The following is a 230686-nucleotide window of genomic DNA, read 5'->3' as shown; positions in this document are numbered from 1 at the left end:
AGCAGCGCGCGAACCTGGTCCTCCAGGCTGATCCAGGGCATGTACTGCCGGCCGCCGCCGAGCCGGCCGCCCAACCCGAGCGCGAACAGCGGGCGCAGCCGCCCCAGCACCCCGCCGCCACCGGGGGAGAGCACCAGACCGGTCCGGGCCAGCACCACCCGCACTCCGGCGTCCTCGGCGGGCAGTGTCGCGGCCTCCCAGTCGACGCAGAGCTGGGCCAGGAAACCCGCTCCGGCAGGGGCGGTTTCGTCGACGACCCGGCCGCGGGTGTCACCGTAGAACCCTACGGCGCTGGCGTTGACGAGCACCGGTACTCCGGCGTCGACCACCGCCGCCGAGATCACATCGGTCGGGTCGATGCGGCTGTCGCGCAGCGTCTGCTTGAACGAACCCGACCACCGCTTGTCGCCCACGCCGACCCCGCACAGGTTCACCACGGCGTCGACGCCGTCGAGCCCGGCCGGGTCGAACTCCCCACTGCCGGGATTCCAGTGCAGTTCGTCGCCGTTGGCCGGGGCGCGGCGCACGATGCGGATCACCCGGTTGTCTGCGGCGCGCAGCGTCGAAACCAGTGCCGAGCCGATCAGCCCCGACGAGCCGGCGATGGCGATAACAGATTCGCCCATTGCCTCAGAGCCCCAAGTCGGCCTCGAACGCCCCTTCTTCGAGCCGCCGCTTCACCGTGGTGAGGAATCGGCCGGCGTCGGCGCCGTCGATGAGCCGGTGGTCGTAGGTCAGGGGCAGGTAGCAGATGGACCGCACGCCGATCGACTCGTTGCCGGATTCGTCGACGATGACCCGCGGACGCTTGACGATCGCACCCGTGCCCAGCATCGCCGCCTGCGGCGGCACCAGGATCGGGGTGTCGAACAGCGCGCCCTGGCTGCCGATGTTGGTGATGGTGAACGTGCCACCGGAGAGTTCGTCGGGCTTGAGGTTGCCCGAACGCGCGCGATCGGCGATGTCGTGGATTGCGCGGGCCAGACCGGCCAGCGACAGGTCACCGGCGTTGTGCACGACGGGGGACAGCAGACCCTGATCGGTGTCCACCGCGAAACCGAGGTTCTCGGCGTCGTAGTAGGTGATCTCCTTGGTGTCCTCGTTGTAGCTGGCGTTGATGTTGGGATGCGCTTTGAGGGCGTCGATCACCGCGCGAGCGATGAACGGCAGGTAGGTGAGGTTGACACCTTCCTGCTCGGCGAACGACTTCTTGGCCTTGGCCCGCAGCGCCACGATCTTGGTCATATCGACCTCGTGGGTCTGGGTGAGCTGCGCGGTGGTCTGCAGCGACTCCCGGGTCTTCTTGGCAGTGATCTGCCGGATCCGGTTGGCCTTCTGCGTCGTGCCGCGCAGGTGAGCCAGCGGGGAGGCGGCTGCGGGGGCGGCCGGAGCGGCCGCCGGCGAGGCGGCGGGTGCTGCCGCGGGAGCGGGTGCCGGGGGAGCCTTCTTGGCTTCCGCGGCGGCCAGCACATCCTGCTTGCGGATGCGGCCACCGACGCCGGTGCCCTTGACCGTCGCGAGGTCGATCCCGTTCTCGGCGGCCAGTTTTCGCACCAGCGGCGTGACGTAGGGGCTGCCGTCGCCGGTGTCGCTCTCGGCGGCCGGGGCCGGGGCCGGGGCGGCAGCCGGAGCCGGCTTGGGCTCGGGGGCGGGCTCGGCTTTCGGTTCGGGTGCGGGCGCGGCCTTGGGTTCCGGTGTCGGCTCGGGCTTGGGTTCGGGCTTGGGTTCCGGTGTCGGCGCGGGCGCCGGGGCGGCCGCGGCGCCGGCGTCACCGATCTTGGCCAGTTCGCCACCGACGGCGACGGTGTCGTCCTCTTCCGCGGTGATGCTCACCAGCGTCCCCGCCACCGGCGAGGGGATTTCGGTGTCGACCTTGTCGGTGGACACCTCCACGAGCGGCTCGTCTACGGCGACCTCGTCGCCGACCTTCTTGAGCCAGCGCGTCACCGTGCCCTCGGTGACCGACTCGCCGAGCTCAGGCATCAGCACCGGAGTCGAGGATCCCGACGACTGCGCAGCCGGCTGTGGTGCGGCCTCGGGCTGCGGTTCGGGTTCGGGCTCCACGGCCGCGGGCTCAGGCTCGGGCTCGGGCTCGGCGGCGGGCTCCTCCTGCGCGGCCGGCTCCGGCGCGGGCGCGGACTGGGCCGCTTCGCCTGCTTCTCCGATGACCGCCAGCTCGCCGCCGACCTCGACGGTGTCGTCCTCCTGGGCGACGATCTTGGTCAGCACACCCGAGACGGGCGAGGGGATCTCGGTGTCGACCTTGTCGGTGGACACCTCCAGCAGTGGCTCGTCGACCTCGACGGTGTCCCCCTCTTGCTTAAGCCAGCGGGTGACGGTCCCTTCGGTGACGCTCTCACCGAGTGCGGGCATCTGGACGGAGACGGCCATAGGTGAAGACTCCCTAGAACGGTCAGTCGTGCGGGTCTATGACCATCCTGTCATCACCGGGCCGCTGGCACGCACTCAGGGCGAAGCATGTTTTTTCTCTGGCACCATCGAAGAAAGCCCGTTGAAAGGAGTTCAGCAAAAGTTGGGGTTGTTCGACAGGTTCCGAACCGGCCGCCGCGGCGTGTCGGGGTCGGCAGCCGACCAGAAACACCTGCGGGAGTGGGCCGCCGAACGCACCGGAGTGGAAGCCTTCGTCGAGCCCCAAACCAGCGTCACGCCGATGACCGTGGTGCTGGTGGCCGCGGACGGGGAGTGGACACGCAGGCCGAGCGGCGGTGCCGCCGGTGCGCGCCGCCTCGGCGAGCAGCTGCGAATTCCGGTCTACGACGTGCAGAAAGTGGGTTACCCCCAGCGCATGCGCAACTATGACGCCAAGCGCCGCATCGAGCGCCGCCGGGCGCTGCGGGACGAACTCGACGAACGCTGAGGTGTCTTGACAGCGGCTCGCCGGGGCGGGCAGGGTCAAAGTTGTTCGGTACCAACGGTATGAGCTACTGGCCGTTACAGGTAATCTTCTCGGGAGGGTCTGATGCCCACGCGCTTCGTCGACAGCAATGACGGGACTCGCATCGCGGTGTACGAGCACGGCAACCCCCAGGGCCCGACGCTCGTGCTCGTACATGGCTGGCCGGACTCGCACGTGCTGTGGGACGGTGTGGTGCCCCTGCTCGCGCAGAAGTTCCGCATCATCCGCTACGACAACCGTGGGGCCGGGGCGTCGACGGCGCCGCAGAAGGCGTCGTCGTACACGATGCCGAACTTCGCCGACGACTTCGCGGCCGTCGTCGCCGAGGTCTGCCCCGCCGAGCGGGTGCACGTGCTGGCCCACGACTGGGGGTCGGCGGGTATGTGGGAGTACGTGGCCAGGCCCGGAGCCGCCGACCGGGTGGCCTCGTTCACGTCGGTCTCGGGCCCGTGTGCCGACCACTTCAGCCGTTACGTGCGCGACGGGCTCAAGCGGCCCTACCGGCCAAAGCGGTTCTCCCACGCGCTTTCCCAGGCTGCTCACCTCAGCTACATGGCGGGCTTCTCCGTGCCGGTAGTGGCCCCCGCGCTGATGCGTGTCGGAGCAAAGCGGCTGCGGCACTTGATGATCCGTGGAATACCCGCGGCTCAGGTGCACGACGGCGCCACCTACGTCACCGATGCCGCCAACGGGATGAAGATCTACCGCGCGAATTTCTTCCGGTCGCTGCGCCGGGCCCGCAGCGACCGCTACGTCGACGTCCCGGTGCAGCTGATCGTCAACCTCGACGATCCCTACGTGCGGCCCTACGTCTACGACGACACCTCACGGTGGGTGCCGCGGCTGTGGCGGCGCGAGATCCGGGCCGGGCACTGGTCGCCGTTCTCGCACCCCCAGGTGCTCGCCGCCGCGGTCACCGAACTGGCCGACCACCTCGACGGCAAGCCGGCCGCCCGCACCCTGCTGCGGGCCCAGGTCGACCGGCCGCGCAAGCAGTTCGGCGACACGCTCGTGTCGGTGACCGGTGCGGGCAGCGGAATCGGGCGCGAGACCGCGTTGGCCTTCGCCCGCTACGGCGCCGAACTCGTGATCAGCGACATCGACGAGGCCGGCCTCAAGGAGACCGCCGGCCGCATCGCCGCGCTCGGCGCGCCCGTGCACGCCTACCCGCTGGACGTCTCCGACGCCGAGGCGGTCGAACGGTTCGCCGAGCAGGTGTGCTCGGCCCACGGGGTGCCCGACATCGTCGTCAACAACGCCGGCATCGGTGTCGCCGGTGCGTTCCTGGACACCCCGGCCGAGGAGTTCGACAAGGTCCTCGACGTCAACCTCGGCGGTGTCGTCAACGGCTGTCGTGCCTTCGCCCGCCGCCTCGTCGACCGTGGCACCGGCGGCCACATCGTCAACGTCGCCTCGATGGCGGCCTACGCACCGCTGCAGTCGCTCAACGCCTACTGCACATCCAAAGCCGCGGTGTACATGTTCTCCGACTGCCTGCGCGCCGAACTCGACTCGGCCGGAATAGGTCTCACGACGATCTGCCCGGGAGTGGTCAACACCAACATCGTGTCGACCACCGCCATGCACGCCCCGCAGGACAACCATGACGCGGTCGCGGGCCGGCGCGCTCAACTGGAGAAGATGTTCGCGCTGCGGCGCTACACCCCGGACAAGGTGGCGGCAGCCATCGTGTCCGCGGTCAAGAAGAACAAGCCGATCCGCCCGGTCACCCCCGAGGCGTACCTGTTGTACGGGACCTCGAGGATCGCGCCGCAAGCCCTGCGCAGCGCGGCGCGGGGCAAGGTGCTCTAGGGGCCCAACCCCGGGCGAACGGACTAGCCGTTTGCGGCGATGTCCTCCAGGACCGCGAACATGGTCCGCGCCGGAACACCGGTGCCGCCCTTGGGTGTGTAGCCCCACGGCCCCGAGGTGTTGTAGGCCGGCCCGGCGATGTCGATGTGCGCCCACTGGACACCCTCGGCGACGAACTCGCGCAGGTACACCCCGGCGACCAGCATGCCCGCGAAACGCGCTGAGCTGACGTTGGCCAGATCGGCCACCGAGGACTTCAGGTCGTCCTTGAGTTCTTCGGGCAGCGGCATGGCCCAGGCGTTCTCGCCCTCGGCCTGCGACAGTGCGGCCACCCGGTCACGGAACTCGTCGCTGCCCATCACCCCCGGCGTGCGCGCGCCGAGGGCGACGGTCTGGGCGCCGGTCAGCGTGGAGGTCTCGATGAGGTAGTCCGGCTTGTCTTCACAGGCCCGCACGATGGCGTCGGCCAGGATCAGCCGCCCCTCGGCGTCGGTATTGAGCACCTCGACGGTGATCCCGCCGTACTGGGTCAGTACGTCACCGGGACGCTGTGCGGTCGACGAGGGCATGTTCTCGGCCATCGGCACCGTGGCGATCACGTCGATCGGAAGGTCCTGCTTGGCCGCCAGCACCACGGTGGCGATCACCGCCGCGGCGCCGCCCATGTCCGAGGTCATGTGGTGCATCGAGGCGGCGGGCTTGATGGAGATGCCGCCGGTGTCGAAGGTGATGCCCTTGCCGACCAGCGCGACGCGCTTAGCCTTGCGGCCCTTGGCTCCCCGGTGGGTTAGCCGCACCAACCGGGGCAGCCGCGAGGAGCCCTTGCCCACGCCCACGATGCCGCCGTACCCGGCCTTGGCCAGCGCCTTGTCGTCGAGCACCTCGACCTCGAGGCCGACGGCCTCGCCGAGGGCCTTGGCGCGCTTGGCGAACTCGGCGGGGAACAGGTGACTGGGCGGGGTGTTCACCAGGTCGCGCGCGGTGTTGACGGCGACGGCGATGTCGGTGGCCCGCGCGGCGGCCTTCTTGGCGCCGGAGGCGGTGCTGAGTGCGGTGACCCTGGTCAGGGCCGGGTCCTTGGGCGCGGTCTTGGCGCTGCGGAACTCGGTGAACCGGTAGCCGCCCAGGATCAGGCCTTCGATCGCCGCCTCGAGGTGCAGTTCGGTCAGCGTGGTGATGATCGACTCGACGCCGGACAGCGACCGAGCGGCCACGCCTGAGGCGCGCCGGATCACCTCGGCAGGCCACTCGTCGCGCGCGGCACCCAGTCCGACGGCCAGCACGCTGCCCACCGGAAGTGACGGCACGTGCAGGCGGGTCACCTGCTCGGCGCCGCCCTTGGCGCCCAGCGCCCGAAGCGCCACCTCGATCTCACCGATCGCCTCGGCGTCAAGGAACGGGCCGCCCACTACCTTGGGACTGCCGTCGGCGTCGCCGCCGGTCACGCTCCCGGTCACGCTGCCGGTGACGATGGGAACGACCAGCACCGCGGAGCCGATCCCGCGCTTGGGCAGCGAGGTGGCGACGGTGACGACAGGGGCGCGGTATCCGGGTTCGGTGCTCACGAGCAATCACCCTAACGAGGGGGGATTAATGTTGGTGGCCGTGACCGACACTTCCGAGCTGTTGCACGGCCCTCTGGAGAACCAGCACCGCGAACTGGGCGCCACGTTCGCCCCCTTCGGCGGATGGCTCATGCCGGTGTCCTACGGGGGCACCGTCGGCGAGCACACCGCCACCCGGGAGGCGGTCGGCCTGTTCGACGTCAGCCATCTGGGCAAGGCGCTGGTGGTGGGTCCGGGCGCGGCGGAGTTCGTCAACTCCGCGCTGACCAACGACCTGGGCCGCATCGGGCCGGGCAAGGCCCAGTACACCCTGTGCTGCACCGAGAGCGGCGGGGTGATCGACGACCTGATCGCCTACTACGTCAGCGACGACGAGATCTTCCTGGTGCCCAACGCGGCCAACACCGCCGCCGTGGTGGCCGAGCTGCAAAAGCTTGCTCCGCAAGGTATTTCGGTCACCGATGAACACCGGTCGTATGCGGTCCTCGCGGTCCAGGGGCCACGGTCCGCCGAGGTGCTCGCCGCGCTGGGGCTGCCCACCGACATGGACTACATGGGCTACGCCGACGCGGAATACGCCGGCGTGCCGGTTCGGGTCTGCCGCACCGGCTACACCGGTGAGCACGGTTACGAGCTGCTGCCGCCCTGGGCGTCCTCGCCGACGGTGTTCGACGCCCTGGTGGCTGCGGTCGGCGACGCCGGCGGTCAGCTGGCGGGCCTGGGCGCCCGCGACACGCTGCGCACCGAGATGGGTTACCCGCTGCATGGCCACGAACTGTCGCTGGACATTTCGCCCCTGCAGGCGCGGTGCGGCTGGGCGATCGGCTGGAAGAAGGATGCGTTCTGGGGCCGCGATGCGCTGCTGGCGGAGAAGGAAGCCGGCCCGCGGCGGCTGCTGCGCGGCCTGCGTGCCGTCGGACGGGGCGTGCTGCGCCCCGACCTCACGGTGCTCGACGGCTCCGAGCCGGTGGGCGTGACGACGTCGGGGACGTTCTCCCCGACGCTGAAAGTCGGTATCGCTCTTGCCCTCATCGATGCCGACGCCGGAATCTCCGACGGTGCGACGGTGACCGTCGACGTCCGGGGCCGCGGCATCGAGTGCGAGGTCGTCAAGCCGCCCTTCGTCGAGGTCAAAACCCGCTAGCGTCGCGGTCTACAATTTCGGCTATGACCAACGGCCCCCTCGAATTCACGGTTGAGCGCAACGCGAACCCGGTGACTGACGAGGTACGGGCACAGATTCTGTCCGACCCCGGGTTCGGCCGCTACCACACCGACCACATGGTGTCGGTGCTCTACACCCACGAGCGTGGCTGGTATGACGCCCGCGTGCTGCCCTACGGCCCGATCGAGTTGGACCCGTCGGCGATCGTCCTGCACTACGCCCAGGAAGTCTTCGAAGGCCTCAAGGCCTACCGGTGGACCGACGGGTCGGTCGTGTCGTTCCGCCCCGAGGCCAACGCCGCGCGGCTGCGCAGTTCGGCGCGCCGGCTGGCCATCCCGGAACTGCCCGAGGACGTGTTCATCGAATCGCTGCGGCAGCTGATCGCGATCGACCAGCAGTGGGTGCCGCCGGCCGGCGGTGAGGAGTCGCTGTACCTGCGGCCGTTCATCATCGCCACCGAGCCCGGCCTGGGTGTGCGGCCCGCCTCGGAGTACCGGTACCTGGTGATCGGCTCACCGGCCGGCGCCTACTTCAAGGGCGGCATCAAACCGGTCAGCGTGTGGCTGTCCACCGAGTACGTGCGCGCCAGCCCGGGCGGCACCGGCGCGGCGAAGTTCGGCGGCAACTACGCGGCGTCCCTGCTGGCGCAAGCCGAGGCCGCCGAGCACGGCTGCGATCAGGTGGTGTGGCTGGACGCGATCGAGCGCCGCTACGTCGAGGAGATGGGCGGGATGAACCTGTTCTTCGTCTTCGGCAGCGGTGGGTCGGCCCGGCTGGTCACCCCCGAGCTGTCCGGGTCGCTGCTGCCCGGCATCACCCGTGACTCGCTGCTGCAGCTGGCCAGCGACGGCGGCTTCGCCGTCGAGGAGCGCAAGATCGACGTCGAGGAATGGCGTAAGGGCGTGGCCGCCGGCGAAATCACCGAGGTGTTCGCCTGCGGCACCGCCGCGGTGATCACCCCGGTGTCACACGTGAAGTTCGGCGATGGCGAGTTCACCATCGCCGACGGCGAACCCGGCGAGGTGACGATGGCCTTGCGGGACACCCTCACCGGAATCCAGCGCGGCACCTTCGCCGACAACCACGGCTGGATGGCCCGGCTCAGCTAGCGGCGCACCGCATTACGTCCGGACCGCTTGGCCCGGTACAGCGCCTCGTCGGCGCGCCCCAGCCACGAGTCGAGCTTGTCACCCGGCCACAGTTCGGCGGCGCCGATACTCACGCTCACCGGACCGGCATCGGCGAAGACCATGTCGGCGATCTGCCCACGGATCTTCTCGGCGGTCGGCAGAGCGTCGTCGATGTCGGCCCCGCGCAGCAGGATGACGAACTCCTCCCCGCCCCACCGCGCCACCACGTCGGTGCCAGGCAGGTTCGCCTGCAGCAGACGGCTCACCTCGATCAGCACCCGGTCGCCGGTCTGATGGCCGTACCGGTCGTTGATCGACTTGAAGTGGTCGATGTCGAGCATGAAAAGGGTCAGCGGCAGACCGCTCTGGTGCGCATGGTTCAACTCGGCGTTGAACAGCTCCTCGCCGTGCCGCCGGTTCCACACTCCGGTCAGCGGGTCGGTGACCGCCAGCCGCCGCAACTCGGCCTCGAACGCCGTGCGCTCACTGACATCCCGTGTCACGCCGATGAGTTCGACCACCCGGCCGCTCTCGTCGAGGTGTGGGATGACCTGATTCTCGGCGACCATGATCGTGCCGTCGCTGCGGTACATCTCGACCTCTTGCCGATACCCCGGCGGTACTGCGCCGTCGCGGATCGCGGCGTGCACGGCGATGAAGTAGTCCCGGATGCTGGCGGCCGACTCGGGCGGGTAGATCTCCTCGAGTGGTTGTTGCCTGGCCTGCTCGACGGTGATGCCGCGGACCCGCTCGACCGAGGGGCTCACGTAGGTCACCAGGCCGTTGGGGTCCGCGGTCCAGATGATCTCCCAGGCGTTCTCGGCCATCAGCCGGGACCGCTCTTCGGACTTGCGCAACTCGGCTTCGACCAGCTTCCGCTCGCTGATATCGCGGCTGACACCGAGAAGCTCGATCATCTCGCCGTCTTCGTTGACGTGGGGGATCACCTGCAGATCGGCGCACATGACGGTGCCGTCTTTGCGGTAGAACTCGAGCTCGCCGTGGAAGATCGGTAGCTCCTCGCCGCGCTCGTTGGCCTCGAAGACTTGCTGGAAATACTCCAACGCCATACCGGTGGATTCCGGCGTGAGCGCCTCGGCGAGCGACTCGCGCATCGCCTCCTCGGGAGTGAATCCGCGGGCCTGCTCGACGGCGGGGCTGACGTAGGTGATGGTGGTGTCCATCGCCATCGTCCAGATCACTTCCCAGGCGTTCTCGGCCATCAGCCGGTGGCGCTTCTCGGACTGCCGCAGTTCGATCTCAGCCTCGCGCAGCTGGGTGACGTCTCGTGCGGCGCCTTCCAGCACAACCGAACCGTCCTCGCGCCGACGGGACTCGATGCGCATCCGGCTGGCGGTTTCACCGCCGTCGCGGCGTTGCCACACCAGTTCGAAGGTGGCCTCTTCCCCCGGTTCCAGTGCCAGCGCCTCGGCCATCCGGCCGGCGTGCTTCGGATCGATCCTGCTCAGCATCGTCTCGGCGTCGGCGAGTATCTCGGCAGCCGAAATGCCGATCTGGGCCTCGATTGCGTCGTTGACGAACTCGAAGGCCAGATCCGGCTGGACTCTCAGGACAAAGAACACCAGATCATTGCTGTCGGCCATGCGGCGAAACCAGTCGGCGTCCGGCAGCCTGCCTGATTCGTCCATCGCACCCCCTGCTGTCCTGTCGACAGGTTAGACCTGCGGGGGAGCTGGTCAGGCCGAATCGGCACGTTCATTGGGCAGCGATCACGAACCCGATGGCACACAACGTGGTCGCCAGTTCGATCACCGCACCCAACACGTCTCCGGTGATTCCGCCGAACCGGCGCACGCAATGACGCACCACCACAACCGAAAGCGCCAACGCCACCAGCACCGTGGCCGGACCCTGCCACGGCCTGCTGGTCGCCAGCACCGAAAGCCCGGCGGCCGCCAGCGCCCACACCGCCACCACCCACCGGGGCTGGGTGCCGGCGACGCGATCGCCCAGCACACTTCCCGCCGCGGCGGGCACATTGCGCCGGCAGGCCAGCACCGCCGCCACCCGTCCGGTCATCACCGCCGTGACCACAGCGGCGCATCCGGTCAGCTCGGGCCCCGCGGCGGCGAACGCCAGCGCCTGGGTCACCACCACGACGACGACGGCCGCGACCCCGAACGGGCCGGCCGTGCCGTCGCGCATCACCTGCAGGGCCCGCTCGGGTGGCCCGTAGCACCCCAGGCCATCGACCGTGTCGGCCAGCCCGTCGATGTGCAGGCCCCGGGTGGCCAGCAGCAGCGCGGCCACCGTGAGTACCCCGGCCAGCGGGCTATGCGCTCCGAAAGCCCACTGCGCCGCCCACAGCAGCCCGGCCGCCAGCCCGCCCAGGGCGATGCCGACCACCGGGAACGCCGACATCGTCGCCCGCCCGACGCCGGGGCCGCGAAACGGCACGGGCAGCACTGTTCCGAATGCGAAAGCCGTTGCCAGCGGGCCGAACACGATCAATCCGCGACGCGATCCGAGACGCCCGCGCCTTCGAACGTGGCCATCGACGCCAAGGTTGCGACCGCAGCGCGGACGATCGGCAGGGCCACCGCGGCGCCGGTGCCCTCACCGAGGCGCATGCCCAGATCGACGATCGGTGTCAGGCCCAGGTGATCGAGCGCCAGGGTGTGAGCCGGTTCGGTGGAGCGGTGCCCGGCTTGCCACCAGGCCCGTGCCCCGGGTGCCATCCGGTCGGCGACCAGCGCCGCCGAGGTGACCACCAGGCCGTCCAGCAGCAGGGGAGTGCGTCGCACCGCGGCCTGCGCGCAGAACCCGGCCATCGCGGCGAGGTCGGCGCCGCCGCACGTCCGCAACAGGCCGAGCGGGTCGGATCGCAGGCGGCGGGACCGGAACATCGCATCGCGCACCGCCGCCGTCTTGCGTGACCAGCCGGCGTCGTCGATACCGGTGCCGCGGCCGACGACGACCACCGGCTCGGTGTCGGTGAGGGTGGCAATCAAAGTCGTTGCCGCCGTGGTATTTCCGATGCCCATGTCGCCTGCGATCAGCAGGTCCGCCCCGGCGTCGACCTCTTCGTCGGCGATGCGTCTGCCGACCTCGACCGCGGCGAGCACCTCGTCCTCGCTCAGTGCGTCCTCGACGGCGATGTTGCCGCTGGAGCGGCGGACCTTGTAGTCGTCACCGGGCCCGTCGCAGTCCACGGCGACATCTACCACCCGCACCGATGCGCCCGCCGCCTCGGCGAGGACGTTGATCGCGGCGCCGCCAGCGCCGATGTTGCTCACCATCTGTGCGGTCACCTCCGGTGGATACGCCGAGACCCCGGTACGCGCGACACCGTGGTCGCCGGCGAACACCACCACCCGGGCGCGTTCGAATTGCCGTGGTGGACAAGAGCTCTGGCAGGACGATACCCACACCGAGAGGTCCTCGAGGCGGCCGAGTGCGCCCGCGGGCTTGGTGAGGATCTCCTGCCTGCGGCGAGCCGCCGCCGCGGCGCGGGAGTCCGGCGGGGCAACGGGGGGAAATTCCATCAGTTCGGCACCTTCGTCGGTTTGACCCACACCGGCAGTCCCGCGACCACCAGGACCACCCGCTCACAGCACTGGGCGAGCCGCTGATTGAGCGTGCCCAGCTCGTCGGCGAAACGTCTGCCGGACGCGGTCGCGGGCACCACCGTCAGACCCACCTCGGGGCTGACCAACACCAGCGGGCCGCCGAACTCGCCGACCGCCGTGACCAATTCGTCGACATCACCGTCCACCGGGCCGCCTTCCCAGCCGCGCCGGTCAAGCGCCGCCGTCAACCAGCCGCCGACATCGTCGACCAGTGTCGCGGTATGCGGTTCGGCGCGCAGTTGCGCCGCGACATCGGTGGTCTCCACCGTGCGCCAGGACGCCGGCCGGCGGTCCCGGTGGCGTGCCACCCGCTGCGCCCAGGACGAGTCCGAGTCCGTCACCGGCCCGGTGGCCAGGTACCGCACCGACTGCTCACCGCTGATCGCCGTCTCCGCCCATCGTGATTTGCCCGACCTGATTCCGCCGAGCACCAGGGTGCGCACCGTGCGGGTGAACTCAGGCGACCTGTGCGCCGCGCTCGACCCGAGGCTTCGGGGCGCGCATGCGGCGCATCTGGGAAGCCCGGCCCGCCGCGTACATCCCGAGCTTGAAGGAGCCCTCGGTGTTGTCCGGGAACTTCGCGGCGACCGCCTTGTTCACCTTGCGGCCCAGCAGAACCGCGTCGAGTCCCATGATCGCCATCAGCACCAGCATCGCCGGAGAGATGAACAGCTGCACCTTGGGCAGCGCGAGCATGACGAAGATCATGAACAGCGCCGCGGGCATGAACAGCCCCAGCACATTGCGACGCGAGTCGACGATGTCGCGCACGTAGCGGCGCACCGGGCCCTTGTCGCGCGGCAACAGATAGTCCTCGTCGCCGGCCATCATGCGTTCGCGGCGGTCGTTCATCGCGGCGCGGCGCTGCAGCTTCTCAGCCTTGCGCTCTTCCTTGGTCAGCGTCGCGCGCATCTCCTTGCGACGCTTACGTGCCTCGGCGGCCGTCATCGGAGCCGGCGCGACGGGGCCGCGGCGCTTCTCCGACTGGCTGCGCTTGGGTGTCGGCCTGCCCTTCGGCGCGGTCTTTCGCGCCGCCGGGTCCTCGAACACCGTCGGCTCGGCCTCCGGCGCATCGCCGTCGTCGTTCTTGCGGCCCAGCAGCTTCACGCCTGCCAGGTTACTTCGCCGCGCCGCCGGCCCGGCATGCACCTCACGATCGCGCGCCTTACCCTGCAGGAATGACCGGCTCCCAGGCCGCCCTTCGGGTGCTCGTGGCCCCGGACTGCTACGGCGACAGCCTCACCGCGGTCCAGGCCGCCGACGCCATCGCTGCCGGTTGGCTGCGGGCCCGCCCCGCCGACGAGATCATCCGGGCACCGCAGTCCGACGGCGGGCCCGGCTTCGTCGGCGTGCTGGCCGACCGGCTCGGCGATGTCCGGCACACCCGGGTCAGTGGTCCACTGACCGCCGACGTGGACGCCGAGTGGGTCTACGACGACGCGACCTCCACCGCCTACATCGAATGCGCCCAGGCCTGTGGGCTGGCGCTGCTGGGCGGGCCGCCGACCGTCGACACCGCGGTGGCGGCGCACAGCGGCGGCGTCGGCCAGCTCGTCGCGGCGGCACTGCTCGCCGGCGCCGGCACCATCGTCGTCGGCCTCGGCGGCAGCGGCTGTACCGACGGCGGCCGTGGCCTCATCGATGCACTCGGCGGGCTGCGAGCCGCCCGCGAAAGCCTGGACGGCATCCGGCTGATCGCCGCCACCGATGTCGAACACCCGCTGCTGGGGCCGATGGGAGCCGCCCGGATCTTCGGGCCGCAGAAGGGCGCCGACCCGGCCACCGTGGAGATCCTGGAGCAGAGGCTGACGGCCTGGGGGGCACGGCTGGACGGGCTGGCCGGTCAGCCGGTCAGCGCGCTGCCCGGTGCCGGTGCGGCCGGGGGACTGGGCGCGGCGCTGCTGGCCCTCGGTGCCCGCCGCGAGTCGGGTGCGGCGGTGATCGCCGAGCACACCGGGCTGGCTGCCGACATCGCCGCTGCCGACGTCATCGTCACCGGCGAAGGCCGTTTCGACGACCAGTCGCTGCACGGCAAAGTAGTCAGCGCGCTGGCCGCCGGTGCCCGTCCACGCGGCATTCCGGTGCTGGTGCTGGCCGGTCAGGTCACCCTCGACCCCGCGGTCCTGCGCGACGAGGGCATCGCGGCGGCATACGCGATTGCCGACTACGCCGGCTCGGTCCAGCTCGCCATGGACGACGCCGCCCGCCAGCTGACCGGGCTGGCCGAGCGCACCGCGGCCGAGCTGGGCACTGCGGGTAGCGCCTGAGTCGGGAATAGTGGCCGAACAAGGTACCGTTGACAAGGTGGGCCTAACCCCCACGGGAACCCCACGACAGACATCTGCATGAGGGAGACGTAATGACTCTTTCCGACGAGTCGACCACGACCACCACCGCCCATGGCGTGACGTTGACCGACACCGCGGCCGCCAAGGCCAAGTCCCTGCTCGACCAGGAGGGACGCGACGACCTCGCGCTGCGCATCGCCGTCCAGCCCGGTGGCTGCGCCGGACTGCGGTACAACCTGTTCTTCGATGACCGCGCCCTCGACGGTGACCTCACCGTGGGGTTCGGCGGTGTCAACCTGATTGTCGACCGGATGAGCGCCCCGTACGTGCAGGGCGCCACGATCGACTTCGTCGACACCATCGAGAAGCAGGGCTTCACCATCGACAACCCGAACGCCACCGGCTCCTGCGCCTGCGGCGATTCGTTCAACTGACGAACCGCTAGCGACGGCCGCCCTTCAGAACTGGGCGGCCGTTCGCAGTAGGTACGAGCACACCAGCAGCTGGTTGTCCTGGCGTAGCACCTGCGCGACACCCTGCTCCTCGTCGCGGCCGTTACGCGCGGCCGACGTCGGCGCCACCCTCATGGTGAACAGCACCTGTGCCTGATATGACGACGACAGCACGATCTTGTCGATCGAGATCACCTCGGCGCGGGCGAACTGCCGGCGGAACGCATCGCTGGCCAGCCGGGCCAGCGCTTGGTCGCCGCGGCGGTCCTTGACAGCATCGAACATGCCGCACAGGTTGTTTCGCGCGATCGTCTCGGTGTCACCGTCGGACAACGCCGTCAGGTAGTTCTGAATCGTCGACTTCGTCGCCGCGTCGGTGAACGCGCCCGTCGCGCCGCCGGGCCGCTCGGCTCGGATGGCCAGAACCGCCGCGACGAGAGCGCCGACGAGTACCAACGCCAGGGCGCTCAGCCACCACACCTTGCGGCCACGCGGCTTCGGGGCGGGATAGGACACCGGTGGCGGCAACATGCCGGGATAGCCGCCCGGATACGGGGTGCCCGGCGGTCGTCCGCCCGGCGGGCCGAACCGGTCGTCCGGATAGGGCTCGGAGTACGCGGGTTGACCGGGGAAGGGTTGACCCTCGGCGCCTGCCTGCGGAGGCGGCGGAAAGGGGTCAGCCATCGATATGTCTCCTGGGTCTGCGGAGGGGGATAGCGACCTACCGCCCACATCGGCGCCGATGCCGGGCCATATAGTCGGCTCTTGTAGGCAGGCTAGCGCACCGGTCGGGAAATGAACGGCCGCGTGACGCCGGTATGGTTGCCTAGATCAGCTATCAATTGAAGGGCGGACGCTTCGTGACCATCGCGGTGACCGGATCCATTGCCACCGACCACCTGATGCGGTTCCCCGGGCGGTTCTCCGAGCAGCTCCTCGCTGAGCACCTGCAGAAGGTCTCGCTGAGCTTCCTCGTCGACGACCTGGTGGTGCATCGTGGTGGCGTCGCCGGAAACATGGCGTATGCGATCGGCGTCCTCGGCGGCAACGCCGCCCTGGTCGGCGCGGCCGGGGTGGACTTCGCCGACTATCGCGCATGGCTGGAGTCGGCCGGGGTCGACTGCGCCGGCGTGCTGACCTCCCAGACCGCGCACACCGCGCGGTTCGTCTGCACCACCGACACCGAGATGGCCCAGATCGCCTCGTTCTACCCGGGGGCGATGTCGGAGTCGCGCAACATCAAGCTGGCAGACGTCGTCGCCTCGATCGGCACCCCGGAACTGGTGATCGTCGGTGCCAATGATCCCGAGGCGATGTTCCTGCACACCGACGAGTGCCGCACGCTCGGCCTGGCGTTCGCAGCGGACCCGTCCCAGCAGCTGGCCCGGCTCTCCGGCGCCGAGATCAAGCAGCTCATCGACGGCGCGACCTACCTGTTCACCAATGACTACGAGTGGGACCTGCTGCTGTCCAAGACCGGCTGGACCGACGCCGACGTGCTCAGCCAGATCGGCCTGCGGGTGACCACCCTGGGCGCCAAGGGCGTCGACCTGGTCAGCCCCGACGGCACCAGCATCCACGTCGACGTCGTCCCCGAGACGGCTCAGGTGGACCCGACCGGCGTCGGTGACGCCTTCCGTGCCGGCTTCCTCACCGCGCGCAGCGCGGGCCTGGGCCTTGAGCGCGCCGCCCAGCTCGGCTCGCTGGTGGCCGTGCTCGTGCTGGAGACCACGGGCACCCAGAACTGGACGTGGGACCCGGCAGTCGCCAAGACGCGGCTGGCCGACGCCTACGGCGCCGAGGCCGCCGAGGAGATCGCCTCGGCGCTGGGCTGACCCCGCCCGCTATAGCTGCACGGGGTAGTGCGGCTCGCTGATCGTCGGGGAGATGGTGTGCTCGACGAAGATCGCGTGCCACAGCATGAAGATCAGCACCGTCCACAGCCGGCGGCTGTGATCACTCTCGCCTGCGCGGTGCTGGTCGAGCATGGTGCGCACAGCCGCGATGTCGACCAGGTGCCCGGCCTGCGAGCTGTCGATCATCTGGTAGGCCCAGTCCATCAGTTCCCCTGAGCGCAGCCAGTGCCGGATCGGCACCGGGAAGCCCAGTTTGGCGCGGTTGAGCACATGGGCGGGCACGATCGGCTCCAGCGCCCGGCGCAGCGCGTACTTGGTGGTGGTCCGGGTGATCTTCTGGTCGTACGGCAGCCGCGAGGCCACCGCGAACACCTCGGGGTCCAGGAAGGGCACCCGCAACTCCAGCGAGTTGGCCATCGTCATCTTGTCCGCCTTGACCAGGATGTCGCCGCGCAGCCAGGTGAACAGGTCGATGTGCTGCATCCGGGCCACCGGATCCCAACCCGCAGACTGCGCGTAGATCGGCGCGGTGACGTCGGTGTGCGTCCAGGCCGGATCGAAGCCCGGCAACACGGCCCGCAGCTGCTCGTCGGAGAAGCTGCGCGCGTTGCCGTAGTAGCGCTCCTCGAGCGTCAGCGACCCGCGATGCAGCAGGCTCTTGCCCCGCACACCTTCGGGCAGCGGGCGAGACGCCCGGCCAAGCGACTTGCGCAAGGGACGGGGGAGATAGTCGAATCCCTTGAGGGACAGCGGTTCTCGATAAATCGTATAGCCGCCGAAGAGTTCGTCAGCGCCCTCGCCGGAGAGCACCACCTTGACGTGCTTTCGCGCCTCGCGCGCAATGAAATACAACGGCACCAGTGCCGGGTCTGCGACGGGTTCGTCGAGGTACCAGACGATTTCGGGCAGCGCGGCCACGAACTCCGCCTGGCTGACCACCTTGGCGATGTGCCGCGCGCCGATGGCCTCCGCGGAAGCCACCGCCACGTCGACCTCGGAGAAACCTTCGCGTTCGAAGCCGGTGGTGAAGGTGATCAACCGTGGGTTGTGCCGGATCGCCAGCGCGGCGATCGCGGTCGAGTCGATACCGCCGGACAGAAACGCCCCGACGGTGACGTCGGCGCGCATGTGCTTGGCCACCGAATCCTCGAGGACCGCGGTGATCTCGTCGTAGCGGGCCTGCTCGCTGCCCGTGGTGAAGGGCTTTGCGGCCAATCGCGGGACGAAGTAGCGGCTGATCTTGGGCGCCTCGCCGGGGGCGATCACCGCATAGCAGCCCGACTCCAGCCGGCGGATGCCGCGATTGAGGGTCTCGGGCTCGGGCACGTACTGCAGCACCGTGTAGTGCTGCACCGCACGCACGTCGATGCCGATGTCCACGCCCAGCGTCGGCGCGAGGTCCAGCAGGCACTTCTTCTCGCTGCCCACCGCGGTGCCGCCGGGTCCGGTCGCCATGAACAGCGGCTTGATGCCGAACGGATCGCGGGCACAGAACAGCACCTGCTCGCGGGTGTCCCACAGTGCGAAGGCGAACATCCCGCGCAGCCGGCCCAGTGCCTCGGTGCCCCAGAAGTGGTAGGCCGCCAGGATCGCCTCGCCGTCGCCGTCGGTGGCGAACACCGCGCCGTGCTGCTCGGCGAGTTCGGCGCGCAGCTCCAGGTAGTTGTAGATCTCGCCGTTGAACACCAGCACGTAGCGCTCGGGATCGTCCTGCGGACCCCACCGCAGCGGCTGATGCGAGTGGGCGATGTCGATGATCGAGAGCCGGTTGAAACCGAGGACGACCTGTTCATCGGCCCACGTCCCGGGCTCGTCGGGCCCGCGGTGGCGCATCAGGTGCGACGCGCCGGCCACCGCATCGACTGTCGCCGGCGTGATAGCGCTTGCCGGGGCTGAAACCAGGGCAAGCAGTCCGCACACGCGGCCAAGTATGCCGCACGGCCACGGCTGCTTCGAACGCACGGCATCGTCGGGGAAATGACGGAACACGACCGAATTGGAGGTGTGCCGGGCTTGCTGTTCGCGCGTGGTCTACGCTGCGTAGTATTCGATGCGCGGAAAAGTTCCCGCGATCCGAAAAATGCGGTTCATTAGGGCCACGAGCAGGACCTTGAAACAGGAGGCGCCACAGTGAAGACCCGCGGATCCCGGCTCCGTTCGGTGGCGCTGGCCGTCACCTTCGGTGTACTGGCGCTGACGCTCAGCGGGTGCAGCTGGCAGGAAGCCCTTGGCCTCGGATGGCCCAAGGGCATTACTCCGGAGGCGCATTCCATGCGTGATCTGTGGGTGGGCTCTGTCATCGCAGCCCTGGTCGTCGGTGTCATCGTGTGGGGCCTGACGTTCTGGACCATGGCGTTCCACCGCAAGCGCAAGGGCGATGAGTCGATGCCCCGCCAGTTCGGCTACAACATGCCGCTGGAGCTGGTGCTGACGGTCGTGCCGTTCCTGATCATCTCGGTGCTGTTCTACTTCACCGTCGTTGTGGAGGAGAAGGTGGTGCACCGGGAGGCCAATCCCGAGGTCGTCATCGACGTCACCGCCTTCCAGTGGAACTGGAAGTTCGGCTACCAGAAGATCGCCTTCACCGACGGCACCTTCAACTACGACGGCGCCGACCCGGCCCGCAAGGCCGCCATGGTGTCCAAGCCCGAGGGTCTGGACGCACACGGCGAGGAGCGCGTCGGCGCGGTCCGCGGCCTGAACCCCGAGGATCGCACCTACCTCAACTTCGACAAGGTCGAGACGCTGGGTACCAGCGACGAGATCCCGGTCCTGGTGGTTCCGGTCGGCAAGCGCATCGAGTTCCAGGTGGCCTCCGCCGACGTCATCCACTCGTTCTGGGTGCCGGAGTTCCTGTTCAAGCGTGACGTCTTCCCGAACCCGGAAGCCAACCACACGGAGAACAAGTTCCAGGTCAGCGAGATTCAGGAGACCGGGGCATTCGTCGGGCGCTGCGCCGAGATGTGCGGCACCTACCACTCGATGATGAACTTCGAGGTCCGCGTGGTGTCGGCCAACGACTTCAAGGCCTACATGGACGCCCGCATCGCCGGCAAGACCAACGCCGAGGCGTTGCAGGCCATCAACCAGTCACCGACAGCGACCACCACGCACCCCTTCGACACCCGTCGGGGCGAGCAGGTCATTCCGCAGGCGAGCAAGTAGGGGATCGCTCATGCATATCGAAGCCAGGCTGTTCGAAATCCTGACCGCGTTCTTCGTCCTCGCCGCCGTCGTGTACGGGGTACTCACCGCACTGTTCGGCAACGGTGGAATCGAGTGGGCGGGCACCACCGCGCTGGTGTTGACCGCCGGCCTGTCGCTGATCATCGGCACCTTCTTCCGGTTCGTGGCCCGTCGTCTCGACACCCGGCCCGAGGATTACGAAGACGCCGAAATCAGCGATGGCGCAGGGGAGTTGGGCTTCTTCTCCCCGCACAGCTGGTGGCCGATCCTGATCGCCCTGTCCTTCTCGACCGCTGCCGTCGGCGCTGCGCTGTGGCTGCCCTGGCTGATCGCGGCCGGCGTCGTCTTCGTGCTCGCCGCCGTGTCCGGCCTGGTCTTCGAGTACTACGTCGGGCCCGAGAAGCACTGACCATTTCGAAGGTCACAACACGGCGTCACTTGGCGCCCAACGGTGTGCTGCGACGCGCCCTGCCCGCCCGGTTGGGTAGGGTTCTGCCAGGGCAACGCGATCCGTCGGCATGCTGCGCGCCAGTCCTTGGCCCGCGTGCTGCGGTGATGTAGTCGAAAGAGGACAGGCGAGGATGAGCGGGCCGAATCCGCCACATGAGGAGCCGGGCGGTCAGCCCCCGGATCAACCGACCCAGGAGTACCGCGAGGACACCAGCGGCACCGGGTTTCATGCTTACTCTGCGCCCGAATCCGAGCAGTGGACCGCCGGCCCCTACGTCGCACCGGATCCCCGCCTCTACGACTACGACAACTACGACTCAGCGGCCGAAGTCGTCGAAGACGCCGAGCCGCCCAAATGGCCCTGGGTCGTCGGTGTCACTGCGATCATCGCTGCCATTGCCCTGGTGGTGTCGGTGTCGCTCCTGGTGACGAGCACCGACACCGACCAGCTGGCCACGCCTGCGACCACGACGACCGTCAGCCTTCCGCCGGTGCAGGACGAGATCACCACCACAGTCCCGCCGCCACCGCCGCCCCCGCCGCCGACGACCGAGGAACCGCCGCCGCCACCGCCGCCCACCGAGACGGTGACCGTGACGCCGGAGCCGCCACCACCCCCACCCCCGCCCGCTACGACGGAGGCACCACCGCCTGTGACCACGACCACCGCGGCACCGCCGCCCACGACCACCACGCCTGCCGGGCCGCGCCAGGTGACCTACAGCGTCACCGGGACGAAAGCGCCCGGCGACATCATCACGGTGACGTACGTCGACGCCTCGGGGCGTCGCCGCACCCAGCGCAACGTCTACATTCCGTGGTCGCTGACCGTCACACCCATCTCTCAATCCGATGTCGGCTCGGTGCAGGCCTCCAGCCTGTTCCTGGTCAGCAAGCTCAACTGCGCCATCACCACCAGTGACGGAACAGTGCTGTCGTCCAATCAGAACAACGCTGCACAGACAAGCTGCTGATGGCACGCGACACGGAACTCGCCGGAGCCGGGGCGACAGAGCATGACGGCCGATCGCCGCAGACGGTGGACCGCCTGCTGGTCGGGATATGCGGGGCGATCTGGCTGGTGCTGCTCGCGGTGACGGTCGTCGCGATCGTCGCGCTGGTGGATCTCAGCCGGGGGCACACCCTCGGCGGCGAGGGCAAGCAGACACCCTGGGTGCTCTACAGCGTCATCGTGGTCTCCGCGTTGATCATCGTCGGCGCGATCCCGCTGCTGCTGCGCGCCCGGCGAGCCGCGCTGACCGAACCGCCGGCACCGTCGCGGCCTGCCACACCGGCCGCACAGACCCCCGCTTCGGCCGCTGGGCGGCCCGTGGAGGCGCCGACGGAGAAGCTGAAGGTCTTCGGTGCGACCGTCGACCCGTACGAGCCGTATCAGCCGGCATTCGCGCAGTCGTCGACGTCGCGGGCCGACCTGTTGATCCCGCAGACCGAGCTGGACCGCCTGTGGCTGCGGGGCAGCGCGACCCTGCTGGGGGCGATCGGTCTGGCGTTGGGCGGGGTCGCGCTGGCGACCTACCTGCTCGCCGTGGACAGCACCACCGCAGCCTGGGTGGCACTGGGAGTGGCGGGCGTCGTCACGATCGCCATGCCGGCCATCCCGGTGTTCTATCTTCGCGAGCTGCGCGGCGCGCTCGACGAGTAACTGCGGCTCAGTGACCCTCGCCTGGATTCATCCCCGGTGATGATCGAGGCTGCCCGACGGGTCGGTCGCTGTGCTGCACCATCTTCGCGCAGACCACATCCTGCCGCGGCTGGCTGCGGCACTGCGCCCCGGTGGCGGGTGCGGTTTCGCGGCGTCAGTGACCATTCCCCGCTCGCAACCCGCCAGGTGGGGGAGCTGGCGCGCCAGGTGTTACCCGGCTCGACCGTTTGGCGGTTGTTGTTCTGGCGCTACCTGCTCGTCTGGCATAAGCCACCGGCGTAGCCCCGGGGCAGAAACGCCGAAACCCCGGGTCCGCAGGACCCGGGGTTTCGACTGTGGAACTAACTAGTGCTGGCCATTGCCGTTCGAGCTGTGGCCGTTCGAGCTGGGCTCGTCGTCCTGCCACTCGCGCAGCGCGGTCAGCGCCTTGTGTTCGGTCGCGTGTGCGGCCTCGTTGAGTGCGGCATCCTCGGAAGCCGGATCGGCTGTCAGGAAGCTGCCGCGACCCGGTGCGCCACCGGAGCCCAGCTTGTTCATCCGCTTCGGCAGGGCAGCGCCCTGGTACTCCAGCGGAATCGGGTGGCCGTGGTCGTCGACCGGTCCCAGCGGCTGGTGCAGCTCGATGTAGGCACCGTGCGGCAGCCGCTTGATGATGCCGGTCTCCACACCGTGCTCGAGCACGTCGCGGTCACTGCGCTGCAGGCCGACCGCCCAGCGGTAGGCGATGAAAAACACCAGCGGCGGCAGCACCAGCATGCCGATGCGGCCGATCCACGTCGTCGCGTTCAGCGAGATGTGGAACTTCAGCGCGATGATGTCGTTCATGCATGCGTAGGTCAGCAGTATGTAGAACGAGATCGCCATCGCGCCGACCGCGGTACGGACCGGTGCGTCACGCGGACGCTGCAGCAGGTTGTGGTGCGCGTTGTCCCCGGTGAACTTCTTCTCCAGGAACGGCCACACGATGAGCAGCATGAACACCAGACCCATGCCCAGCGCGATCCACACCGGCTGCGGGATGGTGTGGTTGCCGAAGTAGATCTCCCATGGCGGGAACAGACGGATCAGGCCGTCGGTCCACATCATGTAGAAGTCGGGCTGGCTACCGGCCGACACCTGCGAGGGCTTGTAGGGGCCGATCTGCCAGATCGGGTTGATCTGCAGCAGGCCACCCATCAGGCCCAGGATGCCGAGCACCATCGCGAAGAAGGCGCCCGACTTCACCGCGAACACCGGCATGACACGGACACCGACGACGTTCTTCTCGGTGCGGCCGGGGCCGGGGAACTGGGTGTGCTTCTGGAACCACACCAGCGCCAGGTGAACTCCGATGAGCGCCAGGATGATTCCCGGGATCAGCAGAATGTGCAGCGCGTAGATGCGGGGGATGAAGATGCTGCCGGGGAAGTCGCCGCCGAACAGCGCCCAGTGCATCCAGGTGCCGACGACCGGGATACCCATCGTGATACCCGAGAGGGCGGCGCGGACGCCGGTGCCCGACAGCAGGTCGTCGGGCAGCGAGTAGCCGAAGAAGCCCTCGAACATCGCCAGGATCAGCAGCAGCGAGCCGATGACCCAGTTGGCCTCGCGCGGGCGGCGGAACGCGCCGGTGAAGAAGATGCGGGCCAGGTGGACCATGATCGCCGCGGCGAACATCAGGGCAGCCCAGTGGTGGACCTGGCGGACGAACAGACCGCCGCGCACCTCGAAGCTGATGTCGAGGGCGGTCTCGTAGGCCCGCGACATCTGCACACCGCGCAGCGGCTGGTACACGCCGTTGTAGGTGACCTCGGCCATCGACGGGTCGAAGAACAGCGTGAGGTACACGCCGGTGAGCAGCAGGACGATGAAGCTGTACATGGCGACTTCACCCAGCAGGAACGACCAGTGCGTGGGGAAGACCTTGTTCAGCTGTCGCCGGACTGCGGCCGACGGGTGGTAGCGGGAGTCAACGGCGTCGCCCTGGGCGGCAAGGCGATCAGCGATCTTGGAACTCATGATGTGCGCTCCCAGAATGCGGGTCCGACAGGTTCGATGAAGTCGCCATTGGCGACCAGATAGCCGTCCTGATCAATGGTGATCGGCAACTGCGCCAGTGCCCGTGCGGCCGGGCCGAAGATCGGCCGGGCGAAATGCAGTGCGTCGAACTGGGATTGGTGGCACGGGCACAGGATGCGGTAGGTCTGCTGCTCGTAGAGCGAGGACGGGCAGCCCAGGTGCGAGCACACCTTGGTGTAGGCGAACAGGTCGCCGAAGTTGAAGCTCTCCTGGCCCTTGCGCTTGACCACGCGGGACATGTCGACCGGTTTGATGCGGATCAGCATCACCGGGTTGCGGACGCCCATTCCGATCTCGGCCAGCTTCTCGTGCGACTCAAAGGTGGTGCCGTCGCCGTCGGACTCCCGCCAGGGGAACACCGTCTCCATGCCGCCGGCGTCGAGGTCCTCGGGCCGCATCTTGACGAACGGGGACTCGCCCGGCAGGCCGGTGGCGCGGGCCAGGAAGATGGTCTCGCCCGTGAAGCGGGGGGTCCAACCGGAGGTCCACAGCACCGCCTTCTTGCCTTCGGCGGTGGGCACGACCGGCTTCCAGGGGTTCTTGATCAGGCCGCCGACGAAGGCCACCAGCGTGCCGACGCCGAACGCGCCGATGCCGATACCCAGTGACAGGCCAAGCACCTTGCGCCGCCGGATCGTCGAGCCCTCCAGGGCGTCGGTGAGGTTGGCCGCGACCGTCTTGCGGTCGAGCTCCGAGGAGGCACCGTCGTGGCGCTCCTGCACCGAGATCTCCTGCGGGATGAACCGCTTCTGGAAGAGCACCGCGCCGATACCGATCGCCAGGATCGACAGGCCGAAGGTCAGGCCGTACATCGGTGTGGCGAGGGTGTACAGGAAATTGCCCTTGGCGCCCGCCGGCTTGTACTCCCAGGGCCAGAACAGGAAGACCAGCAGCAGCGCCAGACCGGCCACGCCGCCGAGCAGCAACCAGAACGCCACCAGGCGTTCGGCGCGCTTCTCGGCGCGAGTGCCCTCGATCGGCCAGCGCGGCTCCTTGAGGATGGTCTCGACGCCGTCGATCCGGCCGCCAAGTTCGACCAGCTCCTCGCGTGACATCTCTGCCAGCTGCTCGTCAGTCGGCTTGTTCACGTCGCTCATGCCCTCGCCCCGATCCACAGCGCCACACCGATTGTGGCGACCATGCCGATGATCCAGATCGCCATGCCTTCCGGCGCAGGCCCGAACCCGCCGAGCCCGTAACCGCCGGGATTCGGTGTCTCACTGGCCATTCGGACGTAGGCGACGATGTCCTTCTTCTCCTCCGGCGACAGCTGACGCTCGGAGAACTTCGGCATGTTCTGCGGGCCGGTCAGCATCGCGGTGTAGATCTGGGCCGGAGTGGCCTGATCCAGCTCCGGTGCGTACTTCCCGGACGAGAGCGCACCGCCCCTGCCGGTGAAGTTGTGGCACGACGCGCAGTTGAGCCGGAACAGGTCGCCACCGCGGGCGACGTCCTGGCCCATCAGCGAGTGGTCGGCGATCTGACCGTTGGCGTCGCGGGGGACCAGTGGTCCGCCGCCGTTGGCCTGCACGTAGGCACCGAGCGCGTCGATCTGAGCCTCGTCGAAGATCGGCGCCTTGCGGGGGGCCTGCGCCTCGCCGCGCATCGCCGGCATCCGGCCGGTCGAGACCTGGAAGTAGACCGCCGCCTCGCCGACACCGACCAGGCTGGGCCCGCGCCCGTCGATGCCCTGGAGGTTGGCACCGTGGCAGGTGATGCAGGCCGTGTCGTAGAGCTGCTGACCGGTGCGCAGCAGCGCCGACTGTGATTCGTCGGCGACCGCGACCTGCGGGGTGGGGGTCAGCGTGGCGGCCAGCGCACCGGCGAAGCCGAGGCCGACCAGCAGAAGAACAGCGCCAGTCAGGCGGCGACGCAGTCGGCGGCGAGATTTGTCGCTCATGCCGGATCCGAACCGCCCCGTTGTCTTGAGCATCGAACCCCTTCTCATCAACGGATGAAGTAGATCGTCGCGAACAGGGCGATCCACACGATGTCAACGAAGTGCCAGTAGTAGGACACCACGATCGCCGCAGTCGCCTGCGCCGGCGTGAACTTGGCCATTCGGGTGCGCAGCAGCAGGAGCACGAAGGCCACCAGACCACCGACGACGTGCAGGCCGTGGAAGCCGGTTGCCAGGTAGAAGACGCTGCCGTAGGCGCTGCTCGGGATCGTGGTCCCGTGGGTGATCAGGTGGTAGTACTCGTAGGCCTGGCCGAGCACGAAGAAGGTGCCCATCGCCAGGGTGATCGTGTACCAGCGGCGCAGCCCGAACACGTCACCGCGTTCGGCCGCGAACACACCCATCTGGCAGGTGAATGATGACGCGATCAGCACCAGCGTCACCGGTACCGCCTGATACAAGTTCAGCTCGGTCGGTGGCGGCGGCCATACCCCGCCGGCCTGAGCACGGGCAGTGAAGTACATCGCGAACAGTCCAGCAAAGAACATCAACTCACTGGAAAGCCACACGATGGTGCCAACACTGACCATATTCGGCCGGTTCAGCGAATGTACGCGCGATGTGATCGCAGTTCCCGAAGTGCCAACAGCGCTCGTCACATCAAGAAGTATGACGCTTTGTAGTTGTCGAGGTACAGCCAGGGGCCGAATTGGTCATAACTGTCGTTGGTCGGCACTGTGAAGTTCCCGGGCGGCATGCGAATATCGGCGCGTGACCGAGTCCGTTTCGCACCCCCCGTCCGACCCCCCGATCTCGACATGGCCGCAGCTCCTGGGCCGGTTGACCGCCGAGACGGACCTCGAGCCGGGGGAGGCCGGCTGGGCCATGGACCAGATCATGACGGGAGCCGCGACACCGGCTCAGATCGCCGCCTTCGGCGTGTCGATGAAAATGAAGCGCCCGACGGCCGCCGAGGTGCGTGAGTTGGCCGACACGATGCTGCGATACGCCCAGCGGGTGCCGACCGATGTGATCGGCACCGACACCGTCGACATCGTGGGTACCGGCGGGGATCGCGCCAACACCGTCAACCTGTCGACGATGGCCTCGATCGTGGTGGCGGCCGCAGGCGTGCCGGTGGTCAAGCACGGTAACCGGGCGGCGTCGTCGAAGAGTGGTGGCGCCGACATGCTCGAGGCGCTCGGGCTGCGCATCGATCTGGGCCCCGAGGAGGTCGCCCGCAGCGTCGCCGAAGTCGGCATCGGGTTCTGCTTCGCGCCGGTCTTTCATCCCTCGCTGAAGTACGCCGGCCCGCCGCGTCGCGAGATCGGCGTCCCGACGGTGTTCAATCTGCTTGGGCCGCTGACCAATCCGGCGGGGCCGCGGGCGGGCCTGGTGGGCTGCGCGTTCGCCGACCTGGCCGAGATCATGGCCGGTGTGTTCGCCGCGCGCCGATGCAGCGTGCTGGTCGTACATGGCGACGACGGGCTCGACGAGCTGACCACCACGACGACGAGCACGATCTGGCGGGTGCAGGCCGGGACGATCGACAAGCTGACCTTCGATCCGCTGGGCTTCGGGTTCCCCCGGGCCAGGATCGAGGAGCTGGTCGGCGGGGACGCCGAGTTCAACGCCGCCGAGGCGCGCAACGTGCTCGCCGGCGCGACGGGCCCGGTCCGCGACGCGGTGATCCTCAACGCCGCGGGCGCGATGGTCGCGCATGCCGGGCTATCCAGCCACGCCGAATGGCTGCCGTCCTGGGAGGAGGGGCTGGGCCGGGCTGCCGAAGCGATCGACTCGGGGGCCGCCGAGCAGCTCCTGGCGCGTTGGGTGCGCTTCACGCAGGAGCTCTGAGTCCAGCCGCTGGGCCTGGTCGGCGGCCAGCCGCGCCGAGCGCGCTGCGTCGGACCAGGACGACCACGGCCCGGCTGAGCCGGCTGGTGAGGCGAAACCTGTTGTCGCGCTGACAATTCGGACACCGGGTGTGGCCAGCCAGCGGGCGATCAGCGCGGTCTCCTCGACCAGCGCGCCGCCCAGCGGTGCCGCCTGCGGCAGGACTGTCTGGGCGCAAGCCTGAAGGGCCTCGACGACCAGCATGGGCGGCACCCGGCGGGCAGCCACCCCGGCTGCGGCGAGTTGCCCGCGCCGGATGACCACCAGCTGCCAGCCGCCGGCGCCGTCGGGTGCGGCGGCCACCAGCTCCTCGACGGCGGCCAGGGCCCGCAGCCGCTGACCACGCCACAGGACGTCCACCGCGGCCGCGGTCTGGTCGCGCAGCCGTGCGGCGCTCTCGTAGCGGGCCTTGCCGGCCAGTTCCTCGACGCGGGCCACGGCGTCGGCCAGGGCGCTGTTGTCGAGCCCGTCGATGAGCGCAGCGGCCCGCTCCGGTGCCGGGCCGTAGTCCGCGGCGCCTGCCCCGCGCGGCGCGGGGCAGGGCGCGATCTCCCGTTCCGGGCAGGCCGGGCCGTGCTCGCCGGTGCGGCCGATCCGGGCCGTGCAGGTGCGCACGCCGGTGAAGCGTGCGACGAGTTCGGCGGTGTCGACGGCGTCGGCGCGGGACCGGAACGGGCCGATCGCCCGGTCGTGCCGCGGCTGCCGGACGACGGACATCCGCGGGAAGGCTTCGTCGGTCAGCACCACCCACCACCAGCGGTGCGGAAAGCGGGAGCGACGGTTGTAGGGCGGGGCGTGGGCGGCCAGCAGCCGTAACTCCCGCACGCCGGCCTCCAGCGGGTGCGCGCATTCGACGTGGTCGACCGCGGTGGCCAGCGCCACCATCTCCTTCATCCGGCCACGTGGGTCCGCGCCGTTGAAGTACTGGCCGACGCGGCGGCGCAGATCGGTGGACGTTCCGACGTAGAGCACCTCACCGGTAGGCCCCCGGAACAGGTACACCCCGGGCCGGTTCGGCAGCCGCGCTGCCAGCGACCGCTTGCTGCGCTGGGCGTTGGAGATGTTGGGCAGGTAGCCGCGCAGATCGGCATAGGTGTGGATGCCCTGGTTGCCGACGCGTTCGATCAGCGCGTGCAGGACGTCGACCGTGGCGCGCGCGTCGTCCAGCGCCCGGTGGGTGGGCTGGGTGGCCGCGCCGACCAGCTTGGCCAGCGTGGACAGCCGGACGCTGGGCGCCTCCTCCCTGGTCAGCACCCGGCGGGCCAGTCGCACGGTGCACAACACCGGCGGGCGCGGCCAGGTGATGCCGCACTGTTCGGCGGCCGATTTCAGGAACCCGATGTCGAAGCCGGCGTTGTGGGCGACGAGGACGGCCCCGCGGGCGAACTCCAGGAAGGCCGGCAGCACCGATCCGATGGTGGGTGCGTCGTGGACCATCGCGGTGGTGATGCCGGTGAGCTGAACGATCTGGGGCGGGATGGCCCGTTGCGGGTCGACCAGGGTGGCGAACTCGCCGAGCACCTCGCCGCCGCGGATCTTGACGGCGCCGATCTCGGTGATGGCGTCACGCGAGCCGTCTGCCGATGCGGTGGCCCGCCCCCCGGTGGTCTCGAGGTCGACGACCACGAACGTGGTGTCCCGCAGGGACACGTCGGCGGCCGGGTCGATGTCGGCGAAGCTCAGCTGCGCGTCGATCGAGGGGCCGTCCACAGCTGTCGACGTTATGCAGCGGCACCGACAGGTCAGCGCTGCCACACCGGGACGGCCACGAACTCCGCCCGTTCTTGTCGGTGCCCCCGGTTAGCGTGCGGCCAAGCCAATGAGAGGAGACCCGCTATGGGTACGGAGCCAGGTGATCCGGTGGTCATCGACTGCGAGGACTGTGCGGTTCGCGGCCCGGGCTGCCGGGATTGCGTCGTGAGTGTTTTGCTGGGTGTCCCCGAGACGTTGCTCGACGACGAACGGGCAGCGCTCGAGGTGCTCGCCGACGCGGGGATGGCGCCCCGCCTGCGGCTGGTCCCCATCCATCGCCACGGGGGTTCGGGCCTGGCCAGCTGAACGCCTGGTACGTTGGCCGTCAGGTTGTGACTTGTGTGGCGGGCGTGACTAGCCATTCTGTTAAATCTTGATCTCGCGTTGGACAATGCCGATGCCATTTCGTAACCTGTTCGAGACCTAAGGCAGATCGACGCAGAAAGCGTCGGCCGCACTTAAAAGGATGCGTAATCTTGAGGTTTGATCGCAGCTCCCTGACGAAAAGCGTTCTTCGGCGCCATGTAGTCGGTGGGATCGCGGGCCTCCTGTTCGCCTCGGCCGTTATCACCGGCACTGTGCACGCAGACCCCGCTGAAGACGGGGTGGCAAAGCTCAATGAGCTGTCCCGGCAGGCCGAGCAGCTCACCGAATCCATGCATTCCGCTCAGCTTGATCTTGACAAGAAGCTGCAAGTCCAGGCTGCCGCCGAGAAGCAGCATGTTGACGACCTGGCCGCCGTCGATACCGCCAAGACGCAGCTGGCTACCTATCAGGTGTCGGTCGACAAGTTTGCTGCGGCCATGTACATGGGCGGCCGGATGGACGGGTTCAACGCCATCCTGACCGCCGAGTCACCGCAGGGCCTGATCGACAAGATGGCCGTCCAGAAGGTCATGTCCACCGAGATGACCGCGCAGATGCAGAGCTACCGGCGGCTGTCCGACGAGACTGTCAAGGCCGAGGCGGCTTCTGCCAAGTCGGCGGCCGACGCCAAGACCGCCGCCGAACAGGCCGCCGCGGTCCGCGCTGACCTGCAGCGCAAGCAGTCGCAGTTGCAGGTGCAGATCGCCATCGTCAAGTCTCGCTACCAGACGTTGACACCGGATCAGCGGACCGCGCTGGCCGCACCCGGCCCCGTCCCGCCGCCGGAGATTCTGGCCGCGCCCGCTCCCGAGGCGCTGCCGCCGATCGACGCGCCGCCGCCACCCCCGGAGGCCGCCGAGGTCATCCCGATGGCTGCCGTGCCGTCGCCCGGTGAAGGTTCCGGAGAAGGTTCAATCGCCGTGCAGGCTGCCCTGACCCGAATCGGGGACCCCTACGTCTGGGGCGGCTCCGGTCCGAACCAGTTCGACTGCTCCGGCCTGGTGATGTGGGCCTTCCAGCAGGCCGGCATCTTCCTGCCCCATTCCAGCCAGGCGCTGGCCGCCGGCGGTCAGCCGGTGTCGATGGACCAGATGCAGCCCGGCGACGTCGTGAACTACTACTCCGACGCATCGCACTCGGCGATCTACATCGGCGACGGGATGATGGTTCACGCGTCGACATTCGGCGTACCGGTGCGCGTTGCCCCGGTGAACAACGCACCGATCTACAACATCCGCCGGTACTGACCAGCCGATCCGCCCGCACCTGGCTGCCGGTCACCCTCGCGGTGGTCGTCGCGACCGCCGCCGTGGTGGCAGCCTTCCTGTTCGCCGCTCCCGCCCATCGCGACCCCGCCCCGAGCGTCACTTCGGCGGCTCCGGCCACGCCCGCCCCGCTCGTCGTCGGCGACAACCGCACGGTGCGCCTGATCAGCCTCGGCGCAGGCGCTACCGACGCCCTGCTCACCCGTGTCGCGGCGGATATCGATGAGGCAGTCCGCGCCGTCGAGTCTTTCTGGGGCACCGACTGGGAGCACGAGATCGTCGTCATCGCCACCGGCTCCGACGCCCAGTTCATCGCCGAGGCGGGCCTGGATCCGCGCAGGCAGTGGTCGGACATCGCCGCCGTGTCGGTGGCCGACAGCGTCGACCTCCAGCACCGTCGCGCCACCGGACAGCGGATCGTCTTCTCGCCGGGCGCAGCGGCCATGAGCGAGGCGTCGCTGCGGATCGTGCTCACCCACGAGCTGTTTCACCTCGCCGCCCGCACCGACACCGCGCTGGACGCACCGCGCTGGCTTGTCGAGGGGGTGGCCGATTTCGTCGCCCGCCCCGCCACGCCGCTGCCGGCCGGCGCCGCCGCCGACACCGCGTTGCCGACCGACGCCGCGCTCGACGCCGCCGGACCGGCCCGGGCCATGGGATACGACCGCGCCTGGTGGTTCGCCCGGTTCGTTGCCGACAGCTATGGCGTCGACGGGCTGCGCAGGCTCTACACCGAGGCCTGCGGGCCTGGCCACCCGGACTTTCCCACTGCGGTGCGCCGCGCACTCGACACGGACATCGCCGGCCTGAGTGCGCGCTGGGCGCAGTGGCTGACCCGATAGCGTGTGAAGCGATGACGCGAGTCCTGCTGGTCACCAATGACTTTCCGCCGCGCCCCGGCGGCATCCAGTCCTACCTCGAGCAGTTCGTCGGCCGGCTGGCCGCTACCGGTGAACACCAGCTGACGGTGTATGCCCCGCGGTGGAAGGGCTGCGAGGACTACGACGCCGCAGCCGGTTACCGGGTGGTGCGGCATCCCGGCACGCTGATGCTGCCGGAGCCGGCTGTCGACCGCCGGATGCGCGCCCTGATCGCCGAGCACGACATTGAGACGGTGTGGTTCGGTGCGGCGGCCCCGTTGGCCCTGCTGGCCAACCGTGCGCGCCGCGCCGGGGCCAGCTGGGTGGTGGCCAGCACCCACGGTCACGAGGTGGGCTGGTCCATGCTGCCGGGTGCCCGCTCGGCCCTGCGCCGCATCGGCGACACCACCGACGTGGTCACGTTCGTCAGCGACTACACCAGGGGCAGGTTCGCCTCGGCGTTCGGGCCCAAGGTCAATCTCCAGCACCTCCCGTCCGGCGTGGACACTGACCGGTTCCGTCCGGATCCCGCTGCGCGCGAGGAACTGCGTGCGCGCTACCGGCTGGGTGGACGCCCCACCGTCGTCTGCGTGTCCCGGCTGGTCCCGCGCAAGGGGCAGGACATGCTCATCCGGGCGCTGCCGGAGATCCGGCGTCGCGTCGAGGGCGCCGCGCTGGTGATCGTCGGGGGCGGTCCACACGCTGATCAGCTGCGCCGGCTGGCCCGCGACGGCGGTGTCGGCGAGCACGTGGTGTTCACCGGCGGCGTACCCAGTGCCGAGCTGCCGGCCCACTACGCGATGGCCGATGTCTTCGCGATGCCTTGTCGCACAAGGGGTTACGGACTCGACGTCGAAGGGCTGGGGATCGTGTTCCTGGAAGCCTCGGCAACCGGGGTGCCGGTGGTCGCGGGCCGGTCCGGCGGCGCGCCGGAGACCGTTCGCGACGGCGAGACCGGGCGTGTGGTCGACGGACGTTCACTAGCCGAGATCGTCGACGCTGTCAGTGCCGTGCTGGCCGACCCGGCGCTGGCCGCGCGGATGGGGGAGGCCGGGCGCCGATGGGTCGCCCAGGACTGGTCGTGGGCCGCTCGGACCGCCAGACTCGCCGAACTTCTGTGTCCGCCCGCTCCGCTCGTGTGACCATGAGCCGATGTACACCCCGCCACTGTTCAGGGCGCTGGCCGCCGTGGTGCTGGCGGCCGCGACCCTGGTGACCGCCGTCCCGGCGGCGGCCGACGACGGCTGCCCCGACGTCGAGGTCATCTTCGCCCGCGGCACCGGCGAACCGCCCGGACCCGGGCGGGTGGGTCAGGCCTTCGCCGATGCCCTGGCCCCGCAACTCGGGGGCCGCTCGCTGGGCGTCTACGGCGTCAACTACCCGGCGAGCCTGAATTTCCTGGCCGCGGCGGCAGGCGCCGACGACGCGGCGGCGCGCATCGCCGACATGGGCCTGCGGTGCCCGCAGACCAGGCTGGTACTCGGCGGCTTCTCCCAGGGAGCGGCCGCGGTGTCGATGCTGGCCGGGGTGCCGCCGGTCGGCGACCGCATCGGCAGCATCGGGTCGGCCGCCCCGCTGCCGCCCGATGCGGCCGGCCGCGTCGCCGCGGTCGCGGTGTTCGGCAACCCGGGCGCCCGCTTCGGCGCTCCACTGAGCAGCACCGGTGCATTCGCGGGCCGCGCCATCGACGTGTGTGTGCCGGGTGACCCGATCTGCTCCAACGGCCGCGAACGTGCCGCGCACAGCGCCTACGAACTGCCGCCCTACCCGCAGCAGGCAGCCAACTTCGTCGCCGGGCTGATCTAGCGGCTCAGCGGATTCTTGGCTTGGGTGGCTACCCTCGCCCCGTGTTAGTCAGCCAGGTCGACGTTCGGCGTTGCCGTCCCCGGACCGACTCGCTGACCGGACTGCGCGCGGTGGCGGCGCTGCTGGTGGTGGGCACGCACGCGGCCTTCGCGACCGGCACGCTGTCGCACGGCTACGTCGGCGCCATGGCGGCGCGCCTGGAGATCGGGGTCGCGATCTTCTTCGCGCTGTCCGGATTCCTTCTGTTCGGCCCGTGGGTCACGGCGGCCGCCACCAGCGCACCGGCTCCGGCGGCGGCCGACTATGCGCGCCGGCGAATGCGTCGCATCATGCCGGCCTACGTCGTGACCGTATTGCTGGCCTACGCCGTGTATTCGGTCTTCTCCGCCGGGCCCAACCCCGGACAGAGCTGGGCCGGCCTGGCCCGCCATCTCACGCTGACCCAGATCTACACCGACAACTATCTGCTGACCTACCTGCACCGCGGCCTGTCCCAGACCTGGAGTCTCGCTGTCGAGGTGAGCTTCTATGCGCTGCTGCCGGCCATCGCGTGGGTGCTGACCACCGTCCTGTGCGCTGACCGGTGGCGCCCGGCGCGCCTGCTGACGGGTCTGGCCGGGCTGGCCTCGATCAGCCTGGTGTGGCAGCTCGTGGTGAGCGGCACCGACTGGCTGCCCAACTCCGCAGGCATGTGGTTGCCCGCCCATCTCGCGGCCTTCGCAGGCGGCATGGCGCTGGCCGTCCTGGCCGAGATGGGAGTCCGTTGTCCGGCGCGGATCGCGCTACCCGTCGCGCTGTGCGGTTTCCTCGTGGTGTGCACGCCACTGGCCGGGTCGATCACCATGGGACCGGTACAGATCTGGGAGCCGCTGACCAAGACCGCTCTCTACGCCGTGGTGGCGGCGTTGGCCGTGGCGCCACTGGCATTGGGCGACCGCGGACTGGTCCACCGCCTGCTCGCCAGCAAGCCGATGGTCTGGCTGGGTGAGATCTCCTACGAGATCTTCCTTCTCCACGTGCTGGTGATGGCCCTCGTGCTCGCCGAGGTGCTGCGCTGGCCACTGTTCACCGGCTCGATGACCGGGTTGCTCGCTGCCACGCTCGTGCTCACGATTCCGCTGGCGTGGCTGTTACGCCGGCTGACGGCCCGCGCCTACTTGGCGTAGATCGCGTCGATCTCGTCGGCGAACTTCTCGGCGACGACGTTGCGCTTGACCTTCAGGGTCGGGGTGAGCTCGCCGGTGAGCACCGTGAAGTCGCACGGCAGAATCCGGAACTTGCGGATCGACTCGGCATGGGACACATGCTGATTGGCGTCCTTGATGGCCAGTTCGATCTCGCCCAGCAGGTCCGGGTCCTCGCGGAGGTCTCCCACCGACGCCTCGGCGGACTTGCCGTGGTGCTGCTTCCAGACGTCGAAGGCTTCCGGGTCGATGGCGATCAGCGCACCGATGAACGGCTGCTTGTCCCCGACGGCCATCGCCTGGCTGATCAGGGGATGCGCCCGCAGCGCGTCCTCGAGCACCGCGGGTGCGACGTTCTTGCCGCCTGCGGTGACGATGATCTCCTTCTTGCGGCCGGTGATCGACAGAAATCCCTCGGAGTCGATGCTGGCCAGATCGCCGGTGTGGAACCACCCGTCGACGATCGCCTCTCCGGTGGCCTTCTCGTTGCGCCAGTACCCGCTGAACACCACGCCGCCCTTGACCAGCAACTCACCGTCGCCGGCGATCGTCATGCTGTTGCCCGGCACCAGCTTTCCGACGGAGCCGACCTTGAGTTCACCGATGCGGTTCACCGTGATCGCGGCGCTGGTCTCGGTCAGCCCGTAGCCCTCGTAGATCGACAGCCCCACGCCCCGGTAGAAGTGACCGAGCCGCTTGCCCAGCGGCGCGCCGCCGGAGATCGCCGCGTGGCAGTCACCGCCGAGGGCGGCGCGCAGCTTGCCGTAGACCAGCCGGTCGAACACCGCGTGCCCGGCTTTGAGCACCAGGTTGGGCCCGCCGGATCCTTTCCCCGAGTCGCTTCGCTCCTGCCCGCCGGCCTCCAGCGCTTCGCTGTACGCGATCGCGGTCTTGACCGCCAGGTCGAAGATCCGGCCCTTCCCGCTGTCGCGGGCATTCAATTCCGCTGTGTTGTAGACCTTTTCGAAGACCCGCGGCACCGATACCACGATGGTGGGCTTGAAGACCTGCAGCATCGGAACCAGGTTCTTGATGTCGCTGGTGTAGCCCAGCGTGACCTTGTTGGCGAACGCGGTCATCGACAGCGCGCGGGCCAGCACGTGCGCCAGCGGCAGGAACACCAGCAGCCGTTCGTGCTGTCGCAGCAGGGTTGGGAAACACGTTGCGGCGCCACGTGTCTCGTGCAACAGGTTGGAGTGCGTCAACTGCACGCCCTTGGGCCTGCCGGTGGTGCCCGAGGTGTAGATCAGCGTGGCCGGATCTTCCGAGCGCAGACCGTCGAGCCGGCGGCTGAGTTCGGCGCCGTCCACCGTGGCGGCGGCCTCGGCGAGCTCGTCGAGCGCCTCGACCCGCAGCGACGTGCGCAGCGCGGGCAGCTCGCCGCGCAACTCGGCGACCATCTGCGTATGCCCGTCGGTCTCGGTGAACACCGCCACGGCGCCGGAGTCCTCCAGCACCCACCGCACCTGCTCGGCCGAGGAGGTCTCGTAGATCGGCACGGTGACGCCGCCGACGGACAGGATCGCGTAGTCCAGGATCACCCACTCGTAGCGGGTCCCGGACAGGATCGCCACCCGGTCGCCGGCCTGCACGCCTGACGCGATCAATCCCAGCGCCGCCGAGCGGATCTGGGCGGCCACCTCGGCACACGTCACGTCGGTCCAGGCGCCGTCGACCAGGCGCTGCAGGATCACATAGTCCGGATCGTCGCGCTCGTGTTCGTAGACCGAGCTGACGACGTTGTCGTTCTCGCCGATGGTGAACGGCGCCGGAACGCTGTACTCACGCACATGAACCCCTTGTGGAATCGCGCTTGGATTCCGTCCAGCCTAGTCAACCGCGCGGCTCGGCTGTGACGGCCTTCACCGGCCGGGCCGCGATCGGCTGGACATGCCGATATGTGAAGCTTGTGGCATGCACAGCATCCAGATCGCCGACGAGACCTTCGTCGCCGCGGATCCGGCCGCCGTCGGCCGCGCGGTGTCCGATCCGGCGGGATGGCGGAGATGGTGGCCGGACCTGCGCCTGGAGGTCGTCGAGGACCGCGCCGACAAAGGGGTGCGCTGGACGGTCGCAGGGCCGCTGACCGGCACCATGGAGATCTGGCTGGAACCCGTGCTCGACGGTGTTCTGCTGCACTACTTCCTGCACGCCGAGCCGACCGGTGCGGCGGCCTGGCAGCTGGCGAAGATGAACCTGCCCAAGCTGACCCACCAGCGCCGGGTGGCCGGCAAGCGGATGGCCTTCGAGGTCAAAGCCGCGCTGGAGGCGGCCCGTCCGGTGGGGGTCGCCCCCCAGCGGTGATATGAGGTCACACCGCGGGCCGGGAGGGTACCGTTTGTGGCCAAGGAGGCAAGGCATCAGTGGCTGACAAAACGTCGCAAACCATCTACATCGATGCGGATCCACGCACCGTGATGGACGTGATCGCCGACATCGGTTCCTATCCGCAGTGGGTGTCGGAGTACAAGGAGACCGAGGTTCTCGAGTCCGACGAACAGGGTTTCCCGCTGACGGCACGGCTGCATCTCGACGCCGCGGTGCTGCGGGACACCATGGTGCTGTCCTACGTGTGGCCGCCCGAGCGCACATCGGTGCGCTGGTCGCTGGTATCCAGCTCGCTGCTCAAGGCGCTCGACGGTGCATATATCCTGGCGCCCAACGGTTCTGGGACCGACGTCACCTATGAGCTCTCGGTGGACCTGATGATCCCGATGATCGGGCTGCTCAAACGCAAGGCCGAACGCAGGCTGACCGACACCGCGCTGAAGGACCTGAAGAAGTGGGTCGAGGGCTGAGTGAAGCCCGATGACCCTCCCGCCGCCGATGCGGGCTCCGCAGCCCGGGCCCGGATCAGCTTCTTCGTCGGCAAAGGGGGAGTAGGCAAGTCCACGCTGGCCTGCGCGACCGCGGTGCGGGCCGCCCTGGCGGGCGACCGGGTGCTGGTGGTGTCCACCGACCAGGCGCATTCCCTCGGTGACGTGCTGGGCGTGCCGGTCCCGCCGACCGGCGACCGGGAGCCGGTGCGGATCCTCACTGAGCAGGAACTGGGTGCGGGCGGCGCGGGCCACCTCGACGCACTGGCGCTGGACACGCTGTCTCTGCTGGAGGCGCGGTGGCGCACCGTCGCCCCGGTGCTGGCCGGGCGGTTCCCCGAGTCTGATCTCAAAGATCTTGCACCCGAAGAGCTTTCGACATTCCCCGGAGTGCAGGAGGTACTGGGCCTTGCCGAGGTTTCCGCACTGGCCGCCGGCGGGAAGTGGGACTACGTGGTGGTGGACTGTGCATCGACGGCCGATGCGATGCGGATGTTGACGCTGCCCGCCGCGTTCGCCATGTACGTCGAGCGGGCCTGGCCGCGTCACCGCAGGCTGAGTTCGGCTGCCGAGGACATCAGGGGTGCGGCCACCGTCGCCGTGGTCGAGTCGATCGCGGGCGGCATGGAAGCGCTGTCGGCACTGCTCACCGACGGCGAGCGGGTCAGCGCCCACTTGGTGCTCACCGCCGAGCGGGTGGTCGCGGCCGAAGCCGTGCGCACCCTGGGCTCGCTGGCCCTGATGGGGGTGCGGGTCGCCGAGCTGATCGTCAACCAGGTTCTGGTCCAGGACGATTCGTACGAGTACCGCAACCTGCCCGATCACCCCGCCTTCGACTGGTATGCCGAGCGGATCTCCGAGCAACGGGTCGTCCTCGACGAACTGAGCACCGCGACCGGTGACGTCGCGCTGATCCTGGCCCCGCATCTGGCCGGCGAGCCGATCGGGCCCAAGGCACTCGGCCAGCTGCTGGACAGTGTGCGGCGCCGGGACGGCTCGCCGCCGCCCGGGCCGCTGCGGCCCGTCGTCGACCGGGAGTCTGGCTCCGGCCTCGATGCGGTCTATCGCATGCGGCTAGAGTTGCCGCAGGTCGACTCCGGCACGCTGACGCTGGGACGAGTCGACGACGACCTGATCATCGGCGTAGCCGGGATGCGACGCCGGGTTCGGCTCGCATCGGTTCTGCGCCGATGCACCGTGACCGATGCGGCACTGCGCGGCAATGAGCTGACAGTGCGCTTTCGACCCAATCCGGAGGTGTGGCCGGCGTGAGTGGCACCAGCCACCCCGACATCGGGCCCGAGTTGCGCGCCCTGGCTCAGGCGATCCTGGACCGCCTGGACCCGGCGGTGCGTGCCGCGGCGGCGATGGCCGCCAACCCGGACAACGGCCCGGCCAAGTGCCAGCAGGTGTGGTGCCCGGTGTGTGCCCTGGCGGCACTGGTCAACGGTGAGCAGCACCCGCTGCTGACGGTGATCGCCGAGCACAGCGTGACGCTCATGACGGTGATCCGGTCGATGGCCGGGGATGCGGGTGCGTCCTTCGGTCCGGACGGACCCGCGGCCACCGAGGGCGAGGTGCCCGACCCGTCGGAGTCCCCGCGCAGCCGCTACCAACACATCCCGGTCACCGTGGAGGACTTCCCCGGGCCGGCGTCTGAAGATCCGGTGTGAACCGGAACCGACCTGTGGTCGGTGCCCCGGCACCTGGGTAGAGTTAGCGCAAAGCGCGCGCCCGATTGGGAGGCTCCATGTGGTATTGGCTGTTCAAGTACATCTTCATGGGACCGTTGCTGTCTTTGCTCGGTAGGCCGAAAGTCGAAGGGCTGGAATATGTTCCAGACAACGGCCCGGCCATTCTGGCCAGCAACCACCTCGCGGTCGCGGACAGCTTCTACCTCCCGCTCGTGGTCCGCAGGCGGATCACCTTCCTGGCCAAGCAGGAGTACTTCACCGGCACCGGACTCAAAGGCTGGTTCAACCGGTGGTTCTACACCGTGGCCGGCCAGGTCCCGATCGACCGCACCGACGCCGACGCCGCGCAGGCCGCATTGGACACCGCCCAGCGTCTGCTCAACCAGGACAAGCTGCTGGGTATGTACCCCGAAGGCACCCGCTCGCCGGACGGCCGGCTCTACAAGGGAAAGACCGGCCTGGCCCGGCTGGCCCTGGAGACCGGGGTTCCGGTGATTCCGGTCGCGATGATCGGAACCGACGTCGTCAACCCGCCCGGATCCAAGATGTGGCGCTTCGGCCGGGTGACGGTCAAGTTCGGCAAGCCGATGGACTTCTCCCGGTTCGACGGCCTGGCCGGCAACCGGTTCATCGAGCGGGCGGTCATCGACGAGGTGATCTACGAGCTGATGAAACTCTCCGGCCAGGAGTACGTCGACATCTACGCCGCGTCGGTCAAGGAGGGGCAGGCCGACCCTAAGCCGGCCGCACCAGGTCAGCCACCGGCGCGGTTCCCGGAGACCGCCGCGGGCTAGCCGTCGGCGTGCGCACCGTCAGGCCGGCGACCACGAGCACCGCCAGCGCCCACCACACGTAGGACATCCCCAACAGCTGCCGCCACCACGAGGCGGTCTCCTCGTGATGCTTGGGCAGCAACTCCAGCGGGATCCACACCATCAGCGCCACCCCTACCGCGCTCACCACGGCGAGCGCGATGTTGCGCCGCCGATAGGCCAGCACCGACGTGACGACGATCGTCGGCAGCGCCCACACCCAGTGATGTGACCACGACACCGGCGAGACCATCAGGCCGAACAGCGCCACGCAGATCAGCGCCAGCGCCGGCTCTCCGGCGGGGGCGACGCGCCGCACCGCCCAGACCGTCAGCCCCAGCACCGCGAAGCAGGCCGCGACCCACAGCAGCAGGTGGGTGGTGTGGCTCAGGCTGAGCCGCGCCAGCGAGCCCGCGATGTTCTGGTTGGTGTTCAGCGCGGCGCTGCCGATGCGGTCGGTGTGGCGCACCGTCGTCGTCCAGTACTCGACGGAGTCGCGCCAGGCGAACGCGAAGCCCACCGCAGTGGCGGCGAGGAACGAGGCGAAGGCCGTCACGGTGGCGCGGACGTCGCGGCGCAGCACGAAGTACAGCAGGAACACCGCAGGCGTGAGTTTGAACGCGATGGCGATCCCGAGCAGCAGTCCCCGCGGCCACGGCGTGCGCCGTGGCACGCAGTCCGCGATCACCAGCGTCATCAGGACGACGTTGATCTGGCCGAAGGCGAAGTTGGCGGCGATGGGCTCGAGGTAGACCACCGAGAGCGCCACGATGCCCGCCGCCAGCCAGCAGCGCCGCAGCCAGGCCGGCTCGCCGGTCAGCGTCGAGTGCTGCCACACGTCCAGGCGGGTCAGCACGATCCAGATCGACACCAGCAGCAGCACCAGGGTGATCACCGTGATCGCGATACTGGCGGCATCGAGTCCCAGCCAGGCGAACGGACTGAACAGGATCGCCGCCAGCGGCGGATAAGTGAACGGCAGGTCGAGGCCGATGCGGGTGGCGAACGTCGCGTCGCCGGCGTAGAGCGGGCGTCCGTCCAGCCAGGCCTGCGCGCCCATCCGGTAGACGTCGATGTCGATGCGGTAGGGGATGTGCCCGAGCAGCAGCCACCCCGCGTAGACCAGCAGTGCCAGGATCGCCAGCTGGGCCATCCGCCAGCCGACGGTCAGCCAGGACCGGGCCCTGGGTGATAGCGGGCCGCGCCCGAACACACTGCCCGTCTCGAGCGGCTGCCGCGTACTCATGTCGCAGACAGACTATCGGGGCGCGCTGGGTGAGGCGCATATCCCCGGCCTGGCCAGCACTGCGCGTTTTCTTGGGTAAGTTCTCTGCTCGTGCCCCTCACCGTGCACTTCGACGTGGTCGCCCCAGGGCGGATTCCGCTGATGTGGTGCCTCATCGCGTTCATCGTCACGTTCTTCGTGACCAGGACGATCGTGCGCTACATCCGCAGCAACGCCGGCAAGACCGGCCCGCGCAAGTGGTGGCAGCCGCGCAACATCTCTGGCAAGGGCGGGTTGCACATCCACCACGTCGTCATCGGGATCGTGCTGGTGATGATCTCCGGGGTGACCATGGTTACGCTCGCGGTCGACGGTGGGATCGGCGAATTCACTGCCGCCGCAATCGTTTTCGGAATCGGTGCCGCCCTGGTGCTCGACGAGTTCGCGCTGATCCTGCACCTGGAGGACGTGTACTGGTCCGAGGACGGCCGAGCCTCCGTCGATGCGGTGTTCGCCGCCGTCGCAGTGACCGGGTTGCTCATCCTCGGGTTCAACCCACTGTCGTTCTTCGACGTCGGCATCTGGCGCGACGACGACTCGGTGGTGGCCCGAGCCACGGTGGTCGGGATGGCCGTGATGACCCTGGCGCTGGCGGTGATCGTGCTGCTCAAGGGGAAGGTGTGGACCGGTCTGATCGGCATGTTCATCACCCCGTTGCTGTTCGTCGGCGCGATCAGGTTGTCGCGTCCGCACGCGCCCTGGGCCCGCTGGCACTACCAGGACAAACCGAAGAAAATGCACAAGGCGCTGGAGCGGGAGCGCTATCTGCGCCGCCCGGTCGTGCAGGCCAAGCTGTGGCTGCAGCACATCATCGCCGGTGAGCCCAGCTTCCCGGCTGATTCCGAGGTGGACGCCGAACTGGATCGCGAGATCCACGCCGCGCCCGCCCCCCAGCAGGTTGCCGCGGGATAGGGTGCGGCCAGTGCGGTACTTCTACGACACCGAATTCATCGACAACGGGCGCATCATCGACCTGATCTCGATCGGGGTGGTCGCCGAGGACGGTCGTGAGTACTACGCGATCTCCACCGAGTTCGACCCCGAATCGGCAGGTAAGTGGGTCCGCAATAACGTGCTGCCCAAGCTTCCGTCGCCGTCCTCGCAGCTGTGGCAATCCCGCAGGCAGATCAGGGAGGGGCTGGAGAGCTTCTTCGACATCGACGGGGACGAGCCGATCGAACTGTGGGCGTGGGTGGCGGCCTACGACCACGTCGCGCTGTGCCAGCTGTGGGGCCCCATGACGAGCCTGCCGCCGCAGGTTCCGCGCTTCACCCGCGAGCTGCGCCAGTTCTGGGAGGAACGCGGCTGCCCCCGGATGCCCCCGCGGCCGCACGACACCCACGATGCGCTCGTCGACGCCCGTCACAACATGCGGCGCTATGTGCTGATGACCACCGGCATCGACCTCGGCGTGGTCCCCACCGACACCCCTATCCGCAGGTAGCCCTACCCGGCGGGTGGTCAATGCGGTTATTTCGCCCGGTTACCATGGACGGGTGAACTGGACCGTTGACGTACCGATCGAGCAGCTGCCGTCGCTGCCGCCGCTGCCCGCGGACCTGCGGGCGCGCCTGGACGCCGCGCTGACCAAGCCGGCCGCCCAGCAGCCCAGCTGGGACGCCGATGCGGCCAAGGCGATGCGGACAGTGCTGGAGAGCGTCCCGCCGGTGACCGTGCCCTCGGAGATCGAGAAGCTGTCGGCCCAGCTCGCCGCGGTGGCCCGCGGCGAGGCGTTCCTGCTGCAGGGCGGCGACTGCGCCGAGACGTTCGCCGACAACACCGAACCCCATATCCGCGCCAACATCCGCACGCTGCTGCAGATGGCCGTCGTGCTCACCTACGGTGCGAGCCTGCCGGTGGTCAAGGTGGCCCGGATCGCCGGCCAGTACGCCAAGCCCCGGTCCTCGGATATCGATGCGCTGGGGCTGAAGTCCTACCGCGGCGACATGGTCAACGGGTTCGCCCCGGACGCCGCCGTGCGCGACCACGACCCGTCGCGGCTGGTGCGCGCCTACGCCAACGCGAGTGCGGCAATGAATCTCGTTCGCGCATTGACCTCCTCGGGCCTGGCCTCGCTGCACCTGGTGCACGACTGGAACCGCGAGTTCGTCCGCACATCGCCGGCCGGTGCCCGCTACGAGCAGCTGGCCGGTGAGATCGACCGCGGCCTGAAGTTCATGAGCGCCTGCGGGGTCAACGACCGCAACCTCGACACCGCCGACATCTACGCCAGCCACGAGGCCCTGGTGCTCGACTACGAGCGGGCGATGCTGCGGATGGACAGCGAAGCCGAGGGTGGTCCGAAGCTCTACGATCTGTCGGCGCACTACGTCTGGATCGGTGAGCGCACCCGCCAGCTCGACGGCGCGCACGTCGCGTTCGCCGAGGTGATCGCCAACCCGATCGGGGTGAAGATCGGCCCGACCACGACGCCGGAACTGGCCGTCGAGTACGTCGAGCGCCTCGACCCGCACAACAAGGCGGGCCGGCTGACCCTGGTGAGCCGGATGGGCAACCACAAGGTGCGCGACGTGCTGCCGCCGATCATCGAGAAGGTGCAGGCCTCGGGTCACCAGGTGATCTGGCAGTGCGACCCGATGCACGGCAACACCCACGAGTCCTCGACCGGCTACAAGACCCGGCACTTCGACCGGATCGTCGACGAGGTGCAGGGCTTCTTCGAGGTGCACCGGGCGCTCGGTACCCACCCGGGTGGCATTCACGTCGAGATCACCGGTGAGAACGTGACCGAATGCCTCGGCGGCGCCCAGGACATCTCCGACAGCGATCTCGCCGGCCGCTACGAAACGGCCTGCGATCCGCGGCTCAACACCCAGCAGTCACTGGAGCTGGCGTTCCTGGTCGCGGAGATGCTGCGCGACTGAGCTTTTCGTGCGCCTATCCGGCACGACCGCGGGGCTTCGTTTGGGGGCCTTGGCGTTTCGCGTCGCACCACTGTTGATCGTGCCGGTGTTTCTCGGCCTCAGCGTATTTCCCGGCCGCTTCCACGTCTCGGTCGCCTACGGGCTGGTATCGGTCTGCGCTGCAGTGTGTTTCGCTGCGGGCTGGCGTTGGCCGACTCTGGCGTCGCTGGCGGTGTCGGCGCTGGCGGTTCCGCTGTTCGCCGCCGAAGCGTGGGGGCTGTCCGGCCTGGTTCCCTACCTGGGTGCGGTCGCGTTGGCCGACGTCGTTGCCCGCAGTGAACGCGCTGTGCCGGTCGTCGCCACCACCGCGGCATGGTCTGCGGCAGTTGTCGTCGGGAACGCGTTGGACGACCACACGTCGTTGCGCAACGCCGCCACGTTGGTCACCACCGCTGCGGTGGTCGTGGTGCCGGTCCTCGCCGGACTGTATCTGCGGGCGCAGCGGCGACTTGCCGACATGTACCGACAGCGCGCCGAATCCGCGGAATTGCAACGCGCGGCATCGGAATCGGCCGTGCGGTCACAGGAACGCACCGCGATGGCGCGCGAGCTACACGATGTGGTCGCCCATCACATGGCGTCGATGGTGCTGCGAATCGCAGTGGCACAGCACGCGATTCACGACGTCGCCCCGGGAATGACCGCCGTGCTCGACGATGTCCATGGCACCGCCTCTGCTGCGCTGGCAGACATTCGCCGGCTCAACGACGCGCTACGTGACCCGCAGCTGAGCGAGGTGGCGATGATCGAATCCGATGCGCTCTGGACCGAGATCGACGCCGCCGTCGCACGGACTGTGGCCGCGGGTTTCGACGTGCACGCACGCATCGACCGGGGGACAAGCGGATTGGATGTCATGTCCCGGCTCACCCTGCTGCGGGTGACGCAGGAGGCACTGACGAACGCGATGAAATACGCGGACGTGTCCGACCCGGTGGAGCTCACCATCGACAGCCGCAACGACGGTGTCGCGATCAGGGTCGCCAACACCTGTGCATCGTCGGGCCCGCCGAACGGCACCGGTCACGGGATCATCGGAATGACCGAGCGGCTGCACCTCGTCGCCGGCCGATTCGATGCCCGATCCGTCGACCGGCAGTGGGTGCTCGACGCATGGATTCCGCAACACGCCGCCGAGGCGGGGGGCACCCCATGACGGCCGCGATTCGAGTGCTGATCGTCGATGACCAGCGGCTGATCCGGGCCGGCCTGCGCATGCTGTGCGAGGCGACCGAGGACCTCGATGTGGTCGGCGAAGCCGCGGACGGCGAGCAAGCCGTCCGGTTGGCTGCCGAACTCACACCGGACGTCATCCTGATGGACCTGCGGATGCCCGGGGTGGACGGTGTGGCGGCCACCCGCCTGCTGACGTCCACCAGGCCGGAGTCCAAGATCCTGGTGCTCACCACCTTCGACGACGACGAGCATCTCTACCCGGCGCTGGCCGCCGGTGCGGCAGGTTTCCTGGTCAAGGACACCTCGCCGGCCCAGCTCGTCGAGGCCATCCGGCGCACCGCCGACGGCGACGTCACGGTGTCGCCACATCTGCTGCGGCGGCTGGTCGCCAGGGCGGTGACGGAAGCCGGCGCCGAGCGAGCGCCGCAGCCGGTGTCGCTGACGGCGCGTGAACGCGACGTGTTGGCGTTGATCTGCACGGGTTCGTCCAATCGGCAGATCGCCGAGGAACTTCATCTGGGTCTCACGACGGTGAAAACCCATGTGGCCACCCTGTTGGAGAAGACGGGCTGCGCCAACCGCGTTCAGCTCGCGCTCTACGGGTCTCAATGCATGGAGTGACCGCTGCCCGCGGGCATCTGTCCCTGCATCGGGGCGGGTGTCTGGCCCGGCGCGAGCACCAGGAACTGGCCCATCATCCCGCGGTCTTCGTGCATCGCCAGGTGGCAGTGGTACATGTAGGGGAAGGTCGGGTCGGTGTAGTCGGCGAAGCGTACTGCCAGCCGAATCCGCTGTCCCGGAGCGACATACACGGTGTCTTTGTATCCGGCGAGTGCCGGTGCAGGCGGCGACCCGTCAATGTCGATGACGCGGAACTGGGTGTCGTGCACGTGGAAGTTGTGCGGCCAATTGTCGATATTGCGCACCGTCCAGATCTCGGTCGTGTCGACGTATGCGTGGAAGTCGATGACATCCATGTTCATCCGCTGTCCGTTGATCATGAACCAGCGCAGGTCGAAGTTCCGCGTCGCTACCGCATGTGCTGTGTCGGGCGCGGGGATGGCCGCAAGCACCGCGGGCACCTCACCGCCGGATCGCAGTGCCGCACCGGCGCGTAGCTCCAGAATCTCGAAGGTGTCTTTCAGGCCGCAGCGCGTCGCCTCGGACGGGGACAATCCGGCGTTGTCGTCGAAGGCGAACGACCGCAGGGAAACGGTTGAGCCCGAACTCATGTCGACCACGATCTCCATCCGCTCACCGGGGCTCAGCCGGATTCGGGTGGCCTCGACCGGCGCCGGCAGCAGGCCCCCGTCGCTGCCGACGATGAGGAACGAGCGGTCGTCGCTGAAACCCAGGTTGTAGAGCCGACCTCCGGAACCGTTGAGGATGCGAAGCCGCACCCGTTGCGACCGGACCGGAAGGTACGCGTTGGCCACCCCATTGGTGACGATGGTGTTGCCCAGCAGTCCGACGTGTGTCGAATCCGACTCGTCCAGGGCGCCGGAGGAGGTGAACCGGCGGTCCTGGATGACCAGGGGAATGTCGTCGATACCGTAGTCATGCGGGAGCAGGCCCGACGACGCGTCGTCCACGATGAAGAAGCCCGCCAGCCCACGGTAGATGTGCTTCTCGGTCTCGCCGTGGGGATGTGGGTGATACCAGAGCGTCGCCGCCGGCTGGCGGATCGTCCACGTCGGTCGCCACTGCGCCCCGGGTTCGACGAGCTGGTGTGGGCCACCGTCGCACCGTGCGGGCACATGCATTCCGTGCCAGTGCACCGACGTCGGCTCCGGGAGTGCGTTGTCGAACTCCACGGCGACGGTCTCGCCGTCCCTGGCCCGAAGGGTCGGACCGAGGATCGCTCCGTTGTAGCCCCATGTCGGCGTCTGCTGCCCGGCACGGATCTCCGACGTCCCGGCGGCAGCCCGCAGCGAAAAGACCCGGGTCCCAGTGTCATCCACCGTCGACTCGGCGAGCGGGGGGATCGGCAGCGGACGCTTGCCGCCGTTGTTCGTCGGTGTGGCGCGCGAGCCGCCCGAGCAGGCGAGGGACAGCGCTATCGGGCTCGCCGCTAACCCGAGCAGGAATCCTCGACGAGACACCGGTGGCACGTTCACTCCCGAACAGACGTAGCTGGACACTGACATCCACAGTCTTCGGGGTCGTAGTGGTGCGGCGGATCGGCCCGGTGGCCGATCAATTCCGGGCAGATATCGGCCACCTGGCCCTTGATTCGGGCGTCCCGTTGCTGTACTGGTGCTGCCCCCGGTGCGCGCTAGGACGCCTGCCGCGCCACAAGTCCGGCCGCCGGGTCGGCGGTGATCTGGTCGGTGTCGGTGTCGTAGTCGAACAGTTCGCCGTAGCGGCCCCAGTTGATCGCGGTGTCCAGTTGACGTCGGGCCTCCTCGGGCCCGAAGCCGCGCTGCAGAAGATCGAGGAAGAAACCTGCGCGCAGGCTGCCGTCGGCGGAGCTGCCCAGGGCGCGGCAGATGGTCCGGATCAACGGCGCCCGCTCACGGGCCTGAGCAGCGAAAATCTGCTTGCTGGTCTGGATGTCGGCGCTGGTGAACTCCCGGCCGGTCGGCGTCACCTCCAGATCGGCGTCACTAACGGTGACCAGGCCCAGCAGGGCCGCGGCGTCGACGAGGGGCAGCAGATCGTCGATTTCGAAGTTGAGCTCCGCGGCGAGGTCGGGCAGGTCGGCGCGGCCGCCCTGGGCCACCACGATCTCGACGAGGCCGGCAAGGCCGCCCACGGTGGCGGCGGGCAGCGGGGTGCCGGTCGGCGTCGCGGTCGCCGGGGCGGCGCCGTCACCGGCTACTTCGGTTCCCGTCAGCAGGCCGTACAGCCGTTCCACCACCGCCGCGAAACCCGGTGAGCGGCGGTCGCGGGGGCGGGGCAGGTCGACGGTGACCTCCGCGCGGAGCCGGCCCGGGTTGGCCTCCAGCACCAGCACGCGGTCGGCCAGCATCACCGCCTCCTCGATGTTGTGGGTCACCAGGCAGATGGCCCGGGTGGGAAAGTCGTGGCGCCCCCACAGGTTCATCAGCTCGGTGCGCAGATTCTCGGCGGTCAGGACGTCCAGTGCCGAGAAGGGCTCATCCATCAGCAGCAGATCGGGTTCGAGCACCAGCGCACGGGCGAAGCCGACCCGCTGGCGCATCCCGCCGGATAGTTCCTTGGGGTAGGCGGACTCGAATCCGTCGAGCCCGATCACGTCGATCGCCTTCAGCGCGCGGGCATTCCGTTCCGCCGGTGCCAGCCCGCGGGCGGCCAGGCCGAGTTCGACGTTCTCCTGGACGGTAAGCCAGGGCATCAGCGCGAAGGTCTGGAACACCATCGCCGTTCCCGGATTGGCGCCGTTGAGTTCGGTTCCGCGGTAGCGCACCGAGCCGCTGGTGGGCGCGATCAGTCCGGCGATGGTGCGCAGCAGGGTGGACTTGCCCGAGCCCGACCGGCCCAGCAGGGCCACGATCTCGCCCTCGCGCAACTGCAGGCTGATGTCGTCGAGGACGAGCAGGGCTGCGTCACCGGCTCCGGGAAAGCTCTTCGTCAGGTGATCGATCTCGATCAGGATCTCCGACACAACGTACTCCTTGCGGTGAAAGATGGTTCAGGACAGCGAGTAGCGGCGTTGTGCTAGGTCATACAACCGCCGCCAGAACACCCGGTTGGTGGCCACCACGAACGTGCTCATGACAATCACGCCCACCAGGATCCGGCCGGAGTCACCGGCCGCGGTCGCGGCGGTGATGTAGGCGCCCAGGCCGGTCGCGGTCAAGGTGTTGCCGTGGTAACTGACCACCTCGGCGACGATCGAGGCGTTCCATGCGCCACCGGCCGCGGTGATGCCGCCAGTGACGTAGCTGGCGAAGATCGCTGGCAGGATCAGTTTGCGCCAGCGCAGGTTTCGGCTCAGGCGCAGGTTCGTCGACGCTTCCCGCAGATCGTTGGGGATCGCGCTCGCGCCGGCGATGACGTTGAACAGGATGTACCACTGCGATCCCAGCGCCATCAACAGCACACCGCCGATATTCAGGCTGATGCCGGTGGCGATCAGGGCGGCCGTCACCAACGGGAACAGGAAGTTCGCCGGGAACGAGGCGAACACCTGCACGAGCGGCTGCGCGATCCGGGAAACCTTGGGGTTCATCCCGATCCACACCCCGACCGGTACCCAGATCACGGTGGCCACCACGAGCACGGCCACCACCCGAGCGAAGGTGACCAGACCGAGCTGCAGCGCGTGGCCCACCTCACCGAACCCGACACCGTGGGCGATGTAGCTGAGCACCCGGTAGCCGCCGTAGCCGACCACTGCCGCCGTCGCGGCCGCGAACACCACGTCGCCCACCCGCCGCGGTCCCGCCGCGCTGCGCAGTGGCCGTTCCGCGCGACCGAACACCGCCATCATCCGGTCGATGGGGGCCACCAGCCGCCCGGCCGGAGCGGCCACCAGGTGGGGGATCTGCGAGCGGCGCAGCACGTCGAGCACGACACTGCGCGGCGCCTCGGCGCCCTCGGATTCCTCGATCCGGAAGCGTTCGGCCCACGCCGTCAGCGGCCGCCAGAACAGTGCGTTCACCGCGATCACCAGCACCACCATGACCACGACCGCCAGCAGCACCCGGCCCAGTTCACCGGCGTCGCCGGCAGCGGCGACATACGCGCCGATGCCCGGAAGTGCGACCTGATGTCCGTTGACGCTCAACGCTTCCGACGCGGTCAGGAAGAACCAGCCCCCGCCGAAGCTCATCATCGCGTTCCAGACCAACGGGATCATCCCGCCGGGCAGGTCGACGCGCCAGAATCGCTGCCACCGCGACAACCGCAGCAGCCGGGAGGCCTCGTCGAGGTCGCGCGGCTGTGACTTGAGCGAGTAGTAGAACGCGAAGGTCATGTTCCAGGCCTGGGAGGTGAAGATCGCGAAGATCGACGCGCATTCAAGTCCGAGCTCGGATCCGGGGAACAGTGCGATGAATCCGGTGACGGTGATGGACAGGAAACCCAGGATCGGCACCGACTGCAGGACGTCCAGCAGTGGGACGAGCACTTTCTCAGCCCTGGGCAGGCGGGCCGCAGCGGTGGCGTAGACGAAGGTGAACAGCACCGACAGGCCCAATGCGATGAACATCCGCAGCAGTGAACGAGCGGCGTAGTACGGCAGGCTCGCCGGATCGGTCGACACCGTCGCCGGGGCACGCTCGAGGGTCCACGGGACGTCTGCGCCCTTGGCGACGTGGACGATCAGCCACAACACCGCCGCCGCGCCGACGAAGACCACGACGTCGGCGGCCACGCCGGTGCGGGGCCGGCTGAGGGCTGCGCGGCTCGGAAACGTGTTCGTGGACACCGTAAATCACCTGACTTCTCGATCGCGACGTCGGCCTGTGGGGGACTCAGACACTGGACATGCCGTGTCATGCCCGTCAGAGATCGACCGCGTCGTCGAATCGGGTTGTCAGAACGTGAGAAGTCAGCCGCACATATGCGACACCCGCACGCGAGACAGCCGGGCATGGGGGCGGCTTCTACTTCCGTCTTCCATGTCCTCACCTCCTGCTGTCGATCGCTGCGGTTGTGGTGCGCCGTGGGGCGCGCAGAAAGTAGACCCCATCGAGGCCGCCTGGGTCAACCGGGAATCTGCTGAGTGTCGACTGGCAAAGTGCTTGACGGCGAGACCGTTTCGCGCGCCGGCACCGGCGGTGTGCGACTAGCGGCCGCTCACCGGTTGGGCTGCGGTGGACGCCGACGCCGACGGCACCGTCGAGGGCCTCTCGATGATCGTCGACTCCGGACCGCCCACCCGGTAGCGCGCGCCGCGATGTTCGGCCGGGAGCCGGTCGCCGCGGCCGAGCAGCTTGTTGCGCAACGTTCCCGGGGCGTACTCGGGTTGATAGGCGCCTCGCTCGGTCAGCACCGGAACGACGTGCTCGATGAAGTCGGCGAAGGTGCCGGGGGTGATCGCGTAGGCCAGGTTGAACCCGTCGACGTCGGTCTCGGCCACCCATTCCTGCAGTGTGTCGGCGACATGCGCACCGGAGCCGACGATCCGTGGGCCCATCCCGCCGATCTCGCCCCACTCGGCGATATCGCGCACCGCCCACTCGCGGCCGTCGGGGTCGGCGGACTGGAAGGCGGCCACGGCCGACAGGATCGCGTTGGAGTCGACGTTGCCGATCGGCTCGTCGAGCCCGTAGCGGGCCAGGTCCACGCCCATCCAGCCGGACATGAAGACCAGGGCACCCTCCGGGTCACCGTAGGACAGGTACTCCGCGTGCTTGGCGTGCGCTTCCTCATCAGTCGCGGCGGTGACGACGGTGGTCAGGTTGAAGATCTTGGCGGCGTAGGGATCTCGGCCGGCCAGCTCCAGTTCCCGGCGGATCGTCGTCACCGTCTTGGCCAGGATGTCCTTGGTCGGTGCCGCGGTGAAGATGGCCTCGGCGTTCTCTGCGGCGAAGCGGACTCCGCGAGGTGAGGAGCCGGCCTGGAAGATCACCGGTGTGCGTTGCGGGGACGGCTCCGACAGATGGACTCCCGGCACGCTGAAATGCGTTCCCGCGTGACCGATGTGGTGCACCTTCGCGGGATCGGTGAACACACTGCGGTCCCGGTCGCGGACCACGGCATCGTCCTCCCAGGATCCCTCCCACAGTTTGTAGAGCACCTCGAGGTACTCGTCGGCGTGGTCGTAGCGCGCGTCGTGGGCGGGCTGGTCGGTCTGGCCCATGTTGCGCGCGGCGGCGGGCAGATAGCCGGTCACGACGTTCCAACCGATCCGGCCCTTGGTGAGATGGTCCAGAGTCGACATCCGGCGGGCGAACGGATAGGGATGTTCGAAGCCGGTGCCGGTGGTCAGGCCGAAGCCCAGGTCGCGGGTCACCAACGCCATCGCCGAGACCAGCAGCAGGGGATCGTTGACCGGGATCTGAGCGGCGTGCCGGATCGCGGCCTCGTCACTGGCGCCGAAGACGTCGTAGGTGCCCAGGACATCGGCGATGAACAGCCCGTCGAATCGGCCACGCTCGAGCAGCTTGGCCAGCTCGGTCCAGTACTCGAGATCCTTGTAGCGCCAGGATTGGTCGTCGGGGTGACGCCACAATCCGGGGGACTGGTGGGCGACGCAGTTCATGTCGAAGGCGTTGAATCGGATCACTCGGGTCACCGCCGCAATACTTGTCGCGGACGGCTGCGGGATCACCGGTTGGGCTCAAACCGATTGTATTTCCGCACGGCTACGGCGCTGCTAGTTTCCGAGCAGGCCCTGCAGATTGGTGCCAAGCGTCCATGCGCCGGCGGCCACCAGGCCGGTCAGGATCAGGACGGTCAGCAGCCAGAACAGCACTGCACGCCGGGCCCGCTGGCGAGCCCAGATGAAGTCGTTGATGTCGATACCCGCGAATTGGCTTGGCGGCTGCCCATATTCGTCATAGTCATCGGGCTGTGCGGGATCGTCGGGCTGGTCGGTGGGGGAGGGCTGCCGATCCTCCGGTTCACGGATGAGCTGGCGGGTGGGGTTCTTGACCGGCTGCCCGGGCCCCGGTGCCGGTCGGTGTTCGGTGGTGGGCTGCTCGGCCAGCCGGCTGTGATAGGCCGTCGCGGCGGCATGCTGCGCCGAAATCTTCGGGGCGGGAACGCGGAACTTCGGCAGCGCCAGTTCCGCGGCGATCGCGTCGAGTTCGGCACCCATCTCGGCGGCGTCGGCGTAGCGCCGGCCCGGATCGCGGGCGGTAGCGCGCGCGACGAACTCGTCGAACTGCGGCGGCACCCCGTTGATGACCGAACTCGGCGCCGGCACGTCGGCGTCCATCCGCTGATAGGCCACCGTCAGGGGATTGTCGCCGCTGAACGGTGTTGCGCCGGTGAGCAATTCGTAGGTGAGTGTGCCGACGGCATAGACGTCGCTGCGCTGGTCTGCGGTGCCGCTGCTGACCTGTTCCGGCGACAGGTAGGCGGCGGTGCCCAGGATGACGCTGGTGGAGGTGATACCCGCCTCGGCCACCGCACGTACCAGGCCGAAGTCGGCGAGCTTGACCTCGCCGTCGTCGGAGATCAGCACGTTCTCCGGCTTGATGTCGCGGTGCACCAGACCGGCGCGGTGTGCCACCGCCAGGCCGCCCAGCAGCGGCCGCAGGACGGCCGCGGCGGCGTGCGGCGGCATGGGGCCGCGTTCGGCCAGCAGCTCGCGCAGCGTGCCTCCGTCGATGAGTTCCATCACCAGGAAGGGATGCCTGGCGTCCAGGCCCTGGTCGTAGACGGCGACCAGGCCGGGGTCCTTGAGCCGGGCCACGGCTCTGGCCTCGCGCTGGAATCTGGTGAGGAACTGGCTGTCGCCGGCATACCGGGCGTCCATCACCTTCAGCGCGACCGGGCGGTCCAGGCGGACGTCGAGGCCGCGGTAGACCGTCGACATCCCGCCGGTGGCGATCGGAGTCTCCACGCGGTACCGGCCGTCCAGCAGCGCGCCATCGAGCGGGTCCGACGTCACCGACACATGGTACGTGGCGGTCGGAGCCGTTCTAGACTGACGCTGTGAGCAGCATTCCCGCCGGTGATGACGTCCTCGATCCCGGCGAACCCCTTTACGACCTGCCCAAAGTTGCCGAGTTGCTGCACCTGCCGGTGACCAAGGTGCATCAGCAGCTGCGCGACGGACATCTCGTGGCCCTCCGGCGCGGCGGCGTGCTGATGGTGCCGCAGGTGTTCTTCAGCGACCGAGGCCAGGTGGTCAAGCCGCTGCCCGGGCTGCTGGCCGTGCTGCGCGACGGTGGCTACCGCGAGACCGAGATCCTGCGGTGGCTGTTCACCCCCGACCCGTCGCTGACGCTCACCCGCGACGGGGCGCGCGAGCCGATCAGTAACGCCCGCCCGGTCGATGCCCTGCACGCCCACCAGGCGCGCGAGATCCTGCGTAGGGCCCAGGCCGCGGCGTACTGATCAGGCGCCGGCCGACACCCCGGCTACGTCCTCGGCGTCGTCGTGCGGCGGCGGCTCCTCGGTGCGGTACAGGGCATACCAGGCCGCCAGCGCACACGCCGTGGCCAGCAGGACGTGGATCCACGAATACATGCCGTGTGAACCGTCCGGCTTGAAGATCACCATGATCCAGGTGGAGAACCCGGCGATCAGGGCGATCGCCCTCCTGGACTGGGCAAGTGCTGAGACCACCGCCAGCGGCCAGGTGTAGTACCACGGCAGTGCGGCCGGGACGAACAGCACCACCACCAGCATCGCCCAGGCGATACCGGTCAGCGCCTCCCGGTCGTTGTGCCGAAAACGCCACCACAGCAGGGGAAGTGACACCGCGATGACGCCGATGCCGACGATCCGGGTGACCTGCAGGACGGCGTAGAAGTTCACCCCGAACAGCAAGCCGCCGACGGCGTTGGTCAGGTTGGCGATCGCGGTGGGGATGGTGAGCCAGTTGATGATCTTCACCGAACCGGCCAGCGCCGTCAGCCAGCCCAGGCCCACCCCGGCGAGGGCTGAGAGCACGGCGAACACCGCAATGAACACCGCGATGGCCGCGGCCGTCGCGGTCGCGAAAGCTCGTGGTGCAGAGACATTTCGGCTGTCCTTGAGATGGCGCATCCATACCCACACCATGAACGGCAGGGCCAGCACCGCGGTGGCCTTCACCGCCACCGCGACGGCAATCAGGATGGTGCCCGCGACATGATGGCGCGCAAAGGTCAGGGCGATGCCGGCCATCATCATGCCGACCATCAGCATCTCGTTGTGCACCCCGCCCATCAGGTGGATGATCACCAGCGGGTTGAGCACACAGATCCACAGCGCCACCGACCCGTTCGCGCCGACATGCCGGGCCACCCGCGGCGCCGCCCAGATCAGCAGTGCCAGCCCGGGCAACATGCACAGCCGCAGCAGCATCGTGCCCGCCACCACGTGGTCGCCGACGAGCATGGTCACGAACTTGGCCACCAGAATGAACGCCGGACCATACGGTGCGGTCGTGGTGGTCCAGATCGGACTTACGTTGTCCAGCAACGAGTTGTCGTTCTCGATCGGCCCGACCGCATAAGGGTCGAAGCCGTCGCGCAGCAGCGCGCCCTGGGCCAGATACGAGTAGGTGTCGCGGCTGAACAGCGGAACGCTGAGCAACAGCGGAGCCAGCCAGAACCAGGTGGTGGCCTTCAGCGCGTACTCGGTGACCCCGGTGTGGATCAGCCGACGGCCCAGCCACAGCCACGCCAGCAGCATCATCACCACGCCGCCCCACAGCAGGACCGAGGACACCACCAGGCCGTGGCCGAACCGCAGCCAGGACAGGTGCAGCGACTCCAGCACCGGATCGTGCTGGCGGGTGCTGCCGGCGCCGAGTCCGCCGATCGTGATCAGGAGCGCACCGAGGAACCCGAGCAGGGCAGGCCGTCCCTCGTCGCCGGACGCGAAGGCCCTCAGTCGCGACAGGCCAGAGTGGGCCGGCGTCGGTGTGGTCGGTGTCGTGCGTGACATGGGTCTAGGCCGACCGGTCGACGGCCAATCTGGCGAGCTCGGTCAGTCCCGCCTTGGCCGGCGCGTTGATCGGTGCGCTGTCCAGAAGCGCCAGCCCACGACGTGTCAGTGTCGAGATGTGGTCCTCCACCGCGGCCAGTGCACCCACCGACTCGATCACCCCGCACAGTTCACGTACCTGGGCGTCGGTCAGGTCGGTGCCGATGCCGCGGCGCAGCAGGTCCGCTGCGGCCCGGTCGGTGGCATCGGCGCGCTCCAGGGCCTCGGCCAGCAGTACGGTCCGCTTGCCGGAGCGCAGGTCGTCGCCGGACGGCTTCCCGGTCACCGCGGGGTCGCCGAACACCCCGAGCACGTCGTCGCGCAGCTGGAACGCCACCCCGAAATCGGTCCCGATCTCGTGGAACAGCTCTTGCACGTCAGGCCGGTCGGCGGCGGCTGCCGCACCGAACTGAAGGGGCCGCGAGATCGTGTACGAGGCGGTCTTGAAGGTGTTGACGTTCATCGCCGAGGCGATCGACTCCGCGCCGCTGGATTCGGCGACGATGTCGAGGTACTGCCCGCCGAGAACCTCGGTGCGGATATCCGACCACACCCGCTGCACCCGCAGCTGGGTCTCGCGGGGCACGTCGACTCCGGCGACGATGTCGTCGGCCCACACCAGCGACAGGTCGCCGAGCAGGATCGCCGCGGACCGGCCGAACTGCTCGGGGGAGCCGCTCCATCTCTGGCTGCGGTGCAGCTCGGTGAAGTGCACGTGTGCGGTGGGCATGCCGCGCCGGGTGGCCGAGTCGTCGATGACGTCGTCGTGCACCAGGGCGCAGGCGTGCAGCAGTTCCAGGGCGGAGAACAGCAGGAAGATGTCGTCGTCGACGGCGGTGCCGGGATCGGCCGTGACCGCGCGGTAGCCCCAGTAGGCGAACGCCGGGCGCACCCGTTTGCCGCCGCGGAGCACGAAGTCCTCCAGCGCGGCGATCAGGCCGTCGTAGTCGCTGCCGATGTAGGCGGCCTGCGCGCGGCGCTGGGCTAGGTAACTGCGCAGTTGCTCGGTGACGGCGCTGGCCAGTTCGACGGCCGACGGAGCTGTTGCTTCGACGCTCAGCGCGACGCCCCTTCCTGTGTACGTCCCGACCTTTGGCGGGTTCAACCAGAGTAGAGCGTGACCGCTGTTTTGCCCTACCTAGCCCTATTTCGCCGCCCTATACGCCGCCCTATTCGCCGCCCTAGTCGCCGGCCCTACTCGTCGCCCTGGTCGGCGCTGGCGAATCGGGGTGACTGGTCACGGCTGTGCCAGGCCAGGGTGCCGATGAGCCCCGCGACGACCAGCGCAGCCAGCCCGAGCCACAGCGCCGCCGCAGTGAACGACCGGGTGCTCGGGTCGGTGACGCGGGCCTGGGCGCTCATCGTCGACACCACGCCGGGCTTGAGCTTCCATGCGACGACGTCGGTGTCGATCCGGTCGCCGTTGGTGGAGGTCACCTCACCGGGAAAAGCCACGGTGAACTGCACGTCGGCATCGGGGTCGCTGAGGTTGGTCAGGTCCACGCGGCCTTCCAGGATCACCAGGTTCCCGGCGCGGCGCAGGGAGATGTCCACCCCGGTGGCTTCCCGGTTGAGGTTGGCCAGCTGGGGGACCTCGGCAAAGGTCAGGTCGGAGAACACCGCTTCGGAGCCGACGTAGTCGTCGGACTCGTACTTCGAGACGGCGACCTTCTGGCTGAAGGGCACGTTCAGGTCGAACTGCGGCCCCTGGTCGTCGTTGTTACGAGGTTTTGCTGCGGCGACGATCTGGCCGGAGACCCGATCGTCCGGTGTGACGGTGATCGAGGCGTGGACCCGGATGCAGCCGACCATCAGTGGCGCCACGATCAGCAGCAGCATCGTCAGTGCGCGCAGGCGGGGTCGGTTGGACACGAGGGGTATCGTGCCAGACCCGACGCGGTGGCGTGCCCACTCACAGCGGCAGGGCGCGTCCCAGGATCGCGAAGGCCCGCGGGTCGCCGGCGAAGTGATAGCCCCGGATCACATCGACGAACCCCAGCCGCCGGTACAGCCGCCACGCGCGGTTTGCCTCGCCGATGATCTCCGGCGTCGACAGCAGGACGTTGGATTCGTGGCGTCCGGCCAGCAGCCGGCGGGCCAGGGCCTCACCGAGTCCGCGGCCCTGGGCCTGCGGATGGATGTGCAGCTCGGTCAGCTCGAAATAGCTGCTCATCAGGTCGCTGATGTCCTCGGGCGGCACGCCGACACGGTGAAGTCCGGTGACGACCTGTTGTTGCCACCATTGGTCGGGCGCCCCGCAGTAGCCGTAGGCAATGCCGAGCAGGGGTGCGGCATCCAGCTGGGTGGCCGAGGGCTCCGACCCGGCGGCGGTGTCGGTCTCGACCGCGGCGACGGCCTTCCAGCCGTGCCGCCGGGTGTGCTCGAGCCACATCGAGGCCCGCTGGCCCTCGGTTCCGCGGGGATATCTCATCGCGTCGACGTACACCGTCAACGCATCGTGAAGGCGGCGTTGCATGTCGGTGGGCGACAGGTCGATGAGGAATGTCGCCAACGCCTGGGAGCCCTTCTTCGCGTGCAGATCGGTCACGGGTACACCGCCATTATCTTCGTACCGGCCCCGGCGCTTCGGCCCGACCGGTGACGGCAGCCTGACATCGCCGCGGCAGTGGCGGAACAACAGCAGGACATGGCTACAATCGGGAAGACCAACTAGGTGGTACGGCGCACCTTCACCTCGTATCATTTGGTTAGTTGCCCGGCACGTGCTGGGCTGCCATGTCTTTATCGCCAATCGTGACCGGCTGTGTCGGCAAGGAGGGACGAATGCCACTCTCCGATCATGAGCAGCGCATGCTCGATCAGATCGAGAGCGCTCTCTATGCCGAGGACCCCAAGTTCGCCTCCAGCGTGCGGGGCGGGAATCTGCGGGCACCGTCGACGCGGAGGCGCCTTCAGGGTGCTGGTCTTTTCGTCATCGGCCTGGCCATGTTGGTCTCGGGAGTGGCGTTCAAAGCCACGATGATCGGAAGTTTCCCGATCCTGTCGGTGCTGGGTTTCCTGGTCATGTTCGCCGGCGTCGTGTTCGCGATCACCGGCCCGCGGGTTGTCGGCGGCCGCGACGGCGGCCCGTCCGGTCCGAGTCCGGCGGGTCAGCGCCAGCGCCGGGTCAAGGGAGCCGGTTCGTTCACCAGCCGTATGGAGGATCGCTTCCGGCGTCGCTTCGACGAGTGACCGCGGATCCGATAACGGGGTAGCCACCAGGCTGCCCCGTTTTTTTGCGCCCAGATCGGCGCTACGAGTGTCGCTTTTCGGCGCGCGCTCACACACACCCCCCACCATGCCCCACCGGCCGTTGATCAGGCCTTTTGACCTCTACGACCGGTCTGTTGCCACCCCCAGGGTGCTTCCTGGTGGGAGAAGGTGGTGCAGACACCCCGAAATGCACCTGCAACGTGGCGCAAAGTGGGGGAATGTGGGGTATTGTGGCGGTTAACGGAGCGAAGGAGGCTCCGGGGCGTAGGAGGTGCGGGGATGTTTCTCGGTACCTACACGCCCAGGCTCGACGACAAGGGGCGGCTGACACTGCCCGCCAAGTTCCGCGACGCGCTGGCAGGAGGGTTGATGGTCACCAAAAGTCAAGACCACAGCCTGGCTGTCTATCCGCGTACGGAATTCGAGCAGCTGGCCCGGCGGGCCGCGCAGACCTCGCGGAGCAATCCGGAGGCCCGTGCGTTCCTGCGCAACCTCGCAGCCGGCACCGACGAACAGCATCCTGACGCGCAGGGCCGGATCACCCTGTCCGCCGACCACCGCCGCTACGCGAACCTCTCGAAGGACTGCGTGGTGATCGGAGCGGTCGACTTCCTCGAGATCTGGGATGCCCAGGCCTGGCAGGAATATCAAGAGACCCACGAAGAGAACTTCTCCGCGGCCAGCGATGAAGCACTCAGCGACATCATCTGACCTGGCCCGTGCATCGTGGCCTCTGCCCGAACCGACCCTGACGTACTTCCCCAACGCCAGGTTCGCCAACTCGGACAGGGACCTCGGTGCATGTGCACCGTCTGACTTACCGGGAGGTTCTGTCGTGGTTGACACCGCCGACCACGGACACATCCCCGTACTGCTGGACCGCTGTGTCGAACTCCTGGCTCCCGCGCTCACCCGTACCGCCGCCGACGGATCCGGTGCCCTTCTCATCGACGCCACCCTCGGCGCGGGCGGCCACGCCGAGCGCTTCCTGACCGACTTCCCCGGCCTGCGCCTGATCGGCCTGGATCGCGACCCCACCGCGCTGGCGAAGACGGAGCAGCGGCTGGCCCCGTTCGCCGACCGCATCACCCTGGTCCGGACCCGCTACGACGGGATCGTCGATGCGCTGGCTGAAGCAGACTGCGCGACAACTGAATCCGTCGACGGAGTGCTGTTCGACCTGGGTGTCTCCTCGATGCAGCTCGACCAGCCCGAGCGGGGCTTCTCCTACGCCAAGGACGCCCCACTGGACATGCGGATGGACCCCGAGGCGCCGTTGACCGCAGCCGGGATCCTCAACACCTACGAGCGCGCTGAACTGACCGATATCCTGCGCCGCTTCGGCGAGGAGAAGTTCGCCCACCGCATCGCCGGCCTGATCGTCGAGCGCCGCAAGCGTGCCCCGCTGACCACCACCAGCGAACTGGTGGAGATCATCTACCAGGGCATTCCCGCCCCGGCGCGGCGCACCGGCGGCCATCCCGCCAAGCGCACCTTCCAGGCGCTGCGGATCGCGGTCAACGCCGAACTCGACTCGCTGACCGCGGCGCTGCCTGCCGCGCTCGCGGCCCTGCGACCCGGCGGCCGGGTGGTCGTGATGGCCTACCAGTCGCTGGAGGACAGGATCGTCAAGACCACCTTCGCAGAGGCGACGGCCTCGCGCTCACCGCAGGGTCTGCCCGTCGAACTGCCCGGCTACGAACCGGAATTCATGGCGCTCACCCGCGGTGCGGAGCGGGCCGACGCCGACGAGATCGAACGAAATCCGCGTAGTGCGCCGGTGCGGCTGAGGGCCGTCGAGCGCGTCACGACTGGCAACCCGGGACGGGGAGGGAAGTAGTCATGAAGGTCGGGCGCAAGGAAGCCGGTCCCGCGGATCGCGAGAAAGACAAGAAGGGCAAGGGCACCGCGGCACGGCGGCGCAGCACCGAGGGCGCGACGCGCAACGCGCGGCCCCGCGGCGGGGCATCGGCCCGCCGGCCTTCCGAACCTCGTGCGCTCAAGCAGGGTCCGCAGACCGCCCCGATGCCGCGGCCCGTCGAGCGCCCGGCCCGGCCCAAGACCACCAGTCAGGCCAAGGCCCGCGCCAAGGCGCGCAAAGCCAAGGCGCCCAAGGTCGTCCGCGTACCCTTACGCGAACGGCTGATCGCCCGACTGGCCACCATCGACCTTCGCCCGCAGACCCTGATGGCGAAGGTGCCCTTTGTGGTCCTCGTCATCGGATCCCTGGGGGTCGGGCTGGCCGTCACCCTGTGGCTGTCCACCGACGCCGCGCAGCGGTCCTACCAGTTGGGCACCGCGCGGGCCACCAATGAGGCACTCACCCAACAGAAGGAAGCGCTCGAGCGGGACGTACTCGAGGCCGAGTCCGCCCCGGCGCTGGCCGAAGCGGCCCGCACTCTCGGCATGATCCCCTCGAAGGACACTGCTCACCTGGTCCAGGATCCGTCGGGCAACTGGATCGTCGTGGGCAAGCCGAAGCCGGCCGAAGGTGCGCCGCCGCCGCCGCTGAACTCCAAGCTGCCCGATGAAAGGCCGCCTGCCCCAGCGGCACCGGCGCCACCGGCCGCCCCGAAACCGCGCCCGGGTGCCGCCGAGGTGCCCACCCGGATCACGCCGCTGGCGGGTCAGCTGCCCGCCGCCGGTGCTGAAGTCCCGGTGCACCTGCCGTCGGCCACCGATCACGCCCCGGCGGCCGCGACGCTGCCCGGCCCGCCCGCCGCGCCCGGCCTGACCCTGGTCCCGGTGGACCCGCAGGCGACGGTGCCGCCGGCGATCGTCGCCCCGGTCACCGGGCTGCCGCCCGCACTGGCCCCGCAGCTGCCGGTCGGGCAACCGCCTGCTCCGGCCGACGCTGCTGCCCCCGCTGCGGCCCCCGTCGTACCTGCGGTGCCGCCGACCGGAGGAGCCCAATGAGTCGTAGTCCCAAGCCGGGCCCGCGGGCCGCCGGCAGCAGCAGGAAGCGCGCTGCGCTGCCCGCGAAGGCACCCGCCACCGGCCAGGGACACGCCGCCACGGCACGTCGCACCCGTCAGGCCACCGAAACCGAATCGCGCACAGCCGGATTCGCGTTCCGCCACCGGGCAGGCAACGTCGTCATCCTGGTGGCGCTGCTCGTCGCCGCCGCACAGCTGTTCAACCTTCAGGTGCCCAAGGCCGCGGGTCTTCGGGCCGAGGCGGCCAGCCAGCTCAAGGTCACCGATGTCGAGAAGGCGGTGCGCGGCAGCATCGTCGACCGCAACAACGACAAGCTGGCCTTCACCATCGAGGCCAGGGCGCTGACCTTCCAGCCCGCCAAGATCAAAAAGCAACTCGCCGAGGCCAAGCAGGCCTCGCCGTCGGCTCCGGACCCCGACAAACGGCTGGCGGAGATCGCCAAGGATGTCTCGGCCAAGCTCGGCAACAAGCCCGATGCCGCCACACTGCTCAAGAAGCTGCGCAGCAACGAGCCTTTCGTCTATCTCGCCCGCGCGGTCGACCCGGCGATCGCCACCGCGATCATCAAGAAATTCCCCGAGGTGGGCGCCGAACGACAGGATCTGCGCCAGTATCCCGGCGGGGCCCTGGCGGCCAATATCGTCGGCGGCATCGACTGGGACGGGCACGGCCTGCTCGGCCTCGAGGACGCGATGGACTCCCAGCTCGCCGGCACCGACGGCTCCATCACCTATGACCGCGGCTCCGACGGAGTGGTGATTCCGGGCAGCTACCGCAACAAGCACGACGCCGTCGACGGCTCGACCGTGCAGCTGACCCTCGACGACGACATCCAGTTCTACGTCCAGCAGCAGGTTCAGCAGGCCAAGGACGTCTCCGGCGCCAAGAACGTCTCCGCGGTGGTGCTCGACGCCAAGACCGGCGAAGTGCTGGCGATGTCCAACGACGACACCTTCGACCCGAGCCAGGACATCGGCCGTCAGGCCGACAGGGAGATGGGCAACCTGGCGGTCACCTCGCCGTTCGAGCCGGGGTCGGTCAACAAGATCGTCACCGCGTCCTCGGTCATCGAGTACGGCCTGTCCAATCCCGACGAGGTCCTGCAGGTGCCCGGTTCGATCGACATGGGTGGGGTGACCGTCGGTGACGCCTGGGCGCACGGCGTGATGCCCTACACCACGACCGGCGTGTTCGGTAAGTCGTCCAACGTGGGCACCCTGATGCTCGCGCAGCGGGTCGGGCCGGAACGCTACTACGACATGCTCGGTAAGTTCGGCCTCGGCCAGCGCACCGGCGTCGGCCTGCCCGGTGAAAGCTCCGGCCTGGTCCCGCCCATCGACCAGTGGTCAGGCAGCTCGTTCTCCAATCTTCCTATCGGCCAGGGTCTTTCGATGACCCTGCTGCAGATGGCGGGGATGTACCAGGCGGTCGCCAACGATGGTGTGCGCATCCCGCCGCGCATCCTCAAGGCCACCATCGCCGAAGACGGCACCCGCACCGAGGAGCCGCGGCCCGCCGGTATCCGGGTGGTCTCGCCCGACACCGCCCGCACGGTCCGCAACATGCTGCGCGCCGTCGTGCAGCGCGACCCGATGGGCTACCAGCAGGGCACCGGTGCCGCCGCGGCGGTCGAGGGCTACCAGATCGCGGGCAAGACCGGCACCGCCCAGCAGATCAATCCCGCCTGCGGCTGCTACTACAGCGACGTCTACTGGATCACCTTCGCCGGGATGGCCCCGGCCGACGATCCGCGCTACGTCATCGGCATCATGATGGACAACCCGCAACGCAATGCCGACGGCTCGGCCGGACACTCGGCGGCGCCGCTGTTCCACAACATCGCCGCCTGGCTGTTGCAGCGGGAGAACGTCCCGTTGTCGGCCGACCCCGGACCGCCGCTGACCCTGCAGGCCATGTAGTAGCCGGGCGACCGCCTCGGCTCGGTAGGGTGTCAATCCGATGACCAACCCCCTGCGGCCCCGTACGACACCGGCCTTGGCACTGCCGACGCTGGCCACCCGGATCGGTGCCGTACCGGCCAACGGCGGCGCTGTCCCCGAGGTCCGGATCACCGGGGTCACGCTGCGTGGGCAGGAGTCCGTGCCCGGCGACCTGTTCGCGGCGCTGCCCGGATCGTCGTCGCACGGCGCCGCCTTCGCCGGCGACGCCGTGCAGCGCGGCGCGGTGGCGATCCTCACCGACGCGGACGGTCTGGCCGTGATCCATGGCGGGCTCGGCGAGCCCACCCCGGTGCCGGTTCTGGTGCATCCGAACCCGCGGGCGGTGCTCGGTGAGCTGGCCTCCGCGGTGTACGGCCACCCCTCGGACCGGGTCGTCGTCCTCGGCGTCACCGGCACCTCCGGCAAGACCACGACGACACACCTGATCGAGGCCGGCCTGGTCTCGGCGCAACGGGTGCCCGGGATGGTCGGCACGGTCGGGGTCCGCATCGCCGGGCGCGACGTGCCCAGCGCGCTGACCACGCCGGAAGCGCCCGCTCTCCAAGCGCTGCTGGCGGTCATGGCCGAGCAGGGCGTGGACACCGCGGTGATGGAAGTGTCCAGCCACGCACTGGAACTCGGCCGGGTGGACGGCATCCGGTTCGCCGTCGGCGGGTTCACCAACCTCTCGCGCGACCACCTCGACTTCCACCCGACGATGGAGGCCTACTTCGAGGCCAAGGCCAAACTGTTCGACCCGGGCTCTGCCGTACATGCGGAGCGGGCGGTGGTCTGCGTGGACGACGAGGCGGGCCGGGCGATGGCGCGGCGCGCCGGCCAGGTGGTGACCGTCAGCGCCGACGGCCACCCCGCCGACTGGCGCGCACAGGACATCACCGTGCTCGACAACGGCGTTCAGGAGTTCACCGCGCAGGACCCCGCCGGGGTGCACCACCGGCTGCGCCTCCGGCTGCCCGGCCGCTTCAACGTCGCCAATGCCCTTCTCGCACTGGCGATGCTCGATGCCGTCGGGGTGTCACCCGAGCAGGCGTCGCCCGGTCTGCGCGAGGCATCGGTGCCGGGCCGGCTGGAGGCGATCGAGCGCGGGCAAGAGTTCCTCGCCGTCGTCGACTACGCCCACAAACCCGGTGCGCTGCAGGCGGTGCTGGACACGTTGCGCAGGCCCGATTCGCGGCTGGCCGTGGTGTTCGGTGCCGGGGGAGACCGCGACCCGGGTAAGCGTGAACCCATGGGGCGCATCGCCGCCGAACTGGCGGACCTGGTGGTCGTCACCGACGACAACCCCCGCGACGAGGACCCGGCGTCGATCCGCGCCGCCATCCTGGCCGGCGTCGCACAGAACGGCTCACCGGCTGAGGTCGTCGAGATCGGCGACCGGCGCGCGGCCATCCGGCACGCCGTCGGGTGGGCACGCCGCGGCGACGTGGTGGTGATCGCGGGCAAGGGGCATGAGAAAGGCCAGACCGGCGGGGGTCAGACCCGTCCGTTCGACGACCGCGAGGAACTGGCCCTGGCACTCGAAGCGTTGGGAGCCGCACCGTGATCCCGTTGACCATCGCCAGGATCGCCGAGATCGTCGGCGGTGAACTTGCCGACATCAGCCCGGCCGATGCCGCCCGGATCCAGGTGACCGGCACCGTCGAGTTCGACTCCCGGGCGCTGGGCCCCGGTGGCCTGTTCCTGGCGCTGCCGGGTGCCCGCTCCGACGGGCACGACTTCGCCGCGGCCGCGGTCGAGGCGGGGGCGGTCGCGGTGCTGGCCGCCCGGCCGGTCGGCGTCCCGGCCATCGTGGTGCCGCCGGCGGTCGCCGCCGACGCGGGTGCCGGTGTGCTCGAACACGACTCCGACGGCTCGGGGGCGGCGGTGCTGGCCGCATTGGCCACACTCGCCGCCGCGGTCGCCACCGAACTGGCCGAGGGCGGCCTGAGGATCATCGGGATCACCGGCTCGTCGGGCAAGACCTCGACGAAGGACCTCATCGCCGCGGTGCTGCGCCCGCTCGGCGAGGTGGTGGCCCCGCCCGGCTCGTTCAACAACGAACTCGGTCACCCGTGGACGGTGCTGCGGGCCACCGCCGACACCGACTTCCTGGTTCTCGAGATGTCGGCGCGCCATCCGGGCAACATCGCCGCCCTTGCCGCCATCGCGCGTCCTTCGATCGCGGCCGTCCTGAACGTCGGTACCGCCCACCTGGGTGAATTCGGCTCGCGAGAGATCATCGCTGAGACGAAATCGGAACTGGTACAAGCACTTCCGTCCACTGGCGTGGCGGTGCTCAACGCTGACGACCCGTACGTGGCGGCGATGGACGCCAAGACCGTCGCACGCGTGGTGCGGGTCGGCCGCGGCGACGGCGCCGAGCGAGGCCATCGGCGATTGGACGTCCGCGCCGAGAACGTCGAACTCGACGAGCTGGCCCGGCCCCGCTTCACCCTGGCGACCGCCGACGGATCCGTCGACGTCGCGCTGGCGGTGCACGGCGAGCACCAGGTGAGCAACTCGCTGTCGGCGGCGGCGATCGCCCTGGAGTGCGGAGCGAGCCTGGCCCAGGTGGCTGCGGCGCTGGCCGGCGCGGGCCCGGCGTCGCGGCACCGAATGGAGGTGCACACCCGCGCTGACGGGGTGACCGTGGTCAACGACGCCTACAACGCCAACCCCGACTCGATGCGCGCCGGACTGCAGGCGCTGGCGGTGATGGCGCGCCCGCAGGGCAGGCGCAGCTGGGCGGTTCTGGGCGAGATGGGGGAACTCGGAGAAGACTCGATAACTGAACACGACCGCATCGGCCGGCTGGCGGTGCGCTTAGATATCAGTCGACTTGTCGTCGTCGGAACCGGGAGGCCTATGAGCGCCATGCACCACGGGGCGGTCATGGAGGGTTCCTGGGGTTCGGAGTCCATCATGGTCCCCGATGCCGACGCCGCCCTGGAGTTGCTGCGTGCCGAGCTGGAGCCCGGCGACGTCGTCCTGGTCAAGGCGTCCAACGCTGCGGGCCTGAGCACGCTGGCCGAAGCGTTGGTGACGACTCCATGAGACTGATCCTCATCGCCGTCGGCATCTCGCTGGCGGTGTCGATCCTGCTGACCCCGGTGCTCGTGCGGTTGTTCACCAAGCAGGGGTTCGGCCACGAGATTCGCGAGGACGGCCCGCCGAGCCACAAGACCAAGCGTGGCACGCCGTCGATGGGCGGGGTGGCGATCATCGCCGGGATCTGGGCCGGCTACTTCGGCACCCACCTCGTCGGGCTGGCGATGGACGGCAGCGGCCCGTCGGCCTCCGGCCTGCTGGTGCTGGCGCTGGCCACCGCGCTGGGCGCCGTCGGTTTCGTCGATGACCTGATCAAGATCCGCCGCTCCCGCAACCTCGGCCTGAACAAGACGGCCAAGACCGTCGGCCAGATCACCGCCGCCGTGCTGTTCGGCATCCTGGTGCTGCAGTTCCGCAACGCCGACGGTCTGACGCCGGGCAGCCCGGAGCTGTCGTATGTGCGCGAGATCGCCACCGTCACGTTGACCCCGCTGCTGTTCGTGTTGTTCGTCGTGGTCGTGGTCAGTGCCTGGTCGAATGCGGTGAACTTCACCGACGGCCTCGACGGGCTGGCCGGCGGCAGCATGGCGATGGTCAGCGCGGCCTACGTGCTCATCACGTTCTGGCAGTACCGCAACGCCTGCGCCACTGCGCCGGGCCTGGGCTGCTACAACGTGCGCGACCCGCTGGACCTGGCGCTCATCGCCGCCGCCACCGCGGGCGCGTGTATCGGGTTCCTCTGGTGGAACGCCGCCCCGGCCAAGATCTTCATGGGGGATACCGGCTCGCTGGCCCTGGGCGGGATCATCGCCGGGCTGTCGGTGACCAGCCGCACCGAGGTGCTGGCGGTGGTGCTCGGCGCGCTGTTCGTCGCCGAGGTGACCTCGGTCGTCGTGCAGATCCTGGCGTTCCGCACCACCGGGCGACGGGTGTTCCGGATGGCACCGTTCCACCACCACTTCGAGTTGGTGGGCTGGGCAGAGACCACGGTGATCATCCGGTTCTGGCTGCTGACCGCGATCGCGTGCGGTCTCGGCGTGGCCCTGTTCTACGGCGAGTGGCTCTCGGCCATCGGAGCCTGAGGTGACCGGCCTGGAACCGCTGGCCCCCGGTGCCCGGGTACTGGTCACCGGAGCCGGGATCACCGGACGCGCGGTGGTGGCCGCGCTGGCGTCCTGGGATGTCCACATCGTGGTCTGTGACGACAACGCCGACGCGCTGAACATCTTGGCCGCCAACGGGATCAACACCATCGAGCCGCCGGCGGCGATAGCCGCAATCGACACCGTCGACCTGGTGGTCACCAGCCCCGGGTTCCCGCCGACTGCCCCGGTGCTGGCCGCCGCGGCCGGCGCGGGTGTCCCGATCTGGGGCGACGTCGAGCTCGCGTGGCGCCTGGACGCCGCGGGCCACTACGGACCGCCCCGGCGCTGGCTGGTGGTCACCGGCACCAACGGCAAGACCACCACCACCTCGATGCTGCACGCGATGCTGATCGCCGACGGCCGGCGCGCGGTGCTGTGCGGCAACATCGGTGATCCGGTGCTCGACGTCCTGTCGCAGCCCGCCGATCTGCTGGCGGTCGAGTTGTCCAGCTTCCAGCTGTTCTGGGCGCCGACACTGCGCCCGGAGGCCGGTGCGGTGCTCAACATCGCCGAGGACCATCTCGACTGGCACGGCGGTTTCGCCGCCTACGCCGCCGCCAAGGCCAGGGCGCTGCAGGGCCGGGTGGCCGTCGTCGGGCTCGACGACGCGCCGGCCACCGCGCTGCTGCCCGCCGCCGCTGCCGCCGTCAAGGCCGGATTCCGGCTCGGCGAGCCGGCCGCGGGGGAGCTCGGGGTGCGCGACGGGCTGCTCGTCGACCGCGCGTTCGCCGAGGATCTGGTGCTGGCACCCGCCGCGTCGATCCCGGTGGCCGGACCAGTCGGGGTGCTCGACGCGCTGGGCGCCGCGGCGCTGGCTCGCGCGGTCGACGTGCCGGCCTCGGCGATCGCCGAGGCGCTGGCCGGCTTCCGGGTGGGCCGCCACCGCGCCGAGGCGGTCGGTGTCGTCGACGGCGTGAGCTACGTCGACGACTCCAAAGCCACCAACCCGCACGCGGCCCAGGCCTCGGTGCTGGCCTATCCGCGGGTGGTCTGGGTGGCCGGCGGCCTGCTCAAGGGCGCCTCGGTCGACGACATGGTCACCCGGGTGGCAGACCGGCTGGTCGGCGCCGTGTTGATCGGTCGCGACCGCGCGGTGGTTGCCGACGCGTTATCGCGACACGCACCCGATGTCCCCGTCATCGAGGTTGTGACGCGGGAGGATGCTGTGGTGCAAGGGACTAATGAGTCAGATGTTGCTCTTGGGACTCGATTGGTCGACGCTGCCGGATCAGGTCTCGGCGCACGGGTGATGACCGAAGTCGTCGCCGCTGCCGCCAGCCTGGCCCGACCAGGTGACACGGTGCTGCTGGCCCCCGCCGGTGCATCGTTCGATCAGTTCGCCGGCTACGGCGATCGCGGGGACGCGTTCGCCGCCGCCGTCCGTGCCGCGGCCCGGTAGCGGCCATGGCTGACAACATCCTGACCCGGTTGCGGCGTCGGGGTGCCAAGGGCACCGCCGACGGCACCGACGTGCCCGCGCCCGCCGAGGGCGACACCACGGCGCCGGAAGCCGGCGAGGCCACCACCGGCGCCGTCGCGGTCGCTACCGCCGACGCTCCGGCGAAGTTCCGCTTCGTGCCGTCCAAGACGTTCGGCGCCTGGCTGGGCCGGCCCATGACGTCATTTCACCTGATCGTCTCGGTCACCGCGCTGCTGGTCATCCTCGGGCTGACGATGGTGCTCTCGGCATCCGGTGTGCACTCCTACGACGAGGACGGCTCACCCTGGTCGATCTTCTTCCGTCAGGTCATCTGGACGGTACTGGGGCTGTTCGCCTGCTGGATCGCGCTGCGGCTGCCGGTGAACTTCCTGCGCCGAACGTCGTTCTTCGCCTTCGCGAGCACCATCGTCATGCTGGTGCTCGTGCTGATCCCGGGGATCGGCCACGAATCCAACGGCACCCGGGGCTGGTTCATCATCGCCGGTATCTCGATGCAGCCCTCCGAACTCGCCAAGATCGCGTTCGCGATCTGGGGTGCACACCTGCTGGCCACCCGGCGGATGGAGCGGGCGTCGCTGCGCGAGATGCTGGTGCCGCTGATCCCCGCCGCGGTGATCGCGCTCGCGCTGATCGTCGCCCAGCCCGACCTCGGCCAGACCGTGTCACTGGGCATCATCCTGCTCGCCCTGCTGTGGTTCGCCGGTCTGCCGCTGAAGGTGTTCCTCACCTCGGTGCTGGCAGCGGTGGGGGCTGCGGCGGTGCTCGCGGTGTCCGCGGGCTACCGATCCGATCGGGTGAGATCTTGGCTGGACCCCGCCGCCGACGCCCAGGGCTCGGGATATCAGGCCCGCCAGGCCAAGTTCGCGCTCGCCAACGGCGGGGTGTTCGGCGACGGCCTCGGGCAGGGCACGGCGAAGTGGAACTACCTGCCCAACGCCCACAATGACTTCATCTTCGCGATCATCGGCGAGGAACTGGGCTTCGTCGGCGCCTTCGGCCTACTGGCCCTGTTCGGTCTGTTCGCCTACACCGGGATGCGGATCGCCCGGCGGTCGGCCGATCCGTTCCTGCGGCTGCTGACCGCCGCCGCCACCATGTGGGTGATCGGCCAGGTATTCATCAACGTCGGCTATGTGATCGGCCTGCTTCCCGTCACCGGCATTCAGCTGCCGCTGATTTCTGCTGGCGGAACATCAACGGCGACAACGCTGTTCATGATCGGACTGATGGCCAACGCGGCACGCCACGAACCCGAGGCGGTGGCCGCGCTACGGGCGGGCCGCGATGACCGGATGAACCGGCTGCTGCGGTTGCCGATGCCCGAGCCGTATGTGCCGACCCGGGTGGAGGCGCTGCGCGACCGGCTGCGCACCAAGCCGGCCGGCGCCAGACCCGCTAGATCCGCCAAACCAGCCACACCGGCCAAGGCCGGAAAACCGGCGAAGAAGCCCACCCGTGGCCGCGCCGAGCCGCCCGCCAAAACGAGGACGCCTGAACGGCGCACCCGGGGCTCAGGGCATCATGGTGATGCTTCGCAACGCGGGGCGCAGCGAAACGGCAACGACGGAGCCGGCCGGCCACGGCGGTCCCGCACATTGGAAGGTCAGCGTTACGGGTGAGTAGTGAGCGCGGCGCATCGGTCTCGGTCGTCCTGGCCGGCGGCGGCACCGCAGGTCACGTCGAACCGGCCATGGCAGTCGCCGACGCGCTCAAGGCGCTGGACCCGAACGTTCGCATCACCGCCCTGGGCACCGCCCGCGGCTTGGAGACCCGGCTGGTACCCGAGCGCGGCTACCACCTCGAACTCATCACCCCTGTCCCGCTGCCACGCAAGGTCAACGGCGATCTGCTGCGGCTGCCGCTGCGGGTGCGCCGCGCCGTCAAGGAAACCCGCGCGGTCCTCGACGATGTCGCCGCTGACGTGGTGATCGGGTTCGGCGGATATGTGGCGGTGCCGGCCTACCTCGCCGCGCGCGGCGGGCCGTTGCGCAGGCGGCGGGTCCCCGTCGTGGTGCACGAGGCCAACGCCAGAGCCGGCGTGGCCAACCGGGTCGGCGCGCGCACCGCACGCCGGGTGCTGGCCGCGGTGCCGGACTCCGGCCTGGCGGGCGCCGAGGTGGTGGGCATGCCGGTGCGCGCCTCGATCACCGACCTGGACCGCGCGGCATTGCGGACCGCGGCACGCGCCCACTTCGGGTTCGCCGAGGATGCCGTGGTGTTGCTGGTGTTCGGCGGCTCGCAGGGCGCGGCATCGATCAACCGCGCGGTCAGCGGCGCCGCGGCGGACTTGGCCGCGGCGGGCATCTCCGTGCTGCACGCCCACGGCCCGAAGAACACCCTAGAACTGCGAACCCCGGAGCCCGGCGACCCGCCCTACGTCGCGGTGCCCTACCTCAACGAGATGAACCTGGCCTATGCCGCCGCCGACCTGGCGATCTGCCGCTCTGGGGCGATGACCGTCGCCGAGGTCTCGGCCGTCGGGCTGCCCGCGGTCTACGTTCCGCTGCCGATCGGCAACGGTGAGCAGCGGCTCAACGCGTTGCCGGTGGTCAATGCCGGTGGCGGGCTTCTGGTCGCCGACAGCGACCTCACCGAAGACTTCATCGCAGGCGAGGTCGTGGGTCTGCTCACCGACACCGCCCGGTTGCACGTCATGACTGCCGCCGCCGCGCAGGTCGGCCATCGCGACGCGGCACGCCGGGTCGCCGAGGTGGCACTGGAAGTGGCCAGGGCGCACCGCGGGGGCACCCGATGAGCGCCGCCAAGACGCTGCCGCCGGAGCTTGCGCGGGTACACATGGTCGGCATCGGCGGTGCCGGCATGTCGGGTATCGCGCGGATTCTGCTCGACCGCGGGGGAATGGTGTCGGGTTCGGACGCCAAGGAATCGCGCGGTGTCGTCGCCCTGCGGGCCCGCGGCGCGCAGATCAGCATCGGCCACGATGCGGCGAACCTGGACCTGCTGCCCGGCGGTCCCACCGCGGTGGTCACCACCCACGCCGCGATCCCGAAGACGAACCCGGAGCTGGTCGAGGCCGCCAGGCGCGGTATCCCGGTGATCCTGCGCCCGGTGGTGCTGGCCAAGCTGATGGCCGGTCAGCGAACGTTGATGGTGACCGGCACGCACGGTAAGACCACCACCACCTCGATGCTCATCGTCGCGCTGCAGCATGCCGGGATGGATCCGTCGTTCGCGGTCGGCGGTGACCTCGGCGAGGCGGGGACCAACGCGCACAACGGAAGTGGTGACTGCTTCGTCGCCGAGGCCGACGAGAGCGACGGCTCGTTGCTCGAATACACCCCGAATGTGGCGGTGGTGACCAATGTCGAGGCCGACCATCTGGATTTCTTCGGCACCGCGGAGGCCTACAGCGCAGTGTTCGACGCGTTCGTGCAGCGGCTGGCTCCCGGTGGTGCGCTGGTCATCTGCGCGGACGATCCCGGTGCGGCCGAGTTGGCCGACCGCAGCGCCGCCTGCGGTGTGCGGGTGCTGCGCTACGGCAGCGGGCCCGGTGACGGGCTGGCCGGCGCACTGGTCGACTGGGAGCAGCACGGGACCGGAGCGGTGGCCCACGTTCAGCTGGCGGGGGAGTCCCACCAGCGGGTGATGCGCCTGGCGGTGCCGGGCAGGCACATGGCACTCAACGCGCTCGCCGCGCTGCTCGCGGCGCTCGAGGTGGGTGCCCCGGTCGACGAGGTGCTCGACGGATTAGCCGGATTCGAAGGTGTGCGTAGGCGTTTCGAGCTCGTCGGCGTGGCGGGCGGGGTCAAGGTGTTCGACGACTATGCCCATCACCCGACCGAGGTGCGCGCCGCGCTAACCGCACTACGCGCGATCGCGCGCCAGGACCGCACCGGCCACCCGACCGTCACCGGAGCCCGCAGTATCGTCGTGTTCCAACCCCACTTGTATTCGCGCACAAAGACTTTCGCGCGAGAGTTCGGAGAAGCGCTGGGCATCGCCGACGAGGTGTTCGTGCTCGACGTCTACGCCGCCCGCGAGCAGCCGATGGCCGGTATCAGTGGCGCCACGGTGGCCGAGCACGTCAGCGTGCCGGTGCATTACGTGGCGGATTTCTCCGCGGTCGCCGCACGGGTGGCGGCGTCGGTGGGCAGTGGCGACGTCGTGGTCACCATGGGTGCCGGCGACGTGACGATGCTGGGTCCGGAGATCATTGCCGCGATCCAGGACAAGGCCAGCCGGGAGGCCCGGTGACCGAGCCGGATCCGCCGGAACCCGCCGACCCGCCCGAACCGACGTCTGAGCGGGAAAGTCCGAGTGCGGACGTGCAGAACGTCGATCTCGACGAAGCCGAGGCCGAGGCACCCGAGTCCGAGACGCCGGACGCCGAGGACGGCGAGCAGCCCGACGAGGCCGACGAGGCCGACTTCGAGGGCCCGCGGCGTAAGGCCCGCCGGGAGCGCGAGGAGCGGCGCGCGGCGCAGACCAGGGCGATGGCGATCGAGGAGGCCCGGCGGGAGGCCAAGCGCCGGGTCCGCAGCCAGCACGACGAGGCGCCGAAACAGTTGGGCCGCGGGACGGTTCGCGGGCTGCGGCTGCTGGTGTGGCTGATCCTGTTGAGCGTGCTCGGCGTCGGGCTCGGCCTGATCCTGTACTTCACCCCGCTGATGTCGGCGCGCTCGCTGGTGGTGACCGGGATCGGTGCGGTGACCCGCGAGGAGGTCGTTGACGCCGCGAAGGTCCAGCTCGGAACGCCGCTGTTGCAGATCAACACTGACACGGTGGCCGACCGGGTCGCCGAGATTCGCCGGGTGGCCAGCGCCCGGGTGCAGCGCGAGTATCCGTCGACCCTGCGGATCACGATCGTGGAGCGGGTTCCGATCGTGGTGAAGGACTATCCGGACGGCCCGCACCTGTTCGACAAGGACGGGGTGGACTTCGCGACCGCGCCGCCGCCGCCCGGCCTGGCCTACATCGACGTCGACAACCCCGGACCCAAGGACGCGCCGACGCTGGCGGCCCTGGAGGTCATGACGGCGCTGAGCCCGGAGGTGGTGGGTCAGGTCAGCCGGGTCGCCGCCCCGTCGGTCGCATCGGTGACCCTGACGCTGACCGACGGGCGGACCGTGGTGTGGGGAACCACCGACCGCACCGCGGAGAAGGCCGAGAAGCTGGCGGCGCTGCTGACCCAACCGGGTCGCACCTATGACGTCTCGAGCCCGGATCTGCCGACCGTCAAGTAGGTCTGGCGGCGCGTGATCGACGTCGCGTCAAATTCGCCTGCGACACGTCGGCGCGCCTCCCCAATCCCGCGGGGACCGTCCATATCGTTCTGGTTGCGCGGATCTACTTGACATAACTCTAAGCCTGAGGTTGAGGTTGAGGGTTTGCCGAGAGGCCGAGCCACCCAAGCCCACCAGGGAGGAAGACGGGACACGATGACCCCTCCGCATAACTACCTCGCCGTCATCAAGGTCGTTGGCATCGGCGGCGGCGGCGTCAACGCCGTCAACCGGATGATCGAGCAAGGACTCAAGGGTGTCGAGTTCATCGCCATCAACACCGACGCCCAGGCGCTGTTGATGAGCGACGCCGACGTCAAGCTCGACGTCGGCCGTGACTCCACCCGCGGTCTCGGTGCCGGCGCCGATCCCGAGGTGGGCCGCAAGGCCGCCGAAGACGCCAAGGACGAGATCGAAGAGCTGCTGCGCGGCGCCGACATGGTCTTCGTGACCGCAGGCGAGGGCGGCGGCACCGGCACCGGCGGCGCGCCGGTGGTGGCCACCATCGCCCGCAAGCTCGGTGCGCTGACCGTCGGCGTGGTCACCCGGCCGTTCTCCTTCGAGGGCAAGCGTCGGTCGAACCAGGCCGAGGCCGGCATCCAGGCGCTGCGCGAGAGCTGCGACACCCTGATCGTCATCCCCAACGACCGGCTGCTGCAGATGGGCGATGCCCAGGTCTCCCTGATGGACGCCTTCCGCAGCGCCGACGAGGTGCTGCTCAACGGCGTGCAGGGCATTACTGACCTGATCACCACCCCGGGCCTGATCAACGTCGACTTCGCCGACGTCAAGGGCATCATGAGCGGGGCGGGCACCGCGTTGATGGGTATCGGTTCGGCTCGCGGCGACGGTCGCGCGCTCAAGGCTGCCGAGATCGCCATCAACTCCCCGCTGCTGGAAGCCTCGATGGAAGGCGCCCAGGGCGTGCTGATGTCGATCGCCGGCGGCAGCGACCTGGGGCTCTTCGAGATCAACGAGGCCGCCTCGCTGGTCCAGGACGCCGCCCACGTCGACGCGAACATCATCTTCGGCACCGTGATCGACGACTCGCTGGGCGACGAGGTCCGGGTGACGGTTATCGCCGCCGGCTTCGACGCCGCCGGACCCAGCCGCAAGCCGGTGGTCGGATCGGCCTCCACCATCGCTGCGGGTGCCGCAGGAAAGCTCAGCTCGTCGCTGTTCGATCCGATCGACGCGGTGAGCGTGCCGGTGCACACCAATGGTGCGACGGTCAGCATTGGCGGCGACGACGGCGGCATCGCCGATGACGACGTCGACGTGCCGCCGTTCATGCGGCACTGACGCCGTCCCTGCGCCGCAGCCGATACTGGGTTCTGTGACTGTTCGGATTCGCCGCGTGACCACCACCCGGGCCGGCGGGGTGTCCAAGCCGCCGTTCGACGCCTTCAATCTCGGTGACCATGTCGGTGACGATCCCGCGGCAGTGGCGGCCAACCGCGCACGACTGGCCCGTGCGGTCGGATTGCCCCCAGACCATGTGGTGTGGATGAACCAGGTTCACGGCGACCACGTTGAAATCGTCACCGGACCCCGAACCGACCCGGTGCCGGACACCGATGCGCTGCTGACGGTCACGCCCGGGCTCGCGCTGGCGGTGGTGACCGCCGACTGTGTGCCGGTGCTGCTGGCCGACGCCCGCGCCGGCGTCGTCGCCGGAGCGCACGCCGGACGGGTCGGAGCCGCCGACGGTGTCGTGCTGCGCACCCTCGAGGCCATGCTGGCCGCGGGCGCCCGCACCGACGACATCTCCGTTCTGCTCGGGCCCGCCGTCAGCGGCGCCAACTATGAGGTGCCCGAACAGATGGCCGCCGATGTCGAGGCCCGGCTGCCCGGCAGCCGCACCCGAACAGCGCGTGGGACCGCCGGCCTGGACCTGCGGGCTGGTATCGCCCGGCAGCTGCGCGACGCCGGGGTCAAGTCCATCGACGTCGACCCGCGCTGCACCGTCGCAGACAAGAACTTGTTCAGCCATCGCCGCGGCGCCCCGACGGGCCGGCTCGCCTGCCTGGTGTGGATGGAATGAGCGATCGCGAATCCGAACTCGCCGCGGCGCTGACCGGGCTGCGCGACAGGCTGGCCGCGGCCGCGCACGCGGCGGGCCGGGACGCCGCCGACATCGAGCTGCTGCCGATCACCAAGTTCTTCCCGGCCACCGACGTCGAGATCCTCGTGCGCCTGGGGTGCCGCGCCTTCGGCGAATCCCGCGAGCAGGAGGCCTCGGCCAAGATCGCCGAGGTGCAGAGTGCGACCGGGGCGCGCGACCTGCACTGGCACATGGTCGGCCAGATCCAGCGCAACAAGGCCAAAAACATTGCGCTATGGGCGGATACGGTCCATTCACTGTCCACCGCCAAGGTCGCCGCCGCGCTGGATCGCGGTGTGCAGCAGGCCATCGCCGACGGGGTGCGGTCCACGCCGGTACGGGTCTTCCTGCAGATCAGCCTCGATGGCGACACGGCGCGCGGTGGCGTCGATCTCGGTGATCCGGCCGAAGTCGACGCGATGTGCGACCTGATCGCCGACGCCCAGGGACTGAAGCTGGTCGGGCTGATGGCGATCCCGCCGCTGGGCGCCGATCCCGACGCCGCCTTCTCGGCGCTGGCCGCCGAACACCAGCGTGTGGTGCGCCGCCATCCGCAGGCCACCGAGTTGTCGGCGGGCATGTCGGGCGATCTGGAAGCTGCAGTGCGACACGGATCAACGTGTGTGCGTGTCGGTACAGCGCTTATGGGAAATCGTCCTCTAACGTCTCCCTGAGTAGTCACTCCAGTCACATCTTCATCACAGACACCGAACTTCACGCTCAAGAAGGGTCCAGCGATGAGCACTCTCCACAAGGTCAAGGCCTACTTCGGGATGGCCCCGATGGACGATTACGACGACGAGTACTACGACGACGACGACCGCGGCGCCGCCCGCGGCGGATATCCCCGTCGCGGTGAGCGGTTCGCCGAGGACGGCTACGAGCGCACCGGTCGCTACGACGACCGTGATCCGCGTGCGGGCCGAGAGTACGAGGACCCGCGCGGCGAGTACGACGCACCGGCCACCGGTGGGTTCCGCAGCTACGCCGAAGAGCCGCGCTTCCGCCCGCGGGAGTTCGACGACATGGCCCGGCCCTCTCGCTTCGGATCCCTGCGCGGATCCACTCGCGGCGCACTGGCGATGGACCCTCGCCGGATGGCCGAACTCTTCGAGGCCGGCAGCCCGATGTCGAAGATCACCACCCTGCGCCCCAAGGATTACAGCGAGGCCCGCACCATCGGCGAGCGTTTCCGTGACGGCCAGCCGGTGATCATGGACCTGGTTTCGATGGACAACGCTGATGCCAAGCGCCTGGTGGACTTCGCCGCCGGTCTGGCCTTCGCGCTGCGCGGATCGTTCGACAAGGTCGCCACCAAGGTCTTCCTGCTCTCCCCGGCCGATGTCGACGTCTCCGCCGAGGAGCGCCGCCGCATCGCCGAAGCCGGTTTCTACAGCTACCAGTGAAACGGGGGCCGGCACCTGTTGCCGGCCCGGCGGCTCCCACGCCGAGTAGGTAGGCTGGCTGCGTCACGCTGGAGACATGCCAGCGATGTCGGCAATGTCACATTCGCTGTTAGTTAAGGACCGGCTTTAGTTGGCGCTGTTCTTCGAAATCCTGGGTTTCGCGCTGTTCGTCTTCTGGCTGCTGCTCATCGCCCGGGTCGTGGTGGAGTTCATTCGGTCGTTCGCCAGGGACTGGCAGCCGCGCGGTCTCACGGTTGTCGTCCTCGAGGCGATCATGACGGTCACCGACCCGCCGGTGAAACTGCTCCGGCGACTGATTCCGCAGTTGACGATCGGTGCGGTGCGTTTCGACCTGTCGATCATGGTGCTGCTGCTGGTCGCATTCATCGGAATGCAATTGGCCTTCAACGCGGCGGCCGCTGCAGCCTGACGGGGTTGGGCGCTTTACCTCACCAGCCGGATGAATCCGGTTAGCCACGCCGAGCCGCGGGGTACTAAAACTTTGAAATTCGCTCTTAATTATTAGTCTCGGGCGCAACCGGCGGTTCTGGTGTGACAGGATGGACGCCAGTTACAGTACGGCACGATGAACGCGAGACGCGTTCTACACTTTGACATCGGTTCGACCGTCCAGACTCGAGGGGGCAGGCAATGCCACTTACACCGGCCGACGTGCACAATGTGGCATTCAGCAAGCCACCCATCGGCAAGCGCGGTTATAACGAGGACGAGGTCGACGCGTTTCTCGACCTGGTGGAGAACGAGCTCACTCGGCTGATCGAGGAGAACTCTGATCTGCGTCAGCGGGTCAGTGAGCTCGATCAGGAGCTGGCCTCGGCCCGCGCCGGCGGCGCCGTCCCGCAGCCCCCCCAGGCGATCCCGCTCTACCAGCCCGAACCGGAACCGGAGCCTGCCCCGGCGCCCGTTGTGCAGGCCGCACCCGCTCCGGCGCCGTCACCGTCGGTCACCGAGGCGCAGGCCATCAAGGCCGCCCGCGTGCTGAGCCTGGCTCAGGACACCGCGGACCGGCTGACCGGGACCGCCAAGGCCGAGGCCGACAAGCTGCTCGCCGACGCGCGGGCCAACGCCGACCAGATCCTGTCGGAGGCCCGGCACACCGCCGAGACCACCGTGGCCGATGCCAAGCAGCGCTCCGAGGCGATGCTCACCGACGCGCAGACCCGCTCCGAGACCCAGCTGCGGCAGGCCCAGGAGAAGGCCGACGCACTGCAGGCCGACGCCGAGCGTAAGCACTCGGAGATCATGGGCACCATCAACCAGCAGCGGACCGTCCTGGAGGGCCGGCTCGAGCAGCTGCGCACCTTCGAGCGCGAGTACCGCACCCGGCTCAAGACCTACCTCGAGTCGCAGCTGGAGGAGTTGGGCCAGCGTGGATCTGCAGCTCCGGTCGATTCCGGCGCAGCCACCGATGGTGGCGGGTTCAACCAGTTCAACCGGGGAAACAACTAAGCCTTCCGTCGGGCCGGTCCGTCGGGCCACGTGTCCGAATCCAACCTTGATCTGGCTGCCGGAGGTTGATCGATGCTGATCGTTGCGCTGGTACTGGCGGTGGTCGGCCTCGCGGCCCTGGTCACCGCGGTCGTCACCAGCAATGAAGTCGTCGCGTGGGTGTGCATCGCGGCCAGCGTGCTGGGCGTCATCCTGCTGATCGTCGACGCGATCCGCGAACGTCAGCACGGTGCCTCCGACGTCGCGGCACCCGAGCCGGAGCCTGCCGACGAGCCGGCGATCGCCTATTCCGACGAGGATGTCGTCGAGTCGACGTACTCGACGTTCGACGCCGACTACCCGGCCGACGAGCTGTCCGAAGAGCAGCACCCCGACGAGGTGGTCTCCGAGGATCCTGAGTCCGATACGCCCAGCGACGACGAGCCCGAACTGCCGGAAGCAGCCGAAGAGGCCGCCGTCCACCCCGTCGACGAGGCCGACCCCGCCGACCCCGTCGACGAGCCGGAAAACCCCGAGGACGCCGAACGCCGCTGACCTCGGGGCAATCCGCCGGGCCCGCAGCTTCGAATGTCACACGTGGGTATTGAATACGCGAGCATCGTCGACCATCCGCTCGACGAGGTGTTCGCCTGGCACACCCGGCCCGGTGCGATGCGCAGACTGGTTCCTCCGTGGCAGCCGATGCGTGTGGTCGCCGAAACCAGTTCGCTTGCCGACGGCGTGGCCATCCTGGGATTGCCCGCGGGGCTGCGCTGGATCGCCCGCCACGACCCGACCGGTTACGACCCGCCACATCAGTTCCGCGACGTGCTGTCCTCGGACGGGTTGATGACCCTGCCGCCGAGGGCCATCGGCTGGTGGCGACACACCCATCGGTTCAGCGACGCCGGTGACGGCACCACCAGAGTTCACGACGAGGTCGACACCACCGTGCCCGGTGCGGCCCTGCGCTCCACCTTCGCCTATCGCCACCGGCAACTGGCCGAGGACCTGGCCGCACATCGCGATGCGGCCCAGGCCGGCGCGGGTGGCCTGACGTTCGCGATGACCGGATCCTCCGGTCTGGTCGGCACGGCGCTGGCGGCGTTCCTGTCCACCGGCGGGCACCGGGTGATTCGCCTGGTTCGGCGGGACCCGCAAAACTCGGATGAACGGCGTTGGGACCCAAGTAATCCCGCGAAAGATCTGCTCGACGGCGTCGACGCCGTCGTCCACCTGGCCGGCGAGTCGATCGCCGGGCGATTCACCGACAAGCATCGGGCGGCAATCCGCGATTCCCGCATCGAGCCCACCCGCAGGCTGGCCGCGCTGGCCGCCGAGTCCGGCGGTTCGCTGCGCGCCTTCGTCAGCGCGTCGGCGGTCGGCATCTACGGATACGACCGCGGCGACGCGCTGCTGTGCGAGGACAGCGCCCGCGGCGAGGGATTCCTTGCCGATGTGGTCGCGGACTGGGAAGCGGCCACCGCCCCGGCCGCCGACGCGGGTATCCGCACCGTTGTGGTGCGCACCGGCATCGTGCAGTCCGCCTCCGGCGGCACCCTGCGGCTGCTGCGCCCGCTGTTCGCCGCGGGGTTGGGCGGCCGTTTGGGCAGTGGCCGGCAGTGGCTGTCATGGATCGGCATCGACGACCTGCTCGACGTGTACTACCGCGCGCTCTACGACGACCGGCTGTCCGGACCGGTCAACGCCGTCGGGCCCGACCCGGTGCGCAACAGCGAATACACCGCGGTGCTCGCCAAGACCCTGCACCGGCCGGCGCTGCTGCCCGTCCCGTCGATCGGCCCGCGGGTGTTGCTCGGTGAGCAGGGCGCGCGGGAACTGGCCGAGGCCAACCAGCGGGTGCTGCCGACGAAGCTCCACGCGCTCGGACACCGGTTCCGCCACCACACCGTCGGTGACGCACTGGCCCACCAGCTCGGCCACGACCCCGCCCCGGGCGTGCTGTGACTACAGCCCCGCGCCCGACCAGGAGTGCAGAGTGCGCAGCAGCGAATTCTTCTTGTACTCGTGGCCGGCCATCCGGCCGAGGATGTCGTCGAGGGTGACGACGGCGTCGCTGATATAGGGGCCCTTGTTCAGCATCACGCATTCGGCTCGCTCAGCCATTGCGGCATCACTGATCTCGGCCCGCGACGGCAGCCCCGTCTTGGCCAGTTGCTCGAGGACCTGGGTCGCCCAGATGACCGGCAGGTGCGCCGCCTCGCACAGACACAGCGTCTCCTCCTGGACTTCGGCCATCCGCTCGTAGCCGCACTCCACTGCCAGATCGCCGCGGGCGATCATCACCCCGACCCGGTTGCGCCGCATCGCGGTCAGCATCAGTTGCGGTAGATGTTCGAACGCGAGCCGGGTCTCGATCTTGAGCACCACTCCCAGTTCGGTGTCGCCGAGCCGCGCCAGTTCGTCGAACAGGCGGATGACGTCGGCGGGCTCGCGGACGAACGAGAACTGGACGATGTCGGCGACGGCGACCACCGTGGCCAGGTCGGCCAGGTCCTTGTCGGTCAAGGCCGACACGGTCAGATCGGCGTCGGGGGCGTTGATGCCCTTGCCCGCGTGCAGTTTCGCGGTGCCATACGGCGGATGGTCGATCCGGACGTCGATGCTATCGGGCCCGATCGCCGACACCTCACCGCCGATCTTGCCGTCGTCGAAGAAGATTCGCTCGCCGACTTCGGCGCTGTCGAACAACTCCGGCAACGTGCAGCCGATGCGGGGCGGTTCCTCGTCGGCGGCGACGGGGGCACAGTCCCGGGTCAGGCGGATGACGTCGCCGGCGGTCAGGCCGATGCTCTGCTCGGCCACCGGCAGCGGACCGACCGCGGTTCGCTCCTTGCCGGATTTCTTCCCCCGCTCCTGCCCGCCGCTTCCTTTCCCCGGGTCGCTTCGCTCCTGCCCGCCGGAAAGCACCGTCCCTGACTCCAGATACGTCGTCTTCTCGGTGGTGACGACGAAACCTCCCGGGGCCGCGGCCGCGACCAACAGCCGTCGTTTGGACCCGCGAGTGTCGTGCAGTACCAGTTCCTCGCCTTCGACGCGGCGGCTCAACCACTGCGGGTCGACCGGCAGGACGGCCAGATCGGGCTCGGGTGCGCGAGCCGGGCGCTGCGCCGAGGTCAGCCAGCCTCGCGCGGCCGCGACGACCTGGCCGCGGGCATTGCGGCTGGGGTGCAGCCGGACCACCTGCGGGCCACCCGCCAGTGGGCCGGTCCGCAGCTTGGGCCCGGCGAGGTCCATCGCGATCAGGCACGGCCGGCCGGCGGCGGCGGCCGCGGATCTGACGTTGGCAGCCATTGTCTTCCAAGCGGTTTCGTCATCGTGCGCGCAGTTGATCCGGGCGATCCGCATCCCGGAGTCGATCAGCGTGCGAACCAGTCGCGCGTCGCCGGCCGCTTCGGACGGCAGGGTGACCATGATGCGTGCGGCGCGGTCTTCGGCGGCCGGACCGAGCAGGTCGTCGGCATTGCGGGCAAGCAGGTTCGCGCCGTCGGTGGCGCTGACGGTCGCCGCACCGGGCGGGTGCCAGCCGTGGCCCCGCATCGCCGAGATTGCGGCCGACACCGACCGCAGCGTGGCCTGCACGTGGGCTTCGCTGCGCCCGAGCGACGACAGACCCAGCTCGGCCAGCTGGTGCTGCACGTCCTGCAGATCGTGCTGTCGCATCGCCCAATAGTGAACGAGATTGATTGCACTGCAGTGATTTCCAGGAGTAACCGGAGCTATCCACGGAAGCCATCGGGCTTCTGCATCCGCCAGCCGGTCGAGCAGCGCATCGATATCGCGCTGCAGGCACTCCAGCTGGTCGGTTTCGGCAGGCATGCCCGCGACGCTAGTGAGGTCAGGTTGCGGTCAGGTGAACGATTGGGGCGATGTGACTTTAGACCCTCACCGGTACCCCGAATGACCCACGCGCGAGCGCATGTTCGTGCGCGACGATTGCGGCATGGCACCCAGCGATACCGTCGTCCTCGACGGCGCGGGTCTGCACCGACTCGTCGACGAGCTGAACGGGCGGGGCTACACCGTCGTCGGCCCCACTGTGCGCGACAACGCCATCGTGATCGCCGAGTTGGCCAGCGCCGACGACCTTCCTCGTGGCTGGGGTGTGGACGTCGCGCCGGGAACCTACACGCTGCGCCGCCGCGACGACCTCGCCGCGTTCGGGCACTCGTCGGGCCCGCAATCCTGGAAGCAGTTCCTGCATCCACCGCGCCAGAAGGTGTGGGGGTGCGGACCCGATGGCGTCGACGAGGCCGACGCACCCGAACCCAAGTACGCCTTCCTCGGCGTGCACGGCTGCGATCTGGCCGCCATCGGAGTCCTTGATCGGGTGCTCTCCGGTGGCGCCCACCCCGACGGCTCCTATGTCGGCAGGCGCAGGCAGGCCTTCGTGGTCGCGGTCAACTGCACCGAGCCCGGCAACCTGTGCTTCTGCGCCTCGATGGACACCGGCCCGGGCTGCCGGTCGGGCTACGACCTGGCGCTGACCGAGCGACTCGACGGCGCGGAGCCGACCTACGTGGTCGAGACCGGCAGCGTGGCCGGCGCCGAAGTGCTGGCCGCGGTCCCGCACCGGCCGGCCGAAGTGGCCGAGACCGCGGCCGCTGCCGACGACGTCGCGGCCGCGGCGGCCCTGATGGGACGCCGGATGCCCGAGGTCGACCTGCGCAGGCTGCTCTCCGAGTCACGGGAATCCCCGCACTGGGACGACGTCGCCAGCCGTTGCCTGACTTGCGGCAACTGCACCATGGTGTGCCCGACCTGTTTTTGCACCAGCACCTCCGATGTCACCGACCTCACCGGCGAGCACGCCGAACGGTGGTCGGAGTGGGCGTCGTGCTTCGAGCTGGACTTCACCTTCGTCCACGAGGGACCGGTCAGGACCTCGGGTCCCTCGCGCTACCGGCACTGGCTCACCCACAAACTGTCGAGCTGGCACGACCAGTTCGGCACGTCGGGTTGCGTGGGGTGCGGGCGCTGTATTGCCTGGTGCCCCACCGGAATCGACATCACCGAGGAGATGGCGACCTTCGCCCGGCTCGCCGAGGAGGACCATGAGTGAGGCCATGACGCGCGGGTGGGCGCCGGAGTCCTCGGCGATGGCGCCGATGCCCTACCGGGTGCGCTCGAAGGTCGTCGAGAACGCCGACTCGGTCACGTTGTGCCTCGAACCCGTCGCCACCGAGCTGTCCGCGCCGCGCCCGGGGGAGTTCATGATGCTCTACGCCTTCGGAGTCGGCGAGGTGGCCATCTCCGTCAGCGGTGACCCGTCGTCCTCCGACGGCACCATCACCCACACCATCCGCAACGTCGGTGCGGTGAGCGCGGCGCTGTGTGCGGCAGAGCCGGGCACCACCCTCGGGGTGCGTGGCCCGTTCGGCACCAGCTGGGGGCTCGACGAGGCGACCGGACGCGACCTGGTGATCGTCGCGGGCGGAGTCGGTCTGGCGCCGCTGCGTCCGGTGGTTCTCGGTGCGCTGGCGCAGCGGGAACGCTACGGCAGGGTGGTACTCATCGCCGGTGCGCGTGCCCAGCGCGATTTCCTCTACACCGCCGAAGTGCAACGCTGGCAAGATGATCCACGCCTGGAAGTGCACCTGACCGTGGACGTGCCGATCCAGGGCTGGCCCGGTGAGACCGGGTTCGTCACCGAGCCGCTGCGGCGGCTGTCGCTGACGCCCGCGCGGGTGACGGCATTCTTGTGCGGCCCGGAACAGATGATGCGCTTCGGTGCCCAGGCACTGCTGGACAAGGGTGTGCAGCCCGGCGACATCCGGGTATCGCTGGAACGAAACATGCAGTGCGGCATCGGCTGGTGTGGCCACTGCCAGCTGGGCCCGCTGCTGCTATGTCGCGACGGGCCGGTCGTCGGTTACGACGTGGCGCGTCCGCTGCTGGAAACCAAGGAGCTCTGACATGCCCAGCCTGGCTGTGTGGAAGTTCGCCTCCTGCGACGGATGTCAGCTCACGTTGCTCGACTGTGAAGACGAACTGCTGACGCTGGCCGAGCAGGTGCAGATCGCGACGTTCGCCGAAGCCTCCAGCGCGTTCGTCGGCGGCCCGTATGACGTCTCGCTGGTCGAGGGTTCGGTGACCACCGCCTCCGACGAGCGCCGCATCCGCGAGATCCGGGAACAGTCAGGGGTTCTCGTCGCGATCGGCGCCTGTGCCATCGCGGGCGGCATCCAGGCGCTGCGTAACTTCGCCGACGTCGCCGAGTTCACCTCCGTGGTCTACGCCCGCCCCGACTACATCCAGACCCTGGCCACCTCGACTCCCGCCTCGGCGCACGTCACCGTCGACTACGAACTGCGGGGCTGCCCGATCGACCGGCGCCAACTGCTCGACACCCTGGCCGCGCTGCTGGTCGGCCGCAAACCCAGACTGCCCGCGGCCACCGTGTGCACCGAATGCAAACGGGCCGGGGTGACGTGTGTGACCGTCGCCGACGGCATCGCCTGCCTGGGGCCGGTGACCCACGCCGGCTGCGGCGCACTGTGCCCGCGCCACCACCGCGGCTGCTACGGGTGTTTCGGCCCAGCGGCCACCCCCAACATGCCGGCGATGATCCCGCTTCTGCACCGCGACGGAATGTCCGGACCCGACGTGCACCGGGTGTTCGACACGTTCAACGTCACGCAGTTTCACGATGCTCTGGAAGCCGAGCACCCCAGCCATGACTGACTCCCGGACCATCCGCGTCGGTGCCCTCACCCGAGTCGAGGGCGAGGGCGCCCTGCACGTCGAGATGCGCAACGGTGTGCCCGAGCGCGTCGAGCTCAACATCTACGAGCCGCCACGGTTCTTCGAGGCCTTCCTGCGCGGTCGCGCGCACACCGAGCCGCCCGACCTGACCGCCCGCATCTGTGGCATCTGCCCGGTGGCCTACCAGATGAGCGCATGCAATGCGCTGGAGGACGCCTGCGGCGTCACGCTCGACCCCCAAGTGATTGCGCTGCGCCGGCTGCTGTACTGCGGGGAGTGGATCCACAGCCACGCCCTGCACATCTACATGCTGCACGCGCCCGACTTCCTCGGTGAGCCCGACATCATCGCCGTGGCCAAGAACCACCGGGCCGCGGTCGAACGCGGGCTGGCGCTGAAGAAGGCCGGCAATCGGCTGATGGAACTCATCGGCGGCCGCGCCATCCATCCGGTCAACGTCCGCCTCGGCGGCTTCTACTCGGTGCCCACCAAGGCCGACCTAAAACCGATGGCCGAGCTGTTGCGGGGCACCCTCGACGATGCACTGGCGACCGTGCACTGGGTGGCCGGGTTCGACTTCCCCGATGTCACCGTGGACCACGAGCTGCTGGCGCTGACCGGTCCGCGCTATGCCATCGAGGACGGCACGATCACCCGCAGTGCGGGTGCTCCGTTCCCCATCGCCGAGTTCAGTGACCATGTCCGCGAATCCCAGGTGCCGCATTCCACCGCATTGCACGCCACCCTGGACGGCGCGCGTCATCTGACCGGTCCGCTGGCCCGGTACTCGTTGAACTCCGCACTGCTCTCACCGGTCGCCCGGCAGGCCGCCAGCGCTGCCGGACTGGGGGACGAGTGCCGAAACCCTTTCCGCAGCATCGTGGTCCGCGCAGTCGAAACCGTCTACGCGGTCGAGGAAGCGCTGCGCATCATCGACGACTACGAGCGCCCGGCGCGGCCGTTCATCGACGTGCCGGCCCGGCCCGGCGTCGGACACGGAGTCAGCGAAGCGCCCCGTGGCCTCTTGTATCACCGCTACGAGATCGATGACGACGGGCTGATCAAGGCGGCGGTGATCGTGCCGCCCACCGCCCAGAACCAGGCCGCGATCGAGGACGACCTGGCCAAGGTGGTGCTGGCCGGCGGAGATCTCGACGATGCCGCCCTGACGACGTTGTGCGAGCGCACGATTCGCAACTACGACCCGTGCATCTCGTGCGCGACACATTTCCTGACGCTCACGATCGACCGCCGGTGAGGGTGGTCATCGGGATCGGCAACGAACACCGCCGCGACGACGGTGTCGGTCCCGTGGTGGCGGCCGAGGTGGCCCGGCAATGCCCCGGAGTGCCGGTCGTGCGCTGTGCGGTGGAACCGGCCGCCCTGATCGACGCCTGGGACGGCGCAGATCTGGCGGTGGTGATCGACGCCGCGGCGGGGGAGTACGTGGTGCCCGGGCAGATCCGGTGCTGCGGTATCGACGAACTGGCCTCGCCGGCGGTGTTCAGCTCACACGATCTGAACCTGGCCCAGACCTACGAACTGGCCCGGGTGCTGGGCCGGGCGCCCGGGCGGCTGCTGGTCGTCAGCGTCGGCGTCGTCGACGTGGGATACGGCAAAGGCTTGAGTAGTGCTGTGGCGCAGGCCGTTCCGGATGCGGTCGCGACGGTGCGCGGCGAGCTAGCCCGCCACCTTGTCCAGGAATCCCCGGACCAGGCGGCGCAGCCGCCGGGCGGCGTCGTCGACGTGGTGACCGGTGTGGGCGCGCAGGTCCTCGTGGCGCAGCCCCAGCCGCTGCATGTCGCCGTCGACGCGGCCCAGGTCGTCGCTGATCCACAGTTCCAGTAGACCGTGGTCGAGTTCGGGGTGAAACTGCAGACCCATCGCCCGGCCCTTCACGAAAGCTTGTGACGCGCTGTCGTTTCTGGCGATCTCGTGTGCCCCCGGCGGCGGGGTGAACCGGTCGAAGTGCCACTGGAACCAGCGGCCCTCGGGCACCAGGTCGTGGTCGCTGCTGTGCACGTGGTGCCAGCCGACCTCGGGTGAGTCCGACCGTGTGACCGAACCGCCGAGTGCGGTGGCCACCAGTTGACCGCCGAAGCAGATACCCAGCACGCCCACGTCGGCCTCGACAGCGCGGCGCACCGTGTCGATCTCGTCGGCGACCCACGGCAGCCGTTCGTCGTAGACCGCCCAGCGTGAACCGAGCGGCACGATCACGTCGTAGCGGGTCGGATCGGGGAAGCTGACCTCGACCGCCGGGTTGGCGGTCCGATCCGCGGGCACCACCTCGAAGGTGTCCACGTCGAAGCCGAGCTCGGTGAACGTCTCCCCGAGCAGCGCCTCTGGGGCGATCGGATCGTTGTAGATGAACAGGACCTTGCTGGGCACCCGATCACGGTACGGCAGATCGGAGGTCAGACGCAGTCCGAGCCGCCGTCGACCACGATGACCGCCCCGTTGATGTAGCTGCTCTGCGCTGTGCACAGAAACGCCACTGTCGGCGCGATCTCGTCGACGGTGCCCATCCGGCCGGCGGGGATGTGGGCAATTTCACTCGCGACGATTTCAGGGGCGCCCTGCATCGGCGCGGTCATCGGGGTGTCGATGGTGCCGGGCGCGACGGCGTTGACCCGGATGCCGTACCTGGCCCACTTCACCGCGAGGTTGCGGGTGACGTTGATGATCCCGGACTTGGCCGCCCCGTAGCCCGGCACCAGCGGCACCGCCCGCAGCGCCGACATGGAGGACAGGTTGACCACGCTGGCTCCGCCGGGTAGCTCGGAGGCACGAAGTGCCGTGCGCAGGCCGACTGTCAGGCGGTAGGGACCGGTGAGGTTGACCGCCACCGATGCGGCGAACCCGTCGGGCGCCGACTCGTCGAGGCCGCCGGGGAAGTTCGCCCCCGCGTTGTTGACCAGAACATCGAGCACCGGGATGTCCTGTGTCAGTTGGTCGATGGAGTCGGTGCTGGTGAGCACCAGTTGCCGGTAGCTCATTCCGGACAGGTCGGTGTCGTAGTCGCCTGCGTGCGCCTTGGTGCCGGTCACGGTCACCTCGGCGCCCGCGTCGCGGAACAGCACGGCGACCGCGTGGCCGATACCGCTTGTCGCACCGGTGATCAGCACCCGGGTTCCGGTGAAGTCGAAGCTGACGCTGGCGGTCATGAGTACCTCTCGATTTGCTTGGTCAACCATGCGGTCTCCCAGAAGTTGACGCTGCCGGCCAGCAGCGTCTCGTGGGCGCCCCGGAGCACCGCGCGGGCGTCCGGGTGCTCAGGCCGGGCGTCGGTGACGATCTCGGCGAGGTGAATCGCCTCAAGCGGCCGGCCCGCGTCCAGGTGCGCCCGGGCCCGCTCGACGATCCCCTGGGCGCCGGCCAGTTCCACCAGGTCGGCGCTGACCGCCTCGGGGCCCAGTGGGTACAACTCGGTGGTCGAGCTGTGGTGGAACCAGCCGGAGTAGTTCTCCCAGATCGCCCGCACGTCCCAGGCGACTTTGCCGTAGCCCTGCCCGACCTCCAGGTCGGCGGGCAGGCTGATCTCACGCATCAACGTGCGGACGTCCTTGCCGGCGTTCATCCCCGCGACGGTCTGGTCGTGGATGTACTGGATGGCGTCGCGCAGTCTGCTCAGTTCGGCGTCGATGAGCGCAGCCCCGACGATGGGATCGAAGTGCCCGGTCAGCAGCACCTCGGGCTGCAGGCTGCGGACACGTTCGACGGTGTCGATCACCGTCAGCGCATCGCGGTAGCGGTCGCCGCGGATCGTCACCAGGTTCGGGATGTGACCGAAGACCGGGCCGAAGGTGTTGCTGCACAGACAGACCCGCTCGTCAGGCAGCCACACCACCATCGAGTCGGTGGTCTCCCCGCCTGGTGTGGCGATCAGCTCGAGCCGCCGGCCACCGACCTCCAGGCTCAGCCGGTCGGTGACGGTGATGTCGGCCGTCGCGGCGCTCTGCGGGGGTAGCTTCTTGCCGAACCGCGCCTGGATGTGCGCGATGCCCTCGGCGAGCCGGCCGGAGAACGCGAACGCGCTGCGGTTTGCGCGGTAGGGCAGCAGCCGCTCGTTGTCGTCGCGCCATTGTTCCCAGTTGGCTTGTGCGACAACCTGAGTCTGTGGGTCGCGCAACGTGTCCAGGCCACCGACATGGTCGTAGTGGCCCTGGGTGATGACGATGTAGCGCACCGGGGAGTCGTCGACGGCGTCGAAGTTGGCCCGGTGCACGGGCCCCTCGAAGCCCATCCCGGTGTTCACGATCACCCGGCCCGCCGACGTGGTCAGCAGGTAGGTGTTCGTCAGGCCCGGGGAGCACCAGATTCCGGGCGCCACCTCGTAGGCGGCCTCGGCCGCGGCAGGCGCCATCGCGTCGGCGCCGGGGCGGCTGCGGTAGATGGGTGTCACGGTGGCCTCTCAGGTCTCTGGGCGGACGTCGAAGCGGTCGAAGTAGAAGTCGAATCGGGAGCGCAGTTCGGCCGGGTCCACGCCGAAATGGCCACGCAGGTCATACGGGATGCGGCCTTTGCCGCCACGGCGGTTGCTGTCGGTATAGGCCTGGAATCGCTTGGCCACCTTGGGCCCGATGTCCACCGCGGCCAGTGCGTAGAGCTCGTCGAGCACCGGCATCTCATTGCCGTTGAGGTGGTGGAAGGAGATGTCGATGCTGCGATCGGCGGGCACCAGTGCCCGGTCGCGAACACAGGCGCTCAGCAGCCGGTGTATCCGGTCGGACCAGTAGTCGACCAGCCAGTCCGGGTCGATACTTGTGCGCCGCAACCGGTCCGAGTAGGCCATCATGGTGATCGCGGACTGGATCACGGCCACCGGATCGCGGTGGGTAAACGCCACGGTGGCATCCGGGAAGGTCGCCATCAGTGGCCCGAGTTGCTCGGCGTGCTGCGGCGACTTGAGCACCCAGGTGCGCGGGCCGCGCAGGAATGTCAACGCCTGCAGCACTTTCTTGAGGTAGCCGTAGTGCCGAACGTGGTCCAGGCCGAGGTAGTAGTCCCGCCAGGCCGGCACCCTGGCATGCCATTCGAGGACATAGCCGGCCATGTCGAGGTCGAGCAGTTCGACTTCCTCCTCGATGGCCTCGGGGAACCGGTCGTGCATGGCCGCGACGTAGGGGGTGCTGGCCATCAGGGCCTCGTGCTCGGCTTTGGCCCTGGTGTAGCGGGGGTCCACCCCGAATACGTCGGGCCCGTGGCCGCGGGCCGGGATCGGCTCGTCGCTCTCCCAGTACGGCAGCGCGCGCCGGCGTGGATCCTGGGCGATCAGGTTCACCAGATGCGTCGTCCCGGAGCGGGGCATGCCGACCACGATCAGCGGCTTCTCGATCTCGATGGACTCGATGTGCGGGTACCGCGTGAGCAGATCGTTGAGCGAGAGCCGGTTACGCAGCCGGCGGACTGTCCGGGAGCGCAGGGTGCCCCGGCTCAGCTGTCGCAGCCCGGTGTCGGACTCGATGGCGGCGATGTGCGCCGCGAGGCGATCGGCGAACCCGTCGGTGTCGGCGAGGTCGTCGACACCGGCCTGGGTGACCGCCTCCTGCAGCATCCGGTCCGCGTCGAGGACCACCTCGCGTGCCTCGGTGTACTCGAGGATCTGCTGTTGGACATCGGTGAGCACGGGTGCGGTGAGGTCGTCGAGATTCAGCGTCAGCGTTGACGACATCCGCACATCCCTTGCTAGTGTCGAATATCCGACGTACTGTTCGGAAATATGACGCTCAACGTAGACGCGGCCGACGGTGCCCGTCAAGCGTCCTCCCCGCCCACCGAGCGGGTCATCGCCATCATGGAAATGCTGGGTACCGATCCGGGCCGCCAGTTCTCGCTCGCCGAGATCTCCCGTCGCCTCGGCATCAGCCGGGCCACCGGCCACGCGATCCTGGCCACCCTGACCGCCCGCGACTGGGTCAGCCGGGATTCGGGCACGGCGAAGTACGCCTGGGGGAGCGCCATCACCGGTCTCACCGGCGCGGGGGCGTTCCGGGCCGAACTCGAGGGCCTGGCGGCGGTGACCGGAACCCAGGTGTACCTCGCGCGCCGCGAGGAGAACAGCTTGGTGATCGTCGACGTGGCAGGGCAGACGGCCGCCGCACCCGCGATCGGCCGGGGAATGCGCACCCCGTTCGTCGCCCCCTTCGGGCGCGACTATGTGGCCTGGTCGGATGCGGATGCGCAGCGGACCTGGCTGGAGGCCATCGGGCAGCCGAGTGGCGCGCTGCGCACCCGAATCGCCAAGGTGATCAACGAGATCCGCGCACGCGGCTTCGTCGTCGAGCGCCTGACCCGGGAGTACCTGCGGGTCTACACCGCACTGCGGGCGCTCAGCGACGACGGCGAGGTGGACGCGATCACCGCGCAACTGGCCCGCGCGTTCGCCGACCTCAGCGTGATCGACGTGCTGCCGGAGGAACTCGGGACCGATTCGGTGCACAACATCGCCACGGTGTCGGCGCCGATCGCCGGACCCGACGGCCAGGTCGCCATGTCGGTGACCGCCGCCCCGTTCACCACCCTGGACGCGGCCACCATCGCCTGGCTCGGCGAGCAGGTGAAGCAGACCGCGGCGCGTATCCTGGCCCGTAGCGGCAATCGCGGCTGACAGGTGGCACATGACAGCGCTCTACACCCTTGTGGTCTGGCTGGTGGTCGCTGCGCACTTCGCGTTCCTGATCTACCTGCCCAGCGGGGGCTTTCTCGCGCTGCGCTGGCGGCGCTCCATCTGGCTGCATGTCCCGATCGTGCTGTGGGGAATCGGCAGTGTCGCCCTGCACTTCTGGTGCCCGTTGACGGCGCTGGAGCAGTGGGCCCGGCCGCGGGCCGGTCTGCCGCCGCTCGGGTCGGCCGGCTTCATCGACCACTACATCACCGGTGTCATGTATCCCTCGGGCGCAACGGGTTATGCGCAGGCGGCTGCCTTCACCGCCGTGCTGGTGTCCTGGATCGCCTACGCCGCGACGGCCAGGCGGTCACCCAAGCCCGGTCAGCCCAAGCCCGGCCAGCCCCCGGCTCGCCAGCACACCCAGTCGATCTCCACACATGCACCCACGGCGAGTCCTGTAGTGCCGACGCAGGTTCGGCTCGGTAACCGGTCGGGGAACCACGGTGCGTAGGCGTCGTTGAACGCCGCGTAGTCCGACCAATCGGTCAGAAAAGCCCGCACCGACACCACGTCGTCGATGCCGCCGCCGCACAGTTCGGTCACCCGCAACAGGTTTCGCAACACCTGAGCTGTCTGGGTGGCGACGTCGGTGCCGACCACGGCGCCGGTGGTGTCGGTGGGCATCTGCCCGGTCACATACAGGGTCGGCCCGGCGGCCGTGGCATGCGAGAACGGGGCCACCGCGGGCGGAACGCCATCAGCCGGGGTGAACGTGAACGCCTGGATACCGGTCATGCCGCCGGATTCTGCCACCGCGGGAAGCACCGCTTGTCGATGCGGGCGTGCACGCCCTGGCGCTGATCGACCACCTGCGTCACGGTGAAGTCCACCGCCACCGACATGAACGAGTAGGCGTCGGGGCGGGTCAAGCCGAAGTGGCGCACCAGCAGGTCCAGGGCGCGCAGTGCGGCGCTGTTCATCGCTGCGTCCAGGGTGTCACCGAAGCCGTGCACCAGAAGCTCGGTCGACGTTTCCAGCACCGGCACGACGAACGGCAGGTCGCGGCGAATGGTCAAGCGCAGCAACCCGTTCAGCGACGACTCCAGGGCCGTTCCGCTCACCTCCCCGTCGCCTTGGGAGACGTGCGGATCGCCCACTGACAACAGCGCGCCGGGAACCTGCACCGGGTAGTACATCCGGCCGCCGGCGCCGATCCGCCAGTTGTCGACGTTTCCGCCGTGATCACCCGGCGGCACCGACGAGACCCGCTCCGCTTCCGCGGGGGCCACGCCCATCGTGCCGAAGTGTGGACGCAGCGGTACGACGACGCCGGGCAGCGCGGGCTCGCGCCGACTCTCGGCCGGGCTGACGATGGTGCCCGGGGCGTCGGCCAGCGGCGTCGTGGTCCAGTCGTAGCCGAACAGGGCCCGCCCCAGCAGCGCTTCGGTGTCCAGTTCGTAGATGGTCACCCGTTCCACGGGCAGCTCGCGGTAGAGGTAACCCCAGTGGGCCGCCAGGTTGGAGCCGTAGGCCAGCCGCGGGGTGGCCGCAAGGATGTCGACTTGCAGGACGTCACCGGGACGCGCCCCGGCGACTGCGATCGGCCCGGTGAGAATGTGCGGGCCGGGACCGCGATCGTTGACTTGCGCGAAGACGTCCGCGATCCCGTCGTCCATCAACAGGTCGGGTGCATCGCCTGCGTGATGGGTCAGGGTCTCGATCTCCACCACGTCGCCGGAGTCCACCGTCACCGCGGGCGGTTGCCGGGGATCGAAGAACCCCCAGTGCACCGTCTGTGGTGTCGCCGGAAGGTGGTGCAGAGTCATAAGCACCGGATCATGCCAGCCGGTCGGGTCCGGCGCGCGCCGAGAAAACCGGCCTAGGTCGGGTGGTAGCGGCGCTCGGGCCGCCCCGCTCCGTACTGCAGACGCAGGCCGACCGCACCGGCCTGCAGGTAATGCTCGAGATAGCGGCGGGCGCTGACCCGGGAGATGCCGATCAGATCGGCGCATTCCGCGGCCGACACCTCGCCCGCGGTGCGGACCGCATCGAGGACCAGTTTGCCGGTTTCGGCCCCGAGGCCCTTGGGCATGGGACGGGTCTCCGCCGCCACCGGGGAGCGGCCGAACACCGCGTCCACCAATGTCTGGTCGATGCCCTCGGCCGATCCCAGGGCGTCGGCGCGCGCGGCATAGGCCGCCAGCTTTGTTCGCAGCTGCTCGAACTCGAACGGCTTGATCAGGTAGTCGGTCGCCCCGCCGTCGAGCGCGCCGCTGACGGTGTCGAGCTCGCGGGCGGCGGTGATCATGATGACGCCCACGGCATCACCGCGGGCCCGCAACCCCTGCAGCACCTGCAGGCCGCTCATGTCGGGCAGATAGACGTCGAGCAGGATCAGGTCGGGCCGCAGCCTGTTCGCGGCGTCGAGTGCGGCGGCACCGGTGTTGGCCACCGCGGTGGTGTGGAAGCCCTCGACACGGTCGACGAAGCGGCGATGAATCTCGGCGACCATGAAATCGTCGTCGACCACCAGTACTTCACGCATGGCTGACCGACTCTACGCGGGGCATCCGGGCGACGAAGAGCGCGCCGCCGCCGGGTGCGTCGCGCACCTGCGCCGTGCCGCCGTACTGCGCGGTGATCAGCCGGACCAGGGCCAGACCGATCCCACGACCACCGGGAACGTCCGGTTTGGAGGTCACGCCACGCGAGAAGATCTGCGTGCGAAGTTCCTGCGGCACACCAGGTCCGGAATCGCCCACTTCGATGCTGAGGCCGTCGCTGTCGTCGACCCGCGCGGTGACCAGGCGGGCGGCCGAGCCCACCGATACCTCGACGGCATTGTCGATGAGGTTGCCCAGCACGGTGATGACGTCGGTGGCCAGTGCCGGACTCAGCGGTGCCAGGTGGGAGTCGGCGGACAGCGTCAGCGACACTCCGCTCTCGGCCGCCAGAGTGGTCTTGGCGATCAGGAGCGCGGCGACCGCCGGATCGGAAATATGTTGGGTGACAGCATCACTGATCTCAGCTCGACGTCTGGTGAGGGCCCCCACCAGCTCGCGGACCGACTCGTACTCACCGAGCTGGACCAGCCCGGAGATCGTATGCAGCTGGTTGGCGAATTCGTGAGTCTGCGCCCGCAGCGTGTCGGTGACACTCTTGTGCGACGAGAGCTGGCCCTGCATCGAGGCCAGTTCGGTGCTGTCGCGCATCGTGGTCACCGTGCCGATCCGCTGGCCCTGGCTGGTTGCCGCGCGACGATTCAGTGCCAGCACGCGGTTGGGGGTGGCGATCACGACGTCGTGGCCATCCTCGTGCGACAGCAGGAAGTCGGCCACCGCCGGGTCGATTCCGGCGTCGCGCACACTGCAGTTGACCGCATCGGATCCGATGCCCAGTAGCTCCTGCGCGCTGTCGTTGACGACGGTGATCACCCCGTCGGTGTTCACTCCGATGACACCCTCACGAATGCTGTGCAGCAACGCTTCTCGATGTTCGGCCAGTCCGGCGATCTCGGCGACCTCCAACCCTCGGGTATGCCGCTTGATCCGTCGCGACAGCAGCCACGAGGCACCCAGGCCCAGAACGGCGCCGAGTCCCAGGTACACCAGCAGCCGTTCGCCGGCACCGCTGAGCAGCTGCCACACCGAGGGATAGGGCTCGCTGACCGACACCACCGAGAGGACGTCGCCCGTGGTGGACAGGATCGGCACCTGGCCGATCAGGGCGTGCCGGCTGTCGATATCGGCGTCGCCGAACCAGGCCCGGCCCTCGGTGACCCGGCTGGGGCCGAAGCCCACCTGCCTGCCGACGCGAGACGGGTCCGAGGACACCCGGACCACCCCGGCGGGGTCGATGATCTCGGCCAGGTCCGCACCGGACAGCGCGATCGCCCGGTCCACATCGGGCGCCAGCAGCCGGGCCGCGAACGGATCCGCGTACCGTTCGCGCACCAGTGGCGTTGAGGCCACGTTCTCGGCGACGGCGATCATCCGCTGCCCGCGTACGTCACGGAACTCCTTGGTCGACTGTGCGACGCTGACGGCGGCCACGGCCGTGAGCACGACTGCGACGACGAGCAACTGGAACACCAGGAACTGGCCAGCCAGGCTTCGGCCGCTACGTACCAGCGATGACCACAACGACCAAAACTTCCTTTGCGTCCCAAAGAGTGACCCCGGTCACCATGTCTACCAGTATTGCTGAGCATCACATCTATGCGAAGGGGCATGACGATGTTGCGTCGTAGTCGACGACCGTTGTTCCGGGCGGTTGCCACCATAGTGGCGCTGGCGGTGACGCTGAGCGCGTGCGGGGTCACCCGGGGAAACGACCCGCAGGGGCTGCACCGGCTGCGAATGATGGTGCCCAACAGCCCCGGTGGCGGATACGACCTCACCGCGCGCACCGCGGTGAAGATCATGGAGGACCAGGACATCACCGGCCGCGTCGAGGTGTTCAACGTGCTGGGTGCCGGCGGAACCGTCGCGATGGCCCGACTCATGAACGAGCGGGGTAACGGCGACCTGATGATGACGATGGGTCTGGGCGTCGTCGGCGCCACCTACACCAACGGATCCAAGATCAAGGCCTCCGACGCGACGGCCATCGCGAAGTTGATCGAGGATCCCGGGGCGATATTCGTCCCTGCCGATTCGCCGTTCAAGACCGTGGGCGACTTCGTCGAGGCGTGGAAGGCAGATCCGAGCAAGGTGACCATCGGCGGCGGCTCCTCACCGGGCGGGCCCGATCACCTGTTCCCGATGGAAGTCGCGAAGAAAGTCGGCGTCGATCCCAAACAGGTCAACTTCGTCACCTACGACGGCGGCGGCGACCTGCTGACCGCGCTGCTCGGCAAGAAGATCACCGTGGGAACCTCCAGCCCGGGTGAGCTCATCGACCAGATTGAGGCGGGCCAGCTGCGGGTGCTCGCGGTGTCCAGCGCGGAACGGGTCAAGGGCATCGATGCGCCGACGCTCAAGGAATCCGGTATCGACCTGACGTTCGCCAACTGGCGTGGAGTGCTGGCGCCGCCGGGTATTTCGGACGACGCCAAGGGCGCGATGGTCAAAGCGCTCGAGGAGCTGCACGGCACGAGTCAGTGGAAAGAGGCGCTGGTCAAGAACGGCTGGACCGATGCCTTCGTCACCGGTGCGGCCTTCGAGCAGTTCCTCTCCGATCAGGACAACCGCGTCTCGTCGACGCTGACCGAATTGGGGCTGCTGTGAGCATCGATGACCGGCAGGCAGTCTCGGACAGCCGCCCCGACTACGCGCAGTACATTGTGGTCGCCGTCTTGGTGATCGTCGGCGGATTCCTGGTCTACAGCGGGCTGACGCTCGATGAAGGCTTCGCCAAGGTGGATCCCGTTGGGCCCAAGTTCTTTCCGTTGACCATCGGCATAGCAGCGCTGGTGCTCGCGGTGGTGCTGGCTATTGCGATCCCGCGCGGTAGCAAGGGTGAGGCCGACGCCGGTGAGGACATCGATCCCGAGGCGCCGGGGGACTGGCGTACCGTCGGCCTGCTGATCGCGCTGTTCGTCGCGATGATCCTGCTCGTCAATCTGCTGGGCTGGGTGATCATGAGCGCGCTGTTCTTCGCCGGCGCGGCAACGATTCTGGGCAGCAAGCACTACGTGCGCAACATCGTCATCGGCGCTGTCCTGGCACTGGCCAGCTTCTACGCGTTCTACTCCGGGCTCGGAATCCCGCTGCCCGCAGGCATCCTGGACGGGATTCTCTAGATGGACAACTTCAACTGGCTGATGCAGGGTTTCGCCGAGGCGGCGACCCCGATGAACCTGCTGTACGCCGTGATCGGGGTGCTGCTGGGTACCGCGGTAGGTGTGCTGCCCGGCATCGGGCCGGCCATGACCGTGGCGCTGCTGCTTCCCATCACCTACAACGTCAGCCCCAGTGCGGCATTCATCATGTTCGCCGGCATCTTCTACGGCGGCATGTACGGCGGATCCACCACGTCGATCCTGCTGAACACTCCGGGGGAGTCGTCGTCGGTGATCACCGCCATCGAGGGCAACAAGATGGCGAAAGCAGGACGAGCCGCGCAGGCATTGGCCACCGCGGCGATCGGCTCGTTCGTCGCGGGCACCATCGGCACCGTGCTGCTGGCCGCGTTCGCCCCCGCGATCTCGCGGTTCGCCGTCACCCTCGGCGCGCCGTCGTATCTGGCGATCATGCTCTTCGCGCTGGTGGCGGTGACCGCGGTGCTGGGCTCGTCGAAGTTGCGCGGCGCCATCTCGCTGGTGCTCGGCTTGGCGATCGGCATCGTCGGCATCGACTTCCTCACCGGCCAGCCACGCGCCACATTCGGTATCCCGCAGCTCTCCGATGGCATCGACATCGTGGTGATCGCGGTCGCGATCTTCGCTGTGGGAGAGGCACTCTGGGTGGCTGCGCACCTGCGCCGGCGTCCGGCCGATGTGATTCCGGTGGGCCGGCCGTGGATGGGTCGTGATGACTGGCGGCGGTCCTGGAAGCCGTGGCTGCGCGGCACCGCGTTCGGGTTCCCGTTCGGAGCCCTGCCCGCCGGCGGCGCTGAGCTGCCCACGTTCCTGAGCTACATCACCGAGAAGAAGCTGTCCAAGCATCCAGAGGAGTTCGGGCGGGGCGCCATCGAAGGAGTGGCCGGGCCCGAGGCGGCCAACAACGCCTCCGCCGCGGGCACGTTGGTGCCGATGCTGTCGCTGGGCCTGCCGACCAACGCCACGGCTGCGGTCATGCTCACCGCCTTCGTATCCTATGGAATCCAGCCCGGACCAACACTTTTCAGTAAAGAGCCGCTGCTGATCTGGACGCTGATCGCCAGCCTGTTCATCGGCAACTTCCTGCTGCTGGTGCTCAACCTGCCGCTGGCGCCGCTCTGGGCCAAGCTGTTGCGCACGCCGCGGCCGTACCTGTACGCCGGCATCCTGTTCTTCGCCGCCCTGGGGGCCTTCGCGGTGAACGTCCAGCCGCTGGATCTGGCACTGCTGCTGCTGTTCGGACTGCTCGGTCTGATGATGCGCCGGTTCGGCCTTCCGATACTGCCGCTGATCATCGGCGTCATCCTGGGCCCGCGCATCGAACGACAATTGCGCCAGAGCCTGCAGATCGGCGGGGGCGAATGGTCGAGCCTGTTCACCGAGCCGGTCGCCATCGTGACGTACCTCTGCATGGCGGTGCTGCTGGCGATTCCGCTCATACTGCGACTCCTGCACCGCGACGAGGAGACGCTCTTGGTCGTCGAGGACGACAAGGATCAGCGAGAGAAGGCGCAGGCATCATGATCGTCGACGAGCGCTTGCGCGAGGAGAAAAAATGATCGTAGTCGGATACACCAATGACCAGTTCGGCAGGGCTGCGCTGGACGCCGGCATCGCCGAGGCCGCGCTGCGCGACGCCGATCTGCTGGTGGTCAACTCGACACCGGGTGACTCCTACGTCGACGCCGCGTTCGCCCAGCCCGGCGAGGTGCGCGACATCGAGGACCGGTTGCGTGACTGCGGCGTGCGCTACGAGCTGTCCCAACCGGTCGGGGTGTACGCCGCCGACGCGCTGTTGGAGGCGATGGAGCGCCCCGACGCCGATCTCCTGGTGATCGGCCTGCGTCACCGCAATCCGGTCGGCAAACTGCTTCTCGGCAGCGTCGCGCAACAACTGCTGGTGGAGTGCCCGAAACCTGTGTTGGCGGTCAAGCCTGGCTAATGCCGAATAATGGAAGTCATGAACGTATCGGTCATGGTGTGGGGTGTCACCTGCGCGGTGATACTCGGATTGTTCGTTTTCGACTTCTTCGCTCACGTGCGGGTGGCCCACGAACCGACGTTCCGCGAGTCGGCGACCTGGTCGGCGGTGTACATCGGCCTGGCCATCGTGTTCGGCTTCGTGGTCTGGTGGCAGTGGGGTGGGCAGTTCGCCGGGGAGTACTTCGCCGGCTACGTCACCGAAAAGGCGCTGAGCGTCGACAACCTGTTCGTGTTCACCGTCATCATGGCCACATTCGCGGTGCCGCGGGCGTTCCAGCAGAAGCTGTTGCTCATCGGCATCGTCATGGCGCTGGTGATGCGGGCCGGGTTCATCGCCCTGGGGACCGCGGCCATCAACACGTTCAGCTGGGTGTTCTACATCTTCGGCGTCTTCCTGGTGCTCACCGCCGCCAAACTCGCCCGCGAGGCCGGCCACGAGAAGGAGGTGGAGGAGAAGCGCGACAGCCGGATCATCGCCCTGGTGCGCAAGATCGTGCCCACCACCGACGACTACGACGGTGACAAATTCCTGACGAAGATCGGCGGCAACCGGGCCGTCACGCCGATGTTCTTGGCGCTCATCGCCATCGGGTTCACCGACCTGCTCTTCGCCCTGGACTCGATCCCGGCGATCTACGGGCTGACCGAGGAGCCCTACATCGTGTTCACCGCCAACGCCTTCGCGTTGATGGGGTTGCGCCAGCTGTACTTCCTCATCGGCGGCCTGCTGGACCGGTTGGTGTATCTGTCCTACGGGCTGTCACTGATCCTGGCGTTCATCGGCGTGAAGCTGGTGCTGCACGCCCTGCACGAGAACACCCTGCCGTTCATCAACGGCGGCGAGCACGTCAAGGTGCCGGAGATCTCGACCGGCCTGTCGATCGGGGTGATCGCGGTGATCCTGGTGATCACCACCGTCGCGAGTCTGATCAAGACGCGCGGGCGGACGGTCGCCGACGAGCCGTCGCACAGTTAGCATGGCGGTGTCGAAAAGGACCATGGGCGGCAACCGGTAAGCCCGCCCATTCCGTAAGGAAGCTCCGTACCGCTTCGGCGGACCCACGACAAGCACACCGGTGCAGCAGTGCCCGGTGGGCTTGGCGTGCAAGAGCTTTCGTCGTCAAGCCTGCCTCCTGCTGCCCACTAGCAAAGGAGCAGTCCATGCCCATCATCCGAACCGGTGGCAACCTCGTCACCCAGATCAACACCTTCACCGTTGCCGAAGGCGGTCAGCAGGCGCTGATCGATCTGCTCGCGGAATCGGCCCGCTTCGCACGTCAGACGCCCGGCTGGATTTCGGCAAGCGTGCACCGCAGCCATGACGGGACGCGGGTAACCAACTATGCCCAGTGCGAAGATCTCGACTCTGCGCTGGCTGTGATCGACGCACTGCGGGGCGCGGGATTCCTCGACCGCAACGCGGCGCTGGGGCAGGCCCATCCGGGGCTGTATGACGTGGTGTTCACCCTCGAGCAGTAGTCCCGACTGGTTGTCAGTTGTTGCTCGACGGGCAGGACACGTCGACGAACACGTCGCCCGGGTTGGTCTTGTCCATCGGCAGCATCAGGGTGCCGTCCGACATCATCATGACGACCAGGCCGTGTACCCCGGTGACCGAACACCGGGCCAGGGGCCCGAGGACCGTGCCGTTGAACTGCACGCTGTAACCCTGATCCTGCAGGGTCTTGACCACGTCGGCAGCCGAGCCACTGGGCGGAATGGCGGTGGCCGCCCCGGGTGCCACCAGCGCGGTGGCCAGTGCCATACCGGCGATGGCGGCGGTGAGTACGACCTTCTTCATGTGCGGTTCCTCGGGTCCCTGGCCTCGCTCGGCGAGGCGACGATTGTGTTTCGCAGGCTTGGTGTGTGGCGGGAGCCCCGGCGTTACATCCCTGCGTGGTGTAACGGATGCCGGCTCGCCGAGCACTCACCAGATGTACCCCGCCACTACCTGTTGAAGGGCTCACCGCCGATGACTGCCACCCAGCCCCACGTCGAACACCCTGTCCGCCAGCCGAATTCGGCCCTGGTGCGCCTCGGTGCCCTGTCGGTTCGCTACGGGCTGGTGGTGGTGATCGCCTGGATCGGGGCGCTGAAGTTCACTGCCTACGAGGCGCAGGGCATCGAGCCCCTGGTGGCGAACAGTCCGCTGATGAGCTGGGTCTACACCGTCTTCTCGGTGCCGGCGTTCTCGGCGGTGCTCGGCGTGGTCGAGCTGAGCACTGCGGTGTTGCTGGCCCTCAAGCCGTGGTGGCCGAAGGTGTCGGCGCTCGGCAGCATCTCGGCGATCGGTCTGTTCCTGGCGACCCTGAGCTTTCTGGTGACCACGCCGGGTATCGGTGAGGAATCCGCCGGGGGCTTTCCGGCGTTGTCATCGACCGGTCAGTTCCTGGTGAAGGACATCGCGCTGCTCGGTATCGCGGTGTGGACGCTGGGCGACGCGCTGCAGGCGGCCCGCCGGGGCTGACAGCGACGAAGAACGGCCCCGGGCTACCGGGGCCCGTTCTGCTGTGTCCGAGGGGGGACTTGAACCCCCACGCCCGTTAATAGGGCACTAGCACCTCAAGCTAGCGCGTCTGCCATTCCGCCACTCGGACATCGCCCCAGCAGGGGCAGCTAAGGCTAACGGATCGACGACCCGAGTCCCAAACCGGAACTAGGCCGCGGGCAGGCGCTGGGCGATTTGGCCCGCGATCGCCGAGGCCGCCGACGTTGGACCGTCGGCGCTGCACGCTTCGACGTCCACCGCCACATTGCTGTGCACGGTCAGGGCCCGTTGGCACGACCATTTCTCCGGGGTCATCTGCACCCGCGAGACCGCCAGCACGTCGTGATCGGTGCTGGGGCGGCCCACCGACCACACCTGGGCGGGGCCGATCGGCGCGGGGTAGGTGAGTTCGCGATCGGAGCAGCCCGACCACTGCGCCTGCGAGGTCGCGAAGAAGTCAGCGGCTGCCCGGGCGGTCGGGAACAGCACCACGGCCTGTACGGCGAAGTGCGACCAGGCCGGCGCTGTCGGCGGGTCACGCAAGACCTGTCCGTGCACGGCCGTCGAGCCGCTCTTGGCGTACACGCTCTGCTGGGCGGCACCCGCGATGGCCAGGCAGTTCACGTCGTCCAGCCGGGCGCTGTCGTTCCAGGCCTTGGTCACATCCGCGGTGACCACGACGTCGTCGCTCGACAGGGCCGCGCCGACGTCCCCGGCCGGCAGCAGCAGGGTGGGAAGCGCGTCCGGCGTCGCCAGCGGAGCGTGGTCGGCAGACATCGCGGTGCCCGAGGTGGTGGCGGTGCAGCCGCTGACCAACAGGCACAGCAGCGCCGCGATCGCGGGCAGGCGGGGAGTCACCGGTAAATCAAACCCCATATCGGCGTGTTGCGCGAGGGGTTGGAGGGAAACATGTGGTATTGGCTCGATGCCCCACCGCCGGTTCGGCGCCGCCAGTGGTAGGAAAGGTGACTGTGACACAACCCGTCGACGAGGTGGTTGACCTCGTCAGCGCCCTCATCCGTTTCGATACCTCCAACACCGGTGAGCTCGAGACCACCAAGGGCGAGGCGGAGTGCGCCCTGTGGGTGGCCGAGCAGCTCAGCGCGGTCGGCTACACATGCGAATACGTCGAGTCCGGCGCTCCCGGCCGCGGCAACGTCTTCGCCCGCCTCGCCGGGGCGGACCCGAGCCGTGGCGCCGTGCTCATCCACGGCCACCTCGACGTCGTGCCCGCCGAACCCGCGGACTGGAGCGTGCATCCGTTCTCCGGTGCGATCGCCGACGGCTATGTCTGGGGCCGCGGTGCGGTCGACATGAAAGACATGTGCGGCATGATGATCGCCGTCGCACGGCACTTCAAACGCGCCGGAATCGTGCCCCCGCGCGACCTGGTGTTCGCCTTCGTCGCCGACGAGGAAGCCGGTGGTAATTACGGTTGCAAGTGGCTGGTGGAGAACCGGCCCGACTTGTTCGACGGCATCACCGAGGCCATCGGTGAGGTCGGCGGCTTCTCGCTGACGGTGCCGCGACAAGACGGCGGGGAGCGGCGGCTCTATCTGATCGAAACCGCCGAAAAGGGCATGTTGTGGATGCGCCTGAAGGCCCGCGGCCGAGCCGGCCACGGCTCGATGATCCACGACGACAACGCCGTGACGACGATCGCCGAAGCCGTCGCACGGCTCGGGCGCCACCAGTTCCCGCTCGTGGTGCACCCTGCGGTCGAGGAATTCCTGACCGCGGTTGCCGAGGAGACCGGCTACACCTTCGACCTCGACGGCCCTGATCTCGACGGGGCGATCGCGAAGCTGGGTCCGATCGCCCGCATCGTCGGTGCCACCCTGCGCGACACGGCAAATCCCACGATGCTCAAGGCCGGATACAAGGCGAACGTGATCCCCGCGACGGCCGAAGCCGTGATCGATTGCCGCGTGGTTCCGGGGCGCCAGGCCGCATTCGAGCGGGAAGTCGACGAGATCATCGGCCCGGACGTGACTCGCGAGTGGATCACCGAATTGCCCTCGTACGAAACGGCGTTCGACGGTGAATTGGTGGGCGCCATGAACGCGGCGCTGCTCGCCGCGGACCCGGAAGCCCGGACCGTGCCATACATGCTCTCCGGCGGTACCGACGCCAAACACTTTGCTCGCCTTGGTATCCGGTGTTTCGGTTTCATACCGCTGCGACTGCCGCCGGAACTGGACTTTGCGGCGCTGTTCCACGGCGTCGACGAGCGGGTACCCATCGACGCGCTGGAGTTCGGCGTCGCTGTGCTCGAACACTTCTTGAGAAACTGCTGACCAACCCTGAAAGGACTGGCATTTCATGGCCTTTGACTACAACCCCTACGACTTTCTGCCCGAGCTGCCCGGCTTCACCCTGACCAGTACCGACATCACCGACGGCAAGCCACTGAAGAACGCTCAGGTCAGCGGGATCATGGGCGCCGGCGGCGAAGACGTCTCACCCCAGCTCAGTTGGTCGGGCTTTCCGGAAGAGACCCGCAGCTTCGCCGTCACCGTCTATGACCCGGATGCCCCCACGGCATCGGGTTTCTGGCACTGGGCGGTGGCCAACCTGCCCGCCACCACGACCGAGCTGCCCTCCGGCGTCGGCGACGGCTCGCTGCTGCCCGGTGACGCGCTGACCCTGGTCAACGATGCCGGCGTGCGCCGCTTCATCGGTGCCGCTCCGCCGGCCGGCCACGGCGTCCACCGCTACTTCGTGGCCGTGCATGCACTGAACGTGGAGAAGCTGGAGCTCACCGAGGACGCCAGCCCCGCTTTCCTGGGCTTCAACGTGTTCATGACCGCGATCGCCCGCGCCGTCATCCACGGAACCTACGAGCAGAAGTAGGCGCCGTCGACCGAAAACACGACACTTGACAGACGAATTACAGTTCGCCATTCTGGTGGGCGAGGGGAGTACCTCACCTTCAACTTTCGTCGTCATCACGGTTCGGACCGATCCGAATCCGGCGTAAGTGCCCGTCATAGTCCTACGGGTCGAGGAAGACCTCAACCTAGACAGCGTGAATTTGATGTGCGCTCGTGGGATGGGAACTCTCGATGACCTTTGCACCCAACGCAATCCGTTCGATCAACCAAGCTGACCCGCTGACGGCCGACGCGGTAACCGCCCTGCAGTCGATGCGCGACTACCCGAGTATCTCGATACTGGCCACCACCCAACCCGGAAGAACGCTGCACGAGCGCGATCTGGTGACCCTGCGTCACCTCAGCGCACAGGTCGGGACGCGGTTGGACGACGAGCAGATCGCCGAGCGCCAGCAGCTGCTTGACTCGCTGGCATCACTGATCGCCCAGTCGGCTCAGGAACCGGCCGATCGCGCGGTGGCTCTGTTCGTCAGCCCGTCACACCAGTGCCGGATCACCCTCCCGGTCGCCGTCGCCGACCGGTGTGTCGTCGATCCGACGTTCGCCACCCGTGATCTCGTCCGTGCTCTGCAGCATTCCCCTCGACATACAGCGTTGCTCTTGTCCGCCGACAGTGCCCGACTGTTGCATGGCCACGGATCGTCGCTGTCGCCCGCGCCCGGCAGTGCCTTTCCCGCTCACCGACGCAGCGACGGAAGGCGCGGCAACCGCAATGCGGAACCGCAGACCGAATTCCTGCGCCGAGTGGACCGGGGTCTCGGCGCCGCACTTCGCCTCAACCCGATGCCGCTGGTCGTCGTGGCTGCAGAACCCACCGCCACAACGTTTCTCCGTCTTTCGCGCAACACTGAACGCCTTGCCGGCGTGGTCCGGGGCAATCACCTCAAGACCCCCGCCGGCGCCTTGAGTGATCTGATCCGACCTGTGCTCCGTGACTACCTTCGGAGCCGGAGTAAAGAGGCCCTCGAGCTGATCGAGCGGCGCGCCGGCGCCGAGCGGGTGCTCCGTGACATCGACACCGCGTGGCTGGCTGCCCGGTGGGAGAGGCCCGAGTTGCTCGCCGTCGAAGAGGACTACTTCTTCCCTGCGCGTCTAGGACCCGACGGCGACACTCTCATTCCCGCCGACGACGTCGATCATCCAGATGTCATCGACGACGTCGTCGACGAGCTCATCGAGATCGTGCTGGGCCGCGGGGGTTGGATTGCGCTTCTCGAACCAGGTCAGCTCCCGGAGGGAACGCATCTGGCGTTGACGCTGCGCCGACGGTGAAACGCCTACTGGCGCGCAGCCGAGCCGACCGCGTCGCTCAAGCAGGTGAACCCCCCGGCACGCAGCCGCTGCGCGATGCCGTCGTGAATGTCCTTGGCCCACAGGCCTCCGCCGTAGATCCAGCCGGTGTAGCCCTGCAGCAGCGACGCGCCAGCGGTGATCCGCTCCCAGGCGTCGTCCGCGGTTTCGATACCGCCGACGCTGACGAGTACCAGCCGCTCGCCGACCCGGCCGTAGAGCCGCTGCAGGATCTCCAGCGATCGCTGCGCAACCGGGGGTCCGGAGATTCCGCCTGCGCCGAGTTCGTCGACGCCGGGGGTGTGCAGCCCGGCCCGCGAGATCGTGGTGTTGGTGGCGACGATGCCTGCCAGCCCGAGTTCGACGGCCAGGTCGGCCACCGCGTCGACGTCGTCGTCGGACAGGTCGGGGGCGATCTTCACCAGCACGGGTGTGGACGTCTCACTCAGGACGGCGCTCAGGATGGGGCGCAGCGACTCCACCGCCTGCAGGTCGCGCAGCCCCGGGGTGTTGGGGGAGCTGACGTTGACCACCAGATAGGCGGCCAGCGGGCCGAGCAGTCGCGCGCTGGAGCGGTAGTCCTCGGCGGCCAGTTCGGGCTCGGTGACCTTCGACTTGCCGATGTTCACCCCGATCGGCACGTCGGGCTGGTGCCGGGCCAGCTGCAACGCCAGTTGTCCGGCGCCGTGGTTGTTGAAGCCCATCCGGTTCAGCAGTGCCCGGTCCTGCGCCAGCCGGAACAGCCGCGGCTGGGGGTTGCCCGGCTGCGGGACGGCCGTCACTGTGCCCACCTCGGCGTAACCGAAACCCAGTGCACCCCAGGTGTGCAGGCCGACGCCGTCCTTGTCGAATCCCGCGGCCAGCCCGAGCGGGCCCGGGAAGCGCACCCCGAACACCGTGCTGGCCAACACCGGATCCTGCGGAGCGAGCCGGCGGCTCAGCTGCCTGCGGGCGCCTCCGGTGGCCGTCGCGGCGCGCAACGCCGCGAACACCAGCGTGTGGATCCGTTCGGGGGGCACCAGGAACAGTGCCCGCCGCACCGCGGAGTACATCACAGGTCCGGCTGGTCTGCGTTGCGGCCGTCGACACGGATCTTCTTGCGCCGCAATAAGACTCGTCGACTCCCGTCGGTGTAGAGCCGTACCCGGGTCAGTTCCCAGCCGCGGTACTCGGCCTCGATCGACAACCGTGTCGACGCGCTGATCCGGGTCACGTCCGGCGGCAGCCGCAGCGGAACCCACTCGTAGTCGTCGGAGAGGTCGACCTCCCAGCTGGCGGGCATCCGGCCGCGGTGGGCGCTGCTCATCGGCCACCGGCGGCGTTACGGATGACCTGCACCCCGGCGCCCGAGCCCGACACGACGTAGAGCGTGCCGGTCTTGTCGTCGAAGGCCAGCGAGTTCGGTTGCTGCACGGTCGGGTAGCGCACCTTTTCCACGGGGATTCCAGTAGCGAGATCGTAACCAATGACGACGTTCGCCGCGGTTTGTGAAACCCACACCAGATCGCGCGATCCGGCCAGCCCATAGGGCGCACCGGACACCGGATACGCCTGGCGTTCGATCAGCGGATCGACACCGAAGACCAGCAGCTGACCACCGCGGGTGTCGGCGACCAGCACGCGCCCCTGCGGATCGGCGGCCAGCGTGGTGGCGCCCTCGCCGGCGCGCAGCGCCTGCTGGGCCTTGCCGTCGGCGTTCAGCGCCGTCACCGAGGTCTGCCCGCGGTCCAGGACGACGGCGGTGTCGCCCTCGGTGACGATCGCGTCGACCCGGGCGAAGATCTCGGCCTTGGCGGCCACGGCGGTCTCCGAGGCCAGTGTGTAGGCGGCGCCCTGCGCGCTGCCCAGCACCAACCGGCCGTCGGCCCGCCGGGCGATGGCGGTGAAATCGGTGTCGGCCTGGCCGTCGACGGCGACCTGCCGGGCGGTCCCGGCCGCCACGTCGACCACGATGTAGCCGCCGCGCCTGGACAGGTAGACCGAGCCCTGCCCGTCACCGGCGATCGACGAGGCCGGGCCGCCCAGCGGGACTGCCCGGGGCGAACCGGGTGGCCCGAACACCGTCACCGTCGCGGCGGTGTTCGGGTCGGCGGCCGGGGTGAAGACCACCAGCGACGCCGTCTTGGCGTCGAACAGCGCAGCCTGCGGGCGGCCCCCCAGCGCCAGGACCTGCCCGGCGGGTGGGGTTGCGGGGGGCGGCGAGATGGCGGCTTGCGCGGGTTCGATGGTGGGCGGAGGCGCGTCAAGCGGACTCGAGGAGCACCCGGTAGCCAATACCGCGAGGGTCAGGAACACGCCGGTACACCTGCGCAAACCAGCGCTGTTTACAACCATTGGCAACGGGTAGCCCTCGGACGTGTGCACGATCGAGCGACTGGGTCGCCCTCTGTCGATCACTGATTCTAGGTCTCCGCGCAGAAGACAAGTTTGCGGTCATGTCTACTGCATTTCCGTAACCGGGGTTATGGTGACCTCATGACGCTGGCTGCGACTCCCGAGTCCGACGGGCGAGAATTTGCCATCGAGGACATCTCGACGGGCCTGTTCGCCAGTGGATTCGGCCACCTCGGTGACGGGCGGAGCTTCTCGTTCCACGTGCACCGCGGCCAGTTGGTGGTCGAGGTCTACCACCCGCGGCTGGCCGGCCCGGTGCCGCACGCCGAGGACGTTGTTGCCGCGGCCACCCGCAACATCGGCGACTTCGACATCAACGACGAGCGCAGCCTGATCGCCGCGCTTCGCGACGCCGTCGCCGACGCGCAGCCGGTGCCCCGCCCGGCGCGCTGAAAGTCCAGCTTCATCCAGTACGGTCGGCGGCGTGGAAGTCGCGTCGATGTCGTGGTTGCAGGTCGTCGTCTTATCGATCGTTCAAGGGCTGACGGAGTTCCTGCCGGTCTCGTCGTCGAGCCACCTGGCGATCGTGTCGCGGGTCTTCTTCTCCGGTGATGCCGGCGCCTCGTTCACCGCGGTGTCCCAGTTGGGCACCGAAGCCGCCGTGCTGATCTATTTCGCCCGCGACATCGTGCGGATCCTCAAGGCCTGGTTCAACGGGCTGTTCGTCAAGGCGCACCGCGACAACGCCGACTACCGCCTCGGCTGGTACGTCATCATCGGCACGGTGCCGATCGTCGTGCTCGGGCTGGCGTTCAAGGAGGCGATCCGCGGCGAGGTGCGCAACCTCTGGGTGATCGCCACCGCGATGCTGGTGTTCTCCGCGGTGATCGCCGCCGCCGAGTACTTCGGCCGCCAGACCCGCCACATCGAACAGCTCACCTGGCGGGACGGCCTGGTGGTCGGTATCGCGCAATGCCTGGCGCTGGTTCCCGGCGTGTCGCGGTCCGGATCGACCATCAGCGCGGGTCTGTTTCTGGGGCTCGACCGCGAATTGTCCGCGAGATTCGGCTTCCTGCTGGGCATTCCGGCCATCCTGGCGTCGGGACTGTTCTCGCTGCCGGACGCCTTCCATCCCGTGACCGAGGGGATGAGCGCCACGGGTGCCCAACTGCTGGTCTCCGTCGCCATCGCCTTCGTGGTCGGCTTCGCGGCGATCACCTGGTTGCTGCGGTTCGTCGCCCACCACGCGATGTATTGGTTCGTGGGCTATCGGGTGGTGCTGGCCCTGGTCGTCATGGCCTTGCTGAGTACCGGAGTGGTGGCCGCGGGATGACGGTCATCCTGCTGCGCCATGGCCGTTCGACGTCGAACACCGCCCATACCCTGGCCGGGCGCACCGAGGGTGTCGAACTCGACGACAAGGGCCGCGCTCAGGCCGCCGCGCTTCCCGACCGCGTCGAAGGCCTGCCGATCGCGGCGCTGGTGCGCTCGCCCCTGCTGCGCTGCCAAATGACGCTGGAGCCACTGGCCGAGGCGCTGGGCCTTGACCCGGTGGTAGACGAACGGCTTGCCGAGGTCGACTACGGGCAGTGGACCGGGCGTGCCCTGAAGGATCTGGTGAAGGAGCCGCTGTGGTCGGTGGTTCAGCACCAGCCCAGTGCTGCGGTGTTTCCCGACGGTGAGGGTCTGGCCCAGGTCCAGGCCCGCGCGGTGGCCGCGATCCGCGAGCACGACCGCCGACTGGCCGAGCAGCACGGCAACGATGTCCTGTGGGTGGCGTGCACGCACGGTGACGTCATCAAGTCGGTGGTCGCCGACGCGCTCGGTGCACACCTGGACAGCTTCCAGCGCATCACCGCCGACCCGGCTTCGATGAGTGTGATCCGCTACACACCAGTCCGCCCGTTCGTGATCCACGTCAACCACACCGGCGGCCAACTGGCGTCGGTGCTGCGCGCCCCGCCGCCGTCGGACGGCGACAAGCCCGCCGACGACGCGGTCGTCGGCGGTTCGACGGACTAGGGCTTCTCCGCATCACCGCACCGCGCCGAGTTACGGCTCAGCTGCTTCTGCCGGTATTTTGGAGGTAACTATGCCCCGAGCTATTCACGTCTTCCGCACTCCCGACCGATTCGTGGCCGGGACCGTTGGGCAACCCGGAAACCGGACGTTCTACCTGCAGGCGGTGCACGACAGCCGGGTGATCTCCGTGATTCTGGAAAAGCAGCAGGTCGCCGTGTTGGCCGAGCGCATCGCGGCGCTGCTGGTCGAGATCAACCGGCGCTTCGGCACACCGCTGCCGCCGGAGACCGACGTCGAAGACCTCAGCCCGCTGATCACCCCGGTCGACGCCGAGTTCCGGGTCGGCACGATGGGGCTGGGCTGGGACTCCGAGGCGGAGACCGTCGTGGTGGAGTTGCTGGCCGTCAGCGACACCGAGTTCGACGCGTCGGTGGTCCTCGACGACGCCGAGGAGGGCCCCGACGCGGTGCGGGTGTTCCTGTCGCCGGAGTCGGCGCGGCAGTTCGCCAGCCGATCCCATCGCGTCATCTCCGCAGGCCGCCCACCGTGCCCACTGTGTGACGAGCCGCTGGACCCCGAGGGCCACATCTGTGTCCGCACCAACGGATATCGGCGCGGCGCATTCGGCGGCGCCGAGGACGACCTGGACTCGTGACGGGAACCGACGAGTCGGTGGCACGTGAAGTGCTGGCACGCGGAGAGCTCAACGTTCTCGGCCGGATCCGTTCGGCAAGCAACGCCACCTTCTTGTGCGAGGCGACGCTCGGCGAGCAGACTCTGCACTGCGTCTACAAGCCGGTCGCCGGCGAACAGCCGCTGTGGGATTTCCCGGACGGCACTCTGGCCGGCCGCGAGTTCGGCTCCTATCTGGTGTCGGCGGCACTGGGCTGGAACATCGTGCCGCTCACCGTCATTGGCGATGGGCCCGCCGGGCGCGGAATGCTGCAACTGTGGGTGGATCAACCCGGCGACGATGACGACGAAGACGACGACGACAAAGACGACGCCGAGCCAGCCGGTCCCGGACTGGTCGACCTGTGCCCGGCGGATTCCATTCCGCCAGGCTATCTTCCGGTGCTCAACGCCTACGATTACGCGGGCAACGAGGTGACGTTGGTGCATGCCGACGATCACCGGCTACTGCGGATGGCGGTGTTCGACGTCATCGTCAACAATGCCGACCGCAAGGGTGGCCATATCCTGGCCGGTGTGGACGGCCGGGTCTACGGCGTCGATCACGGTGTGTCGCTTCATGTTCAGGACAAGCTGCGCACGGTGTTGTGGGGCTGGGCGGGCAAGCCCGTCGACGACGAGACCCTGGCGGCGGTCGCGGTCCTAGGTGAGCAGTTGTCTGGTCCGCTTGCCGAGGAACTGTGCGGCCACATCACCGATGCGGAGGTAACGGCGTTGCGCCGGCGGGTCCGCGCTCTGCTGGACGACCCGGTGATGCCGGGCCCGGATCGGCGACGGCCGATTCCCTGGCCGGCCTTCTAGGGCTTGTCGGGCTTGGCCGGCTCCCAGTGCAGGATGCCGCCGTCAGCCAGTAGCGACATGTGCAGCCGGCCGTCCTTGAGCAGGAAACCCCGCACGTAACCCAGTGCGGTGGACACCTCGCTGTCCAGAGACGGCTGTGGGCAGGCCATCCTGGTTGTCGCGATCGGCCCAAAGGTGAGGCTGCCGGAATCCGACGACGCCGCGCTGGCTTGCCAGGTGGCGCTGCCGCGGTTGCAGTCGATGCGGAACGCGGCCTGGCCGTCGGATCCGAAATCGACGGTGAACATCGACGGATCCGCGACCGTGGTGGTGCCCTGCTCGTCGCTCATCGATTCCAGGCTGAGCAGCCGCCAGCTCGTGCCGGCCAGCGGGTGCGGCGGCGGCGTGGAGTCGCACGCCGCCAGGACGAGGACGGCGCTGGCGAGGAGCCACAACAGGCGCATTCGCTGCAATCTACGGGCGGCGGGCAGGGGTGATCATGATTCGGAGATACTGACACAGTGAGTCTGACTGATGCGGAGCTGGCCGCCGACCTGGCCGAGGAGGCCGGGCGTCTGCTGCTGGCCGTCCGCGAGGAGGTCGGTCACGACTACCCCTGGGAGCTCGGTGACGCCGGCGACTACCGCGCCAACGCGCTGATCCTGCGCCGCCTGCAGGCCGAACGACCTGATGACGCGGTGCTCTCCGAGGAGGCCTACGACGACCTCAAGCGGTTGCACGCCGACCGGGTCTGGATCATCGACCCCCTCGACGGCACCCGGGAGTACTCCATGCCGCGACGGGCGGATTGGGCTGTGCACGTGGCGTTGTGGCAGCGCAGCGGTCCGGACGGCGGCGCCATCACCGACGCCGCGGTGGCCCTGCCTGCGATGGGTGAGGTACATCGCAGCGACACCGTGGCGGCGCCGCCCGCGCCGCAGTCGGGCCCGATCCGCATCACCGCCAGCTCCAACCGCCCACCCGCGGTGTTGTGGCGGCTGCGGGACCGCCTGGACATGGAGTTCGTCCGCATCGGCTCGGCCGGCGCCAAGGCGATGGCCGTGGTGCGGGGTGACGCCGACGCCTACATCCACGCGGGCGGCCAGTGGGAGTGGGATTCGGCTGCTCCCGCGGGGGTGCTGCAGGCCGCCGGACTGCACGCAACCCGGATCGACGGCTCGCCGCTGCTTTACAACCAGCCCGACCCGTATCTGCCCGACCTGCTGATGTGCCGGTCGGAAGTGGCCGACCTGTTGCTCGATGCCATGTGGCTGGCGAGCTAGGGAATGGATCGGGCCCCCGCGTTGTCGCAGTGTGGCGAAGAGTACCGGTCCCATCACCACCCGGAGCGACGTGACGAGCGAACCCCTTAGAGTCAACGCCATGCAGTCGTGGCCGGCCGTCGAGATCCCGCAGCTGCCCGGTTACGGGCCTGCCCTGCGGCTCTACGACACCGCCGACGGGCAGGTCCGCCCCACGGCGCCGGGACAGACCGCGACCATGTACGTCTGCGGCATCACCCCCTACGACGCGACCCATCTGGGCCATGCGGCCACCTACCTGACCTTCGACCTCGTCTACCGGGTGTGGCTGGACAGCGGGCACCAGGTGCACTACGTCCAGAACATCACCGACGTCGACGACCCGCTGTTCGAGCGGGCCGACCGGGACGGCATCGACTGGCGTGATCTGGGGGCCAGGGAGATCCAGCTGTTCCGCGAGGACATGGCTGCCCTTAGGGTGCTGCCGCCGCAGGATTACGTCGCGGCGACCGACGCCATCGCCGAGGTGGTGGAGCTGGTGGAGAAACTCGTTGCCTGTGGCGCGGCCTACGTCGTCGACGACCCCGAGTTCCCCGACGTCTACTACCGAGCCGACGGCACTGCGCAGTTCGGTTACGAGTCCGGCTACGACCGCGACACCATGGTGCGGCTGTTCGCCGAACGCGGCGGCGACCCGGACCGCCACGGCAAGACCGACGTACTCGACGCGCTGCTGTGGCGTGCCGCGCGGCCCGGTGAGCCGAGCTGGCCCTCGCCATTCGGCCCGGGCCGGCCCGGATGGCACATCGAGTGTTCGGCAATTTCGTTGGACCGCTTGGGTTTCGGATTCGATGTCCAGGGCGGCGGCAGTGACCTGATCTTCCCGCACCACGAGTTCTCTGCCGCGCACGCCGAATGTGCCACCGGTGAGCGCAGATTCGCCCGGCACTATGTGCACGCCGGAATGATCGGCTGGGACGGGCACAAGATGTCCAAGAGTCGCGGCAACCTGGTGCTCGTGTCCCGGTTGCGCGAGCAGGGTGTGGACCCCGCCGCCATCCGGCTCGGCCTGTTCGCCGGGCATTACCGCAGTGACCGGTTCTGGAGCGATGAGGTGCTCGCGCACGCCAACGAGCAGCTGCACCGGTGGCGCAGCGCGGCGGCCCTGCCCGCCGGTCCTGACGCGACGGACCTTCTCGCGCGGCTGCGTCAGTACCTGGCCGACGATCTGGACACACCCAAGGCCCTGGCCGCCGTCGACGGATGGTGCGCCGACGCCCTGGCGTACGGCGGGCACGATCCGTCAGCGCCGGCCACCGTCGCGACCGCCGTCGACGCACTTCTGGGTGTGCGGCTGTAGCAATCCGGTACGTTTGGCGGCCATGAGTTCCGTCAACGGCAAGGTTGTCTTCATCACCGGCGGTGCCCGGGGCGTCGGAGCCGACGTGGCGCGCCGGCTGCGGCGCAAGAACGCGAAACTGGTTCTGACCGACATCGACGCGGCGCCGCTGGCCGAGCTGGCGGCCGAACTCGGCGAGGAGCACGTGCTGACCGCGGTCGCCGACGTCCGCGACCTGGCCGCCATGCAGAGCGTGGCCGATCAGGCCGTGCAGCGTTTCGGCGGTATCGACGTGGTGGTGGCCAACGCCGGAATCGCGACCTACGGCTCGGTGCTGAAGGTCGACCCGGAGGCCTTCACACGACTGATGGACATCAACGTCAACGGGGTGTTCCACACTGTGCGGGCCACCCTGCCCTCGATCATCGATCGTCGCGGCTACGTCCTGATCGTGTCGTCACTGGCGGCCTACTCCGCGGCACCCGGTCTCGCGCCGTACCACGCTTCCAAGGCCGCAGTGGAGCACTTCGCCAACGCGCTGCGCCTCGAAGTCGCCCACCAGGGTGTGGACGTCGGCTCGGCACACATGTCCTGGATCGACACCCCGATGGTTCAGGACGCCAAGAGTGACCTCAGCAGCTTTGCGCAGATGCTGTCCAGACTGCCGAACCCGTTGGGCAACACCACGAGTGTGGACAAGTGTGGTGAGGCCTTCGTCAAGGGCATCGAGGGTCGCCGTCGCCGGGTCAACGTGCCAGGGTGGGTCGGGGTGTTCCGCTGGCTTCGCCCGGTGCTGTCGACACCGCTGGGGGAGCGGCAGGTCGTGGCGATGGTGCCGTCGATCCTGCCTGCGATGGACGCCGAAGTGGAGGCGCTGGGGCGGTCCACCAGCTCCCGGCTCGAGGAGCTCGAAAAGCCTTGACCTACAGCGAGACCGTGCCGTAGGTGCCCACCTGGGCGGACAGGTAGCGCAGCTGGTCGGTCGCCGAGCCCAGGGTCTGGTCGATACCGGTCAGCCGGGCCGCGTAGTGGGCGATCGGATACTCCGCCGTCACGCCGATTCCGCCGTGCAGCTGGATGGACTCCTGGGCGATGTGCGTGCCCGAGCGGCCGATCTGGAACTTGGCCCGCGCGGCCACAACCGGATCCAGCCTGCCGTCGGTGATGGACATCGCGGCGTAGTAACTCATGCTGCGCGCCAGTTCGAGTGAGACGTACATGTCGGCGGCCCGCTGGGTCAGCGTCTGGAACGTCTTGAGTGGCACCCCGAACTGCTTGCGCGTCTTGAGGTATTCGGTGGTCAGCCGAAGCGATTCGTCCATCGCGCCGACGGCCTCGGAGCACAGCGCGGAGGAGTAGCGAACCAGCGTCGCGTGGATGCGATCGCTGACATCGCCGCCGTCGCCCAGCGGTTGGGCTGGGGCGTTGTCGAAGTCGATCTGGGCGCCGCGCTGGCCGTCGAACGTGCGGTAGGACTTGCGTGTCACCGCGTCGCCGTCGACCAGGAACAGTCCGTTTCCGCCGCCGGGCAGGGCCGCGGTCACCACGATGACGTCGGCTGAATCACCGGCCAGGACAGGGTTTTTCCGGCCCGTCACGGTCCAGCTGCCGCCGTGGTGGCTGGCCTGGGTGAGCAAGGCGTCGGAGCCGCGCAGACCCGGCTCGAAATGAGCCAGCGCCAAGAGCTTCTCGCCACCGGCGACCTCGTCGAGCAAGGCGCGCTGCTCGTCGCTGCCGAGTTCGGCGATCACACCGCCGGGGATCAACGCGGCCGCGGCGACCGGCTCGGGCGCCAACCGCCGGCCGATCTCGGTCATGACGACCGCGATCTCGATCTGGCCGGACTCCTCCGGGTCGAAACCCAGTCCCAGGATCCCGATTTCGGCGAGTTGTCCCCACACCTCGCGGCTCCAGCCGAGTTCGGAGTCGACGGACTTGTTGCGGCTTTCGGTGTCGTAGCTGCGGGACAGCACGTCGCGCGCGGTGTCGGCCAGCAGTTGCTGTTCTTCGGTCAGGTCAAAGTTCATGGCCGGCTCTCACAGTCCAAGGATCGTCGAGGAGATGATGGTGCGCTGAACCTCGTTGCTACCACCGTAAATCGAGGTCTTGCGGAAGTTGAGGTAGTGCGGCGCGGCATGCTGCGCCCACACCGGTGATGCGATGTCGTCGCCGCCGTTGAAGGGCAGCGCATCCGGGCCCGCCACCTCGACGGCCAGTTCGGTCACCGCCTGCTGCAGCTGGCTGCCGCGCAGCTTCAGGATCGACGACGCCGGGTTCGGCTTGCCGGTACCTTCGTCGCCGCTTACCCGCAACTGGGTCAATTCCAGTGCCAGCAGCTCGTTTTCGATCTCGGCCACCTTGGCCGCGAACAGGGTGTCCTCCAGCAGGCTGCCGGCGCCGACCTTGGTCTGCGCGGCGCGCTCCTTGACGTCGGCGAGCCAGACCTTGGTGGTGCCGACTCGGGCGATGCCGGTGCGCTCGTTGGACAGCAGGAACTTGGCGTAGCTCCAGCCCTGGTTCTCCTCGCCGACGAGCTGATTGGCGGGAACCCGGACGTCTTCGAAGAACACCTCGTTGACCTCGTAGCTGCCGTCGATCAGCTTGATCGGCCGCAGGGTGATGCCGGGGGTGGACATCTCGACGAGGATGAACGAGATGCCGGCCTGCTTCTTGGGGGCGTCCGGATTGGTGCGGGCCAGCACGAAGATCCAGTCGGCGAACTGGCCGAGCGTGGTCCAGGTCTTCTGCCCGTTGATCACGTAGTCATCGCCGTCGCGCACGGCCACGGTGCGCAGCGAGGCGAGATCGGAGCCGGCTTCGGGCTCGGAAAAGCCCTGGCACCACCAGATGTCGAGGTTGGCGGTCGCGGGCAGGAACCGCTCCTTGAGCTCCTGAGAGGCGAACTGAGCGATCACCGGGCCCACCATGCTGGCGTTGAATGCCAGCGGTTCGGGCACGCACGCCATCCGCAGCTCGTCGGCCCAGATCTGGCGCTGCAGCGGCGACCAGTCCTTGCCGCCCCACTCCACCGGCCAGTTCGGCACCGCCAGCCCGGCCTTGTTGAGGATGCGCTGGGTGTTGACGATGTCGTCGGGCCAGATCAGCGCCTCGCGGCGGGCGCGATCCCGGATGTCGGCCGGGATCTGCGTGGTGAAGAACTCACGAAGCTCATTGCGGAATGCCGCGTCCTCGTCATTCAGTGCCAGTTGCACGACTTCAACCCTCGATTCGTCGTTACTCGCCGGTATTCACCGTGCACGTTATCGCAGCCCGACCAACCGGTCGGCAGGAGCACCCCTTTGGGTCGCTGACGTTTTGGTGACGGGAGGCCGATTTCTGTCGGTACCCGGGCGTATTCTTTCGAACATGAGTTCGATCGTTGAGGCGCTGGACGCACTCGATGCGGCGGTCGAACTGTTGGGCGCGACCGATATCGAGGAACTGCCCGCCCATCAACGCTTCGCGATCCTCGAGCGGCTGGAAACCTCGCTGCGCCGCCAGGTGGCGATCTCCCACGAGCAGATCACTCATCTGGAGCAGTACGAGGGTTGCCCGCCGGTGCACATTGTGTTGGCCGATGTGCTGCGGATCAGCCGCAGCGCGGCCAAACGGCGACTGCGTGATGCCGAGCACCTGGCTCCTCGGTTGGCGTTGACCGGCCAACCGCTGGCGCCGCTGTTGCCGGCCACCGCCAAGGCCTGGGATGCCGGGCTGCTCGATGGCGAGCATGTCCGGGTCATTCAGAAGTTCTTCCGCGAGCTGCCCGACCACGTGCCCTCGGAGCAGCGGGAACGCGCCGAGCGCTCGCTGGCCGAGCATGCCGAACATCTGCGTCCCGACCAGCTGGAGAAGGTCGCCGCCCGGCTGGCCACCCACCTCAACCCCGACGGCACCTTCTCCGATGTCGACCGGGCCCGCAAACGCGGCTTCGTATGGTGCGGCGGGCAGCGCCCCGACGGGATGAGCGTCGGCAAGCTCACCGCCACACCTGAGCTGCGCGCCATGCTCGATGCCCTGTTCGCCAAACTCGCTGCCCCCGGCATGTGCACCCCCGACGGCACCGACGCCGACCGCGACGCCCGCGGGCACGGCCAACGCCAGCACGACGCCCTCGTCGACCTGACCCGACGCCACCTCGGCGATCCGAAACTGGGCCAGCACAACGGGCTGCCGGTCACCGTCATCGTCACCGCCACCCTGCAGGACCTGCAGGCCGCATCCGGACACGGCGTCACCGCCGGCGGCACGTTGGTTCCCATGACCGAGGTCATCCGGCTGGCATCCCATGCCTACAACTACCTGGCCGTGTTCGACGGCGTCACCGGCACGTCACTGTGGCTGGGCCGCACCAAACGCCTCGCCTCCGCCGATCAGCGAATCATGCTGTTGTCCAAGGAGCGTGGCTGTACCGCACCGGGATGCACCGTGCGCGGCTACGACTGCCAAGTCCACCACGCCACCCGGGACTGGAAAGACGGCGGCACCACCGACATCGACGACCTCACCCTGGCCTGCAAACGCGACAACCTGCACGCCGAAAACGACGGCTGGGACACCCGCAAACTCCCCAACGGGCAACCGAATGGATCCCGCCACCCAACGTTCCGCTCATCGGCGGCACCAACACCTACCACCACCCCGAACGGCTACTACCGAACGAAGACGAGGCAGATGACCCGTGAGTCAGCCCCGAAAGCCCGGACCCCGCCGGCGCAGATAGCGCTCGAACTCCGCGGCCAGTGCGTCGCCGTCGACTTTCGACAGCGCCTCGTTGACGTCCACGTCGGCGTCGCCGCGCTCTTCGAGGGCGGCCACGTACTCGGCGATTTCTTCGTCGTCGGCGGTCATCTCGGTGACCGCCACCTCCCACTCCTCGGCCTGGACGGGCAGGTCGCCCAGCGGCACCTCGATGTCGAGCACGTCTTCGACGCGGCGCAGCAGCGCGACGGTGGCTTTCGGGTTGGGCGGTTGGGAGACGTAGTGCGGCACAGCGGCCCAGAACGTCACCGCGGGGATCCCGGCCGCCACGCAGGCGTCCTGGAACACCCCAGCGATCCCGGTCGGACCCTCATACCGGGTCTCCTCGAGGCCGAAGAACTTCGCCGACTCGGGGGAGTAGGCCGCACCCGACACTGGCACCGGGCGGGTGTGCGGGGTGTCGGCCAGCAGCGCGCCCAGGATCACCACGGTGTCGACGTTGAGCTTGTCGGCGATCGCCAGCAATTCCGAGCAGAAGGTGCGCCACCGCATGTTGGGTTCCACGCCGTGCATCAACACGATGTCGCGATCGGATCCGGGCGGCCGGCAGTGTGCCACCCGCATCGACGGCCACACCAACTCGCGGGTGACGCCGTCGACCTGCCGGATCACCGGGCGATTGACCTGGTAGTCGTAGTAGGCCTCGTCGTCGATCTCGATGATCGTCTCGGCTTCCCAGATCGAGTCCAGGTGTTCGAGCGCGTCACTGGCAGCGTCACCGGCGTCGTTCCAGCCCTCGAACGCCGCAACGATAATCGTGTTGTGGAGTTCAGGCAGTTCCGGGCCCTTGGCACCGCTGTAGCTCGACGGGGTCACCAGATCAGCCTAAGGCTTGCGCGCCTGCGATGAGCCTTGTCCGACCTTCTACCCTGGTGTGGTGGTTGGTGCCGGCGATGTTCGGTTCGACACCGGCCGTGGGTACCCGGATTCCCATGAGTTGGGCGTCCGAAAGTCGATCGTGCGACGACGTAGACTTTTCTCCGTCGAGAGGCGTTGCAACGGCTACTTCGCGGGGATGTGATCCCCGCCCGGTATCCGCCACGCTCGACAGAGTTAAGGACGCCTTCCGCTACGGAAGGAACATGTGTTGAGCGCGAGCGCTGACGTGCACACCCCGCAGCCGAACATCCGTCCCGACTGCACCGACGAACTGACGGCTGCTCTCAAGCAGCGGATCATGGTGATCGACGGCGCGATGGGCACGGCGATCCAGCGGGACCGCCCGGACGAGGCGGGGTATCGCGGCGAGCGTTTCAAGGATTGGCCCAGCGATCTCGTCGGCAACAACGACCTGCTCACGTTGACGCAGCCGCACATCATCGAGGCGATCCACCGCGAGTACCTCCAGGCTGGCGCCGATATCCTCGAGACCAACACGTTCAACGCGAACGCGGTGTCGCTGTCGGACTACGGCCTGGAGGCGCTCAGCTACGAGCTGAACTACGCCGGCGCCGCGTTGGCCCGCGCCGTCTGCGACGAATTCAGCACCCCGCAGTGGCCCCGCTACGTCGCCGGGGCGCTCGGTCCGACGACGCGGACCGCGTCGATCTCCCCGGACGTCAATGACCCCGGTGCCCGCAACGTCTCCTACGACCAGCTGGTCGCCGCCTACCTCGACGCGGCCAGAGGCCTGGTTGATGGCGGTGCCGACCTCCTCATCGTCGAGACCATCTTCGACACACTGAATGCCAAGGCGGCGATCTTCGCCATCGAGACGCTGTTCGAGGAGCGCGGCCGCCGCTGGCCGGTGATCATCTCGGGCACCATCACCGATGCCTCCGGACGGACGCTGTCCGGTCAGGTGACCGAGGCGTTCTGGAACTCGATCAGGCACGCCAAGCCGCTCGCGGTCGGCCTCAACTGCGCTCTGGGCGCCCCGGAGATGAGGCCCTATCTTGCGGAGATCTCCCGAATCGCGGACATCTTCGTCTCCTGCTACCCGAATGCCGGTCTGCCCAACGCCTTCGGCGAGTACGACGAGTCACCCAAGCGTCAGGCTTCTTACGTGGCCGACTTCGCCGAGGCCGGTCTGGTCAACATGGTCGGCGGGTGCTGCGGAACGACCCCGGCGCATATCGCCGAGATCGCCAAGGTGGTCGAGGGCAAGCCGCCGCGTGAGGTGCCGCAGATCGAGGTGGCCACCCGGCTGGCCGGCCTTGAGCCGCTGAACATCACCGACGACTCGCTGTTCGTCAACATCGGTGAGCGCACCAATATCACGGGCTCGGCCCGGTTCCGCAACCTGATCAAGGCCGAGGACTACGACACCGCGCTGTCGGTCGCGCTCCAGCAGGTCGAGGTCGGTGCGCAGGTCATCGACATCAACATGGACGAAGGCATGATCGACGGTGTCGCCGCCATGGACCGGTTCACCAAGCTGATCGCAGCCGAGCCGGATATCAGCCGCGTCCCGGTGATGATCGACTCCTCCAAGTGGGAGGTCATCGAGGCGGGCCTGAAGAACGTGCAGGGCAAGCCGATCGTCAACTCGATCTCCATGAAGGAGGGCGAGGAGAAGTTCGTCCGCGAGGCACGGCTGTGCCGCAAGTACGGCGCCGCCGTCGTCGTGATGGCCTTCGACGAGCAGGGGCAGGCCGACAACCTGGAACGCCGTAAAGAGATCTGCGGGCGGGCCTACCGGATCCTGACCGAGGAGGTCGGCTTCCCGGCCGAGGACATCATCTTCGACCCGAACTGCTTCGCGCTGGCGACCGGCATCGAGGAACATGCCACCTACGGGATCGACTTCATCGAGGCCTGCGCCTGGATCAAGGCGAACCTGCCCGGCGTGCACATCTCCGGCGGCATTTCCAACGTGTCGTTCTCGTTCCGGGGCAACAACCCGGTCCGCGAGGCGATCCACTCGGTGTTCCTGTTCCACGCCATCAAGGCGGGACTGGACATGGGCATCGTCAACGCTGGCGCGCTGGTGCCCTACGACTCGATCGACCCCGAGTTGCGGGACCGCATCGAGGACGTCGTGCTCAACCGCCGGGAGGATGCCGCCGAGCGGCTGCTGGAGATCGCCGAGCGGTTCAACAGCTCGGACAAGGCCGAAGACCCGGCGGCCGCGGAGTGGCGCAGCCTGCCCGTCCGCGAGCGGATCACCCACGCTCTGGTCAAGGGCATCGACGCGAACGTCGACGCCGACACCGAGGAACTGCGGGCCGAGATCGCCGCCGCGGGCGGTCGTCCGATCGAGGTGATCGAGGGCCCGCTGATGGACGGCATGAACGTCGTCGGTGACCTGTTCGGGGCGGGCAAGATGTTCCTGCCTCAGGTGGTGAAGTCGGCCCGGGTGATGAAGAAGGCGGTGGCCTACCTGCTGCCGTACATCGAGGCGGAGAAGGTCGAGTCCGGCGCGTCGAGCGCCAAGGACACCAACGGCACGATCATCATGGCGACCGTCAAGGGCGACGTCCACGACATCGGCAAGAACATCGTCGGAGTTGTCTTGCAGTGCAACAACTTCGAAGTGATCGACCTTGGTGTGATGGTGCCTGCCCAGAAGATTCTGGACGCAGCCAAAGAGCACGACGCTGACATCATCGGGCTGTCCGGACTGATCACCCCGTCGCTGGACGAGATGGTCAACTTCGCCGTCGAGATGGAACGCCAGGGTCTGCAGATCCCGCTGCTGATCGGTGGCGCGACGACCTCGCGCGCCCACACGGCGGTCAAGGTGGCTCCGCGCCGCAGTGGTCCGGTGGTCTGGGTCAAGGACGCCTCCCGCTCGGTGCCGGTCGCGGCGGCGCTGCTGGACGACAAGCAACGGCCCGCCCTGTTGGAGGCCACCGAGAAGGACTACGCCTCGCTTCGCGAACGGCACGCCCAGAAGAACGAGCGGCCGATGCTGACGCTGCAGGTGGCGCGCGCCAACCGGACACCGATCGACTGGGACGACTACACACCGCCGGTGCCTGCCCAGGGTCTCGGTGTGCGGGAGTTCCTCGACTACGACCTCGCCGAACTGCGCGAATACATCGACTGGCAGCCGTTCTTCAACGCCTGGGAGATGAAGGGGCGCTTCCCCGACATCCTCAACAACCCGGCCTCGGGCGAGACGGCCCGCAAGTTGTACGACGACGCCCAGGAGATGCTCGACACCCTGATCAAGGAGAAGTGGCTGACCGCCAACGGGGTGATCGGCTTCTTCCCCGCTAACGCAGTGGGCTCGGGGGGCGAAGACATCGAGGTCTACACCGACGACACCCGCACCCAGGTGCTGACCACGTTGCACAACCTGCGCCAGCAGGGCCAGCACCGCGACGGCATCCCGAACCGGTCCCTGGGTGACTTCATCGCCCCCAGGGAGACGGGTCTGGCCGATTACGTCGGCGCGTTCGCCGTCACCACCGGGCTCGGCAGCGGGGACAAGATCGCGGAGTTCAAAGCGGACAACGACGACTACAGCGCGATCCTGCTGGAGTCGCTCGCCGACCGGCTGGCCGAGGCCTTCGCCGAACGGATGCACCAGCGGGTCCGCAAGGAGTTCTGGGGGTATCAGCCCGACGAGCAGTTGGACAACGCCGCGCTCATCGGTGAGAAGTACTCCGGTATCCGTCCCGCCCCCGGCTATCCGGCCTGCCCGGAGCACACCGAGAAGGCGACGCTCTGGGAGCTGATGGACGTCAAGGAGCGGACCGGGATCGAGCTGACCGAGTCGATGGCGATGTGGCCGGGCGCGGCGGTCAGCGGCTGGTACTTCTCACACCCGCAGTCGCAGTACTTCGTCGTCGGCCGGCTGGCCCAGGACCAGGTCGCCGACTACGCCAAGCGCAAGGGCTGGACGCTCGCCGAAGCCGAACGCTGGCTCGCCCCCAACCTCGGCTACAACCCGGAGGACTGAGACTGGTTGTCAGGCAATCCGTTTCGTGGCACTGCGAAAAGGATTTCCGCCCCGAGCTCAGGTGATGACACAATGACAGGCATGCGTGCAGTGCTTTTCGACATGGACGGCACCCTCGTCGACTCCGAAAAGCTCTGGGACATCTCGCTGCAGGAGCTCTACAAGAAGCTCGGCGGCGAACTCAGCCCCCAGGTGCGTGACGCCACAGTCGGCGGCTCGGCCGAGGGCGTGATGCGGATCGTCTACGACGACCTCGGCCTGGAGCACGACCCCGTCCACATGGCGGCCAGCGCCGACTGGCTGCACGACTACACCGCCGAGCTGTTCGACGACGGACTGCCATGGTGCGAGGGCGCCCAGGAGCTGCTGGACATCCTCGCCGATGCCGCGGTCCCGATGGCCCTGGTCACCAACACCCGCCGGGCATTGACCGAGCGGGCGCTGAACAGCATTGGCCGGCACTACTTCTCGGTCAGCGTCTGCGGTGACGAAGTCCCGCGCGCCAAGCCGGCGCCCGACCCGTACCGGCGGGCCGCGACGTTGCTCGGCCTGGCACCCGACCAATGCCTGGCCGTCGAGGATTCGATCACCGGGGCGGCGGCCGCAGAGGACGCCGGCTGCCCGGTCTTGGTGGTGCCCAACGACGTCGAGGTTCCCGCCACCCCGCGGCGTCATCACGTTTCGTCACTGGCCCAGGTGGGCATCCCGCAACTGCGAGAGATCTACACCGAGTTGCGGCTCGGCCTAGGGGAACGCTCCGCCTGAAGGCCACCGGCGAATATCGTCGTGTCGGCTGGCCGTCTGTGCGAAGGTAGTCCTTACCAAAAGTCTCGCAGTGCTGCGGAAAGGACGCTCATGGCCGGGCAGGGCCCCATCGACCAGACACCGTCGGCGATCACCGATGAAGACTTCTCCTCAGGCGGGACGGCCGTCCGAATCGCGTCGGTGGCCGCACTAGGTGGGCTGCTGTTCGGCTACGACAGTGCCGTCATCAACGGAGCGGTCGACTCGATCCAGGAACGCTTCGGTATCGGCAACGCCGAACTCGGTTTCGCCGTCGCCTCCGCACTGCTCGGCGCCGCGGCCGGTGCGATGTCGGCCGGCCGGATCGCCGACCGGATCGGTCGCATCTCGGTCATGAAGATCGCCGCGGTGTTCTTCTTCGTCAGTGCGATCGGCACGGGACTGGCTCCCAACGTCACGACCGTCGTCATCTTCCGGATCGTCGGCGGTATCGGCGTAGGCATCGCCTCGGTCATCGCGCCCGCCTACATTGCCGAGACCTCCCCGCCGCGTATTCGAGGCCGGCTGGGGTCACTGCAGCAACTCGCGATCGTGTCCGGCATCTTCCTGTCCTTCGCCATCAACTGGCTGCTGCAGCACGCCGCCGGCGGTCCGGGCAAGGACCTGTGGCTAGGACTCGAGGCCTGGCGCTGGATGTTCCTCGCGATGTGCATTCCCGCGGTCCTCTACGGCAGCCTGGCCTTCACGATCCCGGAGTCGCCGCGCTATCTCGTTGCCAGCCACAAGATCCCGGAAGCACGCAAGGTGCTGACCATGTTGCTCGGCGAGAAGAACCTCGAGATCACCATCAGCCGGATCCAGGAGACCCTGGAGCGCGAGGACAAGCCGTCGTGGCGCGATCTGCGCAAGCCGACGGGTGGGCTCTACGGCATCGTCTGGGTTGGCTTGGGGCTTTCGATCTTCCAGCAGTTCGTCGGCATCAACGTGATCTTCTACTACTCCAACGTGCTGTGGCAGGCGGTCGGTTTCGACGCCGACCAGTCGGCGATCTACACCGTGATTACGTCCGTGGTCAATGTGGCCACAACCCTTATCGCGATCGCGCTGATCGACAAGATCGGCCGTAAGCCGTTGCTGCTCATCGGATCCTCCGGTATGGCGGTGACGCTGATCACGATGTCGGTCATCTTCGCGAACGCGACGCTCGTCGACGGCAAGCCCAGCCTGCCCGGTGCCTCCGGGGTCATCGCACTGATCGCCGCGAACCTGTTCGTCGTCGCCTTCGGCATGTCCTGGGGTCCGGTGGTGTGGGTGCTGCTGGGCGAGATGTTCCCCAACCGGATTCGCGCCGCGGCGCTCGGGCTGGCCGCGGCCGGCCAATGGGCGGCCAACTGGCTGATCACCGTCACCTTCCCGGGACTGCGTGAGCACCTCGGGCTGGCCTACGGCTTCTACGGATTGTGCGCGGTTCTCTCGGGCATCTTCGTCTGGAAGTGGGTCATGGAGACCAAGGGCGTCTCGCTGGAGGACATGCACGCCGAAGTGCTGCACGACGACAAGACCGCGAAGGCCTGAGCGGTCCCTACGGGACGTCGGTGTATTGCCAGCTCGCCCCGGTCGACGAGAACGTGAAGCCCTTGTTCGTCTCCTCGCTGAGGCAGGAGATGCCGGCCAGCTGCGTCACGTTGCACCGGAAACCCGCGGCAGCCAGGATCTTGTCGAACGGCAGCGTCTTGGCCGTCCCGGTCGGCGGCTTGAACTCATCGGCGGACACCGACGCGAACTGCGGCTCACCCTGGGTTCGCACCACGATCGCGTTCGGGGTGACGCTGGCACCGGCGTCGTCGGTGACGCTCTGCGGTGCCCCCTGGATGCCCAGGCTGCCGCCGGAGGACTGGCAACCCGCCCAGCTACGCGCCACCACAACGCAGCGCCAGCTGCCGCTGGGACTGACGAAGTAATAGCCGGCCCGGTCGTCGGTCTTGGCGTAGAAGTCGAAGGCGTTGACCAGCTTGTCGTTGCTGGGGCGGGCCGTCGACGTGGGCGGGGGCGGCGGAGGCGGCGCCTCGTTGGTGTCGTTGCTGTTCGAGATGGGGCTCGAGCAGCCAGCCACGCTCAGCGCTGCAACCGCCACGATCGTCGCCGCCCTGATTGCTCCCACGGCACCGCAGCCTAGTCGCCGAGCGGAAACCGCCGTGACGGCACGGCGGCCGCCATGGAACAATCGCAGCCCGTGAAGACCTTCGAGGAGTTGTTCGCCGAACTGGGGGAGCGTGCGCGCACGCGTCCTGCGGGCAGCGCCACTGTCGCCGCGCTCGACGCCGGCGTGCACACCCTGGGCAAGAAGATCATCGAGGAGGCCGGCGAGGTGTGGCTGGCCGCCGAGCATGAGCCCGACGAGGCGCTGGCCGAGGAGATCAGCCAGCTGCTCTACTGGACCCAGGTTCTGATGGTCGCCCGCGGGCTGACCCTCGACGACATCTACCGGAAGCTCTAGGTGGCTGCCATGTTGCGTGTTGCGGTCCCCAACAAGGGCGCGCTGTCCGAATCCGCCGCCGAGATCCTCTCGGAAGCGGGCTACCGCCGGCGTAGCGATCCCAAGGATCTCACCGTCATCGATCGGGCCAACGGCGTCGAGTTCTTCTTCCTCCGTCCCAAGGACATCGCGATCTACGTCGGCTCCGGTCAGCTCGACTTCGGCATCACCGGCCGTGACCTGGCCGCCGAATCCGAGGCGCCGGTCAGCGAACGGCTGGCACTGGGCTTCGGGTCCTCGAGTTTCCGCTACGCCGCCCCGGCGGGGCGGGACTGGACCGTCGCGGAACTGGCCGGCAAGCGGATTGCTACCGCCTATCCGAATCTGGTCCGAAAAGACTTGCGGGACAGGGGAGTCGATGCCACCGTCATCCGCCTCGACGGCGCGGTGGAGATCTCGATCCAGCTGGGGGTGGCCGACGCGATCGCCGACGTCGTCGGCTCCGGACGCACCCTGAGCCTGCACAACCTGGTGGCCTTCGGCGATCCGCTGTGCGATTCGGAGGCGGTGCTCATCGAGCGTGCCGACGATGACGACACCTCCCGGGCCGCCCGCGATCAACTCGCCGCCCGCGTACAGGGAGTCGTGTTCGGGCAGCAGTACCTGATGCTCGACTACGACTGCCCGCGCTCAGTGCTCGATCGTGCCACCGCGATCACCCCGGGCCTGGAGTCGCCGACCATCGCCCCGTTGGCCGACGAGGACTGGGTGGCCGTGCGTGCCCTGGTCCCGCGCCGCGAGGTCAACGCGATCATGGACGAACTCGCCGCCATCGGCGCCAAGGCGATTCTGGCCTCCGACATCAGGTTCTGCCGCTTCTGAGTTGCACCTCAGATGCCGTGCTAGCGTCCGCATGTGACGCACGCACTTGTACTGCTGCTGGCTCTGCTGATCGGGGTCGTCGCCGGCCTTCGGGCGTTCACCGCCCCTGCGGTGATGGCCTGGGCTGCCTTCCTCGGCTGGATCAACCTGACCGGGACGTGGGCGTCGTGGGTGGGCCACTGGGGCACCGTGACCGTTCTGACGATCATTGCCGTCGCCGAACTGATCTCCGATCAGATGGAGCAGACCCCGAGCCGCAAGACGGCCGTCCAGTTCCTCGCCCGGCTGGCCACCGGTGCCTTCGCCGGAGCGGTGCTCGGCACGGCCTGGGGCTACCAGTGGAGCAGCCTGGGCGCCGGCATCATCGGCGCCGTGGTGGGCACCATCGGCGGATACGAGACCCGCACCCGGTTGGTTCGGGCGACCGGCGGCCGGGACTTTCCGATCGGCGTGCTCGAGGACGCGGTGGCAGTGGTGGCAGGGCTGGCGATCGCCTCGCTGGTCAGCGTTTTGTGACTTAGCTCCGGCGCTGCACCAGCAGGGTCTGGGCCGAGGTTCCGATGAACCCGTCGCGGTCGAACAGGTCGGCGGTGGTGACGCCGATTCCGTCGGGTCCGATGGACCCGCGCGCCCGCACCGCGAAGTCGGAGCCGGTCGGAAGCCGGTGCAGATGCACCGCGGTGTCGGTGTTCATGAAGACGAACTTGTCCGGATCTAGCGCTGCACCAATGCCATTCGCTGAATCGACGACCATGGTGAGTCGTTGCAGGGCGGTCGTCGGCTCGTCGTCGACCAGGCCCACCAACGGCGCCATCCAGTACAGCGCGCCGGAGGGCTCGTCGGACTGCGGTCGCCACTGGACCGAGTCGAGGTAGCCGCCGGTGTCCTTCCAGTGCAGCGCCAACGGGGCCGTCTCACCCTCGACCAGCGGCGCAAATCGGTCGGTGGTGGCATCAGCGGTGTCCGAGGTGGCCAGCGCCCACGCCGTCACCCTGGCGACCGGCCGGTCGGCCGACATCTCGGCCGACCACATCGAGATGCGACTGCCCGGCCGTTCGACGCGGACCCGCACGCGAAGCTCGGTCACCGGGATGGCGCCGAGAATGTCCAGCGTCACCCGGCCGATCCGCATCCCCGGTGGCAGCCGCTCCTCGATGGACTTGGTAAGTAGCGCCAATGGTGGTGAGCCGTGCTGGATTTCGGGGGTCCAGTTGCTACGGGTGTGATCGGTGGACTCGAACACCGCGACGTCATCCCCGGCGCCCACGCGCCGGTAGTAGCACTCGGTCATGCCGCCGGCTCGCGATTCAGCGGCTCGGGCCAGCCGGGGTAGGGCGGTGGTGTGCCCCCGTAGACCGGGCAGAGCGACTGGTGACTGCACCAGCTGCACAGCCGCGACGGGTTGGGGCGGAAATCGCCTGTGGCACCGGCTGATTGGATGGCACCCCAGATCGCCATCAACGTCTTCTCGAACCGCAGCAACTCGTCGAGGTCGGGGGTGTAGTCGAGCACTTGCCCATCGGCGAGGTAGATCAGCCGCAACCGGCTGGCCAGCACCTCACGCGAGCGCAGCAGAGCCACCGCGTAGAACTTCATCTGGAACATGGCCTTGAACTCCGCGAGCGTGCGCACCGCCGACGGCGCCCTGCCGGTCTTGTAGTCGACCACCCGGACCTCGCCGGTGCCTGCGACGTCGATGCGGTCGACGAAGCCGCGCAGCAGCGTTCCGTCGGCCAGTTCCACCTCGATGCGCTGTTCGCAGCTCTGCGGGTCGAACCGGGTCGGGTCTTCGAGCCGGTAGTAGCCGGTCAGCAGCTTGCGGGCCTGGTTGAGCAGTTGTCCGCTGTCTTCGGCGCTGAGCCCCTCGATCAGGTCGGGATGCTCGGCGAGCACCCGCTCCCAGGCGGGATCCACCAGCGCCAGGGCGGCCTGGGGCACCCGATCCGCGGCGGGCATGCCGTACAGCTGCTCGAGGGCGGAATGCACAACCGTTCCGCGCAGCTGGGCCACCGACGGCGGCTCGGGCAGCCGGTCGATCGCCCGGAACCGGTACAGCAGCGGGCACTGTTTGAAATCGGCCGCCCGCGACGGCGACAACGCCGGGCGACGGCCGTGGACGGGCGCGACATCGCTCATGGTTGGCAGCCTAGGACGCTGCGCCGACAACCCGAGGCCGCGGCGTGCGGTGAGTCGGCTCGGCTATGGCAGGCTAATCGGCTGTGACCGATGAACCTGACACCCCGCCCAGGACCGGTCCCTTCGTCGTCGGGGACCGCGTGCAGCTCACTGACCCCAAGGGTCGGCACTACACGATGGTCCTGACGCCGGGCAGCGAGTTCCACACCCACCGCGGCGCGATCGAGCACGACACGGTGATCGGGCAGCCCGAGGGCAGCGTGGTCAAGTCGACCAATGGTGACGCGTTCCTGGTGCTGCGGCCACTGCTCATCGACTATGTGCTCTCGATGCCGCGGGGCGCCCAGGTCATCTACCCCAAGGATGCCGCCCAGATCGTCCATGAGGGCGACATCTTCCCCGGCGCCCGGGTCCTGGAGGCCGGGGCCGGTTCCGGGGCGCTGACGTGCTCCCTGCTGCGTGCCGTCGGCCCCGCCGGCCAAGTGATCTCCTACGAGGTGCGCGACGACCACGCCGTGCACGCCCGGCGCAATGTGGCGACGTTTTTCGGGCAGGACCCGCAGAACTGGCGGTTGATCATCGGCGACCTCGTCGACTCCGATCTCGCCGAGGCCTCTATCGACCGGATCGTGCTGGACATGCTGGCGCCGTGGGACGTCCTGGACACCGTCGCCCGGTTGCTGATCCCCGGCGGGGTGCTCATGGTCTACGTGGCCACCGTGACGCAGCTGTCGAAGACGGTGGAGGCGCTGCGTGAGCAGCAATGCTGGACCGAGCCCAGGGCGTGGGAGTCACTGCAGCGAGGCTGGAATGTGGTCGGTCTGGCCGTGCGGCCCGAGCACAACATGCGCGGGCACACCGCATTCCTGATTTCGGCGCGCCGACTGGCGCCGGGCACCGTCACGCCGACTCCCTTGCGCCGCAAGCGGCTTGCGGTCTAGCTCGCTAGTCGTCGCTGTGCTGCAGGCCGCGGCGGGCTGAGAGCAGTTCGATCTCGGGCCGGGCGGCCACCAGCCGTTCGGCGGCGTCGAGTACCTCGACGACGTGCGCGCGGTCGGCAGCCACCACGGACAGCCCGATACCGGCCCGCCGGTGCAGGTCCAGTGATTCAGTCTCGGCCGCCGACACCTGGAAGCGGCGCTGCAGTTCGGCCACGATCGGCCGGACGATCGAGCGCTTCTCCTTCAGCGAATGGACGTCACCGAGCAGGACGTCGAACTGCAGCCAGCCGATCCACATTTCAGGGTGTGGGGGTCGGGGCCGCCGGTGCGGAGCTCGACGGCGGCGGCGGTGCTGGCGGTGTGCCGACCGGGCTGGGGCTGGCACCGGTGGCCTCGGTGCGGGCGTTGCCGAACGCCAGCAGCATCTCGGCGGTCTGCCGGGACAGCTGCCAGGCGCCCTGGTGGGAGCGGAACTCCATCGGGAAGGTGAAGCCGCCTGGATTGGCCGGGTTCGACGTCGTGACGTTGACGGTGGCCAGGGCGTCGTCGGGCGCCCGATCCGACCACCGGATGTCCGCGGCGCTGAAGGTCAACGGGGTGAAGCCGCCGTCGCGCAGCGCCGCGGCGAACTTGTCGATCGTGGCCGCGTCATCCGCCGTGGTCCCCTCGACGAGCGCGAGCTTGTCGGTGCCCTTCACCGCGGGGTCGGCCAACCGGTACAGCACATCGGTCAACGCCTCGGGCGCGGGCAGCTCGGCGGTGGTCGACGGGGGAGCCGCGACGGCCGACGCGGCCGGGTCGATCGGACTGGTCGCCGGTTTTGACTCGTCCTGGTTGGAACACCCCGATAGTGCGAGCGCCGCCACGATCGTGGCGGCGCCCAACACTGCGAACGGCGTGCGACTCATCCAGCGGCGGCTCAGCTGGCCGCACTCATCAGCGACAGCGCCGATGACTTGGTCAGCTGCCAGCCGGTGGGGCTGGGACCAGCGATGAACTGGATGCTCTGGGTTGCGACCGCGCCATTGGCCGCTGTCGCGGTCACGTTGGCGGTAGCGGTCGGCCCCTCCTGGTCGATATCGGCCACGATGAAGTTGAGCGGGAAGTAGCCCTTGGCCGAGGCGTTGCTGAAGGCGCGGTCAGCGGTGATGCCCTCGATCCGGCCGAGTCCGCCCTGGATGAAGGAGGCCTTGGAACCGGAGAACGACCCGCCGCTCTGCAGTCCGTCGAGCGTCGCCACCAGCGCACTTTGCAGCTCGGGTGCGGGTGCCTGGGGCAGCGGCGCGCCGAACACGACAGGCGATACAGCAGGCGATGCGGCGGGGCTGCTATATGCAACCGAGGTCACACCGGCGGCTGCGCCACCGATGATTGCGGCGGCTGCTACGCCCGTGGCTAGCAGTTTCAGGGTCACGGCTGTCCTTTCGATCGGCCCGACTCATCCATGAGGTTAACAGTGTTGCCAGTGTGTCGAAATTCCCCGAGCGCACAAGATCGGCCATGGGCCGGTAGCGTTGGGGTATCCGCCGCACCAACTCTCGGTGTGGGAAAGGAGCGCAACATGACTGAGTCACAGCACGAAGAGCCACAGCTGTCCAGCGATGACGCTGCCGAACTGGAGCAGCTGCGCCGCGAAGCCTCGATTCTGCGCGAGCAACTCGAGAACGCGATCGCGCAGGGCACCCCGCGCACCGCCCGGGACATCCAGCAGCTCGAGGCGCGGATCGACTCCCTGGCCGCACGCAACGCAAAGCTGATGGACACGCTCAAGGAAGCCCGCCAGCAACTGCTGGCGCTGCGCGAGGAGGTCGACCGGCTGGGCCAGCCGCCCAGCGGCTACGGCGTTCTGCTCAACGCCCACGAGGACGACACCGTCGACGTGTTCACCTCCGGGCGCAAGATGCGGCTCACGTGCTCGCCCAACATCGACGTGAAGTCGTTGAAGCAAGGCCAGACCGTGCGCCTCAACGAGGCACTGACGGTCGTGGAAGCCGGCAACTTCGAGGCGGTCGGAGAGATCTCCACGCTGCGCGAGATCCTGGCCGACGGCCACCGCGCCCTGGTGGTCGGCCACGCCGATGAGGAACGCATCGTGTGGCTGGCCGAGCCGCTGGTGGCGATGGAGGACCTGCCCGTCGACGTCGCCGAGGAACTCGACGACGACGATCTGCGGCCGCGCAAGCTGCGTCCCGGTGACTCGCTGCTGGTCGACACCAAGGCCGGCTATGCCTTCGAGCGCATCCCGAAGGCCGAGGTCGAGGACCTCGTGCTCGAGGAAGTGCCCGATGTCGCCTACTCCGACATCGGCGGCCTGACCCGCCAGATCGAGCAGATCCGCGACGCCGTCGAGCTGCCGTTCCTGCACAAGGAGCTCTACCGGGAGTACTCGCTGCGCCCGCCCAAGGGTGTGCTGCTCTACGGCCCTCCCGGGTGCGGCAAGACGCTCATCGCCAAGGCGGTGGCCAACTCGCTGGCCAAGAAGATGGCCGAGGTGCGCGGTGAGGACGCCCGCGAGGCGAAGTCGTACTTCCTCAACATCAAGGGTCCCGAGCTGCTGAACAAGTTCGTCGGCGAGACCGAGCGCCACATCCGGCTGATCTTCCAGCGGGCCCGCGAGAAGGCCTCCGAGGGCACCCCGGTGATCGTGTTCTTCGACGAGATGGACTCGATCTTCCGCACCCGCGGCACCGGTGTGAGCTCGGACGTGGAGACCACCGTCGTGCCGCAATTGCTCTCCGAGATCGACGGCGTGGAGGGGCTGGAGAACGTCATCGTGATCGGCGCCTCCAACCGTGAGGACATGATCGACCCGGCCATCCTGCGGCCCGGGCGCCTGGACGTGAAGATCAAGATCGAGCGCCCGGATGCCGAAGCGGCACAGGACATCTTCTCGAAGTACCTCACCGAGAACCTGCCGGTCAACGTCGATGATCTCGCGGAGTTCGACGGTGACCGCGGGCAGTGCATCCGGGCGATGATCGAGAAGGTCGTCGATCGGATGTATGCCGAGATCGACGACAACCGGTTCCTGGAGGTCACCTACGCCAACGGTGACAAGGAAGTCATGTACTTCAAGGACTTCAACTCCGGTGCCATGATCCAGAACGTCGTCGACCGCGCGAAGAAGTACGCGATCAAGTCGGTGCTCGAAACCGGCCAGCACGGCCTGCGGATCCAGCACCTGCTCGACTCGATCGTCGACGAGTTCGCCGAGAACGAGGACCTGCCCAACACCACCAATCCGGATGACTGGGCGCGGATCTCGGGCAAGAAGGGCGAGCGGATCGTTTACATCCGCACGCTGGTCACCGGCAAGTCATCGAGCGCCTCGCGGGCGATCGACACCGAATCGAACCTGGGCCAGTACCTGTAGCGGCGCTCTGGCGCGTTCAGCACAGGTGGATGACGGCTGCCTCGTAGATGTAGGTGGCCTCGTCGACCCCGACGCTGTCGGCAGTGTTGTTGTAGATCGCCTCGACTGTCGTCGCTTGCGGCACTCCGTGCTTGACGTCGGTGCAGATCTCCTGGCCCATGCCCAGGGCCGCGGTGGTCGGACCGTCAAAACCGTTGTTGGCCAGGTCCTGTAGGTAGCTCGCCTCGTCTGCCGAGGCGGGCGCCGCGGTGGCCAGTCCGGCGGCAAGGGCGGCAGCGGCCAAGGGCAGCAGCAGTTTCTTCATCGGTGTCTCCTTTTCACCACAACGTTTGCGCAGTGTAGGAGCGCCGGCGGTGTTACGCAGCGCATTCGCCAGGACGGCGTCAGAACTCCAGCGAGTAGGTATTGGTCAGATCGTCTTGCAGGACGTGCGCATCGCGGGTCGTGGTGTCGACGGTCAACCGCTCGCTGAGGACGCGGGTTTCGTATCGCCAGCCCTCGGGAAGGTTGAGCCGCCGGCCCAGCCCGGGCAGATCCTCCAGACCCAGGTTGCCGTCGACGACCTGGCTCCAGGTCTGCATCACCCAGCGCTGGCCGTCGGAGTCGACGAGTTCGAACACCGGCCGGCCCGCATCGAAATGGAACGCGGTGTGACGCGCGACGTAGTTGACGCTGTAGGGCGCCGGGTTGTGCGAGGCCAGTTGCACTGTCGCCTGCTTGATCATCTCGATGCCGCCGAACGACTTGGTCTCCTGCTCACCCTGGGTCACCTTGTCGATACCGCTCATCAGCCAGTAGCGCGGCCCGTTGAGCAGTGCTGCCACGGCGTCGTTCTCCCTGGCGAGGGCATCCGCGTCGAGGGCATCCCACAGTTCGGCGGGGCAGTCGTTGAGCGGAAAACTGTTGTACACGCTGGCTTGTGGGCCCGACTCGCCGATGTTCACCAGAAGCACTTCGCCGTAGCGCTTTCCGAACAGGTCTCCGGTCTGCTCAACCATGACGTCCCTCCATCTCCAAGTACGCGTCGCGGCCGGCCAGACTCACCGCCACGTCGGCGATCAACGGGTCGAAGAACCGCTGCCGGTACAGCGGGTCAACGCTCGTGCTCACCGTGAAGTACAACCCCGACAGCACTGCTACGAATAACGAAGTATGCACCACGGTCTGTGGTACCGGCACATGGATGCCGAACCATGTTCCATCGCAGGGAGGTTCGCCTACCGCACAGTTCTGCTCGGCTGACCACAACACGGTCACGTCGTCCGGGATGGCGATGGTTCCCAACGCCAGGAAGAACACGAACAGGCCGGTGGTGAAGAACACCACCTGGATCGCCTGGGACACCACCATCACCGCGACGACGTTGACCTGCTCCGCCAACGACAGGGGGGTTCGGGCCGGTTCGGTGTCGGTGGCCAGCGGGGTGCCGGCCAGTAGTCCGGCGCTGTCCCGGGGCCCCGACCGGTCGTCGCGCAGGGCCTTCACCTCGTCGCGGATGGTGACCACCATGAAGGCGATGGCTACCAGGGACAGGAAACCGATTGTCTGCCAAAGCCGTTCGCGGGTCATCCGGGCGGACAGCTGCCACAGTTCACCGGTGAAGTACACGACCACGGTCAGCATCAACAGCGGCAGGGCACGGCTCATCAACGTCCCGAGTGCACCGAACTGCACCCAGGCGTAGCGGAACGCCCATAGCAGGATTGAGCCGATGCCAATGTACGTCAGCCAAACCGCAAGCAGTGCAACGACTCCGAAGCCGGCGACCTCGGCGAGGGTCAGTCCGGACCAGCCGCTGAAGGCGAACGGAAATCCGACCACGAACAATGCCATCACGGTCAATGCGGCACTGCGGCGCCCGGCCTCGCTACGGGTGGTGCCGGCCCGATGCAGCAGATAGAGCGCGAACGGTGCCGCGGTCAGAACGACGGCGAGCACGACGAGCTTGACCACGTTGCCGATATCGGCCGTGCCGTCGCTGACGTCGGCGACCGCCGCGGTCAGTGCGATCACCGCGCCGGTGCCGCTGACCACCGGTGCCGAGCGCTCGATCAGGGCGCGGGAGCGCACCCGGCGGGTGAGCACCAGGGGCAGACCGCGGGCCAGGAACCACTCGTGCACACGACGGATGTCGGACATCTCACCGCCTTGGCAGTGCGGAGCGGTAGCGGTTGCGCGCCACGAGGGTCTGCCGCAGCTCGTCGATCAACGGCTCGATGAACTGCGCCCGGTAGTCGGTATCGCTGACCGCCTTAGCGGACAGGTACATGAAGGTGATCGCGGCCAGCAACATGCTGGTCTGGAGTAGCGCGTCGGGCACTGGCAGCGTCATCCCGAGTAGATGACCGTCGGGCCGTCCGGCGCCACGAGTCCAGGCGTCCAGCGTCTCGGGACTCAGGATGATGAGCCCGAACACGACGAAGATGGCGCCGGTCAGCATCGCGACGGTGAGCACCTGGGTCACTTGGGAGGCGGCGACGACGAACACCACGTTGGCACGTTCGGCCCGGGACAGCGGCCTGCCGCTCGCAGGGTCGGGTATCCCCGCGAATGGTGTGTCGTCGAGGGTCTCGTCACCTTCGAGCGCCGGACTGGTCTCCGCCAGAATCGGCCGGACCCGGTCCAGCGTGTTGGACACCAGAAACGCGGCAGCGATGAGAACAAGGAAAAGCATTCCTGCCCAGAGTCTTTGGCGGCTGATCAGCGCCGTCATCTGCCATACCGGACCGTTGAAGAAAACCAGGAACGTCAGCAGTACGACGGGTAGCGCGCGGACGAACATGCCGCCGATCGACGCCAGGTTGGTGCGCGTGACGTAGAGCATGAAACCGAGCAGTGATCCGGCGCCCGACGCCGTGGCCACCAAGATCAGGGCGAGGGTGATCGCGGCGCTGACCAGGTTCACCAGAATCCGGTTACCCGGTCCGCCGAAGATCATCCCGACGACGATCGCGGCCAACGCGACGTTGGCCGCCATCGCCCGGCGCAACGGGTTGGTCAGACGTGAGACCAGCCAGCCCGCGAGCGCGGCGACCGGTAGCACGAGGACCACCAGCGCCAGGGCCACACCTTCGGCCAGATCGGGCCGGCCGGGAATGTCGACGGTGTGCTGGCCGGTGACAGTGACGATCGCGATCGAGTTGAGCGCGATGACGGCGTAGGCCGCCAACGCGGGCGCCGACCGACTCCACACCCGGCTCACCAACGCGCGCCTGCGAACCACCGCGGGCAGGCCGCGGGCCAGGAACCAGTGGTCGGCCGCATAGCGGTCAGTCGATGGCGAAGCCACCACGATTACCCACCGTCTTCCCTTCCTTGACGACCAGCAGGACATTAGCCGGATCACCAAGGGAATTGATGTCGTCGACAGGATTGCCCCGAACGACAACGAGATCCGCGATCTTGCCCGGCTGCACCGTGCCGAGGGTGTCGTCGACACCGCACAGCTGGGCCGAGGTCAGCGTGCCGGCCACGATGGCCTGCATCGGAGTGAGCCCGCCGAACTTCACCAGCAGACCGAGTTCCTTGAGGTTGGTGCCGTGGTCGGGGGAGAGCCCGGCATCGGTACCGACCGCGATCCGAACACCTGCCGCGGCCGAGGCGGCGATCGAATCATGAGCCATGGCATGCCATTTCGCGCTCTTGGCGGCGCCTTGGGGAGATGCGGTGACAGGCTTCATCGTTTCCAGCAGCGTCGGAACCAGAAAGGTGCCCTGCGCGACCATCTGATGGCGCAGCTCGTCGTCGAGTTCATAACCGTGTTCGATGCTGTGGACGCCCGCGTCGACCGCCGCCTTGATCCCGGCGTACCCGATCGCATGGGCGGCGACCGGACGGCCGCCGTAGTTATGGCCTTCTTCGACGACCGCGGAGATCATCTCGCGCCGCATCCCCAGCCAGCTCGGGTCGTCGTTGGGAGATGACACCCCGCCGCTGGAGGCGATCTTGATGACGTCGGCACCGGCGCGCAGGAGCTCACGGGCGCGCTTGCGTGCGGCGTCGACGCTGTCGACCAGATAGGCGCCGATGAAACCGCCGAGGTCGATGCCGGACGGGAGGTGAAAATCTGCGTGGCCGCCGCTTTGGCTGAGCATGTTGACCGCTACGAGCAGGCGCGGACCGGTGATCAGTCCGTCGGCGACGGCTTCTCGGACGCCGGTGTCGATGCCCATCAGGTCACGAGCCGTGGTCACACCGTTTTCCAGGGTCACCCGCAGGCGTTCGATCAACTGGAAGTATCCGTACGACGGCGGTTTGAGGGCCTTCTCCAACGGGCTGCCCGTCGAGCCGGGCAACCCGAAGTGGACGTGACAGTCGAAGAAGCCGGGGCAGATCGTGTTCCCGCCGAGGTCGACGCGAATGGCGTCGGCCGCCTGCGGTGGCGCGTCGGACTCTGCACCGGCCCAGGAGATTCGGTCGCCGTCGACCACCACCGCGGCATCGCGCACCGGCGGCGCACCGGTTCCATCGATCAGCACGCCGTGGTGCAGGACAAGTCGCGTCATCGTGGTGCCCACTTCACCAACTCCGCAGGCAAGACGCAATCGTCCACGCCGCACCGCCGCTCCTGCCGCACTGCTGTCATCGCCACCCCGTTAGGCTTACGGCCATGCAACGGATTATCGGGACCGAGGTCGAGTACGGCATCTCCTCGCCGTCCGACCCGACCGCCAATCCGATCCTCACCTCGACTCAGGCGGTGCTGGCGTACGCCGCGGCCGCCGGTATCCAGCGGGCCAAGCGAACCCGATGGGACTACGAGGTGGAGTCCCCACTGCGCGACGCCCGCGGCTTCGACCTGAGCCGTGCGACGGGGCCCCCGCCGATCGTGGACGCCGACGAGGTCGGCGCCGCGAACATGATCCTGACCAACGGCGCCCGGCTGTATGTCGACCACGCCCACCCGGAGTATTCGGCCCCCGAGGTCACCGATCCGATGGATGCGGTGATCTGGGACAAGGCCGGCGAGCGGGTGATGGAGGCCGCCGCGCGGCATGTGGCCAGTGTCCCGGGGGCGGCCAAGCTTCAGCTCTACAAGAACAATGTCGACGGCAAGGGCGCCTCGTACGGCTCGCACGAGAACTATCTGATGAGCCGGCAGACGCCGTTCTCCGCGGTGATCTCGGGCCTGACTCCGTTCATGGTGTCCCGCCAGGTCATCACCGGCTCCGGCCGAGTGGGAATCGGGCCGTCCGGTGACGAGCCGGGCTTCCAGTTGTCCCAGCGTGCCGACTACATCGAGGTCGAGGTCGGCCTCGAGACCACACTCAAGCGCGGCATCATCAACACCCGCGACGAGCCGCACGCCGACGCCGACAAGTACCGCCGGCTGCACTGCATCATCGGTGACGCCAACCTCGCGGAGACGTCGACCTATCTGAAGGTGGGCACCACCTCGCTGGTGCTCGACCTCATCGAAGAAGGCCCGCACCACGGGCTGGATCTGTCCGACCTGGCGCTGGCCCGGCCCGTGCACGCCGTGCACGTCGTGAGCCGGGACCCGTCGCTTCGGGCGACGGTGGCCCTGGCCGACGGGCGTGAATTGACCGCCCTTGCCCTCCAGCGGATCTACCTGGACCGGGTGGCCAAGCTGGTCGACGCCCGCGATCCCGATCCACGCGCCTCGCACGTCGTGGAAACCTGGGCGCACATCCTCGACCTGCTCGAACGGGACCCGATGGAATGTGCCGAGCTGCTGGACTGGCCGGCCAAGCTGCGCCTGCTCGAAGGTTTCCGCAATCGGGAGAACCTCGGCTGGTCGGCTCCGCGCCTGCACCTGGTGGATCTGCAGTACTCCGACGTCCGGCTGGACAAGGGGCTGTACAACCGGCTGGTGGCACGCGGATCGATGAAACGCCTGGTCACCGAGCAGCAGGTGCTCGACGCGGTGGACAATCCGCCGACCGACACCCGGGCGTACTTCCGCGGCGAATGCCTGCGCCGCTTCGGCGCCGACATCGCGGCGGCGAGCTGGGACTCGGTGATCTTCGACCTCGGCGGTGACTCGCTGGTCCGGATCCCGACGCTGGAGCCGCTGCGGGGCAGCAAGGCTCATGTCGGTGCGTTGCTGGATTCGGTCAACAGTGCCGTCGAACTGGTGGAACAACTCACGACCTGACGATCGTTAGAAGGAGCAATACCGGCCTCGACCGGTAGTGTGAAGGAACCGGCGGCCCGTACCGCATGGCACGACAAGGCCGCCGATGACGAGCAGGAGGCAGCGATGGCTCAAGAGCAGACCAAGCGTGGTGGCGGCGGCGGCGATGACGACGACGTCACCGGCGACGCGGCTGGCGGGCAGGAGCGTCGCGACAAGCTCGCCGAGGAGACCGATGATCTGCTGGACGAGATCGATGACGTCCTCGAAGAGAACGCCGAGGACTTCGTGCGCGCTTACGTCCAAAAGGGCGGACAGTGACCTGGCCGTTCTCTGATCGCCTGGCCACTAGTTCACCCCTGACGGATCTGTCGTCGTTCTCCGAGTTCCTTCGGCGCGAGGCTCCGCAGTTGCTGCCGACCGCAGGAACCGTCGGTGCGCCGGCACCGGGTGACGCACTGCCGCACGGCACGACGATCGTGGCGCTGCGCTATCCCGGTGGCGTGCTCATCGCCGGCGACCGGCGCTCGACGCAGGGCCATATGATCGCCGGCCGCGACGTCCAGAAGGTCTACATCACCGACGATTACACCGCGACCGGCATCGCCGGTACCGCGGCGATCGCCGTCGAGTTCGCCCGGTTGTACGCCGTGGAACTCGAGCACTACGAGAAGCTCGAAGGGGTGGCGCTGACCTTCGCCGGCAAGGTGAACCGGTTGGCGATCATGGTGCGCGGCAACCTCGGTGCCGCACTGCAGGGTTTCGTGGCGCTGCCACTGCTGGTCGGTTATGACCTTGCCGACCCGGACCCGCAAGCGGCCGGCCGCATCGTGTCGTTCGACGCGGCGGGCGGGTGGAACATCGAGGACGAGGGCTACCAGTCGGTGGGCTCGGGTTCGATCTTCGCCAAGTCGTCGATCAAGAAGCTCTACGCCGGTGTGACCGACGCGGAATCGGCGCTCAGGGTCGCCGTCGAGGCGCTCTACGATGCCGCCGACGACGACTCCGCCACCGGCGGGCCGGATCTGGTGCGCGGGATCTTCCCGACCGCGGTGACCATCGAGGCTGACGGCGCGCTCGAGGTGGCCGAGGAGCGGATTTCCCGGCTGGCTCGTGAGGTGATCCAAACACGTTCCCGGACAAACACATTCGGTCCCGGCAAGGGGCCGAGTAACGAAGCACCTCGGGTGGATTAGTGAGCTTCCCATATTTCATCTCGCCCGAACAGGCGATGCGCGAGCGCTCGGAGCTCGCCCGTAAGGGTATTGCCAGGGGTCGTAGCGTGGTGGCGCTGGCGTACGCCGGTGGTGTCCTCTTCGTCGCCGAGAACCCGTCGCGCTCGTTGCAGAAGGTCAGTGAGCTCTACGACCGCGTGGGCTTTGCGGCGGTGGGCCGGTTCAACGAGTTCGACAACCTGCGCCGCGGCGGTATCCAGTTCGCCGACACCCGTGGTTATGCCTACGACCGTCGCGACGTCACCGGGCGTCAGCTGGCCAACGTCTACGCGCAGACGCTGGGCACCATCTTCACCGAGCAGGCCAAACCCTATGAGGTGGAGCTGTGCGTGGCCGAGGTGGCGCACTTCGGTGAGACGAAACCCCCTGAGCTGTACCGGATCACCTACGACGGGTCGATCGCCGACGAGCCGCAGTTCGTCGTCATGGGTGGCACCACCGAGCCGATCATCACCGCGCTCAAGGAGACCTACTCCGAGAACGCCGAGTTGGCCGACGCGGTAGGTATCGCGGTCGGCGCCCTGCGCGCGGGCATCTCGAGCGCAACCAACAATGCTTCCCCGCCCGCCGAGCCCCGGGTGCTGGGGGTTTCGAGCCTCGAGGTGGCGGTACTGGACGCCAACCGGCCCAGGCGGGCGTTTCGCCGGATCACCGGCGCGGCACTGGAAGCGCTACTGCCCAAGGTCGATTCGGCATCCGAGGAGCCGGTCGTCGACGAAGGCAGCGCCGAGTAGCTCAGCTACCGGATGTGTTCGCGGTCGCCGATGATCACGGCCAGGATGTTGTGCCAGGCATCGGAGGGTTCGGTGAGCACGTCGCTGTGCGTCGAGAGCCCGACCATCGGCTCCCCGGTCAGGCGCCGACCCGTAGCCAACGGGATGACGCCGGGCATCTCGTCGGGGTCGGCCCCGTGCGGCCCGAACGGAATGCCCTGCACGGCGCTGATCAGATCCCCGGGCGCGGTCATGGAAAAGCGCAGCACCGCCGGATTGCGGTTGTGCCAGTCGGCCGGGCTGTGCACACCCACCCCCGCGCCGGCGGCCTCGACGTAGATCACCCGGTCGGCGGTCAACCCGAACCGTTCGGCGGTCCCGACGATCGAACCGCCGTAGGAATGCCCGATATAGGTGACGGGGATATCTCCGGCCCGGCGTTCGACATCCTCGCTGAACGCCACCAGCCTCGGTGCCATCGCCAGGGCGTAGTCCGGCTCCGCGGCATCGACGATCCCGGCCGGTAGCGGTCCGGTCGGGAACGGGCCGCCGAGATAGTTGATCATCGCCACGTCGCCGCCGGATCCGGCGACGAACCGACGGGTGGTGGCCAGATCGTCGGCGGTGTCGCCGAAGGTGGTGTTGAGTCCCGGCACCAGCACCCCGATCGCTCGGGCCCGGCCGAGGTCCCCGGACAGTTCGATGAACATCTCGCGGTCGGGGTCGAAAGCCAGTATCTGGCGGGGGATTCGACGGTCACGGTCGAGCGGGTCGGGAACGTCCGCGAGAAGCCTTTCGTAGTAGGCGATCCGGCGGTTGGCGGCGCGGTCATGGCCCGCGATCACCGCGTCGCGCATCGTCGGGTCGGTGTGCAGGACCGCCCAGAGTCGTTCGGCGTCAGCCGGATTCATCCCCGGCGAGATCGCCGAACGAAGTTTGTCCTCGACGGGCCGATCCAGGGTGCGGCGCTCGTCGAGGATCGCGGTGGCGATGTTGATCCGGTTGGCCGCGACCCTCATCTCCCAGGGCACACCGTCGGTGTTGCCGACCTCATGGGGCGCGTGCTCGACGAGGCGCTCGCGCTCGGCGGCCGACAGCGTGGCGATCTGGCCGGCGATGCGGTCCTGGCTCATCGTGGGCCAGTCACCGACCGCGGCGCCCGCGGCACCCGCCGGACGCACCGCTGCCGGTCCCGGCGCGACGTCGAACGCCGCGTCGATCGCCCGCGCCGCCTCGGCGTCGGCCGCGCCGAGCCGGGTCAGGCTCTGCCGCAGCCGCCGCGTCAGGTGGTCAGCGCGCACGGTCAGCATCGTCATCGCCGCCGTTGGTGACCCTCCGCTGCAGGCCACCAGCAGCTCCGACGGGCTCGCCGGCGGTGCGACGGCCCCGTCGTCACTGACCGAACAGCCGTCGGCCCGCGCCTCCGCGAGGTCAGCCACGACCTGCTCGCGGGCAGTGGTCAGTGCCTGCTGGGCGTCGCGGGCTTCGGCAGCGGCCAGAACCAGTGCCCGGCACAGCTCGCGCAGCCCCGCGGCGGTCGGTGCAAGCCCCCGGCGGGCGGCATCGGCACCGGCACCGGACCACCACGTGGTCTGCATGGCGTGTTCGACGGCGTCGGCGTGGGACTGCAGCCGGCCCGCGGTGGCCTCCCACTCCTGTGCGAGATCGCCGAGCCTCGCGGGCTGCCAGCCCAGCGCCTGGGAGACGGTCGGCCCGCTCACCGCAGCCGCAGGCCCTCGGCATGGGCCTGCTCGGCCGCGGACAGTTCCTCGATGCAGCGCCGGGCCGCGCTCACCCAGTCGGCCACGGCGGTGGCATGTCGTCGCACGTCAGCGGTGGCGCGCCGGGGTGCCTGCGCGGTCTCGAGCGCCGAGCCGGCCAGGGCCGCCACACCGGGTATGGATACCGCGGACAGGTCGGTGGCGGCCTGCGCGGCACGGTCGGTCAGGGCCCGCAGGGCCGCGGTGTCGAGGCCGACGGTCTCGGGCATGGCTCATGGTCACACGCACCGCCGAGGGAGGCTTTCGGTGATTAACAGGGCAATCCGCAGCAATCTGAGGAGCTTTCGCAGCCGGCTTGCCCACCGCTACCCCATGACAACCAGTAGTCTCGAAGATGTGCAGCGAAGGATCATGGGCATCGAAACCGAATTCGGTGTCACCTGCACGTTCCACGGCCATCGGCGGCTCAGTCCCGACGAGGTCGCCCGGTATCTGTTCCGCCGGGTCGTGTCGTGGGGCCGCAGCTCGAATGTATTTCTGCGCAACGGCGCGCGGTTGTACCTGGATGTCGGAAGCCACCCGGAGTACGCCACCGCCGAATGCGACAACCTGGTGCAACTGGTCACCCACGACCGCGCCGGCGAGCGGGTTCTGGAGGATCTGCTCATCGACGCCGAGCAGCGGCTGGCCGACGAGGGCATCGGCGGTGACATCTATCTGTTCAAGAACAACACCGACTCGGCCGGTAACTCCTACGGCTGCCACGAGAACTACCTGATCGTGCGGGCCGGGGAGTTCTCCCGGATCTCCGATGTGCTGCTGCCGTTCCTGGTCACCCGCCAGCTGATCTGCGGCGCGGGCAAGGTGCTGCAGACCCCGAAGGCCGCGACGTTCTGCCTGTCGCAGCGCGCCGAACACATCTGGGAAGGCGTATCCAGCGCGACGACGCGGTCCCGGCCGATCATCAACACCCGCGACGAGCCGCACGCCGATGCCGAGAAGTACCGCAGGCTGCACGTGATCGTCGGCGACTCCAACATGTGCGAAGCCAGCACGATGCTCAAGGTGGGCACGGCATCGCTGGTGCTGGAGATGATCGAGGCCGGTGTCGCCTTCCGCGACTTCTCGCTGGACAACCCGATCCGGGCCATCCGGGAAGTCAGCCACGACCTGACCGGCCGCCGGCCCGTCCGCTTGGCCGGTGGACGCCAGGCCAGCGCCCTGGACATCCAGCGGGAGTACTTCACCCGCGCGGTGGAGTACCTGCAGACCCGCGAGCCCAACACCCAGATCGACCAGGTGGTCGATCTGTGGGGGCGCCAGCTCGATGCGGTCGAGAGCCAGGACTTCGCCAAGGTCGACACCGAGATCGACTGGGTGATCAAGCGCAAGCTCTTCCAGCGCTACCAGGACCGCTACAGCATGGAGCTGTCGGATCCGAAGATCAGTCAGCTCGACCTGGCCTACCACGACATCAAGCGCGGCCGCGGCGTGTTCGACCTGCTGCAGCGCAAGGGCCTGGCGACCCGGATCACCACCGACGAGGAGATCGAGGCCGCCGTCGACACCCCGCCGCAGACCACCCGGGCCAAGCTGCGCGGCGAGTTCATCAGCGCCGCGCAGGAAGCCGGCCGCGACTTCACCGTCGACTGGGTGCACCTCAAGCTCAACGATCAGGCTCAGCGCACCGTGTTGTGCAAGGACCCGTTCCGGTCGGTCGACGAGCGGGTCAAGCGGCTCATCGCGAGCATGTAGCCCTCGCGCGCGCCGCAGGGACGACGCGCCGTTTCCCGCTAAGGTTGGGCGAGTGGCGACATCCAAGGTCGAGCGGTTGATGAACCTCGTCATCGCCCTGCTGTCCACCCACGGCTACATCACCGCCGAGCGCATCCGCGAGAGTGTGGCCGGCTATGCCGACAGTCCCAGCGACGAAGCGTTCTCCCGAATGTTCGAGCGGGACAAGAACGAACTGCGCGACCTCGGCATCCCGCTGGAGACCGGCAGGGTATCGGCGTTCGACCCCGCCGAGGGATACCGGATCAACCGCAACGCCTACGCGCTGCCCGATATCGAACTCACCGCGCAGGAGGCGGCCGCTGTCGCGGTCGCGGCTCAACTGTGGGAGTCGCCCGAATTGATCACCGCCACCCAGGGCGCGCTGCTGAAACTGCGGGCCGCCGGGGTCGAGGTGGATGCCGACGCCGCGGTCGCGATCACCACCGCGGCCGGCCCGCCGGGCTTGCGCGGCTCGGAGGATGCGCTGGGAATCCTGTTGTCCGCCATCGATTCCGGCCAGCCGGTGCGGTTCCTGCACCGGCCGTTGCCGACCGAGCCGTACACGGCACGCACGGTCGAGCCATGGGGTGTGGTCACCGCCCGGGGACGCTGGTATCTGGTCGGGCACGACCGTGACCGCGACGCCACCCGGACCTTCCGGTTGTCCCGGATCGGCGCGGACGTCGAAACCGTCGGACCCGCCGGTTCGGTGACCCGGCCCGACGGTGTGGACCTGCGGGCCATCGTCGAGAAGGCGATCGGCGAAGCGCCCACCGGCGTGCGGGCCAGAGTCTGGGTGGCCGACGGCCGGGCCACGGCCCTGCGCCGCGCCGGCACGTCGATCGGCCCGCGGACGATCGGCGGCCGGGCCGGTGAGGTCATCGACCTCGATCTGGGCACCCGTGACCGGCTGGCCCGCGAGATCGCCGGGTACGGGGCAGACGCGCTCGTTCTCGAACCGGCCGCGCTGCGCGAGGACGTCGTGGCCCGGCTGACGGCGCAGGCGGGCCACGCATGACGCCCGTCTCGACCCGGCTTGTCCGGCTGCTCAACATGGTGCCCTACCTCAAGGCCAACCCGCAGATCACCTATGACGAGGCCGCCGCAGACCTCGGCGTCACCCGCAAGCAACTCCAGCAGGACCTCGACCAGTTGTGGATGTGCGGCCTGCCGGGGTACGGCCCCGGCGACCTCATCGATTTCGAATTCTCCGGTGACACCATCAATGTCACGTTCACCGCGGGCGTGGACGCCCCGCTGCGGCTCACCTCGCCGGAAGCGACCGGACTTCTGGTCGCACTGCGGGCACTCGTCGACATCCCCGGCGTCGTCGACCCCGAGGCTGCCCGCAGCGCGATCGCCAAGATCGAGTCGGCGGCCGGCACCATCGCCCACGACCAGACCCACGCGGCAGCCGCCGTCGAGGAGCAGGCACCGATCGAGAGCGATGCCGCCGCGGCGGTACGGGCCGCGGTCGGCGGTCGACGTGCCTTGAGCATCGAGTACTACTCGGCGTCCCGGGACATGTTGTCCACCAGGATCGTTGACCCGATCCGGGTGGTACTCGTCGCCGACCACTCCTATCTGGAGGCGTGGTCGCGGGAAGCCGACGGCGTGCGGCTGTTCCGCTTCGACCGCATCGTGGACGCCAGCGTGCTCGACGAACCGGCCGCGCCACCGGAACCCGCCGTGCAGTCGCCCCCGGACACTTCGCTGTTCGACGCGGACCCAGCCCTGCCTGCGGCCACCCTGCTGGTCGCGCCGACGGCGTCGTGGATGCTCGAGTACTACCCGATGCGGGTCGGCGCGCAGCATCCCGACGGCTCGTATGAGGCGGCGATGACCTATGCCTCCGACGAGTGGATGACCCGGTTGCTGCTGGGTTTCGGTCCTGACGTGCGGGTTCTGGGACCGGCGTCGCTGGTCACCCGGGTGGCACAAGCGGCCGGCGCGGCGCTGGCGGCCTACGCCGGGCTGCCTGGCTGATTCCGCGTCCAGGCTCGTCACAGCACCGGTGGGGTAGCATCGAACCGACATCTGGAGGTGACCAAATTGGGTGCTCTACAACCGTGGCACTGGCTGATCCTTATCGCCGTGGTCGTGTTGCTTTTCGGGTCGAAGCGGTTGCCTGATGCTGCGCGTTCGCTCGGCAAGTCGATGCGAATCTTCAAGTCCGAAGTCAAGGAACTGCAGAACGACAACAAGGCGGAGACCCCGGTCACGCCTGTTCAGCCCGCGACGCAGGTCCAGTCCGAACGTGTCGAGGCTCCGGTGACACCACCGCCGGCCCAGAACCCGACCGACGCCCGACCGGCCTGAACCGACCGCGAACCGGCGCCCAGGCGCCCGTAGTCAGACGCTGCCGTGCGCACTCCTAAGTTCATGTCGCGGCGCAAGCGCCGTACGAATCCCGACGGGACGATGTCTCTCGTCGACCACATCCGCGAGTTGCGGACCCGCCTGCTGATCTCGATGGGTGCCGTCGCGGTCACCACGGTGTTCGGCTTCCTCTGGTACAGCCACGGCTTCTTCGGCCTGGAAAGCCTCGGCGAGTGGCTGCGCGCCCCGTACTGCTCGCTGCCGCCGTCCGCGCGCGCCGACATCAGCGCCGACGGCGGTTGCCGGCTGCTGGCCACCGCGCCCTTCGACCAGTTCATGTTGCGGCTCAAAGTCGGCATGACCGCAGGCATCGTGCTGGCCTGCCCGGTCTGGCTCTACCAACTGTGGTCGTTCATCACGCCCGGGCTGTACAAGAATGAGCGCCGCTTCGCGATGGCGTTCGTGACGGTCGCCGCGACCCTGTTCATCTCCGGCGCGGTGCTGGCCTACATCGTGTTGTCGAAGGCCTTGCACTTCCTGTTGACCGTCGGCAACGACGTGCAGGTGACCGCCTTGTCCGGTGACAAGTACTTCGGTTTCCTGATCAATCTGCTGCTGGTGTTCGGGGTCAGCTTCGAGTTCCCGTTGCTGATCATCATGTTGAACGTGGTCGGCGTGCTGCACTACGAGAAGCTCAAGACCTGGCGCCGTGGGCTGATCTTCGGAGTATTCGTCTTCGCCGCGTTCGCGACGCCGGGCTCGGACCCGTTCTCGATGCTGGCGCTGGGACTCGCGTTGACGGTGCTGATGGAGTTCGCGATCCAGATCACCCGCCTGCATGACAGGCGCAAGGCCAAGCGCGAAGCGCAGCAGAGCGCCATCCCCGACGATCAGGCCGCGCCCATCGAGCCGCCCGAACCGGTGGCCTCGCCCGCCCAGTACGCGGCACGGCATGACGACATCACCTGAGGCCGGCCTCGCGCAGTTCGCGGAGCTGCTGCCCTTCCAGCTCGACCCGTTCCAGGTTCAGGCGTGTGAGGCGCTGGAGCGCGGACACGGTGTGCTGGTCTGCGCGCCGACCGGTGCGGGCAAGACCGTCGTCGGCGAGTTCGCGGTCCACCTGGCCCTGGCCGCTGGGCGAAAGTGCTTCTACACCACGCCGATCAAGGCGCTGAGCAACCAGAAGCACAACGATTTGGTCCGCCGTTACGGCGCGCAGAACATCGGCTTGCTCACCGGAGATCAGTCGGTCAACGGGGACGCACCCGTGGTGGTGATGACCACCGAGGTGCTGCGCAACATGCTGTATGCGGGTTCGGATGCGCTACACGGACTTTCGCATGTCGTGATGGACGAGGTGCACTTCCTGGCCGACCGGATGCGCGGAGCGGTGTGGGAGGAGGTCATCCTGCACCTGCCCGAAGACGTGCGCCTGGTCAGCCTGTCGGCGACGGTGAGCAACGCCGAGGAGTTCGGCGGCTGGATTCAAACCGTGCGCGGGGACACCACCGTCGTCGTCGACGAGCACCGGCCGGTGCCACTGTGGCAGCACGTCCTGGTCGGTAAGCGGCTGTTCGACCTGTTCGACTACTCCGCCGGCAACGCCCCGGCCGGTAAGCAGCACCTCGTCGACCCGGAGCTGATCCGCCACATCGTGCACCGCCGCGAGGCCGAGCGGCTCACCGACTGGCAGCCGCGCCGCCGCGGCCCCGGCCGCCCCGGTGGTGGACCGGGTCTGCACCGCCCGCCGTCGCGCCCCGACGTCATCGCCGCCCTGGACCGGGAGGCGCTGCTGCCGGCGATCACGTTCATCTTCTCCCGGGCCGGCTGCGATGCCGCCGTCAAGCAGTGCCTGCGCAGCCCGCTGCGGCTGACCGACGATTCCGATCGGGCGCGCATTGCCGAAGTCATCGACCGGCGCTGCGCCGATCTGGCCGACGCCGACCTGGCGGTACTGGATTACTACGAATGGCGCGAAGGCCTGCTGCGCGGATTGGCCGCCCACCACGCGGGCATGCTGCCGATCTTCCGGCACACCGTGGAAGAACTGTTCACCGCCGGTCTGGTCAAGGCCGTGTTCGCCACCGAGACACTGGCGCTGGGCATCAACATGCCGGCCCGCACGGTGGTGCTGGAGAAGTTGGTGAAGTTCAACGGTGAGCAGCACATGCCGCTGACGCCGGGGGAGTACACCCAGCTGACCGGACGCGCCGGGCGCCGTGGCATCGACGTCGAGGGGCATGCCGTTGTCATCTGGACCCCGGACGTCGAACCGGCCGAGGTCGCCGGACTGGCCTCGACCCGTACCTTCCCGCTGAAGAGTTCGTTCGCCCCGTCCTACAACATGACGATCAACCTGGTGAACCAGATGGGGCCCGAGCAGGCCCGCCAACTTTTGGAGCGGTCGTTCGCCCAGTTCCAGGCGGACCGCTCGGTGGTCGGACTGGTTCGCGGATCCGAGCGGGGCGAGAAGATGCTCGACGAGATCGCCGCCGAACTCGGCTGGGACCGTCGCGCCAAGCCGGTGCCGGAACCCGCGGTCCTCGACTACGTGCGGCTACGCGCCAAGATCAGCGAACGGGAGCGCTCCCAATCCCGGTCATCGCGGCTGCAGCGCAGGCAGGCGGCCAACGGCGCGCTGGCCGGGCTGCGCCGCGGCGACATCATCAACATCACCCAGGGCCGGCGCGGCGGGCTGGCGGTGGTACTGGAGGCGGCCAACGACGCCGACGATCCCAGGCCGCTGGTGCTCACCGAAGATCGTTGGGCCGGAAGGATTTCCTCGGCCGACTACCCGGCTGCTGCCGCGCCGATCGGTTCGATGTCGCTGCCCAAGCGGGTCGAGCACCGCCAGCCCAGGGTTCGCCGGGACCTGGCCTCGGCGCTGCGGTCGGCGGCGGCCGGCCTTGTCGTCCCGGCCGGGCGCAAGCGGCGGGCCGGTGGTGACGACGAGGCCGACATCGATCCCGAACTGATCAAGCTGCGTGAGCAGATGCGCACACACCCCGCCCATCGGATCGCCGACCGGGAGGCCAAGGTCCGCATCGGCGAGCGATACCTGCGGGTGGAGCGCGACAACGAGCAGATCCGCAACAAGGTCAGCGTGGCGACAAACTCGCTGGCCCGCACGTTCGACCGGATCGTGGGGCTGCTGACCGAGCGGGGCTTCATAGACAATCGCGGGGGCGTGCCGAAGGTGACCGCCGACGGCCGGCTGCTGGCCCGGATCTACAGCGAGAGCGACCTGCTGGTGGCCGAGTGCCTGCGCACCGGGGTGTGGAAGACGCTGCAGCCCGCCGAGCTGGCCGCGGTGCTCTCGGCCGTGGTCTACGAGTCCCGTGGCGGCGACGGCCCGACCCAGGCGGTCGAGATGCCGACCCCGGGCGTACGGCGCGCGCTCGTCGAGACCCGCAGGCTGTCCGGACAGTTGCGCGCCGACGAGAACCGGCACCGGATCGCCCCGACGCGTGAGCCCGACGAAGGGTTCGTCGCCGCCGTCTACCGCTGGGCGACCACCGGGAACCTGGCAGCCGCTCTGGACGCCTCCGATATCACCGGAACGGGCACCCCGATGTCGGCCGGGGACTTCGTCCGCTGGTGCCGCCAGGTGCTCGACCTGCTCGACCAGGTGCGCAACTCCGGACCCGACACCGCGTTGCGTAGCGCAGCGAAACGCGCCATCGACGATGTCCGGCGCGGCGTCGTTGCTGTTGATAGCGGGTAGGGTGATGCAAACGCTACGGTGGGAGCGGCGAATCGCTACCAGACCAAGGAGAGACGATGAGCGGACCGCAGGGATCTGACCCCAACCCCTGGCAGGCTCAGCAGCCCGCCCAGGGTGAGGATCAGCCTGCCCCCAGCTCGGAGCAGCCGCAGTCGACGGCGCCGTCCTGGCAGCCTCCGGCGAACCCGGACCCGCAGGCGACCGAAACTCCGGCCTGGCAGCCCACCGGTGGTGAGACCCCGGCCTGGCAGCCGCCGGCCTACAACCAGCAGCAGCAGTACCCGCCGTACGGTCAGAACCAGCCCGGCTACCCGCAGCAGCCATACCAGCAGCCGACCGAGTACAACCCCGCCGCCTACGGCCAGCCCGGCCAGTACGCGCAGCCTCAGTACGGCCAACCGCAGCAATACGGACAGCCGCAGCAATACGGACAGCCGCAGCAATACGGCCAGCCGCAGCAGTACGGTCAATACCCGGGGCAACCGGGTCAGCCTGGACAACCGGGCCAGCCGGGTCAGCCCGGCCAGTACCCGCAGTACCCGCAGCCCGGCTCCGAGGAGGCCGCCAAGAAGTCGACGGCGGCGATCGGCATCGTGATCGGTGTGCTGGCGGCGATCATCCTGGCCGTGGTGTTGGTGCTCGGATTCTGGAAGCCCGGCTTCTTCGTCACCACCAAGCTCGACATCAACAAGGCGCAGCAGGGTGTTCAGCAGATCCTGACCGACGAGACCAACGGCTACGGTGCCAAGAACGTCAAGGACGTCAAGTGCAACGACGGCCAGAACCCGACGGTCAAGAAGGGTGACACCTTCACCTGCGAGGTCAGCATCGACGGCACCAAGCGTCAGGTGACAGTGACCTTCCAGGACGACAAGGGCACCTACGAGGTCGGTCGGCCCAAGTAGGCCGGAGACATAGCCGCCTGGCGGCGGTCGACGTGAACAGCCGGTGAATTGACGCGGTCGCAGCCGAATTGCGCTGTGCGCCATCGCGGAATCGGGCTGCCGTAATTTCATCTCTGCGTTGCCGTGCGGTGCTAGCGTCATAGGGCATGAGCACTGCGGCAGAACGTGCGGAACAGCTGGCGCTGATTTCCCGGCTCAAGACGACCTTTCCGGAAGTGTCCGAGTGGCCGATGCCCGACGAGGTGGACAGCGCCCATTACTGGGCCTACCAGAAGACGGTGCACGACGTCGGCGGCGAGTTGCAGGTTCCGCTGCCGTACGAAGGCAAAGAAGAAGAGCAGTGGGAATTGATGACCTACGTGCTCTGCGAGGTGCTCGGCTGGCGGGGTATCTGGGTCTCCGAGGAGCGCCGCCGCATCGGCAACGTCGACGTCGGCCGTCCCATCTATCTGGGCCTTCCGTACTACAGCCGGTGGCTATGGGCGGTGGGCCGGCTGCTCATCGAGAAGGGCTACATCAGCTGGGGTGAGCTCACCGATCGGCTGGCGGAGGTGCAGGGCCGCTACGCCGGCGGGTTGGCCGGGCGGCTGCCGGACGCCGAACCGAAGTTCGAGGGCGACGGCTCGAACGTCAAGCGCAACAGGCATCATCGCGCTGCCGTCGGCATCGGCGACCCGCAGATCTATGCCGGCAAGGCGGGCCCGGCCAAGTTCAGAGTCGGCGACGGCGTCATGGTGCGCGACCTGCCCGCCATGTTCTACACCCGCACCCCGGAATACTGCCGCGGCGCCCGCGGCGTGATCGCCGAGGTCACCTACGAGAGCCCGGCACCTGAGGACGAGGCGTGGGACCGTGAGGATGCCGCCCCGGAATGGTTCTACATCGTGCGGTTCAAGCAGGCCGACCTGTGGGACACCTACACCGGACCCGATACCGACACCCTGCAGACCGAGATCCCCGAGCGCTGGCTGCAAGCCCTCTGAGAAGGAGTTCACCACTTCGATGTCTGATCACGGGCATGACCACGACCACGACCACGACCACGACCACGACCACGACCGGACCGTCAAGCCGATGGTCGACGAGATCACCGACTTCGAGGTCCTCGAAATCGCGCTGCGCGAATTGTGCATCGAGAAGGGTCTTTTCACCGCCGCCGAGCATCGCGTCTTCACCGAGTACGCCGAGCAGATCGGGCCCACCCCGGCAGCCCGCCTGGTGGCCAAGGCATGGCTGGACCCGGAGTTCAAGAAGCTCGCGCTGACCGACGCGATCGCCGCCGCCAAGGAGGTCGGCGTGGACTGGCTGGACCCGACCGGGTTCGGCACGCCGAGCGACTTCGTGGCGTTCAAGATCCTCGAGGACACCCCCACCCTCCACAACGTCATCGTCTGCGCGCTGTGCTCGTGCTACCCGCGGCCGATTCTCGGCAACTCCCCGGAGTGGTACCGCACCCCCAACTACCGGCGGCGTCTGGTGCGCTGGCCGCGACAGGTGTTGTCCGAGTTTGGGTTACAGCTGCCCGATGACGTCGAGGTGCGGGTCGAGGACTCCAACCAGAAGCACCGCTTCATGGTGATGCCCCTGCGCCCGGCGGGCACCGACGGCTGGACCGAGGACCAGCTGGCCGAGATCATCACCCGCGACTCCCTCATCGGGGTGGCGCTGCCCAAGCCGGGCGTCACCTCCAACGTGTACACGACGGCCCGCCCGGCCGTGCGTCCCGTTGTCGGGTCATGAGCGACGACGACTTCGTCGTTCTCGACGAGATTGTGCAGCGCCGCCAGACCTGGTCGGCCATGGCCGCCAAGTACGGTGTGGAGAACCCGCTGCCGCCGTGGAAGACGAGCCTCGACGGGCTGTGTGATGTGCTCGACAAGTCTTGTGCCACAGAGGATGTGGACTTTACGTTCAAGCAGCGCCGCGACGAGGAGGACGAGCTGTCCGCCACCCGCTACGCCGACCTGCCGTATCCGGAGAACCAGCTGGTCTCACTGGCCCATTCCCTGATGGCCCGTGGGCTCATCGACGAGGCCGAACTCCGGCAACGCCTGGATGCGGTGCGGGCGCGCCTGGAGGCGCAGTAGCACCGGATCAGCGCGCGGCGCCGACGAACGGGATCGACGCCGGTGCAGCCTGAGTGGCCGGCCCGTCGAACAGGCCGCGCTCACGCAGGATCGGGACCACGCCTTCGCCGAACCAGAACAATTCCTCCAGATGCGGGTAGCCCGAGAAGATGAACTCGTCGATCCCGATCTCTGCGTACTCGGCGATCCGGTCGGCCACGTCGGTGTGGCTGCCCACCAACGCGGTTCCGGCCCCGCCGCGGACCAGCCCGACGCCGGCCCACAGGTTCGGCGCGATCTCCAGACTGCGGGCGTCATGCCAGGAGCCGTCGGACCGGCTGGCCTCGTGCAGCGCGAGCATCCGGCGCTGGCCCTCGGACTGACTGCGCCCCAATCCGGCCTGCGCCGAACGCACGGTCTCGTCGTCGAGGGCAGCCACCAGCTTGTCGGCCTGCGACCAGGCTTCGCTCGCCTCGTCGCGCGAGATGGTGTGCAGGCGGATCCCGAATCGGACGCTGCGGCCCTCCTCGGCGGCCAGCTTGCGGATCCACTCGATCTTCTCGCGGACGGCGGCCGGTGGCTCGCCCCAGGTCAGGTACACGTCGGCGTGGCGCGCGGCGATCGGGCCCGCCGCAGCCGAACTGCCCCCGAAGTACAGCGGGGGGACCGGGTTCGGCGGCGTGGCGAGGCTGGCCTCCTCGACGCTGACGTACTCACCGTGTGTGGTGACCGTCTCACCGCGCCAGAGCCTGCTGACGATGTCGAGGAATTCGTCGGCGCGCGCGTAGCGGGCGTCCTTGTCGAGATGGTCGCCGAAGGCCCGCTGCTCGTGGGCCTCTCCGCCGACGACCACGTTGAGCAGGATGCGGCCGGGGGCGTGCCGGGCGAACGTGGCCGCCATCTGCGCCGACAGCGTGGGACTGACCAGGCCTGGCCGGAACGCCACCAGGAATGCCAGCGAGGTGGTCTCCCGGGCAAGCAGCGCGGCCGTGATGAACGCGTCCTCGCACCAGGCGCCGGTCGGAATCAGAGCGCCGGTGAAGCCGAAGGTCTCCGCCCCGCGCACGATCGAGGCGAGGTAGTCGATGGACGCGTCCCGGTCGCTATGCGCGGCTCCGGCCGGTGTCCCGTGGCCGCCACCGACGATCAGTCGGCTGTCGCCGTAGGTGGGCAGAAACCAGTGCAGCTTGATCGACATAACACGGACCTTAGACAATCCGCCTGCGCGCCCGCGGCGTTGCCGAACCCCGCACCGCCCGTCAACTGCGGCCATGATTTTCGTCGGCGTGATTCCGACGCACCGTCAGCCGGGCAGCGAGTCCAGCGCCTTCTGCAGCCGCGCGATCGACGAGCTCACCCCGTAGGCCTGCGCCAGCTCCGCCACCCTGGCCGGGTCGGCAGCTGACAGGGGCAGCGTGTCGTCGGCGGTGGAGAACTCCACCGGGGCATCGCGGGCCACCGCCACCACCGGTCCGGCTGCCTCGATGTAGTCGATGGCCGCCAGGATCTTGGACCGAGATGCCTTGGAAAGCGTCGATTTCGGGTCGTGTGCGGCCGTCAGGATGTCATCCAGGGAGCTGTATTGCGCCAATAAAGTGGCGGCGGTCTTCTCGCCGATGCCGGGCACCCCGGGCAGTCCGTCGGACGGGTCGCCGCGCAGCAGGGCGAGTTCGGCGTATGCCGGCCCGGCCCGATGCCCAGGCACGCCGTACTTCTCGGCGACCTCGGCCGGGCCGAACATCACCGCGTTGGACAGTCCCCGGCCCAGATACAGCACACGGATTTCGACCGGGTCGTCGGCGACGAGTTGCAGAAGGTCCCGGTCGCCGCTGACGACGACGGTCCGGTGCCGCCGTTCGGCGGCGGCCAGGGTGCCCAGCACGTCGTCGGCCTCGAAGCCCGGCGCCCCGGCAGCCGCGATCCCGAATGCGTCGAGCAACTCCATGATCATGTCGACCTGGGGGCTCAGGTCGTCGGGAACCTCTTCCAGGTCAGGCTCGTCGCTCGGGCTCTCCTGCGCGACGCGGTGCGCCTTGTACGACGGGATCGCATCGACCCGGAACTGGGGGCGCCAATCCAGGTCGAGGCACACCACCAGCCGGCTGGGCCGTTCCCGGGTGACCAGCGTGGCCACACTGTCGATGAAGCCGCGCACCGCGTTGACGGGTCTGCCGTCCGGTGCGGTGATCGACGACGGCACCCCGAAGAACGACCGGAACCACATGCTGGCACCGTCGAGCAGCAACACCGGGGCGGACGAGTCGTGCGGCACGGTGTGATCGTATGCCCGCGGCTAATCTTGCAGCTATGAGCGCCAGCCGTTTCCCATCCGACGTGTATGCCCGTCGGCTCCATGCCGCCGCAGCCGCGGCGTCCCAAGCGGGGCTTGCGGGCCTGATCGTCACACCGGGATACGACCTGCGCTACCTGCTGGGGTCGCGGGCCCAGACCTTCGAGCGACTGACGGCGCTGGTGATTCCCGCCGCGGGTGCGCCCGTCGTGGTGCTGCCGCGGCTGGAGCTGGCGTCGCTGAAGGAGTCCGCGGCCACCGACCTCGGCCTGTCGGTGCAGGACTGGGTGGACGGCGAGAACCCGTACGACATCGTCGCCGAGGCTCTCGGTGGGCACGCCCGGGTCGCGGTGACCGACTCGATGCCCGCGCTGCACCTGTTGCCGCTGGCCGAGCGATTGGGCGCGGTGCCGGTGCTGGCCACCGACGTCCTGCGCGAGCTGCGGATGCACAAGGACCCGGCCGAGATCGATGCGCTGCGCACCGCCGGCGCCGCAATCGACCGGGTACACGCCCGGGTGCCTGAGTTCCTCAAGCCCGGTCGCAGCGAGGCTGACGTCGCCGCCGATATCGCCGAAGCCATTGTGGCCGAAGGGCATTCGGAGGTGGCCTTCATCATCGTCGGCTCCGGGCCCAACGGCGCCGACCCGCACCACGAATGCTCAGATCGGGTATTGCAGGACGGCGATATCATCGTGGTCGACATCGGCGGCCCGGTCGAGCCGGGCTACAACTCCGACTGCACCCGCACGTATAGCCTCGGCGAGCCCAGTGCGCAAATCGCCGAGCAGTACGCGCTGCTGCAGCAGGCGCAGGCTGCCGGTGTGGCGGCGGTGCGGCCGGGGGTGACCGCAGAGCAGGTCGACGCCGCGGCCCGCGATGTGCTGGCGCAGGCCGGGCTGGCCGAGTACTTCGTGCACCGCACCGGCCACGGGATCGGCTTGTCGGTGCACGAGGAGCCCTACATCGTGGCGGGCAACGACCTGCCGCTGGCCGAGGGTATGGCGTTCTCGGTGGAGCCGGGAATCTACTTCCCGGGCCACTGGGGAGCGCGCATCGAGGACATCGTCATCGTCACCGATGACGGCGCGCTGGCGGTCAACAGCCGCCCGCACGACCTGGTGGTCGTCCCGACCTAGAGGTCGACGACGACGTCCTCGGTCGGCTGTGCGCAGCAGATCAACACGGTTCCCGCCGCAGGCGGATCGAGCGGTTCGGGGTCATAGCGGACGGTCCCCGACAACAGCGGTGTCTCGCAGGTGTGGCACACCCCGGTGCGGCACGCCCAGCGCGTCGGGACGTCGCAGGCTTCGGCGAACTCCAGCAGCGCCGGATACCCGGCGCCCCACGGTGCGGACACCGCGCTGCGGGCGAACGACACCTGTGGCCCGTCGCCGGGTTCTCCGGTAGGCGGATGGGGTGCCGCCGCCGCGGCCGGAGCCGCCACGCCGGGCGTCAAAGCCGCACCGGCGCCGAAGGTTTCGGAGTGAATGCGGCCGGGATCCAGGCCGCAGTCGGCCAGTGCTGCGCTCACGGTCGTCGTGAAGGACGCCGGCCCGCAGATGTAGGCCTCGGCGTGCGCGGGCAGCGGCAGTTCGCGCAGCATGGCCGGTGACAACCGCCCGGCCGCGTCATAGTCGGTGCCCTGATGGTCCGAACTGTCCGGCCTGCTGTAGGCGATGTGACGATGCGCGCCGGTCAGTCTGTCGAGGACCGTGCGGCTTTCGGCGGCGAATGTGTGCTCGGACCCGTCGCGGGCACCGTGTAGCCACCACACCTGCCGCCCCGGCTGCCGGGCGGCGAGCTGGTACAGCATTGAGAGCACGGGTGTGACACCGACGCCGGCGCTCACCAGTACCACCGGCGCGTCACCCTCGGTGAGGAAGAACGCGCCCCGCGGAGCGGCCACCTCGAGGGTGTCGCCGACCTGCACGCCGGATGCGATGAAAACGCTTGCCGCGCCGTATCGTTCGCGCTTGACGCTGATCCGGTAGGTGCCCGATCCGGGCTCATTCGACAGCGAGTAGGTGCGGACCAGTGGCGGTGCACCGCCGCCGGGCCGCAGCTTGACGGTGATCGACTGGCCCGCCAGCCAGTCGGGCAGCGGTGCTCCGTCGGCGGAGGCAAGCGTCAGCGATCGCACGTCGCGGCTCTCCTGATGCGCCGCGGTGACCGTCAGCGGACGAAAGCCCGCCCACGCCGGTGCCGGTGCGGCAGCACCGGTGAGCCCGGCGTTTCCCGCCACCTCGCCGTCGGCGTCGGCCAGTGCCCGCAACGACGCCTGCCATCCGGGGCTCAGCGCCGGAATCCTCAGCGCCCGTTGCACTTCTGCGCGCGGATGGCCGGGCAGGTACAGCAGCGCGTCGATCTCGGCCACGCTGATCTGTTCGGGCCCGCTGGCGACCTTGACGATCTCCTGGCCTGCCTGCACCTGGCCTTCGGTGATCACCCGCAGGTAGAAACCCGGCCGCCGGTGTGCCACCAGCAGCGCCGCCATCCGCGGTTCGTCCAGCCGTAACCCGACCCGATAACACGTCACCCGCGGCTGGCTGACCTCGAAGACGGCATCGCCGACGCGGTAGCGATCACCGATGCACACCTCGTCGTCCGCGAGCCCGTCGACGGTGAAGTTCTCGCCGAAATGCCCGTGCCGCAGGTCTGCGCGGTTCAAGAAGTCCGCCCAGTGCCGGTAGGAGTCCAGCTGGTAGACCAGCACCGCCCGCTGCTCACCGCCGTGGCCGCCGAGGTCGCCCTGACCATCGCCGTCCACGTTGAGCCTGCGCACCATGCGTGGCCCGTCGACGGTCGTCTTCCACGCGCCGGTATGCACCACGCGGTCGTTCCACGCGACATCTCGGGGGAGTCCGACGTTGACGGCTACCAGCGTGGCCACTGCGCGGGCCTCCCGGCTCAGACCTTCGAGCGATCCAGCAGGCTCGACGAACCGAGCACCCGGGTGACATGGACTTCGATCACGACTCGGCGCGGGTTCGGCCGCGGAGTCCGGTAGCGCTGGGCATACCGCAGTTCGGCTTCGCGGACGGCCGCAGGATCCCGGTTGACGCTCGCCTGGCCCTCCAGCGACAGCCAGCGGGCGCCGTCGACCTGAGACAGCACACCCACCCCGGACCGCTCGGCGTTGATCGCCTTCTGCGAGCCGTCGCTGGTGATCACCCGAGCGATATGCGTAATGGGGTCGAAGGTGAACCCGACGGCCACCACATGCGGCGAGGTGTCGGCGCGCAGTGTGGTGAGCATCGCCAGATGCCGCTCGGTGAGAAAAGCGAGCGCTTCGCTGGTCAGCCTGGTTGTGGAGTTCGCCATCAACCTCCACGCTAGCGCAGTGAATAATCGACTGCTGTGAGTGACACGGGGGCCGGGCCGGTCGTGATCTTCGGTGGCCGCAGCGAGATCGGCCTGGAGGTTGCGACGCGGCTTGCGCGGGGTGCCACGGTGGTGCTGGCCGCCCGGGGTGCCGACCGGCTCGACGCGGAGGTGGCCGCGGTTCGCGCCGCCGGGGCCGCCGCGGTGTACACCGTCGAGTTCGACGCCGACGACCTCGCCTCCCACGGCCCGCTGGTCGACCAGCTCGTGGCCGAACACGGTCCCATCGGCACTGCAGTGCTGGCGTTCGGCATCCTCGGCGACCAAGCCCGCGCCGAAGCCGACGCCGCCCATGCCGTCGCGGTCGTGCACACCGACTATGTCGCGCAGATCAGCCTGCTGACCCACCTCACGACCGCGATGCGCAGCGCGGACCGGGGGGAGCTGGTGGTGTTCTCCTCGGTCGCCGGGGTGCGCGTGCGCCGGGCCAACTATGTGTACGGCTCGGCCAAGGCCGGCCTCGACGGGTTCGCCTCCGGACTTGCCGACGCGCTACACGGCACCGGGGTGCGGCTGCTGATCGTGCGGCCGGGCTTCGTCATCGGCCGGATGACCGAGGGCATGGACCCCGCACCGCTGTCCAGCACGCCCGCCCAGGTCGCCGAGGCGACCGTCCGCGCGCTGTCGAAGGGCCGCCGCACCGTGTGGGTGCCGTGGGCGCTGCGGCCGATGTTCTTCGGGATGAAGCTGCTGCCGCAAGCGGTCTGGCGGAGGTTGCCCCGATGATCGTGGTGGTCGGTATCGGAGCCGACGGCATGGCCGGGCTCTCCGAGCAATCCCGCCGTGAATTACATTCCGCAACAGTTGTTTACGGGTCACAGCGTCAGCTCGACCTGCTCGACGACACGGTCGCCGCCCCCCGGCAAACCTGGCCGTCGCCGATGATGCCCGCACTGGCGCGGCTGCTCGACGACGACCCGGCCACTGACATCCATGTGGTCGCCAGCGGTGACCCGCTACTGCACGGTATCGGCACCTCGCTGATCCGGCTGCACGGCGCCGGCCGGGTGCGGGTGCTGCCGCATGTGTCGTCGGTGACGCTGGCGTGTGCCCGGATGGGCTGGGCCGCGCAGGACACCGAGGTCATCAGCCTCGTGACCGCCCCGGTGCATACCGCGGTGCGCCGCGGTGGCCAGGCGGTGGTGTTGTCCCGCGGCGCCGCGACACCCACGGAGCTCGCCCGGCTGCTCGTCGAAACCGGCCGCGGCACTTCGGAGTTCACCGTGCTGGAGCAACTCGGTGGGTCCGGGGAACGGGTCCGCAGCCACGCGGCCGACGCGTGGGCCGCCGCACCGCCCGGCGATGTCGACGACCTCAACGTCGTCGCCGTCCAGTACCTGCCCGACGAGCGGATCGCCCAGGCGCTACCCGACGACGTCTTGCACCACGACGGCCAGCTCACCAAGCAGACCATCCGGGCGGTCACCCTGGCTGCGCTCGCGCCGCGCCCCGGTGAACTGTTGTGGGATGTCGGGGCCGGCTCCGGCAGCATCGCCGTCGAATGGTGCCGCAGCGCACCCGGCTGCCGGGCCGTCGCATTCGAAACCCACCAGGAGCGACGGGACCGCATCCTCGCCAACAGCCACGCCTTCGGCGCCGACATCGATATCCGCGGCGCGGCACCGGACGGCTTCGAGGGCGCCCCGCAACCCGACGCCGTCTTCATCGGCGGCGGCCTGACCCACCCCGGCCTGCTGGCTGCATGCCTGGACCGGCTGCGGCCCGGCGGGCGACTGGTCGCCAATGCCGTCACAGCGGAGTCTGAATCACTTGTCCTGGAATGGTATTCACGTCGCGGCGGTGAACTGCGCCGGTTCCAGCACTACCGCGGTGAGCCGCTCGGCGGGTTCACCGGCTGGCGCCCGGCGATGCCGATCACCCAGTGGACGGTGAGTGCACTGTGACCATCTACTTCATCGGTGCCGGGCCGGGCGCGGCGGACCTGATCACCGTGCGCGGGCAGCGACTGCTGCAGCGCTGCCCGGTGTGCCTGTACGCCGGGTCGATCATGCCGCAGGACCTGCTGGCGCTGTGCCCGCCGGGGGCCAAGGTGGTCGATACCGGGCCGCTGACCCTCGACCAGATCGTCGACGAGCTCGCCGCCGCAGACGCCGCCGGCCACGACGTGGCCCGGCTGCACTCCGGGGATCCGTCGATCTACAGTGCCGTGGCCGAGCAGTGCCGTCGTCTCGAGGCACTCGGAATCGGTTACGACATCGTGCCCGGTGTGCCGGCGTTCGCCGCCGCGGCCGCCGCGCTCGGCCGTGAACTGACCGTGCCCGGTGTGGCGCAGACCGTCACACTGACCCGGGTGGCCACGTTGTCCACCGCAATGCCCGACGGTGAGGACCTGACCACGCTGGCCAAGGCAGGCGGGACGCTGGTGATTCACCTTGCCGCGCACCGGATCGACGACATCGTGCCGCAACTGCTCGGCGCCGGCTACCGGCCCGCCACCCCGGTGGCTGTCGTGGCATTCGCGAGCTGGCCGCAGGAGGTCGTCCTGCGGGGCACGCTGGCCGACATCGCGCAGCAGATGCACGACGCGTCGATCACCCGCACCGCGGTGATCATCGTCGGCGACGTGCTTGCCGCCGAGGGTTTCACCGACAGCTACCTGTACTCCTCCGGGCGCACCAGGGGCAGCAGGCACTGATGCGCATCCTGCTCCTCGGCGGGACGGGCGAGGCCAGGGCGCTGGCCGCCCGGCTGCACCCGGACACCGAGATAGTCAGCTCGCTGGCCGGCCGGGTTCCGGACCCGGCGCTGCCGGTGGGGCCGGTCCGCATCGGCGGCTTCGGTGGTGTCGACGGATTGGTGCAGTGGCTGCGCGACAACGGAATCGGCGCAGTCGTGGATGCCACCCACCCGTTCGCAGCCACGATGACCGCGCACGCGGCGCAGGCGTGTGACGACCTGACACTGCCGTATGTGGTGCTGGCCCGGCCGGCCTGGGATCCCGATGGTGCGATCGTGGTGAGCTCGGACTCCGAGGCCGCCGACGTCGTTGCCGGGCAGGGCTATTCGCGGGTGTTCCTGACCACGGGCCGCTCGGGGGTCGCGCCGTTCGTCGACAGTGCCGCGTGGTTCCTGATCCGCGTGGTCACCGCGCCCGACCCCGAGGTGTTGCCTGCCCGCCATCGGGTGCTGCTGTCGCGGGGACCGTATGCCTACGACGGCGAGTGCACGCTGTTGCGGGACAACGGGATCGATGTCCTGGTGACGAAGAACAGCGGGGGAGAGCTGACCAGGGCCAAGCTGCACGCCGCCCACGACCTCGGCGTGCCCGTGGTGATGATCGAACGTCCACCGTTGCCGGCCGGCGTGTGGACGATCGGCACCGTCGATGAGGCGGTCGACTGGGTGCGGCGGCTGTCGTAGCGCGACGTCACACGCTCGCGGAGTTCCGTTTCTTCGCCGCCTCGGCGTCAGCCTCGCGGGAGTAGTTCGGATCGGTCGCGAGCCGGCTGTGCCGGCGCCCGTGGATGAAGTAGACGACGATACCGAGCACCATCCAGATGCCGAACCGGATCCACGTTGCGGCAGGCAGATTGAGCATCAGGTAGAACGCCGCGAGGACGGCGAGCACCGGCACCACCGGGACCCAGGGGCACCGGAACGCGCGCTCGAGGTCGGGCCGGGTGCGTCGCAGCACGATCACTCCGATGGCGACGAGCACGAACGCGAACAGGGTGCCGATGTTGACCAGTTCGGCCAGCGCCGTCAACGGTACGAACGTCGAGATCAGCGCGACGACGATGCCCGTCAGCAGGGTGGTGCGGATCGGGGTGCCGAACCGGGGGCTGACTTTCGCGAAGACCGGGGGAAGCAGGCGGTCGCGGCTCATCGCGAAGAACACCCGGCTCTGGCCGAGCATCAGGATCATCATGACCGTCGTCAGCCCGAACAGCGCGCCGACCGAGATCACGTTGGCGTAGCCCGGGTGCCCGACTGATCGGAATGCCTCGGCCAGTGGGGCGTCCACCTTGATGTCGGTGTACTTGACCATTCCGGTGACGACGAGTGAGACCGCCACGTAGAGGATGGTGCAGATGCCCAGTGAGGCGAAGATGCCGATTGGCATGTCCCGCTGCGGGTTCTTGGTCTCCTCGGCGGCAGTCGCGACGATGTCGAAACCGATGTAGGCGAAGAACACCAGGGCGGCGCCGGTGAAAATGCCACTGATCCCGAACGCGCCCGGAGCCAGGCCCATGTCCTGCAGCAGCGACGGTGTCACGTCCCCGCCGCCGGCGGCCGGCGAACCCGACGGCGGGATGAACGGCGAGTAGTTGGCGGTCTTGATGAAGAACGCGCCGGCCACGATGACCAGCAGCACGATGGCCACCTTGATCACCACGAACACGAAATTCACCTGCGAGGAGATCTTGATTCCGACGCACAGGACCGCGGTCAGGATCAGCACGATGGCCGCGGCGACGAGGTTGTGGCCGTCGCCGTAGGCGAAGTCCGGGATGGTGATCCCGATGCCCTTCATCACGTCGGCGAAATAGCTCGACCACCCGACCGCGACAGTGCTCGCACCGAGACCGAGCTCCAGGATCAGGTCCCAGCCGATGATCCAGGCGACGAGCTCGCCGAGACTGGCGTAGGAGAATGTGTATGCCGAGCCCGCCACCGGCACCGTGCTCGCGAATTCGGCGTAACACAGCGCGGCCAGTGCGCACGCGATGCCGGCGAAGACGAACGACAGCGCGATGGCCGGACCGGCCTTCTCCCCGGCGGCCTCCCCGGTCAGGACGAAGATGCCCGTCCCGATGACCACCCCGACGCCGAACACGGTCAGCTGTAGTGGCCCAAGTTCCTTGCGCAGCTGGTGATCGGACTCCTCGGTATCAGCGATCGACTGCTCGACGGTCTTCGTGCGTGTGAGGTTCATAGCTCTCCGCCTGTCGCGTAGGTGCCGCGCTACCCACGCCCCTGTGCGCCGTAGCGGCCAGGGGAGAGATGCCCACGCCGACGGGAACGCAAACCGATTGGGGGTGAGTTCAGCCCGGGTAACGCCGCGGGGTGAACACCGTGTCGCCGTACCACTGGGTCTGCGACGAGCCGATGATGAGCAGACAACGCATGTCGACGTCGGCCTGATCCAGGTCGGCAAGCCGCACGATCTGCACCGACTCCTGCGGACCGGCGACGTCGCGCCCGATCACCACAGGGGTGCCCGGATCCCGGTGCTCGAGCAGCAGATCCCGCATCGCACCCACCTGCCAGGTGCGGGTCTTCGATGCCGGGTTGTAGATCGCCAGCACCAGATCGGCGGCGGCTGCGGCGGACAAGCGGGCCGAGATGATGTCCCAGGGCTTGAGCCGGTCGGACAGTGAGATCACCGCGTAGTCATGTCCGAGCGGGGCGCCGACCCGGCTGGCGACCGCTTGGGCCGCCGTCATCGCCGGTATCACCCGGACCGTCACATCCGGCCACTGCTTGGCCTCTTCGAGCACGGCGGTGGCCATCGCGAACACCCCGGGATCACCCGAGGAGATCACCGCGACAGCGCGGCCCTGCTCGGCGAGTTCACAGGCCAGCCGGGCGCGAGCGGGTTCATCGGTGTTGTCGCTGGGATGGCGAATCTGACCGGCGCGCAACGGAATCCGGTCGAGATACGGGCCGTAGCCGATCAGGTCGGTGGCGGCGTCCAGCTCGCGGAGGCTCTGCGGGGTCATCCAGTCGAGGTCACCGGGGCCCAGGCCGACGACCGCGACCCCACCGGTCACGGGCTTGGCCGGCCGGGCGACTCCCGTGTCTGATGTCGCCGCCGAGGCGGCTCCCATGTCTGATGTCGCCGCCGAGGCGGCTCCGGGAACAATCGCGATCGAGAAGTACGGCACGCTGTCCACATCGACCTCGCCCGCGGGCAGCACCCGCTGCGCGTCGGTACTGGCCCGCTCGACGTAGAACGCCTCGTCGAGGCGGCCTGCGATCGAAAGCGCTTCGCGCACTTGTGGATAGGTGCGACCGAGCTTCATCACGACCGCGGCGTCGGCGTCGGCGAGCCGTCGGGCCAGCTCGCGTACCGGCAAGGTGCCCGGCAACACCGAGAGCACCTCGTCGCCGGTCACCAGCGGGGTGGCGATCGCTGCCGACGCCGCACTGACCGACGTCACCCCGGGGATGATCACCGCCGTGAACCGTGCCGTGAGCCGGGTATGCATGTGCATATAGGAGCTGTAGAACAGCGGGTCGCCCTCGGCGAGCAATGCGACGTCGCGCCCGGCGTCGAGGTGCGCGGCGATCCGCTCGGCGGAGTCGCGGTAGAAGTCCTCCATGGCGCCGCTGTAGCCGCCCGGGTGGTCGGTGCTCTCGGTGGTCACCGGGTAGACCAGGTGCTCTTCGATCTGTCCGGGCCGCAGGTAGGGCTCGGCGATGGCGCGGGCGATGCTGCGGCCGTGCCGGGCGCTGTGGAAGGCCACGACGTCGGCCTCGGCGATGGTGCGGGCCGCCTTGACCGTGACGAGTTCAGGGTCACCCGGGCCCAGCCCGACGCCGAACAGCGTGCCGCTCATTCGCGTTCGCTCGCAATCGCATTGACGGCCGCGGCCGCCATCGCGCTGCCGCCGCGGCGGCCCCGCACCACCAGGTACTCCATGCCGCGGGGGCGCGCGATCAGTTCGTCCTTGGACTGTGCCGAGCCGACGAACCCGACCGGCCCGCCGAGTACAGACACCGGCGCCGCCACACCCTCGTCGATCAACTCCAGCAGCCGGAACAACGCGGTGGGGGCGTTTCCGATGGCCAGCACCGCTCCGCCGAGCCGGTCGGCCCACAGTTCCACGCCTGCGGCCGAGCGCGTGGTCTCCCGTCGCCTCGCCAGCTCAGGGGCGCGCGGGTCGGCCACCAGCGACACCACCTCGTTGCCCGCGGGCAGCCGCGCTGCCGTGATACCTGCGGCCACCATCGACGAGTCACACAGGATGGGGGCGCCAGCGGCCAGCGCGGCATGCGTCGCCGCCACGACACCGGGGGTGAAGGCGACGTGCTCGGTGAGGTCGACCTGCCCGCAGGTGTGGATCAGGCGAACCACCGCGCGTGCGACATCCTCGGGAAACGAGGCCAGGTCAGCCTCGGCGCGGATCGTCGCGAACGACTGCCGATAGATCTCGGCGGCGTCGCGGGTGTAGTCGAGCACCTGACCACCCTACGACCTAGCGTTCCAGGGCTTGGAAGCCGTCGCCAGAGGCCACCAGCACTGTGCCCGACGGCGGACTCCCACAGGCCCTTTCGCAGCCCACATAGTGCACATGCCCGTTCTGAGTCTGGTCGGCCACCGCCCTGGTGGCCTCGGCCCGGACGTCTGCCGCCGACTTCTCGCAGCCCGGGCTGCCGACGCACGCACTGACGTTCAGCCAGCGTGAGTTCGCGTCGAACACCAAGCCCAGCGGGGCGAGCACCCGCAGCGAGGTGTCGGCCACCGGTTCGGAGAGGTCACACACCAGCAGCGAACGCCACGGCGTGATCACCACCGGGGCGTCGATCGCGGCCACGAACTGGGCCTGCCGGGCCTGCAGCACGCCCAGCGGCACCGCGGCGCCCAGTGCCACCCGTTCGTCGTCCTGAACAATCCAGCCCACTGGCGGCCGCGAGGCCGGGGGATAGGTGGTCCCGGCCGGCTCGGTCACTGCGAAACCGGACACCAGCGCAGAAGCATCGTCCAATTCGCTGACCCGCCAAGCATTTCCGCGGATATCCACGAAGCGGCGGGCAACGGTGAGCAGGGCCGGAACGACCTCGTCGGCACCGAGTCGGACGCCGGTGTCCTGCCCGGCCAGCAACAGTGCGACCCGCTCGCCCAGCACATGCGCCCCGGCGTCGGCGCGCTGTCCCGAGACGTCACCGCTGCCGTCGTCGATGCTGAACATGAACCTGCCGGGCAACCCGGCGAGTTGCGGGTCGGCCTGGATGGCAGCGTCCAGCTCGATGACCCACGGCCGCACGTCGGCCAGTCCACCGACGCGTCCCGACAGCGGCGAGGCGAGGATGTTGCGCACCCGCTCGTGGCTGGGTGACGGCAGCAGTCCCGCGGTGGCCGCCGCCTCGGCCACGGCCTCGGTGTCGCGCACCGCGCGTAGTTGCAGATTGCCGCGCACCGTCAGCTCGATGGTGCCGTTGCCGTACTCGACGGCAGCGTGCGCCAGCGCCTCCAGCTGGGCGGGTGTGATCATGCCGCCGGGAACCCGCAACCGGGCCAGCGCGCCGTCGGCCGCCCTGTGCACCTGCAGTGCACCCGGGCAGGCGTCGTCATCGCGCGTTCTGCTCACCCGTCCACCGTACGGGCGTCAGCTACCGAAGATCACCCGACCGGAACCGGCTGGGCGGCAGCCACATCAGGGGCCACCACATCGGAGTAGTGCGAGGCGTCGCCGGCGATCGACTGGCCGAACTCGCCGTGGATGTCGACCGGGATGTCACCGGCCAATGTCACCCGCCGCAGATAACGCGGCTGACCGTCGTAGTCGGCGACGCCGTAGTGCTGGGTGGCACGGTTGTCCCACACCGCGAGGTCGCCTTCGGCCCACGTCCACCGCACGGTGTTCTCCAGCCGGGTGATGCGGTTCTGCAGCAGCGCGAACAGGGTGGCCGACTCGGCACTGCCCAGTCCGACGAACCCCCTGACGAAGTTGCCCAGCAGCAGGACCCGCTTGCCGGTCTCGGGGTGCACCCGCACCACCGGGTGATTGGTCTCGTAGTAGTCGGACACGAATTCGTCGCGGTATTGCTTGGCGTCGTCGGTGAGTTCCCCGTCGAGTTCGGGACGGTCAGCGGCGTAGTCGTAAACGTTGCTGTGCGTTGCCCACAGGTTCTCGACCAGCGCCCGCAGCGGCGTGGGCAGCTGGTCGTAGGCCGCCTCGGTGGATGCCCACACCGTGCTGCCGCCATAGCTGGGCAGGGTCACCGCGCGCAGCAGCGACGCCTTCGGGATGCGGTCGACGAAGGTGACGTCGGAATGCCACGCGTTGGCGGCGCCGAATCGCGAGTCGATCGGCAGCACGGTGTCACCCCGGGAGGTCACGGTGGGATGGGCGATCGTGGGGACCCCGAGCAGCCGGGCGAAGGCGACCTGTCCGTCGTCGTCGAGGTGATGCTGGTCGCGGAAGAAGATCACCTTGTGCTCCAGGAGCGCGGCGCGAATCCCGTCGACGGTCGCGGGGTCGAGCTGGCCGCCGAGACGAACACCGGAGATCACCGCGCCGATGTTGGCGCCGAGCTTGGAAACGTCGATCGAAGAGGTCATGACGCGATCCTCGGCACCGTGCACACCGGCGTACACCATTGCGCTAGCCACGATCCGAATGGGCTCTACCTGCGGTCGTACGGTACGAATGGGGGGTGCCTCCCACTGTCTTGCTGTTGTCGACGTCCGACACCGACCTGATCACCGCCCGCGCCGGCGGCGCGAACTACCGGTGGGCGAACCCGACCCGGCTGGCTGCCGGTGAACTCGGTGGGCTGCTCGACGGCGCCGACGTGGCGGTGGTGCGGGTGCTGGGCGGCTACCGGGCCTTGCAGAACACCATCGACACCGTCATCGCCAGCGGGGTGCCGGCAGTGGTGGTCAGCGGCGAGCAGGCGCCGGACGCCGATCTGATGGAGCGCTCTAGCGTGCCCGCCGGCATTGCCATGCAGACCCACATCTACCTCGCGCAGGGCGGTGTGGAGAACCTGCGGCAGCTGTACGCCTTCCTCTGCGACACCGTGCTGATGACCGGCTTCGGCTTCGCGCCGCCGGCGGACACCCCTTCTTGGGGGGTGCTGAACCGGGGATGCAGCGCCGGGTCGGGGTGTCCTGCCGGTACCCCATGCTTCCCGGAGTCGTCCCGGGCACCCGTGCCCACCGACGCACCCACCGTCGCTGTGCTGTACTACCGGGCCCAGCAGCTGGCCGGCAACACTGCCTACGTCGAGGCGCTGTGCTGCGCGATCGAACTGGCCGGCGGGTTACCGCTGCCGGTGTACTGCACCTCGCTGCGCACGCCCGAGCCTGAACTGCTGGAGCTGCTGGGAACCGCCGACTCCATGGTGGTGACAGTGCTCGCCGCGGGTGCGGCGGTGCCGGCGGCGGTGACCGCCGGCGGCGACGACGACAGCTGGAATGTCAAACACCTTGCTGCCCTTGATGTCCCGATCCTGCAAGGGCTCTGCTTGACGAGCTCACGGGCGGCCTGGGCGGCCAGCGACAATGGTCTGAGTCCCCGCGACGTGGCCACCCAGGTCGCGGTTCCGGAGTTCGACGGCCGCATCATCACGGTGCCTTTCTCGTTCAAGGAGATCGACGCCGAGGGGCTGATTTCCTATGTGCCCGATCCGGAGCGGTGCGCCCGGGTGGCCGGGCTGGCGGTCAACTACGCCACGTTGCGCCGGGTCGCCCCGCAGGACAAACGGCTAGCACTGGTCTTCTCGTCGTATCCGACCAAATACAGCCGGATCGGCAACGCCGTCGGGCTGGACACCCCTGCCAGCGCCCTGGCGCTCCTGAATGCGTTGCGGGACAACGGCTACCGGATCGGGGAGATACCCGGGGTGGAAGCCGGCGACGGTGACGCGTTGATGCACGAGCTGATCGAGCGTGGTGGGCTGGACCCGGACTGGCTCACGCAGGGACAGTTGACCGACCGGGCGATCCGGATCCCGGCGGCGGCCTACCAGACATGGTTCGAGACGTTGCCAGGCGAACTGCGCGAGTCGATGGTGCGGCATTGGGGCCCGCCGCCGGGTGAGCTGTTCGTCGACCGCAGCCGCGATCCCGACGGCGAGATCGTCGTCGCGGCAATCCAATCCGACAACATCGTGATCCTGGTGCAGCCACCGCGTGGATTCGGTGAGAATCCGATCGCCATCTACCACGATCCCGACATGCCGCCCAGTCACCATTACCTGGCCACCTACTTCTGGCTGCGACATGGCTTCGGCGCGCATGCGGTGGTGCACATCGGCAAGCACGGCAATCTGGAATGGCTGCCAGGAAAGACCGTCGGGATGTCGGCGAATTGCGGTCCCGACGCGGCGCTGGGCGACCTGCCGCTGATCTACCCGTTTCTGGTCAACGACCCCGGCGAGGGCACCCAGGCCAAGCGGCGGGCGCACGCCACCATCGTCGACCACCTCATCCCGCCGATGGCCCGTGCCGAAAGCTACGGCGATACCGCACGCCTGGAGCAGCTGCTCGACGAACACGCCAACATCGCCGCGCTCGACCCGGCCAAACTGCCCGCAATCCGCCAGCAGATCTGGACGTTGATGAGCGCGGCCAAGATGGATCACGATCTCGGCCTGGCCGAACGCCCCGCGGATGACTCCTTCGACGACATGTTGCTGGGAGTGGACGGCTGGCTGTGCGAGATCAAGGACGTCCAGATCCGCGACGGACTGCACGTCCTCGGCGCGGCCCCGGTCGGGGATGCCGAACTGGACATGGTGCTGGCCATCCTGCGGGCCCGGCAGTTGTTCGGCGGCGAGCAGACCATGCCCGGACTGCGTCAGGCCCTCGGCCTGGCTGAGGACGGCACTGACGACCGCGCCGCCGTCGACGAGGCCGAAGGGCAGGCCCGCGGCCTCCTCGCCGGGCTGCAGGCGAGCGGCTGGGACGCCGGGCACGTCGACGCCCTGACCGCCGACCCGGCCGTCGCCGGGATCCTGCGGTTCGCCGCGCACGAGGTGGTGCCGCGGCTGGCTGGCACAGCGACCGAGATCGCCGCGGTGCTGCGCGCGCTGGAAGGCCGCTTCATCCCGGCCGGCCCGTCGGGTTCGCCACTGCGGGGACTGGTCAACGTGCTGCCCACGGGACGCAACTTCTACTCGGTTGATCCCAAGGCCATGCCCTCGAAGCTGGCCTGGGAAACCGGTGTCGCGATGGCCGATTCACTCCTCGAGCGCTACCGGACGGATCACGGCGAGTGGCCGAGATCGGTGGGCCTGTCGGTGTGGGGCACTTCGGCGATGCGCAACTCCGGCGACGACATCGCCGAGGTGCTGGCGCTGCTTGGGGTCCGACCGATCTGGGACGACGCGTCCCGGCGGGTGGTCGACCTGGAGGCGATCACGCTCGATGAGCTGGCCCGGCCCCGTATCGACGTGACGGTGCGGATCTCCGGGTTCTTCCGTGACGCCTTCCCGCACGTCGTGACGATGCTCGACGATGCGGTGCGCATGGTGGCCGCCCTCGACGAGCCTGTCGAGCAGAACTTCGTCCGCGCGCACGCCCAGGTCGACCTCGCCGAGCACGGTGATGAGAGACGAGCCACCACAAGGATTTTCGGCTCCAAGCCGGGCACTTACGGAGCCGGCCTGCTCCAGCTGATCGACAACCGCAACTGGCGCGATGACGCCGACCTCGCCGAGGTCTACACGGCGTGGGGCGGGTTCGCCTACGGCCGAGACCTCGACGGCCGCCCGGCCGCCGAGGACATGTCGACGCAGTACCGCCGGATCGTGGTGGCGGCGAAGAACCTGGACTCCCGCGAACACGACATCGCCGACTCCGACGATTATTTCCAGTACCACGGCGGCATGATCGCCACCGTGCGGGCGCTGACCGGACAGGCCCCGACGGCCTACATCGGCGACAACACCCGGTTCGATTCGGTGCGGACCCGCACCCTGACCGAGGAAACCGCCCGGGTGTTCCGGGCCCGGGTGGTGAACCCGCGGTGGATGGCGGCGATGCGCCGGCACGGCTACAAGGGCGCCTTCGAGATGGCCGCGACGGTGGACTACCTGTTCGGCTACGACGCCACGGCGGGGGTGATGGCCGACTGGATGTACGAGCGGCTCACCGAGGCCTACGTGCTGGACCCGGAGAACCGCAAGTTCATGAACGAGTCGAACCCGTGGGCGCTGCACAGCATGTCGGAGCGGCTGCTGGAGGCGGTCGGCCGCGGCATGTGGGCCGAGCCCGATCCGCAGACGCTGCAGGGGTTGCGCCAGGTGCTGCTGGAAACCGAGGGCGATCTCGAAGCGCGCTAGCGCGCTAGATCCGGCGGGCAGGAGCGAAGCGACTCGGGAAGCTACATTGTGGCCATGGCTACCACTTTCGCCGACGTGATCAAGGCGCAGTACGTATCGCTGACGACGTTCACCAAGGACGGCCGGCCCAAGCCGACGCCGATCTGGATCGCACCCGACGGAGATCGGGCCCTGGTCATCACCGGCCGCGACTCGTGGAAGGTCAAGCGGATCCGCAATACCCCGCGGGTGACCCTCGCCGTCTGTGACCGCGGGGGCAAGGTGACCGGCGAAACCGTCGAAGCGGTGGCCACCGTGCTCGACGACGCCCAGATCGAGACCGTCTACAGCGCCATCGGCAACCGCTACGGGCTGCTCGGCAAGGTCTTCAACTTCTTCAGCAAGCTGCGCGGCGGATCACACCGCAACGTCGGCCTGGAACTGCGCGCCCCCTGAAACTCACAGGGTCCTATCAGTCGGTGGTGGAACCCGGCCGCACCCCGGGTCGTTGCCTGTACATGGTGATGCGGACGTTTCTCGTCTACGCGCTCGTCGAGTTGGCGGTGCTGGCCGCCCTGACCTGGTCTATCGGGCTGGGCTGGACGCTGCTGGTGCTGCTGGCCACCTCGGTGGTCAGCGTCGCGCTGGCCGGCTCCCAGGTCAAGCGGCAGATCGCCCGTTTGCAGCGGACCCGCACCAACGCCCAGGGCGCGGTGGCCGACGGCATGCTGGTGGCCCTCGGGACATTTCTGGTGTTCATCCCGGGACTGGTCACCACGGCTCTGGGCGCTCTGATGCTGCTGCCGCCCACCCGAAGCGCCGTGCGCCCGCTGGCCGGGATCCTGCTCACCCGGGGCATCGCCCGACGGGTCAGCGTGGTCAACCTGACCGCCCCCGGCCGGATGTATTCACCTCCGCGATACACCGGTGACTACATCGACGGCGAGGTCATCGACGATCAGGGCTACGGCCGCATCCACGACGCCAACATCGTCCGGCGCTACAACTAGCGCCACGCGGCTTCGACCTTCTTCTTCCCTCGCGGGACACTGACCGACGTGACAACTCTGCTGCTGGGCGGGCGCGTGCACAGCCCGTCGCATCCTGAGGCCACCGCGATGGCCGTGCGCGACGGTGTCGTGGCCTGGCTGGGTAGCGATGACGTCGGCCGGGCACAGTTCGGCGGCGCCGACATCGTCGACCTCGACGGCGCCTTCGTGGCCCCTGCCTTCGTGGACTCCCACATCCACGTGACCTCCACCGGGCTGCTGCTCACCGGGCTGGACCTGACGGCGGCCACCTCCGCACAGCACTGCCTGCGGCTGATCGCCGAGCACGCCGCCAGCCATCCCGGCCAGCCGATCTGGGGCCACGGCTGGGATGACACGCGCTGGCCCGGCGACCAGGCCCCCAGCACCGACGAACTCGACGCGGTCGTCGGACCGACGCCGGCCTACCTGGCCCGGGTCGACGTGCACTCCGCGGTGGCCTCGACCGCGCTGCGCGCCCTGGTGCCCGGTTTATCCGCGGTCGCCGGTTTCGACCCGCAGCGGCCGGTGTCAGCAGCTGCGCATCACCTGGTGCGGGCCCAGGCCCGCTCGCTGCTGACCTGGCAGCAGCGCGCCGACGCCCGCCGCGCCGCGTTGGACGCCGTCGCCGCCGCCGGGATCGTGGCGGTCCACGAGTGCGCCGGCCCCGACATCGGCGGCACCGACGACTGGCAGGAACTGCGCGCCACCGAACACGGGGTGGACGTCGTCGGCTACTGGGGTGAGGCCGTGTCCAGCGCCGCCCAGGCCCGGGCGCTGCTGGACGCCACCGGCGCCAGCGGACTGGCCGGCGACCTGTTCGTCGACGGCGCGCTGGGCTCCCACACCGCGTGGTTGAGCCGGCCCTACACCGATGCCCCGGACACCTGCGGCAACTGCTATCTCGACCCCCAGGCCGTCACCGAGCATCTGATGGCCTGCACCGAGGCGGGTATCACCGCCGGTTTCCACGTCATCGGCGATGCCGCGGTCACCGCGGTGGTCGACGCGCTGGAACGGGTGGTGCGGACGTTCGGCGCGCCCGCGGTGGCCCGCTGCGGACACCGGCTCGAACACCTGGAGATGGTGTCCGCCGAGCAGGCGGCCAAGCTGGGCCAGTGGGGTGTCATCGCCAGCATGCAACCCACATTCGACGCGTTGTGGGGCGGTGACACTGGAATGTATGCGCGCCGTCTCGGTATCGACCGAGCCGCCCTGCTCAACCCTCTGGCGCTGTTAGCATCGGCAGGCGTGCCCCTGGCGTTCGGCTCAGATGCCCCTGTGACCAGCATCGATCCGTGGGCGACGGTGCGCGCGGCCGGCCACCACCACACCCAGGGAAGTGCCATCTCCATGCGCGCCGCTTTCGCCGCTGCCACCCGTGGCGCCTGGCGCGCCGCGGGCGTACGCGACGGGATCACCGGAACCCTCGTGCCCGGCGCGCCTGCCTCGTACGCGGTGTGGGGAGTCTCTGGCGGGGGGCGAAGCGAGGGGGGCAACGCACTGCAGCTCGACGTGAATGCACCCGCCGACAGCGTCCAGCGGTGGTCGACCGATCCGCGCTCACGGGTCCCCGCCTTGCCGCGGCTGTACCCGGCCGACCCGCTGCCGCACTGCCTGCAGACCGTGCACCGAGGTGTCGTGCTGCATGGCTGACACCGGAGTCGACGAGCGGGAGACCCAGCCGCGACCGGGCCGACTGCAGCGCCTCGGCGAAGCGCTGGCACCGAGAATGTTCCGGCTGCTGGCCACGGCGACGGCCGGCGTGGCCATGTGCATCAGCTTCCCGCCGATCGGCTGGTGGTGGTCGGCGGTCCTGAGCTTCGTCCTGCTGAGCTGGGTGCTGGTCCATCCCAGGACCACCGTGGCGGGCGGATTCGGCTACGGGTTGCTGTTCGGTCTGGCGTTCTACATCCCGCTGCTGCCGTGGATCAGCGGACTCGTCGGCCCCGTCCCGTGGCTCGCCCTCGCAGCGCTGCAGGCACTGTTCTGCGCGGTGTTCGGCATGTTCGCGGTGGTGGTCCGCACGCTGCCGGGCTGGCCGCTGTGGCTGGCCCTGGTGTGGGCTCTGCAGGAATGGCTGAAATCCAATGTGCCCTTCGGCGGATTCCCTTGGGGCGTAGTCGGTTTCGGTCAGACCCGGGGGCCGTTTCTGCCGCTGGTGCAGTTGGGTGGGGTGCCGCTGCTGTCGTTCGGCATCGCGCTGCTGGGCACCTCGCTGTGCGCGCTGGGTATCGAGATCGTGCGCTGGTGGCAGCACAGCGGCCCGCACAAGACGCCCGACGCCCCGTCGCTGGCCGCGGTGCTGGTGCCCGGTCTGTGTATCACCGCCGTGCTGCTGACCACCGCGATAGCCGCACCGCAGGTCCGCCGTGCCGGCGCCGGTAACGAGCCCACAGTGACCGTCGCCGCGATCCAGGGCAACGTCCCGCGGCTCGGGCTGGAGTTCAACGCCCAGCGCCGTGCCGTGCTGGACAACCACGTCCGCGAGACGGTGCAGCTGGCCGAGGAGGTGCGGGCGGGGCGGGCACCGCAACCGCAGTTCGTGGTGTGGCCGGAGAACTCGTCGGACATCGACCCGCTGACCAACCCTGACGCCGCTGCGCAGATCGCCGTCGCCGTGCAGGCTATCGGCGCGCCGATCCTGGTCGGCACCGTACTGGCCCGCCCGGACTGGACGCCGGAGAATCCGGCGGCGTCGAACACCGTCATCGTCTGGGATCCGGTCTCGGGGCCCGGCGAGCGGCACGACAAGCAGATCGTCCAGCCGTTCGGTGAGTACCTGCCGTGGCGCAGCTTCTTCAAGCACCTGTCGTCCTACGCCGACCGGGCGGGTTACTTCGTCCCGGGGTCCGGCAATGGGGTGGTGCACGCGGCAGGCGTGCCGGTCGGGGTGGCGACGTGCTGGGAGGTCATCTTCGACCGCGCGCTGCGTGAGTCGGTCCGCAACGGCGCGCAGGTGCTGACGGTGCCCACCAACAACGCCACCTTCGACCAGAACATGAGCGAACAGCAGCTGGCGTTCGCCCGGGCGCGGGCCGTCGAGCACGACCGCTACGTGGTGGTGGCCGGAACCACCGGAATCAGCGCGGTGATCGCCCCCGACGGCAGTGAGATCGCCCGCACCGAGTTCTTCACCCCGGCCTATCTCGACGTCCCGGTCCGGCTGAAGACCAGCGAGACGCCCGCGACACGGTGGGGGCCGTTGGTGCAGTGGGTGCTGGTGGGAGCAGCGGTTGCCGTGATTGGCGCGGCGATACTGCACAATGGATGGTTCATGCGCCCGTTGCGCCGCAGGCGGCAGGAGCGGGCCGGGTCCAGCGGGTCCGGGGGTCCAGACGATGACGACACCCCGCCAGATGAGGGCGAAACGCCCTCGGCCCTGGCTGGGCAGCACGACAAAGGAGATTCATGAGCGACCAGGGCAAGAAGGGCTCTGACACGGGCGCACAGCGTCCCAGCCAGCGCACCCTGGTGATCATCCCCACCTTCAACGAGCTGGAGAACCTGCCGTTGATCCTGGGCCGGGTGCACAAAGCCCGACCCGACGTCCACGTGCTGGTGGTCGACGACGGCAGCCCGGACGGCACCGGCGCCCTGGCCGACGAGCTGTCACTGGCCGACCCGGACCGCATCCACGTCATGCACCGCACCGTCAAGGACGGCCTCGGCGCGGCGTACCTGGCCGGCTTCGCCTGGGGCCTGAGCCGCCAGTACAGCGTGCTGGTCGAGATGGACGCCGACGGCAGCCATGCCCCCGAGCAGCTCTACCGGTTGCTCGACGCCATCGACGGCGGTGCCGACCTGGCGATCGGTTCGCGCTACGTCGACGGCGGGACAGTCCGCAACTGGCCGTGGCGGCGTCTGGTGTTGTCGAAGACGGCCAACACCTACTCGCGCGTGCTGCTCGGTGTCGGCATCCACGACATCACCGCCGGTTACCGCGCCTACCGCCGCGAGGTGCTGGAGAAGATCGACCTGTCCGCGGTCGACTCCAAGGGCTACTGCTTCCAGATCGACCTGACCTGGCGCAGCATCAATAACGGGTTCACCGTCGTCGAGGTGCCGATCACGTTCAGCGAGCGTGAGCTCGGCGTGTCGAAGATGAGCGGGTCGAACATCCGCGAGGCGATGGTGAAGGTCGCCCAGTGGGGTATCGGCGGGCGCGTGGACCGCGCCCGCGGCGTCGTCCGCTAGAGGTCAGCTACCGCGGCGCTTGGTCTTGATCAGATCAAGGCGCTCCTTGAGCAGCTCGTCGAGTTCTTCGACCGAGCGACGCTCGAGCAGCATGTCCCAGTGGGTGCGCGGCGGCTTGACCTTCTTGGGCTCGGGCAGGTCACCGTCGAGCAGGGTGCCTTCCAGGCCGTTGCGGCACAACCAGGTGCCGGGGATCTCGGCGTCGTCGGCGAACGGGACGTCGAACTCCTCGCCGTTTTCGGTGCGGTACCGCGCCATCTGACGCGGCGCCAGGTCGTGGTTGCGGTCCGTCTCGTAGCTCACGGCTCCGAGCCGGCTGCCTCTCAAGACACGATCAGCCATCGTCAACATCTCCTAAGCCATATATGAAGTCCAGATAAGAAACGCAGGACACCTGTCCGCAGTTCCCGACCCAACTGTCCATGATACCGGGACCGCGGCCGTCTACAGTCTCAAGGCGTGACGCGTCGTACCCGCCCGCAGCCGTGCCGTTGGTGCGGGCGTGAGGTCGCCGATTCCGGGATGGGCCGGCGCAGGCAGTACTGCCGGCAATCCTGTCGGCAGCGGGCCTACGAGCAGCGCGCCATGGTCAAGGGAACCTCTGTTCCGGTCGACGCCGTGGTCCTCACCGCCGACGAGGCCGCGGAGCTCTCCGACCGGGTCTACCAGGTGCGATGCGCCGCCGAGGACGTCGCGACCGCGGTCGACGAGGGTGCGGACACCGCCGAGTTGCGGGATCTGTGCGACGCCCTCGTGAAGGCCGCCAAAGCCGCCGACGGCTGGCGCTGACCCCCGCGCACTATTTCTTCATCACGAATCAAACCCTTATCGCGGCCGACGGGCCTTCCTAGTCTCCAATGACGTGACAGCTTCGGGCTGCCGCATGCCCGTATTCCGCCGCCGTGAGGATGTGTCGTGACAACGCCTGCCGCGCCGGCCACCGCGCCGGCACTGCCGGCGGCAGGTCGCACGGCCGCGCAGCGCAGACATCGCCGGTGGGCCGTCGTGAGGTGGATCTCGCCGCTGGTGCTGCTGGCGTTGTGGCAGCTGGGCAGTGCCATCGGTCTCATCTCGCAGGAGGTGCTGCCCGCACCGTCGCTGATCGCCGAAGCCGGGGTGGAGCTGATCCGCAACGGCCAGCTGGCCGATGCGCTGCGAGTATCGGGTATCCGAGTGGTCGAGGGCCTGCTGCTGGGCGGAATCGTGGGCGTGGGCCTGGGCAGTGTCGTGGGACTGTCGCGATGGGCCGAGGCCACCGTCGATCCGCCCATGCAGATGCTTCGGGCCTTGCCCCACCTCGGTCTGATTCCGTTGTTCATTGTGTGGTTCGGCATCGGTGAGCTGCCCAAGGTCCTCCTGGTAGCCCTCGGTGTCAGCTTCCCGCTGTACCTCAACACGTTCTCGGCGATCCGCCAGGTCGATCCGAAACTATTCGAAACCGCTGACGTGCTTGGCTTTTCGTTCCGCCAACGGTTCAGCCACATCATCATCCCGAGCGCGGCCCCACAAGTGCTGGTCGGATTCCGGCAGTCGCTCGCCATCGCCTGGCTGACCCTGATCGTGGCCGAACAGATCAACGCCGACAAAGGCATCGGCTTCCTGATCAACAACGCCCGTGACTTCCTGCGGATCGACATCATCATCTTCGGGCTCGTCGTCTACGCGCTGCTGGGAATCGCGACCGACGCCGTCGTGCGGGCGCTGGAACGCCGGGCGCTGAGGTACCGCTCATGACGCTGACCTCGGACCGCAAGACCGAACACGCCGCCGAACTTCGGCACATCGACAAGTGGTACAGCGACCAGCAGGTGCTGCGCGACGTCTCCCTGACCGTCGGGTCGGGGGAGATCGTCGCGCTGGTGGGCCGCAGCGGTTCCGGCAAGTCGACAGTGCTGCGAGTGCTGGCGGGGTTGTCCGACGACCACACCGGCGACCGCACCGTCGCGGGTGCCCCCGCGCTGGCGTTCCAGGAGCCCCGGCTGTTCCCGTGGCGCACGGTGCGCACCAATGTCGGATACGGGCTGACCCGGTTCCGGCTGCCTCGTGCCGAGGTCGCCACTCGAGCCGACCAGGCGCTGGCCGACGTCGGACTCTCCGAGCGTGCCGATGCCTGGCCACTGACCCTGTCCGGCGGCCAGGCGCAGCGGGTGTCGCTGGCCCGGGCGCTGGTCGCCGAACCCGAATTGCTTCTGCTCGATGAGCCGTTCGGTGCCCTCGATGCGCTGACCCGGCTGAGCATGCAGTCGTTGCTGCTGGACCTGTGGCGCAGGCACGGTTTCGGCGTGCTGCTGGTCACCCACGATGTGAACGAGGCCGTCGCACTTGCCGACCGGGTGCTGGTACTGGAGTCCGGCGCCGTGGTGCATCAGACCGAGATCACCGATCCTCGCCGGCCAGCCGGTAGCCCGTCGGCCCAGTCCGAACACCATCGCGTTGAGCTGCTGACGCAGCTCGGCGTGCAACTCTGACAGGAGTCACCTTGCACCGCAGAATGATCCGCGCCATCGTCGCTGTATTGGCCATGGCTGGGCTGCTGTTAACCGGCTGCGTGTCGCGCACGGACAACACCGGCGCGACGTCGGCACCCGAGACCGTTCCGCTCACCGAATTGGCCGGTCTCACGTTGGCTGTGGGTGACCAGAAGGGTGGAACGGAATCCCTGCTGCGGGCCGCAGGCGCGTTGGACAACTTGCCGTACAAGATCGAGTTCTCGACGTTCACGTCGGGTCCGCCCCAGGTCGAGGCGGCCACTGCGGGCAAGATCGACTTCGCGATCACCGGCAACACCCCACCCATCTTCGGTGCCGCTTCGGGTGCCAAGGTCAAGGTCGTGTCGGCCTACAACGGTGGCGGCGTGGGCGACCAGATCCTGGTGCAGGCTGATTCGCCGATCACCTCTGTCGCCGAGCTGCGGGGCAAGACGATCCTGGTGGCCAAGGGCAGTTCGGCGCACGGCAACGTGCTCGGGCAGCTGGACAAGGCGGGACTGAGCCCTGCCGACGTCAAGCTCGTGTTCCTGCAGCCCGCCGATGCGCTGTCGGCGTTCCGCGCCGGTCAGGCCGATGCGTGGGCGATCTGGGATCCCTACACCGCGCAGGCCGAGCAGCAGTTGAAGGTTCGCAGCATCGCCGAAGCCAAGGGCGTGACGAACGGCTACTGGTTTGGGGTGGCTTCCGATGCGGCACTGGCCGACCCGAAGCGCAACACGGCACTGTCGGATCTGTTGGTGCGGTTCGCCAAGGCGGCGAAGTGGGCGCAGGACAATCCCGCGCAGTGGGCCGCAAAGTATGCCGCCGCAGTCGGTTTGGACCCGAAGGTCGCCGAGGTGTCCCAGGGCAGGAGCCTGCGGTTGCCCACGGAATTGACCGACCAGGTTGTGGCATCGGAGCAGAAGCTGGCCGACCTGTTCGCCGCGTCGGGGCAGATCCAGTCCGCGCCGGACTTCGGTAAGTGGGTCGATCGCCGCTACAACGGCGCTCTGCAGTCCAGTGTCATCAGCGCCAACTAGGGGGGTCGCAATGTCGGCAAAGTTCTTCTGGTTCCTGCCCACCAACGGTGACAGCCGGTCGATCGTCGGGGCATCCCACGCGTCGTCGCATCACGCGATCCCCGAGGGGTATCGCGCCCCGACGCGGCGCTATCTCGCGGAGATCGCTCGCGCCGCAGATCGACTCGGTTACGAGGGGGTGTTGACACCGACCGGAACCTGGTGTGAGGACGCCTGGTTGACGGCGTCGGCGATGCTCGCCGAAACCGAACGGCTGAAGTTCCTGGTGGCATTCCGCCCCGGACTGGTGCCACCCACCCTGGCCGCGCAGCAGGCGGCCACTTTTCAGCGGTTCTCCGACGGCAGGCTGCTGCTCAACGTGGTCACCGGGGGCGATGATTCCGAGCAGCGCAGGTTCGGGGACTGGCTCAGTCACGACGAAAGATATTCGCGCACTGGTGAATTCCTGCACATCGTCAAGTCGGTCTGGGAGAATGAGACGTTCGACTTCAAGGGCGAGTACTTCACAATCCGTGACGGACGTGTATCCGAGCCACCAAACCCGATACCGCAGTTCTACTTTGGCGGGTCGTCGGCGGCGGCGCTGCCGATCGCGGCCGAGCATGTCGACGTATACCTGACGTGGGGCGAGCCGCCACAAGCCGCTGCGGCGAAGATCAATCAGGTTCGTGAGCTCGCCGAGCGGCGCGGTCGCACGATGAAGTTCGGTATCCGCCTGCACACCATCACGCGGGACACCTCGGCGGCGGCGTGGGCGGTGGCCGAGGAGTTGGTCAAGGAGCTCACGCCCGAGCAGATCGCGCAGGCCACGAAGCTGCACACCAGCTCCCAGTCTGAGGGGCAACGCAGAATGGCCGCCCTGCACAGCGGGCGAGTCGACGAGCTCGAGATCTACCCCAACCTGTGGGCCGGTGTCGGACTGGTGCGCGGCGGAGCGGGAACCGCCCTGGTCGGCAGCCACGAGGAAGTCGCCAACCTGATCTGGGAGTACCACTCGCTGGGATTCGACGAGTTCATCCTGTCCGGCTACCCGCACCTGGAAGAGGCGTACTGGTTCGCTGAGGGCGTCTTGCCACTGCTGCGCGCAAAGGGGGTTGTCGCGACCTAGCGGTCGTGCCGGTTCCACAAGCGCTGTGCGCGATGTTGGCTCGCCGGCACAAGACGACGGATGCTCAGGGCCATACGGTCGTCCTTGAAGAAAGGATGATCGAGATGACTGCGTGCGAGTTCCTCGTCAACGGCGAGGAATGTCGGCACCCCGCTCGAGTTCGCGTCGTGCGTGCGATCGCCGGGGGAGGCACGTACACCCTTGCCGTGTGCACCCTGCATGCCCCCGACGTGCTGCCCATCGTCACGTGGGAGCCGATTCGCGGGGGTCGGTGAGTCGTTCGGGGTGCTTGGCCGGTGGCCTTGTCGAACAGTCTGTTGTCCGCCAGCCGGTCAGCTCGCGACGGCGACCACCGGTGACTGCGCGTACCGCTCGGCGGCTTCAGCGAGCTCGGCATCGCTCAGGTCCCGGATTCCGTGCAGGACGAACGGCTCGACGAACTCCATCCCGAGCCGACGCGCTGTGGCCTGTAGCGGTGCCAGGAGTTGGGCGTACTGAAATCCGTGCAACGCGCCGGGCTGATAGCCGTCCGTCGTTCCGCCCGTGGTGGTCGCGACGCGCAGTGTCTTGCCGACCAGTGCGCCCGGGCGGCCGGGTCCGTAGGCCCATCCGGGCGTCATCACCTCGTCCAGCCAGGTCTTCATCAGCCCTGGTACCGAGTACCAGTACGTCGGGTACTGCAGGATGACGTGATCGGCCTGCTCCAGGGCCTCCTGCTCGGCGCGGACGTCGATGACACCATCGGGGTACAGCACGGCGAGATCGCGAATCTCGAGCCCCGGCCGTCCGGCGATGGCACGCAGCAGTGCCGCATTGGCGCGGGACTGCGGTCCGCGAGGGTTGGCGTAGATCACGACGGTGCGTTCGGTCATGTCACCACAAACTCGGGGTTCGCTGCGTTTATGCCCGAGGCCACCTTCACCCGGGCCGCGGCCCGGGCGCTGATCGGTCGGGCCCGCGACCACCTGCGTGTCGGAGCGGGTGCCTAGAGTTAGGGCCGTGACCGCGAGCCTTACCGACCAGAAGCCGACGTTGATGCTGTTGGACGGCAATTCGCTGGCCTTCCGGGCGTTCTACGCGCTGCCCGCCGAGAACTTCAAGACCAAGAACGGCCTGACCACCAACGCGGTCTACGGGTTCACCGCCATGCTCATCAATCTGTTGCGTGATGAGAAGCCCAGCCATATCGCGGCGGCCTTCGACGTCTCGCGTCAGACGCATCGCTCCGAGAAGTTCCCGGAGTACAAGGCCAACCGGTCGGCCACCCCCGACGAGTTCCGCGGCCAGATCGATATCACCAAGGAAGTCCTTGTGGCGCTGGGCATCACGGTGCTCGCCGAGGTGGGTTTCGAGGCCGACGACATCATCGCGACGCTGGCCACCCAAGCCGAGAACGACGGGTACCGCGTTCTGATCGTCACCGGCGACCGGGATTCCCTGCAGCTGGTCAGTGACGACGTCACGGTGCTCTACCCGATCAAGGGCGTCAGCGAGCTGACCCGCTTCACCCCCGAGGCGGTCGAGGCCAAGTACGGGCTGACGCCGCGGCAGTACCCGGATTTCGCGGCGTTGCGCGGCGACCCGAGCGACAACCTGCCCGGTATCCCGGGAGTGGGGGAGAAGACCGCCACCAAATGGATCGCCGAGTACGGCTCGCTGCAGTCGCTGGTCGACAACGTCGACGCGGTCAAGGGCAAGGTCGGTGACTCGCTGCGCGCCAACCTCGGCAGCGTCGTGCTCAACCGTGACCTCACCGAACTGGTCAAGGATGTTCCGCTGGCCCAGACGCCGGACACCCTGCGGATGCAGCCCTGGGACCGCGACCACATCCACCGGCTTTTCGACGACCTGGAGTTCCGGGTACTGCGCGACCGGTTGTTCGACACCCTCGCGTCGGCCGACCCCGAGGTCGACGAGGGCTTCGACGTCCGCGGCGACGCACTGGCACCGGGTGCGGTCGGGGCCTGGCTGGCCGAGCACGCCTCCAGCGGTGCACGCTCGGGCCTGGCCGTGGTGGGCACGCATCTGGCCTACGACGGCGACGCGACGGCGCTGGCGATCGCCGCCGCCGACGGCGAGGGCTGCTATATCGACACCGCCACCCTGACCGCCGAGGACGAGGCGGCGCTGGGCCACTGGCTGGCGGCGGCGGACAGGCCCAAGGCGCTGCACGAGGCCAAACTCGCCATTCACGACCTCGCCGGGCGCGGCTGGCCGCTGGCGGGGATCACCTCCGACACCGCGCTGGCGGCCTACCTGGTGCGCCCCGGCCAGCGCAGCTTCACCCTCGACGATCTCTCGCTGCGATATTTGCGCCGCGAACTGCGCGCGGATGCACCTGAGCAGCAACAGCTTTCACTGCTCGACGACAGCGAGGGCACCGACGATCAGGCCGTACAGACCCTCATCCTGCGGGCCAGGGCGGTCATCGATCTGGCCGACGCGCTCGACGACGAGCTGACCCGCATCGACTCCTCAGCCCTGCTCGGTGAGATGGAGCTGCCGGTGCAGACGGTGCTGGCGGATCTGGAATCGGTCGGTATCGCCGTCGACCTGGATCTACTCAAGCAGCTGCAGAGCACCTTCGGTGACGGGATCCGCGACGCCGCCGAAGCGGCCTACGGCGTGATCGGCAAGCAGATCAACCTCGGTTCGCCCAAGCAGCTGCAGGTGGTGCTGTTCGACGAGCTGGAGATGCCCAAGACCAAGCGGACCAAGACCGGCTACACCACGGATGCCGACGCTCTCCAGACTCTGTTCGACAAGACCGGCCACCCGTTCCTGCAGCATCTGTTGACCCACCGCGATGTCACGCGACTCAAGGTCACCGTCGACGGTCTGCTGAATTCCGTTGCTGCTGATGGCCGGATCCACACCACGTTCAACCAGACGATTGCGGCAACTGGCCGGCTTTCTTCCACCGAACCCAACCTGCAGAACATTCCGATCCGCACCGAAGCGGGCCGGGAGATCCGCGATGGGTTCGTGGTGGGCGCCGGCTACGCCGAGCTGATGACAGCGGACTACAGCCAGATCGAGATGCGCATCATGGCGCACCTGTCCAAGGACGCCGGCCTCATCGAGGCGTTCAACACCGGCGAGGACCTGCATTCGTTCGTCGCGTCGCGCGCCTTCGGTGTGGAGATCTCCGAGGTCACCCCTGAACTGCGCAGGCGGGTCAAGGCGATGTCCTACGGCCTGGCCTACGGGCTGTCCGCCTACGGTCTGTCGGCACAGCTGAAGATCTCCACCGAAGAGGCCAAGGAGCAGATGGACCTGTACTTCGCCCGGTTCGGCGGGGTGCGCGACTACCTGCAGTCCGTCGTCGACCAGGCCCGCAAGGACGGCTACACCTCCACCGTGCTGGGCCGCCGGCGCTATCTGCCGGAGCTGGACAGCAGCAACCGCAACGTGCGCGAGGCCGCCGAGCGCGCCGCGCTCAACGCCCCGATCCAGGGCAGCGCCGCCGACATCATCAAGGTCGCGATGATCAACGTCGCCCAGGCGATCAAGGACGCGGGCCTGAAGTCACGGATGCTGCTGCAGGTGCACGACGAACTCCTGCTCGAAGTGGCCGAGGGCGAACGCGAGACCGTCGAGGCGCTGGTGCGCGACAAAATGGGCGGGGCCTACCCGCTGGACGTTCCGCTCGAGGTGTCGGTGGGATACGGCCGCAGCTGGGACGGCGCGGCGCATTAGTCGCCGCCAGCGGCTCCGGCGGCGCATTAGTCGCCGTTAGCGGGTCTGCCCCGGGGGCAGCTGATAGCCGTTCAGCCAGTGCAGGGCGGGTCCGGCGGCAGCGCGGGCCGCGACCACGCCGTCGACCTCCTCCTGCTGCAGCGCGAGCACCCGGGCGTCGATGAACCCACGCTCGATGCGATCCCGCACGAACGCCAGCTCGATCACCTGGTGGGCGAACTTCTTGACCCCGCTGGCCGCCGGCTTGCCGCCGAATCCCTTGGCCGCCGCGACCGCGTGCTTGCGCGTCTTGATCGAGCCCAGCCACGTCGTCTCGGCCGGGGTCACCAGACCGGCCGCCACCATCCCGGGCAGTTTCTGCGCGACGACCGCCTGCTCGCGGCGGCGGCTGCGGACGGCCAGCACGATGGCCAGGAAGAAGATCGGCATCATCCACACCACATACAGGCCGAAGTAGGCGCCGGGGCTGACCAGGGCCGAGCCGTTCCACAGCCCGTGCATGATCACCGCACCGACGAAGCCGAGTGCGACACAGCCGATCTTGGCCAACGTATTGCGCTGCTGCAGAGCGAAATACACGCCGATACCGGTGAATGTGGTGAACAGCGGATGGGCGAACGGCGCCATGATCAGCCGCATCGCGGCGGTGACCAGGGACGTGGCCAGCGTCTCGCCGTTGGCGATGTAGAAGATGTCCTCGATCCAGGCGAAGCCCACCGCCGTCACGCCCGCGTAGACCAGGCAGTCGGTCAGCGAGTTCAGTTCGTAGCGCCGCACCCCGGTCATCATCAGCAGCAGGAACAACCCCTTGGCGGCCTCCTCGATCACCGGTGCGGCGACCGCGACGGTGAAGAAACTCGTCGCCTCCTGGCCGGGGTTGACCGCAGACTCCACGAGCAGTTCGAGCACGATCGAGACCAGGATCGCCACCGAGGCACCCCACAGGAACGCGAACACCAGAAGCCTGGGCGGCTCGGGCTCCCAGCGGTCCAGCCACAGGTAACACAGCAACACCAGGACCATGGCCAGGGTCGACAGGGTGAATCCGATGACGGTCCCGGCCGGGTTCACCGCGGTCAGCAGGATCAGGATGAGCGCTGCGACCGTGCCGCAGGCGATGATCGCTGCCAGAGGCGCTCCGACTTTGCGGATCGGGCGCGGCAGCGGGGGCAACGTGGCGTAGGACACCAGAGGAGAGTAATCGCCCGCGTGTGCGCCTGCCCGGACCCGAGTTTGTCCAGCGTGCGCCTAGTCGAGTAGGCTCGGACGGTACCTGTGTGCACTGTGCGGGTACACCATCGCAAACTGTCCCTACGACCGACCCTGTCCGGAGCAACCCAACAATATGCCAAGTCCCACCATCACCTCGCCGCAAGTAGCCATCAACGACATCGGCTCGGCTGAGGACTTTCTCGCCGCCATCGACAAAACCATCAAATACTTCAACGATGGCGACATCGTCGAGGGGACGATCGTCAAGGTCGACCGGGACGAGGTTTTGCTCGACATCGGTTACAAGACCGAAGGTGTCATCCCTTCCCGTGAGCTTTCGATCAAGCACGACGTCGACCCCAATGAGGTTGTGTCCGTCGGAGATGCGATCGAAGCCCTCGTCCTCACCAAGGAGGACAAAGAAGGCCGCCTGATCCTGTCCAAGAAGCGCGCCCAGTACGAGCGCGCCTGGGGCACCATCGAGGAGCTCAAGGAGAAGGACGAGGCCGTCAAGGGCACCGTCATCGAGGTCGTCAAGGGCGGCCTGATCCTCGATATCGGCCTGCGCGGCTTCCTGCCCGCGTCGCTGGTCGAGATGCGTCGCGTCCGCGATCTGCAGCCGTACATCGGCAAGGAGATCGAGGCCAAGATCATCGAGCTCGACAAGAACCGCAACAACGTGGTGCTGTCGCGTCGCGCCTGGCTGGAGCAGACCCAGTCCGAGGTGCGCAGCGAGTTCCTCAACCAGCTGACCAAGGGCGCCATCCGCAAGGGTGTGGTGTCCTCGATCGTCAACTTCGGCGCGTTCGTCGACCTCGGTGGGGTCGACGGCCTGGTTCACGTCTCCGAGCTGTCCTGGAAGCACATCGACCACCCGTCCGAGGTTGTCAACGTGGGCGACGAGGTCACCGTCGAGGTGCTCGACGTCGACATGGATCGCGAGCGGGTTTCCTTGTCGCTCAAGGCAACTCAGGAAGACCCGTGGCGTCACTTCGCCCGCACCCACGCAATCGGCCAGATCGTGCCGGGCAAGGTCACCAAGCTGGTGCCGTTCGGTGCGTTCGTCCGCGTCGAGGAGGGCATCGAGGGCCTGGTGCACATCTCCGAGCTGGCTGAGCGCCACGTGGAGGTGCCCGATCAGGTCGTCCAGGTGGGCGACGACGCGATGGTCAAGGTCATCGACATCGACCTCGAGCGTCGCCGCATCTCGCTGAGCCTCAAGCAAGCCAACGAGGACTACACCGAGGAGTTCGATCCGTCGAAGTACGGCATGGCCGACAGCTACGACGATGCGGGCAACTACATCTTCCCCGAGGGCTTCGACGCCGAGACCAACGAATGGCTCGAAGGCTTCGACAAGCAGCGCACCGAGTGGGAGGCCCGCTACGCCGAGGCCGAGCAGCGCCACAAGATGCACACCGCGCAGATGGAGAAGTTCGCCAAGGACGAGGCCGAAGCGGCCGAGCGCCCGGCGGGCAACGGCTCGTCGTCGTCTTCGTCGAGTTCGGGTGAGTCGGCCGGCGGTTCGCTGGCCAGCGACGCCCAGCTCGCCGCGCTGCGCGAGAAGCTGGCGGGCAACGCCTAACAGACACTCATTCGCCGAGTGAAGACCACGCAGGGAGTCCCCGGACTCCCTGCGTGGTTTCTTGTGTAAGGACGGATTGATGCTTCGTATCGGATTGACCGGCGGTATCGGCGCAGGTAAGTCGACGGTGTCGGCCACCTTCTCGGCGTGCGGTGGCATCGTCGTGGACGGGGACGTCATCTCCCGGGAGGTCGTCGAACCCGGGACCGAGGGACTGGCCAAGCTCGTCGACGCGTTCGGCGCGCACATCCTGCGGCCGGACGGCGCTCTGGACCGCCCGGCGCTGGCCGCGATCGCCTTCAGCGACGAGGACAAGCGCCAGACCCTTAATGGCATCGTCCATCCGCTGGTGGCGCACCGCCGCTCCGAGCTGATCGCCGCGGCCGGTGAGGACACCGTGATCGTCGAGGACATCCCGCTGCTGGTGGAGTCGCAGATGGCGCCGATGTTCCCGCTTGTGGTGATCGTCCACGCCGACCCCGAGGTCAGGGTTAGCCGGCTCATCGAGTACCGCGGCTTCACCGAGGCCGACGCCAGGGCCCGCATCGCCGCGCAGGCCACCGACGAGCAGAGGAACCAGGTCGCCGACGTGTGGCTGGACAACACCGGCACCGAGGGTGAGCTGGTGGAGAAGGCCCGCGAGCTCTGGTACCAGCGGATCCTGCCGTTCGCGCACAATCTCACCACCCGGGCACCCGCGCGCGGTGCCGTGGAGGTGGTTGCCGCCGACCCGACGTGGCCCGAGCAGGCGAGGCGGATCGTCGCACGGCTGAACACCACCTGCGGGCATCGCGCCGTCCGTATCGACCACATCGGGTCGACGGCCGTGCCGGGTCTGGATGCCAAGGACGTCATCGACGTGCAGGTGACGGTCGCCTCGCTCGAGATCGCCGACGAGCTCACCGATGACTTGCTGCGCGCGGGGTATCCGCGCGTCGAGTCCGTCACCTCCGATGTGCCTAAGGTCGACGGCCGCAGCACCGACGGCCAGTTCGACCACAGCAGCGATGAATCCTTGTGGCATAAGCGTTTTCATGCCTCAGGCGATCCCGGTAGGCCCACCAATGTTCACATCCGGGTGGCCGGCTGGCCCAACCAGCAGTTCGCCCTGCTGTTCGTCGACTGGCTGGCGGCCAACCCCGGGGTACGGGCCGACTACCTGGCGGTCAAGCGCTCTGCCGCCCGCCACCAGGACGTCGCCCACTACGCCGATGCGAAGGAACCGTGGTTCCTCGAGGCCTACCGGCGCGCGTGGGAGTGGGCCGACACCACCGGCTGGCGCCCCTGAGCCGTCAGGCGGCCGCTTCGGGAGCGCCCGGAGGTGGCACCTGCGCCGGGTCGTGGGTGTCCAGCGGTGCGCCGCATTGCAGCGTGCCGTAGAGCGGGTCATCTTTCACGCGGAACAGCCGTGGTGCGATGAACTGATCCGCCTGGGCAACGGTCTCGTCGTCCACCAGGATCTCGCAGTGCAGATTCGATCCGTAGGGCCATTGGATGGAGATCTCCATCCCGGCCTGCTTGGGGTCGCTCAGCACCGTGTTGACCTCGAAGGTGACGCCGGGCAATAGCGTCGGCTGATCGCTGTTGACATTGTTGTCGTCGATCTTGTACGCCACCACCGCACCGCGCGAGGTGCCGTCGGCCCGCGCGCGGTAGGTCACGTTGTGCAGCACCTCGCCCGTAGGCGGCGGGGTCGGCGACGGCGAAGCGGGGTCGGCGTGTGCCGGGCTCACACTTAACTGAGAACCTGCGACCACGACCGCACCTACCGCCGCAGCCAGCCAGCGGCGCTTGCTGAGGCTCATGCCTAGCGAGATTACCTGTTGGGTGTGGGCCAGAAGATGTCCAGGCCCTGGGAGGCCAGCCACGCGGTCAGGTCGTGGTCGTGCCGGGCCAGGCCCTCGACGGCGCCCACGGCCCGCCGGATGGCCGCCTCGGCCGTCTCGGCGCTAAGCAGGCCCTGCCGGTGCGCCTCGAGCAGTTCGTCGACGTCGACCAGCTCGGTTCGATCCCCGGCGTGGACCACCAGGTCGAGGTAGTGGTCTTCGGTATGCCAGACCGTGTCGCCGGCGATGACGTCCGCGACGTCGAGGTAATAGTCCTGTTCACGCTCGTGGCCGGGGTTGAAGTGGAAGACGTTGGCCCGCAGTCCCAGCGTGGGCAGCAGCCAGGATTGCAGGTAGTGGAACTGGACGCGGCCCGGTGTCGGGCGGGCCATGTACAACCCCCACGGGCGGACGACGTACTCGTCGACCTCGCGCACGAATCCCTTGTTGTCGGTGTTCGTCCGCGCGGCCAGATCGAAGATCTCCCGTTTGGGCGGATGGAGGTGGCCGCTCACTGCCGGCGCAGCCAGCGCAGATCGATCGTCCGTGGGCCCTTGCCCGGGGGCCGGGTGATCAGGCGCAGGACGAGGCCACCGACCGCGGCGACGCCGAAACCGGTCAGCAGCACGTCAGCGGCGTCCCACCAGGTGCATTGGTAGTTGGTGCCGTGGCGGTCGTTGGCGCAACTCATGCCCATTGCCTCGGCCACCCGGACCGGTCCGGGCCAGGCCAGCGCGACCAGGCAACACAGACCGACGATGAGCAGCACCAGCCCCAGGATGCGCAGGCCGATTCGTAATGGTTCGGGCACGGCGATAGCGTACGAAACGCAGCGGGAATGAATGTGTCGGTGGGGGCGCTTAACCTGGACACATGGCCTTCGCTACCGAACATCCGGTCCTCGCGCATTCGGAGTATCGCGCGGTCGAGGACGTCGTGCGCGCCGGCGCCCGGTTCGAGGTGGTCAGCGAGTACCAGCCGGCCGGCGACCAGCCGGCGGCCATCGAGGAACTGGAACGCCGGATCAGGGCGGGGGAGCGCGATGTCGTACTCCTCGGCGCCACCGGCACCGGCAAGTCCGCGACGACCGCCTGGCTCATCGAACGGCTGCAGCGGCCCACCCTGGTGATGGCGCCGAACAAGACGCTGGCCGCCCAGCTCGCCAACGAGCTACGGGAAATGTTGCCGCACAACGCCGTTGAGTACTTCGTCAGCTACTACGACTACTACCAGCCCGAGGCGTACATCGCTCAAACCGACACCTACATCGAGAAGGACAGCTCGATCAACGACGACGTGGAGCGCCTGCGCCACTCGGCCACCTCCAGCTTGCTGTCCCGGCGGGACGTCGTTGTCGTCGCCTCGGTGTCGTGCATCTACGGCCTGGGTACCCCGCAGTCCTACCTGGACCGTTCGGTCGAACTCGAGGTCGGCTCGGAGGTGCCCAGGGATGCGCTGCTGCGGCTGCTGGTCGACGTCCAGTACAGCCGCAACGACATGTCCTTCACCCGTGGTTCGTTCCGGGTGCGTGGCGACACCGTCGAGATCATCCCGTCCTACGAAGAACTGGCTGTCCGCATCGAGTACTTCGGCGACGAGATCGAGGCGCTCTACTACATGCACCCGCTGACCGGGGACGTCGTCCGCAAGGTCGACTCGCTGCGGGTGTTCCCGGCCACGCACTACGTGGCGGGTCCGGAGCGAATGGCTCAGGCGATCTCGTCGATCGAGAAGGAGCTGGAGGACCGGCTGGCCGAGCTCGAGGGCCAGGGCAAGCTGCTGGAAGCCCAGCGGCTGCGGATGCGGACCAATTACGACATCGAGATGATGCGCCAGGTCGGGTTCTGCTCCGGTATCGAGAACTACTCCCGACACATCGACGGTCGAGGCCCTGGAACGGCGCCCGCCACGCTGCTGGACTATTTCCCCGACGACTTCCTGATGGTGATCGACGAATCGCACGTGACGGTCCCGCAGATCGGCGGCATGTACGAGGGCGACATGTCCCGCAAGCGCAACCTGGTCGAGTTCGGCTTCCGGCTGCCCTCTGCCGTCGACAACCGGCCGCTGACCTGGGAGGAGTTCGCCGACCGGATCGGCCAGACGGTGTATCTGTCGGCCACGCCCGGCCCCTACGAGCTGAGCCAGACCAGCGGCGAGTTCGTCGAACAGGTGATCCGCCCGACCGGCCTGGTCGACCCGAAGGTCGTGGTGAAGCCCACGAAGGGCCAGATCGACGACCTCATTGCCGAGATCCGGGCCCGCACCGAACGCGACGAACGCGTGCTGGTCACCACGCTGACCAAGAAGATGGCCGAAGACCTCACGGACTATCTGCTCGAACTCGGCATCCGGGTGCGCTATCTGCATTCAGAGGTCGACACGCTGCGGCGCGTCGAACTGCTGCGCCAGCTGCGGCTGGGCGAGTACGACGTGCTGGTCGGTATCAACCTGCTCCGTGAAGGCCTCGACCTGCCCGAGGTGTCTTTGGTGTCGATCCTCGACGCCGACAAGGAAGGGTTCCTGCGCTCCACGCGCAGCCTGATCCAGACCATCGGCCGCGCGGCCCGCAACGTGTCCGGCGAGGTACATATGTACGCCGACAAGATCACCGACTCGATGCGGCAGGCCATCGACGAGACCGAGCGCCGCCGCGCCAAGCAGGTCGAATACAACGTTGCCCACGGTGTCGACCCGCAGCCGTTGCGCAAGAAGATCGCCGACATCCTTGACCAGGTCTACAGCGAAGCCGACGACACCGACGCCACCGTCGGGGTCGGCGGCTCCGGGCGCAACGCCTCACGCGGTCGGCGCGCTCAGGGCGAGCCGGGCCGGGCGGTCAGCGCCGGCATCATCGAAGGCCGCGACACCTCAAGCATGCCGCGCGCCGAACTCGCCGATCTGATCAAGGACCTGACCGCGCAGATGATGGCGGCGGCTCGCGACCTGCAGTTCGAGCTTGCGGGCCGGATTCGTGACGAGATCGCTGACCTGAAAAAGGAACTGCGCGGCATGGATGCGGCCGGCCTGAAGTAGGCCGGTGCACTTGAGCTCAACTGCGGTTGAGCCTCTACGGTGATGCACATGACGGGCAAGACGGCATCGGCCGCGGGCAGCTGGCGCGAGCTACTGGGCAATCACCTCGGCGCCACCGTCGTCCTGGCCGGCGGGGTGGCGATCTACGCCATCAACGAGTTCATCACGATGAGCCTGCTGCCGAGCACCGTTGCCGACATCGGCGGCGAGCGGCTCTACGCCTGGGTGACCACGGTGTATCTGGTGTCGTCGGTCGTTGCGGCAACCACGGTGGGGCCGTTGCTGACCCGGTTCGGCCCGCGGTCGTCCTACCTTGGTGCGTTGTTGTCGTTCGCGGCCGGCAGCGTGATCTGCGCCAGCGCACCGTCGATGGAGGTGCTGCTCGTGGGCCGGGTGGTCCAGGGCCTGGCCGGGGGCGTGCTCGCCGGCCTCGGCTATGCGGTCATCAGTGCGGCGTTGCCCGACCGGTTGTGGACCCGCGCCTCAGCCGTCGTCTCGGCGATGTGGGGGATCGGCACTCTCGTCGGACCCGCAACGGGTGGCCTGTTCGCCCAATTCGGTGTGTGGCGAGGCGGTTTCGGATCTCTTGCCGTCCTGGCCGTCGCAATGAGTGTGCTGGTGCCGATCGCACTTCCGGCGCGCGCGTCATCTGCAGGCGAGGACGGGCCGCGCAGCGGGATCCCGGTGTGGTCACTGATCCTGCTGGGATCGGCGGCGCTGGCCGTCAGCGCCGCGGCGATACCGCGCAACCCAGCCGCGATCGCCGCACTGCTCGGCGTCGGGGTTCTCTTGGTGGCCACATTCATCGCCGTCGACCGGCGGGTGAGCGCCGCAGTTCTGCCGCGCAAGGCTTTTCAGCCAGGCCCGCTCAAGTGGATCTACATCACGCTGGGTCTGCTGATGGCGGCGACGATGGTCGACATGTACGTGCCACTGTTTGGCCAGCGACTCGGCGCGCTGGCCCCTGTCTTCGCGGGGTTCCTCGGGGCGGCACTGTCGGTGGGGTGGACGGTCGGCGAGATCGCCAGCGCCTCGATCACCAACACCCGACTCACCGTGCGGGTTGTCGCCATCGCCCCGCTGGTGATGGCGGTCGGTCTCGCGGCGGCGGCGGTGACCCAAAAAGACCATGCCTCACTACAACTCGTGCTGGTATGGGCGGCCGCGCTCGCAGTCACCGGAGCGGGCATCGGGATGGCCTGGCCGCACCTGTCGGCGTGGGCCATGGGCGCGGTCGTCGACGATCCGGCGCAGCAGGCGGTGGCGGCGGCCGCGATCAGCACCGTGCAACTGATGTGCGGAGCATTCGGCGCGGGTCTGGCCGGCGTCATCGTGAACCTGCGGGCCACCCCCGATGCCAGCGCGAGCCGGTGGATGTTCGGCGTCTTCGCGGTCCTCGCGGCAGTCGGCGTGGTGGCCTCGGCCCGGTCGGGACGCGGGCGGGCCGAGGCCTAGTTGGCCTAGTCGTCCTTGTCGTCCATCCGCCGCACGCTGGTGACCCCGTCGACGCCGGCAACGGCGGCGGGCGCGTGCCGGATTCCCGAACCGGTCAGGGTGAGCAGGACCCCGCCGTCGGGGTCGCTGTTGAGTTCTGAGAGCGTCCACCGGTTTTTGTCGCAGGCGCGCAGGATTCGGCCGATCACGCCGTGATTCTGTTCGTAGGTGATGTGCAGTCGCACCGAACCGGCCAGCCGCGCGGTCAGACGATTGGTCAGTGGAGTGAATCCGAGCACGATCACGAAATGCAGGATCGTCACGACGATGGCCAGCTTGACCAGACCCGCACCGGCGGCCATGCCGATCGCGGCGCACTCCCAGATCGCTGCCGCCGTCGTGAGCCCATGAACCGCGCCCTGGCGAGTGATGATCAGACCCGCGCCCAGGAAGCCGATGCCCGACACGATCTGGGCGGCGACCCGGGAGGGATCGACTTCCACGAGGCCCGGAACCAGGACATCAGAAAAGCCGTACTTACTGATGATCAGGATCAGCGCCGCGGCGGTGCCGACGATGGTCTGGGTGCGCAGCCCGGCGGCCTTGCCGTGGACCTCACGCTCGAGCCCGATCAGGGCGGTCAGCCCGAATGCGATCAGCAGTTCGACGATCTGGCGGGTGCCCTGTCCGGGGCCGCCGAGTAGGGGCGGATCAGCCAACCAGGTCTGCATGCCGTCACGGTAAGGCGCGCAGCGCCGGTCAGCTAGTGCTCACGGTGATCGAAACGCTGGGCGGGACCCCGCCGTGCTGGAATCGTGACCTTTACGTGCGGGTGTGGCTGAGTGGCTAGGCACCGGCCTGCAAAGCCGTTTACACGGGTTCGAATCCCGTCACTCGCTCCACGTTCTTCGTCAGATTGACCCTGCCGCCGTCGCGGCGCGGGTAACTGCTGCGGCACCGGTTGGCAACAGTTCGGTAACCCCCCGACCGGCACGCCCGCACAGAACTTACACGTCTGTAGTTTTCCCCTCAGACCACACCACAAGGACGGGGGAACCATGTCTCGAACCACCAATCGCATAGCGGCGGTCACCGCTATGGCGACTGCTGGGTGCTTCTGGACGGCTCCTTTGTTCAGCCCACGGGCGATTGCCGATATCGTCCCCGGGGTTCCGTGCGTCAACATCATCCAGCAGGTCGCGTCCAATCCGCCCGACCTCAGCCAGGGCATCCCGGGTGCGGCGTCGTCGATCTTCACCAACAACCCGCCGGTCGCCGGCGGGCCCATCCCCCCCGCGACCGTGCCCGGAACCATCAAGGTTCCGCCGGCCAGCGTCCCCGGAACGCCGGGCACCCATTCGGTCGCCAGCGGCGCGACACCGCCCGCGACGGTTCCCGGCGCGCCGGGAACCTCTGTGGCCCGCAGCGTTCCCACTCCGCCTGCCGCCGTCCCCGGAACCCCGCCCGGTGGGATAGTCGGCGGCACCAGCACCCCGCCTGCCGCGGTGCCGGGCACCCCGCCCGGTGGCACCGTCGGTGGCATCACCACCCCGCCTGCCGCGGTGCCGGGCACCCCGCCCGGTGCAACGGTCGGTGGCATCACCACGCCCCCCGCCGCAGTTCCCGGCACGCCCCCGGGTGGCCTGGTCGGCGGCATTCCGACACCTCCGGGAGGCGTTGTCGCCCCGCCGGCCGGTGTTGGAGTTCCGCCCGCCGGTGTTCCCGGCGCGCCGATCGCTGACGCCGCGGGTCTTCCCGGCGCCGGCGCCGCCGGTGCCCCGATCGCCGACGCATCGGCGGGTCTGGAAGCCGGTGCCCAGATCGGCGCCGCCGGTGGCGGTGCCGGTGCAGGTGGCGGCGCAGGTTCTGCGGGTGCTGCCGGTGCCCCGATCGCCGACGCTGCCGGCGCACTGCCGGCCGGAGCGCCCGGCGCAGCCATCTCCGACGCTTCCGGTGCATTGCCGGCGGCGGCCCCCGGCGCTCCCATTGCCGATGCCGCAGGCGCGCTGCCCGCTCCGCCGGCCGCTGTTCCCGGCGCTCCGCTTCCTGCCGCCGCCGTCGTCCCACCCGGACCTCCGGCGGCCGTCCCCGGCGCTCCGATTCCCGAGGCCGCTGCGGTCCCGCCCGGTCCGCCTGCCGGCGTTCCCGGTGTGCCTGCCGGCGGGGGAGTCGACGTGCCAGGCGGCCCTCCGGCTGCCGTTCCCGGGGTTCCCGCTGCTGACGCTGTTCCCTTCCCCGGGACTCCGCCCGGCGAGGTTCCCGGCGGACTCGTGACCGACACCGCCGCAACGCCTCCGGTGCCCCCCGCCGGCGTTCCGGGAGTTCCCACTGCCGCAGCGGTGGACACCCCGCCTGTTCCCGGGGTCGACACCCCCGGCGCCGAGATCCCCGTGTCGGTCAGCACGCCCGGCGCTCCCGGCGTCGAAACCCCCGCGGTGCCTGCTGCCGCATCGGTGTCGACGCCGCCGGTTCCCCCGGTGGCGAATCCTGGTGCCGCCGTGAATAACTCGGTTTCCACACTGCCGCCGCCGCCGCTGTCCATCCCGGGCGGCTCGGTGGGCGGTGGCATGCTCGAGGTTCCCGGCACTCCGCCGCTGACCTTGCCCGGTGTGCCCAGCGCAGCGTCCATCCCCGGCTTCAGCACGCCGCCGGCCGCCGTTCCCGGCACGCCCGGAGCTGTTGCCGCCGAAGGCGTTCCCGGCGTACCCGCCGTTGTTCCCGGTGCTCCTGCCGCCGCGTCCGTCGAGACCGCAGGCACCCCGCCCGCGATGGTGCCGGGCACCCCCGGCGGCCCGGTTGTCGAGGGCGGCGGAGTTCCGCCCGCTGAGATCCCCGGTACGCCCGGAGCGCCGATCGTCCAAACTGGCGGAACGCCTCCGGCCGCGGTTCCGGGTACGCCTGGTGGCCCGGTTGTCGAGGGCGGCGGAACGCCGCCCGCGGCGGTTCCGGGTACGCCCGGAGCGCCGATCGTCCAAACTGGCGGAACGCCTCCGGCCGCGGTTCCGGGTACGCCTGGTGGTCCGGTTGTCGAGGGTGGCGGGACGCCGCCCGCGGCGGTTCCGGGTACGCCCGGCGGCGGCGAAGGCGGCGGCCTGCCGACCCCGCCCGCGGCGGTCCCCGGCGCACCGGTCGGTGGTGGCGGCGGCGTCCCCGCAGCCGGTGGCGTGCCTGCCGGCGCGATCTCCGACGCGTCCGGCGTGGTGCCCCCCGCGGGTGCCGCCCTGGCCGACAGCTCAGGTCAACTCTCCGACGCCGCACTGCAAGCCGGCGCTGGAGCCGGCGGTGGCGGTGGCGCCGGTGCCGGTGGCGGTGCGGGCGGCGGAGCTGCTGCCGCGGGCGCCGTCGGCGCTCCGATCGCGGACACTGCCGGCGTGGTCAGCCCGGCGGCTGGAGTTCCCGCCGAGGCGATCGCCTCTGCTGCTGCCGGATTGCCGGCACCGCCGGCAGCTCTGCCTGCTGCCGCCGTCGGCGGTGGCGGTGGCGGGGTGCCTGCTCCGCCGACGGCCGTTCCGGGTCTGCCCGGCGGTGGCGGTGGTGCCGGCCTTCCCACACCGCCGGCCGCGGTGCCCGGTGTGCCGGTTGTCGATACCGGTGTGTTCCCGCCGACTCCGCCTGCGGCGGTGCCGGGTGTGCCGGTTGTCGATACCGGTGTGTTCCCGCCGACTCCGCCTGCGGCGGTGCCGGGTGTGCCGGTTGTCGATACCGGTGTGTTCCCGCCGACTCCGCCTGCGGCCGTTCCGGGTACACCGGTCGTCACCACCGGCGGGACGCCGCCCACTCCGCCGACGCGGACTCCGGGCAGCCCCATCGGCAATATCGACGCCTACCCGGCCACCCCGCCGCGCGCCGTCCCCGGCACCCCAGGTGTCAACGCCGCGGCGAGCACGCCGGGTCTGCCGAGCCTGATCCCGGCGGCCCCGATCGCGAATGCGGCGGGATCACTGCCGACGCCGCCGGCCCAGGTTCTTCCCGCTGTGGCACAGGGCGTTGCGACGCTGCTGTCGCCGCCGCAGGTGACGATCCCCGGAATCCCCGGCTTCGGTATTCCGCTCCCGACGACGATCTCGACGCCGCGCGACCTGCTGTGCGTGGGCACCGGATGGTCGGCGACCAAGCCGGGTTCGGAGTCCGGTGCCCCCGCCGGTGCGGTGCTCGGGGCGGACCTGCCGAAGGCGAACCGCTGGTTCAATGACTAGCCGGTGACTCGCGTCGACTTGGTCACCTGGGCGAAGCTGAACTGCCAGCGCTCCACGACACGGTAGCCGAACCGGCTGGGAACCTGATACGCCATGGCACGGCCCAGGCGTGGGCCGGGCGCCAGCGATGCGCCCTGTTCGTGGTCGGGAAGCGTCTTGTCACGCTCGGTGACCGTCCAGATCGCCGGGCAGCCGGGCATCTCGTCCGCCCATCTCCAGACCGCGATATGGCTGTCCCACAATCTGTTTCGTGCAATTGCGGTCGTCCCGCGGCCATAGTCGCGGAGTTTGTCGAACGCGGCGGGCCTGGCGGCGATCAGCGGCCGGATCGGCCCCGGCTTCCACGCCGCCGAATTGTCCATGATCAGGCAGTCGCCCGGCTTCGCGAAGCGGGTGATGACGTCAGCCACCTGGCTGTAGTCCATCCCTTCCTTCGCATACGGACCGCGCTGCGCAAGGTAATTGGGCGTCGCGGTGAATGCGAACAGCAACAGCAGCCCCGCGATCCCGGCGCGCGAGCGTCCGACGCTCACGACGCACAGTCCGAGCAACAGCGCGATCGCGGGTACGGTGAACGACAAGTAGCGCGGGTAGTACACCGGATGGCGCACAACGGAGTACACCAGCAGCGCGGCGGTCGGGATCACGATCCAGGCGATCGCCACAATGACCAGCCGGGCGGTGTGCGGTCCGGCGACGGCGGCGGCCTTGGCGCGGCACAACACGCCCGCGACGATGACCAGTGCGGCCAGAACCGCGAACGCCAGCGAATGATCGAAGTACTGCTCCTGCAAGATCTTTCCGACCGTCGAGAGGCCCAGGGGAGAGATCCAGCCGACTTGGAACAGTTGGGTCTGAGTGAAGTAGAGGAACGGCAGCACTGGCGCGACGGCGGCCAGTGCGGCCATGGCCCACCGGAAGCGGACGTTGCGCGAATCCGACGACACGATGACCAGGACCGCGTGCACGCCGACGATGAGCACCACGAAGACGTTCAACAGCGTGCCCAGCAGGACCAGCGCCGCATAGCCGGCCCACCACCGCCACCGATTGCGTCGAATCGCGCTGACGCAGAGCACGGTCAGCCACACCCCGGCGACCATGCACAGCGCATACGAGCGTGCCTCGATACCCGCCCAGGTGACGCGGGGGAGAAGCGCGAACACCACGCCTGCGGCCACCGCCACCGCCCGCGTGGAGAGCTGGCGTCCCAGCACCACCACCCCGGCTGCGGCAAGTCCGACGGCCAGCGAACTGGACAGCCGCGACCAGAATTCGGTCGCCGGGAAGATAGCGAACCAGCCGTGCATCAGCAGGTAGTAGAGACCGTGGACGGCGTCGATATTGCCCAGCATTCGCCACAATTCGGCAAAACTGCGCGTGGAGGCGGAGATGGTGGCGGCCTCGTCGAACCACAACGACGGCCGGGCAGCTCCCGCGGCACTGACCGCAACCGCGAAGATCGCGACGGCGGCAGCATCGATCTGTCGGGGGTCCGTTGACCGCTCGACGACGCCGGTGACTCGTTCTGGCCGGAAAGTAGTGCTCACGCCGGTTATCTCGTACCCATGTCCGTTGGTGTGCAAAACGGTAGCCTGCAGCGCCGCCGACCGCGCGGCATGCGTCCCGCAGCCTCGTATTCGCCGGCGCAATTGCATATACGGCATTGGTGTGGTGAGGCCGACAAACGTCATTGCGTGCGATCTCGATTTGCAATTCGGGTTGCTGTCGCGAAACTCACGGGACTGACAACGGATGCGTGTGGCCCGGTAAAGTGACTGGTTGCGACGTTGTGTAAATGCCAGCTGGGGTGAATCGCACCCTGGCGTGGTGAAGAGGCGTTACTGTTCCCGATGGCGCTGTCGTCGGAGACTGGAGGGTACGAATGGGCGGTTACAAGACCGTGGTCGTCGGAACAGACGGCTCGGATTCCTCGCTGCGTGCGGTAGATCGGGCGGGCCAGCTCGCTTCCGATCCCGGTTCGAAGGTCATCGTGGCGACCGCCTACTTCCCCGCCTCGGAGGACACCCGGGCAGCCGACCTGTTGAAGGACGAGGGCTACAAGATGGCGGGCAACGCCCCCATCTACGCGATCCTGCGTGAGGCGCGTGACCGGGCCAAGGCCGCCGGCGCAGCCGATGTCGAGGAGCGGGCCGTCGTCGGCGCGCCCGTCGACGCCCTGGTCGAACTGGCCGAAGAGACCAACGCCGACCTTCTTGTCGTCGGCAATGTCGGCCTGAGCACCATCGCCGGCCGCCTCCTGGGTTCGGTGCCCGCCAACGTGGCGCGCCGGTCCAAGAGTGACGTCCTGATCGTGCATACCACGGGCTGAGCTCGCGTCGTCACCAGATCACGGCCGTGAGCGCGCCCCAGGACACCGTTCGCACGCGGCTGTGGCTCGGCGGTGAACTGAAGTCGGAGAACTTTCCGCTCGCGGAGGTCTCCACTCACCTCGACGAGGACGGTGCGCTGGTCTGGGTGGACCTGTGCAATCCCGATCACGACATGTTGTGTCGGCTGGCCGATGAACTGAGTCTCGACCCCCACGCCGTCGAAGATGTCGTCGATCGCAGCGAACGCACCAAGGCCACCCGCTATACGACGCACACCTTCTTGACGGTCTACGCCACTGCGTTGGGTCCCCAGCTGGCCAACGACCTCGAGTCCCGGCTGCTCACCGCGCGGGTCTCCATTTTCGTCCTGCACGGCGGCATCGTGACGGTGCGCCACGAAATCGATCCGCAGCGACCGGTGTTCGACATCGATGAGGTGGTCCGCCGCTGGGATGACAACGCCGACCTGTTGCGGCTCGGCGGCCCGGCGCTGCTGCACGGCCTGCTCGACGTGATCGTCGACGGCCAGTTCGAGACCATTCAGGATCTCGACGACGCCATCGAGGCGCTCGAGGACGGGTTGTTCGACGACCGGGCGGTGACTCGCAAGATTCAGCGCGACACCTACCGGCTGCGCAAGGAACTCGTCGAGCTACGCCGCATCGTGCTGCCGATGCGCGAGGTGATCAACACCATCATGCGGCGCCGCGCTGAGCGCGGCGACACCATCGAGCTCGACAGCTGGTATGCCGACCTCTACGACCACGTCATCCGCGCTGCAGAGTGGACCGAGTCGCTGCGCGACATGATCACCACCGTCTTCGAGACGAACCTGTCCCTGCAGGACGCCCGGCTGAACACGATCATGAAGAAGCTCACCGGGTGGGCAGCCATCATCGCGGTCCCCACGGCGGTCACCGGGTGGTACGGGCAGAACGTGCCCTACCCGGGCTTTCAGAGCACCGCCGGCGTGATCGCCAGCGCGGCGATCATCGTCGTGACCTCGGGCTTGCTGTATCTGGCGTTCCGACGGCGTGGCTGGATCTGAGTTTCAGACTCGCTCTTAGTGACACTCGCGCAAATTCCTGTGCAGCAAATAGGGTGTCGGTACGCTGTGGCCGAACATCGGCGGCCGGGATCGGGGGAATCGTGGTGTCTCGGAGTATGAGGGTTGCGGCGGCGGCGTTCGTCCTCGGTGTGTCGCTGACCGGTCCGCAACTGGCCGTCGCGACGGCCGACGGTTCCGATAGCGATGCGGGTCCGGCGGCGGACTCGGCGAGTGCGGCTGCAGGCGATCACGCCGGCGCCACTGCACGGTCAGGGCGGCCGGCAGCCGGCGGCACTCAGGCGGAGCGGCGCGGGCAGACGCCGGTCCGAGCTGCCGCGGCCCAGCGCGGTCGAGTTGGCGCCAACACGGTGGTGCGCCCACCGGTATCAACGCGACGAATCGCTCAAGCTGCACAAGACGTGAATGCCACTGCAGTGCAGCCGGTTTCGGGGTCTGCAGTCGGCGCCGCGCAGGTGGCTGCCGAGTCCGCGGTGTCGCCGGCCGTCTCCGGTGCGGTTGGCCAGTTCGCCGTTGCGGCTCGGGATCGCGCGGCGGCTTCATCGGTTGGCAACGGTGGTTGCGCCGCATGCTGGGGGTTGGAGGCGCCGTCGATCACCCAGGCGGTCGGCACGGTCGTCAATCACCTGTTCAACTCGGCGTTCACCTTGTTGTCGAGCTTTCCGGGCTCGCCGATCTCCGATCTGGTCGCGGGGGCACTGGTGCTGATCCGGCGCAGTGTCTTCTTCGTCCCCGAGGGCGTCACCGCGACCATGGTCGGCAACTCGCTGAACGTCTCGGTCAACACCGGCAGCGTCGCCTACTTCCGCCAGAACGGCTCCGGGGTGCAGGTGTCCGGTGACCCAGGGTTTTTCGGCGCCCAGACTTTCTACGACACCACCCCGATCGACGTAGTGGTGAGCAACGCCGGCAATGCGGGGTGCGCCGGTGTCGTGATGACCTCGGGAACGGTCAACGGCAATCTCCAGACCACGCAGATCGACGATATTCGTTTCGGTGCCGGTGCGGCGTTCAGTAAGCAGGTCACCGCCACGGTCACCAGCGGTGTGCTGACGTTGCGCGATGCGGTCCGGGGGCTCGGCGGCGTCGAGCTCAACGGACCGGTGGTCCTGGCCGACGACGTCACCATCGATGCGGGTAGCAGCGATGCAACATTCAACGGGACCGTAGACGCGGCCACGGCGGGCAAGCAGGGCCTGACGGTGACTGCGCTGGGCGCCACCAGCTTCGCCGCTGCCGTAGGGGGCCACAGCCCACTGGCGAGTCTGCTCACGCAGGGTATCGCCCCGCTGAACGTTGCGCAGTCGACCGATTCCAAAACCATTCCGCTGCACTATCTTCCGGAATTCAGTGCCACGGGTTCACCGCAGGTGAAGTACGGCATCGATGTGGCGATCGGCGACAACCCCTCGCAGGTCTATGAATTCGACACCGGTGGTGTCGCCTTCTTCGCCGGCTACAACCCGGCGTTCTGGAGCAACGTACCGCTGACGTCGACGCCCATTTCGGAGACCTACTCGTCGGGCAACTACTACAACGGCGTCGTCGCCAACACCCGCATCACCCTCGGTTCGGGATCCCAGACGGTATCTACCGGCCAACCCATCCAGATCGCAGCCGTCCTCAACGGCGGAAACAGCAACACGGCATTCGACTTCACCAACCCGGCGGCCCCGCCCGTCGAAGACCGGTTCTTCGGCGACTTCGGCGCGTCATTCGCCACCCTGCCGGTCCCCGGGGACAGCACTTCGCTCGCCAACCCCTTGTTCCAGCTGCCCGGCAATCTGTCCAGCGGATTCCTGGTTCAGTTGGGTCCCATCGGAATTCAGCCGCAGCTGACGGTCGGCGTCACCGATGAACTGCGCTCTCAGTTCACCTATGCGGTGCCGGTGACGCCACAACCAGGTGGTGGCACCTATCCGGTCTCCGGGTACGACGTGCTGAGCTGGTTCGGCTTCGCGCCGAGCTACACCGCGACGCTGGCCGGCGATGAACAACAGATCGGTGTCACCCCGACGCTGCCCTCGTTGATCGACAGCGGAGCACCGTCCACCGGGGTCCGGCTCAAGGGCCTGGGGGGCAACCCCTTCGATGACAATGGGCAACTGCAGCCGGGCGCCACCTTCACCGCCGTGTTCCCCACCACGGCAGGTCGCGAGCCACTGACATGGTCCTTCCCCGCGGGCAACATCGGATCGGTCAACCTGGTCAATTATGTGCAGGGTCAGGACCTCAACAACATCCAGAACGTCAACACCGGCCTGAATCTGTACAACTCCTTTGACGTGATGTTCGACGTGGCCGAGGGCGTCATCTGGTTGCGGCCCACCGGCGGCCAGGCCACGGTGTCGCTGCAGTCCGTCACGACCACGGGCGCCCAGACATACCGTCAGAACGCCCAACTGAACGGGACCTACACCACCGCCGGCGGTGACTTCTCCGTCGCCGGTGTGACGACCTTGCTCGGCAACGCGGCCGTAAACGCCGGGAACGTCACGTTCTCCGGAACGGTCGATTCCATCAGCGCAGCGCAGACTTTGGCCGTCAACGCCAGTGGCAGCGCCACCTTTGCGCGTCAGGTCGGAAGCCAGATCGCGCTGGGCAGCCTGACCGTCGATGCCGCCGGACCCACCAGCACCACGTCTGTGCAGACCACGGGCAACCAGGTCTACGACGGCGCGGTGTCGCTCAACGGCCTTTACGCGGTCGGGGGCTCGTTCACGGCGCAGGGCGCGACCACCCTGACCGGCCCAGTCAACGTCTCGGGCGGAGATATCACCTTCAACGGCACGATCGACTCGACACCGGGCGCGGGCTACACCCTGACCCTGCTGCCGGGCGACGGCAAGACGGCTTCACTCAATGGCGATGTGGGAGTGAGTAATCCACTCGGCGGCCTCACGATTCAGGCCACGACCAACGGCACGGCGACCGTGCTCGCTCCCAGCTATGTTGCACTGTCCGGCAATCTTGGCGTCTCCGGCACCGTGGGCCTCTACGTCGGCGACGGTGTGACGGCGAAGTTCACCGGCGGCGGGGTGATCGGCCAGTTCACCGACAGCGGCGTCGTCATCGAGGAGTCGACCGACTCCGTCATCAACGGTTTCGCCATCAGCACCAACGGCCGCGACGGAATTCAGATCAACGGAGCCACCAACCCGCAGGTCACCAATAACGTGATCGTGGGCAACGGGACGGCCGGGATCGATCTGGTGGGCACCGACGGGGCGAACGTGTCGGCCAACACGATCCTGAACAACGCCGGTGCCGGGGTGATCGTCGACTCGGGAACCGGCAACGCCATCTTGTCGAACTCGATCTCGGCCAACGGCGGCACAGGCGGTCTGGGCATCAGCCTCACCAACGGTGGTAACCGCAATCAGCCTACGCCGCAGGTCAATTCGGTGAGCTTGGGTATTCTCATGCCGACTCTGGTGGTGGATGCCAACATCGCGTCCCGGCCTGACTACAGCGGCACCTTCACCGTTCAGGTGTTCTACTCTCCGACTGGGGGGACCGCCGCTGTGCAAGGTCAACAGCTGATCTACCAGCAGGCGTCCGTCGCGGCGGGCGACGTGACGTTGCAGTTTGCCTTCCCGGGCACCATCGCCGGCCCCGGCTTCATCACCGTGACCGCTACGCCGGACACCGCCCCGCGGGACACCTCGGAATTCTCCAACGGAGTCGCGCTCCCGACGGCGTGAGCTGGAACTCCGGCTACTCCTCGGGAGTGTCGGCGTCCGTTCCGGTGAACACCTCTTTGGTGCGCTCTACGGCGTGGGTCGCGATGTCGACGGAATCCTGGACGATGGCGCCTACCCCTTCGGTGACGTTGCCGCGCAGCATGTGTGCGGCGTCCTCGACGATGTCGGAGGCCTTCTCCACAGCGTGGGTCGCGATGTCCCTGGCGGCGTCTAGTGCATTCTTCGGATCGAAGCCCATCGAATCCTCCTGGTTGTGGCTGGTGTCGAGACTAGACCCGATCAGTAATCGGTGTTGGAACCCCGATCAAAGTATCCCTGCAGCTGATCGACTCCGAGTTCGACAAGCCTGGTTCGGGTATGGGTGTCTTCGACACCCTCGGCGACGGTGAGCAGCCCGAACTCCCTGGCGATGCCGACGATCGCCTTCACAACCGATTCGTCCTGTGGGTTGCTGAGCAAGCCGCTGACAAAACTGCGGTCGATCTTCAATTTGTGCAGCGCCATCCCGCGAAGATCGGTGAAAGTGCCGAACCCTGTTCCGAAGTCATCCAGGGTCAACCGGCATCCCAACACCCCCATGTCGCTTGAGAAGCGGTTCGCGACGTCCGTCGATGCAAGAGCTGTGGTCTCGGTGATCTCAAAGGACACCCGGGCGGCGGCGTCGCCGGCCTGCCGCAGTTCATCGGTGATCGCGGCGACCGTGGCCCGATCGTTGATCGAGTCGGCCGAGAGGTTCACCGCCACACACTGTCCCGCCCGAGCCAACTCGAGGCCCCGAGCCACCATGAACCTGTCGACGCTCGGCATCATGCCGAAGCGCTGGGCTTGTGGAAGGAAGCCGCCGGGAGTTGTCAGTTCGCCATGGGGTTCCACCAGCCGAACCAGCAATTCCTCCTCCACCACGCGCCCGGTGCGGGCATCGACGATCGGCTGGGCGTAGACGACGAGACGGCCTTCGGTCATCGCACGCGACATGGCCTCCTCGAATTCACGACGTTCCCGCAACTGGCGTTCTACGAGGGTGACGTCGGTGATCAGGATGAGGAAGTTCTCCACGCGGCCGTGTTCGTCGCGAATACAGCTCACCGAGTGATCACCCCAGATCCGATGGCCATCGGCATGGACGTACTGATTGATCATCCGGAACGAGTCGATGCGCCCTTCCTGAATGGCGGTGACGTTCGGCAGGTTCTCCTCCAGGTACTGCGGCCCGGTCACCTCCTGCCAGGACTTCTGTCTCAACGTGTCGGTGTCGTAGCCGAAGAACTGACACAGCGCGTCGTTGACCGACTCGAGGCGACCCTCCGGAGTGAGCAGGCACATGCCGACCGCCGCGTGATCCATCGCGCGGCGCAGGCGTTCATCGGCTTCGGCCTGCCGCCTGCGCTGCACCTGTTCGCGGGCTTCCACTTCGGCGGTGATGTCGGCGATCACGGCGACGTCGTTCTCCACTCGCCCGCTCGCGTCGCGAACACAGCTGACCGACAGATCAACCCAGATCAGATGGCCATCGGCGTGGATGAACTGCTTGGTCGTCCGGAAGGAGTCGACGCGGCCCTCGTGGAGATCGCTGACGTACTTCAGACCTTCCACCACGTCCTCAGGCGGGGTCAGTTCCTGCCAGGTCTTCTGCTTCAACGTCTCGGCGTCGTAACCGAAGAGCCGACACGCCGCATCGTTGACCTCCCGGAGGCGACCCTGCGGGGTGACCAGGCACATGGCGAGGGCGGCGTGATCCATCGCTCGGCGGTAGCGTTCCTCGGCCAGGGTCTGGAGCCGCCGGGCCTCCTCGAGTGCCTGCTCCGCGGCCACCTGGTCATCGACCAGTCGTAGCGCGGCGATAGAACCGTCTTGGCCGCCATCCTGGTCATAGAAGGGCTGGGAATGCGCGTCGACCCAGTGGATGACGCCCTCCACCGAGCGCACCCGGTAGCGCTGCCTGACCACGCCGCCCATCGTGACGGTTCTGACCCGGTCGGCCCAGGCCGCAAGATCTGAGCGGGGAAAGATCTTGTGCACTTCTCGGCCGACCCAGTATTCCGCCGGCGCACCCAACAGACTGTCCACCGACGGTGAGACCCAGACGAACCTGCCGTCTCGGACGTGGACGACCACATCGGTGGAGTTTTCAGCCATGAGGCGGTAGTTGTTCTCAGAGGCGACGAGGCGTTGGGCGGCCTCACACCGCTCGGTGACATCGCGCCAGGTGAGGGCAATGGTGGTTGCCGTCGCTCGGGTGGCTCTGAGGTCGTAGCGGCGGCTGCCGCGAAGGACTTCGTTGTTGTAGGCGAAGTCGTTGAGAACCAGCGGTTCTCCGGTTTCCAAACACCGTATGTAACCGGGGAGCAGTGTTTCCTTGATGCCGGGCATGGTCTCCACCGCGCCGCGACCAAGCAATTCCTCACGTGACAACCCGAGGTAGTCACACGTCGCCTGGTTGAGTTCGCGGTGAAGGAAATCGATGATCTGGCCGGAGGAATCCGTCACCGCTTCCAAGAGCACTTGAGGATCGAGCATCGCGTCCGCGCTGGCCCGAAGCAGGGCCGCGCTAGGCTCTGCGCCGCCGCTGGACTCAGCGGGTTGCGGCCTACGGCCCGCTGAGACCACGCGGAGTTCCGAATGTTCGCCCCCGAAGAACCTGCACAACCAGACCATAGGCGCAACCGGGCAGCCCGCGTCGGGCAACTCGCCACGTCACGGGTGACGCGATCCTGGTTAACACGCAGTGCGTCGAAGCGCCGACTACCAACCGCGGTCGCGCCACTCCTGAAGATGGGGCCGTTCGGCGCCCACCGTGGTGTCGTCGCCGTGGCCCGGGTACACAACCGTGTCGTCGCCGTAGGCGCCGAACAGCCGGCTGGACACATCGTCGATAAGCTGCTCGAAAGCGCCTGGCTCCCAAGTCTTTCCGACACCGCCAGGGAACAGGCAGTCGCCGGTGAACAGCTGGGTTGCGGTGCGTTCGCCGCTCGGCCGCAAGGCGAGCGCGACCGAACCCGGGGTGTGGCCGCGCAGATGCACCACATCGAACGTGAGATCACCGACAGCGATGGTGTCGCCGCCCGCCAGCAAGCGGTCCGGGTGGACCGGCAGCGGCTCGGCGTCGAGCTGGTGCACGGCGGTCGGCGCGCCGGTGGCCTCGGCCACCGCCGCCAGCGCCTGCCAGTGGTCGAAGTGCTGATGGCTGGTGACGATGAGGGCCAGCTTCGGCGCGTGTTCGCCGACCAGCTCGACGAGCAGCTCCGGGTCGTTGGCCGCGTCGATGAGCAGGCTCTCGCCGGTCGCGGAACACGTCACCAGGTAGGCGTTGTTGTCCATGGGGCCCACCGACGTCTTGATGATCGTCGCGCCGGGCAGTGTGCGGCGTGCTGAGGTCCGGGGTTCGACGTGCCCGGTGTAGCTGTCGTCGACGACTGTCATGGTCGCCACGGTACTTGTCGGAGGGGCGACATAGCATGGGGGCGATGTGTCGGGTGCCCAGAAAACCCGCAGGAAGGGGAGCTGGTGGCTGACCGGCTGATTGTCAAGGGCGCGCGCGAGCACAACCTTCAGAGCATTGACCTTGACCTGCCCCGCGACAGCCTGATCGTGTTCACCGGGCTGTCCGGATCCGGCAAGTCGTCGCTGGCGTTCGACACGATTTTCGCCGAGGGCCAGCGCCGCTACGTCGAGTCGCTGAGTGCCTACGCGCGTCAGTTCCTGGGCCAGATGGACAAGCCCGACGTCGACTTCATCGAAGGTCTGTCCCCGGCGGTGTCGATCGACCAGAAGTCCACCAACCGCAACCCGCGCTCGACGGTCGGCACCATCACCGAGGTCTACGACTACCTGCGTCTGCTCTATGCCAGGGCCGGCACCCCACACTGCCCGGTGTGTGGCGAGCGGATCGCCCGGCAGACCCCGCAGCAGATCGTCGACCAGGTGCTGGCCATGCCGGAGGGCACCCGCTTCCAGGTTCTCGCCCCGGTCGTCCGCACCCGCAAGGGCGAATTCGTCGACCTGTTCGACAAGCTCAACACGCAGGGCTACAGCCGGGTCCGGGTCGACGGGGTGGTTCACCCGCTCACCGACCCGCCCAAGCTGAAAAAGCAGGAGAAGCACGACATCGAGGTGGTCATCGACCGGTTGACGGTCAAGGCCAGCGCCAAACAGCGCCTCACCGATTCGGTCGAGACGGCGCTGACTCTGGCCGACGGAATCGTGGTCCTGGAGTTCGTCGACCGTGAGGATGACCACCCGCACCGCGAACAGCGGTTCTCCGAGAAGCTCGCCTGCCCCAACGGGCACGCGCTGGCGGTCGACGATCTCGAACCGCGGTCGTTCTCCTTCAACTCGCCCTACGGCGCCTGCCCGGAATGCAGCGGCCTGGGCATTCGCAAGGAGGTCGACCCGGATCTGGTGGTACCCGATCCGGAGTTGACCCTCGCCGAGGGTGCGGTGGCGCCCTGGTCGATGGGCCACAACGCCGAGTACTTCACCCGCATGCTGTCGGGTCTGGGGGAGGCGCTGGGGTTCGACACCGACACCCCGTGGCGCAAACTTCCGCTCAAGGCGCGCAAGGCGATTCTGGAGGGCTGCGACGAGCAGGTGCACGTGCGCTACAAGAACCGCTATGGGCGCACCCGCTCCTACTACGCGGACTTCGAAGGCGTGATGGCGTTCCTGCAGCGGCGGATGGAACAGACCGAGTCCGAGCAGATGAAGGAGCGCTACGAGGGCTTCATGCGCGACGTGCCCTGCCCGGTCTGCGACGGCACCCGCCTCAAGCCGGAAATCCTGGCGGTGACACTGGCCGCGGGGGAGCATGGGGCGAAGTCGATCGCCGAGGTCTGTGAGCTGTCGATCGCGGATTGCTCGGACTTCCTCAACGAACTCACCCTCGGGACGCGCGAGCAGGCGATCGCGGGCCAGGTACTCAAGGAGGTTCAGTCGAGGCTGGGCTTCCTGCTCGATGTGGGCCTGGAGTACCTGTCCCTGGCCCGCGCCGCTGGCACTCTGTCCGGCGGTGAGGCCCAGCGCATCCGGCTGGCCACCCAGATCGGTTCCGGTCTGGTCGGGGTGCTCTACGTGCTCGATGAGCCGTCGATCGGGTTGCATCAGCGCGACAATCGCCGACTCATCGAAACCCTCACGCGGCTAAGGGATCTCGGTAATACGCTGATCGTCGTCGAACACGACGAGGACACCATCGCGCATGCGGACTGGGTGGTCGACATCGGCCCGGCCGCCGGCGAGCACGGTGGCCGTGTCGTGCACAGCGGCTCGTATCAGGACCTGCTGAAGAACCCCGAGTCGATCACCGGCGCGTATCTGTCCGGCCGGCAGCGGATCGACGTGCCGGCCACTCGCCGGCCTACCGACCGCCGCAGACAGCTGACCGTGGTCGGCGCGCGCGAGCACAACCTGCGCGAGATCGACGTCGCCTTCCCGCTCGGGGTGCTGACCGCGGTGACCGGGGTGTCGGGCTCGGGTAAGTCGACCCTGGTCAACGACATCCTGGCCTCGGTGCTGGCCAACAAGCTCAACGGTGCCCGCCAGGTTCCCGGCCGGCACACCCGGATCAACGGGCTCGAACACGTCGACAAGCTGGTCCGTGTCGACCAGTCTCCAATCGGGCGTACCCCGCGGTCCAATCCGGCCACCTACACCGGGGTTTTCGACAAGATCCGGACGTTGTTCGCCGCCACCACCGAGGCCAAGGTCCGCGGGTATCAGCCCGGCCGGTTCTCGTTCAACGTCAAGGGTGGCCGCTGCGAGGCCTGTTCCGGTGACGGCACCATCAAGATCGAGATGAATTTCCTTCCGGATGTCTACGTCCCGTGCGAGGTGTGCCAGGGGGCCCGGTACAACCGCGAGACCCTCGAGGTGCACTACAAGGGCAAGACGATCTCCGAGGTGCTCGACATGTCCATCGAGGATGCCGCGGAGTTCTTCGAGCCGATCACCAGCATCCACCGCTATCTGCGCACCCTCGTCGACGTCGGGCTAGGGTACGTGCGGCTGGGTCAGCCGGCGCCGACGCTGTCCGGCGGCGAAGCCCAGCGCGTGAAACTCGCCTCCGAGCTGCAGAAGCGTTCCACCGGCCGGACGGTCTACATTCTCGATGAACCCACCACTGGCCTGCACTTCGAGGACATCCGCAAACTGCTCAAGGTCATCAACAGTCTTGTCGACAAAGGCAATTCGGTGATCGTCATCGAACACAACCTCGACGTCATCAAGACCTCGGACTGGCTCATCGATATGGGTCCTGAAGGTGGTGCCGGAGGTGGCACCGTCGTCGCCGAGGGCACGCCCGAAGACGTTGCCGCCGTCCCGGAAAGCTATACCGGCAAGTTCCTCGCCGAGGTACTGGCGACGCCCACACCGAAGCGGACCACCAGGCGGCGGAAGGTCAGCGCCTAGCCGAGAACGCCGGGCGGCTCAGCCGTCGGCCGGCTTGCGCATCGAGGCGCGGATCTCTTCGAGCTTGTCGTGTGCTGCTCGCTGCCGGGCTTCGTACTGCTCGTCGATGCTGCGGCCCTCCGGTGTCTCGGCGTCCAATTCCGCTGAGCCCAGGGCGGTTCCGTACCGAGTTTCGATCTTCTCGCGCACCGAGTCGAACGTCGGCACACCGTCGGTGGTGTAGCCGGTGTCTGCGACAGGCGCAGGGGCAGGCACCGGGGCCGCCGGCGGCGCGGTGGCCGGCTCAGGCTCGGGTTTGGCGTGGCGTGGGATGTAGTCGTCGGCCATAGCAGTCACCGTACCCCCGGCGGGCGGCGTGCCCGCCGGGTTACCGCACGGCGGCTTGCAGCGGCGGTGGACCGGCCGACGCGGCGATCGTCACCGGCCCGGGCGGGCCTGCGGGCGGCCCCGGCAGGGCCCGCGGTGTCACCCCGGGTGTGCCGATCTGGCCAGCCAGCCAGGGCAGCGAAGCGGTGAACACCCGCGCCGCAAACGGCCAGTCGTGCTTGCCCGGTTGGGCCACCACCGCACAGTTGATGCCGTCGGCGCTGCCCAGCCCGCACAGCGTATTGGCCGCGGTGGTCTGGTCACCCGGGTTGGGGTTGGCGTCGCGCCCGCCCAGCCCGGACGCCCCGACGTTGATGGTCTGCGGTGCCGTCGGGGTGTTCGACGGGTTGCCCGAGATCGCGAACCAGGCCGACACTCCTTGGTAGGGGCCATGTTTGGTGATCACCGTGGCCGGGTCGAACGACGCGTACGCCGCAGCGTCACCGCCGAAGAGCCGGTCGATCGTCTGCGTCGTGGTGCCGGAGTTGGGGGCGAAGTCGCCGGCGATGTCGACGAGCGAACTGAACATGTCGGGATGCATGGTGGCCAGGTCGACGGCGCAGGTGCCGCCCATCGACCAGCCGACGATGCCCCAGTGGGCACGGTCCTTGCTGACGCCGAAGTTCGACTCCATATAGGGCACCACGTCTTTGGTGAGGTGGTCGGCGGCGTTGCCGCGGGGGCCATTGACGCATTCGGTGTCGTTGTTGAACGAGCCACCGGAATCGACGAAGACGAACACCGGCGCGTTACCGCGATGGGCGGCCGCGAACTCGTCGATGGTCTTGATGGCATTGCCCGCCCGCATCCAGTCGGCGGGTGTGTTGAACTCGCCGCCGATCATCATCACGGTGGGCAGCGCCGGCGGCGGGTCGGTCGCGAAGTAGGCAGGCGGCAGGTAGACCCACTCGTTGCGGTGCTTGAAGTGCGACGCATCGGCGGGAATGCTGACCGACACGACCGTACCGGTGGCCGGGATGGCGTGGTGAGCCACCATCGCCGTCACGGTGGCGCGGTCGGTCTGATCGGGCAGTGGTCCCGCGGTCAGCTGATTCCAGGCGGTCTGCACGGTGGGGAAATACCCGACCCACAGGTTGAGCATCAGCGCGGTGCACAACACGCAGAGCGGGATCGCCAGCACCGACATGCTGCGCCGCCACCAGCGCGCACCGCGCCAGCCCACGACCGCCACCGTAAGGGCCAGACCGGTCACCCCGATCCACACCCACAACTGCCGGGGAGCGGGATCGCCGGACAGTCCGTTGTCGGCGATGTTCCAGTACGTGTATCCGGCGAGCAGGGCGCCCACCGCTGCGGCGACGGGCAGCCACAGCAGGCGCCAGCGCCGGGATCGCCAGCCCACCGCGAGGATCAGCACGACGCCGGCGACGATCTGGGCGGCCAACGGCACCCAGCCGTGCATCAACGAAATGCGTTGGTGGAACGGACTCGCCGGGTCCGCAAGGAGCGTGTCGGCGACCATCGTCGTCGAAGGTGTCACCGCTCTATGGTGACCAAGCTTCCTTGAAGGTCGCTGTGAGGAAGCGGTGAGCGAGCGTCAATTTCGGTCGGTCAGCGCGGCTTGGCCAGCGGGAAGGGCAGCGTCTCGCGGATGCTTCGGCCGGTGATCAGCATGACGACACGATCGACGCCCATACCCATTCCGCCGGTCGGGGGCATGGCGTACTCCATCGCCTGCAGGAAGTCCTCGTCGAGCTCCATCGCCTCCGGATCGCCGTCAGCGGCCAGGAGCGACTGCTCCTGCAGCCGGCGGCGCTGCTCCACCGGGTCGGTGAGTTCGCTGTAGGCGGTGCCCAGCTCGACACCCCAGGCCACCAGATCCCACCGCTCGGCGACACCTGGCGTGTGGCGATGCGGCCGGGTCAGCGGTGACACCGATGTCGGGAAGTCGGTGTAGAAGGTGGGCGCTTCGGTGCGTTCCTCGACCAGCCGCTCGTAGAGTTCCAGAACCACCGCGCCCGCATCCCAATGCGTCAGGTACGGCACCTGGGCCGCGTCGCACAGGCGGCGCAGGACCGGCAGTTCGGTCTGGGCGTCGATCTGTTCGCCAAGGGCTTCGGACACGGCGCCGTGCACGGTCTTGACCTGCCAGGTCCCGGAGATGTCGACGGGTTGGAGCTTTCCGTCGTCGCCTGCAGGGCCTTCGGTGGGCCGCATCACCACGGCTGATCCGTTGGCGGCGATCGCCGCGTTCTGGATCAGCTCGCGGCAACCATCGATCCACACCAGATAGTCGGCGTGCGCCTGATAGGCCTCCAGGAGGGTGAATTCCGGGTTGTGGCTGAAGTCGACGCCTTCGTTGCGGAACGCCCGGCCCAGTTCGAAGACCCGCTCCACACCGCCGACGCAGAGCCGCTTGAGGTAGAGCTCAGGGGCGATGCGCAGATACAGGTCGAGATCGTAGGCGTTGATGTGGGTGACGAATGGCCTGGCGTTGGCCCCGCCGTGGATCTGCTGCAGGATCGGCGTCTCGACCTCCAGAAAACCCTTGGCGAACAAGGTTTCCCGGATCGAGTGCAGTACGTTGCTGCGGGCCCTGATCAGATCGCGCGCTTCCGGGTTGATCGCGAGGTCGACGTACCGGGCGCGCACCCTGGCCTCGGGGTCCTGCAAGCCCTTGCGTTTGTCGGGCAAGGGCCGCAAGCACTTTCCGATCAGCCGCCACTGCTGCACGATCAGCGAACGGGTGCCGTTCTTGCTGTACCCCATGTGGCCGCCGGCCTCGACAAGGTCGCCGAGATCGACGCCGGCGAAATCCTCGGCAGCGCCGTCGAGCGTCGACTTGTCCAGCAGGAGTTGCACATCACCCGACCAGTCCCGTAGCACGGCGAACACCACGCCGCCGTAGTCGCGGGTGCGCAGAATGCGCCCGGCGATGGTCAGGGTGACATCGTCGGCTTCGGCGACCGCCTGAGCCACCGTGTGGCTCGGGGGAGTGCCGACCGGGTAGGCATCGATGCCACTGTCCTGCAACGCCTTCAGCTTGGCCATCCGGACCCGGACCTGATCGGGCAGCCGGGGTGTGGTGTCTGCGGTGCCCTCGGTCAGTGGCCTGTCGACGTCGGGTGCGCTGCCGTCGGCGTGCAACCTGCCGCTGGCGGCCAGGTCGTGCGGGACCGCCGAGTAGTGGCCGGTGTGCTGTTTGGCGCGCCGGGAGAACGGCAGGACCAGGAAGCCCTCGGCGATCACCGAGGCCACCCCGACCCGGGGAACCAACCGGGCGTCCTCGTAGCAGGCGTAGCGCGGAACCCACTCCGGCAGGTACTTCATGTTCGAGCGGTACAGGGTCTCCAGCTGCCACCACTTGGAGAAGAACACCAGCAGCGCCCGCCACAGCCGCGCCACCGGGCCGGCACCCAGTTGGGCGCCCTGCTCGAACGCCGAACGGAACATCGCGAAGTTCAGCGACACCCGGCTCACACCGATGTCTTCGGCGTTCTGCATCAGGTCGCTGACCATCAGTTCGATGGTGCCGTTGGGGGACTGTGGTGACCGGCGCATCAGGTCCAGTGACAGCCCGTTGTTGCCCCACGGAACCAGCGACAGCATCGCCACCACTTCGCCTGTCCCCGAGTCGCTTGGCTCCTGCCCGCCGGATCCATCAGCCGCGACGGCCTCGACCAGCAGGCAGTCGCCGTCGGCGGTGTCACCGAGGCGGCCCAGCGCCATCGAGAAGCCTCGTTCGGTCTCGGTGTCGCGCCAGGTGTCGGCGCGCTTGATCACCGCGGCCATCTCCTCGGCGGAGAAGTCGCGATGCCTGCGCAACCGCACGGTCAGCCCGGCCCGGCGGGCCCGGGTGACGGCCTGGCGCACCGCACGCATGTCCGAGCCGGACAGGTGGAACTTGTCCGGGTAGAGGATGGCCTCGTCGCCCAGCTGCAGGGCGTTGAGCCCGGCCTCGCGAAAGGCTTGTGCCCCGGTGGAACTCGCGCCCATCACGCCCGGCGCCCAGCCGTAGTCCTGGCACAGCCCGAGCCACGCGGCGATGGCCTGCTGCCACGCGCGCGGGTCACCGATCGGGTCGGCGCTGGCCAGGCACACCCCAACCTCGACGCGGTAGGTGATCGCCGCCCGGCCGCTGGGGGCGAACACCACCGACTTGTCCCTGCGGGTGGCGAAGTAGCTCAGGGAGTCGTTCTTGCCGTAGACCTCCAGCAGGCCCCGGATCGCCGATTCGTCCTCACCGGTGAGTGCGTTCTCGGCCCGCTGGGACTGGAACAGCACGATGGCCGCCACCATCAGGGCCAGCGCCCCGAACAAGCCGAGCAGCGCGTTGACGAAGACGTGGGGATGCCCGGTGAAGGCGTCGGCACCGGCGCCGGCGAACGCGCCGACGCGGTTGAGGGCGTACCAGAATCGGTCTTCGCGGGCCAGGGTGCCCGGGAAGAATTCGAGCAAGCCCCATCCGATGAAGGTGCCGATCGCCATGCCGGCGACCAGGGTGGCCGCCGCCTTGAGCAACGCGCCGCGGCGGACTCTGGCCCAGAACTCCCGGTAGGCCAGCAGCAGGAAGCCGATCGACGCGACGTGGAAGACCACGCCGATGACCTCGCCGACGTCGACGGCCGCCGTCTCCTTGCCGGTGAGCAGGTCGACGACGTTCCACACCGCCGCCGCCGCCATGTAAAACACGAGGATCCACCAGGCGATGCGCTTGCGGGCGGCGAGTGCGGCGGCAAGCAATCCCAGCACGAACGCCCACGCGAAGCTGGTGTCCGGGAAGTTGAAGATGTAGTCGTTGATGAACTCGCGCGGCACTTTGATGATGTGCCGTAGTAGCGGCGAGACACTCGACAGCAGCGACAACGTCGCGATGATGCCGATGAGCCATCCGGCTGCGGCGGGCACCCAGTGGAAGCGTGCGGTTGGCCGACTCGTGGTGACGGTCATAGGCCGCGAGGATATGCGGTTGTCCTGCGAAATGCCTGCACCGCTACCAGACCGGGCCGGTGTACTTCTCGCCAGGACCGCTGCCCGGTTCCTCGGGGGCGGCGCTGGCTTCCCGGAAGGCGAGCTGCAGAGTCTTCAGCCCGTCGCGCACCGGACCCGCATGCGGGCCCAGGTACTCCGCCGAGGCGGTGACCAGACCCGCGAGGGCGGTAATGAGCCGGCGCGCTTCGTCGAGGTCGCGGTGGTCGCTGGCATCCGGGTCGGAGTCGGCGAGACCGAGTTTCTCGGCGGCTGCGCTCATCAGCATGACCGCGGCCCGGGTGATGACCTCCACGGCCGGGATGTCAGCCAGGTCGCGGATGCTAGGGGAATCCGTCATGCCTGTTAGACTGGCATGCACGACCGTCCCGGCGTACGCCAGGGACAGCAAGTGGAGTCCCACTCCCACCGCCGGCCGCGGACATGTCCGAAGGCCACGCGGTCCGGTCACAGATACCGAAGGGTATCTGTTCTGCGGGTTCGCAGACGGCGTAGAGCCGTGATCGGTCGGCATTGGGCCCTGCTATATGCAGGGCTTTTCTGTTCGATGGAACAGAGTGCTGGTGGCGTGGTATCCCCACGGCTGATCCCGCTGTGTCACGTCGCGGGTGGTCAGCCCAGAAACGCTAACCAGGGAGGCCCCATCAGCACTGAGACACGCGTCAACGAGCGCATCCGCGTTCCCGAAGTCCGCTTGATCGGACCGGGTGGCGAGCAGGTAGGCATCGTGCGCATCGAAGACGCCCTCCGCGTCGCCGCGGATGCCGATCTCGACCTTGTGGAAGTGGCCCCAGATGCCAGACCTCCGGTCTGCAAGATCATGGACTACGGCAAGTACAAGTACGAGACGGCACTCAAGGAGCGCGAGTCTCGCAAGAACCAGCAGCAGACCGTCGTCAAGGAACAGAAGCTTCGCCCCAAGATCGACCCGCATGACTACGCGACCAAGCGGGGTCACGTCATCCGCTTCCTGGAAGCCGGGTCCAAGGTCAAGGTGACGATCATGTTCCGTGGCCGCGAACAGTCCCGGCCCGAACTTGGGTACCGGCTCCTGCAGCGGCTGGCCGCAGACGTAGCCGACCACGGTTTCGTCGAGACATCGGCCAAGCAGGACGGTCGCAACATGACGATGGTGCTGGCACCGCATCGCGGCGCGAAGACTCGTGCCAAGGCGGCGCAACAGACGATCGGAGCGCCGGCGGCAGAGCCCGCCCCAGAGCCTGACGCTCCCACCGAAAACTGACAACGACCAGAACTGAGGACACATGCCTAAGGCCAAGACTCACAGCGGGGCCAGCAAGCGCTTCCGCAAGACCGGCACCGGCAAGATCGTTCGGCAGAAGGCGAACCGTCGCCACCTGCTCGAGCACAAGCCGAGCAAGCGGACCCGCCGGCTCGACGGTCGCACCGTCGTGGCGGCCAACGACACCAAGCGTGTCAACGCGATGCTGAACGGCTGAGCGCCGTAACCCCCTTTTGACCGAACGAGAATAGGAACACCCCCATGGCACGCGTGAAGCGCGCACTCAACGCCCAGAAGAAGCGGCGCACAGTACTCAAGGCGTCGAAGGGCTACCGCGGGCAGCGTTCGCGGCTCTACCGCAAGGCCAAAGAGCAGCAGCTGCATTCGTTGACCTACGCCTACCGGGACCGCCGTGCCCGCAAGGGCGAGTTCCGCAAGTTGTGGATCTCCCGGATCAACGCTGCCGCCCGCGCCAACGACATCACCTACAACCGGCTCATCCAGGGCTTGAAGGCCGCCGGTGTCGAGGTCGACCGCAAGAACCTCGCCGAGATCGCCGTCAGCGATCCGGCTGCGTTCACCGCGCTGGTCGAGGTCGCCAAGGCCGCCCTTCCGGAGGACGTCAACGTTCCTTCCGGCGAAGCCGCCTGACATACCCCTGTCAGCGGCACTGACTGAACGATCCGCCCGGGTGGTGGCTGCAGTAAAACTGCAGCGCCACACCGGGCGTCGTCGTGCTGGGCAGTTTCTGGCCGAAGGACCCAATCTGGTCGAGGCCGCGGCGCGCAGCGGGCTGGTGCTCGAGGTGTTCGCCACCGAGGCCGCCGCGCAGCGTCACGCCGGGCTATTGACCGGCCTCGCCGTCCACGAGGTGACCGAGCGAGCCGCGAAAGCGTTATCGGAGACCGTGACTCCCTCGGGACTGGTTGCCGTGTGCCGGCTTCCGGAGACCGATCTCGGCGATGTGCTGACGAAGAAGCCGGGGCTGCTGGTCGTCGCCGTCGAGATATCCGAGCCGGGCAACGCGGGCACGCTGATCCGGCTGGCCGATGCCATGGGCGCGGCGGCGGTGATCGTCGCCGGGCACAGCGTCGACCCGTACAACGGCAAGTGTCTGCGGTCCTCTGCGGGCAGCATCTTCACCATTCCGGTGGTGGTCGAACCCGCCGTCGATGCGGCGTTGTCGCGGTTGCGGTCGGTGGGCCTGCAGGTGCTGGCGACGACGCTCGACGGTGAGCTGAGTCTGGACGACGCCGATCCCGTGCTGGCCGCACCGACTGCCTGGGTGCTCGGCCCGGAGGCGCACGGCCTGTCCGCGGAGATCGCCGCCATGGCCGATCATCGAGTGAACATCCCCATGGTGGGTGGTGCCGAGAGCCTCAATGTGGCTGCTGCTGCGGCGATTTGCCTCTACCAGAGCGCCCGAGCCCAGCGTGCGCAGAGCTCAGGACGCATCGGCTAGGTCATAGACCGTCATCGCCGCGGTGTAGTGCATGATCGCTGTCGGGTCGTCCACATCCCGACCGCACAGCTTTTCGACCCGGCGCAGCCGCTGGGCCACGGTGTTGGGGTGGATCATCAGGGCGGCGGCAGTGGCAGCCCGGTCTCGGCGGCACGCGATGTAGGCACGTAGCGTCGCGACGAGTTCAGTGTGGTGGTCGGTGTCGTAGTCCACGATTGGACCCAGCGTGCGTAACGCGAACTCCCGCAATGTGGCCGGGTCGTCGATCTGCAGCAGCAGCCCGAGGATCCCTAGATCAGCCACTGTGACAACGGTGTCGGTGCGCCCCGAACGCAGCGCGATCTCCAGCGCGCCCTTGGCGATGCGGTAGGACTCCCGGTAGGTCGCGCAGGGCTCGGACACCGCCAGGGCCACTGCCACGCCAGGGACGGCGAGCTGCAGAGTGTGCAGCACCGTCGCCGGCACCGGGACGCCACCGGCCGGATCGGCCGGCGGCCAGAGCACAACGATGTGGCCCGCATGCATGGCGACCAACGGCCGGGGGTGGTAGTCAGCTGCAAACCTGGCGACGTGGGACAGCGCCCGCTCGTACAGCATGGGCTCAGACTGTCCACCCGGTGTGGTCAGCGCTGCGACCACCGCCGTGTGCGGCAGGGTGAGGTCGTGGCCCAGTCGTCCGGCGCGCATCAGCAGGGCCTCCGGCGGTGCTGTCCGGCTGGCCAGCAGATCGGCGAGCAACTCCCCGCGCAACCGGTGTTCGACCTCGTCCGCCGTGCGCGCTCGGAGCAACTCCAGTGCCACCATCAGGGACCCGTGTTCGACCGCGCGTGAGTCGATGGCGCCGACGGGGGAGTCGTTGCCAGGGAACCAGATTCGCGCCACGGTCTCGGTACCCAGCTGAACGGCGCTGACGTACCAGCGTCCCGTGGTGTCATCGTCTCCGACGGCCACCGGTGTTGAACCGGCGTCGTCGTCACCCACGGCCGCTGCCCGCCAGGCGGCGTCGGGAAAGTGCGCGTGGGCGCCGGCGAGCACGACGTGGCGGGCGTCGTCGATGAGCACCGGCCTGCCGAGCAGCTCGCGAAGTGTCGCGGCGATGCCGTCCAGGCCGCCGGATCGCAGCGTCACACCGAGCAACCGTTCGTGGATTTGTTCGGAGCGCCGCAACATGTCGCGCTGTTCGAGCAGTGAGACGTTGAGCGCGCGTAATTCCTCGAGCCGCCTGGCCGAGGTCACGGCGATGGCGGCGTGGTTGGCCAGCAACATCATTCGCTGCACGGCGTGCTGGGTGAAGGTGTGAACCGGGGCGTAGTAGCCGTTGAGTGTCCCCAGCACCTCGTCGCGGGCGATGAGGGGGACCGAGATGACGGCACGGTAGCCCTGTTCGCGGGCGATCTCGGCCCACAGTCCGAATTCCGGCTCCGCTGTCACATCGCGGATCGCCACTGCGGTGCCGGTATGGAACGCACGACTCGACGGCGAGGCGCTGTCCAGCTGGATCAGCCGGTCGGAGTTGACCCGTTGCACGTAGTCGTCGGACAACCCGCTCCACCCGGCGATGCGCAGCCGCTGGTGTGTCGGGTCGGGCACCAGCACGCCACAGAAGTCGAATCCGAGCAGCTTCCTGGCTGTGTCGGCGACCAGGGTGAGCACCTGTCCGAGGTCTTTGTCGGTCGCTGCGGCGGCGCTCAGAACGCCAAGAGCATCCAGCCAGGTCAGCAACTCCACGCCAGGCCGCTGAGCTTCCCGTGCATCGACCATGCCTGTCAGTCTGCCTCATGTGGTGTTCGCAGACACACTGAAATCTCCAAAGTATGTCTTGGCAGACATTGATGACCATCCCCGGTGTGACCACACTCATATCAAGTGCAAACCCGGTCGACCGAACACCGACCACCCGATCCGACCCCCGATGCGAGGACCTCATGAGCTCTGCCAGCGCCCCGACCGCGCCCGGACTGCCCGCCCGCGCGGCCGACATTCCGGCGGTTCGCGACATCGTGAACCCGTCGACCGGTGAGGTCATCGCCGCGGTCGCCGAAGCCTGCTCGGGCGACGTGGATCTGGCGGTCACCCGGGCCCGCGCCGCCTTCGAGGCCGGACCCTGGCCGGAGATGACGCGTAGCCAGCGCGGAAAGTTGTTGCTGCGCATAGCCGATGCCATCGAGGCGGCTGGTGAGAAGCTGTACACGCTGGAGGCGAAGAACAACGGGCGTCCGATCACCGAGACCAGGGCGCAGCTGTCCCGCGTGCCGGAATGGTTCCGCTACAACGCCGGCCTACTGGCAGCGCAGCGATGCGCTGTGCTGCCAGGCGATGGACCGTATCTGACCTACCAGCAGCGGCTTCCGTTGGGCGTGTGCGGAATCATCACCCCGTTCAACCATCCGATGCTGATCCTGGCCCGCAGCCTGTCGGCGGCGTTGGCCAACGGCAACACCGTCGTAGTGAAACCGTCCGAGCTGACGCCGCTCACCACGCTGGCGCTCGCTGAGATCCTCGCCGAGGCAGGACTTCCCGACGGCGTGTTCACCGTCGTCACCGGCGGCCGACCCGCGGGCGAACGGCTGACCACACACCCCGACATCGCGAAGATCACGCTAACCGGCGGCACGGAAGCCGGTCGTGCCGCTGCGGTCGCGACGGCCGCACGCTTCGCCCGCGTCACCGCGGAACTGGGCGGCAAGACCCCGATAGTGGTCTTCGACGATGTGGATCCCGTCGCCGCTGCGGAGGGTGCGGCCTTCGCCGCCTTCGTCGCTGCCGGCCAATCCTGCGTTGCCGGTTCTCGGTTCCTCGTCCATCGCAGGATCTACGACCAATTCGTCGAGGCCCTCGCCGCCCGGGCCCGCACGATCCGGCTGGGAGATCCCAGCTTGCCCGGCACACAGATGGGACCGCTGATCAGCGCCACCCAGCGCGACAAGGTCCGCGCTCTGATCGATTCCGGACTGGCCGAAGGCGCCCGGTTGGCCGCGGGTGGCGGTATCCCTGACCTCCCACTGCCTCTGCAGGCAGGGTTCTTTCTGCAGCCGACGGTGCTCTCCGACGCCACCATGGACATGGCGGTAGCGACGACGGAGATCTTCGGACCCGTCGCCGTCGTAATCCCATTCGACGACGAAGCCGACGCTGTGCGGATGGCCAACGACAACCGCTACGGGCTGGGCGCCGGAGTGTGGACGACGGACGTCGCCCGGGCGCACCGGGTGGCTGAGCGCATCGTCGCCGGGATGGTGTGGGTGAACGACCACCACCGGCTGGAGCCTTCACTGCCGTGGGGCGGGGTCAAGGAATCCGGAATGGGTAAGGACGCCGGAACCGAATCGTTCGACGACTTCTCCTGGGTCAAGACCATCGTCGTGCGCACCGCCACCGAGCCGGTCGACTGGTACGGCGACCACCAGACCGAGCGCCTGAACTGACCAGGCATGACCAAACCACAACGCAGTGAGGGGAATTCGATGGCAAGCACGACCGCGCAACCGCCCGGGACGGGCGCCGGCTGGCACCGGGAGATCACCCGAACACAATGGCTGGTGCTGGCTGGCACCACGCTGGGGTGGGGGCTCGACGGCTTCGCCGGCAGCCTGTACGTCCTGGTCCTCGGTCCCGCCATGACCGAACTGTTGCCGCACAGCGGAATCGACGCCACCCGCGCGACGATCGGGATGTACGGCGGTCTGACGATGGCCCTGTTCCTGGCCGGGTGGGCGACCGGCGGCATCCTCTTCGGCATCCTCGCCGACTATTTCGGCCGTACCCGGGTGCTCTCGGCGGGCATCCTCACCTATGCAGTGTTCAGTGCCGCGGCGGCGTTCGCCGACAACTGGTGGCAGCTCGGGATCCTGCGGTTCATCGCGGGTCTCGGGTCGGGTGTCGAAGCCCCGGTCGGAGCGGCATTGATTGCCGAGACGTGGCGAAACCGGTTCCGGGCCCGAGCCGGTGGGGTGATGATGTCGGGCTACGCCGCCGGGTTCTTCGCCGCTGCCGGCGCCTACGCACTGATAGGCAGCCAGGGGTGGCGGGCCATGATGATGTTGGCCGGTCTTCCCGCGCTGGTGGTCTGGTTCATCCGGCGGTTCGTGCCAGAACCACCCGAGATCAGCGCCCACCTCGACTCACGGCGCCGGCGAAAGGCCGAGGGCGCCAGCACAGTCCACGACCGATTCGTCTTGTGGCGGTTGTTCGCCCCGCCGCTGCGTCGGCCGATGCTGGTCTGCACCGCACTGGCCACCGGCGCGCTGATCGCCTTCTGGAGTGTGTCCACCTGGTACCCGCAGATCATTCGGCAGCTGACTGCGGCGGCGAATCTGCCGGCGGCCCTGGCCGATCACCGGGTCGCCGTCGCGGCCATGCTGTTCAACGCCGGTGGCATCGTCGGCTACGCCTCCTGGGGATTCATCGCCGACCGCATCGGCCGCCGAAAGACCTTTCTGATGAGTTTCCTGGTCTCGGCAGTGGGCATCGTGTGGACGTTCCCGTTCGACCGCGGCTATCTCGAATTCCTGATGGCCATGCCGGTGCTGGGATTCGGGCTCTTCGGCGCGCTCTCCGGCACGTTCATCTACGCCCCGGAACTCTTCCCGCCCAGCGTGCGGGCGACCGCTCTCGCGGTGTGCAACAGCGTCGGCCGCTACGTCACCGCCCTGGGACCGTTGAGCGCCGGTGTCATCGCCACGACATGGTTCGGCGGCAACCTGGGCCAAGCCACCGCCTGGGTGTCGGCGCTGGGTCTGGTCGCCGTTGTCGGCCTGGCATTCGCGGCCGAGACCCGAGGCGCACCCATGCCCGCCGATCCCGTCATCGAGCCCACCGTCCACCGCGCTGAGAAGAGCCACTCATGACCGAATACGCCAGCGCGAGGGCCGTCGTCATCGGCGGATCCATCGGTGGCTTGACCGCCGCCCTGCTGTTGCGGGATCTGGGATTCGGGGTCGATATGTACGAGCGCACGCCGACAGCCTTGGACGGTCGCGGAAGCGGCATCGTGTTGCAACCGGATACGGTGCGCTGGTTCGCCGAGCGCAGCAACCAGGACCTCGCCGACCTGCAGACCCGAACCTCCTATGTGCAGTACCTGCAGCGCGACGGCGGCGTGGTGCACCGCGAGGAGGCCACGTGGACCTACACCTCGTGGGGGACCTTCTACCGCGCGCTGCTCGCCGACTTCGGTACCGAGCACTACCACTACGGCGAGTACGCCTGCGGATTCAGCCAGGATGATGACCGGGCGACCGTGCGGTTCGTCAGCGGCGACAGTGTCACAGCTGATCTGGTGGTGTTCGCCGACGGGATCACCTCGACGGCGCGGCAGCGTTTCGACCCCGACGCCACGTTGAGCTACTCGGGCTACATCGGATGGCGCGGGACTGTCGCACGTTCGGCACTGAGTGCCGGCACCCGTGAGGCGCTCGACGACGCAATCACCTACGACGTCGTTCCGCAGTCGCACATCACCATGTACCCCATACCCGGTGAAGACGGTCTGGACGTCGAACACCGCCTGATGAACTATGTCTGGTACCGCAACGTGCCCGCTGGCCCGGACCTGTCCGAGATGCTGATCGACAAGCGCGGTTTCCAGGGCTCGGTATCGGTGCACCCAGGACAGGTGCAGGACCGCTACATCGCCGAGATGCGCACTGCAGCAGCGGAATTGTTCGCACCCGCTGTCGCAGAGGTTGTCATCGCCACCGAGACGCCCTATCTGCAGGTGCTCTCCGATGTCCGGTCGGGCCGAATGGCGCAGGGGCGGGTGGCGCTCATCGGCGACGCCGCGTGTGCATCTCGCCCACATGCCGCAGCCGGAACCGCCAAAGCGGCCGCCGATGCCTGGGCCCTGGCCGCCGCTCTCGGTGAGGCCGGTGGCGACATCGCGTCGGCGCTCACCAAGTGGGAGCCCGCGCAGCTTCAGCTCAGCGACGCGCTGCTGCGCCGGGTGGTGCAGATGGGGGAGCGCTCACAGTTCCACAACACCTGGGTTCCGGGTGACCCGGACCTGCGTTTCGGGCTCTACGGTCCCGGGCACTGACTAACCTGAGAGGAAAATCGATGTCTGACAACAACTTCCTGGCCGATCTGCCGCTGGCGGGCGAACTGGTGGCCACCGACTTCGAGACCTGGCCCGACTGGCTGCGCACGGAGTTCACCGACCATGCCTACGACGGTCATGTCGGCTCAAGGCTGCTCAGCGAGAACGACCGGGTCCGGGTCTGGGAGATCCGTCTGGCCCCAGGCGAGCGATGGCATGCCCACCGGCATGTGCTCGACTATTTCTGGACCGCCGTCAAGTCTGGGCGCAGCCGCCAGCACACGCATGACGGCACTGTGCGTGAAGTCTCCTACGATGCCGGCGAGACGCGGCACTTTCGCTTCGGCCCCGGCGAGTTCCTTTTGCACGACATCGAGAACATCGGCGACGATGATCTGGTGTTCACCACTGTGGAACATCTCGACAGCGCCAACCCAGCCCTCGAGCTAGACCGCTCGGC

Annotated in this window: 211 protein-coding genes, 2 tRNA genes and 4 pseudogenes (2 of these 217 cut by a window edge); 134 read left to right on the top strand and 83 right to left on the bottom strand. The window is 68.3% G+C overall.

Annotation, left to right across the window (positions count from 1 at the left end; translation table 11 throughout):
- Both OG976_RS03015 and sucB read right to left on the bottom strand, forming a co-directional pair.
- Window positions 1–626, bottom strand: partial view of a TIGR01777 family oxidoreductase gene (locus OG976_RS03015; protein WP_328357696.1) — the 5' portion only. The gene continues 286 nt to the left of window position 1, outside the view; 626 of the gene's 912 nt are visible here — the first part of the coding sequence; the start codon lies at window positions 624–626; its stop codon lies beyond the left edge, outside the window.
- Between the two features lie 4 nt (window positions 627–630).
- The gene (gene sucB, locus OG976_RS03010; protein WP_328357693.1) at window positions 631–2391 is read right to left on the bottom strand and encodes a 2-oxoglutarate dehydrogenase, E2 component, dihydrolipoamide succinyltransferase; all 1761 of its coding nucleotides are present in this window, start codon (window positions 2389–2391) and stop codon (window positions 631–633) included.
- A gap of 142 nt (window positions 2392–2533) precedes the next feature.
- Here sucB and OG976_RS03005 point away from each other — a divergent pair, with 142 nt between their 5' ends.
- Complete coding sequence (locus OG976_RS03005; RefSeq protein ID WP_328357690.1) at window positions 2534–2878, top strand: oxidoreductase; 345 nt, start codon at window positions 2534–2536, stop codon at window positions 2876–2878.
- Window positions 2879–2980: 102 nt separating this feature from the next.
- Complete coding sequence (locus tag OG976_RS03000; protein ID WP_328357687.1) at window positions 2981–4729, top strand: SDR family oxidoreductase; 1749 nt, start codon at window positions 2981–2983, stop codon at window positions 4727–4729.
- A gap of 23 nt (window positions 4730–4752) precedes the next feature.
- Here OG976_RS03000 and OG976_RS02995 read toward each other — a convergent pair whose 3' ends face one another.
- Window positions 4753–6294 (bottom strand): leucyl aminopeptidase, encoded by a 1542-nt coding sequence (locus tag OG976_RS02995; protein ID WP_328357684.1) that lies wholly within the window; start codon window positions 6292–6294, stop codon window positions 4753–4755.
- A gap of 40 nt (window positions 6295–6334) precedes the next feature.
- Here OG976_RS02995 and gcvT point away from each other — a divergent pair, with 40 nt between their 5' ends.
- A complete protein-coding gene (gene gcvT / locus OG976_RS02990) occupies window positions 6335–7438 on the top strand; it encodes a glycine cleavage system aminomethyltransferase GcvT (RefSeq protein ID WP_328357681.1) in 1104 nt (367 codons plus the stop codon).
- Window positions 7439–7461: 23 nt separating this feature from the next.
- Entirely contained in the window at window positions 7462–8568 is a 1107-nt protein-coding gene (locus OG976_RS02985) for a branched-chain amino acid aminotransferase (RefSeq protein WP_328357678.1), read from the top strand.
- Here the strand turns inward: OG976_RS02985 and OG976_RS02980 are convergent.
- The 5 genes from OG976_RS02980 to OG976_RS02960 form a co-directional block, all read right to left on the bottom strand.
- Entirely contained in the window at window positions 8565–10238 is a 1674-nt protein-coding gene (locus OG976_RS02980; protein ID WP_328357673.1) for a sensor domain-containing diguanylate cyclase, read from the bottom strand. The genes OG976_RS02985 and OG976_RS02980 overlap by 4 nt on opposite strands.
- A 67-nt stretch (window positions 10239–10305) precedes the next feature.
- Window positions 10306–11055, bottom strand: a complete 750-nt coding sequence (locus tag OG976_RS02975) for an adenosylcobinamide-GDP ribazoletransferase (RefSeq protein ID WP_328357670.1) — start codon at window positions 11053–11055, stop codon at window positions 10306–10308.
- Window positions 11056–11057: 2 nt separating this feature from the next.
- On the bottom strand, window positions 11058–12098 hold the full coding sequence (gene cobT / locus OG976_RS02970; protein ID WP_442930494.1) for a nicotinate-nucleotide--dimethylbenzimidazole phosphoribosyltransferase: 1041 nt from the start codon (window positions 12096–12098) through the stop codon (window positions 11058–11060).
- Complete coding sequence (locus OG976_RS02965; protein ID WP_328357664.1) at window positions 12095–12622, bottom strand: bifunctional adenosylcobinamide kinase/adenosylcobinamide-phosphate guanylyltransferase; 528 nt, start codon at window positions 12620–12622, stop codon at window positions 12095–12097. The genes cobT and OG976_RS02965 overlap by 4 nt, the downstream gene beginning before the upstream one ends.
- Window positions 12623–12635: 13 nt before the next feature.
- Window positions 12636–13286: a DUF3043 domain-containing protein gene (locus tag OG976_RS02960; RefSeq protein WP_328357661.1), complete on the bottom strand. Its 651-nt coding sequence runs from the start codon at window positions 13284–13286 to the stop codon at window positions 12636–12638.
- A 71-nt stretch (window positions 13287–13357) separates the two neighbouring features.
- Here OG976_RS02960 and OG976_RS02955 point away from each other — a divergent pair, with 71 nt between their 5' ends.
- Both OG976_RS02955 and OG976_RS02950 read left to right on the top strand, forming a co-directional pair.
- Window positions 13358–14446: a glycerate kinase gene (locus OG976_RS02955; protein WP_328357658.1), complete on the top strand. Its 1089-nt coding sequence runs from the start codon at window positions 13358–13360 to the stop codon at window positions 14444–14446.
- A gap of 92 nt (window positions 14447–14538) precedes the next feature.
- Complete coding sequence (locus tag OG976_RS02950) at window positions 14539–14901, top strand: HesB/IscA family protein (protein WP_328357654.1); 363 nt, start codon at window positions 14539–14541, stop codon at window positions 14899–14901.
- Window positions 14902–14925: 24 nt separating this feature from the next.
- On the opposite strand, the gene OG976_RS02945 is transcribed toward OG976_RS02950, so the two are convergent.
- Window positions 14926–15603, bottom strand: a complete 678-nt coding sequence (locus OG976_RS02945; RefSeq protein WP_328357651.1) for an Rv0361 family membrane protein — start codon at window positions 15601–15603, stop codon at window positions 14926–14928.
- A gap of 176 nt (window positions 15604–15779) precedes the next feature.
- On the opposite strand from OG976_RS02945, the gene OG976_RS02940 reads away from it, so the two are divergent.
- A complete protein-coding gene (locus OG976_RS02940; protein ID WP_328357648.1) occupies window positions 15780–16754 on the top strand; it encodes a carbohydrate kinase family protein in 975 nt (324 codons plus the stop codon).
- 9 nt (window positions 16755–16763) lie between these two features.
- Here OG976_RS02940 and asnB read toward each other — a convergent pair whose 3' ends face one another.
- Window positions 16764–18695 (bottom strand): asparagine synthase (glutamine-hydrolyzing), encoded by a 1932-nt coding sequence (asnB, locus tag OG976_RS02935; RefSeq protein WP_328357645.1) that lies wholly within the window; start codon window positions 18693–18695, stop codon window positions 16764–16766.
- Between the two features lie 210 nt (window positions 18696–18905).
- Between asnB and ctaC the strand changes: the two genes are divergently transcribed.
- The 4 genes from ctaC to OG976_RS02915 all read left to right on the top strand — a co-directional run bounded on the left by ctaC (window position 18906) and on the right by OG976_RS02915 (window position 22074).
- The gene (gene ctaC, locus OG976_RS02930; protein ID WP_328357642.1) at window positions 18906–19940 is read left to right on the top strand and encodes an aa3-type cytochrome oxidase subunit II; all 1035 of its coding nucleotides are present in this window, start codon (window positions 18906–18908) and stop codon (window positions 19938–19940) included.
- Window positions 19941–19950: 10 nt separating this feature from the next.
- Window positions 19951–20370 carry a cytochrome c oxidase subunit 4 gene (locus tag OG976_RS02925; RefSeq protein WP_328357639.1) on the top strand — a complete coding sequence of 140 codons (420 nt, stop codon included), beginning with the start codon at window positions 19951–19953 and terminating at the stop codon, window positions 20368–20370.
- Between the two features lie 172 nt (window positions 20371–20542).
- On the top strand, window positions 20543–21385 hold the full coding sequence (locus tag OG976_RS02920; RefSeq protein ID WP_328357636.1) for an MmpS family transport accessory protein: 843 nt from the start codon (window positions 20543–20545) through the stop codon (window positions 21383–21385).
- Window positions 21385–22074 carry a DUF2561 family protein gene (locus OG976_RS02915; protein WP_328357633.1) on the top strand — a complete coding sequence of 230 codons (690 nt, stop codon included), beginning with the start codon at window positions 21385–21387 and terminating at the stop codon, window positions 22072–22074. Before OG976_RS02920 ends, OG976_RS02915 begins: the two co-directional genes overlap by 1 nt.
- A gap of 345 nt (window positions 22075–22419) precedes the next feature.
- On the opposite strand, the gene qcrB is transcribed toward OG976_RS02915, so the two are convergent.
- Genes qcrB through ctaE form a run of 4 tightly spaced genes read right to left on the bottom strand, consistent with a single transcriptional unit; the run spans window position 22420 to window position 26691 of the window.
- Window positions 22420–24072 carry a cytochrome bc1 complex cytochrome b subunit gene (qcrB, locus tag OG976_RS02910; protein WP_328357630.1) on the bottom strand — a complete coding sequence of 551 codons (1653 nt, stop codon included), beginning with the start codon at window positions 24070–24072 and terminating at the stop codon, window positions 22420–22422.
- Complete coding sequence (gene qcrA / locus OG976_RS02905) at window positions 24069–25229, bottom strand: cytochrome bc1 complex Rieske iron-sulfur subunit (protein WP_328357627.1); 1161 nt, start codon at window positions 25227–25229, stop codon at window positions 24069–24071. Before qcrA ends, qcrB begins: the two co-directional genes overlap by 4 nt.
- On the bottom strand, window positions 25226–26065 hold the full coding sequence (gene qcrC / locus OG976_RS02900) for a cytochrome bc1 complex diheme cytochrome c subunit (protein WP_328357624.1): 840 nt from the start codon (window positions 26063–26065) through the stop codon (window positions 25226–25228). Before qcrC ends, qcrA begins: the two co-directional genes overlap by 4 nt.
- Before the next feature lie 14 nt (window positions 26066–26079).
- On the bottom strand, window positions 26080–26691 hold the full coding sequence (gene ctaE / locus OG976_RS02895; protein WP_328357622.1) for an aa3-type cytochrome oxidase subunit III: 612 nt from the start codon (window positions 26689–26691) through the stop codon (window positions 26080–26082).
- Window positions 26692–26803: 112 nt separating this feature from the next.
- Between ctaE and trpD the strand changes: the two genes are divergently transcribed.
- Window positions 26804–27886: an anthranilate phosphoribosyltransferase gene (gene trpD / locus OG976_RS02890; protein ID WP_328357619.1), complete on the top strand. Its 1083-nt coding sequence runs from the start codon at window positions 26804–26806 to the stop codon at window positions 27884–27886.
- Here trpD and OG976_RS02885 read toward each other — a convergent pair.
- A pseudogene (locus OG976_RS02885) lies at window positions 27824–29635 on the bottom strand (DEDD exonuclease domain-containing protein); the annotation flags it as partial. The gene trpD and the pseudogene OG976_RS02885 overlap by 63 nt on opposite strands.
- 126 nt (window positions 29636–29761) lie before the next feature.
- Here OG976_RS02885 and OG976_RS02880 point away from each other — a divergent pair.
- From OG976_RS02880 to OG976_RS02855, 6 genes are all read left to right on the top strand, one after another.
- Window positions 29762–29983, top strand: a complete 222-nt coding sequence (locus OG976_RS02880; protein ID WP_328357616.1) for a hypothetical protein — start codon at window positions 29762–29764, stop codon at window positions 29981–29983.
- Window positions 29984–30153: 170 nt separating this feature from the next.
- Window positions 30154–31290 carry a peptidoglycan hydrolase RipC gene (gene ripC / locus OG976_RS02875; protein ID WP_442930412.1) on the top strand — a complete coding sequence of 379 codons (1137 nt, stop codon included), beginning with the start codon at window positions 30154–30156 and terminating at the stop codon, window positions 31288–31290.
- A gap of 41 nt (window positions 31291–31331) precedes the next feature.
- Window positions 31332–32150, top strand: coding sequence for a hypothetical protein (locus tag OG976_RS02870; protein ID WP_442930411.1), 819 nt, complete (start codon window positions 31332–31334; stop codon window positions 32148–32150).
- An 11-nt stretch (window positions 32151–32161) separates the two neighbouring features.
- Window positions 32162–33310, top strand: coding sequence for a glycosyltransferase family 4 protein (locus tag OG976_RS02865; protein ID WP_328357613.1), 1149 nt, complete (start codon window positions 32162–32164; stop codon window positions 33308–33310).
- Between the two features lie 10 nt (window positions 33311–33320).
- Window positions 33321–33974 (top strand): cutinase family protein, encoded by a 654-nt coding sequence (locus OG976_RS02860; RefSeq protein WP_328357610.1) that lies wholly within the window; start codon window positions 33321–33323, stop codon window positions 33972–33974.
- A gap of 41 nt (window positions 33975–34015) precedes the next feature.
- Entirely contained in the window at window positions 34016–35140 is a 1125-nt protein-coding gene (locus tag OG976_RS02855) for an acyltransferase family protein (RefSeq protein ID WP_328357607.1), read from the top strand.
- On the opposite strand, the gene OG976_RS02850 is transcribed toward OG976_RS02855, so the two are convergent.
- Window positions 35128–36948: an AMP-dependent synthetase/ligase gene (locus tag OG976_RS02850; RefSeq protein ID WP_328357604.1), complete on the bottom strand. Its 1821-nt coding sequence runs from the start codon at window positions 36946–36948 to the stop codon at window positions 35128–35130. The two genes, OG976_RS02855 and OG976_RS02850, sit on opposite strands and share 13 nt — an antisense overlap.
- A gap of 124 nt (window positions 36949–37072) precedes the next feature.
- On the opposite strand from OG976_RS02850, the gene OG976_RS02845 reads away from it, so the two are divergent.
- The 5 genes from OG976_RS02845 (at window position 37073) to OG976_RS02825 (ending at window position 40462) form a co-directional block, all read left to right on the top strand.
- Window positions 37073–37462: a polyketide cyclase / dehydrase and lipid transport gene (locus OG976_RS02845; RefSeq protein WP_328357602.1), complete on the top strand. Its 390-nt coding sequence runs from the start codon at window positions 37073–37075 to the stop codon at window positions 37460–37462.
- 59 nt (window positions 37463–37521) lie between these two features.
- A complete protein-coding gene (locus OG976_RS02840; protein WP_328357599.1) occupies window positions 37522–37956 on the top strand; it encodes an SRPBCC family protein in 435 nt (144 codons plus the stop codon).
- Complete coding sequence (locus OG976_RS02835) at window positions 37957–39246, top strand: ArsA family ATPase (protein ID WP_328357596.1); 1290 nt, start codon at window positions 37957–37959, stop codon at window positions 39244–39246.
- Complete coding sequence (locus tag OG976_RS02830) at window positions 39243–39647, top strand: hypothetical protein (RefSeq protein WP_328357592.1); 405 nt, start codon at window positions 39243–39245, stop codon at window positions 39645–39647. The genes OG976_RS02835 and OG976_RS02830 overlap by 4 nt, the downstream gene beginning before the upstream one ends.
- Window positions 39648–39724: 77 nt before the next feature.
- The gene (locus tag OG976_RS02825; protein ID WP_328357589.1) at window positions 39725–40462 is read left to right on the top strand and encodes a lysophospholipid acyltransferase family protein; all 738 of its coding nucleotides are present in this window, start codon (window positions 39725–39727) and stop codon (window positions 40460–40462) included.
- Here the strand turns inward: OG976_RS02825 and OG976_RS02820 are convergent.
- Window positions 40404–41726 (bottom strand): glycosyltransferase 87 family protein, encoded by a 1323-nt coding sequence (locus tag OG976_RS02820; RefSeq protein WP_442930410.1) that lies wholly within the window; start codon window positions 41724–41726, stop codon window positions 40404–40406. The genes OG976_RS02825 and OG976_RS02820 overlap by 59 nt on opposite strands.
- 141 nt (window positions 41727–41867) lie before the next feature.
- Here OG976_RS02820 and OG976_RS02815 point away from each other — a divergent pair, with 141 nt between their 5' ends.
- The 5 genes from OG976_RS02815 to OG976_RS02795 are packed head-to-tail and all read left to right on the top strand — an operon-like array spanning window position 41868 to window position 46486.
- Window positions 41868–42677, top strand: coding sequence for a hypothetical protein (locus tag OG976_RS02815; protein ID WP_328363095.1), 810 nt, complete (start codon window positions 41868–41870; stop codon window positions 42675–42677).
- 10 nt (window positions 42678–42687) lie between these two features.
- Complete coding sequence (locus OG976_RS02810) at window positions 42688–43209, top strand: polyadenylate-specific 3'-exoribonuclease AS (protein ID WP_328357586.1); 522 nt, start codon at window positions 42688–42690, stop codon at window positions 43207–43209.
- A gap of 52 nt (window positions 43210–43261) precedes the next feature.
- Window positions 43262–44650 carry a class II 3-deoxy-7-phosphoheptulonate synthase gene (locus OG976_RS02805; RefSeq protein ID WP_328357583.1) on the top strand — a complete coding sequence of 463 codons (1389 nt, stop codon included), beginning with the start codon at window positions 43262–43264 and terminating at the stop codon, window positions 44648–44650.
- 49 nt (window positions 44651–44699) lie between these two features.
- The gene (locus OG976_RS02800; RefSeq protein ID WP_328357581.1) at window positions 44700–45845 is read left to right on the top strand and encodes a sensor histidine kinase; all 1146 of its coding nucleotides are present in this window, start codon (window positions 44700–44702) and stop codon (window positions 45843–45845) included.
- Entirely contained in the window at window positions 45842–46486 is a 645-nt protein-coding gene (locus OG976_RS02795) for a response regulator transcription factor (protein WP_328357579.1), read from the top strand. Before OG976_RS02800 ends, OG976_RS02795 begins: the two co-directional genes overlap by 4 nt.
- Here the strand turns inward: OG976_RS02795 and OG976_RS02790 are convergent.
- From OG976_RS02790 to OG976_RS02770, 5 genes are all read right to left on the bottom strand, one after another.
- The gene (locus OG976_RS02790) at window positions 46471–48012 is read right to left on the bottom strand and encodes a multicopper oxidase family protein (RefSeq protein ID WP_442930409.1); all 1542 of its coding nucleotides are present in this window, start codon (window positions 48010–48012) and stop codon (window positions 46471–46473) included. The two genes, OG976_RS02795 and OG976_RS02790, sit on opposite strands and share 16 nt — an antisense overlap.
- A 128-nt stretch (window positions 48013–48140) precedes the next feature.
- Window positions 48141–49451, bottom strand: a complete 1311-nt coding sequence (locus OG976_RS02785) for an ABC transporter ATP-binding protein (protein ID WP_328357573.1) — start codon at window positions 49449–49451, stop codon at window positions 48141–48143.
- A 27-nt stretch (window positions 49452–49478) separates the two neighbouring features.
- Window positions 49479–51218 carry an ABC transporter permease gene (locus OG976_RS02780; RefSeq protein WP_328357571.1) on the bottom strand — a complete coding sequence of 580 codons (1740 nt, stop codon included), beginning with the start codon at window positions 51216–51218 and terminating at the stop codon, window positions 49479–49481.
- A gap of 360 nt (window positions 51219–51578) precedes the next feature.
- Window positions 51579–53030 (bottom strand): LLM class flavin-dependent oxidoreductase, encoded by a 1452-nt coding sequence (locus OG976_RS02775; protein ID WP_328357568.1) that lies wholly within the window; start codon window positions 53028–53030, stop codon window positions 51579–51581.
- 81 nt (window positions 53031–53111) lie between these two features.
- Window positions 53112–54278 carry a protein kinase domain-containing protein gene (locus OG976_RS02770; RefSeq protein WP_442930492.1) on the bottom strand — a complete coding sequence of 389 codons (1167 nt, stop codon included), beginning with the start codon at window positions 54276–54278 and terminating at the stop codon, window positions 53112–53114.
- A gap of 119 nt (window positions 54279–54397) precedes the next feature.
- On the opposite strand from OG976_RS02770, the gene OG976_RS02765 reads away from it, so the two are divergent.
- Window positions 54398–54802, top strand: coding sequence for an Rv2175c family DNA-binding protein (locus tag OG976_RS02765; RefSeq protein ID WP_328357562.1), 405 nt, complete (start codon window positions 54398–54400; stop codon window positions 54800–54802).
- Here OG976_RS02765 and OG976_RS02760 read toward each other — a convergent pair whose 3' ends face one another.
- The 4 genes from OG976_RS02760 to OG976_RS02745 form a co-directional block, all read right to left on the bottom strand.
- On the bottom strand, window positions 54803–56341 hold the full coding sequence (locus OG976_RS02760; protein WP_328357559.1) for an alpha-(1->6)-mannopyranosyltransferase A: 1539 nt from the start codon (window positions 56339–56341) through the stop codon (window positions 54803–54805).
- 4 nt (window positions 56342–56345) lie between these two features.
- Window positions 56346–57404, bottom strand: coding sequence for a bifunctional (2E,6E)-farnesyl/geranyl diphosphate synthase (gene idsA2, locus OG976_RS02755; RefSeq protein ID WP_328363092.1), 1059 nt, complete (start codon window positions 57402–57404; stop codon window positions 56346–56348).
- A 170-nt stretch (window positions 57405–57574) separates the two neighbouring features.
- Window positions 57575–58219, bottom strand: a complete 645-nt coding sequence (locus OG976_RS02750; RefSeq protein WP_328363090.1) for an LppM family (lipo)protein — start codon at window positions 58217–58219, stop codon at window positions 57575–57577.
- A 73-nt stretch (window positions 58220–58292) separates the two neighbouring features.
- On the bottom strand, window positions 58293–58892 hold the full coding sequence (locus OG976_RS02745; protein ID WP_328363088.1) for a GNAT family N-acetyltransferase: 600 nt from the start codon (window positions 58890–58892) through the stop codon (window positions 58293–58295).
- Between the two features lie 272 nt (window positions 58893–59164).
- Here OG976_RS02745 and OG976_RS02740 point away from each other — a divergent pair, with 272 nt between their 5' ends.
- The 21 genes from OG976_RS02740 (at window position 59165) to OG976_RS02640 (ending at window position 82274) form a co-directional block, all read left to right on the top strand.
- Complete coding sequence (locus OG976_RS02740; protein ID WP_328357556.1) at window positions 59165–59572, top strand: DUF3040 domain-containing protein; 408 nt, start codon at window positions 59165–59167, stop codon at window positions 59570–59572.
- A 300-nt stretch (window positions 59573–59872) separates the two neighbouring features.
- A complete protein-coding gene (gene mraZ, locus OG976_RS02735) occupies window positions 59873–60304 on the top strand; it encodes a division/cell wall cluster transcriptional repressor MraZ (RefSeq protein ID WP_328357553.1) in 432 nt (143 codons plus the stop codon).
- The gene (gene rsmH / locus OG976_RS02730) at window positions 60279–61433 is read left to right on the top strand and encodes a 16S rRNA (cytosine(1402)-N(4))-methyltransferase RsmH (RefSeq protein WP_328357550.1); all 1155 of its coding nucleotides are present in this window, start codon (window positions 60279–60281) and stop codon (window positions 61431–61433) included. The genes mraZ and rsmH overlap by 26 nt, the downstream gene beginning before the upstream one ends.
- A 2-nt stretch (window positions 61434–61435) precedes the next feature.
- A complete protein-coding gene (locus OG976_RS02725) occupies window positions 61436–62509 on the top strand; it encodes a hypothetical protein (protein WP_328357547.1) in 1074 nt (357 codons plus the stop codon).
- The gene (locus OG976_RS02720; RefSeq protein WP_328357544.1) at window positions 62506–64449 is read left to right on the top strand and encodes a peptidoglycan D,D-transpeptidase FtsI family protein; all 1944 of its coding nucleotides are present in this window, start codon (window positions 62506–62508) and stop codon (window positions 64447–64449) included. The genes OG976_RS02725 and OG976_RS02720 overlap by 4 nt, the downstream gene beginning before the upstream one ends.
- A gap of 40 nt (window positions 64450–64489) precedes the next feature.
- The gene (locus tag OG976_RS02715) at window positions 64490–66034 is read left to right on the top strand and encodes a UDP-N-acetylmuramoyl-L-alanyl-D-glutamate--2,6-diaminopimelate ligase (protein WP_328357541.1); all 1545 of its coding nucleotides are present in this window, start codon (window positions 64490–64492) and stop codon (window positions 66032–66034) included.
- Window positions 66031–67524: a UDP-N-acetylmuramoyl-tripeptide--D-alanyl-D-alanine ligase gene (locus tag OG976_RS02710; RefSeq protein WP_328357538.1), complete on the top strand. Its 1494-nt coding sequence runs from the start codon at window positions 66031–66033 to the stop codon at window positions 67522–67524. Before OG976_RS02715 ends, OG976_RS02710 begins: the two co-directional genes overlap by 4 nt.
- Window positions 67521–68600: a phospho-N-acetylmuramoyl-pentapeptide-transferase gene (gene mraY, locus OG976_RS02705; RefSeq protein WP_328357535.1), complete on the top strand. Its 1080-nt coding sequence runs from the start codon at window positions 67521–67523 to the stop codon at window positions 68598–68600. Before OG976_RS02710 ends, mraY begins: the two co-directional genes overlap by 4 nt.
- 1 nt (window position 68601) lies before the next feature.
- Window positions 68602–70062, top strand: a complete 1461-nt coding sequence (murD, locus tag OG976_RS02700) for a UDP-N-acetylmuramoyl-L-alanine--D-glutamate ligase (RefSeq protein WP_328357532.1) — start codon at window positions 68602–68604, stop codon at window positions 70060–70062.
- 5 nt (window positions 70063–70067) lie between these two features.
- Window positions 70068–71723 (top strand): putative lipid II flippase FtsW, encoded by a 1656-nt coding sequence (gene ftsW, locus OG976_RS02695; RefSeq protein WP_328357529.1) that lies wholly within the window; start codon window positions 70068–70070, stop codon window positions 71721–71723.
- Window positions 71699–72859 carry an undecaprenyldiphospho-muramoylpentapeptide beta-N-acetylglucosaminyltransferase gene (gene murG / locus OG976_RS02690; RefSeq protein ID WP_442930490.1) on the top strand — a complete coding sequence of 387 codons (1161 nt, stop codon included), beginning with the start codon at window positions 71699–71701 and terminating at the stop codon, window positions 72857–72859. The genes ftsW and murG overlap by 25 nt, the downstream gene beginning before the upstream one ends.
- The gene (gene murC, locus OG976_RS02685) at window positions 72856–74319 is read left to right on the top strand and encodes a UDP-N-acetylmuramate--L-alanine ligase (protein WP_328357523.1); all 1464 of its coding nucleotides are present in this window, start codon (window positions 72856–72858) and stop codon (window positions 74317–74319) included. Before murG ends, murC begins: the two co-directional genes overlap by 4 nt.
- The gene (locus tag OG976_RS02680; RefSeq protein ID WP_442930408.1) at window positions 74316–75308 is read left to right on the top strand and encodes a cell division protein FtsQ/DivIB; all 993 of its coding nucleotides are present in this window, start codon (window positions 74316–74318) and stop codon (window positions 75306–75308) included. The genes murC and OG976_RS02680 overlap by 4 nt, the downstream gene beginning before the upstream one ends.
- 195 nt (window positions 75309–75503) lie before the next feature.
- Window positions 75504–76649, top strand: a complete 1146-nt coding sequence (gene ftsZ / locus OG976_RS02675; RefSeq protein WP_328357520.1) for a cell division protein FtsZ — start codon at window positions 75504–75506, stop codon at window positions 76647–76649.
- A gap of 34 nt (window positions 76650–76683) precedes the next feature.
- On the top strand, window positions 76684–77391 hold the full coding sequence (gene pgeF, locus OG976_RS02670; RefSeq protein ID WP_328357517.1) for a peptidoglycan editing factor PgeF: 708 nt from the start codon (window positions 76684–76686) through the stop codon (window positions 77389–77391).
- On the top strand, window positions 77388–78125 hold the full coding sequence (locus tag OG976_RS02665) for a YggS family pyridoxal phosphate-dependent enzyme (RefSeq protein ID WP_328357515.1): 738 nt from the start codon (window positions 77388–77390) through the stop codon (window positions 78123–78125). The genes pgeF and OG976_RS02665 overlap by 4 nt, the downstream gene beginning before the upstream one ends.
- A gap of 63 nt (window positions 78126–78188) precedes the next feature.
- Window positions 78189–78857, top strand: a complete 669-nt coding sequence (locus tag OG976_RS02660) for a cell division protein SepF (protein WP_328357513.1) — start codon at window positions 78189–78191, stop codon at window positions 78855–78857.
- A 130-nt stretch (window positions 78858–78987) separates the two neighbouring features.
- Window positions 78988–79287, top strand: a complete 300-nt coding sequence (locus OG976_RS02655; RefSeq protein ID WP_328357510.1) for a YggT family protein — start codon at window positions 78988–78990, stop codon at window positions 79285–79287.
- Window positions 79288–79508: 221 nt separating this feature from the next.
- The gene (gene wag31 / locus OG976_RS02650) at window positions 79509–80327 is read left to right on the top strand and encodes a DivIVA-like cell division protein Wag31 (protein ID WP_328357507.1); all 819 of its coding nucleotides are present in this window, start codon (window positions 79509–79511) and stop codon (window positions 80325–80327) included.
- Between the two features lie 72 nt (window positions 80328–80399).
- Complete coding sequence (locus OG976_RS02645; RefSeq protein WP_328357504.1) at window positions 80400–80861, top strand: phage holin family protein; 462 nt, start codon at window positions 80400–80402, stop codon at window positions 80859–80861.
- Between the two features lie 42 nt (window positions 80862–80903).
- Window positions 80904–82274 carry a TIGR01777 family oxidoreductase gene (locus OG976_RS02640; protein WP_328357501.1) on the top strand — a complete coding sequence of 457 codons (1371 nt, stop codon included), beginning with the start codon at window positions 80904–80906 and terminating at the stop codon, window positions 82272–82274.
- On the opposite strand, the gene OG976_RS02635 is transcribed toward OG976_RS02640, so the two are convergent.
- Window positions 82275–84146: a pyruvate kinase gene (locus OG976_RS02635; RefSeq protein ID WP_328357498.1), complete on the bottom strand. Its 1872-nt coding sequence runs from the start codon at window positions 84144–84146 to the stop codon at window positions 82275–82277.
- Window positions 84147–84270: 124 nt separating this feature from the next.
- Here OG976_RS02635 and OG976_RS02630 point away from each other — a divergent pair, with 124 nt between their 5' ends.
- The 5 genes and pseudogenes from OG976_RS02630 to OG976_RS02610 all read left to right on the top strand — a co-directional run.
- On the top strand, window positions 84271–85389 hold the full coding sequence (locus OG976_RS02630) for a 4Fe-4S dicluster domain-containing protein (RefSeq protein WP_328357495.1): 1119 nt from the start codon (window positions 84271–84273) through the stop codon (window positions 85387–85389).
- Window positions 85382–86242: an FAD/NAD(P)-binding protein gene (locus OG976_RS02625; protein WP_328357493.1), complete on the top strand. Its 861-nt coding sequence runs from the start codon at window positions 85382–85384 to the stop codon at window positions 86240–86242. The genes OG976_RS02630 and OG976_RS02625 overlap by 8 nt, the downstream gene beginning before the upstream one ends.
- Window position 86243: 1 nt before the next feature.
- Window positions 86244–87011, top strand: a complete 768-nt coding sequence (locus OG976_RS02620) for an oxidoreductase (protein ID WP_328357490.1) — start codon at window positions 86244–86246, stop codon at window positions 87009–87011.
- A complete protein-coding gene (locus OG976_RS02615) occupies window positions 87004–88290 on the top strand; it encodes a Ni/Fe hydrogenase subunit alpha (protein ID WP_328357487.1) in 1287 nt (428 codons plus the stop codon). Before OG976_RS02620 ends, OG976_RS02615 begins: the two co-directional genes overlap by 8 nt.
- Window positions 88209–88700 (top strand): annotated as a pseudogene (locus OG976_RS02610) (hydrogenase maturation protease); the annotation flags it as partial. The gene OG976_RS02615 and the pseudogene OG976_RS02610, both read left to right, overlap by 82 nt.
- Before the next feature lie 12 nt (window positions 88701–88712).
- Here the strand turns inward: OG976_RS02610 and OG976_RS02605 are convergent.
- From OG976_RS02605 to OG976_RS02590, 4 genes are read right to left on the bottom strand one after another with little or no spacing between them, the layout of a single operon-like run.
- The gene (locus OG976_RS02605; protein WP_328357484.1) at window positions 88713–89423 is read right to left on the bottom strand and encodes a type 1 glutamine amidotransferase; all 711 of its coding nucleotides are present in this window, start codon (window positions 89421–89423) and stop codon (window positions 88713–88715) included.
- 26 nt (window positions 89424–89449) lie between these two features.
- Window positions 89450–90199, bottom strand: coding sequence for an SDR family NAD(P)-dependent oxidoreductase (locus tag OG976_RS02600; protein WP_328357481.1), 750 nt, complete (start codon window positions 90197–90199; stop codon window positions 89450–89452).
- Window positions 90196–91398, bottom strand: a complete 1203-nt coding sequence (locus OG976_RS02595; protein ID WP_328363084.1) for an alkyl sulfatase dimerization domain-containing protein — start codon at window positions 91396–91398, stop codon at window positions 90196–90198. The genes OG976_RS02600 and OG976_RS02595 overlap by 4 nt, the downstream gene beginning before the upstream one ends.
- A 48-nt stretch (window positions 91399–91446) precedes the next feature.
- Entirely contained in the window at window positions 91447–92706 is a 1260-nt protein-coding gene (locus tag OG976_RS02590) for a sulfotransferase family protein (protein WP_328357478.1), read from the bottom strand.
- Window positions 92707–92754: 48 nt separating this feature from the next.
- On the opposite strand from OG976_RS02590, the gene OG976_RS02585 reads away from it, so the two are divergent.
- Together OG976_RS02585 and OG976_RS02580 are read left to right on the top strand one after the other, a co-directional pair.
- Window positions 92755–93642, top strand: coding sequence for a helix-turn-helix domain-containing protein (locus OG976_RS02585; protein ID WP_328357475.1), 888 nt, complete (start codon window positions 92755–92757; stop codon window positions 93640–93642).
- A 10-nt stretch (window positions 93643–93652) separates the two neighbouring features.
- Window positions 93653–93979, top strand: a pseudogene (locus OG976_RS02580) (DUF2784 domain-containing protein); the annotation flags it as partial.
- A 44-nt stretch (window positions 93980–94023) separates the two neighbouring features.
- Here OG976_RS02580 and OG976_RS02575 read toward each other — a convergent pair.
- Genes OG976_RS02575 through OG976_RS02560 form a run of 4 tightly spaced genes read right to left on the bottom strand, consistent with a single transcriptional unit; the run spans window position 94024 to window position 97784 of the window.
- On the bottom strand, window positions 94024–94437 hold the full coding sequence (locus OG976_RS02575; protein ID WP_328357472.1) for a RidA family protein: 414 nt from the start codon (window positions 94435–94437) through the stop codon (window positions 94024–94026).
- Window positions 94434–95468, bottom strand: a complete 1035-nt coding sequence (locus tag OG976_RS02570; protein WP_328363082.1) for an acetamidase/formamidase family protein — start codon at window positions 95466–95468, stop codon at window positions 94434–94436. The genes OG976_RS02575 and OG976_RS02570 overlap by 4 nt, the downstream gene beginning before the upstream one ends.
- Window positions 95469–95521: 53 nt before the next feature.
- Window positions 95522–96187, bottom strand: a complete 666-nt coding sequence (locus OG976_RS02565; protein ID WP_328357469.1) for a response regulator — start codon at window positions 96185–96187, stop codon at window positions 95522–95524.
- Entirely contained in the window at window positions 96180–97784 is a 1605-nt protein-coding gene (locus tag OG976_RS02560; protein WP_328357467.1) for a sensor histidine kinase, read from the bottom strand. Before OG976_RS02560 ends, OG976_RS02565 begins: the two co-directional genes overlap by 8 nt.
- A 93-nt stretch (window positions 97785–97877) precedes the next feature.
- Between OG976_RS02560 and OG976_RS02555 the strand changes: the two genes are divergently transcribed.
- From OG976_RS02555 to OG976_RS02530, 6 genes are all read left to right on the top strand, one after another.
- Window positions 97878–98870 (top strand): Bug family tripartite tricarboxylate transporter substrate binding protein, encoded by a 993-nt coding sequence (locus OG976_RS02555; RefSeq protein ID WP_442930489.1) that lies wholly within the window; start codon window positions 97878–97880, stop codon window positions 98868–98870.
- Entirely contained in the window at window positions 98867–99385 is a 519-nt protein-coding gene (locus tag OG976_RS02550) for a tripartite tricarboxylate transporter TctB family protein (protein WP_328357461.1), read from the top strand. Before OG976_RS02555 ends, OG976_RS02550 begins: the two co-directional genes overlap by 4 nt.
- On the top strand, window positions 99386–100927 hold the full coding sequence (locus OG976_RS02545; protein WP_328357458.1) for a tripartite tricarboxylate transporter permease: 1542 nt from the start codon (window positions 99386–99388) through the stop codon (window positions 100925–100927).
- 31 nt (window positions 100928–100958) lie between these two features.
- On the top strand, window positions 100959–101345 hold the full coding sequence (locus OG976_RS02540; protein ID WP_328357455.1) for a universal stress protein: 387 nt from the start codon (window positions 100959–100961) through the stop codon (window positions 101343–101345).
- Between the two features lie 18 nt (window positions 101346–101363).
- The gene (locus OG976_RS02535; RefSeq protein ID WP_328357453.1) at window positions 101364–102362 is read left to right on the top strand and encodes a TerC family protein; all 999 of its coding nucleotides are present in this window, start codon (window positions 101364–101366) and stop codon (window positions 102360–102362) included.
- 185 nt (window positions 102363–102547) lie between these two features.
- The gene (locus OG976_RS02530) at window positions 102548–102865 is read left to right on the top strand and encodes an antibiotic biosynthesis monooxygenase family protein (RefSeq protein WP_328357451.1); all 318 of its coding nucleotides are present in this window, start codon (window positions 102548–102550) and stop codon (window positions 102863–102865) included.
- 13 nt (window positions 102866–102878) lie between these two features.
- Here the strand turns inward: OG976_RS02530 and OG976_RS02525 are convergent, their stop codons facing one another.
- Window positions 102879–103187, bottom strand: coding sequence for a hypothetical protein (locus OG976_RS02525; protein ID WP_442930407.1), 309 nt, complete (start codon window positions 103185–103187; stop codon window positions 102879–102881).
- Window positions 103188–103358: 171 nt separating this feature from the next.
- Here OG976_RS02525 and OG976_RS02520 point away from each other — a divergent pair, with 171 nt between their 5' ends.
- Window positions 103359–103853 (top strand): YkgB family protein, encoded by a 495-nt coding sequence (locus OG976_RS02520; protein ID WP_328357449.1) that lies wholly within the window; start codon window positions 103359–103361, stop codon window positions 103851–103853.
- Between the two features lie 44 nt (window positions 103854–103897).
- Here OG976_RS02520 and OG976_RS02515 read toward each other — a convergent pair.
- Window positions 103898–103983, bottom strand: a tRNA-Leu gene (locus OG976_RS02515).
- Window positions 103984–104042: 59 nt separating this feature from the next.
- The gene (locus OG976_RS02510; protein ID WP_328357446.1) at window positions 104043–104732 is read right to left on the bottom strand and encodes a sensor domain-containing protein; all 690 of its coding nucleotides are present in this window, start codon (window positions 104730–104732) and stop codon (window positions 104043–104045) included.
- A 95-nt stretch (window positions 104733–104827) separates the two neighbouring features.
- Between OG976_RS02510 and OG976_RS02505 the strand changes: the two genes are divergently transcribed.
- The 3 genes from OG976_RS02505 (at window position 104828) to OG976_RS02495 (ending at window position 108040) form a co-directional block, all read left to right on the top strand.
- Complete coding sequence (locus tag OG976_RS02505; RefSeq protein WP_328357443.1) at window positions 104828–106171, top strand: M20/M25/M40 family metallo-hydrolase; 1344 nt, start codon at window positions 104828–104830, stop codon at window positions 106169–106171.
- A gap of 25 nt (window positions 106172–106196) precedes the next feature.
- A complete protein-coding gene (locus OG976_RS02500) occupies window positions 106197–106727 on the top strand; it encodes a YbhB/YbcL family Raf kinase inhibitor-like protein (RefSeq protein WP_328357440.1) in 531 nt (176 codons plus the stop codon).
- A gap of 212 nt (window positions 106728–106939) precedes the next feature.
- Entirely contained in the window at window positions 106940–108040 is a 1101-nt protein-coding gene (locus OG976_RS02495; protein WP_328357437.1) for a baeRF3 domain-containing protein, read from the top strand.
- 5 nt (window positions 108041–108045) lie between these two features.
- Here OG976_RS02495 and OG976_RS02490 read toward each other — a convergent pair whose 3' ends face one another.
- The 3 genes from OG976_RS02490 to OG976_RS02480 are packed head-to-tail and all read right to left on the bottom strand — an operon-like array spanning window position 108046 to window position 110392.
- Window positions 108046–109110: a quinone-dependent dihydroorotate dehydrogenase gene (locus tag OG976_RS02490; RefSeq protein ID WP_328357434.1), complete on the bottom strand. Its 1065-nt coding sequence runs from the start codon at window positions 109108–109110 to the stop codon at window positions 108046–108048.
- Window positions 109110–109364, bottom strand: coding sequence for a DUF5703 family protein (locus OG976_RS02485; RefSeq protein WP_328357431.1), 255 nt, complete (start codon window positions 109362–109364; stop codon window positions 109110–109112). Before OG976_RS02485 ends, OG976_RS02490 begins: the two co-directional genes overlap by 1 nt.
- The gene (locus OG976_RS02480) at window positions 109361–110392 is read right to left on the bottom strand and encodes a YncE family protein (protein WP_328357428.1); all 1032 of its coding nucleotides are present in this window, start codon (window positions 110390–110392) and stop codon (window positions 109361–109363) included. Before OG976_RS02480 ends, OG976_RS02485 begins: the two co-directional genes overlap by 4 nt.
- A 141-nt stretch (window positions 110393–110533) precedes the next feature.
- Between OG976_RS02480 and OG976_RS02475 the strand changes: the two genes are divergently transcribed.
- The 5 genes from OG976_RS02475 (at window position 110534) to OG976_RS02455 (ending at window position 113908) form a co-directional block, all read left to right on the top strand.
- Window positions 110534–110845: a hypothetical protein gene (locus tag OG976_RS02475; RefSeq protein WP_328357426.1), complete on the top strand. Its 312-nt coding sequence runs from the start codon at window positions 110534–110536 to the stop codon at window positions 110843–110845.
- Window positions 110846–110891: 46 nt separating this feature from the next.
- Window positions 110892–111725, top strand: coding sequence for an undecaprenyl-diphosphate phosphatase (locus tag OG976_RS02470; RefSeq protein WP_328363078.1), 834 nt, complete (start codon window positions 110892–110894; stop codon window positions 111723–111725).
- Window positions 111722–112414: a histidine phosphatase family protein gene (locus OG976_RS02465; protein WP_328357424.1), complete on the top strand. Its 693-nt coding sequence runs from the start codon at window positions 111722–111724 to the stop codon at window positions 112412–112414. Before OG976_RS02470 ends, OG976_RS02465 begins: the two co-directional genes overlap by 4 nt.
- A 70-nt stretch (window positions 112415–112484) precedes the next feature.
- The gene (locus OG976_RS02460) at window positions 112485–113069 is read left to right on the top strand and encodes a DUF3090 domain-containing protein (protein WP_328357422.1); all 585 of its coding nucleotides are present in this window, start codon (window positions 112485–112487) and stop codon (window positions 113067–113069) included.
- On the top strand, window positions 113066–113908 hold the full coding sequence (locus OG976_RS02455; RefSeq protein WP_328357420.1) for an SCO1664 family protein: 843 nt from the start codon (window positions 113066–113068) through the stop codon (window positions 113906–113908). The genes OG976_RS02460 and OG976_RS02455 overlap by 4 nt, the downstream gene beginning before the upstream one ends.
- Here the strand turns inward: OG976_RS02455 and OG976_RS02450 are convergent.
- The gene (locus tag OG976_RS02450) at window positions 113905–114351 is read right to left on the bottom strand and encodes an META domain-containing protein (RefSeq protein ID WP_328357417.1); all 447 of its coding nucleotides are present in this window, start codon (window positions 114349–114351) and stop codon (window positions 113905–113907) included. The two genes, OG976_RS02455 and OG976_RS02450, sit on opposite strands and share 4 nt — an antisense overlap.
- 57 nt (window positions 114352–114408) lie before the next feature.
- On the opposite strand from OG976_RS02450, the gene OG976_RS02445 reads away from it, so the two are divergent.
- The 3 genes from OG976_RS02445 (at window position 114409) to OG976_RS02435 (ending at window position 117410) form a co-directional block, all read left to right on the top strand.
- On the top strand, window positions 114409–115170 hold the full coding sequence (locus OG976_RS02445; RefSeq protein WP_328357415.1) for a 3'(2'),5'-bisphosphate nucleotidase CysQ: 762 nt from the start codon (window positions 114409–114411) through the stop codon (window positions 115168–115170).
- A gap of 100 nt (window positions 115171–115270) precedes the next feature.
- On the top strand, window positions 115271–116509 hold the full coding sequence (gene mshC, locus OG976_RS02440; protein WP_328357412.1) for a cysteine--1-D-myo-inosityl 2-amino-2-deoxy-alpha-D-glucopyranoside ligase: 1239 nt from the start codon (window positions 115271–115273) through the stop codon (window positions 116507–116509).
- Window positions 116510–116531: 22 nt separating this feature from the next.
- Window positions 116532–117410, top strand: coding sequence for an SDR family oxidoreductase (locus OG976_RS02435; RefSeq protein WP_328357409.1), 879 nt, complete (start codon window positions 116532–116534; stop codon window positions 117408–117410).
- Between the two features lies 1 nt (window position 117411).
- Here the strand turns inward: OG976_RS02435 and OG976_RS02430 are convergent, their stop codons facing one another.
- The gene (locus OG976_RS02430; RefSeq protein ID WP_328357406.1) at window positions 117412–118515 is read right to left on the bottom strand and encodes an acyl-CoA dehydrogenase family protein; all 1104 of its coding nucleotides are present in this window, start codon (window positions 118513–118515) and stop codon (window positions 117412–117414) included.
- 9 nt (window positions 118516–118524) lie between these two features.
- Window positions 118525–119700 carry an acyl-CoA dehydrogenase family protein gene (locus OG976_RS02425; RefSeq protein WP_328357404.1) on the bottom strand — a complete coding sequence of 392 codons (1176 nt, stop codon included), beginning with the start codon at window positions 119698–119700 and terminating at the stop codon, window positions 118525–118527.
- 154 nt (window positions 119701–119854) lie between these two features.
- Here OG976_RS02425 and OG976_RS02420 point away from each other — a divergent pair.
- Window positions 119855–121170: pseudogene (locus OG976_RS02420) on the top strand (HNH endonuclease signature motif containing protein).
- A 1-nt stretch (window position 121171) separates the two neighbouring features.
- On the opposite strand, the gene OG976_RS02415 reads toward OG976_RS02420, so the two are convergent.
- Window positions 121172–122062, bottom strand: coding sequence for a PAC2 family protein (locus OG976_RS02415; protein ID WP_328357402.1), 891 nt, complete (start codon window positions 122060–122062; stop codon window positions 121172–121174).
- Window positions 122063–122333: 271 nt separating this feature from the next.
- Between OG976_RS02415 and metH the strand changes: the two genes are divergently transcribed.
- The 3 genes from metH to OG976_RS02400 all read left to right on the top strand — a co-directional run bounded on the left by metH (window position 122334) and on the right by OG976_RS02400 (window position 128414).
- The gene (gene metH, locus OG976_RS02410) at window positions 122334–126095 is read left to right on the top strand and encodes a methionine synthase (RefSeq protein WP_442930406.1); all 3762 of its coding nucleotides are present in this window, start codon (window positions 122334–122336) and stop codon (window positions 126093–126095) included.
- An 81-nt stretch (window positions 126096–126176) separates the two neighbouring features.
- Window positions 126177–126860, top strand: a complete 684-nt coding sequence (locus OG976_RS02405) for an HAD family hydrolase (RefSeq protein ID WP_328357396.1) — start codon at window positions 126177–126179, stop codon at window positions 126858–126860.
- A 90-nt stretch (window positions 126861–126950) separates the two neighbouring features.
- Entirely contained in the window at window positions 126951–128414 is a 1464-nt protein-coding gene (locus tag OG976_RS02400; RefSeq protein ID WP_328357393.1) for a sugar porter family MFS transporter, read from the top strand.
- A 7-nt stretch (window positions 128415–128421) separates the two neighbouring features.
- Here the strand turns inward: OG976_RS02400 and OG976_RS02395 are convergent, their stop codons facing one another.
- Window positions 128422–129000: a hypothetical protein gene (locus tag OG976_RS02395; RefSeq protein ID WP_328357390.1), complete on the bottom strand. Its 579-nt coding sequence runs from the start codon at window positions 128998–129000 to the stop codon at window positions 128422–128424.
- A 54-nt stretch (window positions 129001–129054) separates the two neighbouring features.
- Between OG976_RS02395 and OG976_RS02390 the strand changes: the two genes are divergently transcribed.
- The 3 genes from OG976_RS02390 to OG976_RS02380 are packed head-to-tail and all read left to right on the top strand — an operon-like array spanning window position 129055 to window position 130713.
- Complete coding sequence (locus tag OG976_RS02390; protein WP_167101851.1) at window positions 129055–129336, top strand: phosphoribosyl-ATP diphosphatase; 282 nt, start codon at window positions 129055–129057, stop codon at window positions 129334–129336.
- A gap of 9 nt (window positions 129337–129345) precedes the next feature.
- A complete protein-coding gene (gene hisG, locus OG976_RS02385) occupies window positions 129346–130197 on the top strand; it encodes an ATP phosphoribosyltransferase (protein WP_328357385.1) in 852 nt (283 codons plus the stop codon).
- Window positions 130198–130230: 33 nt separating this feature from the next.
- On the top strand, window positions 130231–130713 hold the full coding sequence (locus OG976_RS02380; protein WP_328357382.1) for a DUF4126 family protein: 483 nt from the start codon (window positions 130231–130233) through the stop codon (window positions 130711–130713).
- A gap of 1 nt (window position 130714) precedes the next feature.
- Here the strand turns inward: OG976_RS02380 and OG976_RS02375 are convergent, their stop codons facing one another.
- Complete coding sequence (locus tag OG976_RS02375) at window positions 130715–131488, bottom strand: thioesterase family protein (protein ID WP_328357379.1); 774 nt, start codon at window positions 131486–131488, stop codon at window positions 130715–130717.
- Window positions 131485–132333 carry a RecB family exonuclease gene (locus OG976_RS02370; protein WP_328357376.1) on the bottom strand — a complete coding sequence of 283 codons (849 nt, stop codon included), beginning with the start codon at window positions 132331–132333 and terminating at the stop codon, window positions 131485–131487. The genes OG976_RS02375 and OG976_RS02370 overlap by 4 nt, the downstream gene beginning before the upstream one ends.
- An 83-nt stretch (window positions 132334–132416) precedes the next feature.
- On the opposite strand from OG976_RS02370, the gene OG976_RS02365 reads away from it, so the two are divergent.
- The gene (locus OG976_RS02365) at window positions 132417–133274 is read left to right on the top strand and encodes a tRNA (adenine-N1)-methyltransferase (protein ID WP_328357373.1); all 858 of its coding nucleotides are present in this window, start codon (window positions 132417–132419) and stop codon (window positions 133272–133274) included.
- A 4-nt stretch (window positions 133275–133278) separates the two neighbouring features.
- On the opposite strand, the gene OG976_RS02360 is transcribed toward OG976_RS02365, so the two are convergent.
- The 3 genes from OG976_RS02360 to OG976_RS02350 are packed head-to-tail and all read right to left on the bottom strand — an operon-like array spanning window position 133279 to window position 134688.
- Entirely contained in the window at window positions 133279–133572 is a 294-nt protein-coding gene (locus tag OG976_RS02360) for a DUF503 domain-containing protein (RefSeq protein WP_328357370.1), read from the bottom strand.
- Between the two features lies 1 nt (window position 133573).
- Window positions 133574–134182: a hypothetical protein gene (locus tag OG976_RS02355; RefSeq protein WP_328357367.1), complete on the bottom strand. Its 609-nt coding sequence runs from the start codon at window positions 134180–134182 to the stop codon at window positions 133574–133576.
- A gap of 11 nt (window positions 134183–134193) precedes the next feature.
- A complete protein-coding gene (locus OG976_RS02350; protein WP_328357364.1) occupies window positions 134194–134688 on the bottom strand; it encodes a hypothetical protein in 495 nt (164 codons plus the stop codon).
- 147 nt (window positions 134689–134835) lie between these two features.
- Between OG976_RS02350 and arc the strand changes: the two genes are divergently transcribed.
- Window positions 134836–136647, top strand: a complete 1812-nt coding sequence (gene arc, locus OG976_RS02345; RefSeq protein ID WP_328357361.1) for a proteasome ATPase — start codon at window positions 134836–134838, stop codon at window positions 136645–136647.
- A gap of 16 nt (window positions 136648–136663) precedes the next feature.
- Here the strand turns inward: arc and OG976_RS02340 are convergent, their stop codons facing one another.
- The 5 genes from OG976_RS02340 to OG976_RS02320 all read right to left on the bottom strand — a co-directional run bounded on the left by OG976_RS02340 (window position 136664) and on the right by OG976_RS02320 (window position 141152).
- Window positions 136664–136951, bottom strand: a complete 288-nt coding sequence (locus tag OG976_RS02340; RefSeq protein WP_328357358.1) for a DUF732 domain-containing protein — start codon at window positions 136949–136951, stop codon at window positions 136664–136666.
- A gap of 79 nt (window positions 136952–137030) precedes the next feature.
- Window positions 137031–137645 (bottom strand): hypothetical protein, encoded by a 615-nt coding sequence (locus tag OG976_RS02335; RefSeq protein ID WP_328357355.1) that lies wholly within the window; start codon window positions 137643–137645, stop codon window positions 137031–137033.
- Complete coding sequence (locus OG976_RS02330) at window positions 137638–138786, bottom strand: hypothetical protein (RefSeq protein WP_328357353.1); 1149 nt, start codon at window positions 138784–138786, stop codon at window positions 137638–137640. The genes OG976_RS02335 and OG976_RS02330 overlap by 8 nt, the downstream gene beginning before the upstream one ends.
- Before the next feature lies 1 nt (window position 138787).
- The gene (locus OG976_RS02325) at window positions 138788–139936 is read right to left on the bottom strand and encodes a hypothetical protein (protein ID WP_328357350.1); all 1149 of its coding nucleotides are present in this window, start codon (window positions 139934–139936) and stop codon (window positions 138788–138790) included.
- Complete coding sequence (locus tag OG976_RS02320) at window positions 139917–141152, bottom strand: metal-dependent hydrolase family protein (RefSeq protein WP_328357347.1); 1236 nt, start codon at window positions 141150–141152, stop codon at window positions 139917–139919. Before OG976_RS02320 ends, OG976_RS02325 begins: the two co-directional genes overlap by 20 nt.
- Before the next feature lie 104 nt (window positions 141153–141256).
- Here OG976_RS02320 and dop point away from each other — a divergent pair, with 104 nt between their 5' ends.
- The 4 genes from dop to prcA all read left to right on the top strand — a co-directional run bounded on the left by dop (window position 141257) and on the right by prcA (window position 144713).
- Complete coding sequence (gene dop / locus OG976_RS02315) at window positions 141257–142765, top strand: depupylase/deamidase Dop (RefSeq protein WP_328357344.1); 1509 nt, start codon at window positions 141257–141259, stop codon at window positions 142763–142765.
- A gap of 105 nt (window positions 142766–142870) precedes the next feature.
- On the top strand, window positions 142871–143065 hold the full coding sequence (locus OG976_RS02310) for a ubiquitin-like protein Pup (protein WP_328363076.1): 195 nt from the start codon (window positions 142871–142873) through the stop codon (window positions 143063–143065).
- Entirely contained in the window at window positions 143062–143940 is an 879-nt protein-coding gene (gene prcB / locus OG976_RS02305) for a proteasome subunit beta (RefSeq protein ID WP_328357341.1), read from the top strand. The genes OG976_RS02310 and prcB overlap by 4 nt, the downstream gene beginning before the upstream one ends.
- Window positions 143940–144713, top strand: coding sequence for a proteasome subunit alpha (gene prcA, locus OG976_RS02300; RefSeq protein WP_328357338.1), 774 nt, complete (start codon window positions 143940–143942; stop codon window positions 144711–144713). The genes prcB and prcA overlap by 1 nt, the downstream gene beginning before the upstream one ends.
- A gap of 5 nt (window positions 144714–144718) precedes the next feature.
- On the opposite strand, the gene OG976_RS02295 is transcribed toward prcA, so the two are convergent.
- Both OG976_RS02295 and OG976_RS02290 read right to left on the bottom strand, forming a co-directional pair.
- Entirely contained in the window at window positions 144719–146413 is a 1695-nt protein-coding gene (locus tag OG976_RS02295) for an alpha/beta hydrolase (protein ID WP_328357335.1), read from the bottom strand.
- Window positions 146410–146682 carry a hypothetical protein gene (locus OG976_RS02290; protein WP_328357332.1) on the bottom strand — a complete coding sequence of 91 codons (273 nt, stop codon included), beginning with the start codon at window positions 146680–146682 and terminating at the stop codon, window positions 146410–146412. Before OG976_RS02290 ends, OG976_RS02295 begins: the two co-directional genes overlap by 4 nt.
- A 127-nt stretch (window positions 146683–146809) precedes the next feature.
- Here OG976_RS02290 and pafA point away from each other — a divergent pair, with 127 nt between their 5' ends.
- From pafA to OG976_RS02240, 10 genes are all read left to right on the top strand, one after another.
- Entirely contained in the window at window positions 146810–148168 is a 1359-nt protein-coding gene (gene pafA / locus OG976_RS02285; RefSeq protein WP_328357329.1) for a Pup--protein ligase, read from the top strand.
- Between the two features lie 52 nt (window positions 148169–148220).
- Complete coding sequence (locus tag OG976_RS02280; RefSeq protein WP_328357327.1) at window positions 148221–149207, top strand: helix-turn-helix transcriptional regulator; 987 nt, start codon at window positions 148221–148223, stop codon at window positions 149205–149207.
- Window positions 149204–150175 carry a helix-turn-helix transcriptional regulator gene (locus OG976_RS02275; protein WP_328357325.1) on the top strand — a complete coding sequence of 324 codons (972 nt, stop codon included), beginning with the start codon at window positions 149204–149206 and terminating at the stop codon, window positions 150173–150175. The genes OG976_RS02280 and OG976_RS02275 overlap by 4 nt, the downstream gene beginning before the upstream one ends.
- 66 nt (window positions 150176–150241) lie before the next feature.
- Window positions 150242–150508 (top strand): Sec-independent protein translocase subunit TatA, encoded by a 267-nt coding sequence (gene tatA / locus OG976_RS02270; protein WP_167101787.1) that lies wholly within the window; start codon window positions 150242–150244, stop codon window positions 150506–150508.
- Window positions 150509–150571: 63 nt separating this feature from the next.
- Entirely contained in the window at window positions 150572–151477 is a 906-nt protein-coding gene (tatC, locus tag OG976_RS02265) for a twin-arginine translocase subunit TatC (RefSeq protein WP_328363073.1), read from the top strand.
- Window positions 151461–154232 carry a DEAD/DEAH box helicase gene (locus OG976_RS02260; protein WP_328357322.1) on the top strand — a complete coding sequence of 924 codons (2772 nt, stop codon included), beginning with the start codon at window positions 151461–151463 and terminating at the stop codon, window positions 154230–154232. Before tatC ends, OG976_RS02260 begins: the two co-directional genes overlap by 17 nt.
- A gap of 56 nt (window positions 154233–154288) precedes the next feature.
- A complete protein-coding gene (locus tag OG976_RS02255) occupies window positions 154289–155137 on the top strand; it encodes a DUF4333 domain-containing protein (RefSeq protein WP_328357319.1) in 849 nt (282 codons plus the stop codon).
- Between the two features lie 146 nt (window positions 155138–155283).
- Window positions 155284–156120: an SH3-like domain-containing protein gene (locus OG976_RS02250; RefSeq protein WP_328357316.1), complete on the top strand. Its 837-nt coding sequence runs from the start codon at window positions 155284–155286 to the stop codon at window positions 156118–156120.
- A gap of 19 nt (window positions 156121–156139) precedes the next feature.
- Window positions 156140–156877: a thiocyanate hydrolase subunit gamma gene (gene scnC, locus OG976_RS02245; RefSeq protein WP_328357313.1), complete on the top strand. Its 738-nt coding sequence runs from the start codon at window positions 156140–156142 to the stop codon at window positions 156875–156877.
- A complete protein-coding gene (locus OG976_RS02240; protein WP_328357311.1) occupies window positions 156874–157224 on the top strand; it encodes a thiocyanate hydrolase in 351 nt (116 codons plus the stop codon). Before scnC ends, OG976_RS02240 begins: the two co-directional genes overlap by 4 nt.
- A gap of 7 nt (window positions 157225–157231) precedes the next feature.
- Here the strand turns inward: OG976_RS02240 and OG976_RS02235 are convergent, their stop codons facing one another.
- Window positions 157232–158401 (bottom strand): LLM class flavin-dependent oxidoreductase, encoded by a 1170-nt coding sequence (locus OG976_RS02235; protein ID WP_328357309.1) that lies wholly within the window; start codon window positions 158399–158401, stop codon window positions 157232–157234.
- A gap of 105 nt (window positions 158402–158506) precedes the next feature.
- A complete protein-coding gene (locus tag OG976_RS02230) occupies window positions 158507–159475 on the bottom strand; it encodes a 5'-3' exonuclease (RefSeq protein WP_328357306.1) in 969 nt (322 codons plus the stop codon).
- A gap of 35 nt (window positions 159476–159510) precedes the next feature.
- On the opposite strand from OG976_RS02230, the gene OG976_RS02225 reads away from it, so the two are divergent.
- A complete protein-coding gene (locus OG976_RS02225; RefSeq protein WP_328357303.1) occupies window positions 159511–160632 on the top strand; it encodes a M24 family metallopeptidase in 1122 nt (373 codons plus the stop codon).
- On the opposite strand, the gene OG976_RS02220 is transcribed toward OG976_RS02225, so the two are convergent.
- Both OG976_RS02220 and OG976_RS02215 read right to left on the bottom strand, forming a co-directional pair.
- A complete protein-coding gene (locus OG976_RS02220) occupies window positions 160629–162386 on the bottom strand; it encodes an MOSC and FAD-binding oxidoreductase domain-containing protein (RefSeq protein ID WP_328357300.1) in 1758 nt (585 codons plus the stop codon). The genes OG976_RS02225 and OG976_RS02220 overlap by 4 nt on opposite strands.
- Window positions 162387–162403: 17 nt before the next feature.
- The gene (locus tag OG976_RS02215; RefSeq protein WP_328357297.1) at window positions 162404–162817 is read right to left on the bottom strand and encodes a F420-dependent biliverdin reductase; all 414 of its coding nucleotides are present in this window, start codon (window positions 162815–162817) and stop codon (window positions 162404–162406) included.
- A gap of 36 nt (window positions 162818–162853) precedes the next feature.
- Between OG976_RS02215 and OG976_RS02210 the strand changes: the two genes are divergently transcribed.
- From OG976_RS02210 to OG976_RS02195, 4 genes are read left to right on the top strand one after another with little or no spacing between them, the layout of a single operon-like run.
- Window positions 162854–163603, top strand: coding sequence for an SDR family NAD(P)-dependent oxidoreductase (locus tag OG976_RS02210; RefSeq protein WP_328357294.1), 750 nt, complete (start codon window positions 162854–162856; stop codon window positions 163601–163603).
- The gene (gene cbiE / locus OG976_RS02205; protein WP_328357291.1) at window positions 163600–164781 is read left to right on the top strand and encodes a precorrin-6y C5,15-methyltransferase (decarboxylating) subunit CbiE; all 1182 of its coding nucleotides are present in this window, start codon (window positions 163600–163602) and stop codon (window positions 164779–164781) included. Before OG976_RS02210 ends, cbiE begins: the two co-directional genes overlap by 4 nt.
- Complete coding sequence (gene cobM, locus OG976_RS02200; RefSeq protein ID WP_328357288.1) at window positions 164778–165533, top strand: precorrin-4 C(11)-methyltransferase; 756 nt, start codon at window positions 164778–164780, stop codon at window positions 165531–165533. Before cbiE ends, cobM begins: the two co-directional genes overlap by 4 nt.
- A complete protein-coding gene (locus tag OG976_RS02195) occupies window positions 165533–166258 on the top strand; it encodes a cobalt-precorrin-6A reductase (protein WP_328357285.1) in 726 nt (241 codons plus the stop codon). Before cobM ends, OG976_RS02195 begins: the two co-directional genes overlap by 1 nt.
- Before the next feature lie 7 nt (window positions 166259–166265).
- Here OG976_RS02195 and OG976_RS02190 read toward each other — a convergent pair whose 3' ends face one another.
- The 5 genes from OG976_RS02190 to OG976_RS02170 form a co-directional block, all read right to left on the bottom strand.
- Window positions 166266–167774 carry an amino acid permease gene (locus OG976_RS02190; protein WP_328357282.1) on the bottom strand — a complete coding sequence of 503 codons (1509 nt, stop codon included), beginning with the start codon at window positions 167772–167774 and terminating at the stop codon, window positions 166266–166268.
- A gap of 109 nt (window positions 167775–167883) precedes the next feature.
- Complete coding sequence (locus tag OG976_RS02185) at window positions 167884–169401, bottom strand: precorrin-2 C(20)-methyltransferase (RefSeq protein WP_328357279.1); 1518 nt, start codon at window positions 169399–169401, stop codon at window positions 167884–167886.
- A complete protein-coding gene (locus OG976_RS02180) occupies window positions 169398–170024 on the bottom strand; it encodes a precorrin-8X methylmutase (protein WP_328357276.1) in 627 nt (208 codons plus the stop codon). Before OG976_RS02180 ends, OG976_RS02185 begins: the two co-directional genes overlap by 4 nt.
- A gap of 16 nt (window positions 170025–170040) precedes the next feature.
- Entirely contained in the window at window positions 170041–171153 is a 1113-nt protein-coding gene (gene cobG / locus OG976_RS02175) for a precorrin-3B synthase (RefSeq protein ID WP_328357273.1), read from the bottom strand.
- Window positions 171154–171185: 32 nt separating this feature from the next.
- Window positions 171186–172127 (bottom strand): TauD/TfdA dioxygenase family protein, encoded by a 942-nt coding sequence (locus tag OG976_RS02170; RefSeq protein ID WP_328357270.1) that lies wholly within the window; start codon window positions 172125–172127, stop codon window positions 171186–171188.
- Window positions 172128–172222: 95 nt separating this feature from the next.
- Between OG976_RS02170 and cobN the strand changes: the two genes are divergently transcribed.
- The 6 genes from cobN to OG976_RS02140 are packed head-to-tail and all read left to right on the top strand — an operon-like array spanning window position 172223 to window position 181059.
- A complete protein-coding gene (gene cobN, locus OG976_RS02165) occupies window positions 172223–175855 on the top strand; it encodes a cobaltochelatase subunit CobN (RefSeq protein WP_328357267.1) in 3633 nt (1210 codons plus the stop codon).
- Window positions 175856–175909: 54 nt separating this feature from the next.
- Window positions 175910–176290, top strand: a complete 381-nt coding sequence (locus OG976_RS02160; RefSeq protein ID WP_328357264.1) for a PPOX class F420-dependent oxidoreductase — start codon at window positions 175910–175912, stop codon at window positions 176288–176290.
- A 23-nt stretch (window positions 176291–176313) separates the two neighbouring features.
- On the top strand, window positions 176314–176844 hold the full coding sequence (locus OG976_RS02155) for an FxsA family protein (protein WP_328357261.1): 531 nt from the start codon (window positions 176314–176316) through the stop codon (window positions 176842–176844).
- A 48-nt stretch (window positions 176845–176892) separates the two neighbouring features.
- Window positions 176893–178518 carry an amidohydrolase gene (locus OG976_RS02150; protein WP_328357258.1) on the top strand — a complete coding sequence of 542 codons (1626 nt, stop codon included), beginning with the start codon at window positions 176893–176895 and terminating at the stop codon, window positions 178516–178518.
- Window positions 178511–180277 (top strand): apolipoprotein N-acyltransferase, encoded by a 1767-nt coding sequence (lnt, locus tag OG976_RS02145; RefSeq protein WP_442930405.1) that lies wholly within the window; start codon window positions 178511–178513, stop codon window positions 180275–180277. Before OG976_RS02150 ends, lnt begins: the two co-directional genes overlap by 8 nt.
- Complete coding sequence (locus tag OG976_RS02140; RefSeq protein ID WP_328357255.1) at window positions 180274–181059, top strand: polyprenol monophosphomannose synthase; 786 nt, start codon at window positions 180274–180276, stop codon at window positions 181057–181059. The genes lnt and OG976_RS02140 overlap by 4 nt, the downstream gene beginning before the upstream one ends.
- A gap of 3 nt (window positions 181060–181062) precedes the next feature.
- Here the strand turns inward: OG976_RS02140 and OG976_RS02135 are convergent, their stop codons facing one another.
- On the bottom strand, window positions 181063–181401 hold the full coding sequence (locus OG976_RS02135; protein WP_167101714.1) for an RNA polymerase-binding protein RbpA: 339 nt from the start codon (window positions 181399–181401) through the stop codon (window positions 181063–181065).
- 117 nt (window positions 181402–181518) lie between these two features.
- Here OG976_RS02135 and OG976_RS02130 point away from each other — a divergent pair, with 117 nt between their 5' ends.
- The 6 genes from OG976_RS02130 (at window position 181519) to OG976_RS02105 (ending at window position 185950) form a co-directional block, all read left to right on the top strand.
- Window positions 181519–181848, top strand: a complete 330-nt coding sequence (locus OG976_RS02130; protein WP_328357249.1) for a hypothetical protein — start codon at window positions 181519–181521, stop codon at window positions 181846–181848.
- 162 nt (window positions 181849–182010) lie between these two features.
- The gene (locus tag OG976_RS02125; protein WP_328363067.1) at window positions 182011–182793 is read left to right on the top strand and encodes an ABC transporter permease; all 783 of its coding nucleotides are present in this window, start codon (window positions 182011–182013) and stop codon (window positions 182791–182793) included.
- Window positions 182790–183527 (top strand): ABC transporter ATP-binding protein, encoded by a 738-nt coding sequence (locus tag OG976_RS02120; protein ID WP_328357247.1) that lies wholly within the window; start codon window positions 182790–182792, stop codon window positions 183525–183527. The genes OG976_RS02125 and OG976_RS02120 overlap by 4 nt, the downstream gene beginning before the upstream one ends.
- 23 nt (window positions 183528–183550) lie before the next feature.
- A complete protein-coding gene (locus OG976_RS02115; protein WP_328363065.1) occupies window positions 183551–184567 on the top strand; it encodes an ABC transporter substrate-binding protein in 1017 nt (338 codons plus the stop codon).
- A gap of 10 nt (window positions 184568–184577) precedes the next feature.
- A complete protein-coding gene (locus OG976_RS02110) occupies window positions 184578–185675 on the top strand; it encodes an LLM class flavin-dependent oxidoreductase (protein ID WP_328357244.1) in 1098 nt (365 codons plus the stop codon).
- A 104-nt stretch (window positions 185676–185779) separates the two neighbouring features.
- Entirely contained in the window at window positions 185780–185950 is a 171-nt protein-coding gene (locus tag OG976_RS02105; protein WP_328357241.1) for a hypothetical protein, read from the top strand.
- 57 nt (window positions 185951–186007) lie between these two features.
- On the opposite strand, the gene OG976_RS02100 is transcribed toward OG976_RS02105, so the two are convergent.
- On the bottom strand, window positions 186008–186547 hold the full coding sequence (locus OG976_RS02100) for an NAD(P)H-dependent oxidoreductase (protein ID WP_328357239.1): 540 nt from the start codon (window positions 186545–186547) through the stop codon (window positions 186008–186010).
- Window positions 186548–186710: 163 nt separating this feature from the next.
- On the opposite strand from OG976_RS02100, the gene polA reads away from it, so the two are divergent.
- Window positions 186711–189374, top strand: a complete 2664-nt coding sequence (gene polA, locus OG976_RS02095) for a DNA polymerase I (protein ID WP_328363062.1) — start codon at window positions 186711–186713, stop codon at window positions 189372–189374.
- 36 nt (window positions 189375–189410) lie between these two features.
- Here the strand turns inward: polA and OG976_RS02090 are convergent, their stop codons facing one another.
- Window positions 189411–190562, bottom strand: coding sequence for a PrsW family intramembrane metalloprotease (locus OG976_RS02090; protein WP_328357235.1), 1152 nt, complete (start codon window positions 190560–190562; stop codon window positions 189411–189413).
- A 157-nt stretch (window positions 190563–190719) separates the two neighbouring features.
- Between OG976_RS02090 and rpsA the strand changes: the two genes are divergently transcribed.
- Together rpsA and coaE are read left to right on the top strand one after the other, a co-directional pair.
- Complete coding sequence (rpsA, locus tag OG976_RS02085; protein WP_328357232.1) at window positions 190720–192171, top strand: 30S ribosomal protein S1; 1452 nt, start codon at window positions 190720–190722, stop codon at window positions 192169–192171.
- A gap of 79 nt (window positions 192172–192250) precedes the next feature.
- Window positions 192251–193459, top strand: coding sequence for a dephospho-CoA kinase (coaE, locus tag OG976_RS02080; RefSeq protein ID WP_328357229.1), 1209 nt, complete (start codon window positions 192251–192253; stop codon window positions 193457–193459).
- A gap of 4 nt (window positions 193460–193463) precedes the next feature.
- Here coaE and OG976_RS02075 read toward each other — a convergent pair whose 3' ends face one another.
- Genes OG976_RS02075 through OG976_RS02065 form a run of 3 tightly spaced genes read right to left on the bottom strand, consistent with a single transcriptional unit; the run spans window position 193464 to window position 194808 of the window.
- On the bottom strand, window positions 193464–193976 hold the full coding sequence (locus OG976_RS02075) for a hypothetical protein (RefSeq protein ID WP_328357226.1): 513 nt from the start codon (window positions 193974–193976) through the stop codon (window positions 193464–193466).
- 11 nt (window positions 193977–193987) lie between these two features.
- Window positions 193988–194470, bottom strand: coding sequence for a DUF402 domain-containing protein (locus OG976_RS02070; protein ID WP_442930488.1), 483 nt, complete (start codon window positions 194468–194470; stop codon window positions 193988–193990).
- A 38-nt stretch (window positions 194471–194508) separates the two neighbouring features.
- The gene (locus OG976_RS02065) at window positions 194509–194808 is read right to left on the bottom strand and encodes a hypothetical protein (protein WP_328357220.1); all 300 of its coding nucleotides are present in this window, start codon (window positions 194806–194808) and stop codon (window positions 194509–194511) included.
- A gap of 62 nt (window positions 194809–194870) precedes the next feature.
- Here OG976_RS02065 and uvrB point away from each other — a divergent pair, with 62 nt between their 5' ends.
- Entirely contained in the window at window positions 194871–197033 is a 2163-nt protein-coding gene (uvrB, locus tag OG976_RS02060) for an excinuclease ABC subunit UvrB (protein WP_328357217.1), read from the top strand.
- A gap of 48 nt (window positions 197034–197081) precedes the next feature.
- Window positions 197082–198488, top strand: coding sequence for an MFS transporter (locus OG976_RS02055; protein ID WP_328357214.1), 1407 nt, complete (start codon window positions 197082–197084; stop codon window positions 198486–198488).
- A gap of 5 nt (window positions 198489–198493) precedes the next feature.
- Here the strand turns inward: OG976_RS02055 and OG976_RS02050 are convergent, their stop codons facing one another.
- Window positions 198494–199198 carry an MgtC/SapB family protein gene (locus OG976_RS02050; protein WP_328357211.1) on the bottom strand — a complete coding sequence of 235 codons (705 nt, stop codon included), beginning with the start codon at window positions 199196–199198 and terminating at the stop codon, window positions 198494–198496.
- Window positions 199199–199295: 97 nt separating this feature from the next.
- Here OG976_RS02050 and OG976_RS02045 point away from each other — a divergent pair.
- A tRNA-Cys gene (locus tag OG976_RS02045) sits at window positions 199296–199369 on the top strand.
- A gap of 195 nt (window positions 199370–199564) precedes the next feature.
- On the top strand, window positions 199565–202663 hold the full coding sequence (locus OG976_RS02040; protein WP_328357208.1) for a hypothetical protein: 3099 nt from the start codon (window positions 199565–199567) through the stop codon (window positions 202661–202663).
- On the opposite strand, the gene OG976_RS02035 is transcribed toward OG976_RS02040, so the two are convergent.
- A complete protein-coding gene (locus OG976_RS02035; protein WP_328357206.1) occupies window positions 202660–204213 on the bottom strand; it encodes a glycosyltransferase family 39 protein in 1554 nt (517 codons plus the stop codon). The two genes, OG976_RS02040 and OG976_RS02035, sit on opposite strands and share 4 nt — an antisense overlap.
- A gap of 335 nt (window positions 204214–204548) precedes the next feature.
- Between OG976_RS02035 and OG976_RS02030 the strand changes: the two genes are divergently transcribed.
- The 3 genes from OG976_RS02030 to OG976_RS02020 all read left to right on the top strand — a co-directional run bounded on the left by OG976_RS02030 (window position 204549) and on the right by OG976_RS02020 (window position 209766).
- Entirely contained in the window at window positions 204549–204995 is a 447-nt protein-coding gene (locus OG976_RS02030; protein ID WP_167101553.1) for a universal stress protein, read from the top strand.
- Between the two features lie 26 nt (window positions 204996–205021).
- On the top strand, window positions 205022–206044 hold the full coding sequence (locus OG976_RS02025) for a magnesium transporter CorA family protein (RefSeq protein WP_328357202.1): 1023 nt from the start codon (window positions 205022–205024) through the stop codon (window positions 206042–206044).
- Window positions 206045–206160: 116 nt separating this feature from the next.
- Entirely contained in the window at window positions 206161–209766 is a 3606-nt protein-coding gene (locus OG976_RS02020) for a beta strand repeat-containing protein (protein WP_328363059.1), read from the top strand.
- 13 nt (window positions 209767–209779) lie between these two features.
- On the opposite strand, the gene OG976_RS02015 is transcribed toward OG976_RS02020, so the two are convergent.
- The 3 genes from OG976_RS02015 to OG976_RS02005 are packed head-to-tail and all read right to left on the bottom strand — an operon-like array spanning window position 209780 to window position 213186.
- Window positions 209780–210004, bottom strand: a complete 225-nt coding sequence (locus OG976_RS02015) for an Rv1893 family protein (protein ID WP_328357199.1) — start codon at window positions 210002–210004, stop codon at window positions 209780–209782.
- Window positions 210005–210045: 41 nt separating this feature from the next.
- Window positions 210046–212451 (bottom strand): bifunctional diguanylate cyclase/phosphodiesterase, encoded by a 2406-nt coding sequence (locus OG976_RS02010; protein WP_328357196.1) that lies wholly within the window; start codon window positions 212449–212451, stop codon window positions 210046–210048.
- 57 nt (window positions 212452–212508) lie between these two features.
- Window positions 212509–213186, bottom strand: a complete 678-nt coding sequence (locus OG976_RS02005; protein WP_328357193.1) for an MBL fold metallo-hydrolase — start codon at window positions 213184–213186, stop codon at window positions 212509–212511.
- A gap of 84 nt (window positions 213187–213270) precedes the next feature.
- Between OG976_RS02005 and uvrA the strand changes: the two genes are divergently transcribed.
- The gene (gene uvrA / locus OG976_RS02000) at window positions 213271–216171 is read left to right on the top strand and encodes an excinuclease ABC subunit UvrA (RefSeq protein ID WP_328357190.1); all 2901 of its coding nucleotides are present in this window, start codon (window positions 213271–213273) and stop codon (window positions 216169–216171) included.
- 18 nt (window positions 216172–216189) lie between these two features.
- Here the strand turns inward: uvrA and OG976_RS01995 are convergent, their stop codons facing one another.
- The 4 genes from OG976_RS01995 to OG976_RS01980 all read right to left on the bottom strand — a co-directional run bounded on the left by OG976_RS01995 (window position 216190) and on the right by OG976_RS01980 (window position 221827).
- Window positions 216190–216498: a PspA/IM30 family protein gene (locus OG976_RS01995; RefSeq protein ID WP_328357187.1), complete on the bottom strand. Its 309-nt coding sequence runs from the start codon at window positions 216496–216498 to the stop codon at window positions 216190–216192.
- Window positions 216499–216538: 40 nt separating this feature from the next.
- Entirely contained in the window at window positions 216539–218020 is a 1482-nt protein-coding gene (locus tag OG976_RS01990) for an alpha/beta hydrolase (RefSeq protein ID WP_328363056.1), read from the bottom strand.
- Window positions 218021–218109: 89 nt separating this feature from the next.
- Complete coding sequence (gene lysX, locus OG976_RS01985; protein WP_328357184.1) at window positions 218110–221448, bottom strand: bifunctional lysylphosphatidylglycerol synthetase/lysine--tRNA ligase LysX; 3339 nt, start codon at window positions 221446–221448, stop codon at window positions 218110–218112.
- 43 nt (window positions 221449–221491) lie between these two features.
- Window positions 221492–221827, bottom strand: a complete 336-nt coding sequence (locus tag OG976_RS01980; RefSeq protein WP_328357181.1) for a DUF1844 domain-containing protein — start codon at window positions 221825–221827, stop codon at window positions 221492–221494.
- A gap of 303 nt (window positions 221828–222130) precedes the next feature.
- Between OG976_RS01980 and infC the strand changes: the two genes are divergently transcribed.
- The 4 genes from infC to OG976_RS01960 are packed head-to-tail and all read left to right on the top strand — an operon-like array spanning window position 222131 to window position 224192.
- Complete coding sequence (gene infC / locus OG976_RS01975) at window positions 222131–222730, top strand: translation initiation factor IF-3 (RefSeq protein ID WP_167109057.1); 600 nt, start codon at window positions 222131–222133, stop codon at window positions 222728–222730.
- 22 nt (window positions 222731–222752) lie between these two features.
- Window positions 222753–222947 (top strand): 50S ribosomal protein L35, encoded by a 195-nt coding sequence (rpmI, locus tag OG976_RS01970; RefSeq protein WP_328357178.1) that lies wholly within the window; start codon window positions 222753–222755, stop codon window positions 222945–222947.
- 44 nt (window positions 222948–222991) lie between these two features.
- Entirely contained in the window at window positions 222992–223381 is a 390-nt protein-coding gene (rplT, locus tag OG976_RS01965; protein ID WP_328357175.1) for a 50S ribosomal protein L20, read from the top strand.
- Window positions 223382–223400: 19 nt separating this feature from the next.
- Window positions 223401–224192, top strand: coding sequence for a TrmH family RNA methyltransferase (locus tag OG976_RS01960; protein WP_328363046.1), 792 nt, complete (start codon window positions 223401–223403; stop codon window positions 224190–224192).
- Here the strand turns inward: OG976_RS01960 and OG976_RS01955 are convergent.
- Window positions 224175–225953 (bottom strand): helix-turn-helix domain-containing protein, encoded by a 1779-nt coding sequence (locus OG976_RS01955; RefSeq protein WP_328357172.1) that lies wholly within the window; start codon window positions 225951–225953, stop codon window positions 224175–224177. The two genes, OG976_RS01960 and OG976_RS01955, sit on opposite strands and share 18 nt — an antisense overlap.
- Before the next feature lie 164 nt (window positions 225954–226117).
- Between OG976_RS01955 and OG976_RS01950 the strand changes: the two genes are divergently transcribed.
- The 4 genes in view from OG976_RS01950 to OG976_RS01935 are tightly spaced (at most 39 nt apart) and all read left to right on the top strand, a layout consistent with a single transcriptional unit that may run on beyond the window.
- Window positions 226118–227617, top strand: coding sequence for an aldehyde dehydrogenase (locus tag OG976_RS01950; protein ID WP_328357169.1), 1500 nt, complete (start codon window positions 226118–226120; stop codon window positions 227615–227617).
- Between the two features lie 39 nt (window positions 227618–227656).
- Complete coding sequence (locus OG976_RS01945) at window positions 227657–229039, top strand: MFS transporter (RefSeq protein WP_328357166.1); 1383 nt, start codon at window positions 227657–227659, stop codon at window positions 229037–229039.
- Window positions 229036–230226, top strand: coding sequence for an FAD binding domain-containing protein (locus OG976_RS01940; protein ID WP_328357163.1), 1191 nt, complete (start codon window positions 229036–229038; stop codon window positions 230224–230226). Before OG976_RS01945 ends, OG976_RS01940 begins: the two co-directional genes overlap by 4 nt.
- Before the next feature lie 20 nt (window positions 230227–230246).
- Window positions 230247–230686, top strand: the 5' portion of a protein-coding gene (locus OG976_RS01935) for a hypothetical protein (RefSeq protein ID WP_328357160.1). Its footprint extends 25 nt past the window's final position; 440 of the gene's 465 nt are visible here — the first part of the coding sequence; the start codon lies at window positions 230247–230249; its stop codon lies off the right edge, out of view.

The sequence above is a fragment of the Mycobacterium sp. NBC_00419 genome (genome assembly GCF_036023875.1).
In the GTDB taxonomy this organism is placed as follows: Bacteria; Actinomycetota; Actinomycetes; order Mycobacteriales; family Mycobacteriaceae; genus Mycobacterium.
The sequence above is the reverse complement of the archived record's forward strand: the minus strand, read 5'-3'. Positions and strand labels throughout refer to the sequence as shown.

Coding starts and splice junctions, on each gene's coding strand:
- arc (WP_328357361.1), top strand. CDS start 134,836: ATGACTGAGTCACAGCACGAAGAGCCACAGCTGTCCAGCGATGACGCT.
- sucB (WP_328357693.1), bottom strand. CDS start 2,391: ATGGCCGTCTCCGTCCAGATGCCCGCACTCGGTGAGAGCGTCACCGAA.
- rsmH (WP_328357550.1), top strand. CDS start 60,279: ATGAAGCACTCAGCGACATCATCTGACCTGGCCCGTGCATCGTGGCCT.
- OG976_RS02470 (WP_328363078.1), top strand. CDS start 110,892: ATGTCGTGGTTGCAGGTCGTCGTCTTATCGATCGTTCAAGGGCTGACG.
- OG976_RS02400 (WP_328357393.1), top strand. CDS start 126,951: ATGGCCGGGCAGGGCCCCATCGACCAGACACCGTCGGCGATCACCGAT.
- polA (WP_328363062.1), top strand. CDS start 186,711: ATGCTGTTGGACGGCAATTCGCTGGCCTTCCGGGCGTTCTACGCGCTG.
- OG976_RS02880 (WP_328357616.1), top strand. CDS start 29,762: ATGGGTACGGAGCCAGGTGATCCGGTGGTCATCGACTGCGAGGACTGT.
- OG976_RS02770 (WP_442930492.1), bottom strand. CDS start 54,278: ATGTCGACGGTCTACCGCGGCCTCGACGTCCGCCTGGACCGCCCGGTC.
- OG976_RS02235 (WP_328357309.1), bottom strand. CDS start 158,401: ATGTCGATCAAGCTGCACTGGTTTCTGCCCACCTACGGCGACAGCCGA.
- OG976_RS02020 (WP_328363059.1), top strand. CDS start 206,161: ATGAGGGTTGCGGCGGCGGCGTTCGTCCTCGGTGTGTCGCTGACCGGT.
- OG976_RS02485 (WP_328357431.1), bottom strand. CDS start 109,364: ATGAGCAGCGCCCACCGCGGCCGGATGCCCGCCAGCTGGGAGGTCGAC.
- OG976_RS02110 (WP_328357244.1), top strand. CDS start 184,578: ATGTCGGCAAAGTTCTTCTGGTTCCTGCCCACCAACGGTGACAGCCGG.
- OG976_RS02950 (WP_328357654.1), top strand. CDS start 14,539: ATGACTCTTTCCGACGAGTCGACCACGACCACCACCGCCCATGGCGTG.
- OG976_RS02915 (WP_328357633.1), top strand. CDS start 21,385: ATGGCACGCGACACGGAACTCGCCGGAGCCGGGGCGACAGAGCATGAC.
- OG976_RS02945 (WP_328357651.1), bottom strand. CDS start 15,603: ATGGCTGACCCCTTTCCGCCGCCTCCGCAGGCAGGCGCCGAGGGTCAA.
- OG976_RS02645 (WP_328357504.1), top strand. CDS start 80,400: ATGCTGATCGTTGCGCTGGTACTGGCGGTGGTCGGCCTCGCGGCCCTG.
- OG976_RS02590 (WP_328357478.1), bottom strand. CDS start 92,706: ATGTCGTCAACGCTGACGCTGAATCTCGACGACCTCACCGCACCCGTG.
- OG976_RS02240 (WP_328357311.1), top strand. CDS start 156,874: ATGAGCGACGACGACTTCGTCGTTCTCGACGAGATTGTGCAGCGCCGC.
- OG976_RS02815 (WP_328363095.1), top strand. CDS start 41,868: ATGTGGTGCCTCATCGCGTTCATCGTCACGTTCTTCGTGACCAGGACG.
- OG976_RS02925 (WP_328357639.1), top strand. CDS start 19,951: ATGCATATCGAAGCCAGGCTGTTCGAAATCCTGACCGCGTTCTTCGTC.
- OG976_RS02750 (WP_328363090.1), bottom strand. CDS start 58,219: ATGCTGCTGCTGATCGTGGCGCCACTGATGGTCGGCTGCATCCGGGTC.
- OG976_RS01945 (WP_328357166.1), top strand. CDS start 227,657: ATGGCAAGCACGACCGCGCAACCGCCCGGGACGGGCGCCGGCTGGCAC.
- OG976_RS02255 (WP_328357319.1), top strand. CDS start 154,289: ATGAGCGGACCGCAGGGATCTGACCCCAACCCCTGGCAGGCTCAGCAG.
- OG976_RS02405 (WP_328357396.1), top strand. CDS start 126,177: ATGCGTGCAGTGCTTTTCGACATGGACGGCACCCTCGTCGACTCCGAA.
- OG976_RS02030 (WP_167101553.1), top strand. CDS start 204,549: ATGGGCGGTTACAAGACCGTGGTCGTCGGAACAGACGGCTCGGATTCC.
- OG976_RS02460 (WP_328357422.1), top strand. CDS start 112,485: ATGCCCCGAGCTATTCACGTCTTCCGCACTCCCGACCGATTCGTGGCC.
- OG976_RS02540 (WP_328357455.1), top strand. CDS start 100,959: ATGATCGTAGTCGGATACACCAATGACCAGTTCGGCAGGGCTGCGCTG.
- OG976_RS02555 (WP_442930489.1), top strand. CDS start 97,878: ATGTTGCGTCGTAGTCGACGACCGTTGTTCCGGGCGGTTGCCACCATA.
- OG976_RS02250 (WP_328357316.1), top strand. CDS start 155,284: ATGAGCACTGCGGCAGAACGTGCGGAACAGCTGGCGCTGATTTCCCGG.
- OG976_RS02370 (WP_328357376.1), bottom strand. CDS start 132,333: ATGAGCGATGTCGCGCCCGTCCACGGCCGTCGCCCGGCGTTGTCGCCG.
- OG976_RS02565 (WP_328357469.1), bottom strand. CDS start 96,187: ATGCGTGAAGTACTGGTGGTCGACGACGATTTCATGGTCGCCGAGATT.
- OG976_RS02340 (WP_328357358.1), bottom strand. CDS start 136,951: ATGAAGAAACTGCTGCTGCCCTTGGCCGCTGCCGCCCTTGCCGCCGGA.
- OG976_RS02005 (WP_328357193.1), bottom strand. CDS start 213,186: ATGACAGTCGTCGACGACAGCTACACCGGGCACGTCGAACCCCGGACC.
- OG976_RS02920 (WP_328357636.1), top strand. CDS start 20,543: ATGAGCGGGCCGAATCCGCCACATGAGGAGCCGGGCGGTCAGCCCCCG.
- OG976_RS02390 (WP_167101851.1), top strand. CDS start 129,055: ATGGAACAATCGCAGCCCGTGAAGACCTTCGAGGAGTTGTTCGCCGAA.
- rpsA (WP_328357232.1), top strand. CDS start 190,720: ATGCCAAGTCCCACCATCACCTCGCCGCAAGTAGCCATCAACGACATC.
- OG976_RS02600 (WP_328357481.1), bottom strand. CDS start 90,199: ATGACCGCCAGCGTCAGCTTCGACTTCACCGGAACCCGGGTGCTGATC.
- OG976_RS02100 (WP_328357239.1), bottom strand. CDS start 186,547: ATGACCGAACGCACCGTCGTGATCTACGCCAACCCTCGCGGACCGCAG.
- OG976_RS02585 (WP_328357475.1), top strand. CDS start 92,755: ATGACGCTCAACGTAGACGCGGCCGACGGTGCCCGTCAAGCGTCCTCC.
- OG976_RS02135 (WP_167101714.1), bottom strand. CDS start 181,401: ATGGCTGATCGTGTCTTGAGAGGCAGCCGGCTCGGAGCCGTGAGCTAC.
- qcrB (WP_328357630.1), bottom strand. CDS start 24,072: ATGAGTTCCAAGATCGCTGATCGCCTTGCCGCCCAGGGCGACGCCGTT.
- OG976_RS02535 (WP_328357453.1), top strand. CDS start 101,364: ATGAACGTATCGGTCATGGTGTGGGGTGTCACCTGCGCGGTGATACTC.
- coaE (WP_328357229.1), top strand. CDS start 192,251: ATGCTTCGTATCGGATTGACCGGCGGTATCGGCGCAGGTAAGTCGACG.
- wag31 (WP_328357507.1), top strand. CDS start 79,509: ATGCCACTTACACCGGCCGACGTGCACAATGTGGCATTCAGCAAGCCA.
- OG976_RS02260 (WP_328357322.1), top strand. CDS start 151,461: ATGACGACATCACCTGAGGCCGGCCTCGCGCAGTTCGCGGAGCTGCTG.
- OG976_RS02635 (WP_328357498.1), bottom strand. CDS start 84,146: ATGCCTGCCGAAACCGACCAGCTGGAGTGCCTGCAGCGCGATATCGAT.
- OG976_RS02740 (WP_328357556.1), top strand. CDS start 59,165: ATGCCACTCTCCGATCATGAGCAGCGCATGCTCGATCAGATCGAGAGC.
- OG976_RS02790 (WP_442930409.1), bottom strand. CDS start 48,012: ATGTCAGTGTCCAGCTACGTCTGTTCGGGAGTGAACGTGCCACCGGTG.
- murC (WP_328357523.1), top strand. CDS start 72,856: ATGAGCGCCGCCAAGACGCTGCCGCCGGAGCTTGCGCGGGTACACATG.
- OG976_RS02825 (WP_328357589.1), top strand. CDS start 39,725: ATGTGGTATTGGCTGTTCAAGTACATCTTCATGGGACCGTTGCTGTCT.
- OG976_RS02530 (WP_328357451.1), top strand. CDS start 102,548: ATGCCCATCATCCGAACCGGTGGCAACCTCGTCACCCAGATCAACACC.
- lnt (WP_442930405.1), top strand. CDS start 178,511: ATGGCTGACACCGGAGTCGACGAGCGGGAGACCCAGCCGCGACCGGGC.
- qcrC (WP_328357624.1), bottom strand. CDS start 26,065: ATGCTCAAGACAACGGGGCGGTTCGGATCCGGCATGAGCGACAAATCT.
- OG976_RS02050 (WP_328357211.1), bottom strand. CDS start 199,198: ATGCAGACCTGGTTGGCTGATCCGCCCCTACTCGGCGGCCCCGGACAG.
- OG976_RS02570 (WP_328363082.1), bottom strand. CDS start 95,468: ATGACTCTGCACCACCTTCCGGCGACACCACAGACGGTGCACTGGGGG.
- OG976_RS02980 (WP_328357673.1), bottom strand. CDS start 10,238: ATGGACGAATCAGGCAGGCTGCCGGACGCCGACTGGTTTCGCCGCATG.
- OG976_RS02575 (WP_328357472.1), bottom strand. CDS start 94,437: ATGACCGGTATCCAGGCGTTCACGTTCACCCCGGCTGATGGCGTTCCG.
- OG976_RS02630 (WP_328357495.1), top strand. CDS start 84,271: ATGGCACCCAGCGATACCGTCGTCCTCGACGGCGCGGGTCTGCACCGA.
- OG976_RS02465 (WP_328357424.1), top strand. CDS start 111,722: ATGACGGTCATCCTGCTGCGCCATGGCCGTTCGACGTCGAACACCGCC.
- OG976_RS03000 (WP_328357687.1), top strand. CDS start 2,981: ATGCCCACGCGCTTCGTCGACAGCAATGACGGGACTCGCATCGCGGTG.
- OG976_RS02190 (WP_328357282.1), bottom strand. CDS start 167,774: ATGAACCTCACACGCACGAAGACCGTCGAGCAGTCGATCGCTGATACC.
- OG976_RS01990 (WP_328363056.1), bottom strand. CDS start 218,020: ATGGTCGCCGACACGCTCCTTGCGGACCCGGCGAGTCCGTTCCACCAA.
- OG976_RS02160 (WP_328357264.1), top strand. CDS start 175,910: ATGGCTACCACTTTCGCCGACGTGATCAAGGCGCAGTACGTATCGCTG.
- OG976_RS02860 (WP_328357610.1), top strand. CDS start 33,321: ATGTACACCCCGCCACTGTTCAGGGCGCTGGCCGCCGTGGTGCTGGCG.
- OG976_RS02795 (WP_328357579.1), top strand. CDS start 45,842: ATGACGGCCGCGATTCGAGTGCTGATCGTCGATGACCAGCGGCTGATC.
- OG976_RS02620 (WP_328357490.1), top strand. CDS start 86,244: ATGCCCAGCCTGGCTGTGTGGAAGTTCGCCTCCTGCGACGGATGTCAG.
- OG976_RS02480 (WP_328357428.1), bottom strand. CDS start 110,392: ATGGTTGTAAACAGCGCTGGTTTGCGCAGGTGTACCGGCGTGTTCCTG.
- OG976_RS01950 (WP_328357169.1), top strand. CDS start 226,118: ATGAGCTCTGCCAGCGCCCCGACCGCGCCCGGACTGCCCGCCCGCGCG.
- tatC (WP_328363073.1), top strand. CDS start 150,572: ATGTCGCGGCGCAAGCGCCGTACGAATCCCGACGGGACGATGTCTCTC.
- OG976_RS02140 (WP_328357255.1), top strand. CDS start 180,274: ATGAGCGACCAGGGCAAGAAGGGCTCTGACACGGGCGCACAGCGTCCC.
- rplT (WP_328357175.1), top strand. CDS start 222,992: ATGGCACGCGTGAAGCGCGCACTCAACGCCCAGAAGAAGCGGCGCACA.
- OG976_RS02665 (WP_328357515.1), top strand. CDS start 77,388: ATGAGCGATCGCGAATCCGAACTCGCCGCGGCGCTGACCGGGCTGCGC.
- OG976_RS02330 (WP_328357353.1), bottom strand. CDS start 138,786: ATGTCCGACATCCGTCGTGTGCACGAGTGGTTCCTGGCCCGCGGTCTG.
- OG976_RS02595 (WP_328363084.1), bottom strand. CDS start 91,398: ATGGCGCCTGCCGCGGCCGAGGCCGCCTACGAGGTGGCGCCCGGAATC.
- OG976_RS02715 (WP_328357541.1), top strand. CDS start 64,490: ATGACCAACCCCCTGCGGCCCCGTACGACACCGGCCTTGGCACTGCCG.
- OG976_RS02865 (WP_328357613.1), top strand. CDS start 32,162: ATGACGCGAGTCCTGCTGGTCACCAATGACTTTCCGCCGCGCCCCGGC.
- OG976_RS02320 (WP_328357347.1), bottom strand. CDS start 141,152: ATGACGCGACTTGTCCTGCACCACGGCGTGCTGATCGATGGAACCGGT.
- OG976_RS01980 (WP_328357181.1), bottom strand. CDS start 221,827: ATGACGGATTCCCCTAGCATCCGCGACCTGGCTGACATCCCGGCCGTG.
- OG976_RS02275 (WP_328357325.1), top strand. CDS start 149,204: ATGACGCCCGTCTCGACCCGGCTTGTCCGGCTGCTCAACATGGTGCCC.
- OG976_RS02725 (WP_328357547.1), top strand. CDS start 61,436: ATGAAGGTCGGGCGCAAGGAAGCCGGTCCCGCGGATCGCGAGAAAGAC.
- OG976_RS02525 (WP_442930407.1), bottom strand. CDS start 103,187: ATGAAGAAGGTCGTACTCACCGCCGCCATCGCCGGTATGGCACTGGCC.
- OG976_RS02335 (WP_328357355.1), bottom strand. CDS start 137,645: ATGGTTGAGCAGACCGGAGACCTGTTCGGAAAGCGCTACGGCGAAGTG.
- OG976_RS02660 (WP_328357513.1), top strand. CDS start 78,189: ATGAGCACTCTCCACAAGGTCAAGGCCTACTTCGGGATGGCCCCGATG.
- OG976_RS02015 (WP_328357199.1), bottom strand. CDS start 210,004: ATGGGCTTCGATCCGAAGAATGCACTAGACGCCGCCAGGGACATCGCG.
- OG976_RS02215 (WP_328357297.1), bottom strand. CDS start 162,817: ATGGCGAACTCCACAACCAGGCTGACCAGCGAAGCGCTCGCTTTTCTC.
- OG976_RS02625 (WP_328357493.1), top strand. CDS start 85,382: ATGAGTGAGGCCATGACGCGCGGGTGGGCGCCGGAGTCCTCGGCGATG.
- OG976_RS02075 (WP_328357226.1), bottom strand. CDS start 193,976: ATGAGCCTCAGCAAGCGCCGCTGGCTGGCTGCGGCGGTAGGTGCGGTC.
- OG976_RS02955 (WP_328357658.1), top strand. CDS start 13,358: ATGACCGGCTCCCAGGCCGCCCTTCGGGTGCTCGTGGCCCCGGACTGC.
- dop (WP_328357344.1), top strand. CDS start 141,257: ATGCAACGGATTATCGGGACCGAGGTCGAGTACGGCATCTCCTCGCCG.
- OG976_RS02225 (WP_328357303.1), top strand. CDS start 159,511: ATGAGCGCCAGCCGTTTCCCATCCGACGTGTATGCCCGTCGGCTCCAT.
- OG976_RS02520 (WP_328357449.1), top strand. CDS start 103,359: ATGACTGCCACCCAGCCCCACGTCGAACACCCTGTCCGCCAGCCGAAT.
- OG976_RS02115 (WP_328363065.1), top strand. CDS start 183,551: ATGATCCGCGCCATCGTCGCTGTATTGGCCATGGCTGGGCTGCTGTTA.
- OG976_RS02430 (WP_328357406.1), bottom strand. CDS start 118,515: ATGAACTTTGACCTGACCGAAGAACAGCAACTGCTGGCCGACACCGCG.
- OG976_RS02040 (WP_328357208.1), top strand. CDS start 199,565: ATGGCGACTGCTGGGTGCTTCTGGACGGCTCCTTTGTTCAGCCCACGG.
- cbiE (WP_328357291.1), top strand. CDS start 163,600: ATGATCGTGGTGGTCGGTATCGGAGCCGACGGCATGGCCGGGCTCTCC.
- OG976_RS02760 (WP_328357559.1), bottom strand. CDS start 56,341: ATGTCACGCACGACACCGACCACACCGACGCCGGCCCACTCTGGCCTG.
- OG976_RS02720 (WP_328357544.1), top strand. CDS start 62,506: ATGAGTCGTAGTCCCAAGCCGGGCCCGCGGGCCGCCGGCAGCAGCAGG.
- OG976_RS01955 (WP_328357172.1), bottom strand. CDS start 225,953: ATGGTCGATGCACGGGAAGCTCAGCGGCCTGGCGTGGAGTTGCTGACC.
- OG976_RS02185 (WP_328357279.1), bottom strand. CDS start 169,401: ATGAGCGGCACGCTGTTCGGCGTCGGGCTGGGCCCGGGTGACCCTGAA.
- OG976_RS02820 (WP_442930410.1), bottom strand. CDS start 41,726: ATGAGTACGCGGCAGCCGCTCGAGACGGGCAGTGTGTTCGGGCGCGGC.
- OG976_RS02355 (WP_328357367.1), bottom strand. CDS start 134,182: ATGAGTCGCACGCCGTTCGCAGTGTTGGGCGCCGCCACGATCGTGGCG.
- OG976_RS02545 (WP_328357458.1), top strand. CDS start 99,386: ATGGACAACTTCAACTGGCTGATGCAGGGTTTCGCCGAGGCGGCGACC.
- ftsZ (WP_328357520.1), top strand. CDS start 75,504: ATGACCCCTCCGCATAACTACCTCGCCGTCATCAAGGTCGTTGGCATC.
- hisG (WP_328357385.1), top strand. CDS start 129,346: ATGTTGCGTGTTGCGGTCCCCAACAAGGGCGCGCTGTCCGAATCCGCC.
- OG976_RS01995 (WP_328357187.1), bottom strand. CDS start 216,498: ATGGCCGACGACTACATCCCACGCCACGCCAAACCCGAGCCTGAGCCG.
- OG976_RS02310 (WP_328363076.1), top strand. CDS start 142,871: ATGGCTCAAGAGCAGACCAAGCGTGGTGGCGGCGGCGGCGATGACGAC.
- OG976_RS02055 (WP_328357214.1), top strand. CDS start 197,082: ATGACGGGCAAGACGGCATCGGCCGCGGGCAGCTGGCGCGAGCTACTG.
- OG976_RS02495 (WP_328357437.1), top strand. CDS start 106,940: ATGACCTTTGCACCCAACGCAATCCGTTCGATCAACCAAGCTGACCCG.
- OG976_RS02195 (WP_328357285.1), top strand. CDS start 165,533: ATGCGCATCCTGCTCCTCGGCGGGACGGGCGAGGCCAGGGCGCTGGCC.
- OG976_RS02985 (WP_328357678.1), top strand. CDS start 7,462: ATGACCAACGGCCCCCTCGAATTCACGGTTGAGCGCAACGCGAACCCG.
- OG976_RS02615 (WP_328357487.1), top strand. CDS start 87,004: ATGACTGACTCCCGGACCATCCGCGTCGGTGCCCTCACCCGAGTCGAG.
- OG976_RS02360 (WP_328357370.1), bottom strand. CDS start 133,572: ATGTGGATCGGCTGGCTGCAGTTCGACGTCCTGCTCGGTGACGTCCAT.
- uvrB (WP_328357217.1), top strand. CDS start 194,871: ATGGCCTTCGCTACCGAACATCCGGTCCTCGCGCATTCGGAGTATCGC.
- rpmI (WP_328357178.1), top strand. CDS start 222,753: ATGCCTAAGGCCAAGACTCACAGCGGGGCCAGCAAGCGCTTCCGCAAG.
- mraZ (WP_328357553.1), top strand. CDS start 59,873: ATGTTTCTCGGTACCTACACGCCCAGGCTCGACGACAAGGGGCGGCTG.
- OG976_RS02500 (WP_328357440.1), top strand. CDS start 106,197: ATGGCCTTTGACTACAACCCCTACGACTTTCTGCCCGAGCTGCCCGGC.
- OG976_RS01940 (WP_328357163.1), top strand. CDS start 229,036: ATGACCGAATACGCCAGCGCGAGGGCCGTCGTCATCGGCGGATCCATC.
- OG976_RS02475 (WP_328357426.1), top strand. CDS start 110,534: ATGACGCTGGCTGCGACTCCCGAGTCCGACGGGCGAGAATTTGCCATC.
- OG976_RS02490 (WP_328357434.1), bottom strand. CDS start 109,110: ATGTACTCCGCGGTGCGGCGGGCACTGTTCCTGGTGCCCCCCGAACGG.
- OG976_RS02435 (WP_328357409.1), top strand. CDS start 116,532: ATGAGTTCCGTCAACGGCAAGGTTGTCTTCATCACCGGCGGTGCCCGG.
- mraY (WP_328357535.1), top strand. CDS start 67,521: ATGAGACTGATCCTCATCGCCGTCGGCATCTCGCTGGCGGTGTCGATC.
- OG976_RS02845 (WP_328357602.1), top strand. CDS start 37,073: ATGCACAGCATCCAGATCGCCGACGAGACCTTCGTCGCCGCGGATCCG.
- OG976_RS02105 (WP_328357241.1), top strand. CDS start 185,780: ATGACTGCGTGCGAGTTCCTCGTCAACGGCGAGGAATGTCGGCACCCC.
- qcrA (WP_328357627.1), bottom strand. CDS start 25,229: ATGAGCGACGTGAACAAGCCGACTGACGAGCAGCTGGCAGAGATGTCA.
- mshC (WP_328357412.1), top strand. CDS start 115,271: ATGCAGTCGTGGCCGGCCGTCGAGATCCCGCAGCTGCCCGGTTACGGG.
- ftsW (WP_328357529.1), top strand. CDS start 70,068: ATGGCTGACAACATCCTGACCCGGTTGCGGCGTCGGGGTGCCAAGGGC.
- OG976_RS02375 (WP_328357379.1), bottom strand. CDS start 131,488: ATGACCGAGTGCTACTACCGGCGCGTGGGCGCCGGGGATGACGTCGCG.
- lysX (WP_328357184.1), bottom strand. CDS start 221,448: ATGACCGTCACCACGAGTCGGCCAACCGCACGCTTCCACTGGGTGCCC.
- OG976_RS02290 (WP_328357332.1), bottom strand. CDS start 146,682: ATGCCCGAGACCGTCGGCCTCGACACCGCGGCCCTGCGGGCCCTGACC.
- OG976_RS02170 (WP_328357270.1), bottom strand. CDS start 172,127: ATGACCTCTTCGATCGACGTTTCCAAGCTCGGCGCCAACATCGGCGCG.
- OG976_RS02450 (WP_328357417.1), bottom strand. CDS start 114,351: ATGCGCCTGTTGTGGCTCCTCGCCAGCGCCGTCCTCGTCCTGGCGGCG.
- scnC (WP_328357313.1), top strand. CDS start 156,140: ATGTCTGATCACGGGCATGACCACGACCACGACCACGACCACGACCAC.
- OG976_RS02120 (WP_328357247.1), top strand. CDS start 182,790: ATGACGCTGACCTCGGACCGCAAGACCGAACACGCCGCCGAACTTCGG.